The organism is Vibrio sp. 2017_1457_13, assembly GCF_030851525.1.
Classification (GTDB): Bacteria; Pseudomonadota; Gammaproteobacteria; order Enterobacterales; family Vibrionaceae; genus Vibrio; species Vibrio metschnikovii.
The window spans coordinates 1-230,686 of sequence record NZ_VHTA01000006.1 but is presented as its reverse complement, the minus strand read 5'-3'; the positions used below and the strand labels follow the sequence as shown (position 1 = coordinate 230,686).

Below are 230,686 nucleotides of genomic sequence, written 5' to 3'. Positions count from 1 at the left end.
CTGAAGCACTTCATCATTTGAGTGTTCTTTTCTCACTTCTACTTCAGACATACCTTTTCCTCTTTAAGTCGTGACCGACAAAATATGTATTATTTATCGAGCGCTTGGACATCAAGACCTGCATTAAGCATAGCGATTAATGCATGAACGTGTATCAAAGCGCACATTTTTTCTTTAACCATTCCTGCGAGCCAAGGTCGTTTGCCCACTTGCTCTCGCCAGCGTACCTTATCGCTACTTAACCATTCAGTACCTAATAGTTTAGTACAAGCTAAGCCCCACAGGCTGTTATCTAACATGACTATATATTGATAGTCTTTTTTGTACGTATCATCCGCTAATTTATCAGACATTACCCATTTCGCCGTATCGACCACATCCAACTGTGAATCTCGGTTAGTTTGTAAGCCTAAATACCATGCTGGTCGTCCAATCAGATGGTTCAACGTAGCTTTACGATGAATACCACCTAACTCATCCAGTGGTACGGCGAAAGTCACTCCGTTAACATCAAAATACAAAACTTGAAAATTTTGTTCACGGATCGGACATTGCCACTGTCCAATGCCGAATGGATCAGGTTGTGTGTCCTCGGTCACTAACGTGTCATCTGCCATAACCGGCTCGATGATCACCTCAGGCTCTGCTTCCAAAGGCTGTAAAGAGGGTTCCTCAACAAACAGCTCTGGCTCTTCAATCGTGATAACAGGATCAGACTCAACAAGCGTCTCTTCAATATCCCATTCTTGAATTTCTTCCACTACCGTCTCAGTAACCGTTTGAGCAATTTGAGTGGTGTTTTCTGCCATAACCACTTCAAGATCAAGCTCAGCGACAGGATTACTGCTCTCTAATTGACTCAGCAAGCGTTGTACGTCATCTAAATTAGGCAACTCAAATTCGACTAATTCTTGATCGATATAGCTTTCTGCACTCCGCTGGCGAGCAGGTTGAGGTTGAGGATCATCTATTGAATGACTAATAAGCGTGGTCGAAAAAGGACCATCTTGCCAATTCGGCTCATCCAGCTCTTCCTCTAGTAGAGCCGCGAAGTAATCATCCAGTGCTTGTTCGCTAGATAGTAAGGAGTTACTCATCGATAGCCAACCTCTCTAAGAAGAGTAACAGCTGTTTGTAAGCAAACACTCCTCGGCTTCCTTCTGCAAAATGAGAAGCTGGTAGACGCTTCAAACTTGCGTCACGGAATTTAGTATCAATGGGAACCGCAGATGCCCATACCTGTTCAGGGTAATCTTTCTTTAGCTGAGTCAAAGTTTGTAATGACGCACGAGTTCGTTTGTCGTACATCGTAGGCACAATGGTGACTTTAAACTCGCGATTGCGTGACTTTTGCATGATCGCTAATGTACGGACCATGCGTTCTAATCCTTTCATTGCCAAGAATTCAGTTTGCACTGGGATTAAAATACGGTCACTCGCCGCCAACGCATTCACCATCATCACCCCAAGAATCGGAGGGCAGTCAATTAATACGTAGTCATAACGATGGCGTAGAGCAAGCAATGAACGTTTAAGTATTAATCCCATACCACTGCGATTACCCATAACTCGATCTAAGGTAGCTAATGACATATGAGCAGGGATCAGATCCATATTTTCAATATCGGTACGTAAGATTAATGGCTCGACATTTTGTTCATTAAACTCGCGTAACTGAAATAGATCAAAAAGGCTCGTTGGCACGGCATCAGAATCATAGCCTAAATAAGTCGTTAATGATGCATGGGGATCGGTATCGACCAGCAAAACGCGCTTACCTTGTTGGCTTAATAAGCCAGCAAGGGTAATGGTCGTAGTAGTTTTACCTACGCCTCCTTTCTGGTTTGCCACACTCCAAACAATCATTAACGTTTCCTTAACTCAAGCCAACTTCAATCAGCATACGTTCTGCGATGCGATCCAAGGGCAAATCTTCAGATGAGATTCCCGCTTTGGAAACCGCTTGCGGCATGCCATAAACAACGCAACTCTCTTCATCTTGCGCCCAAACTGTTGCTCCAGCAGATTGCAACATACGAGCACCCTCGCGACCATCAGCCCCCATCCCTGTGAGGATCATCGATAAGACTTTATCCCCGAAAATCTTAGAGGCAGAACCAAATGTCACATCAACACACGGTTTGTAGTTCATCCGTTCTCCGCCATCAATAATGCGTAATCTGGCCGCTCCTGGGCGACCATCTAACATCATCTGTTTACCGCCAGGGGCGAGATAAGCGGTACCCGGTTTAAGAACATCACCATCTTCGGCTTCTTTCACCTGAATTTTACACAAAGAGTTCAGGCGACTTGCAAAAGCACCAGTGAAGGTGGCTGGCATATGTTGGATCAAAATGATCGGATGAGGATAATTAGCCGGCAATTTAGTTAAGATTTTCTGTAGCGCAACGGGGCCTCCGGTTGACGTACCAATCGCGGTTAATTGGTACTTTTTACCGGTTGCTTTAAAGCGTGATAATGCTGAAGGTGCAGTTGCCACACGTCCCTGAGCTGACGCTGATGAGTCAGATGACGAGCGCGAGGCAAGGTTCGAGGACGTGACACTACTGGTGACCACCGGACGACGCATAAAATTGCGTTTCGCCGCAATTTGTAACACTCGTTGCTGCAATAAAGTGACTGCATCTTCTCGATTGCGGGCTATATCTTCAAATTTTTTCGGCAAAAAGTCTAAAGCGCCAGCATCTAACGCATCCAGTGTCGCTTTGGCACCATCATGAGTCAGCGATGAAAACATTAGAATTGGCGTTGGATTATTAGCCATGATCTCACGTACGGCACTAATTCCATCCATCACCGGCATCTCAATATCCATGGTGATGACATCTGGTTTTAGACGCATGGCTTTATCGACAGCTTCTCGGCCATTAGTCGCCACATCAATCACTTCTAAGCGCGATTCAGCATTGATGATTTCACTCACTCGGCGTCGAAAGAAACTTGAATCATCAACAACTAAGACTTTAATCGGCATAGTTACCCTTATCATTTGGGTGGTCTATCGACCACTAGATACGCGAAGCAGCTGCGTATTTCTTAAGTAAATCAGAGACATCAAGTATCAAGGCTATATGACCATCACTGGTTATCGTAGCACCAGACATACCAGGCGTACCTTGTAACAATTTATCGAGAGGCTTAATCACCACCTCTTCTTGGCCAATTAATGTATCCACAACTAGGCCAACGCGTTGGTTACCAATTTGTACAATAACTACATGGCCATGGCCTTTACGAGGCTCGACTTTACCCGCCTGAGGGGCTAGCCAATTTTGTAGATAGAACAACGGAATGGATTTTTCACGCACAATAATCGTTAGCTGACCATCGACAATATTGGTCCGGCGTAAATCAAGGTGGAAGATTTCATTAACACTCGCGAGCGGTAAAGCGAATGGATGACCTGCTACTCCCACCATTAACGTAGGCAAAATAGCCAGAGTTAACGGAACTTTAATGGTGATTTTGGTCCCTTTCGTGAGTTCAGAATCAATATCAATCGAACCGTTAAGGGTATTAATCGCGGTTTTAACCACATCCATCCCTACGCCGCGTCCAGAAATATCAGAAATTTTCTCTTTACTGGAAAAGCCCGGCATAAAAATCAGGTTAAAACACTCTTTATTCGTCAATCGAGAAGCCGCATCTTCATCCATCATGCCACGTTTAACCGCAATCGCTCGCAGTTTATCGGGATCCATACCACCGCCATCATCAACGATCGCCAGCTCAATATGGTCGCCTTCCTGAGACGCAGAGAGGATAACTTTACCCGTACGCGGTTTCCCTGCCGCAACACGGTCGTCGGGCATTTCAATACCATGGTCAACGGAGTTACGTACTAAGTGAATCAATGGATCGGCAAGCGCTTCTACTAAGTTTTTATCCAGATCGGTTTCTTCCCCTTTCAACTCCAAAACAATGTCTTTGTTCAAGGTTCGAGCCAAATCACGAACAACGCGAGGGAAGCGACCAAATACTTTCTTGATCGGTTGCATGCGCGTTTTCATTACCGCGCCTTGTAAGTCTGCCGTCACCACATCAAGATTAGAGACCGCTTTAGACATCTCTTCATCATTACTATTAAGGCCAAGACTCAACAGTCGGTTACGCACTAATACCAACTCACCCACCATATTCATGATAGTATCAAGCGTCGAGGTATCTACCCTAACTGACGCCTCTACTTGAGGTTTTTTAGCACCGCCAGAACCAGCAGCAACTAACTCGTTCTTGTCTGAGTTGGTATCCGTTGTCTTAGCGACTGGAGCAGGTTTAGCTGGTGCTGGCGCAGCGGCAGCAGCTTTAGGCTTAGGTTGTTCTACTGGTTTCTTTTCAATAGATGGACTGGCTGGTGCAGCGGCTTTTGCTGCCTGAGTAGTATTGGCTGCCGCTGGGCGCGTAGCCATTTCTAGCTCTTCGATCGATGGTCCTTTACCACTGCCGTGTAACTCATCTAATAAACGTTCAAACTCTTCATCGGTCATGATATCGCCATTAGCGTTCACATTCGATGGTGTTGCTTTTACCGCGGGTTGTGACGATACCGTTGGAGAGGGGGCTTCTCCAGAACCATGTAATGAGGGACTTTTGCCTTTTCCATGCAGCTCATCAAGTAATTTTTCAAACTCATCATCAGTAATATCACCTGAAGCAGCAGGTGCTGATGCTGGTGATGGCTGAGACTTGGCAGCTTCACTGGCCGCCTTTTCCGCACCAGGACTACGACCTTTACCGTGCAGCTCATCAAGTAAGCTTTCAAACTCATCATCACTAATATCATCAATCGAGTTAGCATCGATATGAGCGTTACTCGAGGCTTGAGCGGTCACATCTTCAGAAGGCGCTGGTACATGAGATTCAGAGTCAGCTTCAGGTTCGATGTCTTCAACCGCGTCAGCCGACGCCGAACCTTCAGGTTCATCCTCAGATTCAGGCTTACACATATCATGCAATTCTTGAATTAAGATCGGATCAGCTGGCTGCAATGGCTCTTGATTTTGTACCGCTTGAAACTGCTCATTCACCGTATCCAAAGCACGTAGCATCACATCCATCAAACGAGCGTTGACACTACGTTGACCATTACGTAAATAGTCAAACACGTTTTCTGCACCGTGACAGGTTTCTACCAGTTCGGTGAGCGAGAGAAAGCCAGCGCCGCCTTTTACAGTGTGAAAACCGCGGAAAATGGCATTAAGAAGTTCGCGGTCTTGTGGGTTATTTTCTAACTCTACTAGCTGTTCTGATAACAACTCGAGAATCTCGCCAGCTTCAACCAGAAAGTCTTGAAGAATGTCGTCGTCTAAATCGTAGCTCATACTTTACCCCTAAAATCCAAGACTCGATAATAAATCATCGACATCGTCTTGCGATGAAACTGCATCTGTACGCTCATGAGGATTAATGATTGGTCCCTCTGGCTCACAAGGTGCTTTTTCAACTTTTCCTGATTGTTGTAATTGATTTTTACCAAATACGGTCAAGATCTCTACTAAGCGACCTTCCACCTCATTGACTAAGGTGATCACTCGGCGGATAATTTGTCCCGTTAAATCTTGAAAATCTTGCGCCATCAAAATTTCGGTTAATTGCCCTCGAAGCTCACTACTATTGCCTTCTATTTGCGAAAGAAGATCATCAATACGATGGCAAAGTGCTTTAAATTCATTCAAGTCAATTTTACCGCGCATAAGCGCATTCCACTGTGGTCGAATGAGTAGCAAACTTCCATGTAGGTTGTCGGCTATCGGTAAGCAGCGATCAACCGCATCCATTGTTTTATTGGCAGCGACTTCAGTTTTATCAATGACATAATGCAATCTATCTCTGGCATCAGGCATTTCGTCGTTAGCAATTTGACTCATTCGCTCATCAACTTGAAACTGGCGCAAAGAATCATGCAGATCGCGAGTCAATACGCCGATCTCCTTTAGCATTGGATTGCCTTCAGATTCATACACTTGTTGAACCAGTGTATTGGCGCTATCTTGCTGACCATTTTCTAATAGTTGAACGAGTTCTTTTGCTTGTTCTAATGAAATCATCCTGTCTTAGCCTTGCTCACATAATGGATAAATACCTGTTCGCTGACTATTTTTTGTACGATTAACGTTGCCGCTTACATGCAAAAAATTCTCAATGAACTTTTGAACCGTGCTTTAAAATTATAGGCGGTCAAAAATCTTATCTAACTTTTCTTTTAGCGTAGCAGCCGTAAATGGTTTCACGATATAGCCATTAACCCCCGCTTGAGCAGCTTCTATAATTTGCTCACGCTTGGCTTCTGCGGTAATCATCAGTACAGGTAAGTGCTTAAGCTCTGCATCTGCGCGAATATTTTTCAGCAGATCAATGCCTTGCATACCCGGCATGTTCCAGTCAGTGACCACAAAATCAAAACCACCTTTTTTTAGCATTGGCAACGCCGTCAAACCGTCGTCCGCTTCTTGGGTATTATTAAAACCCAAATCACGAAGTAGGTTTTTTACTATACGGCGCATTGTTGAAAAATCGTCAACAATAAGGATTTTCATATTTTTATTCAAAATTGCCTCCACTGAGTTCAAAGTCAGTGATATTTAGTCGTTTTGTGTCCAAGAACTCAACTTAGTTCGCAGACGTTGCATAGATTGGCTCAGTATTTGACTCACGCGGGACTCGCTCACGCCAATTACTTCACCGATTTCTTTTAAGTTTAGCTCTTCATCATAATAGAGCGAAAGTACCAAAGCTTCACGTTCTGGAAGTGATTTTATTGATTCAACCAATGCTTTACGGAATAATTCGTCGGCCACCCCCTGAAAAGGGGCATTGTCCTCCGCATCATCCAATGGCGAAATAGCATCATCCGATACGCCAAGATCTTCGATACCCACTATCCTTGAGCAACTAATATCCGTTAATGCGTTGTGATAGTGTTCAAGAGACATCCCTAAATGCTGCGCAATTTCTGCATCACTTGGGTCGCGACATAATTCACCCTCTAATATCGCGATAGCTTGACTGATCTCTCGATTATGCTTGTGAACCGAGCGGGGAACCCAATCTCCGCGGCGAATGTCGTCCAACATTGCACCACGAATTCGAATCCCTGCATAGGTTTCAAAACTTGCCCCTTTACTTCCATCGTAATTTTTTTGCGCTTCAAGCAAGCCGATCATGCCAGCTTGCATTAAATCTTCAATAAGTACGCTAGGTGGCAAACGCCCGATTAAATGATGAGCTATACGCTTAACCAATACAGCATATTTTTCCAGAAATAGCTTCTGGCTAGTCATATTACCGTATTGATCGTAAGTCAGCGCTTTATTCACCAAAAGGTTCCTCTACTGGTTCAGTTCGATTAAGCAGTCGCTCTACAAAAAACTCCAAATGACCACTTGGCGTACGTGGTATTGGCCAAGTGAGTGCTTTATTGGCTAATGAATTAATGGCCAATGAAGCTGGAGAGCGAGGATAAGCATCAACGACAATTTTCTGTCTTTTTACTGCCTGTCGTACATTATCGTCTAAAGGAATGCAGGCGACGAGTTCTAACCCGACATTTAAAAATCGCTCTGTGACTAAAGTCAATTTTGCGAATAACTCTCTCCCTTCACGATAGCTTCTCACCATGTTAGCGACAATTTTAAATCGCTCAACTTGATGTTCTCTACTCAAAAGTTTGATCAAGGCATATGCATCGGTGATAGAAGTCGGTTCGTCGCATACTACCACAACCACATCCTGTGCCGCACGAGAGAAACTCACGACCATGTCAGAAATCCCTGCTGCGGTATCAACCAGTAGAATATCCATCTCATCTTCAAGTGAACCAAACGCTCTGATTAACCCGACATGCTGAGCATGAGTTAACTCGGTCATCGATTGAGTACCGGATGTCGCAGGAATGATTTTTATACCATGCGGACCTTCAACTATGGAGTCTTTTAATTCACATTCACCTGCTAATACGTGACCTAAGTTACGTTTAGGCCGAATCCCTAGCATAACGTCAACATTAGCTAATCCTAAGTCGGCATCCAACACCATGACTTTTTTTCCTTGGCGGGCCATACAGATAGCCATACCAAGCGCTACGTTAGACTTGCCAACTCCGCCTTTTCCACCGGTTACGGCGATCACTTTCGTGACTGAAGGTTGAGTTAAACGGCGTAGGCCGCTTGCTTGATCATATATCATTTTATTCGTCATATTTGTCCGCCGCCTAGAATCTCTCTGAATCGCTATTCCAGTAATGAGGTTCATTCTCTGTCGACTTCTCTAGTAACTCATTTGCTTTTGCCACCATGTACTTTGGCTGAGCAATCACTATGTCTTCGGGTACGCGTTGTCCGTTGGCAATATAAGCAACGGGTAACGCATTTTGAACGACAACACTGACAAACTCTCCCAAGCTCAAACACTCATCGAGCTTAGTCATAATGCACCCAGAAAGAGGAATTCTTCGAAAGTGCTCAATGGTTTCCTGTAGCACTTTACGCTGTGCTGTAGCGGGTAATACAAGGTAGCTGTGAATCACTTCATCACTCTCTTGCATTAAGGTATCCAATTGTTCAGATAAACGTACATCACGCTGGCCCATTCCCGCAGTATCAACAAGGATCAAGCGTCGATTACGTAACTGATGAATTACATCGGCTAACTCTTTGGAATCTTTAGCAACTCTTACTGGACATCCCATAATTCGACCATAAATCGAGAGTTGTTCATGAGCGCCTATTCGATAAGTATCGGTGGTTATTAATGCCACATTATCTGAGCCATACTCCATCGCCGCACGAGCTGCCAATTTAGCGACCGTTGTGGTTTTACCAACCCCAGTGGGACCAAGTAAAGCAACGACACCACCGCGTTGTAAGATGTCTTTTTTCACCACAGGAATTTGATCGGAGACTAAGCCAAGTAACGCCTTCCACGCTTTCGGTGGTGGTGTTTCTTCAGGGATATAACAGGCTAATTGATCGGCCAATTCCAAAGAGAGGCCCATTCGCTCTAAACGTTTAATCAACATCGCTCGCAAGGGTTCGCGACGTTCCACTTCTTGCCACATTAATCCCGACACTTGGTGCTCAAGCAAGCGACGAATCGAGTTCATCTCTTCGCGCATGCTCTCTAACTCTTGTTGAGTTAATGTTGGCTCATTATCTCGTTTCGGTTCGTAACGCGAAGAGTCTAGACGTGGGCGTTGACGAGGAGTGGGATTCTCTTCGGCCATTAACTTTGCGAGTGCGCTTTCATTCGCCAATTGTCGATTAGGGGCCGTTTTGGTCTGGTTGCGCTGCAACAAGGCCGTTAATGAGTCTTCATTTTCGGCGCGATGTTCGGTATCTGGTGTTTGGCTGTACTGTTTCAGCATGCTGGCAAAACGCTGAGTCATAGAAGCGCCATTCGCATTGCTGGCTTTTAAGCTGACTCGGTCGTCTTCCAGCTCTCTTGCGCTATTGCGCGTTGATGGGCTTGGCTTACGATTATCATACTGAGCAGGCGAAGCACGATACTGTTTCGTCGCTGTAGGGGCTGATGAAGCTGAATCCGCATCGACCGCGGCGACAATTTCGACACCTCCTGCGACTTTTTTATTCGACATGATCACCGCGTCCGCTCCAAGCTCTTCTTTCACTTGCAGCAGCGCCATTCGCATGTCTTTCGCAAAAAATCGTTTAATTTTCAAGGCAGATATCCGTACTGTTGGTTAAAGTGGTTAGTTACCCACTGCCTGTACAATTCGAATCTGTTTCTCATCCGGGATCTCTTGATAGGAGAGAACTCTGAGATTTGGAATCGTATTTTTGACAAACTTGGCTAACGTTGAACGCAAGACGCCTGAAGTCAATAATACAGCGGGTTCCCCTTTAAGCTCTTGCTCTTGAGTCGCTTGGCTAAGCGCCATTTGTAAACGTTCCGCCAAACCAGGTTCAATGCCTGCAGACTCTCCGCCTGAAGCTTGCATAGTTTGATGCAATATCTGTTCCAGCTCAGGGATCAGCGTGATAACCGGCAACTCTGGCTCTATACCATTGATTTCTTGAACAATTAATCGTTTCAATGCGATACGCACCGCAGCGGTCAAAATGTCAGGTTCTTGACTCTTACTCGCATATTCAGACAAGGTTTGAACAATCGTGCGGATATCTCGAATCGGGATCGCTTCATTGAGTAAGTTTTGTAATACTTTAACCACAACGCCTAACGATAACTGATCAGGGACAAAACCATCGACTAATCTCGGTGCCGTCCGTCCAAGTAGCTCAAGTAAGTTTTGTACTTCTTCATGACCAATTAATTGTGCTGCGTTATTGGTGAGCAATTGGCTTAAATGTGTCGCTAATACCGTAGAGGCGTCAACCACTGTGTAACCCAGTGCTTGAGCATGCTCTCGCTGCTCTTCACGTATCCACACTGCTTCTAAACCAAAAGCGGGATCGTAAGTGTGTTCACCGTCGATCATTCCATACACTTGCCCTGGGTTAATGGCGAGTTCTTGATCGGGTCTAATTTCAGCTTCGCCCACCGCGACGCCCATGAGGGTAATTCGATAGCTATTTGGCGTCAGCTCAAGATTATCGCGAATGTGTACCGGAGGAATTAGAAAACCAAAATCTTGTGACAGTTTTTTGCGTACCCCTTTAACACGCTCCAGCAGTTCGCCCCCTTGATCTCTATCGACTAAGGGGATCAAACGGTAGCCAACTTCCAGACCAATAACATCGACAGGTTGTACATCATCCCACGATAATTCACGTAATGTCGGAGCGTCGCCTTCGGCTTTAACGGGCAACTTCGCTTCTTCTTTCTCTCTTGCCTGTTTTCGTTGCAACCAATAAGCCGCGCCCCCTGCCAAAACGGCAAGTAGTAAAAAAGAAAAATGAGGCATACCAGGAACAACCCCCATTATGCCAAGTATGCCCGCGGTGATGGTTAAAGCTTTAGGATTATCAAACAGCTGGAAAATGAGCTGTTCACCCATATCTTCATCGGTATTTTGGCGGGTAACCATAATGGCCGCACCGATAGAAAGCAGTAACGAAGGGATCTGCGCCACTAAACCGTCACCAATGGTCAACAAAATATAGATTTCCATTGCTTGGCTAAAGCTCAAGTCGTATTGGATCATCCCGATGATTAAGCCACCGACAATATTGATGAACAGAATCAAGATCCCGGCGATGGCATCACCTTTAACAAATTTTGAAGCACCATCCATTGACCCGTAGAAATCCGCTTCTTTGGTTACTTCAAAACGACGAGTTCTCGCTTGCTCTTGATCAATCAGACCAGCGTTTAAATCGGCATCAATGGCCATCTGCTTACCGGGTAAAGCATCAAGAGTAAAGCGTGCACTCACCTCTGAAATCCGTCCCGCACCTTTGGTGACGACCATAAAGTTAATGATCATTAGAATAAGGAACACGACCAAACCAACCGCGTAGTTACCACCAATAACTACGCTACCAAAGGCTTCAATAACGTTACCAGCCGCACCAGAACCTTCATGTCCATGCAATAACACCACACGAGTTGAAGCCACGTTTAAGGCTAAACGTAATAACGTGGCAATTAACAATACGGTTGGAAAGGCAGCGAAATCGAGTGGGCGTCGGGTATAGACCGTCACTAATAACACGACCATCGATAACGCAATGTTAAAGGTAAAAAATAAATCGAGTAAAAACGCAGGTATCGGTAAGACCACCATGGCCAACGTAGCCAGTACCATGACTGGCGCACCAATCGCAGGAAGACTGCGTTGTGGAATCTTAGGTAATTTATGAGCAAATGGCAGCGTAAATTTCATAGGCCTGCAAGTAATAAGTTAATGGAAAGTTACGACAAAACGGTGTACGAGATCCTACCGAGCAGCAAAGATGCAAGTTTTAGTCCAGTTGTATATGTCAAGAATATGACGATTCATCTTAATAACGATCTTCTTCACCATAACCATCAGAATAGATCTGCCTCATCAGCATAGTGAATGATAAAAAAAGCTGCCTGAAACCCAAGGCAGCTTGCTACCCAAACAACATGAAGTTTCAGCGTCCAGTTGTTTGGGTGATAGATAACAATTATTGGTGCCGATTAGGGATAAACATTCCACAATACACTGGCTTGCCTTGTCTCAGGGTCAAACTCTAAACCGATCGCACCAGAGGTAGGAAACATCGGCGCAGGGAGGCCGGCGACCAATTCCGCCACTAAATAACCGACCAAAGGCAAATGAGAAATAATCAGCAGTGTCTCGAGTTGTTCCGTTTGAATCAGAGCCACAAGATACTCAAACACATCTTCAGCTTGACCATAAGGCGTAATATCGTCACAGGTCTCTACCTTAGCCACCGAAAAATATCCCGAGATGGCCTGCCAAGTTTGCTGAGCGCGTAAGTAAGGACTCACCAATACTTTATCAAATTGGTCTAATCCTGACTGCTTAGCAAACACACGAGCAACCGCAGCAGACGCTGTTTGTCCTGCTTCGGTTAACGCTCGTTCTGCATCACTGTCCGCATAATGTTCAGCTTCTCCATGACGCATAATCACAATTTTCATATTTTTACCTATTAACCTATTGTCGGCATGCTCTTTTTTGCTAGGGCATATTGACCATAATCATGATTATAACAGTCTACAGCTTAAAGACATCGATGAAGCTAACACTCTGCTAAAAAGTTGTTATCACGATGAAAATGACCGTTTGTTCAAAAATTTACTCACCGTCAATTGGCAGGCTGTGGTTTCAGCGCCATACTTACTGTTCATTTCCCGTTTGGAGACCCTCTGTGCATATAAGCCCCAATGATAATCATCATTATCGTTATCTCACGTTAAACAATGGATTACGTGTTTTACTGATCCATGAACTTGATGCACAGAAATCCGCAGCGGCATTGGCGGTTAGAGTGGGTCATTTTGATGATCCTAGTGACCGACCTGGCATGGCACATTATCTAGAACATATGCTGTTTCTAGGGACTGAAAAATACCCTAAAGTAGGCGAGTTTCAAAATTTTATTAGTCAGCACGGTGGAAGCAACAACGCCTGGACAGGAACAGAGCATAGTTGCTTCTTTTTTGATGTCGATCCTAATGCCTTTGCCAAAGCACTGGATCGTTTCAGTCAGTTTTTTTTAGCTCCACTATTCAATGCTGAAGCCCTAGATAAAGAACGTCAAGCAGTTGATTCTGAATTTAAGATGAAATTAAACGATGACTCCAGACGTTTATATCAAGTCCACAAAGAAACCATTAATCCAGCTCACCCTTTTGCTAAATTTTCCGTCGGTAATCAACAGACTCTCGCCGATAGAAACGGCCAATCCATTCGTGATGAAGTGATCGCTTTTTATCAAGCTTATTACTCAGCTGATATCATGACACTAGCAATCGTTGGCCCACAATCACTGGATGAGTTACAACACTCGGTGGAACAAGGTTTTGCCACCATTATTAATACTCAACAAGCCGATAAAAATATTCAGCAACCCTTTGTTGAACAAAAACATACCGGATTATGGCTGTATGTTGAGCCATTAAAAGAAACCCGCAAGCTGATCTTAAGTTTCCCAATGCCGAGTACGGATGCCTATTATCAATACAAACCCCTCTCCTATTTTGCCCATTTATTGGGTTATGAAGGGGAAGGCAGCTTATTATTGGCATTAAGAGAGCGCAATTGGATCACATCCCTCTCTGCGGGAGGCGGAGCCAGCGGCAGCAATTACCGAGAGTTTGCTATCAGTTGCACCTTAACTCAGCAAGGCATTGAGCACGTCGATGATATTATTCAGATGCTGTTTCAAACTTTAGCGCTGATTGGCCGTGAAGGGCTTAATGAGTGGCGCTATCTAGAAAAAAGAGCCGTTCTTGAATCCGTCTTCCGTTTTCAAGAAACCTCACGCCCTCTCGATATTGTCAGCCACTTAGTGATCAATATGCAACATTACCAGCCTGAGGACATCATGTATGGTGATTACATGATGCAAGCCTATGATGAACCTTTACTGAACACTATTCTCAGCTATCTGGTACCAGAGAACTTACGAGCAACCTTAGTCGCTCAAGGACTCAGCTATGATCGTAATGCACAGTGGTATGGAACGCCTTATGCTTGTCGCCCCTTTACTCAACAGCAATTAACTAAATACCACACGATCGTCACTGATTTTCCAGTGAGATTACCCGGTAAAAACCCATTTATTTGCGAACAATTAGAACCCAAGCCGTTCGTCAATCCTACTGCGCAACCACAGATTATTGAAGAATTACCCGGCTTTAGATTATGGCATCAACAAGACACTGAATTTCAGGTTCCGAAAGGTGTGATCTATATGGCCATTGATAGCCCTCATGCCGTATCAAGCACTCGTCACATCGTTATGACTCGCTTATGTGTAGAGATGTTCTTAGATAGTTTAGCCACCCAAACCTATCAAGCGGAAATCGCCGGTATGAGTTATAACCTCTATGCCCATCAAGGCGGTGTTACCCTCTCTCTTTCTGGCTTTAGTCAAAAGCAACCGCAACTGATGAAGATGATTTTGGATAAATTTTCTCAACGTGACTTTCAGCCAGCGCGTTTCGCTATGATTAAACAGCAATTACATCGTAACTGGCGTAATGCAGCGCATGATCGTCCTATTTCACAGCTATTTAATGCGATGACCGGATTACTGCAACCGAATAATCCTCCCTATAGTGATTTACTTAACGCTCTCGAAAGTATCAAGCTTGAGCATCTTGCGCCCTTTGTTGAGTTAATCCTCTCCAAGCTGCATGTTGAGATGTTCGTGTATGGTGATTGGTTAGCCCAAGAAGCGCTGACCCTGGGCGAAATGCTAAAAACGGCCTTACGAGTGAACGATCAAGCTTATCAAGAAGCGTTACGCCCATTGATCACGCTGGGCAATCATGGTTCTTTTCAACATGAAGTTCATTGCAATCAAGATGATTCAGCCGTAGTGGTGTATTACCAATCGCCAGATAGTCAGCCTCGTAGCATCGCCCTGTATTCACTCGCTAATCATCTAATGTCAGCGACATTTTTTCATGAAATACGGACCAAGCAGCAGCTCGGTTATATGGTGGGTACTGGCAACATGCCCCTTAACCGTCACCCTGGCATTGTCCTTTACGTTCAATCTCCGCATGCGGCACCGATTGAACTGATCAATTCAATCGATGAATTTTTAAACGCTTTTTACATGGTATTGCTCGAATTAAACGAATATCAATGGCACAGCAGTAAACGAGGGTTATGGAACCAAATCGCCGCTGCCGATCCAACCTTAAGAAGCCGAGCGCAACGATTATGGGTAGCAATCGGTAATAAAGACTGGAGCTTTGATCAACGTGAGACGGTCCTAGAAGAGCTCAAACGCCTCAGTCGTTCTGATATGATCCGCTTTGTGGTCAATCAATTAAAACCCAGAACGGCCAACCGTTTAATTATGCATACCCAAGGACAAGCCCACCACCACGCTCCGCCTTTCACACTAGGGCAACCAATTGATTCAATAGCAGAGTTTCAATTACGCCCAAAAGTGTATGATTTAGGTTAATCTTTCGGACTCAATCACTTGCCTTAAACTGTGAGGATGCAGTTTAAGGCACACTCCCTGCCATTTAAAAGCAACGGTTGGGTTTGCAAGCCGCTCACCTTCACCTTGTGGATGAGAAAGTTTTGTCTTAACCCCTAATGCCGCTAATGAATCCCAATGTTCCGCTAATTCAGGAAAATGCTGCAAAATAGCCTGCAGATACGCCTGTGCGGTTGTAGCATTAGCACGAAAAACACATTCAATATGCTCCCAACCTTGTGTTGGATAACATTTTCCTTCGGCAGGATAAGGCAGTTCTAAACACGCTATCGACCAATGCTTATGAACGATAGGTTGATACAAATCCAATACGACGATGGGTCGACCGTTGATCTTCGCTTCAGAGAGTAAGGAACCATACTCTAACCAAGCTTGATGAGCGGCTTGCGCCAATGGCCACTGATTGATTCTCAGCGCGATATGATCAATCGCTAATGATGAGATATCAATGTGTAAGATCTTGCATAATTCATGAATTTTATCCATGAAATCATCAACTTCACATTTCATCTGCTCAGGGTGAAGACCAGAATTGATGAGTAATTCAGACATAATAATCATCCAAAATCGGTATTTTCAGCTGATAGTATCAAGATTCCTCGTTAAAGTAGAAAAATACCTAATTTTCGCCCTATGTGCCTCCCCATAAAATTGTTATTATGGGCCGTAAATTATCAACAGAATCGAGATATGCACTCGCTACCCCGTAGTGAATAAAATGCATACCAAACCAGTTTCCAGAATCAAAGGACACGCGTGTGAATATTCAAGCACTGATTAATGATAAAGTCTCTCAGGCTCTTGAAGCCGCTGGTGCACCTGCAGGAAGCCCTGCAGCAGTTCGTCAATCTGCAAAACCACAATTTGGTGATTATCAAGCTAACGGCGTGATGGGCGTCGCTAAACAGTTAGGGATGAATCCGCGAGAATTCGCACAGAAGGTCATTGATGTCTTGGATCTCGATGGCATTGCCAGTAAAACCGAAATCGCGGGCCCGGGCTTTATTAACATTTTCTTGAGTGAGACCTTTCTTGCTCAGCAAGCCGAATTAGCCCTCGCCGATGCTCATCTCGGCGTCAACAAAGCGGAACCACAAACCATTGTCGTTGATTACTCTGCCCCTAACGTGGCAAAAGAGATGCACGTGGGTCATTTACGCTCGACAATCATCGGTGATGCCGTCGTTCGTACGCTGGAGTTTTTAGGCCATAACGTGATTCGAGCTAACCATATTGGTGACTGGGGTACTCAGTTCGGTATGTTGATTGCCAACCTTGAGCGAGTCCAACAGCAATCGGGTGAGGTTTCAATGGAGCTGGCCGATTTAGAAGCTTTCTATCGCGAATCAAAAACGCTCTACGATGAAGATGAAGAATTTGCCGCTAAAGCACGTAACTACGTGGTGAAACTGCAAAGTGGTGATGCTTTCTGCCTAGAGATGTGGAAGAAGCTGGTCGATGTGACCATGATTCAAAACCAACAAAACTATGACCGCCTCAATGTCTCATTATCACGTGATAATGTCATGGGCGAAAGCATGTACAACGATATGCTACCGGGTATCGTCGCTGATCTAAAAGAAAAAGGCATTGCTCAAGAAGATGACGGCGCTCAAGTTGTCTTTTTAGATGAATACAAAAATAAAGATGGTGAGCCAATGGGCGTTATCATCCAGAAGCGTGATGGTGGTTTCTTGTATACCACTACCGATATTGCTTGTGCAAAATATCGTTATGAAACACTTGGCGCGGACCGAGTGCTGTACTTCATCGACTCCAGACAACATCAGCACCTCATGCAAGCGTGGACTATCGTACGTAAAGCGGGCTACATTCCTGAACATGTGTCACTTGAACATCACGCGTTCGGCATGATGCTGGGTAAAGATGGGCGTCCGTTTAAAACTCGTGCGGGCGGAACCGTGCGTCTTGCCGATCTTCTCGATGAAGCGCAAGTGCGTGCAGCGGCACTGATTGAAGCGAAAAACCCAGATTTAACGGCTGATGAGAAAAACAGCATTGCAACCACTGTCGCTATGGCTGCGGTAAAATATGCCGACCTCTCTAAGCATCGCACCACCGATTACATTTTCGATTGGGATAATATGCTGGCATTTGAAGGTAATACCGCGCCTTATATGCAGTACGCTTACACTCGCGTTGCCTCTATCTTCGCTAAAGCGGGTATCTCCATGGATGCGCTTAGTGGCCAGATCATCATTGGTGAAGAAAAAGAGAAAGCCTTAATTGCTAAACTGCTGCAGTTTGAAGAAGCGGTACAAGCGGTGGCCCGCGAAGGTCAGCCGCACATCATGTGCAGTTACTTATTTGAATTAGCCGGTCAATTCTCTAGTTTCTATGAGGCTTGTCCAATCTTGGTTGCCAGTAATGAAGAGAGCAAGCAAAGCCGCTTGAAACTCGCCGCGCTGACGGCAAAAACCATCAAACAAGGTTTGGACCTATTAGGTATTAATACTCTAGAGCGGATGTAACTAGAAACTTATCGTCAACGACAAAGATGACGGATTAAAATACATCTAAAAAAGGCTGGCGTGATGTCAGCCTTTATTACATCGAAAAATCATCTCTAATGGAGAATAGCGATGCCGTTTGAACTTCACCCACAACTGGCAAAAGATACTGATATTATTGGCCACTTCCCACTGTGTGTTGCGTTATTACATAAAGAATCAGCGGTACCTTGGGTGATCCTAGTACCTAAAAGAGAACATCTGAAAGAGCTGCATCATTTACCGATGCCCGAACAACAGCAGTTTTTGCTGGAATCTCAAGCCGTCAGTCAAATGCTTGAAGCTTTGTTCCAACCCGATAAAATTAATCTCGGTGCACTCGGTAATATTGTGCCTCAATTGCATATCCATCATATTGCACGCTTTACCAGTGACTGTGCTTGGCCAGGACCAATATGGGGAAATACCAACGGGCAGCAACGCGACGCTGTTGAGCAACAAGCAATGTTAACTCGTTTGCAAGGTATCTTAGCGCTGAGTCACTTATTCTCTAAAGCTTAACCTCAAAACATTCATTGACAAAAAAGCCGTACATCGACAGTACGGCTTTTTTATTTCATTCGCGATGGCGTTCATCCATTACATCGTGACCGTCATCGATAATCCATTGACTCGGTTTGGGCAATAGCGCACACGAGTAACGTAATTAGCCGCATTGGTATCAATTAAGCGTGAAATCACTCCTTTTTTTATCCACACTTCAAGCATCGCATCGACACCATCTTCACTTAAAGCAAAACGTTGGGCGAGCTCTTTACGAGTCACATAACCTTGTTGTTCAATGCATTGCTTTAGCTCAGATAAAATCATGCCATTTGTACCTGTAGTGATTGCGACTCTCGGCCGACTTTCTTAAGCCAATAATAAATCGCTAACGATGAACCAATGATCCCGATAATCCATAGCGAACTGGTGACAGGATGATCATTGAAATGAGTCGCCTGATAAAAGAGCGCAGCAGCACCATACGCCAAGCCCATTGTCCAAACCGCAATAAACCTTGCAAACTTAGCGCCGAACTCTCGAACATAGGCACCCATTGCCGCAACGCAAGGCGTATACAACAAAATGAAAATTAAGTAAGAAAAGGCCGCATAACCACTTACAAAGTGATGTTGTAGATTACCAAAAATTGAAGCATCGACAGCTTGCTCTTCCGCTAAGGCGCTAGTGTCGGACAAATCACCGACTTCAATACCCAGAGGATCAGCAAAATTAAGTCCCATTAAGTTTTCAGGAATCGATAACACCGCTTCTTGTAAGCTTGCCCATAAATCGAACTCTTCGTCTTCGGCATCTACCGAGGTATAAAGATTATTCAGCGTCCCGACGACTGCCTCTTTAGCAAAAATACCAGTGATGATCCCAACGGTCGCTGGCCAGTTATCTTGATTAATTCCAATTGGAGCAAATAAAGGCGTTACGACTTGGGCAGCACTAGACAACACCGAGTTATCACTGTCTTCATTACCAAATGAACCATCGGTACCGAGTGAATTTAAAAAGCTAAGAATGGTTACAACGATAACGATGGTTTTCCCAGCGCCAAGCACAAAACGTTTCAGTTTCTGCCAAGTTTTGATCAGCACATTTTGTAACGTCGGTAATTCATAATCAGGCATCTCCATCAATAAACTATCACTTGATCCCGGATATAAGGTCTTTTTCAATACCCATCCTGTGAAAACCGCGGCGACAATACCAAGCAGATAGAGTGCAAAAACAATATTTTGTCCACTTTGTGGGAAAAATGCCGCAGCAAACAAAGCATAAACTGGTAAACGAGCACCACAAGACATAAAAGGAGCCATCGCAGCAGCGAGTTTACGCTCACGCTCTTGATCTAAGGTTCGTGTCGCCATTATCGCTGGAACGTTACAACCAAAACCTAATACCAGTGGCACAAAGGCTTTACCTGGCAAGCCTATTTTCTGCATCACTTTATCCAGTACAAAAGCGGCACGAGACATATAGCCAGAGCTTTCTAAAATAGCCAAGAACAGATACAAACAAGCAATTACAGGGATAAAAGTCGCTACCGTTTGGATACCACCACCTAGACCATCGGCGATTAATGTCACCAACCAGATAGGAAGATGATCATCGAGCAAATAATGACCGCCATCAACCAAAAGTGCACCAACCCCAATATCAAAGAAGTCGATAAATGCACTACCAATGTTAATGGAGAACATAAACATCAAGTACATCACCACAAAAAAGAAAGGCACGCCGACCCATTTATTTAAAATGATCTGGTCTGCTTTTTCCGTGAAACTGTGGCTCAGCTTACCCTCACTACGGCGCACTTGTTGACAACAGTGGTGTAAAAATGTGTATTTAACATCCGCGACATGCAAATCAATATCAAACTCACACCCTCGCTGTACACTGATCACGTTTAAGCGTTCTGATTCTGGTAACCCATTGATCACCATCAGATCGTTTTCTAACGCTCTTATCGCCAAAGAACGAGCAGAGACTTCTTGTCCCTCAAATAGAGGCAATAGTGCACTAATCGCTTGTTCAAAAGCTTGGCCATAGTCTAATTCTAACTGCTTTAAGGCAATGCCTTGCACAACCTTCTTATGCAGCTGTTGTTTGAACTGTATCACCTGCTGTTTATTATTAGCAGAAAGCGCCAACACTGGGCAGCCCAATACTTGCTCTAGTTTTTTAACATCAATGGTTTGCCGCTCACGCTTAAGCGCATCCATTTTATTCAAAACCACAACCATTGGACGACCCAACTCACGTAGCTGCAGTGTCATGTATAAACTGCGCTCTAAACTGGTGACATCGACCACATTGATAATTACATCCGCAGGATGAGTCAGCACGGCTCGTGAGGCAATGGATTCATCAATACTATTGCTATCATTGCCACTATCTAGAGCATAAATGCCTGGTAAATCGGTAATATAAAATTCATCACCTGAGTGTGTGTAACGCCCCGTCTTTTTCTCAACCGTGACGCCAGCCCAGTTACCAACTTGCTGTTTTGCTCCCGTTAACCCATTAAATAGGGTTGTTTTACCGCTATTGGGGTTACCTACGGTCAAAATTTGATATTGCATTAGGCTTTCTCCACCTCAACCGCAGCAGCGATACTCTCTCGAACGGCCATTGACACACCCCGAACTTCAATTTGTAAAGGGTCGCCCATCGGGGCACGACGGATTAATGTCACTAACGTATTGGGCAGTATCCCCATTACCATTAATTTTTTACGTACATCGATCGACAGTTCATTCAATGCCGTGATGAGTCCGGACTCACCTGCTTTTAATTCAGACAATTTCATTAGGGGCCACACAAACAATATTGTTAATGAGAAGGATTGCTATTACTGGATAATACGCTGTAAATAAGTGCTAATCATTGTGTGAAATCAAAGATTGCATTAATTGATATTGGCCTACAGAGCATCGATAAACGTTCAAGATTGTCATTTCCGCTAAAAATTGACTCGTTAAAAACGTCAAAATTATTTTCTTGCCACAAGGACGACTCAACCATTAAAGATAAACACAAGAAAAGAGAGAGGAATAATCCATAAAAAACAACATGATAGAGAGAAAATCTTAATGATGGCGCTTTTATTAGGTGAGGTTGGCGTTAATTTTATAAGCAAAAAAAGCAGAGGTTATTATATTGAACAGGTCAGCGGGAATTGACCCGAAGATAGAACTCCAGAGGTGATATGGCACTGCCCATATCACTCCGGCAGCAAGCGAAGGTGTCATTGACACCCGTGGTATAGTCCCCCGGCTATACCACGATATTTTTTTCTTCATTGACACTTCAACCCCACTCTCCTCGCTTAACCTCTAAGCAAAGAATCACTCAACAGTATCTCCACACTACTCAACACTGGCTGATAACTCATAGATAAGCGCTCCTACCCGTCGATAACGCTCTGCAGAGCGAAACAGAAAGCCGCTAACGGGACGTGATGCTAAGCCAGTCGCAAGTGCGGCCGTTTCGATCATTGTGACTCTTCAGCAAATTGAGAGGGAGATAATCCATATTGATGTTTAAAACGTTGACTAAAATAAGACGGATCATTAAATCCACATAAAAAGGCAACTTGCGCGACTTTTTCACCACTCATCAATAAACTACAGGCTTGCTCTAAGCGATATTCCGTTAAATATTCTTTAAATGTTTTGCCCGTTAGATACTTCATCCGTCGTTGTAAACTGCGCTCCGACAGATACATTCTTTTCGCAATATCAGACGTTGTAAATTCTGCGTCAGCATAGCGCTCAGCAACAATATGATTGAGTTTTCGTAGCCACTCTAACTCACTGTCACTTTGTGGCTTTGCTGATAATAGCGCCGCAGGTGTCGATTCGACAGAGATAACTTGTGGCCACATCAGCTCGATTAAGTTTCGTTCACTGGACGAGTGAATCGATAAATTTCCGCCTGATAAAGCCACCAGCTCATCAAGGGAAAATTGAACATTACCGTTGGAAATCACCATCAGTTTATCCAGTAAGCCGGATGCCGAGCCATAGTCTTTGATCAGCACCACAACATGTCCTTCACGTTCTATTGTCTCAATGGTCAATGTCTGATGGGCATACAAACGCTTTAATGCATCCGATAACAATGCATTAAAGATAACATCCAATCCCGCTTGTTTGACCAACACATCCGGCAAAAGATCACTTGGATGATAATCAATTTTAATGTTGGCTCGTGCAAATTCACTGTGCCAACCATGCAGCACCGTCTCAAGCACTAAAGATAACGAACAGCTGATGGTCATTGACTCGCCTGATGAATTAAAGGCGCCGATTTGCACTATTTGCTCCGTCAGTTGATCAATCAACGCAGTTATCTCGGGAGAATGGTGCTGGTGAGTTTGAACGCTTAACTGTTTAAGCAGTGGCTGATTTTGACGTTGCCAACGCTCTAACCACAAATGACGAATCTGTATCTGTTTGCGTAATAATAAGTTATGACTTAGTAGCATCTTACTTTGCTGTTGTAACTGACGTGTTTTATCTGCAATCTGCTGTTTAAGATCCTGATTCACTCGATCCATCACTCGAGAACGCCATCCTGTCAATAAGCCACCAACCAACAATAAACTAGAGGCATAGCCAACTATCGCCCAGTTGGAGAAATACCACGGTTTTAATACTTGAAAATTTAATGTTTTATCAACTCTCTCTTCTCCAATATGTCGCAATGATAGGTAATAGTGGCCAGGTAAAAGATGATCAAGCGTTAGCTGCGGCCCTTCAAATCGCTGCCATGGATCATCATTGAGACTGAATTCTAACGCTTGCCCTCTGGCATCGGGTAATGCACCAAATTGAAAACTGATGGCTTGTCCATAGGCCACGTGTAACGGCACCAAAGTAGCGCCACCAATCTGTATCGGTTGATAGTTGATACTGACCTGACTAAAAATGAGTGAGGAATGAGGTGGCTCGGCATTTGCGAGTGGCGTCGTTTGAATAGCCAAGAGCCCAAACATCGATGAAAAGAGTATCTGCTCTTGAGTATAAGAAGCGGAACAAACGCCGCTTTCTAGCTCATTATTGATTAAGCCATGAGGAGAACCAAAATGTTTATCAATCGAACCATCCGCATGATAGAGAGTGAGACCTTTAGAGGAGGCTAACCACATCCCCTGTCCACTGTTCACAAGGCATTTAAGACGAATATTATCGTCAATCAAAGGCACAGCGAATAACGATAGTTGATCGTTTAAACGTCGAAATACCCCCCGCTCACTGACAAACCATACCTCTCCCGTTGCAGTTTCGCTGATACCAAGGTTGGTACCATAGTTGGCCGTTCGTTTGTCATAAGTAATTTGGCCATTTTTTAAGGTATAAATACCATGCCGAGTCCCAATCAATAAGCCATGTTCACGACTGCTGTATAAAGCCGTAACCGCTATATCTTGCTTATTATCCAGCAACCAATTGTGACCAAAATCCGTGTAATGCTGCGAATCAGGATGATAAGACCAAAGCTGATTGTTTGAGGCCCCCCATAACCGTCCCCCATTATCGACGGTCAAATGCTGAATCGGTGAATGACGTAAGATAAAGGGCAACGGCTCTGGCTGATCACGATTTTGCTTGAATGAACGTAATATTAAGCCTTGTTCGCTGGCGATCCATAGCTGATCTTCTAGCAATAAGACATCATTAACCTGCCCTGAGTACACCAGTGATTTTTTGCCCTGTTGCTGCCCATCAAATAGATATAAGCCATCCTGAGTGACCATTAAATATTGGTTACTACTTGGTATAGGACGCAAGCGTTTCAGTTTGCTATTGAGACGTTCATGAGTAATGTCATCGGCTAAATAGCGCGTAAATTTCTGACTAAAAAGAGAAAAATAGCGAACACCTTGATGAGTCGCAATCCAAATCCCCCCATGCTGATCATTAGCGAGAGCGTAGATTCGCCCTTCAGGTAAGCCATAAGGCCCCTGCCCATTACTGATCAGTTGGGTCGTTTTCTCCGTCGCTAAAGAATAGACAAATAATCCCTTATCACTACCAATCCAATACTCTCCTTCGGCTTCAATGATCGCAAAGACTTGACCATCACCTATTTTTTTTAATGGGTATTCGGAGTGAAAAATATCAATCAATAAAGCCCCTTTATGAGTACCTACTAATAGATGATTTTTTTGGGGAGAAAAATAGAGCGTCTGGACTGGATTTTTTCCAGAGGGACGAATATGTGAAAAGGCTTGAGCCTCAGAGATATACGTACCGACATTGGTGGCTAACACCCACTTATAATGCACCAATTCGGCGTCATTAATCTCCACTTGGCTGGCTTGATTAAGCTGATACAGTTTCGCTAATGAGTAAATTTTGAGTTGCTTAGTTTGTAAATGATACGTATAAAAATACGCCCCATCGCTGAGCCAAATATAACCATTTGAAGCACCAATTTTTTCTATGGATACCCCCGGGGTTAAACTCAGCACCAATTCTGACTCAGAACCAGGTCGTGTTTGGTACAGTTCATTATCGATAAAAGTCCAAAAACGCCCTTGTGCGTAAGCCAGTTGCTGCTGCTTATCACGAAATAGCGATCCTTGCTTAGGCAACATCGTTTGCCCATCAAAAAACATGACGTTTCCGTGTACATCGTGAATCCATAGCCCTCCTTCGTCACCAAGAAATAAATTCTGTGCAATAAAGGTTTTACCTTGAACAAGCGTTGGTAACGGATAAAAAACCGCAGGCGCGCTATCTCGCGCGTGAGCGGGTAAAAGACTCCAACTAAAAATAGAAAATATAAGCAGAATAATGTGCTGCAAAATGCGTCCTTTACTGAATCGTAGACAGGCAAACCGACACGACACTGCAAGGTTATTTCTCAGAGAAAATTAATTAACCAAAACAGCCTAACCGCTGTTCAATTAATGACAACTGAACTACGACCTTGTTATTGTGGGATCGGTAATTTGGTGCGTTGATTTCGGCAATATGTCGCTCCGAAAATCATCAGCATCAAGAAAAGTAATGGGCATTTTATACCGAACACATGTCAATAGACAGATTTTGGCTACTGATATGAAGCGTAATTATCAGCCAACTTCCAAAAGTGCGAGATCAGTAAGCATCTCTAAACAAAAGATCAGCGGATATCAGCATCAATCATGCTTATCGGCGATATAGAGGGTAATTAGCATAGTCACAGATCGCTAATACTACTGACGCGTTAAGTCAAAAAAGAGACGGTTTAGTCAAAGAAGCTGTGGGGTAAAACCTCGACAGCTTCTTATCATAAGCAATCGTTATTGAGATAAGCAGTTATAAAAACTATTCGATAACTGGTGTAGAAACTCAAAATAACTCCCTGATTGAACGGGAATGTTAGAGCCTAAAGGATCAAGCACACCAATATGAACGTTACTACCACGAACAACGGTTTCGATCACTGCGGGTTGAAATTGTGGCTCAGAGAAAACACATTTGGCTTGATTATCAGTTAATGAACGGCGAATGCTGATCAACGTTTTAGCGCCCGGTTTACGCTCTGGGCTTACGGTAAAATGACCAATATTATTTAAGCCATAATGCTGCTCAAAATAGGCATAGGCATCATGGAAAACGTAATATGATTTAGATTTAACCGCCGCTAACTGCTTAGCGATCGATTGATCCGTCGTATCGAGTTGGTCAAGAAAGCGAACTAAATTCGCCTCATACTGTGGACGATGCTCTGGATCCATTTCGCTTAAACGCTGCGTGATCGCTTGAGCCACTTGTTTTACTTGCGCCACTCCAAGCCAAAAATGAGGGTCATGAGTACCATGACTGTGTCCATCATGATCATGGTGATGATGATCCTCTTCTCCATAAGCTCGGAGCTCTAAATTAGGGATCTGACTGAGAGTTAGTACATTAGGATGCTGGCTTAAAGAACGCTCTAAGAAAGGTTCAAGATCTGGACCAAACCAAATCACTAATGAAGCTTCACGAATCCGCTTTACATCTGAAGGACGCAGGGCATAATCGTGCGGCGACGCATTCGCAGACAGCAATACCTCCGGTTGACTGACGTTTTCAGTAAGCTCATAAGTAATCATTTGAATCGGTTTAATACTGGTCAAAATGCTGCTCGCCCAACCCGAGAAGGGAAAAGCAATGAGCAAAGTACACAGTGTGAATCGAGATAGCATGGTAATTTCCTGCTGGTAGCGTTGATGACTGAGAAATGTTACATTATAACATCACCCAATTGCAAACGAGTTTCTTTCATGTCAACACTCATTGAAATGCATGACATCTGTGTTGATTTCAATCAGCGCCGAGTTCTAGATAAGGTTAGCCTGTCTCTATCCAGAGGTAAAATAACCACCTTAATAGGCCCGAATGGCGCGGGAAAATCGACGTTAGTCCGTGTGTTACTTGGTTTACATCAACAAAATTCTGGCACTCTTTCACGAGATAAGACTCTCAAAATTGGCTATGTGCCACAGAAATTGAAGTTAAACGATACGCTCCCCCTCAGTGTCAGTCGCTTTCTTCGTTTGGCTGGAAAATACAGTCAACAAGAACAATTAGAGGCGCTACGTTTAGTTGGCGCTGAGCATCTTATTAACCACGATATGCATAAATTATCTGGTGGTGAGAATCAGCGTGCGCTATTAGCACGAGCTTTGCTACAACGTCCTGATTTATTAGTGCTTGATGAGCCAGCGCAAGGAGTCGATGTTCAAGGACAAATCGATTTGTATGATCTTATCGACACCATTCGCTTGCGATTTAACTGCGCCGTTTTCATGGTCTCGCACGATTTACATTTAGTGATGGCCAAAACCGATGAAGTGATCTGTTTACATCACCATATTTGTTGTTCGGGTTCACCAGCGGATATTTCTCAACATCCAAGCTATCTCGCATTATTTGGTCATCGTAGCAGAGAAACTCTCGCTTTTTATCAACACAAACATCAGCATCATCATGATTTAGCTGGACAACCGGTTAAGGGTGACGCTCAAGCCTGTTCACATCATTCACACGGTCATCATCACCATGATTGAGTTTTTACTTCCTTCTATCGTTGCTGGAATTGGCATCGCGATTATTGCTGGCCCTCTCGGCTCTTTTGTCGTCTGGCGGCGTATGGCTTATTTTGGCGACACTCTCGCTCATGCGTCATTGCTTGGTTTGGCACTCGGTTTTTTACTCGATATCAACCTCTATTTGGCACTGCTGGTGTGCAGTCTAAGTCTGGCTGTTATATTAGTGACCATGCAACGCCAGCAATTAATTGCCACCGATACCTTACTGGGAATTCTTGCTCATAGCTCTCTCTCACTGGGGCTCATTGCCGTGAGCTTTCTCGATAATGTACGTATTGATTTGATGAGTTATCTATTTGGCGATTTACTGGCCGTCAGTCCTGCGGATTTATGGTTTATTTGGAGTGGCGTCGCTGCGGTGAGTCTTGCGGTTTATCTCTTTTGGCGACCGCTACTTTCCAGTAGCGTTAATGAAGAATTGGCCAGTGTTGAAGGGGTCAACATTGAATTAATGCGACTGGTATTGATGCTACTGATTGGATTAGTCATTGCCGTCGGGATGAAGTTTGTTGGCGCGTTAATCATGACTTCATTAATGATTATCCCAGCCGCTACAGCCAGACGCATCGCCAAAACGCCAGAGCAGATGGCCGTATTGGCCTCGCTAATCGGCATTATTTCTGTATTGATTGGAATCTCGCTCTCATGGCAATTTGATACCCCAGCCGGCCCTTCTGTGGTGGTTAGCGCAACCATGATGTTTATGCTCAGTCAAACACTTGGTCGCCGTTCATCTTAACCCACATGCTTAACCAAAATATAAAGGCCTGATAAAACAGGCCTTTATATTACCCCTACCAACTACCTAAAAAGGCAAAAAGCACACAGCTTATCAAACCAATCACAAGGATATAAGGAAACTGGGTACGGATATGGTCAATATGGTCATTGCCCGTCGCCATAGAAGATACAATACCAGTATCACTGATCGGAGAGGTCATATCGCCAAATATCGCACCTGATATCGAAGCGCCAATCAATAAATGTGGGTCGAGATCGGCTGCAACACCAATTTGAATGCCAATCGGAATCATGATCGCAAATGTTCCCCATGACGTTCCAGTTGCCAGAGACATCACCGCCGCAATCAGAAATACAAACGCTGCCGAAAGCTCTGCAGGTAATACTCCATCAATCAATTGGGTAATGTATTGCCCGGTTTGCAAATCGGCAGATAAATCCCCGACCAAAAAAGCCAATGACATGATGGCTCCCAATGGGATCATATCCGAATATCCAGCGAGTAAGTGGCGAAAAAAAGCATCCAACGATAAAACTCGACCACCGACAAAATAAACCAGTGAAATCAAAGTACCCGCCATCACCGCCCAAAAGACAGCTGTCGATCCTGAGCCTGCGGTAATATTGCCATTTCCGGTAACCCATAATCCCAATGGAACCATAAAAATAATGGTCAGTAGTGGTACGATAAAATAGCTTACTTTACCGTTAACAGTGACAGGTTCAACTTGTTGGTTACCAGCAATCGGTAAAGCACCTTGTCTCAATACTTGTCCTTGCAATGCCCGCTTGTCAGCCTTGGCCATCGGCCCCCAACTCACTCCCGAAAAAATATAAAACAGCACACCGAGTAACGATAACCACGCCATCAAGTTATAAGGCATCGAAGCAAGCAAGATAGAAAAAGGCTCCCCCTCTAAATAGCCTCGACTGATTTGTACGCCAATGATCGCCATCATTGCCGCCCCCCAGCCATTGATCATTACACTTGAACAGGTGGCCACACACGAAGATTGAATCACATAGGCCATTTTCTCGCGTGATACTCGATAATGATCGGCTAAGTCACGACTCACCGTTCCTGCTGACATTAAAGAAATTGAGCTTTCAATAAAAATAACCATGCTGGTTAACATGGCTAACAACTGTACCGCGATAGGGCTTTTGACCAGTTGGGCTCGCTCTGTTAATCCGTGAATAATCGCTTGCGTTCCCCCTGTAATTTGAATCAGCCGAATAATCCCCCCGACCATAAAGCAGAATAAAATGGTGCGAGTATTCCCTGCGCTAGCAAATACATTGATATAACTGTCTAATGCATCGGCAATACCGGCTAAGGGGTTAAAACCAGCAATCACCGTATAACCAACCACAGCACCGATCAATAAAGACAAAATCACTTGCCGAGTCAGCACTGCTAGAGCAATCGTTACCAGCGGTGTCAATAATGTCCATACACCGTAATCCGTCATACGGGCTCCGCGGAAAGCGCATTGAGCAAATCAGCAATTAAGTCATCACTGTCTTCAATTCCTACCGATAAACGAAATGTAGTATCAAAAATCCCCATCGCTTGACGCTCTGTTTCACTCATCGAACCATGGGACATTGATGCCGAATGGTTGATCATACTTTCTACACCACCCAGTGATTCAGCCAAAATAAAATAACGTAATCGACTTAAAAAGCGTTGGCTATCTGTGCGATTACCTTTGAGTTGAATGGTAACGACGGCTCCTCCTGAACGCATTTGTGATTGGCATAATGCATAGTGAGGATGCGTTGCTAAACCTGGGTAATAGACTGCTTCTATCGCAGAATGACCACTGAGCGCTTGTGCCACTTTCAATGCATTATCACACTGACGCTGCATACGTAAATCGAGAGTTTTTAAGCCGCGTAAAGCAAGATAAGCATCGAAAGGTGACGCGATGGCACCTACCGTTGTTTTGGCAAAATCTATCCGTTTCGCTAGCTCAGGATCGGCAGTAATCAACGCACCACCAATCATATCCGAATGACCACCAATGTATTTACTGGTCGATAGCATCACCAGATCGGCACCGAGAGTTAATGGCGTCTGATTCCAAGCGGTAGCAAAGGTATTATCAACACAGGTCAATACACCATGACGACGGGCAAAAGCACACACTTGCTGAATATCCACCAGTTCTAATAATGGATTGGTTGGCGTTTCTATCCAAATCATCGCGGTATTGTCTTGCATCACCGATTCAATGGCAGCTAAGTCGTTCAAATCGACATAATCGACCGTTAAACCATTGTTATGTCTACGTAGTTTTTCAAATAAACGATGTGTGCCACCATAAACACCACGCATGGCAATGATGTGCGCATTTTGAGTTAACAGTTCAAGCGCTAATGCGGTCGCTGCCATACCAGAAGCCGTTGCTGTCGCATAAGTTCCTTGCTCTAAGGCAGCAAGTGCACTTTCGTAAGCGTAACGCGTTGGATTTGCCACTCGTGAGTAGCCATAATCAGCAGACTGTTCGAGATCGGTTTGAATAAAACTACTCGCGGTGTAAATAGGGGGGAAGGCTGCATTGTGACCAGCATCATGCTGATCGCCACCATGGACTGCCAATGTAGCAAAGCTTGGTTTTTTCATGATTTCATCCACATAAGATTTGATGAGTTTTAAACAATGCATTACTGATAATGCAAAAGAAGGCAGTGAAATTATTCTATTTGATAGCTCGTTCTAGCTCATAAAAAGGCATAGAGTTTCCAAATGAGACAAGAAGTAACATTGTATTACTTTTCTGCTCAGTGCAGAAAATAGAATTCGCTTCTATGTTATATCCTTACGATTGAAACGTCAGCGGTGTTGGCTATATTCGACACCGTTACCTTTAGCTATAAGGGCTCACTTACTTGCCGTCGACTCACTATTCCTAGTGGTTTAGGAATATTCTAAAAAATAATAAAAAAGCCTCCACAGCAGGGAGGCTCTATATAAGCAACGGAAGTTTACGTCTTTACCAACCGGTGACTTCACGTAACGCTTGACCAATATCCGCCAAACTTTTTACTGTTTTAACGCCTGCCGATTCTAGCGCAGCGAATTTCTCTTCTGCGGTGCCTTTACCACCAGAAATAATCGCACCAGCATGGCCCATACGCTTACCCGGAGGTGCGGTAACACCAGCAATATAAGAAACAACAGGCTTAGTCACATGCTGTTTAATAAACGCAGCCGCTTCTTCTTCCGCTGTACCACCGATTTCACCGATCATCACAATCGCTTCCGTCTCAGGGTCGTCTTGGAACAGTTTCAGAATATCAATAAAGTTAGAACCAGGAATGGGGTCACCACCGATACCAACACAAGTCGATTGACCAAAACCTTCATCCGTGGTCTGTTTGACCGCTTCATAAGTTAAAGTACCTGAGCGCGAGACAATGCCGACTTTGCCTTTCTTATGAATGTGTCCTGGCATGATACCAATCTTACACTCATCTGGAGTGATCACACCTGGGCAGTTTGGACCAATCATCCGTACCCCAGTTTGCTCCAACTTAACTTTAACATCGATCATGTCAATGGTCGGAATGCCTTCAGTAATGGTCACGATCAGCTCGATACCAGCATCAATGGCTTCTAAAATCGCGTCTTTACAAAACGGAGCAGGAACATAGATCACAGTGGCAGTTGCACCGGTCGCTTCAACCGCTTCACGTACGGTATTAAATACCGGTAGACCAAGATGAGTTTGACCGCCTTTACCTGGAGAAACACCACCCACCATTTGTGTGCCATAAGCTAGTGCTTGTTCAGAATGGAAAGTACCTTGACCACCCGTAAATCCTTGGCAAATGACTTTGGTGTCTTTGTTAATTAATACCGACATTATTTGCCCTCCGCAGCAGCAACAACTTTACGCGCAGCGTCAGTCAACGACTCTGCTGCAATGATATCTAAACCCGATTTTGCCAACACATCACGACCAAGTTCAGCGTTAGTCCCTTCAAGACGAACAACCACTGGCACTTCAACACCGACTTCTTTCACCGCGCCAATAATTCCTTCGGCAATCATGTCGCAACGTACAATACCACCGAAAATATTCACCAATACGGCTTTAACATTGTCATCAGACAAAATGATCTTAAACGCTTCAGCCACACGCTCTTTGGTTGCGCCACCACCAACATCTAAGAAGTTAGCAGGTTTACCACCATGCAGATTAACAATATCCATGGTTCCCATCGCTAGGCCAGCACCGTTGACCATACAACCGACGTTGCCATCGAGAGCGACGTAGTTCAATTCCCACTGAGCGGCATGAGCCTCACGAGCATCTTCTTGAGTCGCATCGTGCATTTCACGCAATTTAGGCTGACGATATAACGCATTGGAGTCGATATTGATTTTACCATCGAGGCACAATAAGTTACCTTCACCGGTAATCACCAATGGGTTGATTTCTAGCAAAGCAAGATCATACTGAGTAAACATCTCGCTTAAGCCCATGAATATTTTTACAAACTGCTTAATTTGGTCACCTTGCAGACCAAGCTTAAATGCCAATTCACGACCTTGATAAGCTTGCGCACCGACTAATGGATCGATAGCCGCTTTATGGATAAGCTCAGGGGTTTCTTCTGCAACTTTCTCGATTTCTACTCCGCCTTCTGTTGAAGCCATAAACACGATTTTACGTGTCGCGCGGTCAACAACCGCGCCTAAGTAAAGCTCATTGGCGATACTTGATGCTTCTTCAACTAGGATTTTAGACACAGGCTGGCCATTCGCATCTGTTTGATAAGTTACTAGGTTTTTACCAAGCCACTTTTGAGCAAAGGCTTTCACTGCATCTTTACTTTCATGCAGTTCGACTCCACCCGCTTTACCACGCCCACCGGCGTGAACCTGACACTTGACGACTTTCTTTACTGTACTAATCCGTCCTGCTGCTTCAAAGGCTTCTTGTGGGGTATCACAGGCATAACCTTCAGGGACTGGCAAACCGAATTCGGCAAATAGCTGTTTTGCTTGGTATTCATGCAAATTCATTGTGTTATTCCATTTATGTATTTTTATTCCATAGAGCCCAATACATGGTTGGACTTTACGTCTGTAGGGGTACTCTGAGTGAGTAGCCAAATGGCTTTAAACAAGGCCGGGCGTTGAGCTAGCCCGGCTTTTTACGAGTTAATGATGAGGACGAAGCCCTCACCGACTAACATTACACGTCTAGAAGCAGACGTGCAGGATCTTCAAGTAGCTCTTTGATTGTCACTAAGAAGCCAACCGACTCACGACCATCAATTAAACGGTGATCGTAAGACAGTGCGAGATACATCATTGGTAAGATTTCAACCTTACCATCAACCGCCATTGGGCGATCTTGGATTTTATGCATCCCCAAAATTGCCGCTTGGGGTGGGTTAATGATCGGCGTTGACATTAATGACCCAAACACACCGCCGTTAGTGATGGTAAAATTACCGCCCGTTAACTCTTCCACGGTCAACTTACCATCACGACCTTTCAGCGCCAGTTCTTTGATGCCCTTTTCAATTTCCGCCAGACTGAGCATATCGCAATCTTTTAGAACTGGAGTCACTAAACCACGAGGGGTTGATACTGCCATACTGATGTCAAAATAATTATGATAAACAATGTCTTGACCATCAATCGATGCATTGACTTCAGGATAGCGTTTTAAGGCTTCAGTTACCGCTTTAACGTAGAAAGACATAAAACCAAGACGAATGCCGTGTTTTTTCTCAAACAGATCTTGATACTGTTTACGCAGTTCCATAATCGGCTTCATGTTGACTTCATTGAACGTCGTCAGCATCGCGGTACTGTTTTTCGCTTCTAACAGACGCTCAGCAACGCGTTTGCGTAAACGAGTCATTGGTACACGCTTTTCACTGCGAGCGGCCACTGGTAGTGGCGCACTTACTGGTTGCGCTGTTGGAGCTGCCGCTTGGTTTTTCGCTAAGTAGGCGTCAACATCTTCACGTGTAATGCGACCACCCACTCCTGAACCTTTGACTTGATCGGGCTCTACATTATGCTCTGCCAGCAAACGGCGTACCGCTGGGCTTAACGCATCATTAGACTCTTCACTGAGTACGGCTTTATGACGTTTATCCGGAGACGGCTCTGTCGAAGCGGTAGAGTCTGCTGTTGGTTCACCAGCAACGGCACCTGGTTTAATTCGCGCCAGTAGCTGCTTAGACAGCACGGTTGCACCTTCTAACTCTAAAATCGACTCAAGTATCCCCGCTTCAGGAGCGGGTACTTCCAACACTACTTTGTCGGTTTCAATTTCAACCAGCACTTCATCACGAGCGACAGCATCACCTGGCTGTTTATGCCATGTCGCTACGGTGGCGTCTGCTACTGATTCAGGTAGATCTGGAACCAGAATTTCAACTGTCATATCGGTCTTTTCCTTTTACTTCTTGTTCTTAGGCTAGGGTCAAAGCGTCTTCAATTAACGCTTTCTGCTGTTTCAAGTGTACCGACATATAGCCCACCGCCGGTGATGCTGATGCTGGTCGACCCGCATATTTTAAATCCGCCCCTGCAGGAATAGCGGCGCGGAAATTGTGTTGGCTACTGTACCAAGCGCCTTGGTTTTGTGGCTCTTCTTGACACCAGACATAATCAACGACATTGGTATAAGGTGCGATTGCCGCTTGTACTTCTTCAATCGGGAACGGATACAGTTGCTCGATACGAACAATAGCCACATCATCTTGCTGATTATTTCTGCGTTGCTCGAGCAAATCGTAATAGACCTTGCCAGAGCAGAAAACAACTCGCTTAACTTTTGCTGCATCCAACGGATCAATCTCACCAATCGCTGGTAAAAACGAACCGTTAGCCAACTCTTCCATACTTGAGGTACAAAGTGGATGACGTAGCAAAGATTTCGGTGACATGACAATCAATGGACGGCGCATTTTACGCACCACTTGACGACGTAGCATGTGATAAACCTGAGCTGGCGTTGAAGGAATCACCACCTGCATGTTTTGCTCCGCGCAAAGCTGTAAGTATCGCTCTAAACGCGCAGAAGAGTGCTCCGGCCCTTGACCTTCATAGCCGTGAGGTAACAACATGGTCAAGCCACACAATCGGCCCCACTTTTGTTCGCCTGAAGAGATAAACTGGTCAACGACAACTTGTGCACCATTAGCAAAGTCACCAAACTGCGCTTCCCAAATGGTTAAACCGCCAGGCTCCGCTGTTGCATAGCCATACTCAAAAGCCAATACTGCTTCTTCTGATAACACAGAATCGATGACTTCAAATGGACCTTGTTTGGTATGAATGTTCGCCAAAGGAACATAAGTGCTGGCATCGGCTTGATTATGTAAAACCGAGTGACGATGGAAGAATGTTCCACGACCAGAATCCTGACCAGAAATGCGAATACGTTTACCATCGTCAACCAATGTTGCATAGGCAAGAGTTTCAGCCATTCCCCAATCGAGCATTTTTTCACCAGAAACCATGCTCATTCGATCATGGTATATTTTCTCAACTCGACTTTGCAGCTTATGACTGTCTGGATACTGGCAAATTTTTTCTCCCAACTCTTTTAGGCGAACAAGAGGGAATTGATTGTCCCAATTTTCATTCCATTCACGATTAATATAGGGAGACCAGTCCACAGAATGCATGGTCATTGGTCGCCACTCTTTAACCACCACTTCACCATGATCCAGCGCATCACGGTACTCATTCACTAATTGAGTCGCGGTTTCTAAATCACACTCGTTGCGCTCAGTTAGAATGTCCGCATAAATTTTACGTGGCGTCGGATGCTTCTTAATTTTCTGATACATCAACGGCTGAGTCGCATTAGGCTCATCCGCTTCGTTATGGCCATGACGACGATAACAAACCAATTCAATCACTACATCACGCTTAAACTCATTACGGTAATCGAGCGCCATACGTGTAACAAAGGCAACCGCCTCTGGGTCATCCGAGTTAACATGAAGAATCGGAGCCTGAACCATCTTCGCAATATCAGTGCAGTACATGGTTGAGCGCGTATCGCGAGGATTGGAGGTGGTAAAACCGACTTGGTTATTGATAACAATTCGAACCGTTCCACCGACACAGTAGCCGCGAGCGAGAGACATGTTAAACGTCTCAGCAACGACACCTTGTCCAGCAATCGCTGAATCACCATGGATAGTAATTGGTAACACTCGACTCCCCTCAGAATCGCCTAGACGATCTTGACGAGCACGAACCGAACCAATCACCACCGGATTAACAATTTCTAGATGCGAAGGGTTAAATGCCAACGCTAGATGAACATCACCGCCAGGGGTTGCGAAGTCTGCAGAGAAACCTTGGTGATACTTAACATCACCGGTGCCCCACGTTTCATCATGCTTACCAGCAAACTCGTCAAACAGATCCTGCGGCTTTTTACCTAATACGTTAACCAACATATTCAGGCGTCCGCGGTGAGCCATACCGATTACCACTTCACGCATACCATGAGTACCCGCATGACGAATTAACTCTTTCATCATCGGAATTAACGCATCGCCACCTTCCAGTGAGAAACGTTTTGCGCCGGGGAATTTAGCGCCAAGATAACGCTCTAAACCTTCTGCAGCCGTTAATTCATCTAAGAACGTACGCTTTTCTTCTAAAGTGAAAGTCGGCTGACCTAATACAGGCTCTAGACGTTGTTGAATCCATCGTTTTTGCTCAGTATCAATGATGTGCATGTATTCCGCACCCACTGAGCCACAGTAGATTTTATTTAACGATTGGTAGATATCTTTCAACTTCATGGTATCCGCGCCAACGGCAAAAGAGCCGACGTTGAACGTTTCTTCCATGTCATCTTCAGTTAAGTTATGGAATGAGGGATCGAGTTCCGCCACTGGTGGGCGTTTCCATAAACCAAGAGGATCTAATTGGGCAGCTTCATGACCGCGGAAACGGTAAGCATTAATAAGCTGTAGAACTTTTACTTGTTTTGCATCGACTTCAGGATCACTAACTTGGACATTGTAATGCTTTGTCTCTTGGGCAAGCCGACGGAAGTAGTCACGGACACGCGAGTGTGGTTGTTCAACCACATGATCAGGCTGCATAGGCAGACCATCAAAAACACGTTTCCACTCCTCACTCACCAGATCGGGATCACTTAGATACAGTTCGTAGAGATCTTCTACATAAGTTGCATTGGCGCCAGCCAAGTGTGAAGACTCGAGCCATGCCTTCATCACGCCGTTGTGCATTATTTTCCCTTAACCAGTAGTTTTCACGTTTGCTGCGGTCTATGCCGAGCTATAAAGGCAGGCCCGAAGGCCTGCAATTTTTCATCTAAACCGAGCGGTTGACCAACATCGACTTGATATGGCCAATTGCTTTTGTCGGGTTTAATCCCTTAGGACAAACACTTACACAATTCATGATGCCATGGCAACGAAAAACGCTAAATGCATCATCAAGATTTGACAAGCGCTCATCTGTTGCCGTATCGCGGCTATCAATTAGCCAACGATAAGCCGCCAACAATCCCGCCGGACCGATAAATTTATCCGGATTCCACCAAAAAGAGGGGCAAGACGTTGTACAACATGCACACATAATACATTCATACAATCCATCCAAATGTGCGCGATCTTCCGGTAACTGGAGATGCTCACGAGAAGGAGGAATTTCACCATCAGAAATCAAAAATGGTTTCACTTTGGCGTAGTTATCGTAGAACTGTGTCATGTCGACGATTAAATCACGCACTACCGGTAAGCCCGGTAATGGGCGAATAACTATTTTACTGCCTTTCAAAGCGGAAAGCGGGGTAATACAGGCTAAACCGTTTTTACCATTCATGTTCAAGCCATCAGAACCACACACACCTTCACGGCAAGAACGACGAAAAGCAATCGATGGGTCCTGTTCTTTCAGTAAGATCAGTGCATCGAGCACCATCATGTCTGAACCTTCTGCGACCTCGAGCACATACTCTTTCATGTATGGCTTACTATCAACATCAGGATTGTAACGATACAAAGAGAAGTTAAGTTTCATAATTGAGTCCTCCCTTAGTATGTACGTGCTTTAGGTGGAAAAGCATCACGATGAATCGGCGTCATATTGACATCACGCTTATTCATTTGTTCGGTTTCTGGATCGTAAATCGAGTGGCACAACCAATTCGCATCATCACGTTCTGGATAATCGAAACGAGCATGCGCACCTCGGCTTTCCGTACGATAATTGGCCGCGACTGCGGTAGAAAACGCCGTTTCCATTAAGTTATCTAACTCTAAGCATTCGATACGCTGAGTATTAAATTCTTTTGATTTATCGGCCAAGTGTCCGTTTTTCAGACGTTCACGGATCACTTTTAACTCTTCAAGTCCGGTTGCCATCGCATCACCTTCACGGAATACCGAGAAGTTGTTTTGCATACAACGTTGCAGATCTTTACGAATTTGTACTGGGTCTTCGCCACCGGTACTGTTTTCCCAACGCATGGTTCGCGCTAATGACGCTTCAATATCTGACTCGGTTGCTGGGCGAGCTTCACTTTGTGCGGCTAGCGTTTCACCAAGGTGTAATCCTGTCGCGCGGCCAAAGACCACTAAATCTAATAATGAATTACCACCAAGACGATTTGCGCCATGTACTGAAACCGAAGCAATTTCGCCACAAGCGAACAGACCTTGCACTTCAATATCTTTGCCGTTTCTATCTTGTTTGATGGCTTGACCAGAGACCTGAGTCGGCACTCCACCCATCATATAATGGCAAGTAGGAATAACAGGAATCGGCTCTTTAACTGGGTCAACATGGGCAAAAGTCCGAGACAATTCGCAAATACCTGGTAGACGGGATTCAAGAACATCTCGACCTAAATGGTCTAGTTTCAGCTTAATGTGTGGACCCCATGGGCCATCACAACCACGGCCTTCACGGATTTCAATCATCATTGAACGAGCAACCACATCACGGCCAGCCAAGTCTTTCGCATTAGGTGCATAGCGTTCCATGAAACGTTCACCATCTTTATTTAATAGATAGCCACCTTCTCCACGACACCCTTCTGTTACTAACACACCAGCGCCAGCAATCCCTGTTGGGTGGAATTGCCACATTTCCATATCTTGCATGGGTACACCAGCGCGTAAGGCCATGCCTACACCGTCACCAGTATTGATGTGCGCATTGGTCGTTGACGCATAAATTCGCCCAGCGCCGCCAGTAGCCAGTACCGTCGCTTTCGATTTAAAGTAGCAAATTTCACCACTTTCCATACACAACGCTGTACAACCTAACACCGCACCATCTTGGTTCTTCACTAGGTCCAGAGCATACCACTCGGAGAAAATCGTCGTTTTATACTTAATGTTCTGCTGATATAGGGTATGTAATAACGCATGACCCGTACGGTCAGCAGCAGCAGCGGTACGAGCAGCTTGCTCACCACCAAACTCTTTTGATTGGCCACCAAATGGGCGTTGATAAATCGAACCGTCTTCAAAACGAGAAAATGGCAACCCCATGCGCTCAAGTTCAATCACCGATTGAGGACCATTTTTACACATGTATTCAATCGCGTTCTGATCACCAATGTAATCTGAACCTTTGACGGTATCGTACATGTGCCACTGCCAATCGTCTTTGTGCGAGTTACCCAAAGCAACGGTAATGCCACCCTGAGCAGAAACCGTGTGTGAACGAGTTGGGAACACTTTAGACAACAAGGCGCAGGTTAGGCCTTGTTCAGAAATTTGAAGTGCAGCACGCATGCCTGCACCACCAGCACCGATAACCACGGCATCGAATTCACGAACAGGAATAGTCACTTACACACCCCACAGTACAAATAGGCCAGAGAAAAAGTATCCAAATAACACGGCAATAACGACCAATTGCAAAACACTACGTAACTTTGAGCACTTTACGTAATCGGTCAACACTTGCCAGAGCCCTATCCAACCATGAATCAGAATGCAAACTAAGGTCAACATGGTGAACACTTTAGTGAAAGTGCTAGAGAAAAATTGGGTCCATGTTAAATAGGTAATATCAGTGAAAGCACAAAACAACACTACGTAAAGGGTATAAAGAGTCATAATAATTGCAGTAGCACGGATTAAGAGATAATCGTGTACCCCATTACGACCAAATGAAGAAACATGCTTTACCATACTAATACCCCCGCTAGCACTGATAACACTAACGTGATTACCAATGATATCTTGGCACTCAATGCGCCACTTTCTAACTCTTCAAAATACCCCATATCCATAAGAAGATGACGTATACCACCGACAATATGATAGGCCAACGCCGTTAAGATGCCCCAAAGAACAAACTTGACGAAGAAGCCATTAACGATATGACTTGCCTCCATAAATCCCATTGGTGATGACAAAGAGAGGGACAGTAACCATAACAATATACCGACCGCCACAAACGTTATGATCCCAGCGATACGGTGCAGGATAGAAACGATGGCGGTGATCGGAAAGCGTATAGTCTGCAGATCTAGATTAACCGGTCTTGACTTTCTTTCTTTCACGGGCTTGCTCACTCAGCTCTAATTGAAGCATTTATAGTTATCGATGAAATTTGGCAACAAACCGACAAAACTTAACATTTATTCAACAAATAAACGGCGATAACTGCGCTTATATTGTAAAAAAAATGTTAACCTCAAGGTTAAGTGTTTTTACCTTGAATTGTTTTGAGCTTTGAATTTATAAGGTTTTTACCAAAATTTGCTACGCCTTTATACGGCTGGCAACATTATACAACAAATGATGTAACAAATTTTGCTACACAGAACAGATTTTTAACTTTATATGTATAAAAAATCAAAGTAAGTGCACACATCGGAGGAGAAAAATTGACTTTAATAACGATCGGACGTACAAGAATGACACACAAACATCCTGGACGGATTAAATAATAAACAAAGGAGATTGTCTATGGCAGATAAGAAAGCGACCCTTCACATTGAAGGTAAAGCGCCCATTGAGCTGCCGATTATGGATGGGACAATAGGTCCTCAAGTAATCGACGTTCGTCAATTAGGTTCAAATGGCTACTTTACTTTTGACCCGGGTTTTCTTGCCACTGCATCTTGTGAATCTCAAATCACTTATATCGATGGTGACAAAGGCATTTTGTTACATCGCGGCTTTTCTATCGAACAGTTAGCCAATAATGCTGATTATTTAGAAGTGTGTTACATCCTTCTTTATGGTGAAGCCCCTAACCGTGAACAATACGAAGAGTTTAAGAAAATCGTTACTCGCCATACCATGGTTCACGAGCAAATTGCTAGCTTCTTCCATGGTTTCCGCCGCGATGCACACCCAATGGCGGTGATGTGTGGGGTGGTAGGTGCGTTAGCGGCTTTCTATCACGATTCACTGGATATCAATAACGATACACACCGAGAAATTGCTGCTTATCGTTTATTATCAAAAATGCCAACCTTGGCTGCAATGTGTTACAAATACTCGATTGGTCAGCCATTTATCTATCCACGTAACGACTTAACCTACGCAGAAAACTTCCTGCACATGATGTTTGCTAATCCGTGTGAAGAATATGAAGTCAATCCTGTCGTCGCTCGTGCTATGGATAAAATCTTCACTTTGCATGCAGATCATGAGCAAAACGCATCAACATCGACCGTTCGTTTAGCCGGTTCTTCAGGTGCCAACCCCTTTGCCTGTATTGCCGCAGGTATCGCATCACTGTGGGGTCCAGCCCATGGCGGAGCCAACGAAGCTTGCTTACGCATGCTAGAGGAAATTGGCTCTGTCGATAAAATTCCTGAGTACGTCGCCCGAGCAAAAGATAAAGATGATCCGTTCCGCTTAATGGGCTTTGGTCATCGGGTGTACAAAAACTACGATCCACGTGCAACGGTGATGCGCGAAGCGTGTCATGATGTTCTTAAAGAACTCAATATTAGTGATCCGCTACTTGATGTAGCGATGGAGCTTGAGCGTATTGCGCTCTCTGACCCCTACTTTGTTGAGAAGAAACTCTACCCGAACGTTGATTTCTATTCTGGGATTATTCTCAAAGCCATCGGTATTCCAGTCTCCATGTTTACCGTTATCTTTGCCATGTCACGCACCATTGGCTGGATTGCGCACTGGAATGAAATGCATTCAGACGTCAACAACAAGATAGGCCGTCCTCGTCAGCTTTATACAGGTCAAAAACTTCGTGAGTTTGTGCCATTACATGAACGCCAATAAGTGAGGTACCAACTAGGCTAGCCTATCGTTCTTGCCTAGTTAATCAGTAACACAATAAAAAGCGAGATCGACTCTCGCTTTTTTTATTTATACCGGATTATCAATATCGATAAACTCAACAGAAAGGCCATGTGCTTTGCTCAACCACTCACCTAATGCTTTAACACCATAACGCTCGGTAGCATGATGGCCTGCAGCAAAATAATGAATATTTAATTCTCGTGCCGCATAAGTAGTTCGTTCAGAAATCTCACCCGAGATGAACGCATCCATTCCTTGCTGAGCAGCCAGTTCGATATAGTCTTGCCCGCCCCCCGTACACCAAGCGATCTTTTTAATCGGTTTATCCGTTTGCTCTGGAGCAATATGCAATGGCTGACGGTGAAGTACCGTTTGCAGATGCTGGGCAAACTCATCACCAGAGTAATGGCGATTGAGACAACCGTACATAGCGACAGATTGTGCATGCCCTTCTAGCCCGCCCTCCACTTCAATCCCAAGTAACTGAGCGAGCTGAGCGTTATTACCCAATTGCGGATGAATATCCAGCGGTAAATGATAGGCAAACAAATTAATGTCATGTTTAATCAGCTGTCGTAGTCGCTGCCCTTTCATACCACGAATCGGTTCTGGCTCGCCTTTCCAAAAATAACCATGATGGACAAGTAAAGCATCAGCTTGATGCTCAATGGCTTGTTCAATGAGCGCTTTCGACGCCGTCACTCCAGTAATGATTTTTTTTATCTCGGCTTTACCTTCCACTTGCAAGCCGTTAGGACAGTAATCTTTCACTAATTGTGGAGACAAGATCTCATTTAACAACGCTTCTAACTGTAAGTTGTTCATATTTCGTTCCATTACACTATTGTTATGACGTGTTTATAACAATTTCAGGCTAGAATGTCGAAAACGGAATGGTAACCGTAGATGGTGCTCACAATGGATATAAAACAGCTTATGCAATGGGTGGTAACCACTCCTCCACTCTTTCAAGGGTCAGAGCCAATAGTCTCTAAAGTTCCTTTCATTCAACCGTCTTATCAGCAGTGGCCAACTTATCAAGGTAATCAGCGACTGGGATTTATTTATCAATTTTTATGTCAACAACTCTTCACGGCCACACCTCGCTATAACGCCGTTTCAGAAGAGATTCAGCTAAATCAACAAGGCACAACGTTAGGTTCGATTGATTTTATTGCCAAAAACCGCAAAACAGAGCAATACGAACATTGGGAAGTGGCCGTTAAATTCTACCTTCTTCATCAAGGGAATTGGTATGGGCCCAATGCAGAAGATAGACTTGATCTCAAGTTAAATCATATGCTCAACCATCAACTTCCCCTTTCAAGCAACGAAGCGTTTTGTAAACATTATCCGTTATGGGCTAATGCGAAGCCCCATTTGCTCATGCAAGGTCGACTTTATACTAACCCTTTTCAACCAGAACCCGTACCTAACGAATGTTTAGGCCACCCACTCAACCCTTCACAAATTCAGGGTCATTGGTGTTATCAACATCAACAGTCATTGATTGACGAGCCCTTGTATCGATTAGAAAAACCACAATGGTTAACGGGCCGAGATAAACAAAGCCCACGTTACCAAGGTGAAGACTTAGGTTTTGTTCATTGCCAAAGTCAGTCAGGAATATTTTGGTTTATTATGCCCAATGACTGGCCTGCTACCACATAATAAAAAATAGGCCATGAACGTTAATTCATGGCCTGTCTTAAGCTAAATTCGAGATGTGATTAATTATAATCCCGCATTTTTAAAGACTTGATTAACAATCTCTTGCGCTTCATGCTCGATCTGTTTTAAATGCTCTGCGCCTTTAAAACTCTCACAGTAGATTTTATAAATATCTTCTGTCCCTGATGGACGAGCCGCAAACCAACCGTAATCAGTTGTCACTTTTAAACCACCAATCGCAGCTCCATTACCTGGAGCATGAGTTAAACGGGCAGTGATCATATCTCCGGCTAAGGTTTGAGCGGTCACCATCTCGGCGGAAAGCTGACTCAAGATCGTTTTTTGAGGTCCATTGGCTACAGCTTGAATTCGGCTGTAGTGCGACTCACCATGTTTCGCTGCTAATTGATCATAATATTGCTGAGGGTTTTTACCCGTCACCGCGGTTATTTCGGCAGCGAGTAGACATAAAATAATCCCATCTTTATCGGTTGACCAAGCGGTGCCATCTTGACGTAAGAAAGAAGCACCAGCACTCTCTTCTCCACCAAAACCAAAACGACCGTTATACAAGCCATCAACAAACCATTTAAATCCGACTGGCACTTCACACAATTTGCGGCCTAAATCCGCAACGACTTTATCAATCATCGCACTAGAAACAAGGGTTTTGCCCACAGCAACATCAGATTGCCAAGCAGAGCGGTGACGGTAAAGATAGTCAATACAAACCGCCAGAAAATGGTTAGGGTTCATTAAACCTTGTGGAGTAACAATCCCATGACGATCATAATCAGGGTCATTACCAAACGCTAAATCGTATTGGTCTTTCAGTGCTAATAAACCAGCCATCGCATAGGGAGATGAGCAATCCATACGCACCACGCCATCTTTATCCAGTGACATAAATTGGAACGTAGGATCAATCGCTTCACTGACTAACGTTAAATCTAAATCGTAGGTTTGAGCAATTTGTCGCCAATAATCAATTCCGCTGCCACCTAATGGGTCGACACCTATCTTCAGTTTGGCTTTCTGAATCGCGGCCATATCGACAACATTCACTAAGTCGTCAACATAAGGTTTCACTAAATCAACCTGCTTCAATAAAGGTGACTGCTTCGCTTCAACAATAGCCACGCGTTTCACCCCGCGCAAACCATCGGCAATTAGCTGATTAGCTCGATTTTCAATCGCTTTGGTAAGCTCGCCTTCCGCGGGCCCACCATGAGTAGGATTGTATTTGATGCCGCCATCTTGAGGTGGGTTATGTGATGGGGTGATCACGATACCATCTGCTTTATCGGCATGTTGCAAGTTATAGGTCAAGATAGCATGAGAGATACCCGGCGTTGGCGTATAACCGTTATCCTGTTGAATAATGACTTCCACCTGATTGGCAATGAGCACTTCGAGCACACTGCTTAAGGCTGGTTCAGATAAAGCATGGGTATCTTTACCGACAAAAATAGGTCCGGTCGTACCCAGCTCTGTACGCAGATCAACGATCGCTTGCGCGATAGCTAAAATATGGTGTTCATTGAACGTGAATTTATCAGCCGACCCTCTATGGCCGGAAGTACCAAATTCAACCTTATGCTGCGGGTTATTCGCATCGGGTTGTAAAAGGTAGTAATGAGAAACTAAAGCCGGAATATTATGTAAATCTTGTTGCTGTGCTTTTTGTCCTGCACGAGGGTGCATAGCCATAATGACATCCTTTTAAAAATAATAATCAATAAAAAACCTCATAATACGCATTTTTACATGCCCAGTATGAGGTTCTAGTCAGACTTTTCGCTGCTGATCGTGCCACGTTAAATAGACAAGGTCACTTTTTCAATAATATCCGCAGGGAAATTCATTTTCAGCATCACTTGCTCAACCATTTGCTGTTTACGGCTGGTATTGTTGTTCGTGATAACCCATAACGGCGTATTTGGAATCGCTTTTGGTTTCGTCGTTTGCCCGTTCGCGAGCAACGTCGCTTCATTGTCGGCAAAATAAACTCGCTTGCGTCCCTTAACGATCATGGCATCTGAGAAGCTCGCCGGATCGATACGATAGAGTGTGGATAGGACTAACATAAAACGATCAACGGCTTTTTTCAGTGCAGAATATTCATCTGAAATCAGTAACTCGCGCATCGCCTTAACGCTATCAACTTTTGTCTCTTGAGCCGCATCTTTACTGACCACTAACCCTTTAGGAGCAGTGATAGCAGGCATCGCCGAAAAACGCTGACTATCAACCTTCAATAAGCGACGTAAAATATCGGAAGCGCTCTCACCAATATGTAGGGTTTGACTGGCAATATAACGGTATAGATCTTCATCAACCTCAATTGTTTTCATTCGCTTTTCACAATCTCTATGTTTAAACTCTGAGGGATTATAGCGAGATCTTTACCGATACTCTACGTTAAACCCATTACTAATAAGATAAAATGTCAGCACTGCTTAATTACAAACTAGAAGGTGAGGGTCACACCGTCGTTCTGATCCATGGTTTATTTGGTAATTTAGACAATTTAGGGCTACTCGCAAGAGATCTGAAACACGATCATCAAGTGCTGAGTATTGACCTACGTAACCATGGACAATCGTTTCACGCTTCAGAACATAACTACGCGTTAATGGCGCGCGATGTCGATCAACTGCTCACCGAGTTGGCTATCACTCAAGCGACAATCATTGGTCACTCCATGGGCGGTAAAGTAGCTATGAAATTAGCCGATCTTGCCCCCGATATCGTTCAACGGTTAATCGTGCTAGACATGGCCCCCGTTGCCTATAGCGTGCATCGTCATCAACAGGTGATTGATGGTCTCGATGCAGTGTTAGAACAAAAACCATCCTCTCGCAGTGAAGTGATGACCCTTTTAGCCCAGCATATCGATCAGGAAGGCGTTCGCCAATTTCTGGGGAAATCCTTGGTCAACCAAGATAGCGTCATGACTTGGCGATTTAATGTACCTGCAATTAAAGCCAACTACTGGAATATTCTTGGTTGGGAACCGATTGCCTGTAACTCAACCCCTACCTTATTTATTAAAGGGGCAGATTCAAACTATTTAATGGCAGAGCATCAACCCGCTATCCAGCAACAATTTAGCCATGCCAAAGCACATGTTATCGCCAATACTGGCCACTGGTTACATGCTGAAAAACCAGCAGAAGTACTCCGTGCGATTCGTAAGTTTATCGCCTAAAGCGCTTAATCCATAACAAGTTAAGGGAAATTTGAAAGTCAATAGGTGGATTAACTTTAACAAATAACAGTGGTATAGTTCGCGCAAGCAGATTGATTTAAAGGTAAAGACTCTATGGCAAGTGTAGGTATCTTTTTTGGTAGCGATACAGGTAACACCGAAGCTATTGCAAAAATGATTCAAAAACAACTCGGCAAACAACTGGTTCACGTACAAGATATCGCGAAAAGTAGTAAAGAAGATATTGATAACTTTGATCTTTTACTGCTTGGCATCCCCACTTGGTACTATGGTGAAGCACAGTGTGATTGGGATGATTTCTTCCCTGAATTAGAAGCCATTGATTTTTCGACGAAACTCGTGGCTATTTTTGGCTGTGGTGATCAAGAAGACTACGCAGAGTATTTCTGTGATGCTATGGGCACCGTTCGAGACATCATCCAAGCCAAAGGCGCAACGATTATTGGTCATTGGCCAACGGAAGGTTATGAATTTGAAGCGTCTAAAGCATTAGTCGATGATAATCATTTTGTTGGTCTATGCATTGATGAAGACCGTCAACCAGAGTTGACCGAGCAACGTGTGACCGCTTGGGTTCAGCAAGTATACGAAGAAATGTGCTTAGCTGAGCTAGAAGACTAAACCAGCAACCGCCCTCACTTGGGCGGTTTCTTTTAACACAAACTCTTTATGAATTATTGGATCTATTTACCACAATAGCTGGCCTAAAAAGGGCGCAATCAGTACCGTTACCATACCGGCTATCATCATGACGACACTCGATACCACCCCTTCTGCATTTCCCATTTGATACGCTTTCGCGGTGCCTGCACCATGGGCAGAAGCTCCTAAGCTCGCCCCACGCCCAAATCGAGAACGAATCGATAAGAAAGTTAATATACTTTCACCAACCGCCATTCCAATAACACCCGTGAGTACCACAAACAGGGCCGTTAAGTCACTTTCACCGCCAATGGCACGTGTTGCTTCCACCGCAAAAGGGGTCGTTATCGAGCGCATGGCTAAGCTACGCTGCAGTAACTCTGGTAATTCAAACCAGCGTGCCAGCAAGACGGTACTGCTCACAGCCACAATCACTGAAACCACCACACCAACCGATAATGACAACCAATGACGACGAATTAAAAGCCGATTATCGTACACAGGAATCGCAAAGGCGACGGTGGCAGGCCCAAGTAACCATAATAGCCAGCGAGACTCTTCCATATACGATGGATAAGGAATATCCATACCAATAACAATCAGCACCAACAGTAATGGGGCCAGCAATAAAGGCATCAAAAAAATTGTTCGTTTGCGCTGATAGAGCATTTTACAGACGTAATAGAGTACTAAAGTCAGTACCAAACACGTCATGCCGAGTAATGAGACCGAGTGCAACATTATAAGGCTCCCGATAACTTATTACTTTTTCGGCGCGCTAATGTAAGCTCCAAGCGGTATAATTTATCCACGACCCACGCAGTCACCGCTATCACTAAAACCGTACTCAGCACTAATACTAAGATAATTCGTCCGCCCTGTTCACGCACCAGCGGCTGATAATTGACCACGGCAACGACCGCCGGAACAAAAAACAGTAACATTTCTGCTAAAAGCCAAGCCGCACCTCGTCGCAGCCATTCAACATTAACAATCTTACTGAATACCAACGTCAGCAATAACAGCATACCAGTAAGATTGGCAGGGATAGGCAAGTGTAAGTAATTAACCAAACGATCGGCGATTACCCATATCAAACCTAACGCAACAATTTGCCCAATGGTCAGCAAAACAGTTTCAATCTTCCTCATGGCATCATTCGCTCATTGTGTGAAATTAATCACAGTATAGAGAGCATTAAAATTTCATAAAATGAATTTTTATTATAAAAATTATGCCAATATGGAATCAATCGAACACAGAGAACCGCTTTCTTATGGATATTAAAGCCCTACGCTATTTTGTTGAACTCATCAATCAACAGAGCTTTACCCGTGCCTCGGAGAAACTTTTTGTTACCCAACCGACGATCAGTAAAATGATCCGTAGCCTTGAACAAGAAATTGGTCAGCCATTACTCCATCGTCAAGGCCATCGATTTTGGCTAACCGATGCAGGACACATTGTGTATTTACGTGCACAAGAGATTTTGACTCACTTTACTCAGCTAGAAGCTGAACTGATCGATCTTAACCAGCTCCAAGGAGGGCAACTGCGTCTAGGTATTCCTCCTATGGTGGGGCATCTTTATGCTGGCTTGATCAGACAATATCGACAAACCTACCCAGCCGTAGAAATGACGATCGTCGAGTATGGCGGGAGAAAAATAGAACAAGCGGTACTTGATGGAGAATTGGATGTTGCCATTACGATGCTATCGCGCCACGCAGAGCAACATCTCAGCACTTTAGTATTAGACAGTTACCCAATTTATGCTGTATTACCGCAAACCATGCCTTGGACTGCCATGACAACGATTGATTGGCCATCACTCAAAGAAGCGCCTTTTTATCTTTACACTGAAGAGTTTACTCTTAGTGACTATGTCCATCAGCAATGTCTAGCACATGGATTTACCCCACAAATTGCGGCGCGAAGTAGTCAATGGGATTTTCTCGTTGCGCTTGTAAAAAGTGGCATCGGAGTCGCCTTTTTACCCGAGCCACTCTGCTTAAGAATCCAAAATGAAGGCGTTTTAATTAAGCCGCTCAATCCCAGTATTGATTGGACATTAAGTGTTATTTGGCATAGTGAACGTTACGTCTCTCGCACTGCAGAAGCTTGGATACAACTTTGTCATACTCATCCATCGTCTCGCTGAACACCATTATGCAGCGTTATCGGTTTGATAATCACTCTCTTGACGATACTTAGGCTTTTTACGAACATACAACTTACGATGCACTTCAGAAACCACATCACCCTGTTTGTCTTTGACGTGAATAATAAATTCAGGAAAGCATTTATCGCCATTTGCCGTCGCCACTAATATCGCATCCAGTTGAGCTTGAGAAATCAAAAACTCAGCATACAAATCACTGTGTCCCGGCTTAATGAAATTAATGCTCGCCTCTTTATCCCAAACATAATACTGGCGACCTAAAATCCCCATCAGCATTAATGAATATACGGGGTCCGTTAAAGAGAAGATGCTGCCACCATATTGGGAACGATTGGCATTTTTATTCCACCAACGAAGCTTTAAACGCAATCTAGCTTCACGAAAGTCTTCGCTGATTGACTCGATTTTTATCCCAGATCCCCAAAAAGGTGGCCAACTATTTAATGCCCACTTCACAATATTAGGTTTATACAACTTCTCAAGTGTTTTATTCATGCTATCCGTGCCTTAGACTCTATCTCATCTTCACTGATCGTGATGCTCAATGAGCACCTCACTCAGCGAAGCTACACACAAGTTAATGTTGCATAATTGTAACTGGTCAGATCAGATTTCTCCGTGATGAAACTCGATTTTGTAGTAATTACAGTAACCCTTTGAAGTTCGTGGTTTATTGTTTTAATCGAGTGGCCTATAATGTGGAACAACATTGACCTCTGTTTACGACTGCAGATCATCAACGGGAAAGTATATGTCAGACAATAACCAAGCGCTAAAGGATGCAGGTCTTAAAGTAACCCTTCCACGGCTAAAGATTTTAGAAGTATTGCAGCAGCCTGAGTGCCAACATATTAGTGCTGAGGAGCTGTACAAAAAGCTGATTGATCTCGGTGAAGAGATCGGCCTTGCGACCGTTTATCGCGTGTTAAACCAATTTGATGACGCTGGTATCGTGACTCGTCATCATTTTGAAGGTGGAAAATCAGTTTTCGAACTCTCAACCCAACACCATCATGACCATCTCGTCTGTCTTGATTGTGGCGAAGTGATTGAGTTTTCTGACGAGGTAATCGAACAGCGTCAAAAAGAGATCGCTGCGCGTTACAATGTTCAGCTAACTAATCACAGTTTATATCTTTATGGCAAATGTGCTGATGGCGGTTGCAAGAACAACCCTTCCGCGCATAAAGCTCGATAAGATAACCAAAAAAACCACCGCAAGGTGGTTTTTTGTTCACTCAATATCGACGAGGGTATCGATAACGCCGCGACTATTTACAGATAATCTCGGATCAACACTTCCGCAATCTGTACCGCGTTGGTTGCTGCCCCTTTACGAACATTGTCTGCCACCACCCACAAATTAATCCCGCTATGATGGCTAATATCATTACGGATGCGTCCAACCAACACCGTATCTTTACCACCGGAATCACGCACTTGAGTCGGGTAGTCTTGCCCTTGGAAAACTTCAATCCCTGCCGTTTGTTCCAATAGGCTGATGACTTGCTCAGCATCAATTGGGCTACGAGTCTCAATATGCAATGCTTCGGCATGACCATAAAATACCGGGACGCGAACACAGGTTGGATTAACCATGATCGAAGGATCATTGAAGATTTTTTGGGTTTCCCATACCATCTTCATCTCTTCTTTCGTATAACCATTATCCATAAACTGATCGATTTGCGGGATACAGTTAAAGGCAATTTGCTGACTAAAAGCATGCGTCTCAGCTGGAATGCCACTCAGTAGTTTTGCCGTTTGTCCTGCTAGCTCATCAATTCCTGCTTTACCGGCTCCAGATACAGACTGGTAAGTCGTGACATTAATTCGCTCGATCCCTACCGCATCATAAATGGGTTTTAACGCCACCAACATTTGAATGGTGGAACAATTTGGGTTAGCAATAATGTTGCGGTTACGAAACTCGGCAATCGCCTGTGGATTGACTTCTGGAACCACTAAAGGGATATCGTAGTCATAACGAAAATGAGAGGTGTTATCTATAACGATTACGCCCGCCTCGGCAGCGATCGGTGCCCAGTGAGCAGAAAGCTCACCACCTGCCGAAAAAAGCGCAATATGCACCGAGGACCAATCAAACTCTTCAACATTTTGTACTCGTACGGTTTTTCCATTAAAGCGATAGGTTTTCCCTTCACTACGTTCACTCGCGAGTAGAAAAAGTTCACCAACAGGAAATTTACGCTCTTGCAATACTTCCAGCATGGTTTCACCGACCGCACCCGTTGCACCGAAAATCGCAACATTAAATTCTTGGCTCATTTGTAACCTCTATTGTAAATCCGAGTTGCGCTAGCGGTTCTAATTGACACGATGCCTCACCTACTAGCTTAATTGCGCTATATTCACGCCTATCCCAATACTGTTTGCGCATTTTATCAAACGCGTCAGGTTGATGTATTTGACGGCGAAACAGAGCATCGTCTCGTCGAACATCATAAATAAGTTGCGTTAAGTTGAGCAACGTTGCTTCATCCCAAGCTCGATTCAGCACCACTTCAGGTACAGGAGCCGTCGGCAGTAAACTGGATGGATTAGCCCAATGCGCTTGGCCTAAAAACTCACAGTATTGGTTAAACACCATGGTGGTGCCGCGCGCTTTCCCTTCCAAACCATAACCAGCAATATGAGGCGTCGCAAACGCTAACAACGGCAGGAGATCTAAATCCACCTGCGGTTCAAATTCGAACACGTCTAAGGCTGCAGTAAAGCCATCGCCTTGTTGTAAACGAGCTTTTAATGCGTCATTGTCGACCACTGGACCTCGCGCAGCATTAATCAAAATTTGATCGCCTCGTAAACCAGCCAACACCTGCTCATTAATTAAATGGTGAGTAGGCCACTCACCTTGCTGAGTGATCGGCGTATGCAAGGTAATCACATCCGCTTCAGTTAATAGTTGCTCCAGTGGTGTAAATGCTCGCGTATCCCCTTGTGCTTGCTTGGGAGGATCATTGATCAAAACGTTGAGTCCTAACCCAGTCAAACAATGGGCTAAGTAGCTACCGACTTGGCCTGCACCAATAATACCAATCGTTTTATCAAAAATAGAGAAACCTTGCTGCTGAGAAAGTACCATTAAGACACTAAACACATACTCTGCAACGCCGACTTTATTACAGCCTGGTGCGGCGGTAAAAAATATCCCTCGCTCAGCCAATAGCGCTTGATCAACGTGATCCATCCCAGCCGTTGCCGTACCGACAAAAGCCAATCGATTCGCTTTACTTAATAGAGCTGCATCTACTTTTGTCACCGAACGAATCATTAACGCATCAATGTCGATCAAATCGTCAGCGGTTAATGTGCGACCTGGTTTAAGAATTACCTCACCGAGCTGACTAAACAGCTGCTCAGCGTAAGGCATATTTTCGTCGATCAAGATTTTCATAGCCGAATTCACACTATTGGGTTGTCTTTAGGATCATGATAGGCCAAAAACCATGGGGTCTTATTTGCCAACACGTGATGGGTATTTTGTTGGGCATTGTGCAGAAAAGCATTCTGTGTGTCGAGCATAAAAATACCCGGAGCCAAAGGCTACCGGGCAAATACCCAGAACAAAAGGATCTCGTCCTGCTCTCAATAGGACAGAGTCTGCGTCTGTGTGATCGGCTACGCCGATCGGCTCTGGAAACGGTTCACCTCAAATGGTGATTATGCTTGGTACTTTTTGATCACCAATGTGGCGTTGGTACCACCAAAGCCAAAACTGTTTGACATAACGCTATTGAGCTCTTGTTCACGTGGTTGCGTGACAATATCTAGCCCCTCTGCAGCCGGATCCAGAGTATCAATATTAATACTCGGTGCGATAAAATTATGATGCAGCATCAAGGTCGAATAAATCGCTTCATGAACCCCTGCTGCGCCTAATGCGTGACCAGTCATGGCTTTAGTCGCAGAAATAGCAGGGCTATTACCGCCAAAAATTTCTTGAATCGCGCCCAGTTCTTTTACATCACCGACTGGTGTTGACGTACCATGGGTGTTGACATAATCAACACTATCGACATTTTGCATCGCCATTCGCATACAACGAGCCGCACCCTCACCAGATGGCGCAACCATATCGTAACCGTCTGAGGTAGCACCATAGCCAACAATCTCACCATAAATTTTTGCACCGCGTGCCAAAGCATGCTCTAACTCTTCAATCACCAGCATGCCGCCGCCGCCTGAAATCACAAAACCATCGCGATCAGCGTCATAGGTGCGAGACGCTTTCTCTGGTGTGTCATTGTATTTGGTGGATAACGCGCCCATGGCATCAAACATCATCGTCAATGTCCAATCCAGTTCTTCACCGCCACCAGCAAAAACAATGTCTTGTTTGCCGAGTTGAATCAGCTCCATCGCGTTACCAATACAGTGTGCTGAAGTCGCACAGGCTGAGCTAATCGAATAGTTAACGCCACGAATTTTAAACGGTGTTGCCAAACAAGCCGACACCGTGGAAGACATGGTACGAGGCACCATATACGGCCCAATACGCTTAACGCCTTTCTCACGTAGCGTATCCACGGCAATGGATTGGTTAAGTGAAGATGCACCGCCAGACCCCGCAATGATGCCGGTACGGTCATTCGACACTTGCTCAGGCGTCAATCCAGCATCAGCAATCGCTTGCTCCATAGAAAGATAAGCATAAGCCGCCGCATCGCCCATAAAACGCATCTGTTTGCGATCAATATGCTCAGCAGGGTTTATCTTTAAATCACCCCAAACTTGTGAACGTAGCCCCTGCTCTTTAAATTGCTCGGAAGCAGTGATGCCTGATTTGCCGGCTTTAAGAGACGCTAAAACTTCTTGGACGTTGTTACCGATACTGGAAATAATTCCCATCCCGGTGATGACGACTCGTTTCATGTGACATTCCTATAATTCAAAATTCCGCTAAATGATAACCAAGATAAGTAACAGAAGTGGTCAGCTTTCCTATAAATCCGTACAATCTTGCTCTATAAATGCCTTATTTGCTAGAAATCATCGCTTATGACTTCCATTACTCACGCACAATTGGCGTGGAATGACGCCGGAACGCCGGTCTCAGACCAATTTGACGACGTCTATTTTTCCAATGCCAATGGCTTAGAAGAGACACGCTACGTCTTTCTCAATCAGAATCATCTCCCACAAAGATGGCGAGAATATGACCAACGCCATTTTGTGATTGCTGAAACGGGTTTTGGCACTGGACTCAATTTTCTCGCTACGTGGCAATGTTTTGACCAGTTTCGCCACCAAAATCCTGATGCAACCATTAAGACCTTGCACTTTATCAGCTTTGAAAAATATCCGCTCAATAAAAGCGATCTGATCAAAGCACATCAAGCTTGGCCAGAGCTCGCTCACTACGCCGAGCAGTTGCATCAAGCCTATCCTTTGGCACTACCTGAATGCCATCGAATTATTTTGGCGGATGGGGCGATTATTTTAGACTTGTGGTTTGGCGATATCAAAACCAGCTTACCTCAAGTAGCCGTTTCCGAACGTGGCTTGGTTGATGCGTGGTTTCTCGATGGCTTCGCGCCCAGTAAAAACCCAGACATGTGGAGCCAAGCTTTATTTGATGGCATGAGCCAATTGGCTAAAGAAAATTGTACCTGCGCTACCTTTACCGCCGCAGGATTCGTTCGCCGAGGGCTCAGTCAAGCTGGCTTTACGATGAAGAAGGTCAAAGGGTTTGGCACCAAGCGAGAAATGCTCGCCGGAAGGATTGAGCATAAAAAACCATACCGCAATATTAAACCTTATTATCAGATTGAAGCGACAGAATCTGTCCACGATGTGGCGATCATCGGCGGTGGTATTGCCAGCGCCGCGCTCGCCCATGCCTTAACTCAACGCGGCATTTCTGTGACCTTATATTGCGCCGATAAAGCGCCCGCGCAGGGGGCTTCTGGCAATCGACAGGGAGCCATTTATCCGCTATTAAATGGTCAACATAGCAATGTGTCCCGCGTCTTTGCGCCAGCGTTTCTGTTTACTCGTCAATTTGTGCAACGTCTCGCTCAGCAAATTGATTTTGAATACGATTGGTGTGGCGTGACTCAATTAATGTGGGATGAAAAATCCACCGATAAATTAACGCGTCTTACCCAAGGTGAATTCCCAAACGAACTCGTGCATTATCTGACTGCAGAGCAAACCAGTCAGCACATTGGCCTTGCGGTGGATATGCCGAGTATCCATTATCCACTGGGTGGATGGTTATGCCCAGTAGAGCTCACTCAAGCACTGTTAGACGATTTAGTCAGCAAAGGATCCGTTACCGCCCATTATCAACAAGCGATTGACTCGTTAGCGTGGCAAGCCGAAACGAGGACGTGGCAATTGAATGCTCAAAGTCAGCCGTTTCAGCATCAATGTGTGGTGATCGCTAATGGCCATCAATTTGATGCCTTTGCTCAAACTGAGCATTTACCACTAGGCAAAGTCAAAGGCCAAGTCAGTCATGCGCCAACCAATCACACTTTACAAGCGCTGCGTTCAGTACTGTGCTATGACGGCTACATGACCCCAAGCAGCCCGCGTCATGGCACCCATTGTATTGGAGCCAGTTACGATAGACAGCATCTTGACCAAGCCTTCGATGCCAAAGCACAGCAAGAAAATAGCGCGCGTTTAACCCGTTGCCTAGCGAATCAAACTTGGCCGATGGCAGTGGACACATCAGACAACCAATCACGTCAAGGGGTTCGCTGTGTCAGTCGCGATCATTTGCCTTTTGTGGGTAATGTCGGACAACGTGATGCAATCATTGATCAATACGCTGATTTGCCACAAAAAAGAGAGCATCAAATCCCAACTATTAGCCAATACCCTCAGTTGTACGCTTTACTGGGTTTAGGTTCCCGTGGTTTGAGTTCTGCACCACTGATGGCCGAAGTCTTGGCCGCGCAGATCTGCGGTGAACCACTGCCTTTGCCTGTCGATGTGCTAGCCTCACTGCATCCAAGCCGGATGTGGGTACGAAAATTAAAGAAAGGTAAGGCAATCACAGAAAAAGGGGCTTAACTTTATACGCTGCGGTTTCAGCGCCTGAAGCCGATTTTTGCACCCTTAAAATCATGAAGCCTCGCTTATCCAGCGAGGCTTCATGATTACAATGGAGAATAAAAAACTTAACCGAGCAACGCTACTGTAGCTTTAATTTTTTCGGCAATCTCTGAGTTGGTCACTTCACCGGCCGCTAAGTCGAAATTATCATAAAAGCTAGGGACAGAAAGCGAACCTTTAACATTACCACCGAAAAATGGCGCTGAGGCAACGGCGGCAGCTAACACCGACTGAGCACCACCGGGGCCTGGTGACGTAGCAAGATACACCGCTGGCTTACCTTTAAACAGCTCACGATCAATACGAGTCGTCCAGTCGAACAAATTTTTATAAGCGGCAGGATAATGTCCATTATGCTCGGCAAAAGAAATCACAAAAGCATCGGCTTGTGCTAAATCACGTAAAAAGGCTTGTGCCCCTTCCGCTTGCCCTAGCTCTTTCTCTCGATCTTCGCTAAACATCGGTACAGAATAATCATTAATATTCAATACCGTAACTTGCGCCCCCTCAATTTGCTTTGCCGCGTAGGTGGCTAACGCTTGGTTGATGGATTGAGAGCTGGTACTTGCGCCAAATGCGATAACTTTCATAGGATAACCTCATTGTTTATATAATAAACACAGAGTAAACATTGGTCATTGTTATCGCAACTACAAAAATTATACGATGATATTCAAATTTTCCGAATAAGAACTGTCATCAAGAATATCAAGCGCTCAATTCACGCCATAACGCATAAACGATCGCCCGGTCAGCAGGCGTCAGCTCCGAACGTGCTTCTTCAAGGCTTTGCTCGATAAGAGCTTTTAAGTGCTCAATATCATCAATACCTTGCTCTTCACAAACCGCGGCCGATAAAGAAATATGCCCGCGTAAATAACCACCAGCAAATAACTCATCATCAGACGCCGACTCAATACGGGCATCAATTCGGTCCAATAATTTTTCTTCAAATTCAATAATCATCGTCTTCTCATTATTTCACTATAAATTGATCGGCACTCAACGGCGGAGTGTGATAAAACGCCCGTAAAGCCTGTGATAATCGCGCCACTCGAGGCGGTAAACCGGTTTTTAGTATCCCCAACACCTGTTGATGAACCTTGTGCATAAACGCCAACCTATCAGGCTCATGATCACCATGCAGATTGTCACAACTGACGCTAAAGGGAAATCCAGCACTTTGCGCTAAAATCCACTCATAAGCCTGTGGCTTTACTTCTACCCGCTCAAACTCCGCTTGCACTTGTGCTGAACGACCATCCGGCTCATACCAATAGCCAAAATCTTCTAGTAAGCGGCGCTCAGGCCCAGCAACGCACCAATGAGCGATCTCGTGCAGTGCCGACGCATAAAACCCGCGCGCAAAAATGATCCGATGATATGGCGTCTGTTCATCGGCGGGTAAATATACTGGCTCATCACCACCTAGCTCAAGTTGAGTCTGGTAGTCGGCAAAAAAAGTTTGATTAAAAATAGCGATTAAATCTTGATACTGATGCGTCATCAACAGCTACTCTCGTCGGCTTAATGGGCTGCATTCTCGCGATTTTTCTCTTTAGGGTAAAGCATTCAAACAAAATTATTAGATTAAGTAATCTGGCTGCCCTTTTCACCCTATAAAAACTCATTCGTCAAAATGCTCAATTCGCTCTACACTTGCGCCTTTTTCGGCTCAAGTAATCAATACGTAATAAGGTTAATTATGCTACTTAGCGTTCTATACATTATTGGCATCACAGCAGAAGCGATGACCGGGGCTCTTAGTGCTGGACGTCGGAAAATGGATTGGTTTGGCGTTATGTTAGTAGCAAGCGCAACGGCGATTGGTGGTGGTACGGTGCGTGATATTCTTCTCGGCCATTATCCGCTTGGCTGGGTAAAGCATCCGGAGTTTCTGGCGATTACTTGCTTAGCCGGTGTTTTAACCACGGGGATTTATCGTTGGGTGATTAAACTCAAAGGCTTATTCATTCGCTTGGATGCATTGGGGTTGATCGTGTTCAGCATTATCGGCACCAAAGTCGCCTTAGAAATGGGGCATCATGTGATGATCTGTATGGTCGCAGCCTTAGTTACTGGGGTATTTGGTGGCTTGTTGCGTGATTTGATCTGCCGCCAGCCGCCACTGGTACTGCACGATGAGCTTTACGCTTCTGTAGCGTTGATTGCATCCGGGCTTTATCTCACTCTATTAGAACTTGGCCTCAATGAGACAACCAATACCATTGCAACGTTAGTGGTCGGTTATCTTCTGCGTATGGCCGCGGTGCGTTTTAAATGGCGCTTACCATCGTTCCATTTAGTAGAAACCGATAAACCACTGCACTGATCGTAATAGTCTAAAAATGTAGACGATCAAAAGCAATTAACAAGAGTATCAGCGTCTTATAGCGGGCGCTGATACTCTGTTGATGCACATTATAATATAGGCGTTTCAGTGTGTACTGCTTGATTTTGACCACGATGACGCAGTAAGTGATCCATCAGCACAATGGCTAACATCGCTTCAGCAATCGGTACCGCGCGAATGCCTACGCAAGGGTCGTGTCGCCCTTTGGTGATGAGCTCCGTTGGCTCACCTTGACGGGTAATCGTTTGTCCAGGCACGGTAATGCTCGACGTCGGCTTTAAGGCGATATTGGCAACAATATCTTGCCCCGAAGAGATTCCACCTAAAATACCGCCAGCATGGTTGCTTGCAAAGCCGTCCGGGGTAAGCAAATCACGATGTTCGCTGCCTTTTTGGCGCACCACATCAAAGCCATCACCAATTTCCACCCCTTTGACCGCATTAATGCTCATCAGTGCATGAGCAATATCGGCATCGAGTCGATCAAATACCGGTTCACCTAAGCCTACGGGTACTTTGGTTGCCACGACTTGAATTTTGGCACCAATCGAATCACCTTGCTTTTTTAAATCGCGGATTAATTGATCAAACTGAGCGACTTTATCGATATCAGGACAAAAAAAGGCATTGTTTTCGATTTCATTCCAATCCACTTTTTCAATGGCAATATCACCCATTTGTGAAAGATAAGCGCGGATCTCAATACCAAATTCTTGTTGGAGGTATTTTTTCGCAATACCACCAGCCGCCACACGCATCGCGGTTTCCCGGGCAGAGGAACGGCCACCACCCCGATAGTCACGTAAACCGTACTTTTGATGGTAGGTATAGTCCGCATGTCCAGGACGAAATTTATCTTTAATATCTGAATAATCGGTCGAACGCTGATCGGTATTTTCAATCAATAAGCCGATAGAAGTCCCTGTCGTTTTACCTTCAAAAATACCAGAAAGAATTTTCACTTCATCCGCTTCACGGCGCTGAGTAGTATAACGCGATGTACCCGGACGACGGCGATCCAAGTCTACTTGTAAATCAGCGGCACTGATTTCAAGACCAGGAGGGCAACCATCGATGATACACCCTAATGCAACACCATGACTTTCGCCAAAAGTGGTGACTCGAAAATGTTGTCCAATACTGTTTCCTGCCATGTTTTCCTCAAACTTCCCATCAATAAGTAAATCCGTATTGACTTACCAGCATCCTTATTCCTAGCTATCCCTTTGCTACTTGAAGCTACAGTGGTGTTGGCTACGTTCGTTGCCCAAATCGCATCGTTACCTATGCTCATGGAGAGTCGCTCACCGGCCGCCTACCTACCACGCCCAATAGCTTGGGGATCATCTCATCACGGAAGGAGCTTTTGTTAATCATGAAATCATACTCGCTTGATTAGCCAATGATGTAAAGTCCCGACTGACGTTTTCCTTAAAATGCGGCTTTGCCCCTCGCTGATGTCATAAAAAGCGCCCCAGACATACGATTTCACTCCGCGCTACCATCCATAAAAACGCCGACATCGCGTCGGCGTAGAGAGATCATGATTAATGAAAAATGATTAAGCTTTAATCTCAGCTGGGTTAATCACGATACAGTGAGAATTCTTCTGCACAATCAAGCAACTGCTGCTTAGTGAGTAAGAAGACGCCATGGCCACCATTTTCAAATTCTAACCAAGTAAACGGAATATTAGGGTACTGATCCACCAAGTGGATCATTGAGTTACCCACTTCACAAACTAAAATCCCATTATCCGTTAGATAGTGAGGCGCATTAGCTAAAATGCGTCGTGCGAGTTTTAAACCATCCGTTCCCGCCGCAAGCCCTAACTCTGGCTCATGCTTGAACTCATCGGGTAAACTGTTCATATCCTCTTGATCGACATAAGGAGGATTAGTAACAATAATGTCGTATTGCTCTTTCGGTAAATCGCGAAATAAATCTGAACGAATCGGGAACACTTGCTGCTCTAAACCGTGATCTTGAATATTTTGCTCAGCCACCTGCAAAGCGTCAGCTGAAATATCAATCGCATCCACTTCAGCTTCAGGGAAAGCATAGGCGCAAGCAATTGCAATACAACCACTGCCCGTACATAAATCCATAATCCGAGTCGGCTTATCAAGTAACCAAGGTGAAAATTGCGCTTGAATCAATTCACCAATCGGTGAACGAGGCACTAAGACTCGCTCATCAACGAAAAACTCTAGACCACAAAACCACGCTTTATTGGTTAAATAAGCAATAGGCGTGCGCTCATTAATCCGCTTAATGACTCGCTCCACCACACGTAATCGCTCACTGCCCGTTAAACGGGAATTCAGTACATGAGGCGGAACGTCAATCGGTAAATAGAGTGTCGGTAAGATTAACTGAACGGCTTCATCCCATGCATTATCGGTTCCGTGACCATAAAATAACTGTGCCGCATTGAAACGACTCACCGTCCAACGGATCATGTCCTGAAGGGTATGCAGTTCAGAAACCGCCTCATCTACAAAAATCTTATCCAAAATTGCCTCCGAAAAGCGCTACAATACTGCCAATACCGAAAATAACTGATAATTTAACTTTCATGAACAAAAAAAACACCGACATCAGTCACTGTCATGATCTCGATGCGAATGATGATTTTGCTCTGTTTCACGAGGCAGTAAAAGGCGTAAAAAAGTTATCTCAGGATACCATAACCCAATCGCCAAACAGAAATCCCAAGCAAAAAGAAATTCGCCGTCACTCACGAGAAGCCAGTGATACCCATTTTTATTTTTCCGATGAATTTGTGCCGCTACTTAGTGAAGAAGGGCCAACCCGTTATGCTCGGAGTGATATCTCTAAGTATGAAGTTAAAAAACTGCGCCGCGGTGTGTATTCGCCTGAGGTGTTTCTCGATATGCATGGTATGACTCAACAGGAAGCCAAACGAGAACTCGGTGCAATGATTGCTTATTGCCTAAAAGAAAAAGTTCACTGTGCTTGCGTACAACATGGTATTGGTAAACATATTCTTAAACAGAAAGTGCCATTGTGGTTGGCTCAACATCCTGATGTCCTCGCTTTTCATCAAGCGCCATTAGAGTTTGGTGGCAATGGGGCTCTGTTGATCTTATTATCGATTCCCGATAAGTAATACGGTATTGGTCTGGAATAACACAGAACCACTGGCAATAATACGGCTCAACGATAGTGAGTCTGCGCTAGTAGCGCATGTCCGGTGGTATTGGCAGCTCTTGCGTTTTCAACACTGGGCGCTGACCCCCTTTGCGGCGATATTGCTTAATTTGGAACACATAAGCCAATACCTGGGCGACGGCCACAAATAAACCATCTGGAATTTCCTGCTCTAGCTCTGTGGTGTAGTACAGTGCCCGCGCTAGCGGAGGAGCGGCAACAATCATAATCTCGTGCTCACGGGCAATTTCACGGATTTTAAGGGCCAGAAAATCACCGCCTTTGGCAACCACAATGGGGGCTTTATCCGTTCCTTGCTTATAACGTAGCGCCACTGAAAAGTGATCGGGGTTGGTGATAATGACGTCCGCTTGAGGGACATCGGCCATCATCCTGCGTTGTGCCGCTTCACGCTGCAACATCCGAATCCGACCTTTAACTTCAGGCTTACCTTCCGTATCTTTGTATTCGTCTTTAATCTCTTGCTTGGTCATTTTCAGTTTTTCAGCGTGTTGCCAAATCTGAAAAGGCACATCAATCGCGACGACCACCAGCAGTGAACAGCTGATCAGCAAAATAAAATTGAGTAGAATTTCTAAAGCATGGAAAATATTTTGTGGATACACATCCATACTGAGTTGAAAAAGATCATTTTTCGAAGCGTCAATCAGATAGAAAGCCACCCCAGCCACTAAGAGTACTTTGAGTATCGACTTAAACAGCTCAACTAAACTCTGCATACCAAACATGCGTTTAAAGCCGCTCAACGGACTGATCTTTGATAACTTAGGTCTTGCCGCCTCAGCAGAAAAACTGACCCCGCCAACACCGGCAGCCCCGATCAGCGCAGCCACAAATAAGGTAATGAGGATCAGTAGTAGTGGGAAAATTAAATGGGTCAGCGTACCAGCAATAATATCGAACAGTTTGCTACTGTCGAAAATCTCTTCACGGCTCAGAGAAAAAAACCGTCCCATCGTGGTATACAAGCGACTGGCTAACATTTCGCCAAACCACATTAGGGCTACCGAACCAATGATTAATACCGATACCGACGCCAACTCTTTCGACCTTGCAACCTGCCCTTTTTCTTTGGCTTGTTGCAAGCGCCTGGGGGTCGCCTCTTCGGTTCTTTCTTGTCCATCAGACTCTGCCACGGGTTTCTCCTAACAGTTCAGGCGGATCAAACGACACAGTTGCTGCTCACCCTCTGCCCAAAACAGATCATAGTGCGCAAATAGACCACTGACAATATAACCACAAATCAGTAAGCCGACCAAAAGAGCAAAGGCAAAACCTAGCGAAAAGATATTCAATTGTGGTGCAGCCCGAGTCATTACCCCAAAGGAAAGGTTAACGGTTAATAACGCAATGATCCCAGACAGTGACATACTCAACGCCACTTTAAACATAATCCCTAACCATTGGGAGAGCTCATAATAATCGACATTAGTCAGCGATCCTGCGCCAATCGGTAAACTGGTGAAGCTCAGCACCACCAACTGAATCATGGTTAAATGGCCATCCGTCGCCAAAAAAAACATCGTTGCTAAAAACATAAACAATTGGCCTAACAGCGGCGTATTCTGTCCATTAGCAGGATCAACCATAGAAGCAAACCCCAAACTGGCTTGCATACCGAGTATTTGACCAAGGATAACAAAGGTTTGAATTAAAAACTGAGTCACCATCCCCATCGCCACGCCAATAATGATTTGTTCTAGTGTGGTTAAAAAACCTTGAAACGAAAGGAGTTGCAAATCATCGGCAATCGCTGGCACAGCTGGCATTACGGCGAGTGTGATCGCTAAACCAAGATACAGGCGAATACGCGGCGACACAAACCGCGCGCCAGTGACGGTCATCACCATCAACATGGCTGAAATACGTGTAAAAGGCCAAAAGTAGTGTGCAATAAAATCTAGGACTACACTGGCTGGGTATTCCATCGCAGCTCCTAAAATAAAACTTGTGGCAAGCGCTCAATCATGGCGAAGAAAAACTCCATCAGCATTTGAGTCATCCAATGGGCAAACATCATTAATGCTAATAAAGTCACAATCAGACGTGGTAAAAAGCTTAGTGTCTGTTCGTTGATTGAGGTTGCGGCTTGAAACACCGCCACAACTAAACCAATCATTAGGCTAGGTACAATGATCGCGCAAACCATGATCAACACTAACCATAATGCTTCACGAAATAACTCAACAAACAGCTCTGGTGTCATTTGTCTCTCCCGCTATAAAGCAAAACTGCCCGCCAAGGTCGATAAAATTAAGTTCCAGCCATCCACCAAAACAAACAACATCAGCTTAAAGGGTAAAGAAACGATCATCGGGGACAACATCATCATACCCATCGCCATTAATACCGAAGCCACCACTAAATCAATAATAAGAAAAGGCAAAAAGAGCATAAAACCGATTTGGAATGCCGTTTTCAATTCAGAAGTAATAAACGCAGGAATAAGAATCGCCATTGATACGTCTTCCGGATTTTGCGCATTCGAACCGGCAATGTTAACAAACGTCTCTAAATCTTTGAGTCGCGTTTGTTTAAGCATAAAAGATTTCATGGGGTCTTGAGCTAAGTCGAATGCCTGCCGAGCGCTGATCTGCTCATTAAGATAAGGCTGTACGGCTTGTTCATTGATCTGATTGAGCACTGGCGACATAATGAAAAACGTTAAAAAAATCGCAATACCAATAATGACCTGATTCGAGGGCGTTTGCTGCAAGCCCATCGCCTGACGCAAAATCGACATCACGACAACAATGCGCGTAAATGACGTCATTAAAATAACCATGGCTGGTAAAAAACCCAGCATGGTCATTAAAGCGAGAATTTGTAGATTAATCGAATAATCTTCACCACCATCCGCATTCGTGGTCATCGTGAATGCGGGAATCCCACCGCCGCCACTACGGCTGGATAAGGCTAAACTCCTTGAGCCCGCTTGTTCCCTCTCCATTGCTGATACGGTAACACCTTGCGCACCAGCAGCAGTGGGAGGAATGGTCGTAGCAAGCTCTTGCTGAGCATAAAGTGGGGAGGAAAACGCCCAAATAAGTAAACTGAGCAGCATCATTGCTTTACAGAGTAAATGGCTGAGTCGGTGATATTGGCGATTATTTGTCATGTTTTTTTAGCAGCTGCGTCAATTGATGAGCAAAAGGCGTTGGATCTTGCGCCTCCTGAGTTAATGGTGAGTCTAATTTAGCAATCAATTGGATCGAATGACTGGTCACCCCAATCAAAAACTGCTCCTCCCCTGCTTGGACTATCATGATTCGTTCTTTGGTCCCAACCGGAAGCTGGCGAATGATCTGAAATCCTTTTTGCTGACCAAAAACCGGGACTTTCATCCGTTTAAGTAACCAAGCTAGAAACAGAATAAAACCCAGGACGAATAAAAGCGACCCTAAGGTGGTCGCTATATCCAACGAACTGCTGGGAGCGGCAAAAGCTGGGCAACTGAGCAAGGCTAGCCCTAAGATTTTTTTCATCCGCTATCTCAGCTTCTTAATCCGTTCTGTTTGACTAATAACATCCGTGAGACGGATACCGAACTTATCATTGACGACAACGACTTCACCATGAGCAATTAAGGTTCCATTGACCATAACATCAAGTGATTCTCCGGCAATTCTATCCAATTCCACGACTGAACCTTGGTTTAATTGCAACAAGTTACGAATACTAATTTTAGATCGGCCCACTTCCATCGAAATGGTCACAGGAATATCCATGATAGTATCTAACTTACGCCGCTCATCTTCAGTGATCGGCGGTGAAGTATCTTTTAATTCATCCAATGGGGCTGCTAATATTTCATCGACATCAACATCAGGAGCATTCGGATCTTCGCCCAATGCTGCCGCCCATTCATCTGCCAATTTTTGATCATCTGATTTTGACATCTTTGCTACCTATTCTTACGCTTAAGATTGTTCTTCATCGGCTAATTCGTCATTTTCTAATTCAGCAATGATATCTTTACCTAAAAAGGCCAAATCGGTTTTCATTGCTTCAGGACGTTTGATTTTTTGCGAAATTTGCACCGCGAGTTTGTCACCTGAGCGTCCCATTTTAACGCGATAAGTGGGTAGCTCTTCGACAAACATAATGGCATGTTCTGGCATTTTTATCGGGATAATATCGCCAACCTGCAAATCCATTAGATCTCGCAGTGCGATGTCTTGCTCTAATAAATTGACTCGAAAATTAATCGGCACGTCCATAATTTCGTCGCGTAGTGCTGAGCTCCAGCGAACATCGGTTTCCATTTTATCCGATTGAACCCCTGCATCGAGCAATTCTCGAATCGGTTCAACCATCGAATAAGGCATGACCATATGGAAATCACCGCCTCCACCATCCACTTCAATATGGAATGAACAGACAACGATTACCTCGGTTGGACTGACGATGTTCGCCATACTCGGATTCACTTCCGAGTCTAAATATTCAAACTCGACCCCCATTACTGGTGACCATGCTTCTTTATAATCGGCAAAAACGATTTTCAACAATAATTGGATAACTCGTCGTTCGGTTGGTGTAAATTCTCGACCTTCAATTCGCGCATGATAGCGGCCATCACCACCAAAAAAGTTTTCAACCAGAATAAATACCAGTCGCGCTTCCATTGTCACCAGCGCTGTCCCCTTTAATGGACGAAAACGCACCATGTTAAGACTGGTCGGAACGTATAGTGTATTTTGGTATTCACCAAACTTCATCATCTGTACGCCGTTAATCGAAACTTCGGCGGTTTTACGCAGCATATTAAACAGACTAATCCTCATATGCCGTGCAAAGCGTTCATTAATCAGCTCAAGCGTCGGCATTCGTCCACGAACGATACGATCTTGTGACGAAAAATCAAATGAAGAGGCAGTCGACGAATCTAACTCTTCTTCTTCGTCATCCACTCCATCAACGCCATGAAGGAGCGCATCAATTTCGTCTTGGCTTAGTAAATCGGTCACGGACTCACCTACTGCATTACAAAATCGGTAAATAAAACACGTTCAATAACGGGTTCTCCCACCACTTGTGTCATGGCGGCTTTAATATCTTCGGTGGCTTTATCTCGTAATTCAACCCGCCCCGATGGAGTACGCAGTTGTTCAACCGTCGCTGAAGCAAACGTCGCCAATAAGGTACTTTCTACTAACGGAGAGTGAAAACGAGCTAGGTTTTCGTTATTGGTCCCACGAACCATCAGTTGGACTTTAACTTGGACCATACGTCCCCGAGTATCACCACTGACATTAAACACAAACGGCTGAGCAATGTTAACGTAAGAAACTGGAGCAACGCTAGGTGCCGCTCGGCGATTCGCTGTATCGGCACTTTGCTGATCACTGCCAGATCCCATTAAAAAGAACGCTGCACCGCCGCCACCTAACAGCAAAACCGCCGCCGCAATGATAATGATCAGCAGTTTCTTTTTACTCTTCGGTGCATCTTGTGAATTTTCATCAGCAGCCATAACATCCTCTACGTGGTTTTGTTTATTTTTATTAGTTTAAGCGTAATAACTGATTCCATCACGCTTTGTTGTCACATTCAAATCAAGTTTGACGTTAGCATCAATGTTTTCATCGCCTAATAGCGTATCATCGTCACTTAAATGACCAGACTGGCCTCGCTCAGCAGCATAACCTTGTTGCTGACCCGAGCTCTGCTGTTGCACTGATGTATCCGCCAATTGTACACCTTGTTGGGCTAACATTTCCCTTAAACGAGGCATCGCGCCCTCTAAAGCATCTCGTGCTTGAGCATTGGTTACCGTAAATTGAATACTAGCTCCATCAGCGTGCATATTCATACGAATATGCAATCGGCCTAACTCTGGCGGATCCAACCTGATATCAATATTTTTTAAATTCTTCGACATCATCATTTGGATCCGCTCAGCCATCTCATCCGCAACCAATCCTTTATTGAGCATCAAAGGCAGTGGTTGAGCTTGAATCGGCGTCGCTTCATGACGCAATGGTGTCGAACTACTTACCCCAGACTGGGTCGCGGTTGCCGCTATTTGTTGAGCTAATGAGGTATCATCGCTATCACTCGCCGAACGCGTTTTTCCTGCTGCTCCGGCAAGCAACATTGAACTCGCTAAGGCGGCGTTAGCCGCTTGAGTATTTACTAAATCTGGCTGAGCCATCGCTTGACCAGCCGCTCGATTAACGGCCGTTGTACTACTCATCTCAGCATCCAGTGAAGTAGCGTTGCTCATCGCTGTACTAACAGGAGCAGCTATTGTTTGAGATGCTCCAACAGGAGAAGCAGCGGCGGACTGTGTCGCCAATGCCGCAGAGACCCCGACCGCAACCGCTTTTTTGGTACGTTGCCCATCTTGAAGCTCTATATGACCTTCAACTTTAGAGAGATCTCCATCAATTGATCCAGAAGAAGATTGACTATGTGGGTTCGCCGAGAAATGGGTGGCTTGAGTAACCAAGCTCGGATCGATATCAAGTTCATCGGTTAATAAAGTGGGTTGACTATCGATTGGAAGATGAATATCGGTCGTTAACGCTGTATTACTGATAGCGTCTCGCTCCGTCAATTCTGGATGAGCAACCATTGACGCGAGATCAGTCTCAAGTTCAGTGACCCGATGAGATACGACTGTGTTGTTCCGCTCATTCTCACCATCATCGCCATATTGATGACGAGTGCTATTGTCTAAAGTGCTCGCGCCATACATCACCTGAGTTTGTATTGGTGATGTCCAGTCATCTGAGTGCGAGTATTGCTCAGCAACAACCGGTACTGCTATCTCAGCATCGTCATGCTTAGCGGAGAGACTATGAGGCAAAGGCTTGCCGTTATGCCCAGTGAGCACCTGATTAGCCTGCTGTAAACGTACCAGCAAGTCATCGCCTTCATTCATCACTTGCGTGCTTTTATTCTCCAGGAGCGGTTCAGATTGAGGTTCAGCGATTGCACGTGTGAGGCCAACATCGACAGCAGCGTCAAATGAAGCCGTGTGCTCAGAATCAGACTCGGCGAAAGTCTGTCGTTCATCAGAGGGTTCTGATGCTGAAAGTTCAGAGCTAGTTTCATCACCCGATACCACCGTCGCTATCGAAGCCTCATTGTGATTGTGCTTAGCCGTTTGAGTATCACTTTTGGCGCTAAACAGCAGTGCGGTTAACTTATCGAGAAAACTGCTTGGCTCAGCGCTTGCTGAATCTTGACCACTTTGCCCAACGGAGCCTTTTGCCAGATTGGCAATAGAAGTGTTATCGACAGAAGAAGTTGAATTAATATTCATAGGCACATCGCTCGCATTGATACTGAATCATAAAGCCACGCGCGATAGTTATCGTGTGTAGCATGAGATGATCGGATTCTGTGCCTAAATAAATGCAAAAACTACGCCACAATGAGATCTATTTATTGGAATGGATAAAGTATTGGAACGGATAACGTTTAGAAGCACCAAGCACCAGTATCGCGGTCAGGCAAAGAACAATCTGAACGGGATAATTACTTAGGAATATTCCGTTGACGATTAAAATTGAGCGTCGAAAATTCATCCATTTGCTTTTGTTCTCTTCGCTCTTGAATGCGCCGTTGCTCCGTGCGTTTTTTGTCAATTAACCATTCGTATGAACGACGTTGCTGCCGAATATGTAACCAATGTTGCTGACTATTCTCAACTTGCTGCTTAAAATGATTTTCTGCGCCACGTTGTTTAGCTAGGGTTTCATCAAGCTGAGTAAGAAATCGGTTTAAATGACCATATTGACTGGCGGACAATCCCGCTTGACCCCGCTCGACAAGCTGTTGGCAATATTCAAGTCGATACTGCTCAATTTGCTTTAATTGTTGATAGTAACCTTCAAGCTCATTACGAGCCTTACTCAATACCATTATTGCTTGGCTTTCTTTCTCTTTGGCTTGGTCTAATAAAAATTCCAACGCATTGTCCATAGCAAGACTACTCCATGCTCAAGACATTTTTTAACATACCAACGCACATCTCATAAGGTACCGACTCTTTCATTTCTTGTTGAAGGTACTGATCCAACCTTGGTTTGAGAGTAAATGCACTATCAATCGCTTTATCGGTGCCAGGTTTATAGGCGCCAATTGAGACTAAGTCTTGGTTTTTACGACAAATCGATAAGATTTGTCGTACCGCTCGAGACATCAGCATGTGCTCATCTGTGGTGATTTGTGGCATTACCCGACTGACGGATTTTTCAACATCAATCGCGGGATAATGACCGGCGTCTGCCATTTCTCTTGAGAGAACAATATGGCCGTCCAGAATGGCGCGCGACGCATCAGCTATCGGATCTTGTAAATCATCCCCTTCGGTCAACACCGTAAAAAAGGCGGTGATCGAGCCTTGGTTCGGACCGCCATTGCCCGCTCGTTCAACCAATGCGGGTAATTTAGCAAACACCGAAGGTGGATAACCTTTAGTCGCTGGCGGCTCTCCCACCGATAGTGCGATCTCCCGTTGTGCTTGAGCAAAACGAGTTAATGAGTCCATCAATAAAAGTACATCGAGCCCTTGATCGCGAAAATATTCCGCGATAGCCAATGCTGTTTGGCAACCTTTTAAGCGCATCAGAGGCGAGGAATCTGCGGGCGCTGCGACCACAACCGCGCGTTGACGGCCATCCACGCCAAGTATTTCTTCGATAAACTCTTTTACTTCTCGGCCACGCTCACCAATTAGTCCCACCACGACCACTTGTGCAGTCGTGCCACGAGTCATCATCCCCAAGGTAACCGATTTACCGACACCTGAGCCTGCAAAAAGACCGATACGTTGGCCTTTACCAACCGTCAGTAACCCATTAATGGCTTTAATTCCAACGTCTAACGGTTCGGTGATCGGCTTACGCAATAAGGGGTTTATCGGTTGAGCATTAAACGTGGCCTGTTGATCGGTGTAAATCGGTCCAAGTCCATCCAAAGGATTACCGACACCATCAATCACTCGACCCAGCAGCTCCATCCCTACCGCTAATCCAGCCTCTTCGGTCAGTGGGGTTACTTTGGCTCCCGGCAAGATACCGTTGACTTGCTCACTGGGCATCAGAAACAGACTGTCACCAGAAAACCCAACCACTTCCGCTTCCATTTCACCAGACATAGTATCGACTTTACATAAACTACCAATTGGTGCTCGGCACCCCGTCGCTTCTAACGTCAGTCCAACGACGCGTACCAGCCTGCCTGACGCGACAGGTCTGGTTGTTAAGCCTTGTGTTTTGTACTGTGCTAATCGTTCGGCCAGTGACAACATTACTCTTGTCCTACTTGGTGGCGATTTGTGCCACAAAAGCGTTGTAATACGCTACGAATGCGCTCTTCCATACGGTAACTGACACTCGACTCACCGGCTTCGATTTGTACATCACCACGATTTAAGGCTGGCTCACTACTGAGTGTCCATTGACGTGAATTTAACTCCGCTTCACCATAAGCATTTTTAACCAATTCATAATCTTCAGGATGGAGTTTTAAATGAATGGCATGTCCAGTCACAGGGAGTGCTTCGACTGACTCTTTCACCGTATCTAAAATCACTTGTGGATTGGTTTGAACTTCCACATGCACCACTTCTTTGACTAAAGTCAGAACCATATCCACAAGCTGCTTTTCAACTTGTGCATTCATTAATTGTAATGGTTGAGCAAATTGATCGGCCAATGTAATCAAAACATTCACCTGCTCTTGAATGGCTTGTTGCCCCGCTTCAAGCCCTTCTGTTTTACCCGTTTGTAATCCTTCTTGGTGGCCAACCTCAAAACCGCCTTGTTTACCCAGTTCAAATCCTTGTTGGTACCCTTCTGCTTTGCCCTGCTCGATGCCTTCTTGATAAGCGGAACGTTTGATTAACTCAATTTCTTCATCCGTTAAGGTTTGTGGTAGCTCAGGTTCAGGATCATCAAAACTTGGCATCCAAGCGGGATCATAATTCATTGCCGTTTCTTTGGCTTTCTTACCCAGCTCTGCGCCATAATCTGGTAATCCCCATTTTTTGGGTGGCTCAACATTCTCATCCGAGCCTAAACGGATAAAACCCCGTTTTCTTTGTCCAGTCATGAAACATCCTATCGCGAACTAAAAAGGCCGCTAGTTCATTAAGAAAGACATCGAGGGCACAAGGTAGCAAACCACCGTACCTCGATTACAAGAATTCGTCTGCACCACCAGACAACATCAACTCGCCACTGTCTGCCATCTTACGAGCAATCGCCAAGATTTCTTTTTGAGCCGATTCAACATCCGACACTTTAATCGGTGCCATCGCTTCCAAGTCATCTTTCATCAGTTCAGCGGCACGCTTAGACATGTTCTTAAAGATTTTATCTCGTAGCGCTTCATCGGCACCTTTGAGCGCTTTCAACAACACATCCTGTGGTACATCTCGAAGTAATTTTTGGATACCTTGGTCATCCACTTCGACCAAGTTTTCAAACACGAACATCAGGTCTTCAATCTGGGTAGCGAGATCTTCATCTTGCTCACGCATCTGCTCCATAGCGATGCTTTCAATGCTATTATCTAGATAGTTCATAATATCAGCAGCCGCTTTCAAGCCACCAATTTTCGCCGCTTGCGCGCCGGCTTGACCCGCAAACTGTTTCTCCATGATCTCGTTCAACTCAGCCAGTGCTGATGGTTGAACTTCCTCAAGATTAGCGATACGCATTAATAATTGAAGCCTATCTCGCTCAGAAAATTGCGCGAGAATTTCTGCTGATTGGTCCGGCTCAAGGTAGGAGAGAACAATGGTTTGAATTTGTGGGTGTTCATTAACAATGATCGTCGCCACTTGTCTAGGATCCATCCATTTCAGCGAATCTAACCCTTTCGAACCGGTCCCTAGGAGAATTTGGTCGACCAAGTTATTCGCTTTATCCTCACCTAATGCGGCAATAAGTGCATTACGCATAAAGTCTTCACTGCCCATACCAATGTTGGTATATTTTTGAATATCTTCCAAAAATGCACGATGGACGGCACTGACTTTATCTTGACTGAGATCTTTTGCTTTTGCCATCGCACTGCCCACTCGCTGCACTTGCTTGGGTTCTAAGTGACGAATAATCCCAGCCGCATCATCTTCATTGAGGCTCAGTAATAAAATGGCCGCGCGCTCTTCACCAGGAATCGTTGAAATATCAATCCCTTCTTCAGCACCGTCTTTTTTGACTATATCGTTAGGCATTTTGCATCCAATTCTTCACTACTTGAGCCGCAAGTTCAGGCTCGTTAGCCACGAGAGCACGTACCGCTTTGAGCACATCCTCATCCTTATGTAGGTTAGGTAAATCTATTCCTGAGCCAAACTCGAAGAGATCGCCCCCTTCAATATCGCTGCCAATTAAGCTGGTTTCACCATCAGCTCCTATCGGTAAACCATCAGGTCCATATAATTGATCGTCATCATCAACCGCTGGATTAAGCAGCTTCTTCATCGCGGGGCGCACCAAGACCAGAACAATCACAATGATCACTAGCGCACTGGCTAACCAACGTACCCAATCGTTAAAGTGTGGGTTTTCCCAAATAGGAATATCAATCAATGGATCAGTTTCTGGTTCAGCAAACTGCATACTGAGTACTTTAAGTAAATCACCACGATTTTCATTAAACCCAACCGTACCTATCAATAAGGTACGAATTGCATTGATTTCACTCTCGCTTAATGCTTGATAAGTCACCTGTCCTGTTTCAGGATTAACTACAGCGCGATTTTTAATTGCCACCGCCACCGTCTGACGATTAATCACCCCTGTTTGACGCCGCTCATGGCTGATCGTGGTGTCGAGTTCAAAGTTGCGTGTCGCTTCACGATGAACAGAGCCTCGCCCCAAAATAGAGCCATCTTTCATTTGGGCGATATCTTGTGGGATAGAAGCATCGGCGGGGGGTTGATTGCTCAATGCGCCAGGAATTCCGGCCACAACATTACCGTTATTATAGTCTTCTAAGGTATATTCGCTGCGCGTAGCTGGAGTATTTGGGTCAAAAACTTTACGGGTTTGCTCAATCGCACTGAAGTCCAATTCAATATCAACTTGGGCCGTGTAATTGCCTAAGCCTAAAATTGGGATCAAGACTGAATCAATTTTATTGCGTAAATTTTCTTCTTGACGGCGCTCAAGCTCTTGCTCTTTGCGACGAGCCGTGGCGATTGGATCTTGTGAACCTGAGCTGAGTAAGCGTCCGTGTTGGTCAGTGACCGTCACTCGAGTCGGACGCATACCGGGTACCGCACTGGCAACCATATCAACGATAGAATCAACCTCTTCTTGCTTCAAGTTCATTCCTGTACGTAAGGTTAATGATACCGAGGCAGAAGCTTCTTGGTTATGGCGCACAAAGACGCTTTGTTGTGGTAAGGCAAGCAAGACTCGAGCGCGGTTGACTTGACGCATCTCTTCAATCGCTTTAGCTAATTGCCGCTCGCGACTGAGTTTTAGTCTTTCTTGTTCAAGACGCTGAGATACGCCAAAGCCCATATCTTGTAATAAAATATCATCCCCAGCATGACGAGTTTGATGCAACCCAGAACGAACCATATTGAGTCGAATACTATTGAAATCTTTACTGGGTACTAAAATCGTATTGCCGTCTAATCGATAGTTCTGTTTTTGCTGATCGAGATAATCCAAAACGGGGATCAACTCTTCGGTTTCAAAAGCACCCAGCGGACGCATTTCCGGCTCTTTGACCCAGAAAAACAACATCACGATTAATGAGACGCAAATAGAGATAGATAGGACAAGTACAATTTGTCGCAAGAGATCTAAATCGCCCATGGCAAAATCAAGCTTAGAAGTACTTTTTTCTTCTAAATCGGGATTTTGTAAGCCATCATCTAAGCTCATCGAGGTAGAAAGCGCCTGCTCTCCACCAGAAGATATTGCCAGATCGGTTGTTTGTTTATCTTCGGCCACAGTTTACATCCTATGGTTATACTGGCATGTTCATCAGCTCTTTGTACGCATCAACGAGCTTATTACGTACCTGAATAGTCGCTTCAAACGCCACACTCGATTTATTACGAGCAATCATCACATCAGACAAAGAGATACCTTCATCTCCGCGATCAAAGCGTGTCTGTAGGTTACTCGATGACTGCTGTAATCCATTAACAGTATTGATGGCTTGAGTCAGCATTTGGCTAAAATCAGCGCCAACTTTTTGTCCAGTTGCCGCCGGACGAGCATTCGCTGCTTCCGCCATCATTGCTTGCATCTCACTGTTTAAGCCATCTAATCTCATAACCACCTCTAAATGCCAATTCTTTGACTCTCTCATTCATATTGAGTAAATGAGCAATTAATATGCCACGTCAAATCAACCTGGAATATCGATCCCTGCATCACGCATTTTCGCTAATTTATAACGTAACGTTCGCGGACTAATGCCTAATTTTTCGGCCATCTCTTTACGTCGACCGTGACACTCAACTAACGTCTCCATAATAATGGTAAACTCTTGATCACGTAGCTCATCGCCTAATCCGACGGGACTCGCTGGAGTGTGGTTGATCGGCGAACTTTGCGCAACAGGCTTAATCTGGGGGCACGAGACTTCTTCTTGTTCAACCAACTGCTGTAAACCTGATGCATCTTGCCAATCAAGTCCCTCAAGTAGTATATGTTGCTGAGTAATGTCCGCCTGTTCACTTAAAATTAACGCACGCTGAATCACATTATCAAGCTCACGGACATTACCAGGCCATGTGTATTGATGAAGCTTTTCCATGGCTGCGGGAGAAATGCTGGGAACCGGTAAACCGAGTTTTTTGCAATGGCGCTCCACGAGGTGTGTCGCTAATGGCGCAATATCTCCTTTTCGCTCACACAATGCAGGCCATGTGATCGGAAACACATTCAATCGATAGTATAAATCTTCGCGAAATTTGTTTTCTTTAACGTAAGCTTTTAAATCTCGGTTGCTGGTCGCAAGAACTCGTACATCGAGTTGAATACTTTTCCGACTGCCCAGCCGCTCAACCTCTCGCTCTTGGAGGACCCTAAGTAATTTAGCCTGTAGATTCAAATCCATCTCACTGATTTCATCCAATAAGATAGTGCCACCTTGAGCTTGTTCGAATTTACCTGGGCAGGCTTGCACCGCCCCCGTAAAAGCTCCCTTTTCATAACCAAAGAGTGTCGCTTCTAACATGTTGTCTGGGATAGCAGCACAATTAATGGCAATAAATGGTCCATCTTTACGTGGTGAAGCGTTATGAATATAACGGGACATAATCTCTTTACCAGAACCACTTGGGCCAAGAACCATCACGTTGGCGTCGGTTCTCGCCACTTTTTCCGCTAGCGCTAACAGCTTCAAGCTTTTCTCATCCGCCACCACCGCATCACCGTCATCATCGGATTTTACTGGTGCATAACGGCTGATCATATTAAGCAGTACTTCGGGCGCAAAAGGCTTCGCCATATAGTCGATGGCCCCCTCTTTCATCGCCGCCACGGCATCTTCGATATTGGCATAAGCGGTCATTAATAGCACCGGAACATTTGGCCAATGCTGTTTAATATTGCGAAGTAGCGCTAACCCGCCCATTCCGGCCATCTGTACGTCAGAGACGACGATATCGACTGGATGCGTTTTAAGTTTGATAAGTGCATCTTCAGCGCTGTCAGCTTCTAACCACTCATATCCGGCTAAGGCCAGTGTATCCACTAAGGCTTCACGGAGCCCTTCATCATCTTCAACGATTAAGACTTTACTTTGCGCCATGATCATTCTCCGTTATCTGATTGAGGTGAGGGCGATTGACGTTCGATGGGAAGGCACAGAGTAAAACAGGCTCCTTCACCAGGCTGCGACAATAACTCTAATCGCCCATCATGGGCACGACAGACCATTTGGACTACCGCCAGCCCAAGCCCTGTTCCTTGTGAACGCGTCGTAAAAAAAGGCTCCATTATTTTATGATGCAGCTCTGGTGCGATACCGGGACCGTTGTCTTGAACGGATATTTTTAATTCACCGTTGACGGCACGAAAGAAAACATCAATTTGCGCCCCTTTACCAATGATCTGAATAGCATTCATCACTAAATTACTGAGCGCCGAAGCCAATGCGTTAGCATTCCCTAATAATACGGTATCGTCTTGCTCAACCTGTAAATCATAATCGATTTGATTGTTTTTTAATGCCGTTTCAATCATAGGTGAGAACTCTGCCACCAATTCAGCCACAGAAAAAGGCTGGATGACTCGGTTATCGCCGCCCTTAGCAAACAGCAACATATCGTTCACTTGCTTTTCTAGGTCGTGTAATCGATCAACCAATTTAGATTGAAATCGTTCACGGGTTGCAGTCGGTAAATTCGCCGCGGCTAAGTTAGAAGCATAGAGCATCGCGCTCGATAATGGCGTTCGAACTTGATGGGCTAACGATGCCACCATCCGCCCCAAAGACGATAAGCGCTGTAAATCACCGATCCGTGATTGTAAGAGACGAGTTTCGGTTAAATCGGTTATTAGGATAAGTTGGCCCGTTGTTGAAGCAGAAATGGCTAAGCGAACTTTTCGGCCATTACGTAATGAGATTTCATGTCCATCATCCTCACGAGGTGCGAAAGCGACTTGAATCACGCTGTACCATTTTTCACCGACTAACGGAACTTGCAATAGCCGTTGCGCTTCAGGATTCGCTTCACGAACGATCCCTTGAGTATCCAGTAATATCACGCCAGCAGGCATTACATCGAGCACTTGTTTATAACGCTCAACTTGATCTTCCAATGAGTCTAAGTGCGACTGTTGTTTGTGTACGGGATCATTCATCGTCGAAAATTTGCCTTAATATACAACAATAGTCTGAAATGCAAAATGCAAGCCAGACTATTATTCAATAATTTCAATGCGTTAACGACAGTCAATATATTGACCACGCCAGAAAGTCGCTTTAGCGTTGCATATTATACTTACGCATTTTCTCGACCAATGTCGTACGACGCATACCTAGCATGTCCGCAGCACGAGCAACAATGCCACTGTGAGCATCAAGCGCTTGATTAATTAGACTCACTTCAAGATCGGCGAGCAGCTCTTTTAAATTCACCCCTTCTGGCGGTAATGACTTTGCTGCGTCAAAATGACCATTAAGATCATCATGAGATTCGAACGTGAAGTTTTCTGAAAAAATATCTTCTAACACATCACGCTCTTGCTCTTCCACGGAACTAAACCGACATGGTTCAGGCTGAAACTCAGGTATATCACTATAACGATATTTGGTCGGTAAATGATTCACATCGACCAAATTATTGGGGTACAGAATCACCATACGTTCAACTAAATTCGCTAATTCACGAACGTTACCCGGCCAATCATGCTCCATTAATGAATTGATCGCCCGAGGAGTAAAGCAAATCGGCGCTCCGCCTTCTGCCTCCATACGGGTCATCAACTCTTGCAGCAATAAAGGAATATCTTCTTTACGATCCTTTAATGCTGGCATCTCAATAGGAAAAACGTTTAAACGATAGTAAAGATCTTCTCGAAATCGCTGCTCAGTGATCATGCTATCTAAGTCTCGATGAGTGGCGGCAATAATCCTCACATCCGCTTTGATGGTTGTATTTCCACCGACTCGCTCAAAACAGCGTTCCTGTAACACTCGCAGTAACTTAACCTGCATATTGGTTGGCATATCACCAATTTCATCGAGAAATAAGGTTCCGCCTTCAGCGAGTTCAAAGCGCCCTTTACGTGAGGTGATCGCCCCAGTAAACGATCCCTTTTCATGACCAAACAGTTCACTCTCTAGTAATTCAGCGGGGATCGCTCCGCAGTTAATCGGTACAAAAGGGCCTTTACGACGTGAAGAGTGATAATGAATGTTGCGCGCTACCACCTCTTTACCAGTACCAGATTCACCTAAAATCAATACATTTGCTTCTGTATTCGCCACTTGCTCAATCAAATGACGCACATCTTGAATACCAAGACTCTGTCCGACTAAGCTACGAAATAAAGCGTTATTTCGCGAAGGCGTTGACAGCGCTATCCCTTTACGTCCTAAAAACTCTTTACAATGACGCAATGCGTCACTGAGTTGTGGATAGTTAAGGGGAAACTCCAATTCACCAACAAATTGAGGGAAATATTCAACAGAAAAATGGTGTTGGTTAGCTACCAATAACGGTATATGGTTAGCTTGACTCAACGCCTGCGTAAGCTCATCAGATAGCAAAGGCGTAGTAATCGAGCCCAAAATACACCCAGACCAAGGCGCAGACCAATCGATACGGTCAGCTTGAGAAGAATCTATGACCTCACATTGCTCCCCGACAAATTCCAATATAGTACGAAAACTTTGACGAATTGCAGGATCGTCTTCAATGACAAGTAGTTGTGCTAAACCTTGCATAGGTGAGAATATTTGCCTTAATTTAGGGACGTTGTGGTTACACCATTACCAATTATTTACTCATTCTGACTAAAATTGTACGTCAAATTCAGTAAACAATAGACAACGTGTGAAATTCAGCAACAAAAAAAGCCACTCGGCTAGTTAGTGGCTTCTATTCTATTTAATTAAAAAAATAAGGCAACCAAGCATTTAGCTGATGTGATATTGGTTAAAAGTTTAAGATAAAACTTATATCCCTACATCAGTCGCGGTCAAATTATGGTACTCAGTAGGGATTTGATCCCATGCAGACTTGATTTCACGCAGAATATCTATCACATCGTCTAATGGTCGAGGCTCGTTTTTATGGTTAGCGGTGGTGATTTGCGTGATCATAAATTCATACAATTGATCAAGGTTTTTTGCAATATCCCCGCCATCGTCCATCGATAAGCAGCCACGCAGACTAATAATAATGTCCAGTGCTTTGCCTAAACGCTCACCTTTAACAGGGATATTACCTTGCTGCATTGCCGCTTTACCTTGGATCAAACGTTCTATGGCACCGGCCATCAGCATCTGGACGATTTTATGCGGTGAGGCCGCACTGAGCTGGCTATCCACTGATACTTTTTTGTACGCTTGTAAAGAACCACGCATAGTCTTCCTCTTTATAAAAACTTTTTGTATTGTTGAAGCGATTTATTACCGTATCGATATTGTCGCAATGATTTACCGATAGACAGGGTTTTAGACTGCATCAGTTCAACAAGATGTTGTGTCTCTTCGATCGCGCTCTGCCATTCTGGTGATTGCGCAAACTGCGGATTGTCTACGATATAACTCAGCAATACCGCTAACCGTTGTTCCCTATTATCGACCAAGCGATGAATTTCTTCAGTGTTAATGTCGTCAATAGTTAACTTTTCTTTTATTTGTTGATTAATATCAAATAACGCTTGTAGCTCAGTCTGCATATCACTAACCCAGAGCATTCATCATACCAGCAAGTTGAGACTGCATCTTACCCGTTGCATCCTGCATAGCCGAAAATTTAGCGTGAGTTCGCTTCTCTAAACCGTCCATACGACGATCCAAGGCGTCTTGATCATTGACCAAGCGACGATTTTGTTCGGTGATGCTGTTCTCGCGAGTGCGGATCGATCCCGTTGCCCCAGTCAATCCTTGAATGGCTTCTTCGACTCGTCGAGCAAAGCCTTGATTGCCACCAAAAAAATCACCCAGTTGATTAAAATTATTATTTAGCTGACGGTTGAGCATAGCATAGTTAATTTCTAAGTTCCCTTGGCGAGTGGTAGTAATACCTAATTCCGTCAGGCTTTTTAGCTGCTCAGGCCCTTGCTCAATCGGCGATGAAAAGACTGATTTCAATCGCGTATCGGCACTACGAACAATACTATCTCCAGCGAGTGGTCCAGCACGGCCCGTCCTTGGATCGACACCCGATAATTCTTTACTAATTTGGTAAAATTGATTGTAAGCCGCAACGAACTGCTCAATATCTTGACGAACACTATCTCTGTCGTACTCAATGCCAATTTCTGCAGGCCGTTGATTGGCGTCATGTCGACCTTTAAGAGTAAGATTAACGCCATCGATAGCGTTTTCAATGATGTTATTTTCACTGGATAATGTCGCAATACCATCCAGCAAGACCAACGAATCTTGCCCCGCTTGAACTTGGATCATCCCTTGATATTCATCAAAAGAGTGCTGCGCCGCTTTTAATTGAGCTTGAACTTGTTCCATTTTTTCAAGCACCGCGAGCTCTTCAGGAGATAATTTTGCTCTTTCAGCGGCTTTTGCCTCCTCCGGAGTCATATTGCCGCTTTTTATCGCTTCTTGTATTGCAGCTTGCTCTTGGGCAAGTTTGGCATCAATTTTAGCTTGGGCTTCTTTGGGGGTCACATAAGAATCAAGCAACGTGCCTGACGCGGTATTACTCCAACCAGGAATATCGGCGGCCTTTGCTAAGCCATTTTCATCGAGTTCCGGTTGAGGTTCAGAGTAAGAGTCAAGCAAGGTACCTGAGGCAGTTTCTGTCCAACCGGGAATGCGCTCTTCAGGTCTTAAATAACGATTGGCTTCTTCTGCAGCTTTGATCCCTTCGCCAGAGATATCATCAAGATCTTGTGTTGTTGATACCGCTTGTTCAGCTTGGGCCGCGAGCTCTTTATCCACTTCACGTGCAGCCGCACCAATTTTTTCAGCGACTTGGGCCGCGACTTCTTGTTGCTCCGCTGTCAGAGGGGCAATGATTTGTTGCGCTTCAGCTCGTGCTTTTTCTAAATCTTTAACCCTTTGTTCTAAGGTTTTATACTCTAAGCGTTTTAATGGGTTACCTGACTCAGCTTGCGCTTGAATTGATATTTGCTGTTTTTCGCCCGATAAATTAGAAGCAATGATCAGCCGAGGTCCTTCAACATCATTGATGATTGATGCTCGCACACCGGGATTATTTTTATGGCCATTAATCTCTCGTATCACATCTGTCAGCCGAGAATTATTGGCGACATCAACCGTGAATTGTCTCTTACCCAGAGAAATTTGCAGCTTACCCTCACCAAATCTTGTGTCACTCGGTATAACCTCTGACGCAATTTTATGGCTTTGAGCAAGCTGCAACACATCGACTGAGTATCTCCCAGCAATCGCATCGGTTGAAGCGGTTGCAGAAACAATCTGGTCATCAGAAGTGTCAACTTTGCGCACAGCAAACGCTTTCTCTTGACGAAAATTCGCCATGAGATTTCGCATGGTATCCAGTGATTCCCTGAGCCTGCCATAGGCACTAATACTGGCTTCATTATCATAGCGCTTATTATCAATGCTTTGCTGTTTTGGTACACGCTCAGCATCAACAATCGTCCTTACGACGCTATTGATATCAAAACCAGTGTTCATCCCCATTGGGCCTAAACTCATCCAATCACCTCAATCATACGATTACGCCTTAATCACCAGCAAGCCTGACTTTGGACTCTGCTCACGAGAGAGACGCCGTAATACTTCAAGCATTTCTTCTTCAGGGATCTGCCGAATAATGTCGCCCGTAGAGGCTTCATAAATCGTCACAACATCCCGTCCGGATTCTTCATCAACCCGAAACGCCAAACCTTTATTGATCGAATTAACAAACTCGTCCATTTTCTCAATAACCACTGCGCGTTGCTGCTCGTTTATCCGCTCTCTTTCTTGAGATTGTTTAATCGCGGCTTGCAACGCTTGTTCTTGGTTGCGTTTTAGTTGTTCAGACACTTGCGCATTGACTTTTTCAGTCTTACGCACCGAACGGTGACTCTCCTGCGAAGAAGCACTTACCACGCTGTCGTTTCCTGAAGCAAGTTTAGTGCCACTTTGCGAGCCGTAAGGCTGGATGTTCGATGTGTAGGATGGTACTTCCATAACAATCTCCCTTCCACCTTATAGGTAGCTTAATCGCTAATTGCGCGTTCAGCTACCCATGCTGCCCATTGCACCGTCAGTTAACCTAACAGGCTAAGAGCTGCAGATGGTGACTGCTTCGCTTGAGCTAATACTGAGGTACTCGCTTGCTGCAAAATTTGTGCTTTAGTCATTGCCGTTGTTTCACGTGCGTAATCCGTATCTTGGATACGACTGCGCGAGGCATTAACGTTTTCATTGGTATTCTCTAAGTTATTAATCGCATGAGAGAATCGGTTTTGAAAAGCACCTAGTGAAGCTCGCTGACTATCCACCGATTTTAACGCGCCATCAAGGATAGCAATCGCTTCTTGTGAGCCGGCCACGGTAGTCACATCGATGTTTTTCACGTTAACATCTTGCCCTGTACCAAAACCAATTTCGGTAGCAAGATCGCCACCTATCGTCACATCACCGGTTACTTTTTGCGAAGAGGCATACAGTTGAAGCTTGCCATCTTCACCGACTGACGCGTTGATATCTTCACTTTGACCATTAATGTAAGTCGCAACCTCCTCAAGGTCATCACCGACTTTCGCGTTAATAGTGATTTCTCGCGCTTCACCCTGCTTATCTGTGTAGTTAAGCGTGAGTTCGGTCGCAGTGGTGACTCTCCAATCCGGCGTTTGGCCTGTTTCTGCTCGATACGCTTTTCCGCCCATCTCAGCCGTATCAGAGCGCAAACTTCCCATCGTTAGCAGCACCGCTTCCCCTGATTCAGCACCAATTTGGAAAGATTTGCTACCAAAAGTGCCGTTCAGCAGCCGGTTACCACCAAAGGAGGTACTTTCCGCAATCCGGTTAAGTTCTTGGTTAAGGGCCGTAACTTCTTCTTGAATCGCGACACGCTCAGAGCGTGAGTTTGAACCGTTAGAAGATTGCAGAGCAAGATCTCGCATACGCTGCAAAATATTGGTACTTTCGCCCATCGCACCTTCTGCGGTTTGAGCAATAGAGATCCCATCATTAGCATTGCGTACCGCGACATCAAGCCCACGGCTTTGTGAAGTCAATCGGTTTGAGATTTGTAAGCCTGCTGCATCATCACGAGCACTGTTAATACGATACCCCGATGATAGGCGTTCCATTGATTTTTGCACACCGTCAGCCGCACTATTCAGGTGGCGTTGTGCGGTCATCGCCGACACATTGGTGTTTACGTTAATTGCCATAGTTTGATCTCCTTAGGCGGATAGTTGGCATACCTTCAAGTCTCTCACCTCTCGTCGGTATACCTCATTTCTCTCGTATCCTTTAACGGCCTCGATTAAATATCCTTTAGGGAAATAGTCGACATTTTTCTATTTTTTTTCTTCTCATCGCTAAAAGGCGATCCAGCTCAAAAAATAACGCTCATCTATAGCTAAAGATTACAATAAACCGCCGCACCTAACTCAATTTCAAACATAAAAAAATCCAGCCGAAGCTGGATTCTTTGTAAAGGCAGAAATTAATTAGCCAAGTAAACTTAATGCGGCATTCGGTGCCTGTTTGGCTTGAGCTAAGATAGAACTTGAAGCTTGACCAAGGATTTGTGCTTTGGTTAACGCTGTGGTTTCCTTCGCAAAATCAGTATCTTTAATACGGCTCTTCGATGCGTTAACGTTCTCGTTAATGTTATCCAAGTTGTTGATAGCATGGTTAAAGCGGTTTTGGAAGGCACCAAGTTCTGCACGGTGACTATCGACATATTGTAACGCCGCATCTACGATAGCGACCGACTCTTGAGCTCCACCAACACTGGTGACATCAATCGTATTCACCGTCACCGCTTGTGCTGGGCCCATCGCCAACTCAGTCGCTAATGCGCCACCAAAGGTCACATCACCAGTAACTTTATGCTCCCCACTAAAGATCTGTAGTTGCCCTTTTTCATTGACCGATGCTTGAACCATATCAGTTTGGCCATTAATGTAAGTGGCCAGCTCTTCGATATCATCGCCAACTTTAGCACTGATATTAATGGTTTGCTCTACGCCATTGACATCATTAAGCGTTAAGGTTAGTTCATTATTACCATCACTAACGGTCCAATCTTTATCGGCTTCAGTTGCAGCGACATAACTCGTACCACCCATTTTAACGTTATCACTACGCATATCATTGAGTGTTAACATAACGGCTTCACCACTGTTCGAACCAATTTGGAATGCCTTGGTTTGGAAGGTGCCGTTAAGTAAGCGGTTACCACCGAAAGACGTGGTTTCAGCAATACGATTGAGCTCATCATTCAGCGCGGTTACTTCTTCTTGAATCGCGACACGCTCTGATTTTGAGTTAGAACCGTTAGCCGATTGCAATGATAGATCACGAATACGTTGTAAGATATTAGTGGTTTCTTGCATCGCGCCTTCAGCCGTTTGTGCCATTGAGATACCATCATTGGCGTTACGTACTGCGACATCTAAACCACGGCTTTGTACATTTAAACGGTTAGAGATTTGTAGACCAGCAGCATCATCTTTAGCGCTGTTGATCTTAAAGCCTGAAGACAGACGCTCCATCGATGTTTGTTGCGCATTAGTCGCGCTATTTAGGTAACGTTGTGCGGTCATTGCGGCTACGTTGGTATTTACATTCACTGCCATGGTAATTTCTCCAATTGATTTTCCGATGTTTCCGGTTTTCGACGTCTCGTAAAACCAAGGTAGTTATCTCAAAGTTATTTTCTTAGCGGCGTGTTTTGAAAAACCTTTAGATTTTTTTTTGCTTTTCTTTAAAAAAACTCACTTTGTGGTTAAAAACGCACCAAACTAGGAAAAATAACAAAAATAGCGTTTTTTTTTACTCAAGCTTTTAAATGACCTGTCGATAACGATCGTTTTTTTAATTATTCAGTAAAGACAATGCAAGATGAGGCTGCTTTTTCGCTTGGCTAAGAATAGATGTGCTGACTTGTTGCAGTATTTGCTGTTTAACCATTTGAGTGGTTTCTTTAGCAAAATCAGTATCTTTAATCCGACTATTTGAAGCAGCCAAGTGCTCATGCATATTATCAAGATTATTAATGGCATGATAAAAACGATTTTGGAGAGCACCTAATTTAGCCCGATGGCTATCGACATACTGCAATGCAGTATCAATCACAGCGACAGCACTTTGCGCACCACCAACAGAAGTGATATCAAGATCATTAACGGTTTCATATTTTCCAAAGGTAAGCTGTAACTGGTCAGCCAAACCACCTGAAAAATAAGGCTGGCCGTGAATAAAATGACTATGTTGATTTTCGAAATAAATCTGTAATTGTCCATTTTCGTTAACTGAGGCGGACAATTTATCGGTTTGACCATTAATATAAGTGGCTAAAGACTCGATGTTATCACCGACTTTAGCCTGAATATCGACAGTTTCTGTTATGCCTGCGCGATTCATAAACGAAATAGAAAGCTGATGATTACCTTGTTCAACTTGCCAATCGGGATCTTTAGGAAGAGAAACATATTTAAAGCCACCCATTAGCAACTGGTCACTCCGCATCGATTTCAAACCGACTTGTACCGCCTCTCCAGAGGCCGCACCAATCTGAAAAGAAGCCGAACCAAAACGTCCATTGAGTAATTTTCGCCCAGCAAAAGAGGTGGTTTCTGCAATTCGGTTTATTTCATCATTCAAAGCACTCATTTCTTCTTGTAGTGCTTGTCGCTCAGCTTGGCTATTCGAGCCATTCGCTGACTGTAAGGAGAGATCGCGCATTCGCTGCAAAAGGGTTGTTGTCTCTTGCATCCCACCTTCTGCGGTTTGCATGATCGAAATACCGTCATTCGCATTACGCGCTGCGACGCCTAAACCTCGCATCTGTGTTTCTAATCGATTGGAGATTTGCAACCCAGCGACATCATCTTTCGCTCGATTAATTCGTTTACCGGAAGATAATCGATCCAGTGGTTGCTGAAGGGCTACTGACGCTTGATTAAGATGGCGCTGAGCGACTAAAGCCGAAACATTGGTGTTGACCGAAAGAGACATGCTGTTTTATCAAATTGCTCTGTGAACAAATACTTAACTAGCGTATCGGCAAAATGAACAGAATCTTGAGTCATGATACCGATCATCATTGATGATCGGTAATGAAATAAGAAGAGCGCCCGACAAGATAGATTTGGGTACGTAATCAATAACCGTTTAACTCAACGGGCCAGTAGAATCAAAGCACGCTTTAACTCGACGACTACGTATCAAGTAAAAACCAAACCACAGTAAGATGAGCAGCGTCAATGCATTAGCCCACTGGAATGCGCCATGATCTAAATAAACATGATAAACCGTTTGTACTAATTGGATAATGAGTACACAAAGGGTCATGGCGCGTCCTAAACGTAAACCGGCGATAAGTAAACGTCGCTGCTCTTGTCTAAGGTGAATAAGCCACATCAATAGTAAGCTAGGTAAACCAGTCATTAACCCTAAGTACAGCATATCGTGGTCGGGATACACAAAACTCAGAATGGTTGAACCATGTTCTCGGCTTACTCCTGCCACCACAAAAACGACCCAAGCGCGAGCTAAAAACAACCAGCCCAACCAGAGCCATAACGAAGCATTAAGGTAACCATAACGGTCATAGTGTTCGATCGGATATCGCATAATACATCATAAATTCATACTATTATGCCTGCTACTTTAACGTAATCCTGACTCATCGCCTATGCCTTAACAACTCAAGTTTAAACCTTACTCGTCCTCAGTTGAGGAAATGAATCAAGGCATGTTAATCTGATCAATATTGAAAAGGGGTTATTAATGAAACAGACCATTATTCCGTCACCACAAACTCAGCAAGAAGCACAAGCCATTGCTAAAGCCTCACAAAAACCGGGCCAAACGAAAGAACAAACCAAGTTAATTGCGCAAGGTATAGAAAAAGGTATCGCACTCTATAAGAAACAACAAAAAGAGAAAAGCCGTCAGGCCGATAGAGCCAAAAAAAAGTCTCAGCAATTAAGGCATACGGCAGAGAATACGACGAAAGAAGTCATGCCACTCCCTGCCAAACCCAGCGCAAAATCAAAGCCATGGTTACCATGGGGACTGTTAATCATCAGTTGGATGGGGTTTATTGTTTATCTCTCAACAAAAGCCAGTTGATAAAAAAAGCCAGCATAGACTGGCTTAAGCATGAAATCCAAGGCTTGCTGCAATCGCCGCTTTACGTTGGATGACCCATTGACTATCAAACGGTCCCCAATCCGATAACCGATAATAGCCATCATTATGACGACGTCCATCTTGAACAAAGCTGAGCTCAATTCCGATCCCCGGCATCGCTTTGATCACATCCTGAATGGTGCGACGCGGCCATCCGGTTTTTTCAATCAACTTAGGGACATTTGGCCGTTCAAGGCTTTCAACTAATAAGGCGAGATACAAACGCCTTGCAAAAACAGGACTCAATTCCATTGATACCTCCTAAATGGTGCAGAGCACATTATTTCTGTTTTGTCAGTTAAGATGTTGCGTTCGATCAATAACAAGCCAATCGGTGGTGCTACCGAACCACTTTCTTATCCTTAACCTGTCATCCGTATGTTTTTTTGTACATGCACAGCCAAATCATCTTAACAATAGCAAACCGCCAAATAGGTTTTTTTGTCACCGCTTACGCTTCCTGTTAGGATTTAGACACTGAATTCACCCCTATTGTTAACGGGCCAATAATCACAATAAATTGGCACCAGAGCGAGGAAAAGGAATCTTATGCTTATTACTCTTTACGGCATCCCCAACTGTGACACCATCAAAAAAGCGCGAAAATGGTTAGACGCCAAAGGGGTCGAATATCAATTTCATGATTACCGAAAAGATGGTATTACTGCTGAGTTAGTGAATGAGTTTTTTCAAGCACTCGGTTGGCAGAATGTGATCAATAAACGGGGAACGACTTATCGCCAATTGAGCCCACAGCAAAAAGAGAACCTCAATGAAACGACCGCTCTCCCTTTGTTGCTTGACCAACCAGCGATGATTAAACGCCCTATTTTACGTATCGAGAAGTTACTCTATGTCGGTTTTAGTACCGATGATTACGCTACTCTTTTTCCATCACTACAAGGACAACAAGGATGATAGATAGCCCCGTACTCGCGCTGGCAAAAGATTTGATTAGTCGCGAATCCGTCACCCCAAATGATGCAGGTTGCCAACAGGTGATGATTGAACGTCTTACCGCGCTGGGCTTTAATATTGAGCCGATGATCTTCGAAGATACGACCAACTTTTGGGCTCGTAAAGGAACCGAAGGTCCTTTGTTTGTGTTTGCAGGTCATACCGATGTAGTCCCAGCAGGACCTCTTTTTCAGTGGCACACACCGCCCTTTGAACCAACCGTCATTGATGGCTATCTGCATGGTCGTGGTGCCGCGGATATGAAAGGCTCATTAGCTTGCATGATAGTGGCGGTGGAACGCTTTTTAGCGAAACATCCCAATCACAAGGGTTCCATCGGTTTTTTAATTACCTCTGATGAAGAAGGCCCTTTTATTAACGGGACCACTAAAGTGGTTGATACGTTAATGGCTCGCAATGAGCTGATTGATATGTGCATTGTCGGCGAACCTTCTAGTACCTTAAAGGTCGGCGATGTTGTTAAAAATGGGCGTCGTGGTTCGATCACCGGTGATCTGACCATTAAAGGAACACAAGGCCATGTTGCTTACCCTCATTTAGCCAATAACCCCGTACATCAAGCGCTACCCGCTTTAGCGGAACTCGCGGCAACCACGTGGGATAACGGCAATGCTTACTTTCCGCCAACTAGCTTCCAAATCCCGAACTTGCAAGCAGGAACGGGCGCGTCAAATGTGATACCTGGCGAATTTAGCGTGCAATTTAATTTCCGATTTAGTACCGAATTGACCGAGCAAGAGATCAAACGCCGCGTTCACTCGGTATTGGATGCTCATGGTTTAGACTATGAGCTAAAATGGACATTGAGTGGCGATCCTTTTCTGACTGATGCCGGCTCGCTACTTGATGCGGTTGTTTGCGCCGTCCAAGAGGTCAATCATCAACAGCCCCAGTTATTAACCACTGGAGGCACTTCTGATGGCCGCTTTATTGCTAAAATGGGCGCACAGGTCGTCGAGTTAGGACCTGTCAATGCCACCATTCATAAAGTCAATGAATGTGTCAGCATCGCAGATTTAGAAAAACTCACGGACATGTATCAAAACGTGCTGGAGCACCTTTTCGGCCAATGATGTCACCTGAACAATTAACCGGAAAAACCGACGATCACCTCAATGCGGTGATCGTTGGCCAAAAAAACTTTTGGGTTCACCCAGAGGTAAGCCAAGATCTGCTTGCTTTAAAACAAGCGGCCGATTCAGCTGGATTTAATTTTAATATCGCCAGCGGCTTTCGATCTTTTGCACGTCAGCAGAGTATATGGAATCGTAAAATGAGGGGCGAACTCGCGATCTTAGATGAAGCAAGTCAGCCTATTGATACCGCTCATTACTCAGAAGAACAACGAGTATGGGCTATTTTACGTTGGTCAGCGTTACCTGGCGCAAGTCGCCATCACTGGGGAACCGATTTTGACGTTTTTGATCGTCATGGATTACCAACCGGAGAGTCATTACAGCTAGAGCCTTGGGAATATTTGCAGGCTCATCAACACCCTTTCTATTTATGGTTAAAAGCACATATCGAACCGTTTAGATTTTTTTTCCCTTACCAACAGAATGGTATCGGGGTCGCCTTTGAACCTTGGCATATTAGTCACCGACTGACCGCTGAAAGGTGCTTAACACAATTAACCCTTGACGTACTCGCCGAACAATTAGCACCAGAACAGCTATTAGGCAAACAAACCGTATTACAAAACCTAGAGACGATCTACAATCAGTACATCATCAATATTGCATAGGCAGGACGGATATGGACTTTTTATTCAACCCATGGGTGATTTCAATTGCTGCCATGAGCCTGATTATTGGTAATTTAGCGGCGCTCAAATACCTATCCAAAATCAAATTCCAACCCATGAGCAAAAAAAAGGACTTTGAAAAGCTCAGCGAGCTAGACAAAAAACTGCAATCGATGACTGCCGAACTTGATTCCTCAGAACCGACGCCATCAGAGCAGGAAACAGAAAAAAAAGAACAAGCTAAAAAAGAGAGGGATACTGATCATTAGTATCCCTCATCGCTATAATTGGTTACTTAGTATCAAACTATTTCTCTGCAATCGCAGCCAGTACCGGAGCCATCTCTTTCAGTAGCTCTTCCTCAACAGGTTTACCTGCCGAGTTGGTTACGTTGACTGACGTTCGGTTGCCTAAATCACCAAATAAGAAGGTATAAGTGCCCGCTCTTAGATTCATTGGCTTGACACCAATGTGATTCCAAAATTGATCATCGGGGGACGCGTACTTCGCTTTGATGGTGCCCTGTGACTGATTACGCTCTTCAATAGTAAAGCCCATCTCAGGTAATAAAGTCGGTAAACGCTGCCATAACACATCATAAGGCGTACGAGCAATGATCACCGGTAAACCACTACGGTCGGAGCCCATCGTGATGGGTATCTGCTTGACTAATTCTTGCGCTCGACGCGTCGCTTCTTCTCGTACTTGCTGATCATAACGGCTGGTGACTAAATTAGTCATAAAAGCGTTATAACGTTCTTTATTGCTTGCGGTCACCGGCATTGACTTGCCATCTTCCCGCCAATCTATCAGGGAAATTTTAAAACCAAAGCGATTATTAGCCTCAACGCGAGTTAACTCATAGCGGCTACCAAGCGTGGTGTCCTCATCTTCAGAGACCCAATTAATCCAACTGGTTTCGACACGATTATCGCTCTGCTCTACCGCGCCAATGCCTCGCTCTTCCATCATGGTTAATGCCGTTTGCCATACTCTATCGGCTTCATCTTGACGAATCATCCACAACGTCACTTCACCATTTTGCCGTTCCGCACGAGCGCCAGGAATTAACTCAAGAATTTGTTGAGGTGGACGAATATCCACTTTCCGGCCAATTTTTCCAGGAAATTGTCCTTCGGGAATCGTATAGTTAGGGTAAAACTGAGGTACCGCACCTTCAGGTAATACCCAAGGCGTTAATGGTTTGGTCTCTAAGTAGGCAAAATCATTTTTTGCTTGACGCCGCTGTGCCGGACTACTTGAACAAGCACTCAACACCAATACAGCCAGCGAACCAACAACCAGCTGGTGGGATAACTTCATTGAAACTCCTAAGTTGCTGAGAAGAGACTCAGCCGTAAAACGTTATAGAATACAAGCTTCTGTCATAGCTTGGGCAACGAACGGGCGAGCAGATTCTGAAAGCTCAGTCAAAGGCAAACGTAAATGACCGTGTGCAATTAAACCCAATTTATGGGCGGCCCACTTCACCGGAATGGGGCTAGACTCAACAAATAACCCCTTATGAAGAGGCATTAAACGTTGATTGATGACCTCCGCTTCCGCAAACTGACCGGAAAGCGCAAGTGACATCATTTGAGCCATATCTGCAGCGGCAATATTATTGGTAACCGAGATAACTCCTTTACCACCCAGTTTAACAAACTCAAGCCCAGTCGCGTCATCGCCACTCAGCAAAATAAACTGGTCACCGCACAACTCACGATGCAACGCAATACGACTTAAATCACCCGTTGCGTCTTTGAGTGCAACAATATTTTTTAGTTCCGCTAAACGAGCAACCGTTTCTGGTTTTAAGTCAACAGCCGTTCGGCTCGGCACGTTATAAAGAATAACCGGAATGTCAGTTTCTTGACTGATCGCTTTATAGTGCTGAAATAGCCCCTCTTGAGTCGGTTTATTATAATAAGGAGTGACACTCAGATAACCCGCGATTCCAGTATTATTCAGTAAACGACTAAACGTCACGGATTCATGAGTCGCATTGGCACCAGTTCCAGCAATGACTGGTATACGCCCAGCAGAAAACTCGACCGTTTTCGCCACGACTTTGACATGTTCTTCTACCGAAAGGGTCGATGACTCACCAGTAGTACCCACAGAAACAATCGCGTCGGTTCCTGCTGCGACATGATAATCGACTAATTTTTGTAAACTAACGTAGTCTACTTCACCGTCATGGTCGAAAGGCGTAATTAACGCGACGATACTTCCTGAAAACATGTCTATCTCCCTAAATTGATAACTTTTGCATGGTACTGCATGGCACTTAAAAAACACAAGGGGGGAAATCTGCTTAAATGACACCTAACCGTGAATATTTATCAAATCTTATACCAGCGCCACTGAACCTTACTTGATCTTAGTTGGGTTATATACCTAAACGACTTAGCGTTGCAAGTGGGCGGTCAATGAATGATCTCTATACGCAAAGCAAACGATATGGTTATGGCTAAGCAAACGTCGAGAATGCCATGACAGCGTCGGATAGGCATGATCTACACCGGTTTCACCTACTTGTTGTCAAACTTAAGTAAGAAGGTTATCAGCCATGATTGACTCATGATCATTCACCGGATGTACGATTTTTATATCGCTTATTAACTGTGTTAACATCAATGAAAACATTCAACTCAAGTGGCCTTATGATTCAACATCTCGTGATAACCGCTATAGGCTCTGACCGTGCGGGTATTTGTAACCAAGTTATCCAGCTGGTGACTCAAGCTGGTGGTAATATTATTGATAGCCGGATTGCTTTATTTGGCAATGAATTTACTTTAATTATGTTGGTCTCTGGCAATACAAATAGTATTACTCGTATCGAAAGCACCCTTCCGTTGCTCGGACAGCAACACGATCTTATCACAATGATGAAACGAACCTCTCCGCATCATCAGCCACATTATGCTTATAGCGTTGAAGTATATGTCGAATCTGACGATAAACTTGGCTTAACTGAAAAATTCACTCATTTTTTTGCCGAACGGCATATCGGCATGGCTTCATTGAGTGCACAAACGATTCACAAATCAAAGCTCAGCACAGAGCATGACCAATTTCATATCGCGATTACTGCTCAGGTCAATGCCGACTATAATCTTATGCAATTACAAGAAGAGTTTGCTGCACTCTGTCATCAACTGGCTGTACGTGGCTCGCTCAATTTCATAAAAAACAGTCAATAAAAGGAAAAGAATCACCATGACTCCTCTACACGTAGGTTCAACGGCACCGACGCTGACTCGCCTTGATCAACACGGTAATCCCATCTCACTGGCTGACTTTTCAGGAAAAAAAGTACTGCTGTATTTTTATCCAAAAGCCATGACTCCAGGTTGTACCGTACAAGCTCAAGGTTTACGTGATATTCAAGCAGAACTTGCCGCACACAATGTGGTGGTACTTGGTGTCAGCGTTGACCCTGTGGCTCGGTTAGGTAAGTTTATCGAGCGTGATAAGCTTAACTTCACGTTATTATCCGATGAAGATCATCAGTTAGCGGATCAATTTGGCGTTTGGGGGGAGAAAAAATTCATGGGTAAAACTTACGATGGCCTGCATCGGATCAGTTTTTTAATTGATGAACAAGGTAAAGTTGCTCATGTGTTTGATAAGTTTAAAACCAAAGATCATCATCAGGTGGTTCTTAACTACTTAAACCAGCACTAACCCTACCTGCAAACTCTCCTCGGCAACGAAAAAAACCGCCCCGTTATTAACGAAGCGGTTTTTTATTACGACTGACTATCGATAAACGATATCAGACAATAAATTTACCTAAAATGGCGTCTTGCTCACGCACGTTCTCAGCTTGAACTTGCATGGCAATATTTGCTTCTTCTGCCGAGTCAGAAACTTGGGTTGATAAATCTTTTATCTTCACCGTATTGCTGTTAATTTCTTCGGCCACCAAACTTTGCTGCTCTGCGGCAGAAGCGATTTGTAAGTTCATGTCACTGATTTGCTGAATGGCATGACGGATACGCTGTAATGCACCATCGGCTAACTGTGCTTTGGCAACGACATCTATCGCGGTATCTTTACTCTCTTTCATTGCTTTCGAGACCGAGCTAGAGCCGATTTGCAGTTGCTCAATCATACCGCGAATTTCAGTGGTCGATTGCTGAGTTCGTTGCGCTAAGGTACGTACCTCATCAGCAACAACCGCAAAACCACGTCCCGACTCACCCGCTCGCGCCGCTTCAATGGCCGCGTTCAGTGCTAATAGATTGGTTTGATCCGCAATATCGTTAATGACTTTTAAAATCGTTTCAATATTAGCCGTTGCCGACTCCAAACCTTGAACTTCTTTAACGGCCATTTCAATGTGCGCGGATAACTTATCAATCGATTGCGTCGTCACACTCACAACTTGCGATCCCTCAATGGTTGCTTCATCCGCTTCTTTTGCGGCAGAGGCGGCCCCTTGAGCGTTATTGGCGACTTCCGTCGCGGTTACTGACATTTCATGCATCGCTGTCGCTAATTGCTCAAGCTCTTGTAACTGAGAACGCATCGCTGAAGATGAACCTTCAACGCTCATAATGGTTAATTCAGCACCACGCATGATCTCCTCACCAATCGCTTTCGATTGTTTGATTTGCGTTTGTAACGTCTCAGTGAAGGTATTAAAGCCGTGAGCAAGCTCTGCGAACTCTTGATCGGTATTGGTATCTAGACGCTTAGTTAAATCACCTTGTCCTGAAGCGACATCTTTTATTGCTTGATTAAGCACACTCAGCGGGCGCATTAATACATTAATTAGTAAGGTTAAACCTATAATACTGACAATCACCCCAATCAAAGTATAAATAATCGAGCTATTGCGTAATTTAGTCAGAGCAACGAATGCGAGCGACTCATCAATCACCGCCCCCACATACCAATTTTCGCTGGGTACATGACTAAAATACACCAAATGTGACTGACCATTAATATCAACCTGTTTTAGTCCCTCTTTTAATTGAACATCGGGCAAATAAGCGGTCAATTTCTGACCGTTATACCGAGTCTCAGGGTGAGCAATAGTTGAGCCATCGGCAGTCACAATAAACAGGTAACCCGCATCAAACAGGTTGATCCGATTGACCATTTCCGCTAATTGAGTGAGCTCTAAATCATAAAACATCGCGCCGATAAAGCGTCCGGCATGGCGTACAGGCGTACCAATAGAAATGATAATGTTATTGGTCGATGCGTCAGCATAAGGCGCAGTCACGACGAGTGAATTCTGAGCTTTAGCGCCGATATACCATGGGCGACGTCTTGGATCGTAATCACTCCCTGGCTCCCAGCCATCGTCATTTTCGACCATTGAACCATCAGATTCATACCCTAAGCCAATGGATAAAAAACTACCTTTGAGCGTTGGCTTTTCTAGCACATTGGTTACATATTGACGATTTAAAGGTTCAAGTTCTAAGGTTTCGGTGATGGTTTTGGCCATTCCCTTCTTACTGCCCATATCTAAGGTAATGGTGTTTTTTACCCCTGCAACCATCTCTTTTAAACTGCTGTGCACCAATGCTTGAACTTCTGAGCGAACCGTCGTCAACTGTTGCACAGACAATGAAACGACGATGACCAACAATAATGCAGATGAAGCTGCCACAATTTTTTGACTAAATTTCATAATTTCCCTCTACTAATCTTCCTAATGTTATTTTTATTTTTTATTCGGGCGAAGTTGGCCTTAATCACTGTATCGCCAAGTTCAATCAAAACTTAAACGAGGATATTAAGAGTGTAAGCAAAAGTTAACGCTTTTGCCGCAACGACAACATAAACAGCGCTTAATTATCTTTAAACAAAAAGCCTCATTAACGACAATGAGGCTTTGCAATCAGATAACGAGTAAACACTTAACTATCAATCGAGACCGTTTCATCATCATTACTGGGTAGAGCATGCCACACGGCTTTGACTAATGTGGCCAGAGGAATAGCAAAAAAGACGCCCCAAAAACCCCATAATCCGCCAAAAACTAAAACCGCAATGATGATGGCAACCGGATGCAAATTGACCGCTTCAGAAAATAGAATCGGCACCAGCACGTTGCCATCTAAAATTTGAATAATAAAATACGCAATCAACAAGGTATAATATTGAGGCGTTAATCCCCATTGAAACAAACCAACAATTGCGACTGGAATAGTGACTGCCGCAGCACCGATATAAGGGATCAGAACCGAGAAACCAACCGCAACAGCTAACAGAGCAGAATAACGTAAATCCAAAATCGCAAACGTCACATAACTCACGCCACCGACGATGAGAATCTCCAACACTTTACCACGAATATAATTAGAAATTTGTTGATTCATTTCTAACCATACCTTAGTCGCCAAACGTCGATTTCGAGGTAGAACGCCGCTGGCAATCGACATCATTTCTTGTTTATCTTTAAGTAAAAAGAACACCAACATCGGCACTAAAATCAAATATACCGCGAGCGTTGCTAAGCTAACTAATGACGCTAATGACCCTTTGACTACCGACTCTCCCATGCTTAGCGCTTTATTTTTTGCATTATTAACTAATGACTCAATGATTTGTAAGTTGGCCAGTTCTGGGTAGCGCTCCGGTAAACTGGCAATAAAGTTTTGCAAATCGTTATACATATTAGGAATATCATTAATTAAATTAATGACTTGCTGCCAAATGGTCGGAACAATACCAAATAACGCAACTAACATGAGTCCAAGAAACAATGACACGATGACCAAAACCGATAAGGTTCTCGGAATTCCTAAACGGCATAGCTGGGTTACTGGCCACTCAAGCAAATAGGCTAAAACAATCGCAACCAATAATGGGGCGATCAAATGACCAAAAAAATAGATGATGATAAAACCAAAAAATAAGATAGCGACCAAACTAACCGCATGAGGATCGGAGAATCGTCTTTGATACCAACGATTGAGCATTTCAAACATCGAGCGGGCTCCCCTTAACAATAGAACGAGAAAAATAACGATTATTTGGCAAATTCATGTGCTGAACAGCAATGGTATTGAGATAATATGGAGCATCAACCGTATCTTGCCTGCCAATCAGAATAGTGTGATTTTTTCTATCATCAAGCGTTAAGATGTGACGGTTTGCAAGTAATAATGTCATAGGACAGCACGACTTAGGTAAATCAACAATCTTGGGTTCCATTTTAGGGTTCAATCCTTAATATAGACTCAAACTACTGATGGATGGAGCGGTCAGCCTCATAATCACTATTGAGAAGAAACCGCAACACAGTGTGTAAAATAAATCAGCCTCAATCATACCACTGCCGGAGTGAGTAAACGAGATGACTTTCTGCGGTGTAGGAAACCAATGGCATCGCACAGTGTCTTAGAGAAAGATAAGCTTGGAGCATTACCTATCACTATGAAAATAAAACGTTCTCTTGTTTACCTCTGCCTCGCGGCAACCTTAAGTCCACTTTCTGGCGCATATGCGAATCGTTTTGAGAGTGATAGCATAGAACTGCCCGATATTGGTACCGTGGCAGGCTCAACATTAACAATTGATCAAGAGCTTATCTATGGTGATGCGTATATGCGCATGTTACGTAACAGCCGTCCGATCATCAACGACCCGGTTATCAATGAGTATATTGATGCGCTAGGTTATCGCTTGGTCGCTAACTCAGATGATGTCAAAACGCCGTTTACCTTCTTTATGATCCGCGATCGTAATATTAATGCTTTCGCGTTTTTCGGTGGTTATATTGCGCTGCATTCTGGTCTACTACTGCATGCTCAATCAGAAAGTGAGCTCGCGTCGGTCATGGCGCATGAAATTGCTCACGTCACTCAACGTCATTTAGCGCGTAGTATGGAAGAGCAAGCTCGTCGCTCCCCAGCCACAATTGCCGCTTTAGCTGGCTCACTGCTATTAGCCATCGCAGCGCCTCAAGCGGGAATTGCAGCGATCACCGCGACGACAGCTGGCAGTATGCAAAGCCAAATTAACTACACGCGCAGTAATGAAAAAGAAGCGGATCGTTTTGGGATTGCGACTTTAGCTAAAGCTGGGTTTGATGTGCATGCCATGCCACGCTTTTTTGGTCGTCTTGCTGACGAATATCGTTATGCCAGTACGCCGCCACCGATGCTCCTCACCCACCCTTTACCCGAAGATCGTATTACAGATAGTCGTTCTCGAGCACAACAATTTCCTAGTGTTAGCGTTGCTCCATCTCTGAATTATCATTTAACGCGCTCGCGAGTTGTCGCTCGTTATGCAGGAATCAACAGTGAAGCCGCATTAGATTGGTTTAAGCGTAACCAAAGAAAAGCTGATCCGGGTATGGCCGCCGCCTTTGATTATGGTAAAGCTCTCGTTTATCTTGATACTAAGCAATACGACGAAGCCGAAAGTCGCTTGAAAAAGTTGCTACAAAGCCATCCTGATAATAATTTTTATCTCGATGCGATGAGTGACCTTTTGGTTGATACTGAACGCGCCACAGAAGCACAATCCATGCTGGCTCAAGCACTGCAACGAAAACCCAATAATCCCGTATTGGTGATAAACTACGCCAATGTCTTGATCAAAGATGAAAAATTTTCAGAAGCCATTCGTATTTTACAACGCTACACCCATGAGCGTCCCAATGACGTCAATGGATGGCATTTGTTAGCAGAAGCGAATAGCCGAAGCGGTAATAGCGCGGAAGATTTGGCAGCCAGGGCTGAAATTTTTGCCTTAGGCGCAAACTGGAATAAAGCGATTCAGTTTTATACCCAAGCCAGTCAACTTGCTCCTTTGGGTAGTTTGCAACAAGCTCGCTATGATGCACGACTCGATCAACTCATGGTACAAAGAGAACGATTTTTAGCCCTACGATAAACCTAGCGACTCAAGGCGATTGTTAGCCAACAATGACTGGGAGTGATTGATGATTGGTAAGCGAGTGTAACCCTAATCATATCGACAGACTATGTGATTGGGGAAAATGACGCAGCCAATACCACAACCTCGTCACTCGCGGAACAATAAGCAACTTAAATAATAAACCATCTTTATTAAGGAGAGAGGATGTCCGTTACCATTTATCACAATCCACGCTGCTCTAAAAGCCGCGAAACGTTAGCGCTATTAGAAGCACGTAACCTGCAGCTGAACATTATCCACTATTTACAAACCCCATTGACCATTGAACAACTCAAAGCCATTCATGAAAAGTTACCTCATAGTCAGGTTCGAGACATGATGCGTTGTAAAGAAGCCTTATATAAAACCCTGAATTTAGCCGATCCTACCCTCTCTGACGAGGCGTTATTTTCAGCCATGGTAGAACACCCCATTCTGATCGAACGCCCGATTGTGATTGCCAATCAACAAGCGCGTCTCGGTCGTCCACCAGAACAGGTACTGGATATTTTATGACTCGTCTGATCGTTCTGTACTACAGCCGTCACGGAAGTACCCGCAGCTTGGCTCGGCATATTGCCCGAGGTATTGAGTCGGTCTCTGGATGTGAGGCAATTTTACGTACTGTTCCTGAGCTAGAACCTGCGCAAGGAAACGTGAGTGATCCTTACTTAACCTTCGATGAGTTAGAACAGTGTCATGGCTTAGCCGTCGGTAGCCCCGTTTGGTTCGGAAATATGGCGGCACCATTAAAACATTTTTGGGATCAAACCACCCCACTATGGGTAAAAGGTTCGTTAATTGATAAACCAGCCTGCGTATTTACTAGCTCGGCAACATTACATGGCGGACAAGAGACGACTCAACAGACCATGATGCTACCTTTGCTGCACCATGGCATGTTGATTATGGGGATTCCTTATTCAGAACCCAAGCTGCATACCACTCGATCTGGTGGCACCCCTTACGGCGCCAGTCATGTGGCTGACTCTGCAAATAGCACCTTAACCCATGATGAGAGTGAATTAGCCCAACGTCTTGGTCAACGCCTTGCTCAACTCGCCGTTGCCTTAAACGAGGGTGATAATCATTAATTGAAAACGTGAGTCCCAACCTCTAAAAAGGGCTGGGACAAGTCAATTAAATCGGTGGGAGGGATTTTGTCTGACTTTACCGATTAACATCTTCAGCAACCATCAATCCCCTTAAACAGGGGGAAGTTAATCTTGCCAAGAGAAATAAAGCTGGGTTCTTTTAGGTGGTGTCACCACCGGTCGCTTATCCTCTGGTTCACGATATTCTTTCTCCTGTTCTTGCTCAATATTTTCACGCTCAACGAGTTTCGGTACCGCTCTCTGCGTTACTTGGCGCAGACGAAGCACTTCCTGAGCGAAATCAGCTTCGCTAGCTAATAAATGCACATTGAAGATAACTTCATCCCCTCGAATACTCACAATATCCAAAGAGGCGACTGAGCTTAAGCGTCTCACGCTCTCCTCCAAGGTAAAGAAAGCCTGAGCATTATTAATCGGTTTAAATGCCGCCCACAGCGTTTGTGAAGACTCGCTACCCACTAACACCGCACTTTTTTTAGCGTAGTGATTAGCCAATACATCGATGAATGTGTTCATTGCCTCCTCGCCAGAAGTCTGACCACTGACTGGGACTTTAGGAGAGGTTAGCATCTGTTCGGCGGATTGATCGTACAACGCCCAACGCAAAGTGGAACCTTGAGCTCGTAGCACTAAAATGGCATCGCTGGTATAGCGTTGACTCGCCGTCGCAATTGACTCCGTAAAGCCGCCCCAAAGATCGGAGCTTTGAATACTCGTCACATCCTCAAAATCACCGACAGGAAAAGTAAGCGGTAAACCACGTTGCTCAGCCTGCATTTTTAATTGCGATACAACGTCGGTTTGTGAATGCTCCCAAATGATACGCCGCTCATAGTCAGATTCTTCTACCAACCACACTAAAATATTGGCCCGGTCTTCTGGCCAGAATGCTAAATGCGCTTGAGTTAACAGAGCTCGGATGCGTGGTCCACTAAAGGCAATTCTTAATGTTCTTTGATCATTGAGTTGTCCATAGCTGATCTGATTCGCGTATTGAGCACTTTGACGCAGCGCTTTACTGACAACGTCATTGTTCAATGAGTCCTGACTCCCCGTGGCTCGAACAATCACCTCTTGCATGGCACGAATTCGAGCTTCAGCTTCTGGGTTATTGTGCTGCTCGTCGATCACAACTTCAGCTTGGTACAGATTGATTTTGGTTAACGCCAATACTGGCAGACTGATTAACCCCATCAACAACAAAACGAAATAGCGCATACGGTTACCATAGATTCCAAGTGAGCATTGATGATAAGCAACTATCTAGGTCGGGGCAAGGCGCAGTACCAGAGCCAGTGTCAATTTTCCGCAGTTTTTCCTACCTGATTCCTACCTCATCAGTCGTAACGCCAAACCTTTTCAGCTTATTAATGATCAGAAACCAGAAAAAGTTTGATCCATAACCCATAGCAATCGTTTGCAAAGATGATAGAATCCCGCGAATTTTATTTTGCTTCAGGGAAAACACGATGAAAAATGCCATTCAAGGTGCACAAATGTTATTTGTCGCATTTGGTGCTCTGGTTCTGGTTCCATTGCTGACCGGGCTTGATCCTAACGTTGCTCTGTTTGGGGCAGGTGTAGGCACCTTAATCTTCCAAATCATTACTCGCCGCTCTGTACCTATCTTTCTCGCCTCTTCTTTCGCTTTTATTGCTCCCATTATGTATGGCGTACAAACTTGGGGAATTGGGGCAACAATGGGGGGCCTAATGGCCGCAGGCGCAGTCTACGTCTTACTCGGCGCTATCATTAAAGTTCGGGGCGTGGGCTTTGTACATACGCTATTACCCCCCGTGGTCGTTGGGCCGGTTATCATGGTGATTGGATTAGGTCTCGCGCCTACTGCGGTCAATATGGCACTGGGTAGAACGGGTGATGGTTCAGTACAGTTGATTGATGCACAAGCTGCGTTATGGATTTCAGCGATTTCACTACTGGTGACCGTTGGGGTCAGTGTCTTTTCGCGAGGTTTTTTTAAACTCATTCCTATTTGTGCAGGGATTGCCGCCGGTTATAGCGTTTCTCTGTACTTTGGTGTGGTCAGTTTTGTTCCGGTTCAACAAGCCGCGTGGTTGGCATTGCCAAACTTCACCTTTCCTGAATTTAACATTAATGCCATTTTATTTATGATTCCTGTTGCGATTGCTCCAGCCGTTGAGCACGTCGGCGATATGCTCGCAATCTCTAATGTCACCGGAAAAGATTACCTTAAAAAACCGGGCTTACACCGTACCATTGCGGGAGATGGGTTTGCGACCATAGCAGCCAGCATGGTCGGTGCACCACCAAATACAACCTACAGTGAAGTCACTGGCGCGGTAATGCTAACTAAAGCCTTTAACCCGGTGATCATGACTTGGGCGGCAGTAACGGCGATTGTATTAGCCTTGGTCGGTAAGCTTGGAGCGTTGTTACAAACCATTCCAATCCCAGTGATGGGCGGGATTATGATTCTATTATTTGGATCGATAGCCACCGTTGGACTCAATACCTTAATCCGAAACCAAGTCGACTTACACAAATCTCGTAACCTTGTGATTGTCGCTGTCACTCTGGTTTTCGGGATTGGTGGTATGGCGTTTGGCATTGGTGAATTTAGTTTACAAGGTGTGAGTTTGTGTGGAATTGTGGCGATTATTCTCAACTTAGTGTTGCCAAAAGATCTCGGTGAAAACCACGTGGTCGACAACACGCAAATGGATAAGCATTGATCATGTCGCCAAGACGGCGGCCAATTCAAGTGGGAAAATGATCAGTGAAACCCTCGTTTATCCGATGCTCATCAACAAATATCATCAAGATGAACGAGGGCGTCCCACATCGCCACTTGCAACCACAAATCGACAGATTTATTGGCACAAATCAACAAACTGTCCACCAGTGAGCTTAGTGAGATCTTGTGGGCTGAGCTCTATCTCTAAACCACGCTTGCCTGCACTGACACACAAAGTGGTCAATGTCTCGGCACTGCTGTGAATAAAAGTCGGCAAGCGTTTCTTTTGTCCTAACGGACTGATCCCCCCCACCACATAACCCGTGACCTTTTGAGCGATCTCTGGATCGGCCATCTCGGCTTTTTTTGCTTTTGCCGCTTTTGCCGCGAGCTTTAAGTTGAGTTTTTTTTCAACAGGGATCACCGCAACGGCCAAATGCTTAGCTTCGCCATTGAGACAGAATAATAACGTTTTGAATACCGTCGCGGGGTCCTGACCTAACGCTTGCGCAGCTTCTAAACCATAACTCGGATGACTAGGATCATGCTCATAGTGATGAATCGTGTGGGCGATGTGCTTTTTTTTCGCTAAATCAATGGCTGGGGTCATGCTTAACTACTCCTTATTGCCCAAACCAAAACGGGTAAGGAATTATCTTACCCGTTTTTTTAAAGCGCAAGGATTGAACTTAACGGATATCGATCGGTGCAAAGCTCTTAATCAAATCATCCAACGCTTTCATTTGTGCTAAGAAAGGCTCAAGCTTATCCAACGGTAACGCCGAAGGACCATCACATTTCGCTTGATCAGGCGTCGGGTGAGCTTCGATAAATAAACCAGCGATGCCCGTCGCTAAACCAGCTTTAGCCAGTTCCACGGTTTGCTCACGGCGACCACCAGAAGCGGCCCCCAATGGATCGCGCATCTGCAGTGAATGGGTAACATCGAAAATGATTGGACTGCCTTGAGAGGCTTTTTTCATCACGCCAAATCCAAGCATATCGACCACTAAGTTATCGTAACCATGGCAAGCACCACGCTCACATAAAATGACTTGCTCATTGCCACATTCCGCGAACTTTTCAACAATATTGCCTACTTGTCCTGGGCTCATAAACTGCGGTTTTTTAACGTTAATGACTGCGCCCGTTTTTGCCATCGCTTCGACTAAATCCGTTTGACGTGCTAAAAATGCTGGCAACTGAATCACATCAACGACCTCAGAGACTGGCTGAGCCTGCGCTTCGGTGTGTACGTCGGTAATAATTTTCACCCCGAAGGTCTCTTTCAGCTCTTGAAAGATTTTCATGCCCTCTTCCAAACCTGGCCCACGATATGAATGTACCGAGCTACGGTTAGCCTTATCAAACGATGCTTTAAACACGTAAGGAATACCAAGCTTTTCGGTTACTTTGACGTAGTACTCGCAAATTTGCATCGCCAAATCACGAGATTCCAACACATTCATACCAGCAAACAGAGTAAAGGGATGATCATTGGCGACCGGAATATGACCGATATGAACAATTTTTTGTTCCATAGTGAGTTCTCTTAAGTTGTGATTAATGCAGCGTCACTGGATAAACCGTTAGCGCATTCATTTGATTCTTGAGTAACTGCGCTGCGGGATCATCAGGGCAGTGTTCAATAAAATATTGGAAATCGGATAACGCCACCTGATGACAGTCTAACTGCTGATAGATAAAACCACGATCGCGTATTTCATAAGGATCATCAGGGACAAAGGTTAACGCTAAATTGGTGCAGCGCAGCGCCAAAGTATAGCGCTCTTCGCGCAACAAGGCACTTTTCAATAAGGCTAACCAGCGACCAATAATCGTTGGATTATCGGTCGGTTTTAGATGCTCAGCCTGCAAGCGGGCCAAAGGGCCTTTATGACCAACCAACCACGCATTGAGCATGTATTTCGAGACAAACTCGCCGGAAAAAGGATTGAGATACAGCGGAGCTTCATCAGGCCACTGCACTTCAAGTAAAAACTGGGTAGGAAAAGTAATTCCTTGCACGGGAAAATCAAAGCGCCTAGCAAAATAGAGCAGCAACGCTCCAAGACTCACCGGTATTCCCTGACGACGTTCGAGGACTTTATCAATAAAACCGTTACGAGAATGAAAATAGGTTTCTTTATCGCCAACAAAGCCCCATTGATGATAAAAAACATCCAAAAATAGGGCAAAGCGCTGCTTTGTATTTGATTCATCAGCTAAAGCTAACTCAGCTTGATGGTACAGCCTTTGCAATTCAGCGAGAGCCCAATCGACTTTAGTCTCCGGATTGATGGCTTTATTTAATGCCAGCGCACCTTCCACTAAATCCATTGCATCAAAATCTTCATCAAATAAATTCAGCATTGATTTATCGAGTCCATGATATTAACTGAAAAACATCGGTGCTTTAGAAGCCGTCACTTTACCCGCCATGATCAGCCAGCCCATCGCGCCAAGAAAAGCAAACGAGCGTAACAGCTTATTACGACCAAACTTAAGCGCAAAAAAGCCCAAAGCGATATAAGCCAAGACACAAGTAATTTTATCGGTCATCCACGGCGCTGCAGCCGTATAAGGTATAAAGCCAGTGATCACGATAAGCCAAATGCCAGTAACTAATAACAGACTATCGTTAATGTGCGGATAAATTTTCAGAAACTTATGTTGTAGCCAATGGGAATCCATCATCATTAAAATATAACGAACACTCAATAAGAAAGCGCTAGTAGCTATAGTGAAGAGATGGAGTGATTTAAGTACTTCGTACATGTGTTCCTCTTTAAAATCGACATTGACCCAAGGTGACTCGATCGTTACCAGCGTAGTCTTGCTCCGTAACCACTTGCTGATAGCCAAGTTCACTCAGAATAGTTCGCACTGCTTTGCCTTGTTGGTAACCATGTTCAAACAACAGCCAGCCTTGATCGAGTAAATATTCACGCGCCGAAGTCGCGATATGTTTAATATCGGCTAATCCATTATCGCCTGCGACCAGAGCGCTTCTCGGTTCAAAACGAACATCCCCTTGCTGTAAATGGGGATCGTGTTCCTCAATATAAGGCGGGTTAGAAGCAATCAAAGCAAACTTTATACCGTTAGCGAGAGGGGTAAACCAACTGCCTTGCAAAAATGTGACATTGGAGAGCTGTAATCGTTTGCGATTATCCTCGGCAAGCTCAACGGCCTCTGAACGCAGATCGATCCCCAGTACGTGGCGCTGAGGTAGCTCTGAAGCAAGCGCTAATGCGATAGCTCCAGTTCCAGTCCCTAGATCAAGGATATCGCCCTCAATAAGTACGACTTTATCCAGTGCTAATTCAACTAAGCGTTCAGTATCCGGACGAGGTATTAAGGTCGATGGTGCGACTTTTAGGGGCAGCGACCAAAATTCGCGTTCACCAATAATATAAGCGATCGGCTCACCGGCGATACGCCGTGCGAGCAACACCTCGAAAGCAGAAATAGCCTCTGCATCGAGTCTTTTATCTGGCCACGTCAATAAATAGGAGCGCGGTTTTTGTAATACATGGCAAAGCAGCAGCGCGGCATCAAGAGACGGCGAATCGCTGCCGCTCTCGATAAGTTGCCGCTTAGCGTTAGCCAATAAGGCTTGTATCGTCATGATAATGAATGAATTAATGGTTATCAGATAACGCAGCCAGCAGATCCGCTTGATGCTCTTGGACAACAGGATCAATCAAGGCTTGTAAATCGCCTTCCATCACCTCATTGAGACGATAAATGGTGAGGTTAATACGATGATCGGACACTCGACTCTGTGGATAGTTGTAAGTGCGAATGCGATCACTGCGATCGCCTGAGCCAAGTAGATTGCGTCGGGTATCGGAGATTTCCGCCGCACGTTTTTTCTCTTCAGCCTGAACAATCCGAGCGCCAAGCACAGACATCGCTTTAGCTTTGTTCTTATGTTGAGAACGCTCATCCTGACACTCAACCACAATCCCCGTTGGCAAGTGGGTAATTCGAATTGCTGAATCCGTCGTGTTAACGTGCTGGCCACCTGCTCCTGATGAGCGGAAGGTATCAATTTTTAGATCGCTGGCTTTAATTTCAGGAATTTCGGCTTCAGGGATCTCAGGCATCACAGCCACAGTACACGCAGAAGTATGTACACGACCTTGAGATTCGGTCGCGGGAACACGTTGCACTCGGTGACCGCCCGACTCAAATTTCAATACCCCGTAAGCTCCGTCACCATTAACTTTGGCTATCATCTCTTTGTAACCACCATGCTCAGCTTCACTCGCCGACATGACTTCAATCCGCCAGCCTTTTTTCTCAGCAAAACGGCTGTACATCCGGAACAGATCACCAGCAAAAATCCCGGCTTCATCACCACCCGCCCCAGCACGAATTTCTAAGAAACAGTTGCGATCATCATTCGGATCTTTAGGTAACAGAAGAATTTGCAGCTCAGCACTTAAGCGTTCAATTTCCGCTTTGGCCGCTTTCATTTCATCTTGGGCCATTTCGCGCATTTCAGCATCGTCTTCTTTGGTCATCTCTTCTGCGGCCAGCAAATCTTCCTGAGCTTGCTGATAGGCTTGGAAGCATTGGGTGACTTCTTCGAGCTGCGAGTACTCTTTTGAGAGCGATCGAAATTTATTTTGATCACCGATCACGGCAGGATCGCCTAATAAGTGTTGCACTTCTTCGTAGCGCTCCACCAAAGATTCAAGCTTAACTAAAATCGACGCTTTCATAGTTTCTTCTTTAATAAATAAGGATTTACAAATTATTAAAGGTCATCAAGACCCAAACTTTGTCTAATAATTGCCAGTTTTGCTGGCTCCCCTTGCTCGGCTGCCATCTGCAACGCGCGCGTTGGGGTATGGATCAATCTATTGGTGAGTTTATTACTTAATTCGACCAATAACTTTTCCGCATCGCCTCCAGCGGCTAACGCTTGTAAACTTTTACTGAGTAATTCTTCACGGATATTGTTCGCCGATTGACGATAGTCACGAATGCTGTCGACCGCCTGCAGCGAGCGCATCCAACTCATGAATTCTGCGCTTTCTTCGCTGACGATCGCTTCGGCTTGAATCGCCTCAATCTTACGTTGCTCAATATTACTCTCAACAATCGATTGTAAATCATCCACTGAATAGAGATAAGCATCGTCAAGTTCACTGACTTGTGATTCCACATCACGCGGCACGGCAATATCGACTAACAGCATCGGTTGATGACGACGCGCTTTGAGCGCGCTTTCGACCATCCCTTTACCGATGATGGGCAGCGGACTAGCGGTCGAACTAATCACAATATCCGCCTGTGCTAAATAATCTGGAATCTCATTTAAGGTAATCACTTCAGCGTCAAAATTTTGCGCTAATGCCATGGCCCGTTCGCGTGTTCGGTTAGCAACGATCATTCGTTTACAACCATGACCGTCCAAATGTTTAGCGACTAATTCGATGGTCTCTCCTGCCCCAACTAATAGCACCGTAGCCTGCGTTAACGATTCAAAAATATGTTTTGCCAGCGTACAGGCAGCATAAGCAACAGAGACCGCATGACCACCAATGTCGGTTTCAGTCCGCACACGCTTAGCAACCGAAAACGCTTTTTGAAACAACTTATCTAAGGCCGAATCGACCATGCGATTCTCTCGCGAATCCGCATACGCTTGTTTTACTTGACCCAAAATTTGTGGTTCGCCCAGTACTAATGAATCCAATCCACAAGCAACGCGCATCAGATGACGGATTGCCGCTTGCTCTTCATGGACATATAAACTGGGCTTTAAGGTTTCCAGATTGACTTGATGAAACTGAGATAACCACTCTATCAGTTTATTCTTACTTGCCACCTTAACGTCACAATACAGTTCGGTTCGGTTACAGGTTGATAAAATCACACTTCCCTTGACGTAAGGTTGGCCAGATAAATGGCGCAACGCTTCGGACAGTTTATCTGCTCCAAAGGCCACTTTTTCTCGCAACTCAACCGAAGCTGTATTGTGATTGATACCAATAACAAGCAAGGACATGTATTGAGGGTTCTCTGATAAGAAGTGGGTTGAGCGGCGAATTTTACTTGATGCACCTATTTATTGAAAGAGCGATTGGGATTTGTTTTCCCGAGTTCGTGATATCAATGGTATAGTGACGGCTCTTGTGTCCCATAAATGGATAAATAACGAGCATATGATGATATCACCGCCACGTATTTTTCTTATTATTACCTTACTCTTAGGACTATGGGGCTGTAGCAGCATTCCCGACCCCATTAGTGACGTTGAATGGCAATCACACCAAGCTCGCTTAAAGACCATTACGCAGTTTCAACTGGTTGGAAAACTCGCCTATATTGACCCCAATCAGCGTCAATCTCTTAATTTTCAGTGGCAAATTTCACCTCAGCAAACCCAGCTCCGCCTAACGACCTTTTTAGGACAGACGGTATTAAACTTATCGATTGATCAACAAGGAGCGCAAGTCATCACCCATGATGACAACGTCTACCGCGCTGACAGTGCCGAACAATTGATTACCTCTCTGACTGGATTAACGCTCCCTATTGAGCTTTTACAAGCATGGATTGTCGGCTTACCCACTCAAGCCGATCACTTTGAATTAAATTCGAACAATACCTTGGCTAGATTACAAAAAAACCAAGGTTTTTCGCGCTGGACGGTAGATTATCATCGCTACCGCGAATATCTCTGGCAAGATAAACCTCTCCCTCTGCCAGACCGAGTATTACTCACCCAACAGGACACCTCGATTAACCTTGTGATATCTAAATGGACACTCACGCCATGATACAACGACCAACCGTATGGCCATCGCCCGCGAAATTAAATCTGTTTTTGTACATTACCGGACAACGCGCTGATGGTTATCACGACCTGCAAACATTATTTCAATTTATCGATTATGGCGATGAACTGACGATTACCGCGAATCAGACAGGGCAAATCACACTCTCACCGCAACTGCCTGGCGTCGCACTGCAAGATAATCTAATTTACCGTGCGGCTTGCGCCTTACAGCAGCAAACCGAGAGCTCATTCGGCGCAGATATTCAACTAACCAAACGCTTACCAATGGGCGGGGGGATTGGTGGCGGTTCTTCTAATGCGGCAACGGTGTTGGTCGCACTCAATTATTTATGGAGCTGTGGGTTAAGCGATGATCAACTCGCGACGATTGGCCTAACCTTAGGGGCCGATGTTCCAGTTTTTATTCACGGCTTCTCCGCTTTTGCCGAAGGTATTGGAGAAAAGCTCCAACCGGTACAGCCCGAAGAAAAGCATTATCTCGTGATTCGCCCAAATGTGAGTATTGCGACAAAAGTAATTTTTTCTCATCCAAAATTACCGAGAAACACAGCAAAACGTGATATTAATACTCTACTCAATGCGAACTACGAAAACGATTGCGAAAAAATTGTCCGATTGGAGTACCCAGAGGTTGATAAGCAACTTTCATGGCTGCTACAATACGCGCCGTCAAGATTGACCGGGACCGGGTCTTGCGTTTTCGCTGAATTTTCGAGCAAAAAAGAAGCGCAAGCTGTCCTTGCGAAACTCCCAGACACTGTCTCTGCGTTTGTCGCTCAAGGCCGCAACGTTTCACCACTAAAAGAGACACTGGCTGATTACCAATCAGCCGACACCCAACCTAATTAAAAACTGGACGCAACCCTGAGGTTTCCACCGTGCCTGATATGAAGCTATTTGCTGGTAACGCCACACCTGAACTAGCCCAACGTATTGCTGAACGTCTATACATCTCCCTTGGTGATGCTACTGTTTCTCGCTTCTCTGATGGAGAAGTGGCAGTGCAGATCAACGAAAATGTTCGTGGTAGCGATGTATTTATTATTCAATCAACTTGTGCACCAACCAATGACAATTTAATGGAATTGGTGGTAATGATTGACGCAATGCGCCGCGCTTCAGCAGGCCGTATTACTGCTGTCATCCCTTACTTTGGCTATGCACGCCAAGACCGTCGAGTGCGTTCTGCTCGTGTTCCAATTACGGCGAAAGTCGTTGCTGACTTTCTCTCTAACGTAGGGGTTGATCGGGTCTTAACCATTGACCTACACGCAGAGCAAATTCAAGGTTTCTTTGATGTACCGGTAGATAACATCTTCGGTACACCCGTTCTCTTGGAAGACATGAAAGCACGTAACTTAGAAGATCCTGTCGTCGTATCTCCGGATCTAGGTGGTGTGGTACGTGCTCGTGCAACAGCAAAAGCACTCGGTGATATTGATATCGCGATTGTCGATAAACGTCGTCCTCGTGCCAACGTCTCTGAAGTCATGAACTTAATCGGTGACGTTGAAGGCCGTGATTGCGTGATTGTTGACGATATGATCGATACCGGCGGAACCTTATGCAAAGCGGCTGAAGCACTTAAAGAGCGCGGAGCAAAACGTGTGTTTGCTTATGCAACCCATGCTGTCTTCTCAGGCAATGCCGCAAAAAACATCAAAAATTCTGTGCTTGACCAAGTGATCGTCACAGACTCCATCACTTTATCTAAAGAAATGGCAGCAACAGGTAAAGTTACCCAATTAACGTTATCAACCATGCTCGCCGAGGCTATCCGCCGAATCAGTAACGAAGAGTCTATCTCAGCGATGTTTAACTAAGCAGCGATAGTCTTGGATCGGTAAAATACCTCGTCAAATATGACGAGGTATTTTTGTTTCATGGCGTCGAGCATCAGCCATCTCGCCCTTTTGCATTTTTCTATGCTATCATACCGCGCTTTTTTCGTTTCCGAAGGGATCCTAGCCTTGAGTCAACCAATTAAATTACTTGTCGGTCTGGCCAACCCGGGCCCTGAATACGTCAATACTCGACATAATGCAGGAGCATGGGTCATCGAAGAACTGGCCCGAGTGCACAATACGACACTGAAAAGTGAAGTGAAGTTTTTCGGATTAACCGGTCGTATATTGGTTAATGGTGAAGATCTGCGTTTACTGATCCCAACGACTTATATGAATTTATCTGGTAAAGCCGTCGCAGCCCTTGCTAAGTTTTATCAAATCAAACCGGAAGAGATCATGATCGCTCATGACGAACTGGATCTTCCCCCCGGCGTGGCTAAATTTAAACAAGGTGGCGGGCATGGTGGTCATAATGGGTTAAAAGACACCATCAGTAAATTAGGCAACAATAAAGAATTCTATCGTCTTCGTATTGGCATTGGCCATCCAGGACACAAAGACAAAGTCGCAGGCTATGTGTTAAGTAAAGCTCCTAACAAAGAGCACGAGTGCATACTAGCAGCAGTAGATGAATCTGTTCGCTGTCTCGATATTTTACTGAAAGATGGCCTAACTAAAGCGCAAAACCGCTTACATACGTTCAAAGCTGAATAAGGTTACCAAACATGGGTTTTAAATGTGGCATTGTGGGTTTACCTAACGTAGGTAAATCAACCCTTTTTAATGCACTGACTAACGCAGGTATCGAAGCGGCTAACTTCCCGTTTTGTACTATTGAACCAAACACTGGTGTGGTACCAGTGCCTGATTTGCGTCTCGACGCCTTGGCAAAAATTGTTAATCCACAACGCATACTACCAACGACAATGGAGTTTGTTGATATCGCAGGTTTAGTGGCTGGGGCATCAAAAGGTGAAGGTTTAGGTAATAAATTTTTAGCCAACATCCGCGAAACCGATGCGATTGGTCACGTTGTCCGCTGCTTTGAGAACGAGAATATTGTTCACGTCGCCGGTAAAGTATCACCCATTGAAGATATCGAAGTGATCAACCTTGAACTCGCCTTAGCCGACTTAGACAGTTGCGAACGCGCGATTCAACGTCAAACGAAACGTGCAAAAGGCGGTGATAAAGACGCTAAATTTGAGCTTAGTGTCTTAGAAAAACTGTTGCCAGTACTGACTGAAGGTGGCTCTGCACGCTCTGTCCCCTTAAGCAAAGAAGAACTTGCTGCGGTTGGATACCTTAATTTCCTCACCCTTAAGCCAACCATGTACATTGCTAATGTGAATGAAGATGGCTTTGAAAATAACCCCTATTTAGACGCGGTCCGTGCTCATGCAGCCCAAGAAAATGCCTCTGTCGTGGCCGTGTGTGCTGCTATTGAAGCCGAACTTTCTGAATTAGAAGAAGAAGAGCGTGCTGAGTTTCTTGCCGATCTGGGTATTGAAGAACCAGGCTTAAACCGAGTGATTCGTTCAGGGTATGAACTGCTTGATTTGCAAACTTACTTTACCGCAGGGGTTAAAGAGGTCCGTGCTTGGACCGTTCCGGTAGGCGCGACAGCTCCTCAAGCAGCAGGAAAAATCCACACCGATTTTGAACGTGGATTTATCCGTGCCGAAGTGATCGGTTACAATGACTTCATCCAGTACCAAGGCGAGAGTGGTGCCAAAGAAGCGGGTAAATGGCGTTTAGAAGGCAAAGATTATATTGTCAAAGATGGTGATGTCATTCATTTCCGCTTTAACGTATAAAACCTAACCACTATCGAAAGAAGCCAACACAATGTTGGCTTTTTTTTGCATCGAACTTTCATGGCTTACTTTTACATTCATCGCTAATAAACCATGATCATCTGCTTGACGTACAATGAGAAAATCACTCGGTTTGGGATAGATTTTGATCAGAAATAGCTAGCTTTGTTTAAAAAAAACTCGAACAGTTGGTTTTGAGGAATTTATTCAAAAAAACTATTGACGCTCTACAGCCATATCCGCATAATGCGCACCGTTCGCAGCGAGAAGGCAACTTCGAAACTCCGAGCGTAACGCTGGCTGTGAGTGATAAGCAGTTTAGCAATTGGCTACGTAGCTCAGCTGGTTAGAGCACATCACTCATAATGATGGGGTCACAGGTTCGAATCCCGTCGTAGCCACCATTTCCTAAGTGTTCTTTGAGTAGAATAGTTAGGAAATAATGCGGAAATGGCGAAATTGGTAGACGCACCAGATTTAGGTTCTGGCGCCGCAAGGTGTGAGAGTTCAAGTCTCTCTTTCCGCACCATTTATCGATAGGCTGCCTAAGGGCTACTTATCACCGTAGGTCTATCGCCAAGCGGTAAGGCAGCGGCTTTTGATGCCGCCATTCCCTGGTTCGAATCCAGGTAGACCTGCCATTATTTCTTTAGGTTTCAATACATAAAAACTATTGGAACTGATGGCGAGAATAGATTATAGTTTCTCGCTCTAAAAAGATGGCTACGTAGCTCAGTTGGTTAGAGCACATCACTCATAATGATGGGGTCACAGGTTCGAATCCCGTCGTAGCCACCACTTATTTTACCTCTTCCTTTGAGATTAGGTACAATAACGAGATGCGGAAGTGGCGAAATTGGTAGACGCACCAGATTTAGGTTCTGGCGCCGCAAGGTGTGAGAGTTCAAGTCTCTCCTTCCGCACCATTATCTCGTTATAAAAGTAAAGTTTTGCGGAAATGGCGAAATTGGTAGACGCACCAGATTTAGGTTCTGGCGCCGCAAGGTGTGAGAGTTCAAGTCTCTCTTTCCGCACCATATTAGAGGTCAGCAGTAGATAGCTGTTAACCGATGTAGGTCTATCGCCAAGCGGTAAGGCAGCGGCTTTTGATGCCGCCATTCCCTGGTTCGAATCCAGGTAGACCTGCCAACTATTTAGTTCCATCAATACTGTGTCAGCATTGACTGAATTTGCGGTGGTGGCGAAATTGGTAGACGCGCTAGCTTCAGGTGCTAGTGTCCGTTAGGACGTGAGGGTTCAAGTCCCTCCCTCCGCACCAAGTTCAGTATTACAGGTCTATCGCCAAGCGGTAAGGCAGCGGCTTTTGATGCCGCCATTCCCTGGTTCGAATCCAGGTAGACCTGCCAATTACAACGATGATTTGAGTCAATCAAGTTATCTAAAAAATTTGTGCGGAAGTGGCGAAATTGGTAGACGCACCAGATTTAGGTTCTGGCGCCGCAAGGTGTGAGAGTTCAAGTCTCTCCTTCCGCACCATTTATTGAGTTAGCATAGCCTGCTATCAACAACAGGTCTATCGCCAAGCGGTAAGGCAGCGGCTTTTGATGCCGCCATTCCCTGGTTCGAATCCAGGTAGACCTGCCAATTACAACGATGGTTTGAGTCAATCAGATTATCTACAAAATTTGTGCGGAAGTGGCGAAATTGGTAGACGCACCAGATTTAGGTTCTGGCGCCGCAAGGTGTGAGAGTTCAAGTCTCTCCTTCCGCACCATTGATTAGTCGTGGCTACGTAGCTCAGCTGGTTAGAGCACATCACTCATAATGATGGGGTCACAGGTTCGAATCCCGTCGTAGCCACCATTTATCGTTAGTTACTGTTGAACAGTTGCTTTATCGATAAGACTGTTATTAAATTAACAGCATTGTAGGTCTATCGCCAAGCGGTAAGGCAGCGGCTTTTGATGCCGCCATTCCCTGGTTCGAATCCAGGTAGACCTGCCAATTACAATGATGATTTGAGTCAATCAAGTTATCTAAAAAATTTGTGCGGAAGTGGCGAAATTGGTAGACGCACCAGATTTAGGTTCTGGCGCCGCAAGGTGTGAGAGTTCAAGTCTCTCCTTCCGCACCATTTATAAAAAAACCCAGCTTATGCTGGGTTTTTTATTATCACTTAAATCTTAATTAACCTAATAGCGCGAGTGCCGCCGTTGGTGCCTGTTTCGCTTGAGCTAAGACTGAGCTCGACGCTTGACTTAAAATCTGTGATTTAGTCAGTGCCGTAGTTTCTTTAGCAAAGTCGGTATCTTTGATCCGGCTCTTAGACGCATTAACATTTTCATTAATGTTATCCAAGTTATTAATTGCATGGCCGAATCGATTCTGGAACGCACCTAGCTCTGCACGATGACTATCAACATACTTAAGCGCCGCGTCAACAACGGCCACCGATTTTTGCGCTCCGCCAACGGTCGTTACATCAATTGTATCGATAGTGATCGCTTGACCCGTTTGCATATCCAGCTCGGTAGCTAATGCACCACTAAAAGCGACGGCGCCAGTGACATCATTATTTCCCGTAAAGACCTGTAGCTGCCCCTTCTCATTGACTGAGGCTTGTACTAAGTCAGTTTGACCATTAATGTAGGTGGCAACTTCTTCAATATCATCACCGACTTTAGCGGTAATATTAATGATTTGCTCATCGCCATTAATATCGGTCAAGGTTAAAGTTAAATCATTACTACCATCACTAACCGTCCAATCTTTATCTGCCTCAGTCGCCGCAACGTAACTGGTTCCTCCCATCATCGCGTTATCACTACGCATGTCTTTCATGGTCAGCATCACAGCTTCACCGCTCTGAGATCCAATCTGGAACGACTTCGTTTGGAAAGTACCGTTCAATAGACGATTACCCGCAAATGAGGTGGTCTCTGCAATACGATTCAATTCATCATTAAGTGCCGTGACTTCTTCTTGGATAGCGACACGCTCAGATTTTGAGTTTGAACCATTCGCAGATTGTAAAGAAAGATCCCGCATCCGTTGCAAAATGTTGGTGGTCTCATTCATGGCGCCTTCGGCGGTTTGTGCCATGGAAATACCATCATTCGCGTTACGAACAGCAACGTCTAAACCACGACTTTGCACATTCAAACGGTTTGAGATCTGCAAACCTGCAGCATCATCTTTCGCACTATTAATTTTAAAACCTGAAGACAAACGTTCCATTGACGTTTGCTGTGCACTGGTTGCACTGTTCAGGTACCTCTGTGCCGTCATCGCTGACACGTTAGTGTTTACATTTACCGCCATAATTGGTCTCCTATTAATATTAGACGTAGCGGAACTTGCCGAACGGTTTCCGACGTCTCGGATAACCACGTAGTTCTCTCAAAGTATCTTTAATAGCGACTCAAACGACGATTCCTTTAGGGGATTTATTGAGCAAGGTGAATTAAGCGACTTAGAAAGAAGAAACTGAGGCATAAGACGCAAAACCAACCGAAAAAGACATAAATAGCTCAAGATTTAGCGGTAATGGCCGGGGGGGATGAGAAATGGATTGGCAGAAAAAAGAAAAGCCCCTTTTCCTTTGAGAGAACCGGGGCTATGGTTGGCAGCCATTGCCAATGTGGAGATCAAGAGAAATGAACACATTATGGCTAACCATAATGTATGGTTATTTTCCTAGTATAAACAGGCGTATCTGAGAGAGCTTATACTGTTCTAACAACCATACCTTGCCAAGGTTGCGGATTACATACTCACGTCTGAGCTTATTAATGCCGCCTCCCAGGACTACTGCAATAATGATATTGCAGAGTTTGGCAACTGTTTTGCTTGAGCAAGAATTGACGTTCCTGCTTGCTGCAATATTTGTGACTTAGTCAACTGAGTCGTCTCTTTCGCAAAGTCGGTATCTTTAATCCGGCTCTTCGAGGCTTCGACGTTCTCTTGGATGTTGGCCAAGTTATTAATACTGTGGTTGAGTCGGTTCTGTTTAGCACCTAAATCCGCGCGTTGTGAGTCAATGTATTTAAGCGCTGCATCTAAGATACCGACTGCGTTTTGCGAGCCACCAACAGTGCGCATATCAATATTTTGCACGGTCGTTTTCTCTCCAGGACCACCGGCTAAACCAAGTTCAGTCGCTAAGCCTCCAGAGATGGTTAAATCACCTTCAATGTGTGGTTCAGCAACAAAAATCTGTAGCTTACCATCTTCGTCGACTGAGGCTTTGAGCAAGTCAGTCTGACCATTGATGTAAGTTGCGAGCTCTTCAATATCGTCACCGGTTTTGGCTAAGATATCTAATGTCACTTCTTGGCCATCTTTTTTGGTGAACTCTAATTTCAAATCGTTTGCCGTCGGATCGACACCCCAATCTTTGTTTTTGCCTTCAGTAGCAATAAAAGATTGGCCGCCCATCCGATAGTCATCGGCACGGATACTGGTTAAGCCCATGATGATCGCTTCACCGGAACTAGAACCAATTTGGAATGATGCTTCACCAAATGACCCGTTGAGCAATCGACGACCACCAAAAGAGGTCGTTTCTGCAATTCGGTTTAACTCATCTTGCAGAGCAACCGACTCTTCGTTGAGTGCTTGACGCTCGGCATCTGAGTTGGTTCCGTTGGCTGATTGTAGGGCCAAATCACGCATACGTTGCAGAATGCTGGTTGACTCATTCATTGCTCCTTCAGCGGTCTGAGCAATCGAAATACCATCGTTAGCATTACGCATTGCCACATCAAGACCACGAGACTGAGCGATCAATCGGTTTGAAATTTGCAAACCTGCCGCATCATCTTTGGCACTGTTAATACGGTTACCAGAAGAAAGACGCTCCATCGAGGTATTTAAATCGTTGGACGACTTGGTCAAGTAACGCTGAGCGGTCATTGCTGACACGTTGGTATTTACATTAATGGTCATATTTTGCTCTCCTATCGAGTCCGCAAGTCTTTTGCGAAGCGGTCAGCTTTACTCTCTTGGAAGCACTGACCGTAAATCACTTGCCAAATACACCCTAAGGTATATTTAAGATCGGGTGGTATTCACTCTGTTTAAATTAATCCAATAAACATGCCAACTTTTCAAACGAACTCAATGAAAATTTTAAACCTTTATAATCAATAAGTTAATTTCAATTGTTTACAAAACTCTCTTTCGTTCAGCACTGGTAATATACCGTTGCCGCTTTTTTGCCGCTCCGCCTGCTGTCGACTGGCAAAGGAAAGCCGACCGAAGACAAGATGAGATTTAAAGCAAAAAAACACCTCTCTTTTCGCACTGATGGCATAGCACATAAGGCACAAAGATAGGATTTATTAACCTTTCGAGGTTAAGCGTTGTTCGAGAGAAACAAGTTCTTGTCCCGAACTCAAACAACGACTTAATGATGCTGAGCAAGCGATTCTCACTAACCTCTAAAGGTAATTAAATAGGGTTAAATCTTTCGCTTTGCCAAACGCCAATTGAGAGGCTTGCAGCGCTCTCGAGTTTTCATTAAATTCAATCACTGCTTGCGAGTAATCGAGATCTTCAAACTGACTCTTAGAGCGAGCCAGACTGATTTTAAAATCTTCATGCTGATCTTCTTGTAGATCTAAGGTGCTCAATCGAGCACCGACATCCGAACGAACTTGGTTTAAATGAATAAAGGCAGTGTGTAATTCTTCGGTGATTTGATGAAGCTTGCCAGTGGTTGAAGCATCGGAAACAGAACCTTTCGAGTACTCAATGGCTTTTTTAAAACTATCAAATACTGTAAATGTTTTACGTGGATTCAGAGTGATGCTGTCTCCGGCTGTGATACTGCCTTTGATATTAATAGTGAGACCTTGATATTGAACCCCTGTTCTTGGATCAAAGTCATTAACCTCGACAACCTCACCATCGCGCTCTAACTGATAAGCAAAGCCGCCATTGAGCATATCCACAAACGTTACCGTATAGCTGGCATTATCACCGTCATCACTGTTCGTTGCCCGCTCAAGCAATAATTCCGATCCTTCTTGTAATGCATACTCAGGTTCAAAATCACCAAATGGATTATTAATATCCATAAACATTTGGTTGCCTGGGGTATTGAAGGGCATTTCTAAATTATTGGAGATGCGCATTTTTCGCTGATAATCATCACCGTAATAGGTCACGTTACCTTGATTATCTCGAAAAAAAGGTTGGTTCTTCGGCCGAGTTCCCGCAAAAATAAAATTACCCGTTTCGTCTTGTACATTGGCAAGATTCAAAAAGTTATTAGCAATTTCTTGAATTTGCCGCGCCTGAGTTTCACGATCTTCGGGAGATAATGAACCGTTGATCATTTCCATGACCATACGCTTGGCTTTATCGGTAAACTCTTCGGCATTAGAAATGATCACTTCTTGGTGCTCAAGACGATTACGAACCAGTACAATGGCATCTAAGTATTGGCGCAACTGCTCTTCTTGTTGTGTTACATTTTGAATGTAATGCGTCGCGAGTGGGTTATCTCCGGCAGACAAAAGCTTTTTTCCCGAAGCTAATTGCGCTTGGTTGTGATGAACTTTATTTTCTTGGCGACGTAAATCGTTTTGCACCGACTGATAGTTATGGAAGCTAGAAATTCGATTTAACATTTACTTGTCCCCCTACCTGAGCTGCAAAATGGTATTAAACGTGTCATTTGCAGCCTGCATGATGCGCGATGAGGCCATATAAGCATGCTGAAACTTCATCATATTGGCTGCTTCTTCATCCAAGTTAACCCCAGACACTGAACCAATACGCGATTCCGCCGCCTCTTTTTCTAAACGAGCCACATCGGCTAAGCGAGTCGAAGTCGAGAGTTTTAAACCGAAATCGGTATTCAAGTTATGATACAAACCGATAATGGTTGACTCATTGTCATTCATTTTTTTGGTGGTTTGTAGATGAATCATCTTGCGTAAATTACCGTTATCACCTTCCGCCGGATTTAAATTGGCGGTAAATTTATCATTCTCAATCGCCCCTCGAGTCAGGGTAAAGACGGTCGGTTGACCACTCGCTTGTTGAGCAGGGATAACTATCGGTAACTTTGATTGGTCGTCATTAAATAAATAAGGTTGCGTTGCGAGCAACTGGCCATTTTTGTCCACCACACGAATTTGCATCTCATGATCGCCAGCACCTGTATTAGGGACAAGATAAGCTTCAAACTCTTTGATATCACCAACTTGGTCAATTTGAAATTGGGCACGCCCTTGAGCAAAAGAAGTCGAGGCTTGATAGCTTTGGGCGGCAATCTTTGTCGGATCATTGGTTGCCATCTGAATCTGAGCGGCGCCATCACGGGTTGGGCGAACGATGACTCGCTCACCAATTTCTGGTGGAGTATTGACCTGAATACGCAAGCCATCTAAATAAAGATTACCTTGATTAAGTGCGAGGATCTGTTGCTTGCCATCTGGTAACGTCGCCACATAATGACTGCCTGTATAAGACAGAGCAAACTCGCCACCTTTTAACTGACTAAGATCATCGATGTACACTCGAATATCAGCATTCGAATCACTGGCTGTGGCAATACGTGAACGAGCATTGACTTCAGAGTTAACATCGGAAAAAAGCAGCCCACCAACATTACCACGCAGATCTAAACCTTGGCTTTGTAACTCGTTGACCTGATGAGCAAAAGAAATTGATAAACGACCGATTTCATCCAGTAATCCAGGAATATGTTGATCACGCATTTCAAATAGCGCAGCCATCTTTCCGCCGATCTCTTTTTCAGAAATAGACTTTAATGTATTTCCTTCAACGACTGCCAAGCGACGCTGTTTGACATCTGGATAACCGTCAATCATTTTTAATTGACTCGCTTCCGTTCCCGAGACAAGGGTATGTCCGCTACCAATATGAATATTAAAACCTTCAGCACTGGTACGGGGTGTTACCGTTACTTTGGTATATTGGGAAAGTTCAGCGACTAATTTTTCATGCTCATCCATCAAATCATTATGTGGACCAGGCACACGCATCATTAGCCGCTGTAAATCACGTATTTCTAACGCTAACTGGTTGATTCGCTCTATACCAACGTCGAGTCCTTTATTAGTGATATCAAACTGACGTCGCACGGTTTCATGAAAATCATTCAAATTTTGAGTAACAAGATTCGCTTTTTCGAGCACAACTTTGCGCACCCCGACATCATTGGGGGTGTCGGCTAAACTTTTTACTGAATCAAACCATTCGTTAAGATTTTCGGGGATTTTCTTAGAAGCAACAGAAGAGAGTAACTTAGAGAGCATATCTAAGTTTTCTTCGGTATCGCTATTAAAAGCGTGGTTGGTTGTGGCAAGATTCAGCTCTTTAACGGCAAACTGATCCCAAGAGCGGCGAACATTTTCCACATGTACGCCCATCCCATAGGTTTGACCACCGAGTTGGCGAGGTGCATTGGTCCCTTGGATCACAGACTGACGGCTGTAACCCTCGGTATTAACATTCGCAATGTTATGACCCGTGGTATTGAGTTGTCTCTGAGCCGTTAATACGCTCTGCGCACCAAGATTCAGAAGATCAGACGCCATACTTGCCCCCAAAAAACCGATTAACGCCAGTCGTTACTGACCCCATTACTACTTATAAAAGCAATAACTATGCCAATGAATGAGATTAGTTAACTAGAGGAAATATAAAAGATAAAACTGAAGCGCTAGAAGAAACTGGTTGCGAGGCCAACCAGCCAAAGCCTATTTCTATATTCAATAAGGTACGAAATGAAAGGATGTTTATTGCGCTAAGTGAATGATCGCCAAGTCAGAAAAAATCCAATATACCCAAACGACTTGGAATTACAGGTAGGCAGCAAGTGAGTGAATCCCCATGAGCATTAGCTGTTATCCATTTGATCGATCTGCGCTTTTACTCGCAATACTTTATCTGCATAATGAGGATCGGTCGCATAGCCTGCTTGATGAATACCATGAATAAACGCTTCACTACTTCCACCATGCTCTAAGGCGGTGCTGTAGCGAGGATTATTTTCTAAAAAGCGTAAATAATCATCAAAACTGTCTTGGAAGCTTGGATAAGCGCGAAAAGCGGCTTTTTCCATAACCGGAGTTTGATCGTAATATTCTAAGGTTTGAGTGGCAACACGCTGCCCCTGCCAACTTCTATCAGCTTTAATATTAAATAAATTATTACTGCTTCCACGGGCATTACTGACCATTTTTTGTCCCCAACCGGTTTCTAAAGCAGCTTGAGCAAGCAGTAAAGAAGCATCAATACCTAACGCTTGTGCCGCTTTATCGGCGTAAGGTTTGAGTGATGTGACAAAAGATTGTGGTGAATCAAAACGGTATTCATGAGCCGGTGATGAAGATGCCGCCACTACGCTATTATTGGGCCGCTCAGCCGCCACCGATCGCGCTTGTTGGACGCGATTCATCGCCTCTTGGAAACGGTCGTTATCTTGATCGGTAGGTGCGACATTATCTGCCGCCGTCAGCTGTGCAACAATCATATCGGCCAAGCCTAACGAACCTGAGGCGCTTAACTGACTGACCATTTGCTCGTCTTGCATTTGTCGATAAAAATCTTCGTTATTACTGCTGAATAAATCCGATTTAAACGCTGAGTTCGCATCGCGCATCGACTTTAACATCATGGTGGTAAAAATAGCCTCAAACTGTCTTGCAGCGGCAGTCAGTGCCTCTTTTTCAGCGCCAGCATCACCATTGAGTGCTTGTTGACGTAATTTATCTAGGCTGGCGATATCATGAATAAAGCCGATATCATTGGGGTTATTCACCATCACGAACTCCTTAGATAATAATTAACTGACCTTGAATGGCACCAGCTTGTTTTAATGCTTGTAAAATTGCCATTAAATCTGACGGAGCAGCCCCGACTTCATTCACAGCCCGGACCAATTCATCTAAAGTCGTTCCGGTTTCTAACTTAAACATTTTTCCTTGCTGCTCAACGACTTCAATATCTGTATCGGGAATGATCGCCGTCTCTCCTCCAGCAAAAGGATTGGGTTGATCAACGCCCCAGTTTTCTTTGATCGCCACCGTCATACCGCCGTGAGTCACAGCGGCGGGTCTTAAACGTACATGCTGACCAATCACAATCGTTCCGGTTCGTGAATTGACGATAATCTTTGCCGCCATATCCGCAGGTTCAAACTCAAGGTTTTCTACGGCAGAAAGAAAAGCCACTCTTTGCGAGACTTCTCGAGGTGCACGAACGCGTACTGAAGTTGCATCAATGGCTGAGGCCATATCTGGGCCTAAAAATTGGTTCACGGTATCGGCCATTCGTTGTGCCGTCGTAAAATCCGATTGGAAAAGATTAAAAGTGATAAAATCACCACGACCAAAAGGCGTTGGAATTTCTCGCTCGACTATCGCCCCATTAGAAATCATACCAACCGTTGGGTTGTTGCCAACCAAACTTGACCCATCCGCTCCAGTCGCACTAAATCCACTGACCACTAAATTGCCTTGAGCCACAGCATACACTTGGCCATCCAGTCCTTTTAAGAAAGTTTGTGTCAATGTACCACCACGTAAACTGCTCGCTGAGCCTATCGACGATACGGTGACATCAATTGTCTGTCCTTGCTTCGTAAACGGAGGCAGTTCCGCCGTCAACATGACTGCGGCAACGTTTTTGGTATTGGTTCGTGTGCCAGGCGGCAATTGAATGCCAAAGTTTTGCAGCATGGCGCGAAAACTTTGATCAGTAAACGGGTTTGATTCTCCTGTACCGGGTAACCCCGTCACTAAACCATACCCGACTAATTGGTTACTACGCACACCGGCTACTTGTGCAACATCTTTAATTCGCGTGGCATGAGCACTGCTTGCCATGAACACCATTAAGAGCAATAAAATTTTTTTCATCATCGTTAACCTTCTCTCAATGTGGATACGCATCGCCATGTGATCATTTTATCGTGTCAAAAAATCGACTTATATTGACATACTATAAAGAGACATTAAAAAATCGTGCCAAAAATCCAGGCTCTTGCATATCTTGATTCGATCCGGTACTGGAGTATTGAATTCGAGTATTAGAGATACGATTAGACGCTATCGTATTGTCGTAACCAATATCATCTGGACGCACGGTGCCACTTAAACGAATGTATTCATCACCCGTGTTGAGCATTAACCACTTTTCGCCTCGAACCACTAAATTGCCGTTAGATAAAACATCAATGACTTCAACGGTAATCGAACCTTGTAAATTATTATTTTGGTTTGCTTGCGCACTACCCGAAAATTGATTGTTATTTTTCAAAGCGTAAGAGAAGTTGTAATCACCAATGGTCAGCTCCTGACCACCAACACTGAGTGGGTCCATCGATGCGTCATTATTTTTAGTTAATTTAGCATCCGCGCTTTTGGTTGCCTTGGTGTTTTCATTCAACGTCACAGTAATAATGTCGCCAATCCCTCGCGGCTTAGCATCACTGTATAAACTCACTGCTCGAGCGAGATTAAACAATGAACCGGTCTCAGCAGCATAATGCTCAGGTTTGGCTTTCGGATGAATAGGAGCCCAAGCAGGGTCGCCAGCAACAGGGTCATTTCGATTACGTAAGGTATCGAGTAACCCAGAACTACCGTCAGACGATCGATCCCCCTCAACCGCATCCACTACCGTTGTACCTTGCACCACATCTGCCGTTTCAAGTGGTGCTGGTAATAAACTGCATCCAGAAAGTAATGTCACGAAGGCTAAACTGAGTAAACGTTTCATCATCATAGTCTCTTAGTCAGTGATTAGAGTTGTTGATTAACAAAACTCATCATTTGATCCACAGAAGAGATCACTTTAGAGTTCATCTCATAGACTCGCTGTGCTTCAATCATATTAACCAGCTCTTCAGTCACATTAACGTTAGAGCTTTCCAACATGGATTGACGGATATTGCCAAGCCCATCTAAACCAGGAACGCCTTCTTGTGGATCGCCACTGGCACCCGTCGGTAAATATAGGTTTTGCCCAACAGGTTCTAAACCACCTGGGTTAATGAAATCAACGATAGTGATTTGTCCTAAGACTTGGTTCTCTTGCTGACCACGTAAACGCACCGAAACTTCACCGTCATTGCCCACAGTGATCGAGATAGCATCTTCTGGAACAACGATTTCTGGCTGTACTAAATAACCAGCTCCAGAAGTCACGATCGCGCCTTCCGCATTCAACGTAAATTGACCGTTACGGCTATAACCGATATTGCCATCCGGCATGAGGATCTGGAAAAAACCATCGCCTTCAATCATCATATCTAGGCTATTATTGGTGGTCTGGACATTACCGTTCGTGTGAACCTTCTGCGTTGCCACAACCTTCGCCCCAGCCCCTAGCATTAATCCGCTCGGTAACTCGGTATTTTGTGAAGACTGACCGCCAGGCTGATTAATATTTTGGTAAAACAAATCCTCAAATACCGCTCGGCTCTTTTTAAAACCCACCGTTGAAGCGTTAGCTAAGTTGTTTGAGATGGTGGCAATATTGGTCTGCTGGGCATCTAAACCCGTTTTACTTATCCATAATGCAGGTTGCATACTAAATTCCTCTCACTTAGCTCATACGCAGTAAAGAGTCAGACGCTTTGTCCATCTCTTCTGCCGTGCTCATCATTTTGACTTGCATTTCAAACTGACGCTGTAAATCAATCAGATTGGTCATCTCTCCCACTGCATTGACGTTGCTGCCCTCAAGAGCGCCAGTCAACACTTTCACTGTGGCATCGGCTACGTATTCTGCATTAGGATCTTTGGCTCGAAATAAGCCATTAATATCTTTAAATAGAGAACGATTATCAGGCTTGACCAATTTAATACGATCAACGATTTCCATCGCGTCTGCGGGCGCTCCCTGTGGGCGAACCGAGATAGTACCGTCATTACCTATCTCTACTTTATTCAATGGGATTGGCAAAGTAATCGGCGCACCCAATTCACCTAACACTAAATGACCATTACCATTAAGTAATAAGCCATTTTGATCAATACGTAGATTACCGCTGCGCGTTAAACCTTCATTACCCGTTTTATCTAATACTGAAATCCAGCCATCACCTTGAATGGTAATATCGAGTTCTCGTCCTGTGGTGATCACGCTGCCTTGGTCAAAGCGGTGCCCAGGGCGCTCTGTCATGCTAAATACGCGGCTAGGTAGCCCTTCACCATACGCTTGCATTGAACGAGCTTGTTCTAAATCAGCTCGAAAGCCCGTAGTACTGACGTTGGCAAGGTTATTGGCTCTTAGCTGCATCGCCTGCATATTTTGTTTAGCGCCACTCATGGCAAGGAACAGTGCGCGATCCATCAGACGTTCTCCACAATCATTAATTAATCATAAACAAGCAATTGGCGTGCCATTATTTTTACACCTATTAATCAGTAAGTTAAATAAGATAAAATGACAACGGCGCAATGAAAAGCGGCAATTTAACGGCAAGAGAAGACAGAGGATGCCATGTGGCATGCCGTTCTACCTAAAGAACGAGTGAAGGTCGAAAGAAGAGAAAAGACGAACAAAGAAGTACATGCCTAAGTAGACAAAGCAACTTAGGCATGTTGAATCGAATAAATCTAGAATTAACGGATTTGTAAAATCGTTTGTTGTAATCCAGTATGCACTTCTAAAGCCCGCGAGTTAGCCTGGAAGTTACGCTGTGCAGAAATAAGATCCACCAGCTCTTGGGTCATATCAATGTTTGACTGCTCAAGCACGCCATTACTGATCGTACCAAATGAGCCTTTGCTTGATTCACCCCAAATTTTAACGCCAGATTGCTGAGTAGAATCCCATTGCGTGCCGCCTTTTTTATCCAAACCTTGCTCATTAGCCACTCGAACCATAGCGACTCGACCTAAGGTTACATTTTGTCCATTTGAATAGGTGGCCAGTACACTACCGTACTCATCAAAATCGATTTTGGTCAAAAAGCCCGTGGTCGCACCATCTTGATCAAACTTCGTTAATTCAAATGGCGCAGCAAATTGTGTAGCCCCGTTGAGGTTAAAGGCTAAAGTCTGTGAACCATCCGCTCCATTTAGATCAATTGGGTTATCACCCTCCCCAAATGCAGCAGAAACAATCGGGTTACCGTTATTAATGCTAGCTAACGTTCCGTCATTATTAAAGCGTAACGTATGGCCCACATGACCATTTGGAGAAACCGCATCTCCGCCAGCGATATTGAGTGGTTTTTCACCAGTTTTATCGGTAACGGTGTAGTAGGTATTCCACTTATTATTTTCATTTTGATCTTTTAAATAATAGGTGGTGAGCTTATAAGGTTGCCCCATTGAGTCATAAATGGTCGACGACGTGGTGCGGTTATAAGTATCAGGATCGGTAATATCAAATAGCGCAGGATCTTTTAAATCACCGTTCGCAGGTAAGTTAGCCGAGAGTTCGATATTGCCGGTTTGCTTTGGTTTACCAAACTGAGCCGGAATATTGATCGGCTTAGGCTCATACGATAAAACCTCTCCATTATCAGGATTTACTTCATAACCGAGTAAATATTGATCGTTTGAGGTGACCATATAGTTATTCTTATCAAGGTGAAATGCACCGTTACGAGTCAATTCATTTTGCTGAGGGATTAAGCGATCTTTAGCAACTGCAAAAAATCCGGTACCGGCAATACGCAAATCCATCGGGTTATTGGTATAAATACTCGACCCTTCATGAAATTGTTGCGCAACCTTACTCGCCTGAACACCTTGGCCTGGTGTAGTTTTTGAATTGGTAAATAGCGACGTTGAATACACATCACCAAACTCCGCCCGCGACTCTTTAAAGCCGTAGGTGTTCGCGTTGGCAATATTATTACTGGTGGTATTCAAATCTAATTGAGCAGCAGAAAGACCGCTTAACGATATATATGACATAACAAATTCTCCTGTTTGGCGAGCATAATTATGCTTTGCCAACTCCTAGTACTTCAGCAAGTCGCACTGGTGATTCAAAACCAGCAAGATTGAGCAGTACATTACCGTCGCCTTTACCAAGTAGAACACTATTGACATTCGCGTAGGTTGATACGCCAAATTCGGCATTTTCACCACCGAGCAAACCGGAGGCTCTGACTCTATATCGACCTTCAGGCAATGGATTTCCATTTTCATCATTACCATCCCATTCGACACGATTATCACCGCCAGGTTTTGCACCAACATCAAAAGTACGTACTAATTGGCCAGCTTCATTTTCAATGCGAATGAATAAGTTTTGTACTGCTTGAGGCAATTTGACCATTGCCGCCATGCCGCCAACATCCGACTTCATTCCAGCAGAACCGGGAACCAGAACATCTCGTCCTACTAGCGACGAAGCCTGTAGCGCCTGATTAGAAGTCATTGCCGAGTTTAAACTTTCAAATTGACCGTTCATTTTGCCAATGCCATCAACGGTGGCAAAAGAGGCCATTTGAGCAATCATTTGATCGTTACTAACGGGTTTAAACGGATCTTGTTGTGCCAACTGTTTGGTCAATAACGAGAGAAAATCCTCTTGTTTCAACTCTTGTTGCCCAGTCGTCTCCGTGGGCTTTTTCTGCTCTTGCAGCGCTTTCAGTTGGTCGATATAGGACAAGCCGCTTTGACCAAGGTTATTAATGCCAGCCATTTGCTACCTCCTACCCTTATTGACCCATCTGCAGCGTACGCAGCAGCATCTGTTTACTTGCATCGGCCACTTGAACGTTTGTTTGATAAGAACGTGAAGCAGAAATCATATTGGCCATTTCTTCCATAACATTAACATTGGGCTTATAAATAAAGCCTTCATCGTTGGCCAAAGGATGATCGGGATTGTATTCCGCATTTAGCGGTTTATTACTTTCGACAATCCCTAACACTTTTACCGGAACATTCGGGTCACGATGATAACGGGCTTTATTTAACTCTGCACCGAACACCGCGTGACGGGCTTTATACGTTTCTTTCGCCGAACTACTAACACTGTCTGCGTTCGCTAAGTTACTGGATGTCGTATTTAGACGAACAGATTCAGCACTCATTGCAGAACCAGTCACATTGAATACATTAAATAAGCTCATCTAATTAATCCCCTTTAATCGCTTTTGATAGGTTCTTAAACTTACTGCCTAAGAACTCTAGAGAAGCTTGGTGGCGCAGTTGATTTTCCATAAAGAGGTTACGCTCTAAATCAACATCGACCGTATTGCCATCTCCGGTATCCGGTTGAGTCGGAATGCGGTAAAGCATTTCCCCTGTCACCGTTTTTGAGGCAGGAATATGCCGACCGTCCGTACGGCTAAGACTAATGCTTGCCCCTGAACTTGCCGCCTTTAATGCTCGATCAAAGTCCATTCCTTTTGCTTTAAAGCCCGGAGTGTTCGATTGTGCAATATTGGTCGCAATCACTTCTGCATTGCGTGCACGAACACCAACCGTATGTTGATGGATACCGAGTGCTTTATCAAAAGAAATAGTCATGTTTTGCCTCTTTGCTAAGAACCGACCGTTACTTGATTTAAAAAGCAAATTACGTACCAAGTTTTAGATGCTTTAGGAAATTAGTGGTTCATTACACGCTGGGGTACTTTAGTCTGTCTTACTATCATAGAACATGTTGCTAAAAGAAAAGGCTAACGATACGACTTTAGGTTAAAGCAAGAATTTAGCCATATTGAGCTTAATGATAAACAAAACCCGGCATACCGCCGGGTTTACGAAGATCACTCTGTTGTGTTTATTTTAGCTTATAAATAATACCGGGATTACAGCGAACCATATCAAAACGATCCGTCAGCCCAGTCAATGACTCTGAAGCTCCGAGCAATAAATAGCCGCCAGGATTTAAACTACTCGCCATCTGATTAAGTACTTTTGATTTCATATCCGGTGCAAAGTAGATCAGTACATTACGACAAAAAATAATATCGAACTTGCCCAAAAGGGCGTAACTTTCCATTAGGTTTTGAGGCCGAAAGTTAACCAATTTTTTTACGTTATCTTTGACTCGCATTCGACCATCACCGTTCTCTTCAAAGAAAGCTCGACGACGCTCGGGCGATAATCCTCTGCCGAGTGCTAGATTATCGTAAATACCCAATCGACACATATCTAGCATGCTGCTGGAAATATCGGTCGCCGTGATCGCCACACTCGGAAGCATACCTGGGCGCTTTTGCTGAACCTCTAAGACTGTCATCGCCATCGAGTAAGGCTCTTGACCTGAAGAGCTCGCCGCAGACCAGATTTTAATCGGTCTTTTGCTTTTCGCAACTTCAGGCAATAAACGTTCAGCCAATACCGTGAAAGGGTATGAATCTCGAAACCACAAGGTTTCGTTCGTGGTCATTGCATCGACCGCAGCGACTCGCAATTCACGATTTCTGCCCGTCACAACATCGCGCAACAGATCAGACAATGAGCTGAGCTTAAACTTATTGACCAGTGGACTAAGACGACTTCTCACTAGGTATTGTTTACTGTCGCCCAGCACGATACCGCACTGAGACTCTAAAAACCGACAAAAATCGCGATACTCTTGATCGCTGATAGTAATAGCAGTCATGTAGTTCTCTTTATTCTACTAGCGCAGCTTTCACCGCGTTGCCAAGCTCATCGGGATTGAATTTAGCGATGAAAGAGTTGGCACCGACCCTTTCAACCATTGCTTGGTTAAATACCCCACTCAGTGACGAATGGAGAATAACATATAAATTTTTTAATTCATTATGACGTCGAATCTCTGCAGTTAAGGTATAGCCGTCCATCTCAGGCATTTCAATATCCGAAATCACTAAACAGATTTGCTCATAGATACTGCCCTCTTCAGCCATACTTAATAGTTTTTCATAAGCATCTTTGCCGTCTTTGGTGAGAATACACTCAAAACCAATCGACTCAATCGCTCTTTGCACCTGTTTGCGTGCCACACTTGAGTCATCAGCAATAAGAATTCGGCGTACAATCGGTTTTTCTTGCTCAGCATGAGCAATATCTTCCCCAATCGATGCATTCATAATTTCGTTGACCGGGGCGATTTCAGCGAGGATTTTTTCTACATCAAGAATTTCAACCAACTCATTATCGATATTGGTGACGGCTGTGAGGTAATTGCCTTTACCTGCCGCTTCAGGTGGTGGCAATATCGCTTCCCAACGCATATTGATGATTCGCTCAACGGAGCTAACTAAAAAAGCTTGAATCGAACGGTTAAACTCGGCGATAACCACAAAGCTTTTATCAATATCAACCGTTGGACGGCCACCAACGGCTAAGCTAAGATCGATCACAGAGACCGTTTGACCGCGGATATGAGCAACACCTTTAACTAAGCGATGTAAGTTTGGCATGGCAGTGAGCTTCGGGCATTGCAGAACCTCTTTAACCTTAAATACGTTAATACCATAACGTTGACGCCCGTTAAGACGGAAAGTCAATAATTCTAGTCGGTTTTGACCAACAAGTTGCGTACGCTGATTCACAGAATCAAGAATACCCGTCATAAGCTCATCTCCATCTCAAACTTTTATAGGAAAAAAGTGGTAGTCTAAATCAGGCTATGAAGAAATCAGAGAAACGAACTATGAATTCGAAGACCCGTTTATTTTCCCATTCCCCAACTAAGTGTAGAGGGTTCTACCACTTTTTTTATAACTCTATCGGCTTTTTATTATTTTTCTTTAGTCTCTCGGTTTTTTCTGCAACGCCAGAGCAAATCGAACAGATTCAGCGAGCAGCCGAAAGTCATGTCATCAACACCGTCGATAAGCCGATAGGCGGTGAACTGGTCGTCAATGCGGCCAACATTGATCCTCGGATCTTTGCTACCGATTGTCCTAATGAGCTACAGACATCGTCCTCATCTCATAGCGGCTCTGCTAGTAATATCACTGTATTGGTTGAATGCCCAGCAGATAACTGGCGAATTTATGTTCCCGTGAGGCTGACGATGACCGTTCCTATGGTGACGGCTCTTAATGCTTTATCCAGAGGACAAACGATTACGCAAAATGATATTACTCTTAGTATGGTAGATCTGCTTCGCTTTCGACGGCAAGGATTTTCCTCACAAGATATGGTAATTGGAGCAAAAACGAAAAGAAACTTACAATTGGGTGACGTGATCAATCGTAATGATATTTGTGTCGTTTGTCGAAATGAAAGCGTGTTGATCAGAGCCGTTAGTAACGGGATGAATATCACAACTAGAGGCACCGCTCTCTCTGATGGTAACCTAGGAGAGCAGATAAAAGTGAAAAATGATCGTTCAAACCGTATAATAGATGCACAAGTGAGCGGAATGGGGGAAGTTACCGTACAATTTTAATCCCTTTACGATCATTTTTTTATCGATGAGTAAACAAAGCACTAAAGTTTTCTCTCTCTCCGTCGATATGACGGTACCTATAGATCAATTTTAAAGGCTCGTTTATGGCAGGTATTGATAACATACGCTCAGGTCAATCGTTGGTTACAACGAATCGTTCACCTGCTCGTTCAGACACAAATACAGCAGCATCATCAACATCGAGTGCCGCTCGCTCACAATCATCTCAACAAGATGCGGTATCACTCAGTACCCAAGGCAAAGCCATTGGTGAAATGCACAGTGAGATGGCCGCAACACCCAGCTTTGATACGGCAAAAGTAGCGGCGATTAAAGAAGCCATAGCAAATGGCTCTTATGTCGTTGATGCTGAAAAGCTCGCAGATAATATGATTAAGTTTGAGAAAGAGTTGGGCGGTTTTTAACCATCACCTCACTTTCAAGTCAGACCGATGCATAAAGGTGGTTGATTTATGGCAGCATTAAACGATTTAGTTGCATTCCAATTGAAAAATGCTCAAGAGCTTTCAGCGGTATTGGAACAAGAAAAAATAGCCATTACTAGCCGCGTTTCTGCCGATATCGAGTCAACAGCGAAACAAAAGATAGCCTTAATTACTCGATTACAGCAAACCGATCAACGTATCGCGAGTCATCCCCATCTTAATCAGCTCACGGAAGATGAATATTTACATAGTACAATGACTCAAATTCGCTCCATTATTCACGATTGTCAGCAAGCCAACCTAGTGAATGGTGAAGCACTGGCAAGAGCACAAGTCAGTTTTAATAAGCTGAATAATTTGATGCAGCAAAGTCACGGCAAAATCGGCATGACTTACAATGCGACAGGTCAAACTCATACCGTTTCTACCTTAGGCACCAACCTTAAAGCTTGATGATCCCCGTGCCGTTTTTATCCGCTATTTTTTACTCGCCACTATTCTAAAGTCACTGATAGCTTGCCAACTCAAACCGGCAGCATAAAAAAGCGGCCACAGTATTTGCAGCCACTTTCGTATATTCTGGAGAAAGAAAAGAGTTAAAATAAGGTTTGTTGACGTTTTTCTGGCACCTGTTGAACTTCGCCATAACTGCGTAATCGATCCATTTTACGGATATCTAACCGCAGTTCAGTTACATAGCTATCGCCAACTTTATAACTGCGAACCACTTCTGCACCTCGAATCACACCATCTACAGCGCCGGAAGTGAGCTCAGTACCTAAACGTTGATCATGCAAATCAGCACGGCCACTGACCCGCATACCATAAACTTGTTCTGCTAATTCACGGTAAGCATCTATTTTAGAAGCACGCATTGCTCGCACTTGCTTTTCCTCATCATCACGGCCTCGTTGCTCACTGATGCTGGCATAACCGACTGCCGTCAACCAATCATCTTCACGCATCGCCTGCAATGGCTGGCAACCGCTGAGCAATATGACGATGGTCAGAAAAAAAAGTAATGGTGATCTCATCATATTCTCCTAAGGGCGCAAGATAACACTGTATGGACGAGTCATTGTCGGATCAGAACGAATAAGTACACCGTCTTGCGTACGAATGGTATTCAAAGTATCTAAGTCACGTCCAATGCGATCAGCCGGCAAGAAACCTTGGGCAGTCGCAACCACGATTCTCGATTGCATACCAACCACTCGAGCATTAACCAATACCCCCCCTTCTTGACGGAGCATAGTACCCGTTAATACGTATTGAATTTCTTGCTCTTGAGCCAAATCTTTCCAGTCTCGACTAAAAGCAAAGTCACCTTGACGAGTGACTTGAATTGTCCCTGTGGTTTTAAAATCTACTACTTTAAAGCCGCGACGCTGGAACTGATGAATTAATCCTTCAGATACAGAGTTACCTAACCAATTGGTGGTATCCATATCTTGTAGATCCACAAACGAAGTCACCGCGATCGGGGTACGAGCCGTCACACTGGTATTGGACTGAACGAGATCTTCTGTCAAACTATCAATAAAGAAATCCAACGTATGACGTGGACTTTCTATTAACATAAATTGTGAGCCAGAATACGGCTCTTTACCATTATAAATTGGCGCATAAGCACACGCCGTCAAAAAGACTACCGGTACTAAACCAAGCCATTTTTTCATTTTCTTCATCTCCAGATATACTAAGGCTATCGTCCCGTTCACCCGTTTTGACAAAACTGGAACGCTCTTTGCTTTTCTCAATCTGTCTTTGATTCAGAATTGCGCACCTACATCAGCTAACACTTACTAAGCAAGATTTATACCCAACTGGTAACTAATAATGAAAAAAAATGTTTCTTTTTTAATCTCAATGCTTTTCATGGCTTTTTTTGCCACCAAAAGTCATGCCGCTTGGTACGAAGTGACTGGCACCGCAACGATCGTTTCCTCTGAAGAGGTCGCTAGATTGCATGCTCTGGAAGATGCGCTGTATAAGGCGGTGAATTTTGCCGGGGCAGATATTGGTAGTATTAGTCATTTAATGCCTTTACTCGAAACCGATAGAAAGGAATATTTGTTTAATAACCATGAAGTTCGTTATATCTCCGTTGAAAATCGTAAGGTTCGCGGCAATGTCATGAAGGTTACGGCTCGTATCGACATTTATCCATCGGCAAGGGCTTGCCACAAAGAACAATACAAAAAGACCTTTTTAGTCGGCAATATTGATCTTGCTTCGCCACAACAAGCGGTGATGGGACAAATTTACACCATCGGTGATGATTTTGCTGATGTCCTCGATAGACAAATCGCTCAGCAATCTCATAGCTTTGTCTCTGTTGGAACCACTGATTACGATATCAATCATCGCAACCCGACTCGCATACAAATGATCGCACAAGATACCGGGGCTCACTATATTATCGGTGGGGTGATTAATGATTTAACAGCAACGATTGAACAGAAGGTTTTGCGAGATGATGTTATTAATCGTCAGTTTGCTCTCGAAATGCAAGTCTTTGATGGCAAAACCGGCAGTGAAATCTTGAGAAGAAATTATCGAGAAGTTGCGAGCTGGCCGTTTGCAAAAACTAGCCAAGTCGATACTCGTAGCGCCCGTTTTTGGGCATCTACCTATGGTCAAATGTTGTTACGGGTGAGCCGGAACATTATGCTGGATCTCGAATCTGAAATCTCTTGTAAAATCACCTTACCAGAAGTCGTCGCCAAATTTGGGCAAACCGTCAGTATCGATCTAGGTCGTATTCATGGCGTGAAAGAAGGGGATAAATTACAACTTTGGCATACAGGATCGTTTATCGATCAGAACGGTTTGCCTCGTAATAAGGTGTCACAAAGTGATATCACCTTAACCGTCTCGCGCGTCTATGAAAAAAATGCAGAGTTGACGGTTGATCAGCCTGAACTGGCGTCAAGCATTCAGATTGGTGATGTTATGCATAAACAAGTGTCATTTTTAGAATAATCTCGTGACTAACTGGTCATTCAATCAGCGAATACCATCAAAAAAATGCACAATTTGGCGTATTGATGAGATACAATTAATGCGCCAAATTAATCAAAGCTCCCGTAGCTCAGTAGGATAGAGCGGTCCCCTCCTAAGGGACAGGCCACTGGTTCGACTCCAGTCGGGAGCGCCAAGATTGTTCGTTGTCCCCTGCCATTTTTTCGCACAATGTTGACCTGACGTTGATGAAGCTTTTTTTTATTCCTCTAGACTAAATTGACTGTCTCTATTATTTTTGGCCTACTCTTATTATTAACAAAGAACTCTATAGCGTAATCGGCATGACAAAAAGTAATCTCCAAACGAATACTGGCCATCGCTTTATCTCAAAAGCGAAAACGGCTTATAAAGTTCACATCCACACTCCCGATGATACCGTGTTACACCGATCAGTCGGTTATATCCGTTTAGGGGAAGAAAAAGGCTTAAAAAAAGCCATTAAACTGCGTAATGAGCTAGGGCGTGAAATGTGGGGCAAACACTGGCGACGAATTCTCAAAGATCCGTACCTCATGACTCGATTGCCACATAGCCTGGAACCGAAAATTATTTATAAGCCAAGACCCACTAAAGAAAATCCAAACTATCGTGACGCTTGCTATATCGCCGCCTGGCGTGATTACAATGAGCAAGGTGAATGTACCTTTAGAAGTGTCGTTTGTTCAATCAGTAAACACGGTAAACTTGCCGCTTATACGAAGACCAAAAAAGCCTTATTGGATGCTTATAAAGATTGCCTTGATATTTTGATCTTTATGGGCCGCTTAAACAGTATCGACTTAAAATAAGAAAGCTCACCGAAGTGAGCTTTCTTGCTGTATTAATCAACTACATCATTATTGTTTAACTTGATAATCAAACTCTGGAATAGTGATGTCAACCCGACGGTTAAGCTCACGTCCTTCCGCTGTACTATTAGAAGCGATAGGATTCGTCTCCCCTTCTCCTCGCCAAGTCAAGCGAGATGGCTGGATACCCTGCTCAACTAACGCATCCGCAACGGCTTTCGCTCGTTTTTCTGATAACGTTTGGTTGTATGCTGCAGGACCAGTAGCGTCAGTGTGCCCAGTAATTACTACCTTAGCTTGCGGGTATTGATTTAAAAAACGAACCAGCTTAGTCAGTTGCTGTTTACTTTCTTGATTTAAACTAACACTATCAAAAGCAAAACTGCTGCTATCAAGTCGTTGGAAGTCATAGGTTTTATTGACGAACACAGGTCCAGTTTCTACGATTTCTTCAACAACAATCACTTCTTCAATCACCGTGACGGGGCGACTTTCAACCACTTGAGTCGGTTGGGCTGCGGCACCAAAACGGTAACTCACACCAAGTGACACGGTGTTAGCTTCTGCTCTGGTTTGATCGTTATTGATATCCGTTAAAACTTGATATTCCGTGCGTAAGGAAACATTTGGGCTGACATTAAATTCTAGACCAGCAGCAGCAAGAAACGAGTAGTCACTTTCATCACCATAATCGACATAAGCACCACCGAGCTTAGCATAAGCACCGACACTTGGTGATAAAGAAAGAGTAAACTTAGGCGCCAAAGTAATCGCTTTCACTCTATCATCGGCCAATCCGATACCAGTAAATTTGCCAAGCATGTCATAACCCGCTTCCACGGCTAACCATTCATTTAGGTTGTAACCAAGAAAAGCCCCCATACTCGTATCTCTGTCTTCACAAACCTCACCAGCTCGACAGGAATCATTCAACCATGTTTGTCCTAATTTGCCGCCTAAATATACGTCTGCCATTGCAGAAGAAGACGCCGCCATTAAAGACGCTGATATCATCGCCACTAACTTTTTCATAATCCTTTCCTTTTGACTAATTATTATCATTAGCATGACCAAACCGGATTGTAGCTAACCAATAACAAAACGCTAAGGCCTCCGTTACCAAACGGACCACTGCTGTATCTATTACTCATCGAGAGGTGCCGTTGAGTAACCCACGGTTTAATATCTATTAACCAAGGTCATTTATCAACCGCCAGATTCATAATACCTGAAGAATGTTAAACCAATGTCATGTGAATTAAAAATAAGCAACAACACACAAAAAAAATAGAGATTAACCAAATTAAAAGGGGTTAATAATCGTTAATGCGCTGATAACAAACTTGCTCCATAAAAAAAACCGCAGCTTCAATCGGCCGCGGTTTCAACACTATGGATTATTCTCAATCGTGTTATGCGTTTGCTTCACGCTCTGCAATAAAATCTAATGCCATTTGAATACGTTGTACTACACGCGCTTTACCAATCAAATGCATAACCGCATCAACAGAAGGTGATTGCCCACCACCGGTGACCGCGACTCGTAGTGGCATACCAATTTTCCCCATACCAATAGCCAGCTCTTCACACACTTGAGCAATCACTTGATGCAACGCGTCAACACTCCACTCTGGTAATTCGTTAATCTTGGTTAATGCCAATGCCAGTGGCTCTTTGGCAACACCGCGTAAATGTTTTTTCGCGGCATCGGCATCAAACTCAGTGAAATCTTGGTAGAAATAACGCGATTGTTCTGCCAGCTCAACCAAGGTATGGCAGCGCTCTCCAACTAATTTAACCACTTCAGATAGGGCTGGACCTTGCTGCTTATCAATACCTTGCTGAGTAAAATGCCACTCTAAATGTTTAGCGACGTATTCAGGATCTGAGGTTTTAATATAGTGATTATTCAACCATAACAACTTGTCGGTATTAAAAGCCGAAGCCGATTTAGAAATGGCATTAAGACTAAACAGATCGATCATCTCTTGACGAGAAAAAATCTCTTGGTCGCCATGTCCCCATCCTAAACGCACTAAATAGTTGATCAGTGCTTCTGGCAAATAACCTTCATCACGATATTGCATCACCGACACCGCACCATGGCGTTTGGATAATTTGGCTCCATCATCGCCCAAAATCATCGCACAGTGAGCAAATGTTGGAATCGTCGCTCCCATCGCCTGATAAATATTAATCTGACGAGGCGTGTTGTTGATATGGTCTTCACCGCGAATCACATGGGTAATCCCCATATCGACGTCATCTACCACGACACAGAAATTATACGTCGGCGAACCATCGGTACGACGAATAATTAAATCATCCAGTTGATCGTTACGAATTTCAATTCGGCCACGGATTTTATCATCAAAAATCACGCTGCCTTCTTTGGGATTTCGGAAACGAATCACGCATGGATCGCCCTCTTTTGCAGCTTCATTCACCGCTTTGATTTTAGGATGATTGGCATCATAACGAGGCATCTCTTTGTTCGATTCTTGCTCGGCACGAATCTCATCAAGCAGCTCTTTGGAGGCGTAACACTTATAAGCTTTATTCTCAGCCAATAGCTGTTCAACCACTTGGTTGTAACGGTCAAAACGCTTCGTTTGATAGTAAGGGCCCTCATCCCACTCAAGGCCCAGCCACGTCATCCCCTCAAGAATCGCATCGACTGCCGCTTGAGTTGAACGCTCGAGATCGGTATCTTCAATACGTAGAACAAATTCACCACCTTGACTCTTCGCATAGAGCCAAGAATATAGAGCGGTACGAGCGCCCCCTACGTGTAGATAGCCTGTTGGGCTTGGAGCAAAACGAGTTTTAACCGTCATTATTGATTACCTTTTTCATAAACTTCAGCCAAAGCTTGGCATGAGCGAAATTTTGCGCGCCATTCTATCACTCCCACTGCACAGACCCAAGAAACTTCAAAAAAGTCATGATCATTCGCTTGACCTTACCTTAAGGTTAAGGTTTATCCTACTTCCAATCAGTCAGGAGAGATAACAATGCATCATTACGCTTTATCTTTATCAGGGTTAAACTGTATGGGCTGCGCGCGCAAGCTAGAGCGCCAATTACACAGTGAGTTTACCCTGCACATCCATTCGTTGTCGCCCACATTCATTGAACTCGATGTAGACACCTCGCTTGATAATCTGCTGCGCTGTATCGAGTCTTTAGGTTATCAAGCGACATTAAGTCAGTCGCTAACAAAAGAGGAAGCCTCGATTACGACGCCAACAACCGTTGGTGACAGCGCAAAAGAACCTATCCCCCTCGAACCGACATCAGCGACAATTAGCACCTATTTATTGATTGAAGGAATGACTTGTGCCAGTTGTGTGGCTTCGGTAGAGAAGGCCCTCACTGCACTTCCCGGTGTTAATAAAGTACAAGTCAATTTAGCCGAGCAAAGTGCATTAGTACTCAGTCAGCAACCACTCACTGAGCAGTTATTAATCGCAGTAAAACAAGCAGGTTATCAAGCTCAATCGGTCGATGATCCTCTTGAACAGCAAGCTAAACAGCAACAACAATTGACGATGATGCAACGATTACACCAACGCAACGCGATGATAGGCCTTGTACTTGGTGGCCCGATGATGCTGTGGGGGATGGCTGGCGGTAGCATGATGATCGATAATCGCTATGATCAACTAGGTTGGGGACTGATTGGCGTGGCATGCTTAGCAATGCTCGCCACTGCAGGACGTGTGTTTTTTGTCAATGCTTGGCAAGCACTACTCCACCGTCGAGCCACGATGGATAGCTTGGTTGCTTTAGGAACGGGAGCAGCATGGTTTTATTCGATGTTAGTGGTTGTCTTTCCTGAATGGTTTCCCGCCGCAGCGCGGCATGTCTATTTTGAAGCTTCAGCGATGATCATTGGTCTTATCTCTCTGGGTCATTATATTGAAACGAAAGCCAAATCAAGAACCACCCAATCGCTGCAAGCCTTAATCAATCTACAGCCACAACAAGCCATCTTGGTGACGGATCAAGGTGAACAAGTCATGGCTATTGCTCACATACAGCAGGGTATGATGCTGCGTATTAAACCCGGAGCAAAAGTTCCAGTTGATGGTGTAGTGATCGACGGCGATTCTTATATTGATGAAGCGATGCTGACTGGTGAGCCGATTCCCGCCCATAAAATACCGGGCAATACCGTTTCCGCAGGTACCATCAATCAAGATGGCAGTTTATTAATTGAAGCCACAGGGATCGGTTCACAAACCATGTTGGCTCGTATTATTCAAATGGTACGTCAAGCACAAAGCAGCAAGCCAGCCATTGCCAAACTGGCCGACCGAATCTCGGCTGTATTTGTCCCTATCGTGGTGGTGATAGCTTGTATTGCAGCGGCAATCTGGTTTTGGTTCGGTCCTGATCCTAAAGCCAGTTATATGCTCGTAGTCGCGACCACCGTGTTGATCATCGCTTGCCCCTGTGCCCTCGGTTTGGCAACCCCACTTTCCGTTACGGTTGGTATCGGTAAAGCAGCAGAAATGGGCATACTGATTCGTGATGCCAACGTTTTACAATTAGCCAGTAACATCGATACTGTGGTTTTTGATAAAACGGGCACGTTAACGCAAGGCAAACCTAGCGTTCAACACGTCGTTAGCTTTGAAGATGACGAATCGGCATTGCTCAGTTTAGCCTTTGGCTTAGAGCAGTATTCAGAGCACCCACTGGCTAAAGCCATTTGCGAATACGCACGGCAGTACAATGGAACGGCCGCAAATATTGAACAGTTTGAGAATCAGCGTGGTAAAGGCGTTCAAGCGTCTTATCAAGGTGATAAGGTACATTTAGGCTCATTAAGCTACATGCAAGAGCTCGCTATCGATCTCAGTGTTGCGCAAAGTACCATTCAATATTTTGCGGATCAGGCATGGACTCCCGTCGCTATCGCTCGACACCAGCAGTTGATTGGGATGATAGCCATTGCTGACCCTATCAAAGCCAGCGCAGCCAAAGCCGTTAAAGCACTACAACAAATGGGGATTCATACCGTAATGCTGACTGGCGATCAGTACAGTGTTGCCGAGTCAATCGCCAAGCAACTAGGTATCGATCAAGTCATTGCCCAAGTCCTACCTGAACAAAAGGCGCAGCATATTGAGCAGTTACAGCATCAAGGCCGGCACGTAGCGATGGTTGGAGATGGCATCAATGATGCACCTGCTCTGGCACAGGCAAATATTGGTATCGCAATGGGCAGCGGCAGTGATGTGGCGATAGAAAGCGCACAAATGACATTACTGAACTCTTCACCGTTAGCCGTCGTCAATGCCATCGACCTGTCTAAAGCGACCTTAAGGAATATGCAACAAAATCTATTTGGTGCTTTCATTTATAATACGCTCGGTATCCCAATTGCGGCTGGAATACTCTATCCGGCATTTGGTTTTTTACTCAGTCCGGTCGTGGCTGGTGCCGCAATGGCTCTATCATCAATTACTGTCGTAACCAATGCTAACCGCCTTCGTTTTAGCAAAGTACGCTATCATGATTGATGGCTAAACACTCAGAAGATTAAAAAAGCCTCTCGATAGAGAGGCTTGAGCGTATATCATTCGTTTATGACAGTAACCCGACTGAATCGCATTCCGCTTGCCGACGTCGAACGAAGCGCGACTTCACCACTCACTTGAGGAGGATTGCTAGCATCAAAATCAGACCATTGCTGTCCATCCAATGAATATTGCAGGCTCACACCTGGAAATTGAACATTCATAGCTAAATAGCCATTATCGATACGTGCTCCCGGTACTGGTAGACGGTAATCGATACCCGCTTTTTCAAGCTTCGCCAATTCACGCTGACCCAGCACGTTGGCAAAGCGGTTGTAATCTTGGTTAAGCGCCGCTTGGTTAACAAGTTGGCTGTCTTGTGAATACTCAACCCCTACTTTGTAGTCATTTTCCCACTCAGCTCGGTGCCACGCACGTTCAGCCGCGGCTAATACGCGAGGGAATACCATATACTCATATTGCTCATCATTGCGCACCGTCTCAGACCAAAGCTGTGCCGATAGACCATAGAAAGGTTTGCCTTGTACTTCACCTTTGCCCGTAAAACCATTCCCGTCGCGATCGAGTGAAGTTTCCGCATTTTGTGGCATGTTCTCAGGTGCGAAACTGAACATTTTACGCGTATCGGTAGCACGTGTAGCCCAATAGTAGCCGCGCTCTTTTGGATCGGCTTCATACGGCATATCCATATAAACGTAATCTGGGTTAGAAACAATCACGTCATAGCCTTGTTTGGCCCATTCGTAAACCGATGCGCTGCCGCCCCAATATAGAGTGTCCCAGAAGTTAACACGTTTATTCGTGGTGGCGAAAGCTTCTGGACCTTCACTGTACTTCAGACCATCTTGCCACGCTTGGAAGCTTGGGATGCCTTTCTCAGCGACAATTTTAGAGACTTGCTCTGCAAAGAAACTTGGCAGGTGACCAAAGTCGCTCACGGTACCGTCTGCAATCAATATCTGACATTGTGGCGACTGTGCGAATGGCTTGTCTTGCTTAGCGAGATCTATCGTGCCTTTCCAGTCAACTTTATCTTGAGCGTTTACGTCTTGAAAGCCTGCGCCAAGCTTGATGTTTTTCGCTTCGTCGCCACCAAAGTGCCATGTGGTTAGCGGTGCACCTGCTTCGATGTGCATGGCGGCCACTTCAGAAATCACTTTATCGACAAAGCGCGTTGATGATTCCATACAAGGGTTAATGAAGCTTTGTTTATCATAGAACTGAACCGTGGTCACATTTGAAGTATCTTGCGGATCCATCAAACGGTATTCATTTGCTTGTATTTGCTTACCTTGTGCCATTAGTCGCTCGTAACGTGCTTCCATTGAAACCACCGCTGCGCGAGCGTGCGCTGGCATATCAATTTCAGGAATGACTTCAATATGGCGCGCTTTGGCGTACTTAACAATATCGATATAATCGGCTTTACTGAAATAACCAGAGCCAAAGTTATCCGATGTCGGTCCAGAGCCTAGCTGAGGCAACAAGCAATGCTTCTCTTCCAGATCAAAACAACGCTTAGCGCCTACCTCGGTCAATTCTGGCAAACCGGGGATTTCTAGACGCCACCCTTCATCATCGGTTAAATGAAGATGAAGTTTATTCATCTTGTACGCCGCCATTTGGTCTAGCGTAGCTAAAATGGCTTGTTTGGAATGAAAATTACGCGCGACATCAACCATTATGCCGCGATACTCAAAACGAGGAGCATCTTGAATAAACAGCTGTGGTAAAGCATCAGGCTGTTGGCTGTCGATAAGACCAAAGATAGATTGTACTGCGTAAAAAGCACCCGCTTGGTCAAACGCTTTAATCACAATACCGTCGCCTTTGATGGTCAACTCATAAGCCCCTGATTTTGCTAATTCACCAGTGAAACCTATAGGAACCACCGTAACGCTGACAGGAAGCTCACCACGAACATTTATCCCGATCACGGCTGCGCGATGTTGAATTGCGCTGTATTGGGTGGCATTGAATGCTTCTTTAGGCAACGCGATACCTGCCGCAATATCCACCACGCCTTGACCCGCTTCAACGAGCATTGGGGTTGGGAGTAACGTAGTGGAAACCTCTTGTTTTGCTAGGTCGGCATTCTGCTCAAAACGCGATATCGCGTTGGCAAAAACGTTATTGTCTTCTGGAGTCCGTTTTAAATTATTACCGTCAATACCGCTCACAAACGAAGCAATATCTTCGGTATTCAGCGATGCAATAAGCCTAGGCTCTGCATTAGGAGCGACCACAAAAGCACCTGGCATAAAATCAGTGTCAAACAGCGTCCAATATTCACCGATGAGTGGTAAAACGACCTCTTCACCCGCCGCAAAACCGGCAAATTTCTCTGTTGGCTCTAGTTTATGTAAATCACCCGTCACGCGAGAAATTTTAAACTGGTCATTCTCCACATCCAAAATCAAGCGAATACTGTGAAAGTAGATAGCCCAGTCTTTCGACTTTATCGCCTCACCTTGATTAAGAAGCGTCATATTAACCTTATTACATGAAGCCCATTCTGCACCGAGAGCTTCACAAGCCAAGCCGTCATTAGCGCCGTGGTTTGTGACGACGTGATATTGAATACCCAAATTGCCCGCCAGTGAATTGACTAGCGCTTGATTAGACGTACCCATCATTGAACATCCCGCTAATACTGCGGTGACTGAAATGGCGATTACACTCTTGTTCAACATAGAATTACCTTCTTTCGGTTGGAAATACAGGAAGGAGTAAACTCTTTTTCCTCCCTTGATGACGGCATTATCCGATGATTGCCATGATTCATCTTCCAACCATAACGCGAGTTATTTTTCGGCGTAAAATTAATCATACTAAGCAGTGATCACGTTCAAATTTTAGGTTTCATGAAAATAAAAAATCATTATTTATCATTAGGTTAAAGTTAACGTCAAAATCGACACTTCTATTTTGACGAGATTACTGCGATCTCAATCACATCAATGTCATAATCCTACCTACTTATTGAGATAATGATCACTTTTCGTAGCAGCAATCGCTGATCGTCAACTTAAAAATAAAAGTAAATTTGTGATTAAGATCTTAAGTTTATAGTCATTCTGATTATGTTATTTACGCTAGAGTATCTCTTTAACTCAAGTTTAAGGTGAACACTATTTTGTTGAATTCTCGATTACTCTCTTATTTAGCCATTTTTTTCGCCTTAGGCCTTCATGCTGAGCCACTCTACTGGCAAGCAACAAAAGGAAATTTGTCTTTTGATATCGTTGGGTCTATCCATGTGGGTAAATCATCCATGTACCCCTTGCCGAGCACTTTGTATGAACGCCTCGCAACCAGCAATGGTTTAATTATTGAAGTCGACCTAAGTGATTTGAAGGCTATTACCTATCCAATCCCTTCCGTAACCAGTCAACAAATACTGACCACACAACAATATCGTCAGTTGGATAATATGGCGCAACGACTCAAACAAAACACAGATAGATTGGCCAATCTTCCACCATGGAGTAGCGCGCTACAACTGCAGTTTTTACATCTCCATCAGCTGGGTTATTCTGCAGAACAAGGGGTTGACCTACATTTTATTCGTCAAGCCAAGCAAATCGGTATAACGCTGCTTCCTTTAGAGACCGCACAATATCAAATCGATGTGTTAACGAATTTACCTAATGACGGACAAGAGCTATTGATAGCGCTACTCGATGAATGGGAAAACCAACACAGCATGACTGAATGTCTGCTCGAAAGTTGGCAAAGTGGCGATAGCGTAAAGCTAGAACAGCTTTTAAAACAGACGAAGATGTCAGCTGAGATGGAAGATTCATTGATTATCAAGCGCAATCATCAATGGGTAGATAAGCTAATTTCGCCAGACTTTCTTCCTTCATCATCTGGCCATTATCTCGTTGTCGTGGGGACACTTCATTTGGTGGGGAAAGATAATGTATTAACGTTATTGCAAGACCAAGGTTTTGATCTCATTCAACGTAATCAAAGCCAACAAGCAACTTGTTTTCCAGCTAAGCAATAACGAAAAAGCCCCAGCACAATGGCTGAGGCCTTAAATATGGTCGGTGAAGAGGGATTCGAACCCCCGACCCTCTGGTCCCAAACCAGATGCGCTACCAAGCTGCGCTATTCACCGAATTGATTTTTTACTTTGGATTAGCGAAAGAAGAAGCTCCTCTGGTCCGCTATTCCTAAACCCAGAGATGCACTACAAAGCTGTGCTAATCACTGAATTGATTTTTTACTTTGGATTAGCAAAAGAAGAAACTTCTCTGGTCCGCTATTCCTAAACTCAGAGATGCACTACAAAGCTGTGCTAATCACTGAATTGATTTCTACTTTAGATTAGCGAAAGAAGAAACTTCTCTGGTCCGCTATTCCTAAACCCAGAGATGCGCTACCAAGCTGCGCTATTCACCGTTCTATGTTGGGTATGTTACCGATTCTTTTTTGTGAAGCAAGTCCTTTTCGACGCTTTTCAATTTTCCAGATGACGTTCGAACAAAACTTGAACAAAGCGAACAAAATGTGATTAAAGGCACACAATCTTAAACATAAATGCAACCAATTAACTACATTTGATCCAGATCAGCGTCAAACCTTGGGCAGGGTTTTAAGGTGTCAGGGTCTTTAAACACTTTGTGAGAAACAGAGACGTCAGACCTAAGTAACGACTGGGTAATGCTATCCGCTTAATCTACAGACGGTCAGCCTCAGGCTACTTTTAGCCAGTTTAGTGGTTTACAAAGTGATCAAGGACAAATCTCCTCACTAGATCGCTTAGCTTCGATTGTTAAATAGTCTCACGCTATGCACCGAAGTAGATAATTTGTCTACTTCGGTTTTTTTTAATAACAAACTGATCAACGCTTTCTCTGCATCGGTATAATCAACTTACCAAGCCAATTGCGAATTTAAGGTGTGATGATGCCTAACGATGATTTAGAACTATTTCAGCAAATGATGGATGATGTGAAACCACTGGCTCACGATGTCGCACAACTTAACAAACCGCATACTATCACCGAAGCACAACTCGCCAAACGCCAAGCAGCCATCACGTTATCGACGCAAGAACCGGATTATCTTTCCATCGATTGCGCCCCCATGCTCAAACCTGATGACATCATTGAATATAAAAAAGCAGGCATTCAGGATGGGGTGTATAAGAAACTCCGCTTAGGTAAATACCCCTTACAAGCACGACTAGACTTACATCGAAAAACCCTCAAACAAGCTCGCGACGAAGTGATTCACTTTATCGCTCAATGCATAAAAATGGACTTGCGAACCGTGCTCATCGTCCATGGTCGAGGGGAGCGCTCTACCCCACAAGCGTTAATGAAAAGCTTTGTCGCCAGCTGGTTAACTCAAATTGATGAAGTACAATGCGCGCATAGTGCACAACGCTTTCACGGTGGAAGTGGTGCGGTTTATCTGCTGTTAAAGAAAAGTAAAAATCAGAAAAGTGAGAATCGAGAACGCCATCAAAAACGGCTTGGTTAAAGTGCAATAACTGGTAAAATGCTCCGTTCATCTACTTCATTTCATTTTTTCACCATTCCGTTGAGAAACGTCAGGAGTTTTCATGTCATCGTTAACCGAAAAACGCTTAAATAAATACATTAGTGAAACGGGCTTTTGTTCGCGCCGTGAGGCCGACAAACTGATTGAGCAAGGTCGTGTAACCATTAATGGGCAACTGCCACCAATGGGCAGCAAAGTCACTGAACACGACCAAGTATGCATTGATGGCAAACCGGTCGGCTATAAAGAAAAACCGATTTATATTGCGTTAAATAAACCGACTGGCATCACCTGTACCACCGAACGAGATGTCCCTGGTAATATTGTCGATTTTATTGGACACAATAAACGTATATTCCCCATCGGTCGCCTCGATAAACCCTCTGATGGGTTGATTTTTTTGACTAATGACGGTGATATCGTTAATAAAATTTTACGTGCCGGTAATAACCACGAAAAGGAATACGTGGTACGGGTCAATAAACCGATTAGTGCAGAATTTATTCGTCAAATGTCTGCGGGGGTCAATATTCTTGATACCGTCACCCTACCGTGTAAAGTGGTTCAAGAGACCCAGTACTCATTTAGAATTATCCTTACCCAAGGATTAAATAGACAAATTCGTCGCATGTGTGAAGCACTGGGTTATGAAGTGTTTAAACTACGTCGTGTACGTATTATGAACATCACACTAGATGGCATACCGAATGGTCAATGGCGTTATTTAACCGATGCCGAAGTCAATGAGATCCTCGCGATGTGCGAAGGCTCAGTCAGTACTGAAGAGGCATCAAAAACCGATAGTTCAGGTAAACAGATCCGCAAAGCCACCGATGCAAAATTGTTTGATAGTCGATTGGCGCAATCCAAAACCACCTCCGAAGCTCCCCACAAAACGTATCAGGGGCGTCAAGCCCATGAGTTTCGTCATGCGCCAAATTCAAAAAAAGGGCGAGAACAGCGCCAGCAGCACGGCGACGTTAAACGTAACGACAATACTGCTCGCTCTGCACGCCGTAATCCAACCCGAAAAGCCGGCACGCTGAGCTTGAAAAAATAGCAGACCTTGAAACATGATGAGGAGCCAAGGCTCCTCATCATGTTTGTATCACTTAGCGAATTAAAAAACGCCGTTATTTAGTACCAAAAATCTTATCGCCAGCATCTCCCAAACCAGGCACGATATAGCCTTTGTCATTGAGTTTCTCATCAATGGCGGCGGTGTAAAGTTCAACATCTGGATGCACTTTTTTCAGCGCTTCAATGCCTTCTGGCGCAGCGACCAAGACTAGCACTTTTATTTGATTACATCCTTTCTCTTTTAGAAGATCAATCGTTGCAATCATCGAGCCACCAGTCGCCAACATAGGGTCAACCACCAGCGCAATACGCTCTTCAATGTTCGATGCCAGTTTATTAAAGTAAGGCACTGGCTCAAGTGTTTCTTCATCACGGTAGATGCCGACAACACTGATTCTTGCGCTAGGAATATGCTCTAGTACCCCATCCATCATACCAAGGCCCGCACGTAGAATCGGGACAACCGTGACCTTTTTGCCTTTAATTTGATCAACAGCGACAGGACCATCCCAGCCTTCAATCGTCACTTTTTCTGTCTCAAAATCTGAAGTCGCTTCATAAGTTAATAAACTGGCAACCTCAGTCGCTAGCTCACGAAAACGTTTAGTGCTGATATCACCTTCTCGCATTAAACCCAGTTTATGTTTGACTAGAGGGTGTTTCACTTCAACAACTTTCATTTTCATCTCCGGCATAATTTAAATAAACTTTTCGATTATACACGCATTTCTACCTATTTTAAGCGTTTAAAGCTCGATAAAAAAACTGACGCAAACGTTTTCCTTTTTGATTTAAGCCCTGTAGAATAGCGGCGTTTTCATATCCAATTAGATCGAGGACTTCCCCCGTGAGCGGTAACAACACTTCTCTTAGCTACAAAGATGCCGGTGTAGATATTGATGCAGGCAACGCACTGGTTGAACGAATTAAAGGCGCAGTAAAGCGTACTCGTCGTCCTGAAGTTATGGGTGGCCTTGGCGGCTTTGGTGCCCTGTGTGAACTTCCAAGTAAATACAAGCATCCGGTTTTGGTTTCTGGGACCGATGGCGTAGGGACAAAACTACGCTTAGCTTTGGATATGAAAAAACACGACACCATCGGCATCGATTTAGTGGCGATGTGCGTCAATGACTTGATCGTACAGGGCGCTGAACCACTGTTTTTCCTTGATTACTATGCGACCGGAAAACTGGACGTCGATACAGCAGCGGATGTCGTCTCTGGAATTGCCGATGGCTGTGTCCAAGCGGGATGCGCGTTAATCGGCGGAGAAACAGCAGAGATGCCGGGAATGTACGAAGGCGAAGACTATGACGTCGCTGGGTTCTGTGTCGGTGTGGTTGAGAAAGAAGCGATTATCGATGGTTCCAAAGTGGCCGTGGGTGATGCACTCATCGCTGTCGGTTCCAGTGGTCCTCACTCTAATGGCTACTCACTGATCCGTAAAATTCTTGAAGTCTCGGGCGCTGATAAGAATGAACAATTGGCTGGTAAAACCATCGGTGAACATTTACTTGAACCAACCCGAATTTATATAAAATCTGGCTTAAAGCTGATTGCTGAACATGATATTCACGCTATTTCTCATATTACTGGCGGCGGTTTCTGGGAAAACATCCCACGAGTATTACCGCAAGGAACTAAAGCGGTGATTGATGGTAGCAGTTGGCAATGGCCAGCGATTTTCACTTGGCTACAAGAGAAAGGCAATGTAGCAACGCGTGAAATGTATCGTACGTTCAACTGTGGCGTCGGCTTAGTGATTGTCCTACCTCAAGCCCAAGCTCAAGCGGCGGTTGAGCTGCTACAGCAAGCAGGTGAAACGGCATGGGTTATCGGTCAGATTGCTCAAGCACAAACCAATGAAGAGCAAGTAGAGATCAAATAATTCATGAAAAGTATTGTTGTTTTAGTTTCAGGAAATGGTTCTAATTTACAAGCGATCATCGATGCTTGTGAGACAAGTATCCATAATGGCAAAGTAACGGCTGTTTTTTCAAACAAAGCAACAGCATACGCTTTAGAGCGAGCAAAAAAAGCGGGAGCCGCAGCGCATTTTATTGATCCTAAGGCCTATGAAACTCGTGATGCATTTGACGCTGATTTAATGAAGTGGATGGATGAATATGCGCCAGATTTAGTGGTACTCGCTGGCTATATGCGTATCTTAAGTAGTGATTTTGTTCGCCATTATTTTGGTCGGATGATCAATATCCATCCCTCATTACTGCCTAAGTACCCAGGGTTAAACACTTATCAAAGAGCGATTCATGCTGGCGATGAAGAACACGGTACTAGCGTCCACTTTGTTACTGAACAATTGGATGGCGGCCCGGTGATTTTACAAGCCAAAGTGCCTATTTTTGATAACGATACGGTAGAAAGCCTGACTGCTCGAGTACAATCTCAGGAATATCGTATCTATCCCTTAGTCGTACAGTGGTTTGTCGAAGGACGCTTAACCATGACGAATGGCAAAGCCCTTTTGGATGGTCATATTTTAGGGATTCATGGCTACGCGGATCAGTAGCTCACGCCACGAAATAACCAAGGGGAGTATCAACTCCCCTTGGTATTAATGAAACTCTTTAGCCTAACGGTTCAGTCGGGGCCTGATTAGCCGGCTTGGCTTGGGCAAAGGCGACCGCAGTCAATTGGTCAACATTCGTCGCCACTCGCTCACCTAAGTGGAACAAATTAAACTCGCCTGGCTTCATACGTTGCCATATTTCATTTCCTGTCAAAGGTTGAGTAGCAATCACCGAGACTACATCATTAGGCGTCGTCTCTTCTTGAAAATTCACTTCAACATCTTCATCAATCAATGCTGCATGACCAAAGGGGGCACGACGAGTGATCCAGTACAGATGGTTAGTACAATAACTCATCAGATAATCGCCATCAGACAAAAGCATATTAAATACGCCTTTATCACGCAGTTGATCGCATAATTGACTCACATACTGGAAAACCGACAGCATATTGTCGGGGATCTGCGGGTAACGCTGCTCTAACTTATCCAGTAACCAACAAAATGCCGCTTCACTATCAGTTTGACCAACCGGGCGATGACGCCCTTGCGCCAAACGCTGATAATCAACCAGTTGACCATTATGCGCAAAAGTCCAATATCGCCCCCATAATTCACGCGTGAACGGGTGGGTATTTTCTAAGTTAACCGCCCCACGATTCGCTTGACGAATATGGCTAATCACTGCACAACTTTTTATCGGATAGTTCTGCACCAACTGAGCGATTTGTGACTGACAACTGGGCGCTGGATCTTTAAACGTCCGAAAACCACGACCTTCATAAAAGGTTATCCCCCATCCATCACGATGGGGACCCGTTTTACCGCCGCGTTGCATTAAACCCGTAAAGCTAAAGCAGATATCGGTCGGAACATTGGCACTCATACCGAGTAATTCACACATGGTTTATATCACTCCTAATAAACCCTCGGCGATTAGATTCACTCTCAGCAAACCCATCGTTCGATTTATGCCATCTCTTTTTCAATCAGTTGGATAACAATGTGAATGATTTTAATGTGCACCTCTTGGATGCGATCAGCATAACCAAAATGTGGAACGCGAATTTCTACATCAGCAAGGCCAGCCATTTTTCCACCATCTTTTCCGGTTAGGGCAATCGTCTTCATCCCTTTCGCCTTCGCCGCTTCAATCGCTTTTAAAATGTTGCCTGAATTACCTGAAGTAGAAAGACCAAACAGCACGTCGCCTTTGCTTCCCACCGCTTCTACGTAGCGCGAAAAAACGTAGTCATAACCAAAATCATTACTTACACAAGAAAGATGGCTGGGATCTGAAATCGCAATTCCAGGATAACCCGGACGATTGTCACGATAACGACCCGTTAACTCTTCAGCAAAATGCATCGCATCACAATGCGAGCCGCCATTACCACAAGACAGTACTTTCCCACCCTGTTTAAAAGAATCAGCAATCATTTTTGCTGCAGCTTCAATTTGCGCAATATTGTGATCATCGCTTAAAAAGGCATTCAATACTTCGGCGGCTTCATTAAGTTCACTGCGAATTAAATCATGATACATAATCTGGTCTCTTGGTTATTCTGCTGACAGGTAAGTTTCAATTAGGGAAACTCAGGTATGTCATTGAGTTTACCCAAACGAGATTCTCTGTCGAGAGTCTGTTCTCAACAAATTGACCGAATCCGATGATATTTTCTATGCAAAATTGACGCTTGACGCACAATTTGCAGTTTTCTTTTCACTGAGATCACTTTTTGACCGGTTTGATATTTTACATTTCATTAATATATTGATTACAATCCTACTGGTTAGACCACTTCACCCATCAGGTCTCATTGAGTCTGTAAAAGGAAATAATTATGGATATCTTGCTCTCTACACTCGGCATATTGCTGGTATTAAGCGCTTGCTTATACCATCGTACGTCGCTATTTACTGGATTAGTCGCTTTAACCCTAACCATGTTTGGCTTAACCCTGTTTGGCCCGATTGGTTTCTTTGGCTGGGTTATCTATCTAGCGGCAGTCGCTATTTTTGCCGTTCCATCCGTTCGCCAAAGCTTAATCAGCGGGAAAGCTCTACGGGTTTTTAAAAAAGTATTACCTGCCATGTCACAAACGGAAAAAGAAGCACTCGAAGCGGGTACCGTGTGGTGGGAAGCCGAGCTATTTAAAGGTAAACCAGACTGGCAACAACTGAAAAATATCAAAGCTCCAACACTGAGTGCGGAAGAACAGGCTTTCCTTGATGGCCCAGTTAACGAAGTCTGCGCGATGGTGAATGACTATCAAGTCACTCACGAGTTGGCCGACTTACCCCCTGAAGTCTGGCAATATCTGAAAGATCATAAATTTTTTGCGATGATCATTAAGAAAAAATACGGCGGTTTAGAATTTTCAGCTTATGCACAATCTCTGGTACTGCAAAAATTAACCGGTGTCTCTGGAGTGCTTTCCTCCACCGTTGGTGTTCCAAACTCTTTAGGCCCAGGTGAGCTGTTGCAACATTATGGTACTCAAGAGCAGAAAGACTACTATTTACCTCGCCTCGCGGAAGGTAAAGAGATCCCCTGTTTTGCACTCACTAGCCCAGAAGCGGGATCGGATGCTGGCTCTATTCCAGATTTTGGCGTGGTCTGCAAAGGCGAATGGGAAGGGAAAGAAGTGCTTGGTATGCGTCTCACCTGGAACAAGCGTTATATCACTTTAGCCCCCGTCGCTACCGTACTTGGCTTAGCTTTTAAACTGCGAGATCCTGATGGCTTATTAGGTGATACGCCTGAACTGGGCATCACCTGTGCTTTGATACCCACTCACTTAAAAGGTGTTGAGATTGGTAATCGTCATTTCCCGCTCAATGTGCCTTTCCAAAATGGTCCAACCCGAGCGACCGATCTTTTTGTTCCCCTTGATTTCATCATTGGTGGGCCAAAAATGGCTGGGCAAGGCTGGCGTATGCTGGTTGAGTGTTTATCGGTTGGTCGTGGTATTACTCTTCCCTCCAACTCAACGGGTGGCCTAAAAACTGCGGCGTTAGCAACCGGAGCTTATGCACGTATACGCCGTCAGTTCAAGCAACCGATTGGTCAAATGGAAGGCATTGAAGAACCACTCGCGCGTTTAGGGGGCAACGCTTATGTGATGGATGCAGCGAGTAATTTAACCGTAGCAGGCATCGATTTAGGCGAAAAACCGTCCGTTATTTCAGCGATAGTGAAGTACCACTGTACTCATCGTGGTCAACGTTCAATTATTGATGCCATGGACATCGTCGGCGGAAAAGGGATCTGCTTAGGCCCAGCCAACTTTTTAGCGCGTGGTTACCAAGGTTCACCGATTGCCATTACCGTTGAAGGGGCGAATATTTTAACTCGTTCCATGATCATCTTTGGTCAGGGAGCCATTCGCTGCCATCCTTATGTACTAAAAGAGATGGAAGCCGCTTACTCAGACCGTTCAGACGCTGTAGAGCAGTTTGACCAAGCTCTCGCTGGCCATGTTTCCTTTACTTTAAGTAACCTAGTGCGCAGTATTTGGTTTGGGATTACCGATGGCTATGGCTCGGCAGCGCCAAGCAAAGGCCCCACCAAGCGTTATTACCAAAAACTTAATCGTTACAGTGCCAACTTAGCATTACTGGCCGACATTTCGATGGCGGTATTGGGTGGTTCACTCAAACGTAGAGAGCGCTTATCCGCCCGCCTTGGAGACATATTAAGTCAATTGTACTTAAGCTCTGCGACTCTAAAACGCTTTGAAAATGATGGACGACCAAGTGAAGATTTACCATTCGTTCATTGGGGACTTCAAGATAGTTTGAAACAAACCGAACTAGCGATTGATGAGTTCCTAGCTAACTTCCCTAATCCTGTTATTGGTAAGTTACTTCGTGTTCTTATTATGCCTATTGGACGAGTTCGCAAAGCGCCCAATGACCATTTGGATAGTCAGGTTGCTCAGATCTTACAAACCCCTAGTGCTGCACGTTCACGCTTAGGACGTAATCAATACTTACTGCCAACCGAACACAACCCAGCAGGTAAGATAGAACAAGCGTTGAGTATTATTCTCCAAGCTGAGCCAATCTTTACTAAGATGTGTGACGCGCTCAATCAGCGTCGTCCTTTTACTCAATTGGATCAGCTAGCGAAAATCGGTTTAGAGAAGCAGTTGCTTACTCAGTGGGAAGCGGATCTATTGATTGAAGCTGAGGCCCATCGCCTATACACGATTAACGTTGATGATTTTGACCCGCAGGAACTTGCAGCAAAAAAGTCTCACCCCAAACTCGAAGAAGTCGCGTAACTTCAAACGAGAAAAAGGGGACCACTCAATCAGAAAAAACGAGCGTTTAGCGTTTGCTCAATAAACAAAAAAGGAGGCTTGCCTCCTTTTTTGTTGCGGTTCTTTTCTTTTCTTCACTATTGTGGTTTACGGTTTTTTCGGAATATTTAGATTCATCTCTTGTATGGCTACCGCTTTCGCTTTCAGCTTACGACGAATAAACCACCCAGCAAGCGCAACAATAATAACGAAAAAATTACCCAAAATAATGTACATCATCGTACGGCGGCGAGCTTGCTCTTGCATATGTTGAATGAGCTTTTCTTGCTCTAAACGACGAAGATTTTCTAACTCAGCTTCTTGCATACGCCGAGTCGTCGCTAAATCAATTTCGCTTACCACCCCATAGGTTTGCTCTCGAATAGGGAAGATGAGTGGTCTTTGGGTCGCTAAATCCGTCGCATAAACTTGCCCATTCCACGCAAAATTACCAAATTGCTTCTCATTAGGGACCATTAGAACAACACCTAAACCAGAGGGGTCGGCTTGCCCTTGGGCAAGAAATGGCGGTTGTCCTAATTCTCGATGCTCGATATGCGCAACCATAGAACCAGGCTCTATCATGCCTCGTTCACCATTAAAACTAATTTGATGAGCAACACCTTGAGTTCGTGACTGAATAAAGGTGGCCACAACTGGAGCGGGATAAACCAAAATTACCTGTTCTTGAGCACGTAAAAAGACACCATTGCCCGAAGTGATGCGCACACGGTACTTACCCGGTTCAGGGGTTATCGGTAAAGCGACGGTAAAAACACCATCACCCGGCTTTTCATCTAATCCTCGACCATCATCGGTAAATTGCCCAATTACTTCGGGAATTGGACGCATTTCTTGAGGTAACTGTTGTTCATCGTCGACATAACGAGTAAAGGTCACGGTAAGCTTAACCCGATCAAGGAAATCTCTTAATAACAGCGGCTCGCCGTCCGAGGTTAAACGCGCGGTAAATTTAATCGTTTCATCTTGATATAAGCGATGCGGTAATTGTTCGGTTTGAAGCTGCAAATGCGAAATCAAACGCACGTGGTTATTGGGCGAAATCTGGCCTATAGCTTGCCACGGCCCCGGCATCGGTTTATCAATCGAAACGATATCCATTGATGACTCTTGATACCAACGAACGTAATCAGGGTGACGAGAAGCATAATACTTAAAACCGTCTGGGCGAACTAATACCACAGGACGGGAGTTTTGCTCTCGATAAATGACAAAGGTGATTTGTGAAATCGTAGGATCCACCCGAAAACGGTTATCAAGCAAGGTAAGCGATGATTCATTGCTGGCAAAACTTCCTATACTGCATAACAAACTCAGTATCACTATTCCTAGCCGTAACATACTCTCTCCTACTGACGCCAGAGGCAAATTCCACTTTTTTCAACCACATCCAAACGTTGTTGGTGAGCTTCTATTTCATCGGCCGATGCACGTAAAACCTTAAGGTTTTTCCTCCCACCTTGTACGCGCTGCACAAAACTCCCAGCCGGCTCGCCACTTTGTGAACTAGCAGAAAACTGTAATGAAGTCTGCCCACCAGTCATTAATAAATAAACATCAGCGAGGATTTCCGCATCGAGCAAAGCGCCGTGCAAGGTTCGATGTGAATTATCTATCCCATAGCGATCACAAAGAATATCGAGGTTATTGCGCTTACCGGGGAAGATTTTCTTCGCCATCGCCAAGGTATCGGTAATTTTGCAATACTGCTCAGTTTTGCCAATCGCAGGGTTGACTTTGGCGAACTCATAATCCATAAAGCCGACGTCAAATGACGCATTATGAGCCACTAACTCTGCCCCTTTGATAAAGTCTAAAAACTCCTGATGGACTTCTTTATATTGCGGCTTATCCACTAAGAAAGCATCGGTAATACCATGAACTTCAATTGCTTGCGGTTGAATCTCACGATCTGGTTTTAAATAAACATGAAAATGCCGGCCGGTTAATTTCCGATCGATAATTTCAACCGCGCCGATCTCAATGATCCGATGGCCTTCATAATGAGGTCCGCCTTCAAAGTTCATACCTGTCGTTTCGGTATCAAGTACCACAATACGATTGTGTTGCGAATTGCTGCTAGTATTCATAAGGATATCTATGTCAGACTATGCCAATTGTGTGAATAATCCAATAGTATCAAATCATGAACAAACAAGTGGAAATTTTCACTGATGGGTCGTGTTTAGGCAATCCTGGCCCGGGTGGCTATGGCGTAGTGTTACGCTATAAAAAAACTGAAAAGACCTTATCGAAGGGCTATCGCCTCACCACCAATAATCGAATGGAAATGCTCGCGGCGGTCATCGCTCTACAAAGCTTAAAAGAGCCCTGCGATGTCATCCTAACCACCGACAGCCAATATGTTCGTCAAGGCATCACTCAATGGATTCATAACTGGAAACAACGAGGCTGGAAAACGGCGGATAAAAAACCAGTGAAAAATGCCGACTTATGGCAAGCCTTAGAAAAAGAAACCGCGCGACATCAGGTGGATTGGCGCTGGGTAAAAGGGCATGCCGGTCACCGTGAAAATGAAATGTGTGATCAATTGGCACGTAGCGCGGCGGAAAACCCAACGGAAGACGATGTCGGTTATCAACCCTAAATTCATGACTACCAAGTCAATTTAGAATGGCACATAGGCTCGCTATCGTCTGGTTCAACCAGCGCTTGGAAATAACACCAACTATTGATCTTCTGACTTGACCCGATAGTTAAAACCAACTGGCGAGAAACGTCGCTTCAAACGCCAGTGTGGTTTAATGGGTTTAAGTGGATAGGTTCGCTTGCGAGCAACAATAAAATATAAGCTTCCTAACGGACTTGCCCAGCCACCCATCGCATTTTCTAACCAGGCCCACAGCGGACGATATTTCTGCATCGGAAAAAGCGCGTATTGATCACATTCTAAAACTTGATAGTTCAGCACACTGAGCCAATCTTTAATCCGGCTCGAAGTAAACATCCTCCCACTCCAAGGAAGGTTATGTTTACGCCAAGGCATCGTACTGGCAAGGCCAGTTAAACTGATCGGATTAAAACCAGTAATAATCACATAACCGTCATCAATCAATACTCGGTCGACTTCACGCAAAATACGGTGCGGGTCGTTACAGTAATCTAATTGATGGGCAATAATCGCAACATCAATGCTCTTTTCCAAAAAGGGTAAATCATAAGCATCAGCGATGACCGTATGGAGCGGATTATGGATATCCAGATGGACTTGGTGTTGAATAGTACAATTACCGCTGGACAGCTCACAGCTCAAACCGCCCAATTTTAGCATGTGATAACCGAAAAGCTTTGGACACCACTCGTCAAGCCGGGTTTGAATAGACTCACACACCCACTGGCCATTTTTTAGTTGGGACCAAGAGTGAGGACTCTCAATTTTTTTTTGACTGCGTGCTGGTTTCATTGCTAAATCGCTTTACCACGTGACTGGAGATAACTCATGTTACACATCAAAAGCATACCCGCATTTAACGATAATTACATCTGGCTGATTGAAAATAGCGATCGCCGTTGTGCGGTGGTCGATCCGGGGGATGCTCAACCTGTTTTAGCTTACCTACGACAGCAGGAATTAACCTTAGAAGCCATTCTGATCACCCATCATCATCATGATCATATCGGTGGCGTCGCCGAATTAGTCCGCCAATATCCTCATGTGGATGTTGTGGGGCCAGCTCAAGAACCCATTCCCACCCTCACTCATCCCGTTGAAGATGGTGATCAAATTGAATTATTTGACGAACGTTTTATGGTCTTAGGACTTCCTGGACACACTTTAGGCCATATTGGTTATGTCGGTGACAGTAAGCTTTTTTGTGGCGATGTGCTGTTTTCTGCAGGCTGTGGGCGGGTATTTGAAGGCACGATGGAACAAATGTTTTCCTCACTCAATAAATTATTAGCATTACCTGAGGAAACCGAAATCTATTGCGCTCATGAATACACCGCCAGTAACGTCGCTTTTGCGATGGCCGTTGAACCTGATAACGAACAGTTACAAATTTATCGCGACACCGTAATTCGCATGCGTGCACAAGGTCAAGCTACACTCCCCACCACCTTACAACGTGAAAAATGGGTCAATCCCTTCTTGCGTACCGGGGTTCCGAGCGTGATTAAGTCAGTAGCCAATCGTACTGAACAACATGATCCACTCGCTATTTTTAGCGCTTTACGTGAGTGGAAGAATGAATTTTAACGATTTGCTACTTGTCATCCGCTTAATACGACAAGTATTATCAGCAGCCAATTTATGACAAGGCTGTGTGATATGCGAGTACAATTCAGCTGGGTAATTGCACTGCTATTAGCAGGTTGCCAGCTTACCCAGCCAGAGATCGAGACCAGTTCAGAAACCAATCAACGCAAGGTAAAGCCAACCGATCAGCAGGTTCAAGTACAAAAGTCACCAAAAAAAACCGCTAAACCTCACGTCGTGGCGCCTAAAATTGACGTCCGCTCACCACAAGAGCAAGAGGATGTCTGGCAACGTATCGCGATGCAGCTAAGCATGCCGATTGCTGACGATCCTACGGTCGATTATTACCGTAACTGGTATCTCAATCATCCCAATCATCTCGCCACTGTTGCCAAACGTGCCGAACCGTTTCTGTACTTAATTACTGAAAAGATTGAACAACGCGAACTGCCGTTAGAGCTCGCTTTACTGCCAATCGTAGAAAGCTCCTTTGATGCCTTTGCTTACTCTCATGGCCAAGCCGCAGGGCTATGGCAGTTCGTACCAGCGACGGGCAACATGTTTGGTTTGGAGCAAAATTTTTGGTATGACGGCCGTCGAGATGTGGTTGCCGCCACTGATGCTGCGCTCGAATATTTAACCCGTTTGAATCAGCGTTTTGACGGCGACTGGTATTTGGCCATTGCGGCCTATAATAGTGGTGGTGGCCGGGTCTCGAGTGCAATAAGAAAAAATACTCGACTCGGTAAAGAGACCGACTTCTTCTCTTTAGATCTGCCCAAAGAAACCAGCAGTTATGTGCCTAAACTTCTCGCACTGGCAGATATTGTCGCCAATCAAGAACAGTATGGGATTTCCATTCCTAGTATTAGTAATCAACCCGTATTAGCCTTGGTTGATCCTCAAGAGCAGTTAGATTTAGCTATCGCGGCCAATTATGCGGGGATCAGCGTTAAAGAGTTACAAAGTTACAACCCTGCCTATAATCAATGGGCGACCGCCCCAGAAGGCCCACATCAACTGTTAATACCCGTCGATAGAGTCGATGAGTTTAGTGAACAAGTTGAATCAAACCGTGGTCAAGGGATGAAGTTGGTTCGCTATCAAGTACAAGCCGGCGATAGCTTGAGTGTGATTGCTCAGCGGCATAATACCACCACGCAAATCATTCAAACCGCTAATAACCTCACTAGCCATACCATTCGTGTCGGACAACATTTAATGATCCCAACCTCTGTCACCGATGAAGAGGCTTATGCATTAAGTGCTAATAATCGCCTAGCAAGAACACAGTCGTTAGCACGAGGTCAATACCAACTTAACCACACCGTACGCAGTGGGGAAAGCCTATGGACCATTGCTCGCGCGCACAATGTCTCTTACCAAGCTTTGGCGCGTTGGAATGCGATGAGCCCGCAAGATACGCTACGAGTCGGTCAACAACTGGTCATTTGGAAACAAAGTAGTGAAGGCGCAATTATTCGCACTGTGTTTTATCAAGTACGCAGTGGCGATACCTTAAGCGATATCGCTTCGCGTTTTAAAGTCAACACCCAAGATATCGTCAAGTGGAATGAGCTTGCGAATCAACGATATCTACAACCGGGACAACGCTTAAAACTGTACGTGGATGTAACGCAAGTAAGCGTGTGAATGGGTTCAGAGAGTGATACGTAACGTATCACTCTTTTTTTGTTGATTAAAAAGACAAACACTTACCTTGTGATGATTGACCCCAAAATAGAAACCTTGGTGTCAACCAGCCTACTTCGAGTATCGATAACTTTCTCATCAGCTGTGCTAAATTAACTACTCGTCTTTATCTTGAGTATGCCTATCAACGTACGGCCAATAGTGATGTCCTGCACGAATGAGCAGCGTCGCTGCCGCTAAAATAAATGCCGCGAAAGAGAGCCAAACAACGGGGACTGCATCCAAATCTTTCATACCGAGGGTAATATAGCGGGCGATGGCCATCATCGCGATGTAGATAGGATAACGCACAGGAATTTTGCCATTAACCACAAATTGCTGCACCATCGCCAACACTTCGAGATAAATAAACATCAACAGAATATCGGTCAGTAATACTTGTTTTTCAACAAAAACATGTATGAACTCGTGTCCAATTGCATATACCGTTGCCAAAGTAATAGCAATAAGTAGTACCGCTTCCAGTAGATGAAACATTTTTAAAAATGGACGGCTAAACGATTTAGGTAAATTTGACGGCATAGTGGCTTATCCAAGCAAATCAAAATAGGTAGGTGTTGAGTTTATCATTCCTAAGCGCAGATTGATTAAGGGATTAGAGAAGAACTTAAGCATCCTCTCCCGATCGCTAATCACGCAAAGCCTCTCCATTCAGGTTGAGTATCTCATTTTAATCATGACTCATTTTATACTAAGTTGTGAACAGTCAACGCAAGTAGTAGACTGGATTGAATATGCCATTAGTATGTTATAACTAAATAACTTAATCTACTGGTGTTATTATCAATAAAAATAAAATAATCTAGGCTAGGTTCACTCGATGCAACTAATATCATCTTTACGCTCACTGTTGACGAGCACTCTTCCGGTCGACCAAAAACAGCAAATGCTCATCGCGTTGGTGATCAACACCTATCCATCGCAACAGCGTACTGACCTTTTCCTCTCAGTGACAGACTGCCGTAAACAACAATTAGTCGATCTTTTCCCTGAACATCACAATACAAGTTTCTCGGTATTATTTGAGCTGATCGACTATCGCGAACTCATTCAACGCTATCCGAATACCCTGTCCGAGGAGATAGCACTACTTGAGCAAATCGTCGGCGAGTGTTATTCACATTGGCTGGACTTTTGGTGTGAATGTGAGATAGCCACCATCAAAGCGAACTCCGTCATTGATACTGCCGCCGATGAGATTGAGCTACCACTGGAAGATCAGGCTTACTATGGCTTATTGATCGATAACATAGAAAATTCCGATCTTCTAGTCACTACGCCCAGTCACCCGCAAAAAATGCTCATCAAAGAGGCCATCACTTTAAGCAATCTTGAGCTATTTATCCAAGGTGAAAAGTGGTACGAGATGCTGCCTCTCTTGTCATTATCACAAATGGGTAAACACTTTGTGTTGCTCAAATACCCCAATAGTGGCAAGGCGCCCACCCTAGTCGCTTCAATGTTAGTACAAGATTGGGCATCGAATCAGACTTGGCTCAGTTATGCACCGCAGTTTAGTAATCCACAGTGGCAATTCTGCTTGCCCGCACAGGGTTATGATGTTTTCTCGACCTTATCGATTTTCCAACCAGCGCTGTCAAAATGCGATTCTCTGCCAGAATTCGATCGGCAATTTAGGTTACGATTATCCGCTAAAAATAGGGTCTGTGAAGTGCTGCGTTTCACAGTAAGTGGAAATGCTAAGCAGAAGCTCTATTTTGTCTATCTTGCTCAAAAAGAAATCATTAGACTATTGTGCCTAGCTGGGTACAAAGTTAGTTTATTCGCTACCGCTCAACCTTTTATTCTAAACTTTTATCAATCTATTGAACACAATGCGTATTTTTATTTTGGATATTGCGACTTAAATAATAATGGAATAAAAACTTACCGTTGCTTTTGGAATATTGAAATAATTAATAAAGTATTTAATCATATCTATTTTCTCGACTATAAGTATGCGGTTCGTCAAAGTAGGAAGCTCGATTCAGTAGAAAAGGAAGAGTATGTTTGATGCTAACTTAGGTACAATTCTCTATGCCAAAACAATAACCCTTCTTGCAACCATAGCAGTTGTAGTGGTCTGGCTAACCTACTATTGCTATCGACTTAAACAAAAAAGCAAGATGATTTGGGGAACATATCACGCCTCTTACATCGCCTATTCCTGCTGTATTATTGCTTGGATAGTCAGTAATACTTATTTTCATACTAATTGGCTCGTCAAGTTTGGTACAGATAGAGCAATCTTTATGGCGGAACTTGCTAATATTAGTGCATCACTAGCTTTTGTTTTTGCCTATTACTTCTCATGTCAGCTCTCCGCCGAACAAAGAAAAGGCACAATATATCTTTGGCAACGACTAATATTTATTACTATAGCGGCGTATTCGATAATCATTAATTCACAATCTAATCTTACGGTAAAGCATGTGGATATCGTAGGGCCGAGCGAGTTTATTATTGAGTTTGGACCACATACGCCATACTTCTTTGGTGCCATGCTGTGTTCAGTGATACTAACATTATTCAACTTGGTCGCAATGCGAACCAATAGCAGTAAACTAACACTAGCCAAAACTAACTATATGATCGCAGGTATCTTGGTATATATGCTTTCAACGCTCGCAATCCAAGTCGGGATCACCTTTTTTCTTCAAGATTTTTCACTCACTTGGCTACCACCAGCACTCTCGATCAGTGAAATGTTATTCGTGGGTTATGCCCTATTGACATCACGCTTCTACAGTGTGGAATATCTTGCTTATCTATGCCTCAATACCCTGATGGTGTGTGGCGTGTTAACTATCCCTTTAGGCATGGTCTTCATGCTTCTTACCGACAACAGTCAGTGGCTGTTTGTTATCCCATTTTGTGCACTGATCGGTGTGACTTGGGCTCCACTCTATAAAAACGTGAGTCGTTATGCCGCGTTACTGATTTACGGCAATCGACAAACTCCCGTTGAACAAATTCTCGCTTTGGAGGAAGACTTCAAGTTATCCATCGATGATGCGATGCGCCGTTTAGGTGAGTTACTACAAATACCGAGTGATAAGCTGCGCCTCGTGAGCAGTAATCACAGCGAAGCCGTTTACGCACGTTACCTTTCCTCTAAACAAACGGCTCTGGTTTTTGATGAACTGTTTGAAAAACTGGATAATAAAGTCACTGAAAAAAGCTCAGTCAAAGCACTTTATGACAAGATGAGCGCCAATAATACCGCATTAGTGATGCCACTATTCGGCCACGGAAAATCGGTGACGCATTTATTGATATCGCCACATAAAATCAACAATCAGATGTTTTCTCATGAAGAAATCTCGGCTCTTCAAACCTTACTAACCCGAATACAAAGTATTATTGAGGCAGATCGCCGTATCCATCAAAGCCGAGCACTGGCCAATTCGATTGCTCACGAAATGCGTAATCCACTGTCTCAAGTTCAGTTGTGTTTTGAAATGTTAAAAAAACACGTTGAACATCAAGCACCAGCCCAGCAAATAAAGCAAGATATTGAGAGCGGCCAAGCTGCCATTCAACGTGGGCGTCAATTAATTGATATTATCTTACGTGAAGTAAGCGATAGTTCACCAGAACACGAACCCGTTACGATGACCTCGATTCATAAAGCGGTCGATCAAGCTGTCAGTCAGTACGGTTTTGAGAACGAAAAAGTCGTTGAGCGAATTCATTTACCACAACAAGATGACTTTGTTGTTAAGCTCAATGAAACCTTATTTAATTTTGTCATTTTCAATCTCATTCGTAATGCCATCTATTATTTCGACTCTTATCCCAACAGCCAAATTAAGATCACAACCCAAACGGGTACTTATGAAAACATATTGATATTCAAAGATACCGGTCCAGGGATTGATGAGACTATTGCTGATAAGATCTTCGATGATTTCTTCTCTTATCAAAAAAGTGGAGGCAGCGGTTTAGGGCTCGGTTATTGTCAACGTGTTATGCGCTCCTTTGGCGGCCGAATTGAATGCAAGTCTAGGCTGGGGGAATTTACCGAATTCCACCTATCCTTTCCTATTGTACCCAATGCCCCACAAGCAGACTCGCTTCGTACCCCTTATTTCGACGATTGGCAATCGAATCAAACCGCTACGGAAGATAACTACTTTCCCTCACCGGTTGTTAATTCATTATCAAGCCATAATTCAACGCCCACCGTACTCATTGTTGATGATAAAGAAATACAGCGTACGTTGGTTAAACTGTATTTAGATCAACTTGGCATTAGTAGCTTACAAGCAAACAACGGCGAGAGTGCGGTAAATATCGTTAAAACTCATTCTATCGATTTGATTTTGATGGATATCCAGATGCCAGTCATGAATGGGTTTGAAGCGAGTAAAATCATCAAAGCACATTTCCCCGCCATTCCGATCATTGCACTATCGGGAGAATCAGGGAACCATGAGCTCAAAATGATCAGTCTATTGATGGATGGCCGCCTAGAAAAACCGACTTCCCTACCGGCATTACAAGATCTGATTCGCCATTGGTTTAGTAAAAATGTGCTATCGAATACTGAGTATCAATAATCCAACCATAACCAAGCTACAATCAACAGGCTGACACTGCGAGGTACAAGCAAGCTGTATTACGGCTTACAATATCTATTAATCAAGGCCTATAAACGAAAAGACACCAACATTGGATTATGATCAGAAGCATCGGATTCCGGCGCTTGAGCTTGCTCTAAGGTTAATCCTTTATAGAATACATGATCCAGAGGTAACCCCGTCATAAATCTCAACCGTTGATCGGGAGTAAATTCGACTTCTTTCATTTGTAGTGACAACAGTGCTGACTTTAAAAACCGAGCTCGCTGTTGATTCCAACTATTAAAATCGCCGGCAACAATCATCGGCCCATTGTGTTTTCTTAACGCACTAAGCAGGGATTCAAGTTGCTCACGATAGGCTTTTTGTCCATAAGTAAAATTAACCGCATGCAAATTAACCACGGCTAAGGTTTGGCCATCACTCAGCGCATAATGAGCAAAAATACCCGATTTAGGTAAACGTAACCAAGGCTCTAGTTGAGTATAAGCACAGGCTAAGCGAGGCATACGATAGCTAAGGTTGAGCACCCCAGAAGAAGCGCCAAAGACACGAAACGCATCCACATAAGCTCCGTCCCAAGCTTGTTGACTGATCCACTGGCGTAGCGCGGCAGTCATATTCGCTTCTTGCAATAAAAGTAACTGAGCATGCTCACTGTATCGGGTCAATTCACTTGCCCAATTGTCACGGTTTTGTTTGTAGATATTCCACACCAATACCGTTAATTGACCGTCATTATCAATCGGTTCTGCGTCAGGGTTCTGATAGCAGACTAAATCTCTCCCTAGTGTATCTTGACCTAAGGTGAGCAGTTGTGGCTGTTTCGAGATCGAAAATATGAGATGAAAAATAATCGTGACCGTAAGCGTTATAATAACTGGTAAAAATAAAAGATAGCGTTTTTTCATTAGACTCACCAGCATAGAAAACTAACGCTTTCACTTCTTATCATCTGACACCTAAGAAGCGAAAACCGTCTTTACGATCTCATCAAACAATGATTAGATCGCATCTTCATCTTCTTCACCAGTACGGATACGCACCACTCGTTGAATATCACTGACGAAGATTTTACCATCACCGATTTTGCCGGTTTGCGCCGTTTCAATGATGGTATCAACACATTGATCGGCCATTTCTTCACTGACGACAATTTCTAATTTCACTTTTGGTAAAAAATCCACCATATATTCCGCACCGCGATAGAGCTCAGTATGCCCCTTCTGGCGACCAAATCCTTTCACTTCAGAGACCGTCATCCCTGTGATCCCCACTTCAGCCAGCGCTTCACGGACATCATCCAATTTGAATGGTTTGATAATCGCTTCAATTTTCTTCATGTTCATCCCTTACACGGTTTCGTTATCAGAGTTTTATTCGGGTAATCCAAACGCAATCTTGAATACCTTTAACTTATGCTGCGTATTATCGGTTAGCGATGGGTAACAATCAATACAAAGCCTAAGCATTACCCTGCTTGCGCTCATTTCCATCCAAAGCCGTGATCGGCGACTTATCCCACAAAAGCCGGCACTCTTGCCCTGAAAAATCACGATCCACAAATAAATCGGCGATAGCGACGACCCTATCGTGCTCGAGTAAAATCGGCATACGACGCCGTTGCCAACTAGGAATCGCGTATTCTTGAAACAGCTTTTTCAGTTTCCGAGAACCTGCCCGCCCCACTGGACAAGCGCTTAATCCTGTCGGATCAAAGGTCACTCGCAAAGCATCTTGATGAACCGGTAAGCGGATATTACCTTGTCGATCTAACGACAAGGTTAACTTACCAAGCTGATCGGGTAGTACGAGTGGGGTATCTAAGCGGATCTTTTGCCGCCACTCACTGATATCGGCAACGGAAGTAACACAAAAAAGAAGATCATTAAAACGACGAATATCATACGCTTTGAGATGTAAAATCGGGTTAGCGCCCGCCTCTGCCAGCGCCACTTGACTCCAGATCATCTCGGTATGCTGACGACTGGGTAGCACACGCTGCTGCTTGGCTAGCCAGGCACGGATCAGTTGTCGCCGCATGGCATCGCTACACTCTTTTAGTCCTTGAATCGATAACGCACCATCCGAGTTAATCATATTCGCCAGTTTTTCCGCCAGCAACTCTTCAATTAACGTTTCTTGTTCAGCACATAATTCGGCACTGCGTTGCACCGCCTGACGAAAAGAGGGCCAACGCTGAGTAAGGATTGGCGCAACTTGATGCCGTAAAAAGTTACGGTCATAGCGTAAATCGGCATTGCTTTCATCATTGACTGACGATAATTGATGACATTGGGCAAACTGCTCAATCTGTTGTCGAGTGACGGCTAACAGTGGCCGAAGTAATTGCCCCTGACTAAAGGAAGCACAGGCAGCCATAGCCGATAATCCCTTAGGGCCACTCCCTCGCTTCAAAGCCAAGAGAAAAGTCTCTAGTTGATCATCAGCATGATGACCCAATAGCAAGGTGTCTTGCTGATTGACGTATTGCGCTAATACCCGATAGCGTGCATCGCGTGCTAATTTTTCAATACTTTCGCCGCTATCGCGCTCAAGTGCGACATATTCAACATCAAAGGAGATATGGCTTTGATTACACCAAGTTCGGCATTGCTCAACCCAATGATCGGCATTACGACTCAATCCATGATGGACATGCACCGCACGCACGTTAACCGCATTCTGGTCCCGATATTGGGCCAGTAAATGCAGCAGCACTCGTGAGTCGACACCACCACTGAGTGCCAAAACCAAGTCTTTTGTATCGTGGGCTTGCAGTTGATGAGAAAAATGCCGGTACAAATCCATACTGATCTTCTTAGGTCGAGATAAATAATCCTCAGTGTATCGCTAGAGACATCAAAGCAAAAGGGCTGGATTCTCTCCAGCCCTTTCAATTCAATGGCAGATAACTAAACGTTTTGCCACAACAATCAGTCTGATTGCTTAGCAGTAACCATAGCTCATCAAACGCTGATAACGACGAGCTAACAAAGCATCATGCTCTAAACCTTGTAGATCGGCGAGCTGGCGAAGCAAAGTGGCTTTCAGGTTATTGGCCATTTGCAGAGGATTACGATGCGCACCGCCAAGAGGCTCTTCAACCACTTCATCAATCAAGGCTAATTCTTTTAAGCGAGGGGCGGTTAATCCCATCGCATCAGCCGCTTGCGGCGCTTTATCAGAATCGCGCCATAAAATTGAAGCGCACCCTTCAGGAGAAATCACCGAATAAGTTGAATACTGTAGCATATTCACATAATCACCAACGCCGATGGCTAACGCACCACCAGAGCCACCTTCGCCAACAACGTTACAAATGATCGGTACTTTTAAACCCGACATCACTTTCAAGTTAGTCGCAATCGCTTCTGACTGGCCACGCTCTTCAGCCCCAACGCCTGGGTAAGCACCCGCCGTATCAATAAAAGTGATGATAGGCATATTGAAACGCTCTGCCATTTCCATTAAACGCAGCGCTTTACGATAACCTTCTGGCTTTGGCATACCAAAGTTACGTCTGACTTTTTCGCGTGTTTCACGACCTTTTTGATGGCCAATGATCATCACAGGTTGATCATCCAAACGGGCAATCCCCCCGACAATAGCTTTGTCATCGGCAAAGGCTCTGTCACCCGCCAACTCATCGAATTCAGTAAAGATATGATTGACATAATCAAGGGTATAAGGACGCTGAGGATGGCGTGCCAATTGAGCAACTTGCCATGCGCCTAAATCACCAAAAATTTTCTTTTTTAGTTCTAAACTTTTCTTCTCTAATTGTTCGATCTCTTTTTCAAGATCAACCGAAGAACTTGCACCATGACGAGAGACATCGCGTAGCGCCTGAATTTTCGCTTCAAGCTCGACAATAGGTTTTTCAAAATCTAAAAAATTTAGGCTCATCTACCGATCCTTTTTTACTCAGCTCGTCAATTGCGCAGCTGAATTTAGTTAAATTCGAGTTCTACTTGGTCTTTACCAAGTAACTGTTGTAATTCATCTAGCAATGTATCACTCGGCGTTACCCGCCATTCCGTACCCAACGTTAAACGCGCCCTCGCATCTGAGCGTTGATAGTATACATTGACAGGAACAGTGCCTGCTCGGTGAGGCTCTAAGATTTGACTAAAGCGCTCAAAAAATTGCTCATCGATTTGCGATTGTGCAATCGATACCGATAAACCACGGGCATATTTTTCACGCGCGCTACCCAAGTCCATGACTTCGCGCGCAGACATTTTAAGGCCACCGTTGAAGTCATCAAAGCTGACCTGTCCGGAAATCACCAGAATTCTATCTTTTTCTAACAATTCTGCATACCTATCTAAGGCATCAGAATAAAGCATGACCTCAATACGTCCGGAGCGATCATCTAAAGTCATTAAGCCAATCCGGCTTCCGCGCTTGGTGGTCATCACTCGAGCGGCAATCACCAAACCCGCTAATGTTAACGATTGATCACGCCGTGTCGGCGTGGCTTCATTTAAGCGACAACTGGTGTATTTAGGTAATTCTTTTAAATACTGGTTAATCGGGTGACCCGTTAAGTATAACCCTAATGTTTCTCGCTCCCCTTCAAGCCAGACCTTTTCCGGCCAAGGAGGAACTTGAGTATACTTTTGCTCAACCTCTTCGGGAGCATCGGTCAAAACACCAAACATATCCGCTTGGCCAAAAGCCTCCGCTTGATGATGTTGACTGGCCGCTTTTACTGCATCGTCTAATGAGGCCATCATCGCCGCACGATGGGGACCTAACCTATCCAATGCTCCCGCAAGGATCAATTTCTCAATCACCCGTTTATTGACTTTTTTAAGGTCGATCCGCGCACAAAAATCAAACAAGTCTTTAAAATAGCCGTTTTTACTGCGCGAGTCTAAAATCGCTTCGATAGGTCCTTCACCAACGCCTTTGATCGCTCCGATACCGTACACAATCGCCCCGTTCTCATCAACATTAAAACGGTATAAACCAGAGTTAATGTCAGGCGGCAATACGGTTAAGCCCATACGTTGGCACTCATCCACCAAACCAACCACTTTCTCGGTGTTATCCATATCTGCGGTCATCACCGCCGCCATAAATTCAGCAGGATAATGGGTTTTTAACCATAAGGTTTGATAAGACACTAAAGCATAGGCCGCAGAGTGGGACTTGTTAAATCCATAACCGGCAAATTTCTCTACCAAGTCAAAGATTTTCATCGCCAACTCGCCATCAACACCGTTGTTTTCAGCCCCTTCTTTAAATATGGCACGCTGTTTAGCCATCTCTTCCGGTTTTTTCTTACCCATCGCACGACGCAGCATATCCGCGCCACCTAAGGTATAACCTGCTAGCACCTGAGCAATCTGCATGACTTGCTCTTGATAGAGGATGATGCCGTAAGTCGGTTCTAAAATTTCTTTTAATGACTCATGTTGCCATTTTTCATCTGGATAAGAGATCACTTCACGGCCGTGTTTACGGTCAATAAAGTTATCCACCATGCCTGACTGCAAAGGCCCAGGACGAAATAGCGCTACCAAGGCGATAATATCTTCAAAACAGTCCGGTTTTAGACGCTTGATAAGCTCTTTCATTCCGCGCGATTCCAGCTGGAATACAGCGGTCGTTTCAGATTTTTGTAGTAATCGGAATGAAGCTTCATCTTGCAGCGGAATCGCTTCAATTCGCAACGGATCTTCACCAAGAGCGGTGCGGCGCGGATTAATTAAACCCAATGCCCAATCAATGATGGTTAACGTGCGCAGACCTAAGAAGTCGAATTTCACTAATCCAGCGTATTCAACATCGTTTTTATCAAATTGAGTAACCGGATGATGACCTTCAGCATCGCAATACAGCGGCGCAAAATCGGTGATCGTGGTCGGCGAAATCACCACGCCGCCGGCATGTTTACCGGCATTTCGAGTACATCCTTCAAGAATACGACACTTATCGATCAGCTCTTTGACTTCTTCATCGGTGTCATACAACTCTTGCAGCGCTGGCTCCGCTTTAAAGGCTTTTTCGAGCGTCATGCCGGGATCGGGGGGGATCAACTTAGAAATACGATCAACAAATCCGAAAGGATGCCCCAATACCCGCCCGACGTCACGAATCACCGCTTTTGCCGCCATGGTACCAAAAGTAATGATCTGGGATACCGCATCACGACCGTATAATTCAGCCACGTGATCAATCACCTGATCTCGCTTATCCATACAAAAGTCGACATCAAAGTCAGGCATCGAGACCCGCTCTGGGTTAAGAAAGCGCTCAAACAGTAGGTCATATTCAAGGGGATCAAGATCAGTAATTTTCAGCGCATAAGCCACCAAAGAACCGGCACCAGACCCACGACCAGGACCCACTGGTATATCATTATCTTTTGACCATTGAATAAACTCCATAACGATCAAAAAGTAACCCGGGAATCCCATCTGGTTGATCACTTGTAGCTCAATATCCAAACGTTCATCGTATTCAGGGCGACGCTCGGCACGAACTTGTGGATCGGGGAACAAAAATTCTAGACGCTCTTCCAATCCTTGTTTGGATTTCACGACCAAAAATTCTTCAATTGCTAACCCGCCCGTCGGAAAATTAGGTAGGAAATACTCACCTAAACGCACGGTCACATTACAACGTTTAGCAATTTCAACACTATTTTCTAGCGCTTGCGGAATATCCGCAAACAGCTCACACATCTCTTGCTCGGTGCGTAAATATTGCTGAGGGCTGTAATTTTTAGGCCGTCTTGGATCCTCTAAAGTATAACCATCGTGAATAGCAACGCGAATTTCATGGGCATCAAACTGCTCTGCGTTTAAGAAAACCACTTCATTGGTCGCCACAACCGGTAATTGCGTTTGTTCTGCTAAGTCGAGAGCAAAATGTAAGTAGCTCTCTTCATCCGCTCGCCCTGTGCGCACCAGCTCTAAATAGAAATGATCGGCGAAATACGTTTGATAAAACTCTACGCACTTTTCCGCTAACGCTTGGTTGCCTTTTAATAACGCTCGGCCGATTTCACCATTTTTACCACCAGAAAGTATGATCAAACCTTCGGCGTGTTTCACCAACCACTGTTTATCAATCACTGGTTGATGCTGAACATGACCGCGCAAATACGCTTCTGAAATCAATAAGGTGAGATTTTTATAACCAATATTATTTTTGGCTAAAATAGTGATTTTGGTCAGTTCATCAGCAAACTCATCGGAACGAAGCGTAAAATCAGCACCAATAATCGGCTTAATCCCGCAACTATGCGCGGTGCCATAAAATTTCACCAATCCACATAAGTTTGTAAAATCGGTCAGGGCCATGGCTGGCATCCCCATCGCCGCCACTTGCTTAACCAGAGGGGGGACTTTGGACAAACCGTCCACCATGGAGTAATCACTATGCACACGTAAGTGGATAAACTTTGGGTCTGACATTCAATTGAATCCTAGGTGTTTCGAAGGGGCTAGATCGTGCAATAGCGCTATTCTACGTTAAACCGCAAGCGCATAAAACCATCAGGGGAAACCTGACGCTATAAACCCAATGCACGCTTGACGGGGGAAAAACTGCGCCGATGCTGATCGATCACGCCATGCTGCTCGATGGCGGCAAAATGCGCTTTGGTCGGGTAGCCCTTATGCTGCGCAAAACCAAACTGCGGGTAAAGCAGATCGAGTTCGGCCATCTCTTGATCGCGCACGACCTTAGCAATGATCGAGGCCGCGCTGATCTGCGCGACTCGTAAATCGCCCTTCACCACGGCTTCAGCGGCCATCGACAACTTAGGCACTTTATTACCGTCGACCAAGACTAAATCAGGTTGAATGGCTAAGCCCGCTACGGCACGCTGCATGGCGAGCATCGTCGCTTGAAAAATATTCAGTTGATCAATTTCACTTGGTGAGCAGCGACCTACTGACCATGCTAACGCTTTCGCTTGAATTTCTGGTAGTAACGCAAGGCGTTTCTTTTCTGACAGTTTTTTAGAGTCATTCAAACCGTTAATCGGTTGCGCTGGGTCTAAAATCACCGCAGCAGTGACCACATCCCCAACCAGCGGCCCACGTCCAACTTCATCGACCCCGGCAATCCAGTGATAGCCAGTCGGAAGAATAAAAGGGGGTAGATCGTTATTGGCTTTTATGGTCACGCGGTTATTTTCCTATTAATGTCAGTACCGCTTGCGCGGCTTGTTGATCCGCATCTTTGCGGATCCAATGATGCATCTCTGTGAATTTATCTAATAATGCTTGGTTATCGCTTTGCAATAATCGAGTTAACTCGTGATACAGGTTATCAACACTGCACTCTTGTTGTATAAACTCTTTCACCAGCTCTTGCCCTGCTAAAATATTCGGCAGCGAAACATAAGGTATTTTAACTAATCGTCTCGCTAAAAAAGCGGTAATCGCATTGACTTTATAACCGACCACCATCGGCCGTTTGAGTAACATGCACTCCAATGCGACGGTGCCAGAAGCCAGCATCACCACATCCGATGCCGTAATCACATGACGAGCGGTATCATCGATTAAGGTAAAATCCAGCTCTGGGGCTACTTGCTGCCAAACCGCTTCAAACTGCTCGCGCCGCTGTGAGTTAACCAGCGCGACGACAAATCCTAACTCTGGGTAGGTTTGATGCAGTCGTTGGCACGTTTCAATAAACGGCTTAGCTAGCAGCTTCATTTCTCCGCTACGACTGCCTGGCAACACCGCAAGCCAGCGCTTTTTCTCATCTAACCCTAATAAACGCTGAGCCGCTTGCTTATCGGGCTGAAGTGGTAAAGCATCGGCCAAGGTATGGCCAATAAACTCACACGGTACGTTAAACCGATCATAAAACGCTTTTTCAAACGGTAAAAAAGCGAGCACGAGATCCGTTGCCGCGGCAATTTTAAAAATTCGCTTCTGACGCCAAGCCCATACTGAAGGGCTGACATAATGCACCGTTTTAATTCCCGCTTGCTTTAAATCTCGCTCCAAGCGTAAATTAAAATCCGGCGCATCAATCCCGATAAAGACATCCGGTGGATTTTGCGTAAAATGCTGTACCAACTCGGCTTTAACTTTGAGCAAACGAGGCAAACGCCCTAGCACTTCCACCAAGCCCATGACGGCTAATTCTTCCATATCAAACAGAGAATGGCAGCCTTGATCAATCATTTTCGGGCCGCCAATCCCGACAAATTCAGCATTAGGATAACGGGTTTTGATCGCTTTAATAAAACCTTCACCGAGGGTATCCCCCGACAATTCACCCGCAACAATACCAATACGTAAAGGTTGTTGTTCCATTTCTCAATGCCTCTTGATAGGTAATCGCCATAAAATGCAAAAGATCGCCGATAAATGGCGATCTTTTGTCTAACGCCAAGTCTAAAACTAACGGATGATACCGCGAGCCGAGTTAGCTAAGAAATCAAGAAAACGTTGAACCGCAGGGAAACTTGCCGCTTCTTTAGCGATTTCCACTTTGGCTTCTTCCAAAGTGAGTCCATTACGATACAACGCCTTATAAGCACGGCGAATCGCATGTATTTCCGCTTTCTCAAAACCACGACGCTTTAAGCCTTCAACATTAATGCCAAAAGGGGCACAGTGGTTACCTTGCGCCATGACAAAAGGAGGCACATCTTGTACAACGATCGATCCACCGCCCAGCATACAATGATCGCCAATGTGGCAGAATTGATGAATGGCTGACATACCACCAATGATGGCTTGATTGCCCACCTTGACATGCCCAGCTAAGGTTGCGTTATTGGCAAAAATACAGCGATCACCAATCACACAATCATGAGCAACGTGTGCATTAATCATAAATAAGTTATCACTGCCAACAATGGTGATGCCTTTATCTTGCACAGTACCACGATGCATAGTGACACTTTCACGAATGGTATTGCGATCACCAACAATCAGTTGAGTATCTTCACCCGCGTATTTTAGATCCTGACAGGCTTCACCAATTGAGGCGAATTGGAAGATGCGGTTGTCTTTACCAAGCTTAGTTGGCCCTTTGACAACAACGTGCGATAACAGCTCAGTTCCGTCACCAATCTCCACTTTGCCATCAACATAACAAAATGGACCAATCTTAACATTTGCGCCAATCACTGCGCCGTCTTCGACCACCGCGGTTGGGTGGATTTGTGCCGTTGGATGAATCATATTAAAACTCTCTGCGTGCACATTTTAGAACCGCGGAGCAAACTACGTCACCATCGACTTTTGCCACTCCGTTAAAAAGAGCAATGCCTCGGCGCTCTTTGATAAATTCCACTTCAATCATTAATTGATCGCCAGGGCCAACTGGTTTACGAAACTTTGCATTATCAATGCTTGCAAAATAGTACAGCTCGTTTTCTTTTGGTGCACCGAAAGTTTTAAATGCCAACAACCCAGTCGCTTGAGCCATGGCTTCTAAAATAAGCACGCCAGGGAAAACCGGCAACTGAGGGAAATGACCAGTAAACTGAGGTTCATTCACCGAAACATTCTTTAGCCCAACAAGGTATTTACCTTCTTCATAATCAGTCACACGATCGATCAATAAAAAAGGATAACGGTGCGGAAGCAGGCTCTGAATTTCAGTGATATTCATCATTTTCTTTTCAGTAGTCAAAGTCATATTCCTATCAATAAATAGATTAAATGCGATACTCTGCTCTCAAAGACAGGGAAAACTGTCGCCGCTTAAATCATCACGAAAACAGGCCCAGAGCAGAGCAAATAAGTTGGCTGATATTATATACTCAAACCGCTGAGAGTGGCAGGCAGCAGGTTAATCAATCTGACTAAGGTTCTCGTCAGAAAACACCAAACTAGCGTCACCGACACGCGATATTAACCATCAACAAACCAGAGATAGAGATAAAAAAGACTCGCGTACGGCGAGCCTTTTTAGCAAATCAAGCCATTATGAGTGACTGATTTGCTCAAATTGCTTTTCTAAGGCTTTTAATCGTTTGTTCATCTCTTCAATTCGATGCACCCGTGCGGCGGTTTTACGCCACTCTTTATTCGGCTGCAGTGGAACACCGGATGAATAGATACCTTTCTCTTCAATACTGCGCATCACCATGCCCATGCCGGTAATGGTAACCCCATCAGCAATAGTAATGTGACCATTAATGACTGTCGCACCGCCAATAATGCAGTATTTACCAATATGAGTACTGCCAGCAATCACTGTACCACCAGCAAGGGCACTGCCATATCCGATGTGTACGTTATGCGCAATTTGTAGCTGATTATCAATAATTACATTATCTTCAATCACCGTGTCATCCAGTGCACCACGATCAATGGTTGTCGAGGCACCAATTTCAACGCGATTACCAATCCGTACTGTGCCCATTTGTGGAATTTTTACCCATTCACCACGCTCATTGGCATAGCCAAAACCGTCAGAGCCGATCACGGTACCAGATTGGATCAAACAATCATCACCAATCTGTACGCCATGGTACACGGTGACATTCGCCCACAGCTTAGTGTTATGACCTAATTGTGCGTTATGGCCAATAAAGCATCCAGCACCGACCACCACGTTATCACCAAGAACCACTCCCGACTCAATCACCGCATTTGCGCCAATCGCCACATTTTTACCCAATTGGACATCTGTCGCGACAACTGCACTCGGTGCAATCCCGACCAACGCTGGTTTAGGTGTTTTATCTAATGCCTGAGCTACTTTAGCAAAGGCAATGTAAGGGTCAGCGACCACTAATACATTCGATGGACACAACTCTCGTTCCGATTCTTTCACCATCACTACTGACGCTTGGCACAACTTAAGGTGTTTAGCGTATTTAGTATTAGAAAGAAAGGTGACATCCCCTTCCTTGGCCCTATCCATTGGCGCGACCGCGCTTACTTTCACGTTAGCATCACCGTATAGGGTGCCGCCAGTTATGGTTGCCAAATCGGCTAAAGTTAGTGTCATCATAGTCATCGAATATTATTTAATTGCTTTAATTACTTGCTCAGAAATATTGTACTGTGGTTTACCGTATTGCATAGCGCTAACATCAACAATCAAGTCATAACCTTCTTTTTCCGCGACTTTTTGTACAGCGTCTTGAATAATTTTAAACAATTTTTGTTTTTCTTCTGCTTCACGACGTGCAGAAGCCCGCTCCAGAGCTTGGGCTTTCATCTGGTACATATTATCCAACTGCCCAATTTCCATACGCAATTTTTCAACGTCATCTTGGCTCATCAGCTCAGCATCACGTCTTAATTTTTCAATTTTCGTCTTAGCTTGAGCTTGAAGACTTTGTAGCTCTGCAGCTTTGTCTTTAAACTCGTCCTGCATTTTCTGCAAAACCACTTCACGTTGTGGTAACGCTTGAAATACTTGTGCGGTGTTAATAAAGCCTACTTTTTGCGCAGCCTCAGCAGCATTGGCAAAAAAAGCAGAACTAAGAATGATCAGGCTAACACTGGCCGCTTTAACGGTATTTTTTAACATACTTTCCTCTATTTAGAAGGTTCGTCCGATAGTAAAAGTGAAGAACTCTTCATTATCACCATCGTATTTTTTAATAGGTTTCGCCAACGAAAAGACTAAGGGCCCCATCGGTGACATCCATTGCAGTGCGACACCATAAGATGCGCGATATTTGCTTGGGTCAGAGTAATCGTAGTAGTACTGATTACCAAAAGAGGCATTAGAGCGATAATCAAACTCAGTATCCCATACACTAGCGACATCAACAAAAACACTGGTGCGGACTTGACTACGTGCTTCATCGGATGCGAAAGGCGTCGGCACAATTAATTCTAAGCTGGCCAGGGCAATTGCGTTACCACCGACTGAATCTTTGGTCGCCGTATCTTGACCATTGCTTGAGCTAGAGTAGTCTCGATATACCGCTTTAGGACCCGCCGAGTTAGAGCCAAACCCACGTAAGGTGGTAAAACCACCGGCATAAAAGTTTTCATAAAACGGATAGAGGTTATCTTTACCGTCCGTTTGACCATAACCGTTACCATAACCCAAACGACCACGCAGTAGCAGAGTAAACTCATGTTTTCTGGTTAATGGGAAGTACTGACGCACATCGTATTGGAGCTTGAAAAACTGTGCATCGGACCCCGGAGTGGTCATTTTAGCAAACGCACGCTGATGGTTACCGGCGGTTGGGAAAAAACCTCGGTTAAGGTTATTTCGTGTCCAAGCAACGTTGACATCAAAATCATCGGTGATCAACTCTTTCGGATCACAATCACCTAAGTTGCACAGGAACTGCTCAACTTGTAAATAAGGCGATAAGTTACCAATTTTGTTATGGGTATAGCCAACACCGAATTCAAAACGATTGAGTTCATCAAACGGGAATCCCCAAGTCAAACTGGTGCCATAACTTTGGTTGGTATAATCGACAATCCCTGCTTCTGAAGCTTCAAACTTGTTATAGAAAACGCGGCCGCCAAGACTTACACCATCAATGTTCCAATAAGGATCACGGTATTCAAGTGTAATATTTTGTTGATAGTCGTTAGTGGTTGCTGTGACACCGACACGGTTACCGGTTCCTAAGAAATTATCTTGGGTTAATCCGACGGTAAAACTCACCCCCGATTCGGTACCATAACCGACACCAAAGTTAATACTTCCCGAGTTAGCCTCTTTGACGGTATAGACCAAATCAACTTGATCGTCTGAACCAGGAACACGAACCGTTTGTACATCAACCGTTTCAAAAAAGCCCAAGCGGTTTAAACGCGTTTTTCCAGTATCAATCGCACGCGAATTCAACCAACTGCCTTCCATTTGACGCATTTCTCGGCGTAAAACTTCATCACGAGTGGCGTTGTTACCAATAAAACGAATATCACGGACATAAATACGTTTACCGGCTTCAACATGCACGATGAGAGAAACTTGTTGGGTTTCATCATCAAACTCCGGAATGGTCCGGACTTGAGGATAGGCATAACCGGCTTCACCTAGGACGCGTTTGACACTTTCTTCCAATTGCGTCACCGCCGAGCCCTGATAAGTCTCGCCTAACTCAAAGGGAATCTGAGCCTTAAACTCATCTTCTTTGCCAATCAACTCGCCACGAAATTGAACCTCTTTTACTGTATACGGTAAACCTTCATTCAAATTCAGGGTGATGTAGACACCTTTTTTATCTGGGGAGATAGAGACGTGGGTCGATTCAACTTGGAACTTCAAATAGCCACGGTCCAAGTAAAAAGTGCGTAGAGCTTCAATATCTGCTGCTAGTACCTGCTTTTGATACTTATCATCAGAGAGGAAGTTCCACCACGATAGATCGACATTCAGGTTGAAGCGAGATAAAAGATCTTCATTACTGAACACTTCATTACCGATAAAGTTAATCTGTTGAATTTTTGCCGAAACACCCTCGGTAAAAATAAACTTCAAATCAGCTCGATTGCGCGGTAAAGGCGTAACCACTGCTTTTACGCTGGCGTTATATTTACCGACGCTGTAATAAAAATCTTCTAAGCCTTTTTCGATATTGCTCAGTTTAGTACGATCCAAAGCCTCACCAACTCGAATACCAGAAGCTTCAAGATTTTGTTGCAGTTGCTCTTGTTTAATCGCTTTGTTGCCAGAGAAAGAGACACTCGCAATGGTTGGACGCTCTTGAACTTGTACGATCAACGCGGAACCATCGCGCAGAACTTTCACGTTTTCAAAGTTACCCGAGGCATACAACGCTTGGATAATTTGTGCAACATCTTGAGAATCAACGGTATCGCCAATTCGCACAGGCATTCTCAATAACGCAGCCCCGAGAGCCACTCGCTGCAGTCCTTGAATCTGAATGTCCTGCACTACAAAATTTTCGGCACCACTAACGGATACGCTTGTTGCGAGCAGTGTCGCGAACAGGATTTTTTTCATCGCCATATTTGTTTTAGTTAGTCCTTACTACAACCATTGCCTAATGCGAATCAATCACAGGCGAGTAAAATCGTTAAATATCGCTACCGCCATTAAGGAGAAAATGATCACTCCTCCGAGTCGATAGCCAATTTCTTGTATTTTTTCCGGAACAGGGCGTCGAATCACCGCTTCAATCGCGAAGAACAGTAAGTGCCCACCATCAAGCATTGGCAGAGGAACCAAATTAATAATCCCCAAGTTTATACTGATCAAGGCCAAGAAACCGAGAAAATAAACTAAGCCATAATCAGCCGTTGTCCCAGCCCCTTTAGCAATAGAGATCGGCCCACTAAGATTATTCAGTCCCACATCACCGACAATCAGCTTTTTCAGCATACTGATGGTTAAGTCGATCACTTGGCCTGTCTTTGCAAACGCTTTACCGATCGAGTCGATCACGCCAAACTGTAACTCAAAGCGATACCCCGGCGGCCATTCAGCCATTTGCGGAGCGATACCAGCAAACCCTATCGTTTGTCCAGATACGCTTCGTGCATCAGGAACCAAAGTAAGCGTTAACCGTTGCTGATCACGTTCGATCCCTATCTCTAACGCTTGATTAGGATGTGCCTTAATCTCTGTAACCGCCTGTTGCCAAGATGAAACCGTTTGACCGTTAATGTGCGTTAAGCGATCGCCTACTTGCAGTCCCGCTTTAGCTCCAGCACTACCAGCAGAAATCGTCGCTAATACCGTCGATACTTCAGGTACAAAAGGTTTAAATCCCAGCGCTCCCATAGCAGACTCTGTTTCTGGGTTAAAGTTCCATGACGCTAGGTCAAAAGTCTTGATTTGCTCGATGCCAATGTCATCTGGAGAAGCGACGGTCAAGGTTAGGCTCTGGTTACCAATATGGCGAATTAATCCCATATTGACTGACTCCCAATCCAGCGTCTTCACGCCTGATACGGCCTTAATTTCCATACCAGGCTTTACTCCGGCCTCTGCAGCAATCGAGTATGGCGCGACGTCACCAATCACCGGTTTGACCGCAGGTACACCAATAATAAAAACCAACCAGTAAGCGAAAAGAGCGAACAAAAAGTTAAAAGCTGGCCCCGCAGCAACAATCGCTGTGCGTTGCCATAATGATTTTTTATCAAAAGCGAATGGATACTGCTCGCGGGGAATATCGTCTACTCGGCTATCGAGCATTTTGACGTAGCCACCGAGTGGAATAACCGAAATACTGTACTCCGTTCCGTCTTTACCCATACGTTTCCAAATCGCTCGTCCAAAGCCAATTGAAAACTTTTCTACTTTAACGCCGCACTTTCTTGCCACCCAAAAATGCCCGTACTCATGGACGGCGACTAAAATGCCTAAGGCGACAATAAAGGCAACGAAGTTCCATAAAATGCCACTCATAACATACGCTCTTTCAAGTGTTGATTAGCCAGACTGCGCGCCATTGTATCTAGCTCGAGTAGGCTTTCCAAGTGATAGGAATGTAACGGACTGTTTGCCCCGCACACGGTCGACAATACCTTTTCATTAATCACAGCAATATCAGTAAAACGAATCTGCCCTCGTAAAAAGGCCTCAACGGCCACTTCATTCGCCGCATTGAGCGACGTAGTGGCATGCTGGCCGAGATAACACGCGTCTACCGCCAATTGCAAACAAGGGTAACGCTGATAATCAACCTCCATAAAGGTCAACTCACTTAAACGAGTAAAGTCTAGCGGTTCAACGCCTGCACTGACCCGCTGAGGATAGGCCAGCGTTTGTGCAATTGGCGTCGCCATATCTGGCTCGCCGAGCTGTGCAATCACCGAACCATCCCGATATTGAACCATTGAATGGATCACTGATTGAGGGTGGATCAAAACCTTAAGCTGTTCACGAGATGCGTTAAATAGCCACTTAGCCTCAATATACTCAAGCCCTTTGTTCATCATGGTTGCAGAATCAACCGATATTTTGGGCCCCATCGACCAATTAGGGTGAGCAATCGCTTGTTCTGGAGTCACTTGAGCTAAAGTCTCAATATCGGCATAACGAAATGGCCCGCCGGACCCCGTCAGCAGAATATGGGAAACGCCCTGTTCTTGTAAATTACAGCGTCCGAGCTGAGTTTGAATATCAACGGGTAAACATTGAAAAATCGCATTATGTTCACTGTCGACGGGCAATAATTCAGCCCCATAGTGCTCAACCGCATCAATAAATAACTGCCCAGACATAACCAAGGCTTCTTTGTTAGCTAAGAGAACTCGCTTCCCGGCTTTAACCGCGGCCATCGTCGGTAACAGACCTGCGGCACCGACAATCGCCGCCATCACAGTATCAACATCATCGCTAGCAGCAACATGACACATTGCCTCTTGGCCATACAACACTTCGGTTGGCAGTGAAAGTCCAGCCAATTGGGAGGATAACAACTGTGCCGCTTGTGGCGTCGCCATTACGGCATACTTAGGTCGCCATGTTTGGCAAAGCTCGCGCATTTTGTTGACATTACTACCCGCCACCAAAGCAACCACACTAAAGTGATCAGGATTCTCGGCCACCACTTTAAGGGTGCTCGCACCAATAGAGCCAGTGGCTCCGAGAATGGTTAATTTACGCATCACAAAAACCGTCATGGTTTATGCTGATGAAGGCGTGCTTCACCAGCATTAAAATAAGAAATAGCATAAAGCAAATACAGGGAAAGCAGCCGTCAGACTATCCACTCGGTCTAAAATACCACCGTGACCAGGAATGATTTTACTGCTGTCTTTAATGCCAGATACCCGCTTAAACATACTTTCCACCAAATCGCCCAAGACTGAGATCACTACGGTAACCAAAATGGTCAATAGCATGATAGTGGTAGACGCAAATTGAATATTAAACCAACTGGCGCATAACCAACCCACCAACATGGCAGCAATAACCCCACCGACTAAGCCTTCAATAGTTTTATTCGGACTGACAGCTGGAGCCATTTTACGCTTGCCAAAACTTTTGCCGGAAAAGTAAGCCCCACTGTCCGCAGCCCACACAATCAAACAGACATAAAGTACCAATTTCGCCCCGTGATAACTGTCGGAGACAATATGTTCAGAGCGTAAAAAAATCACACTCCAAAAGAAAGGCAATAATGTCAGTACGCCAAAGAGATGACGCACAGCATTGGAATTTTCCCAGCAAGCTCGTGATTTAGGATAGGTAATGGCTAAACCACTAGCGACAATCCACCATAGTGAGCCGATCACTAAGATGCCATAATGCATCGGTTGCAAGGCACTTAATACCGAAAGCTGAGGTACAAGCAGCCAATAACTTATGGCACCAACCACCAGACCGGGTAATAAGGCAAGATAACGAGAGGAAGAAGAAACGAATTGCGTCCATTCCCATAAGCCCAATAACGTTACTACGCCCAACGCCAAAATAAAGCCAGATTGCGGGAGCCAAAAAATGCCAGCAATCACTAAAGGGGCAAGTAAAAGCGCAGTAATAATTCTTTGCTTCAAACTGAGAAGTCCTATTTTATGGTGTCATTAACGCTTTGACTTGCTCACCGGTACAACCAAATCGGCGCTCACGATTAACAAACCAAGTCACAGCTTCAATTAAACTTTCTTCACCAAACTCAGGCCAATAAACAGGAGTAAAATACATTTCTGCATAAGCCAACTGCCAAAGAAGGAAGTTACTGATCCGGCATTCACCACTGGTGCGAATCAGTAAATCCACTTCAGGAAGATCAGCCATCGTTAAATGTTCAGCGATCAATGTCTCGTTAATATCCGTGACACTGAGTTCATCACGACTGATTTTAAGAGCAATATGGCGCATCGCCTGAGTGATATCCCATTTTCCACCGTAATTCGCCGCAATATTAATCACCATGCCCGTATTATGCTGAGTCAGCGCTTCAGCTTGGGCGATTTTACTTTGTAACCGCTCACTGAATCGACTGGTATCACCAATAATACGTAAACGCAGGTTATTTTTGTGCAGTTTTTTGACCTCGGTCGATAAGACACGAAGAAATAACTCCATCAACACGCCGACCTCTTCCTCAGGACGTCGCCAATTTTCACTGCTAAAGGCAAATAAAGTCACGGCTCTGATCCCCAGTTTTGCTGCGGTAGAAACCGTTTTACGCACCGCAGCAACCCCGTTTTTGTGGCCAAAGATCCGAGGTTTACCTTGTGCTTTTGCCCAACGACCATTGCCATCCATAATAATGGCGATATGCTGAGGGAGAACATCTAACGAGAGCTGCGAATTTTGCATAGAAACGTAATAAAGAAAAAAGATGGTGAAGAGTAGCATAAAAAAACGCTGTGCTGTGAGCACAGCGTTTTCCTGTTAAGGTTTTGTAGAAATTAAACTTCCATGAGTTCTTTTTCTTTAACCGCTAAGATGTCATCAATTTTCTTGACAGCCGCATCGGTCAGTTTTTGAATTTCATCTTGAGCCTTACGCTCTTCATCTTCTGAAATTTCTTTATCTTTCAATAACGCTTTTAGATCGTTGTTGGCGTCACGACGAATGTTGCGCACGGCTACTCGACCACCTTCCGCTTCACCACGGACGATTTTAACAAGATCACGACGACGCTCTTCCGTTAATGGTGGCAGTGGAACACGAATCACGGTTCCTGCTGACATTGGGTTTAACCCTAAATCAGACATAAGAATCGCTTTTTCAACTTTTGGCGTAAGTTCTTTATCAAATACCGTAATCGCTAATGTACGTGCATCTTCAGCAATCACGTTGGCAATTTGGCTTAGAGGTGTTGACGCACCGTAGTACTCAACAGAGAGGCCAGATAGTAGGCTTGGGTGAGCGCGACCAGTACGAATCTTTGATAGATTGTTCTTTAGCGCTTCTACACTTTTATCCATACGCTCTTGAGCGTCTTTTTTGATCTCATTAATCACAATATCACCTTAATTCTTATTTCATTTCGAGAGTGATTATACAGCGGAGCTGATCAGCGTACCTTCCGCTTCACCCATAACCACACGGCGTAATGCGCCAGGCTTGTTCATATTAAAGACACGGATTGGCATGTTGTGATCGCGAGCCAGAGTAAAGGCCGCCAAATCCATCACTTTAAGTTCTTTATCCAGTACATCGTTGTAACCCAGCTTATCATACAGTTGCGCATCTGGATTGGCTACAGGGTCAGCACTGTAGACGCCGTCTACTTTTGTCGCTTTGAGAACCACGTCAGCTTCAATTTCGATACCACGTAAACAAGCGGCAGAATCGGTTGTGAAAAACGGGTTACCCGTACCAGCAGAAAAAATCACTACACGACCTTGACGTAATTGACTGATCGCGTCAGCCCAATTGTAGTCGTCACATACCCCTTTAAGTGGGATAGCAGACATCACGCGTGCATTCACGTAAGCTCGATGTAGGGCGTCACGCATCGCAAGGCCATTCATCACTGTCGCCAACATGCCCATATGGTCACCCACAACACGGTTCATTCCCGCTGCCGCTAAGCCTGCACCACGGAATAAGTTGCCACCACCAATGACGACACCCACTTGAACACCTAATTCGACCAATTCTTTTACTTCTTGTGCCATACGATCAAGCACGGTCGGATCGATACCAAAACCTTCTTCACCTTGAAGCGCTTCACCGCTCAATTTTAATAAAATACGTTGATATGCGGGTTTAGGGTTTGTTGTCATGGACTTTACCTTTCAAAAAGTATCGTTAGTTAACAGTCATAAATAAACTTACTGCGTAAATGTATTGATGATCATTACCATCGTGAGTTCGAAAACCGCTCTCTTTAACCGTCGAGGGAGTGATATTCGTAAAAAGACCGCAGCCATGGCCACGGTCTTTATCTTGGTCATCAAAAAGGCAATTAACCTTTCTGAGCCATAGCCACTTCTTCAGCGAAGCTCAGGCCTTCTTGTTTTTCGATACCTTCACCTACTTCTAGGCGAACGAAAGTTGATACTGAAGCGCCTTTCTCTTTCAAAATTTCACCAACAGTTTTCTTTGGCTCCATAACGAAAGGTTGACCAGTTAGAGAAACTTCACCGGTGAATTTCTTCATGCGGCCTTCAACCATTTTCTCTGCGATCTCTTTTGGCTTGCCTTCGTTCATTGCGATTTCAACTTGAACTTCACGCTCTTTCGCAACAACATCAGCCGGTACATCTTCAGGATTAACGTATTCAGGGCGAGAAGCCGCTACGTGCATCGCGATGTGTTTTAGAGTTTCTGCATCGGCATCACCAGCAACCACAACACCAATACGAGAACCGTGGCTGTATGCAGCCAAAGCTTTACCTTCAGCGTATTGAACGCGACGGATATTGATGTTTTCGCCGATTTTAGCAATAAGAGTCACACGAGCATCTTCAAATTGTGCTTGTAGCTCTTCTAGGCTTAGTTTTGATGCTAACGCTGCTTCAGCGACTTCGTTAGCGAATGCTAGGAAGTTGCCATCTTTAGCAACGAAATCGGTTTGACAGTTGATTTCAACCAAAGCGGCAGAACCTTCTGCTTCTTTGATGATGATCGCGCCTTCAGCAGCGATATTACCTGCTTTTTTAGCCGCTTTTGCAGCACCGCTTTTACGCATATTTTCGATGGCAAGTTCGATGTCACCGTTGGTTTCAACGAGTGCTTTCTTACATTCCATCATACCTGCGCCAGTACGTTCACGCAGTTCTTTTACTAGAGCAGCAGTAACAGCCATTCTCTATTCCTCAGTTGATTCAGGATTAAAAATTGGGGGCCTAATGATTTGGCCCCCAATACTAACTATGACTTAGCCCATGTAGTACTCTACAGAAGGCTAAGTAAGACTAAGAGCCGCTATTATTCCGCTTCTACAAAGCCGTCTTTTTCAGCAACTGCCGCTACGTCTTTGTTACGACCTTCGTTTACTGATTCAGCTGCAGCGTTCAGGTATAGTTGAACGGCACGGATCGCATCGTCGTTACCTGGGATGATGTAATCAATACCATCTGGGTTAGAGTTAGTATCAACAACAGCAAACACTGGAATGCCTAGGTTGTTTGCTTCTTTAACTGCAATGTGCTCGTGATCAGCGTCGATAACGAATAGAGCGTCAGGTAAACCGCCCATGTCTTTGATACCACCAAGAGATTTCTCAAGCTTGTCCATTTCACGAGTACGCATTAGCGCTTCTTTCTTGGTTAGCTTGTCGAAAGTGCCATCAGTCGCTTGAACTTCAAGTTCTTTTAGACGCTTGATTGATTGACGAACGGTTTTCCAGTTAGTTAGCATACCACCTAACCAACGGTTGTTTACGTAGTATTGATTGCTTGCAATCGCTGCTTCTTTTACTGCTTCAGAGGCTGCGCGCTTAGTACCTACGAAAAGTACTTTACCTTTTTTGTCGCCGATTTTCACTAGCTCAGCCAGTGCTTCGTTGAACATTGGTACGGTTTTTTCTAGGTTGATGATATGAACTTTGTTACGAGCGCCAAAAATGAATGGTTTCATTTTTGGGTTCCAGTAACGAGTCTGGTGACCGAAGTGAACACCAGCTTTTAGCATATCGCGCATTGATACAGTTGCCATGAAATAATCCTCTATGGGGTTAGGCCTCCACATCCCCCATGTCTCCGACTCCTCAACGTTTATAACGCTGGAAGCACCCCGGAACATGTGTCGGAATGTGTGTGATTTAAAGATAAATGTGTGTGGACTCGGGCAGTTTCGCCGTTACGAAGAAATCAGGCCGATGTTCCGGTGCGTTTTATATCATATTTAGCACTAATCTGACTAGCAAAAATTGTGGCGTAGGCGCTTGGATTGAACCAGCGAGAGCGATGATGAGCAAGAAAATCCATCTTACTATCGATCATCAGGAGGTGCGTCATTTAACCTAGCTAACCATCGCGCTTAATCATTCTTATTTACACCGCTTCTTGCGCTTCCTTTTCTCACTGTTACAATATTGCGATTAGCACCCAGTGCCTAAAATTTGAATAGAGAAAGCCGATGTCTGTAAAAATTAAAAATGCTCAAGAAATAGAAAAAATGCGTGTAGCGGGGCGATTGGCTGCGCAAGTTTTAGAAATGATTGAACCTCACGTCAAAGCTGGCGTGACCACTGAACACCTTAACCAACTTTGCCACGATTATATTACCGAAGTTCAAGGCGCTATTCCTGCCCCTCTTAACTATCATGGCTTCCCAAAATCGATTTGCACATCGATTAACCATATCGTGTGCCATGGCATTCCGGCTGAACAAGACACGCAATTTGGTCAACTGCTTCGCCCTGCCGTCTTAAAAGAGGGTGACATTATGAACATCGATATTACCGTCATTAAAGATGGTTATCATGGTGATACCTCAAAGATGTTCTTAATTGGTGATGTGCAGCCAGCCGACAAACGTTTATGTCTAGTCGCTCAAGAGTGTCTCTATTTGGCCTTAAAAAAAGTGAAACCAGGCGTACAACTCGGCGAAATTGGTACCGCGATAGAGAAATACATCAAAACCAATAATAAAAATAACCCGCGTTCAAAATTCTCGATTGTTCGTGACTACTGTGGTCATGGTATCGGCGCAGAGTTTCATGAAGAGCCACAAGTAGTGCACTACAAAAATAGTGACCGCACACTGCTTCGTGAAGGGATGATTTTTACCATTGAGCCGATGATCAATGCGGGTAAATTTGGTTGTCGCTTGGATGATGAAGATAACTGGACCGTCTATACCGCCGATAGTAAGAACTCGGCTCAATGGGAGCACACCATTTTGGTTACCGCAGATGGCTGTGAAATTCTCACGCTACGTGAAGAAGAGACCATCCCACGTATTTTCCACAATGCTTAATCCTGCCCGATAGTCGGTAAAGGGAGCTTGAGCTCAGCGCTTGATTTCTGTTAGATTGAGCATTCACACTGAGTTCACTCCCTGGCATGGACCGCACTGTTATGGCTTATTTATCCCCGCTGAATTACACCGATCAACAGCTCACGGTTGAGCAATTAAAACAGCAACTCGACCTTTTTTCTGCCTACCAGCGCCAAGCGTTTCTCTCTCGCCATCCGGTCAGTGATCTCGTGGTTGGCCGTGCCGATTATATGGATATGCTCCTGAATCGTCTTTGGCAATATTTTGGGTTTGATAAACTCAATGACCTCTGTCTGGCCGCTGTTGGCGGATACGGAAGAGCTGAATTACATCCCTTATCAGATATTGATATTTTAGTCGTCTCTACGACCCGATTAGCCGATGATATTGGCAGTAAAGTCAGCCAATTCATTACCTTATTATGGGACTTGCGCCTAGAAGTCGGCCATGCTGTACGTACTGTAGAAGAGTGTATTGAGATTGGTAAAGCGGATTTAACCGTGGCCACCAATTTGCAAGAGGCACGCTTGTTGTGCGGCAGTGACCGTATTTTCCAACGTTTACAATCAGCCATTCATAGCGAATCTTTTTGGCCAAGTGAATGCTTCTACCAAGCTAAAATAAAAGAGCAACGTGAGCGTCATGCCCGTTATCACGATACGGCCTATAATCTTGAGCCCGACATTAAATCAACGCCTGGCGGTCTAAGAGATATTCATACCTTAAGCTGGGTTGCTCGTCGCCACTTTGGGGCGACATCACTCTATGAAATGAGCCGCTTCGGCTTTCTTACTGACGCTGAATTTCGTGAACTGGCCGAATGCCAAGATTTTTTGTGGCGAGTTCGCTTCGCTCTGCATCTTGAACTAAAACGTTATGACAATCGACTCGGTTTTGCTCATCAAGCTCAAGTCGCCGAACATCTTGGATTTACTGGCGAAGGCAACCGAGCGGTCGAAAAAATGATGAAGGAGTTCTATCGCACCTTACGCCGCGTATCTGAACTCAATAAAATGCTCTTGAAGTTGTTTGATCAAGCGATCTTAAACCGTGGTGAAGAAGTCAAAGCAGAGATCATTAATCACGACTTTCAGCGTCGTGGTTCATTAATTGAAGCTCGAAAGCCCGCTCTATTTCAAGCTCGACCTGAAACCATTCTCGATATGTTTTTGCTCATGGCCAATGACTCGAGCATTGATGGGGTTGCCCCTTCTACGATGCGCCAATTAAGAACCGCACGGCGACGATTGAACAAATTTTTGCATACGATTCCTGCTGCGCGTGAAAAGTTTCTCGCGCTGACTCGTCACCCTAATGCGCTTCACAAAGCGTTTGGACAAATGCATAAATTGGGCGTATTGGCCGCTTATTTACCGCAATGGAGTCAGATAGTTGGGCAGATGCAATTTGACTTGTTTCATGTTTATACCGTTGATGAGCACAGCATTCGTCTACTAAAACATATCCATCTGTTTAATGACCCAAAAAACCATCAACGTCATCCTATTTGCTGTGAGATTTTCCCGAAAATACAAAAAAAAGAACTGCTGATCCTCGCGGCCATTTTCCATGATATTGCCAAAGGCCGCGGCGGCGATCATTCAGAAATAGGTGCGAGTGAAGCTTACGATTTTTGTATCGAACACGGCCTCTCTAAGCCAGAAGCGAAACTGGTGGCTTGGTTAGTCCAAAATCACTTATTAATGTCCGTCACCGCTCAACGGCGCGATATTTATGATCCAGACGTGATCATCGAATTTGCTAAAAAAGTCCGCGATGAAGAGTATCTGGAATACTTGGTCTGTTTAACGGTGGCTGATATTTGCGCCACTAATCCAGACCTATGGAACAGTTGGAAACGAACCTTACTGGCGGAACTCTTTTACTCAACGCAAAGAGCATTAAGACGCGGGCTTGAACACCCTGTTGATGTTCGAGAACGAATTCGTCATAACCAACAAATGGCGTCGGCACAGCTACGTAAAGAAGGCTTCCATAGCCGTGAAATCGAGCAATTGTGGCAACGATTTAAAGCCGATTACTTTTTACGCCATACTCACAAACAAATAGCATGGCATGGTATGCACATTTTAACGCACTCATCGCCTACTGAACCTTTGGTCTTAATCAGTAAAAAAGCCACGCGCGGTGGTACCGAAGTGTTTGTGTATACCAAAGATCAGCCCGCATTGTTTGCAACCGTGGTCGCCGAATTAGACCGTCGAAACCTGAATGTTCATGACGCGCAAATCATGACCAGTAAAGACGGCTATGTTTTAGATACCTTTATGGTCTTAGATCACAACGGCCAAGCAATTGAAGAAAACCGTCATCATGCGTTAATTAAGCATTTAAGCCATGTATTGACCGATGGCCGTCCAACGAGACTCAAAACACGCCGCATCCCACGTAATCTGCAACATTTCACGGTTCGAACTCAGGTCGATTTCTTACCAACAAAAAGCAAAAAACGCACCTTAATGGAGCTGGTTGCTCTCGATACTCCGGGATTACTGGCGACCATAGGAGCGACGTTTGCCGAATTAAACTTAGATTTACATGGGGCAAAAATCACTACCTTAGGAGAGCGCGCAGAAGACTTATTTATTTTAACCAATCAACAAGGGGCTAAACTCACAGACCAAGAGCAAAGTACCCTACGTGAACGATTAATTGATACTATTGCTCAGCTCTCTTCTTCTCACCAAGAAGCTTTATCGCCTTAATCACTCAAAACAATGCAGAGGATGCTTATGTTTCCACAACTCACCAGCTTGGGAATCGATCAACCCCATACGATTGAACGTTACTCATTGCGCCAAGAGGCGCAAAAAGATGTGCTAAAAATCTATTTCAAGAAACAAAAAGGTGAGTTTTTTGCTAAAAGTGTCAAATTTAAATACCCAAGACAGATCAAAACGGTTTTGGTCGATGGCGGTACTCACCAATACCGAGAAATTAGCGAAATCAATCGTACTCTTACTTTAGTCATTGATGAGTTGAACCAACTCACACGTAATGAGAACGCCGGAGATAACGGCAGTGAGGTGGACGTTAAACAAAAAATATTGAGTGATTTACGTCACTTAGAGAAAGTAGTGGCCAGCAAAATTGCTGAAATTGAAGCCGATCTGAACAAACTTTAGTTTGGCTTACCCATAAGGGAGCCTCTGCTCCCTTATGGGTGACTGATCAACACGACGTAACTGTGCTTAGTTTAGCCATCCCGCCCACTGCCCAACAAAAAACAGCATGATAGCCGCCATGATACCCGCGACGATATCATCGAGCATAATTCCTACGCCACCTTCTACTTGTTTATCTAGCCATCCAATTGGCCATGGTTTGACCATATCAAAAAAACGAAAGAGCACGAATCCCGTAACAATCCATTGCCAATCAAAGATTGGCAATTGCAGTAACGGAACAATAGACATGGTGATCCAAAAACCAGCAAACTCATCCCAAACAATCGAACCATGATCGTGAACTTGCATATCTGTTGACGTCACTTGGCAAATTTTCACCCCGAGAATGCACGCCATTAAGACGACGAAAAGATAGGCAAATAAGGGCAGTTGCACTAGAAGTAGATACAGAGGAATGGAAGCTAATGTCCCCATTGTGCCAGGTATGATCGGCGATAAACCACTGCCAAATCCGGTAGCCAGTAGATGCCAAGGATTGCGTAGTGAAAGACGAGAAAGAGGATGGCTCATGCTGATTCCTTAAAATGATCATAACCAGTCAACGACCAGTCGACTTTTTGCCCATGGTTGAGTAAGTCAAACACGCCATGAGGACGAATTTGACCAATGCAGGTGATAGGCGTCGCAGTATGTGCCAGAGCACTTGCTAACGATCCTTTATTCTCTTCAGGCACCGTAAAGCAGAGTTCGTACTCTTCACCACTGGTTAATGCATACTGCTGCGCAATAAGCGGATCCCCCGTGTACTGCACTAACGCTTCAGATAACGGCAAGGTATGCAAATCAAGACTCGCTCCTACTTGAGAAGCACTTAAAATATGGGTTAAATCCGCGACTAGGCCATCAGAAATATCAATCGCTGATGAGGCTAAATTGAGCAAGGCTTGTCCGGCGAGAACTCGTGGAGTCGATACGTAATGACGTGACTCTAACACTGATGCACAAGGTAGAGCACGTTTACTCGCATCGAGTACCACCTCAAGTCCCGCTTTACTGTCGCCGAGTTGACCTGTGACATAAATCCAGTCCCCGACTTTTGCACCAGAACGTAACAAGGCTTTATCTTGCGGTACAAAACCTTGCACGGTGAGAGTGATACTCAACGGACCTTTGGTGGTATCACCACCAATCAATTGTACATTGTAGTAGTTCGCTAAATCAAAAAAGGCGTCACAAAATGGAGTAAGCCAATTGGGGTTAATCTCAGGTAAAGTAAGTGCCATCGAGACCCAAGCAGGGGTTGCCCCCATCGCGGCTAAATCACTGATATTAGAAGCAAGGGCTTTATGTGCCACCCATGCTGGATTAGCATTAGCCAGAAAATGAGTCCCTGCAACTAAGGTATCGGTACTGATAGCCAGCCGAACATTCTCTGGTACATTGACGATTGCACAATCATCCCCCAGAGCTAAATGGACATCTTTACGCTGTGGTTGACGTGCCGCCAAATAGTGTTCAATAAAGTTAAATTCACCTAACATGGATGATTCTCTAGCCAGACCAACGAATCCACCGAATGATTCATTCATACGATGTAAATGCGGTTAGTAAAACTAAGCCCATCAATAACACTCGCTCAACCGTTGTAGATGGACTCATTGGTCGATTTTATCTATAAAAAAGGCCAGCGAATGCTGACCTTTTATGCCAAAACTGATTACGCTTTTTTGCGTACATGAGGCGCGGCTTTATCAAGCACGCCATTCACAAACTTATGGCTATCTTCTGCTGCAAACACTTTTGCTAGCTCAATGGCCTCGTTAATCACGACCTTATAAGGAACATCTTCGCGTCGAGTCATTTCATACATCGCTAGACGAAGTAGCGCAAGTTCCATCATATCCAAATCTTGCATCGGACGAGAAACAAAAGGACGTAGTTTGCTATCTAGCTCGGTATGATTGAGCACAACGCCGACAAGCAGATCACGGAAATAGGTCACATCGGTTTGTGGAGCCGATAGCGCAGGCTCTGCTGCATGATGTTCTTCTTCATCATACTTACCACCGGATAAGAACTGCTCTTCAATAGTCGCCACATTCTCTTTAGTAATTTGCCACGAATAAATAGCTTGTAGCGCAAATTGACGTGCATTACGACGTGCGGCTGGTTTCACACTGGCCCCCATTAGGAATCGATTTCAGAAAGAACGTTTATCATCTCAAGTGCGCTAAGTGCTGCTTCTGCACCTTTATTACCAGCCTTGGTTCCTGCGCGTTCAATAGCTTGATCGATAGTATCAACAGTTAACACACCAAACGCGACAGGAATACTGAATTCCATCGACACTTGGGCTAACCCTTTATTCATTTCACTGCAAACATAGTCAAAGTGTGGTGTACCACCACGAATAACCGAACCCAGTGACACTATCGCATCAAATTTGCCTGTTTTGGCAACGCGCTGAGCCACCAGTGGCAGCTCAACCGCACCAGGACAACGCACAACGGTAATATTCTCGTCGCTAACTTGACCATGACGCTTTAAAGTATCGATGGCACCAGACAGCAGACTTTCGTTAATAAAACTGTTGAAACGAGAAATCACAATCGCAACTTTGGCATGGGGGGCTGGGAAACCACCTTCGATCACTTTCATAAGCTTTCCTTTAACTCTGTTCATCAAGTGAGAATCGCCGGATTCTAGCACAAATTTGTGAACAATATCTAATAGTAATTTGCCGCCACAAGGGCGGCCTATCGTGCAGACTTAACGAGCCGAACGTAGAATAACTGGCTTACTCGCTGATATACTCGACAACATTTAAGCCAAATCCACCCAAGGCGTGGTATTTCTTATTGGCTGAAGAGAGCAAACGCATATCACTGACGCCTAAATCGGCAAGGATCTGTGAGCCAACCCCGACCCGTCGAGATGTCCCTTGCTTTTTCGCCATCGTTGGGGCTGCGCCTTTATCTTGCTGTTCAAACATTTTAACGCGATGGATAAGCAGATCAGTGGACTCTTCATTACCAAGAATCACCAACACGCCCCCTTCTTGACCAATACGTTGCATGGCTTTATCCAAAGTCCAACTACGATCGGCGCTGCGATCGCTACGTAATAGATCAGTAAAGGTATCTTGTAGATGAACACGCACTAAAGGCGCTTGCTGACTCACGCTCTCTTTGCGCAAAGCAAAATGAATTTGATTGTCAATGATATCGCGATACGTCACCAGCTCAAATTCACCGAATTCGGTTGGCAATTGGCATTGCGCGACCCGTTCGATGGTGGTTTCTGTATTATTACGATACTCAATTAAATCGGCAATGGTACCTAATTTGATGTCGTGTTTTTTAGCAAAAACCTCCAGATCGGGGCGACGAGCCATACTGCCATCGTCATTGAGGATCTCGACAATCACTGACGCAGGCTCAAGCCCGGCGAGACGTGCTAAATCACAACCGGCTTCAGTATGACCTGCGCGGGTAAGTACGCCGCCATCTTGCGCTGCTAATGGAAAAATATGCCCAGGTTGGACTAAATCGGCTGCTTTAGCCTCTTTTGCTACGGCAGCTTGCACCGTACGAGCGCGATCAGCCGCTGATATCCCCGTCGTTACGCCTTCTGCTGCTTCAATCGATACCGTAAAGTTAGTGGTATACTGTGCGTTATTATCCTGCACCATCGGAGCTAATCCTAGATGCTGGCAACGACTTTTAGTCATGGTTAAACAAATCAATCCGCGCCCATGAGTCGCCATAAAATTGATCGCTTCTGGTGTGATATGCTCAGCGGCCATGATTAAATCGCCTTCATTTTCGCGATCTTCATCGTCCATCAAGATAACCATTTTACCTAAGCGAATATCTTCGATAATGTCTTGTGGGGTACTAATTGACATGACTGTTGTCCTATATTTTGTCTTATTGCGTCACGTATGATTACGCAAAACCATTTTGTTGTAAGAATTCCATTGTCATTCGAGAAGGTGATTCGGGCTCATTCTGACCACCGACCAATAAACGTTCTAAATATCGAGCAAGCACATCCACTTCGAGGTTCACCTTGCGGCCAGGTTGAAAGCCATCAATGGTCGTTTCTAACGAGGTATGCGGCACGATGGTCAGCTTAAAGGCATTTTTTCGTAACCCATTGACGGTTAAGCTAATCCCATCAATAGTGATCGAGCCTTTTTCAGCAACATACCGAGTTAACTCATTCGGTAAGCTCACCCACAATTCAATCGCACGCCCCACCCACTGGCGCTCAATAATTTCACCAATCCCATCAACGTGTCCCGATACAATATGCCCACCAAAACGCGTCGTCGGAAGCATGGCTTTTTCTAAGTTGAGTTTTTCTCCAACTTGATAGTGAGCAAACGCTGATTTATTGAGTGTTTCTAATGAGAGATCGGCACAGTAATGTTGAGAACTGACATCAATAACGGTTAAACACACACCGTTAGTAGCAATGCTATCGCCGAGTTTAACATCACTCATATCAAGTTTTCCCGTAGCAACGGTAATGGTGACGTCTTCACCTTGGCGAGTCATCTCAACCAAGGAGCCTACAGCTTCTATAATTCCGGTAAACATAATCAGTTATCTTATTGGGTTGAGGTAAGAGTTGCGGTTAGGCGAAGATCTGGGCCGACCATTCGACAGTCTTGAATGACTAATCCTAATGCTTGATCCATATGAGTAAAACCTAAGGCGCCTAATAAACCACGGCCGTCACTGCCCATGATTTTTGGCGCAAGGTAGATGATTAGTTCATCTACCAGTTGCTGCTCAAGCAAGCTTTTGGCCAATGTTGGCCCAGCTTCTACCCAAAGATGATTGATCTGATACTGTTCAGCCAAACTGGCTAAGATATCACGCAGATCGAGCTGTTGATGTTCATTCAATGGCACACACAGTTCCGCGTCTTGTTCTGCTACACGAATTATCGGTGAAGCGGTGGCATAAAGAGCCAGTGATTGGTGCAATTGATGCTGGCGGTCAAGTATCACACGAGTTGGCTGGCGAAGTTCAGCATGAGGGTATTGCTGTTGCACATCGGCTGGTAATTCAGACCAACGTACCGCTAATGAGGCGTTATCGGCGACCACCGTTTGACTGGTTGATAACACCGCTCCTGCTTGCGCTCGATATACTTGAACATCTTGCCGTGCTTGAGCTGAGGTTATCCATTGACTTTCACCATTAGCCAGTGCCGTTTGTCCATCTAGACTGGCCGCTAATTTTAGCTGAACATAAGGCATTCCGGTTTGCATCCGTTTAATAAACGCCGGATTGAGCGCCTTGGCGTCCGCTTCTAATAAACCAACTTCCACCTCAATTCCTGCTTCTCGCAACATAGCAATGCCGCGTCCAGAAACTTGTGGATTAGGATCTTGCATCGCGCAAATCACCTTTGCTACTCCGGCTTGAATTAACCCTTCAGCACAAGGAGGCGTTCGTCCGTAGTGAGAACAAGGCTCTAGTGTCACATAAGCGGTCGCACCACGAGCGTGCTCTTTAGCCATCCGCAAAGCGTGCACCTCGGCATGTGGTTGACCAGCTCGATAATGGAAACCTTCGCCAACAATGCGGCCTTGTTGAGTAATCACACACCCAACCTTTGGATTCGGCGCCGTGGTAAAGCGTCCGCGCTGAGCAAGTTGAATGGCTCGCGCCATCATTTGATAATCGACAGCAGAAAAGTTTGACATCATCGGACTCACGTTCAATTTTCTAATTTAGCAATCTCTTCACCAAATTCGCGAATATCTTCAAAACTACGATAAACCGAAGCAAAGCGAATGTATGCCACCTTATCTAACTCTTTCAGTTGTTCCATCACTAAATTACCGATCAATTCACTCGGAACTTCCCGCTCGCCGGTGGCGCGTAATTTAGATTTAATGGTACTGATCGCTAACTCAATCGCATCGGCGCTAACAGGGCGTTTTTCTAAAGCGCGTAGCATCCCACCGATCATTTTTTCTTCATCAAATGGCTCTCGATTACCGTTGGATTTGATGACTCTTGGCATCACTAGCTCTGCGGTTTCAAACGTGGTGAAACGTTCGCTACAAGTCAAACATTGCCGACGACGGCGCACTTGGTGACCATCAGCCACTAGACGAGAATCGATAACTTTTGTTTCGTTTTCAGAGCAAAAAGGACAATGCATATTACCTCCCTAGCAAGGCGATCAGTGTACCGGAAATGGGCATATGAACAAAAGGAAAAGGGGCCAACAAGCCCCTTTTCCTGATTGATTTAGTCAAATTTGTTAAGCGCCTCTATCGATAAACAGCAGCACATCATATTCAGCAGTTAAATGGCTTTAACTGCGTAATAAATAATTTCCTTTACCAACCCATTTGTAACTGGTCAACTCTTCAAGTCCCATTGGGCCACGAGCATGCAGTTTTTGGGTCGACACAGCGACTTCTGCCCCTAAACCAAATTGCGCACCATCGGTAAAACGAGTCGAAGCATTGACATAAACCGCAGCAGAACCCGCGGTATTAACAAACCGCTCAGCATTGAACAGATCGTTAGTCATGATAGCATCGGAATGGCTGGCATTATGCTCACGCATATGATCGATCGCCTGCTCAACACCACTAACGACTTTAACACCTAAGGTATAACTTAACCATTCGGTATCAAAATCTCCCGCTTGTGCGAGGCGAATATTGTTTGCCTCGGGAAGCAGTGCTTTGGCATGTTCATCGACAACTAACGTCAGTTTATCGTGCAATTGATGCTGCAGTTTTTCTAACAAAGGTTGAGCGATCGCTTGATGAACCAGTAAGGTATCTAATGCGTTGCAGGCTGATGGACGTTGCATTTTGGCGTTTTCAATCACCGCAAGCGACTTATCAAGGTCGGCACTCTCATCAACGAAAATATGGCTGATACCAAAACCGCCAATGATCACTGGAATGGTGCTGTTTTCCTTACACATTTTATGCAGCCCAGCACCACCACGCGGAATGATCATATCGACATACTGATCCATTGTTAATAATTGAGTAACGTATTCACGCTCGGGTTGACTGATATATTGAACGGAAGCCATAGGGAGTTCAGCTTTGCTCAAAGCTAACTGAATCACTTTAACTAACTCAAGATTGGAGAAAAAAGTCTCTTTACCACCACGTAATATCGCAGCATTACCGGTCTTTAAACATAACGCGGCAATATCAATCGTAACATTAGGGCGAGCTTCGTAAATAACGCCCACCACACCAAGGGGAACACGACGACGAGCTAATGACATTCCATTTTCAAGGACTTTACTGTCAATTTCACTGCCGACAGGATCAGGTAAACTGATGACATTACGCACATCATGGGCGATGGCCTGTAAGCGTGATTCATTAAGCAGAAGTCTATCGAGCAACGCTTCACTTAAACCTGACGCTTGCCCTAAAGCAATATCCTTGGCATTCGCCGCTAAAATAGCGTCCATATTCGCTTCTAATTCATCCGCAATTATCGCGAGTGCTTGGTTTTTCTGCGCAGTTGAAGCGGTAGCAAGTTGAAACGAGGCCGATTTTGCCGCCTTACCCATTTCGATTAAATCCACGATTCTTCTCCCTATTCTTGAATTACAACCATATTATCACGGTGAATGACTTCAGCGCCGTAATCATAACCAAGAATATCAATGATCATGGTGCTGTGTTGGCCGGCAATTTTACTCAAGTCGCGACTGGAATACGTACTGATACCACGGGCAATCAGATGCTGATGTTGATCTTTCACGCAAATGACCTCGCCGCGCGCAAACTCGCCCGCGACTTTAATAACCCCTTTAGCCAACAAACTGCTGCCTTTACCAAGTAAGGCATTAACCGCGCCTTGATCAATGTACACATCGCCAGCAGCAGCAGGCCCCGCTAAAATCCAACGTTTACGATTTTCTAGTGCTTCTTCAAGAGCTAAAAAGCGTGTGCCTTGTGGCGTGTCGCTTAATGCATCAAAAATGACATTGGGCGCTCGGCCAGCAGCAATAATCACTTCAATCCCAGCTCGACGAGCAATATCAGCAGCTTGCAGCTTAGTCGCCATGCCTCCGGTGCCTAATGTTGTGCCACTTCCACCCGCGATTTTTCGCAACGTATCATCAATGGTTTTAACCTCTTTGATTAACTCAGCATTGGGGTCTTTACGCGGATCGGCGGTGAACAAACCTTTTTGATCGGTTAATAATAAAAGCTTATCCGCTGCACACAAAATACCGACTAAGGCCGAGAGATTATCGTTATCACCGACTTTAATTTCATTGGTTGCAACAGCATCGTTTTCATTGACCACTGGAATAATGCCGTGTTCGATCAGCGCATTAATCGTATCTCGCGCATTCAAAAAGCGCTCTCGATCTTCCAAATCAGCACGAGTTAACAGCATTTGACCAATTTTTATGCCGTAAAGCGCAAATAACGACTCCCACGCTTGAATCAACTGGCTTTGACCAACGGCAGCCAATAACTGTTTACTCGATATGGCTTGGGGCAATGCGGGATAACCTAGATGCTCTCGACCCGCAGCAATCGCTCCTGAAGAGACAATCACCACACTGTGGCCTTGTTTTTTTAATTCAGCACATTGACGGACTAACTCAACCATATGTGCACGATCAAGTGCTAACGTTCCACCGGTAAGAACACTGGTTCCTAGCTTCACAACGATGGTTTGTAACGCTGTTTGGCTCTGTTGATTCATTGTCATGATTTTGTCTGTTGAAGAAAACATTTAAGAGGTGATGTTTTAGCAATCCAGCGCCTCTTACACAAGCAGAAAAGGTGCTAAAGAGCACCTTTTTTTAGTGGGAATTATTTCTTACTCTGCTAAGCACTCAATGATCAGTAAAGGAAGTGCTCTTATTAACACGATAAAATGTAACAACCCAATCATTAAGTGATAACGCGGTCATGGTGAAAAAGCAGGCAACCTATAATTAAGCAAATTCAGCCGACTGTTGATGGAGCGATAAACTTAATTCAAAACGTTGCTGCAAAGTTTGAGCTAACTTTTTATGGAAATCCTCTTGGGTACGAATCACTTCAGGCAGCGCCGCTGCCGTCGGTTTACTCTCTTCCCATTCGCCTGCGAGATTATAGCGGCCGATACGGTAATTAGCCTCAAAGCCCGTCTCGGTCGTCGTCAACTCCATCCACCAGCCCCAAAATTCACGTTTTTCGGGCGATTTTTTATCATTGATACAAAAAGCCAAACAATCAAACCAATAAATGCCTTCCTGGCACTGCCCTTCCCGTAAATAGGGACCAATCGCTTTTAACGTCGATAATAAACGATAATGAGTAGGGTATTTTGCTGCCTCTGACATGTAGACTCTCCTTGTTAAGAATGATTATTGCTTTTAATAATCATACGCTTAAAAACGTAGATAATTCACTCTTAACTAATTTAAGCCAAAAGTCATTCGCAAAGTTGTTCTTCCAGCCACTTTATCGCTAAATCGAGGGATTGCTCATATCCTCGTGTAAGACTTTCACTCTTTATCTGTTTTGATTGCCCACCTTGACTAAAAGTCGCAATCAAATGGTTATCACTAGCAGGAGAAACCGGATCGCCCTCCATTGCCAACGCCAAAATTGGAACTTTAGTACGTCGAGTCGCGAGGAAGCCTTGTACTTTCAATGACCACGCCATCAGTTGAGCCGATAAACTCGGAATATCTACCGCATGTTTACCAATTCGCGACGCTAACACATCCATGTACATTTTCGACATTAGCTTCATTTTTTGCTGAGAAACAAAAATATCATGCACCGGAGCGCCGATAGCGACACACGCTTTAATTTTATCTGATTCAATAAACGATAATCTGACCATCGCATTACCACCAAAGCGAAAGCCAATTAAACCAACTCGACGATGATCAACCCAAGGCAAAGGCGCTAATTGATTAAGTACCGCTTGGTGTAAACAGGAAGAATCTTGCGTTAATGACCAATGATTACTGTGGCCAACAGAGGGCATATCAATCGTTAACATCGCAATATTTCGTTTAGCCAAATAATCACGAAAGAGACGCCACATATCGGTTTGCAAACTATCAAGACCGGCACTAACGATCACCACGGGTTGTGGCTCATCGGTGTGTGATAAATGTAGGTGGCCAAGAATTTTCTTACCTTGATAATCAAACTCTAATGGCTTAATCGTATACTGCGTCAGTTCAGAGGCATGTTTATAAGCAGCATTGGCTAACACTCGCGCTTGAATAGCTAAGGTATCATTTTTTAAATGAGGATAACCGGCAATACTGTAGCAAAGGGAAGCACTAAACATACGTTCTGCCGCCGCTTCTCCCGTTAAGGCTTCACTTTGCTTATGGTAACGCCCGCCGAGCTTTGTCCACTCATACGTCCAATTACCGCTATGATAACCAATCACCGTGTCTAACCACTTTTCATGACTACGAGAATGCTCAGATGAAGCCATGTTAGCGAGGACTTCTTCTTGGTCAATCGGATTAATTCCTAACCAAGCCCACTGTAAACGGCGTAAATTTCGATACCAAGAAAAAGGGTCTTGCTCCATTTTCTGTTCAAAAAACTCACTACTGCTCGGCATGTATTGCGTGAGAGAGGAGGTCTCTTTCGCCTCTTTATGCTGTTGAAAGAGCGTTTCAGATAGGTTGATATTACTTGATTCAGACATGATGCATCTCATTATTAAACCGCTTAGACCTTATAGTAATCAAAAAAAAGGCCCTTTGCAGGGCCATATGTCGATTAATTGCGGGAAACTGGTGATGAATCAATAATTGTCGTTATTTTTGCTTACGATTCACTGGTTCAACATAAGCTAAAGCCATATCCCAAGGTTGTTCAATCCAAGTATCTTGTTCAATATCGACTACGTATTCATCCACTAAATCTTTACCTGCTGGTTTAGCACAAACGGTCACAAATTTAGCTTTCGGGTACATTTCACGGATTTTGCGTGCCGTATCACCGCTATCAACCAAATCATCAACAATAAGAAAACCTTCACCATCATGCTCAGGTGCTTTCAGTACGGTCATATCACGTTGATGGTCATGATCGTAACTTGAGATACAAACGGTATCAACATAACGAATGCCAAGTTCACGCGCTAAAATAGCTGCAGGAACCAACCCACCGCGACTCACACCGAGGATACCTTTCCATTGCTCAGCAGGCATTTGACGCTGGGCTAATTCACGGCAAAAATTTTGCATATTGTCCCAAGTGATTACGAATTTTTTACTCATTGTGATTGAACCTAATTATTTGAAAATAGAGCCTATTTACGCTTCAAGAATAAACTTAATAACAAAGACGATCGCCATAATCCAAACACTAAGCGAAACGTGTCGACCTTTGCCACTCAATAGTTTAATCACGGCGTAAGAGATAAAACCAAGTGCGATACCTTCAGCTATTGAGAAGGTTAAAGGCATTAATAAGCAAGTCACTACCGTCGGTGCCGCTTCTGTAAGATCTCGCCAGTCGATACTTACCAAGCCGGACATCATTAGAATCGCGACATAAAACAACGCACCCGCCGTAGCGTAGGCAGGGATCATTCCCGCTAATGGCGAGAAGAATAATGCAAGTATAAATAAAATGCCAACAACTACCGCTGTTAAGCCCGTGCGACCACCTGCAGCCACACCTGAAACACTTTCGACATAAGATGTGGTATTCGAGGTGCCCAATAATGCGCCGACAGACGTCGCTGTCGAGTCAGCAAGCAATGCTCGATTTAAACGTGGAATTTTACCATCTTTACCAATGAAACCCGCTTTGTTTGCCACTCCAACGAGAGTTCCAGCGGTATCAAACAGGTCAACAAACAAGAAAGCAAACACAATTGAAATCATGCCGATTTCAAATACGGCTGAAAAATCAAGCTGCATGAAAGTTGGAGCAATACTTGGTGGCGTAGACATGATGCCTCCCCAAGTCACATCGCCAACAATCAACCCTAAAATAGTCACCGCTAAAATAGCGATCATCACCGCCCCTTTAACACCGCGATGAACCAGAGCAATCGTGAAGAAAAAGCTTAACGCCCCCAACACAGCAGGCAACGAGGTAATCGCTCCCATTGACACCAAAGTTGCCGGGTTATCGACTACAATGCCAGCATTTTTAAGCGCGATAAATGCTAAAAACAAGCCAATGCCGGCAGAGATACCCGTGCGTAACGACATTGGAATCGAATTAATGATCCATTCACGAATCTTAAATAGACTCAATAGGATAAATAAAATACCTGAGCAAAATACCGCCGCTAACGCCACTTGCCACGTATACCCCATGCCAAGTACAACAACATAGGTAAAGAAAGCATTTAACCCCATGCCTGGGGCTTGTGCTATCGGGTAGTTAGCGACAAAACCCATAATAAAACAGCCAATCGCCGCCGCTAAACAGGTCGCCACAAAGACAGCACCACGGTCCATTCCTGCATCCGCTAAAATTGCCGGATTCACAAAAATAATATAAGCCATGGTCAGAAACGTCGTGATCCCGGCAATGATCTCAGTGCGCACGGTTGTGCCATTTTCACTGAGTTTAAACAGTTTTTCCAACATGGTAGAATCCTAATACAGACAAAGTAAACGGTTGCGTAATCGATTGGCGAGGATTATAAAGTTATCAACAGATAAATTCCATACACAACTACTATCAATCTGTAGGAAAAAAACGACTTTATCTATGCTAAAAACGTGAAAGCGACGGACCAACGTTCGTGAAGTGATACTCGCGAGGACAATGCTCATCTGCTGAGCAAAGGATTATTACGGATCGTTAAGCATAAAAAAACGCCATCTGAGTACAGATGGCGGTGAATTATTTTAATCACTGTAGATTAACAATAGATTCTAATATAGGGGTGAACAAAACTACATAACTTTCAAGTGGTTAATTTAATAACCAAAACTTGATGGATAAGTAAAGTTGCTAGTAAAAACAGAGTTGTTTTTCCAGAACATTACACAAGATAAACCTTTATTCATAACTATCACCTTTAAAATCAAACGTCATTAAGTTGATTTCTCAGTTCCTTGGAGGCGATAAATCGGACTCATCCTTTGAGCATTTTTTCTTCACTAGGGAAGTTAGTTACAAATATACCACAAAGAAAATTAATTACAACACTTTTGGTGACTAAAATCACAAAAAGTACAAAAAAACACTAATCCCGACGAAGTTTGGTAATTTAATTACACAAATATCAGTAATAATGTCTTCACTCCTCACTCAACATGGGGAGACCCTCTCGTCCTTAAAGCCTCAAAACGATTGAACAATACGTGTATCATTGACACTCAATAAGCGGAATGTTTCACGCTGTCGTCATCGTTCAGTCGAATAAACAAAAGATAGCCTTGATCGCGACTCACTGAACAACGATGAACAATGTGACTAGCGTAACGAACGTGGTAAATCTCAAGCAGGAAAAATGGTAGCCATCGAGAAGGATAATAAATCCACTACTCCCAGATCTCGCATAGTGGTATGCTATTTCATATTATCGTCTCACCTCCGATCTCAGTTTATTACTCTGCAAAACATCCATAAATATGCACATTGATCGGGGACAATCACAAAAAGGAGTTATCAGTGTCTGAATTCCATTCTGAAATCAGTAATTTATCACCTAGCCCTGTTTGGCAGTTTTTTGATAAAATTTGTTCTATCCCTCATCCCTCTAAACATGAAGAAGCACTGGCTCAATACATTATTGATTGGGCGACTCAGCAAGGCTTAGAGGTTCGTCGCGATCCGATCGGCAATGTGTTTATCAAAAAACCAGCCACTGCAGGAATGGAGCACAAAAAAGGGGTTGTACTCCAAGCACATATTGATATGGTTCCGCAAAAAAATGAAGACACGCAACATGACTTTGCGACCGACCCAATCCAACCTTATATTGATGGAGAATGGGTAACAGCAAAAGGAACCACATTAGGTGCGGATAATGGCATTGGCATGGCAACCTGTTTGGCCGTACTTGCCTCGAATGAGATCAAACATGGTCCGCTTGAAGTTTTATTGACCATCGATGAAGAAGCCGGCATGACAGGTGCATTTGGTCTGCAAGCCGGTTGGCTAGAAGGCGATATTCTTCTCAATACCGATTCAGAGCAAGAAGGTGAAGTCTACATGGGCTGTGCCGGCGGGGTTGATGGCGCACTGACTTTCGCCATCACTCGTGAAACGATTCCCTCTGGCTTTGTCACCCGACAATTAACCTTAAAAGGCTTAAAAGGCGGCCATTCTGGTTGTGATATTCATACTGGTCGCGGTAACGCTAACAAATTGCTTGGTCGTTTTCTTGCCACTTACGCAGCAACGTTGGATCTGCGTTTAATTGAGTTTCGAGGTGGGAGCTTACGTAATGCGATTCCAAGAGAAGCTTTTATTACCGTCGCTATCCCGGCAGAAATGGAAACGCAGTTAGAACAAGTGTTTAATGATTATCAGCAATTATTAGTCGCTGAACTGGGTAAAGTAGAAACCAGTATTACCACCTTTAATCAAGCGAAAGAAACCACTCAAGGGGTATTCTCAAGCGCTGATCAGCAACGCTTCATTGCCGCACTGAATGCTTGTCCGAACGGCGTGATCCGCATGAGTGACGATATTCAAGGAGTGGTAGAAACCTCGCTTAATGTCGGCGTGATCACAACCGAAGCAGAGCAAGTCAATGTGCTATGTTTGATCCGTTCATTGATTGATTCTGGACGCAGCCAAGTTGAAGGGATGCTAACCTCTATCGCCGAATTAGCCGGTGCCGACGTTCGTTTTTCAGGAGCCTATCCTGGTTGGAAACCCGATGCTGACTCAGAAATCATGGCCATCTTCCGTGATATGTATGAAGGTATTTATGGCCATAAACCTAATATCATGGTCATTCATGCCGGATTAGAGTGTGGACTATTCAAAAAACCATACCCACATATGGATATGCTTTCCTTTGGCCCAACGATTAAGTTCCCTCACTCTCCAGATGAAAAAGTGAAAATAGATACTGTAGCGCTATTTTGGCAACAAATGGTCGCTTTATTGGAACATATTCCAACAAAACAGTCTGTCTAATCGATAATTATGATAGGCTTTGTTCAGAACCGAACAAAGCCTATCATTCAAATGAGGCTAATTTTCACTCAACCCGTTGGTACTTGCCGGCGTAACAGGTTATACGATGCAATCAAACGCATTGATTGGATGAGTGAATTATTCAGTCACAAAATAAAGTAAGCGGTGTATCAATTTTTTTTATCGATACGAATAATTTTATTCATTAGCTGCGGATTTTATCTGCTGCTAGAGTTCGCTCCCTTGAATTTTCCCGAGTTATTCACCTAACTCGATTCAAGCTGATGACTCGATGACTACCGTATCGAGATGCTGCTAATTTTCTTCCCTTATGGGCCATTCCTGAGCAGCATCAACTGTGCTCAAATACACAACCATATTCAAAAAAATGACCATGACAAAAAAAATGATTGTTGGATGGAGAGAAACACTTAGCCTTCCTGATTTAGGCATTGAAAAAATAAAAGCCAAAATCGATACTGGCGCAAGAACCTCTTGTTTACACGCTTTTAAAGTAGAAAGCTTTACCAAAGATGACGCGCTATGGGTGAGATTTTGGATTCATCCATTACAACATAATGTTGATAAAGTCACCGTCTGTGAAGCAGAAGTGATTGATGAACGTATCGTGCGTGATTCCGGTGGGCACGAGGAATCCCGCTATGTGATCAAATCCGATCTTTGTCTCGGTGGTCAACGCTGGCCGATCGAAATAACGCTAACCAATCGTGAGAATATGGCGTTTCGTATGTTACTCGGCAGAACCGCAATGCATCACAAACTGATTGTCGATCCTACACAATCTTTTTTAATCCCTTTCGAGGAAAATAAATAATGAAAATTGGTATTCTATCGCGTAACGCTTCTCTGTACTCCACGAAGCGCTTGATTGAAGCATGTAAACAGCGCGGTCATGAGGTAAAAGTCATTGATGCCTTACGCTGTTATATGAATATCAATTCAGACCAACCCGAGATCCATTTTAAAGGTGAAGAGCTCGGTGGTTTTGATGCAGTGATCCCAAGGATCGGTGCTTCAGTCACCTTCTACGGCACCGCAGTATTACGTCAGTTTGAAATGATGGGGGTTTATCCTGCCAATGAATCTGTTGCCATCAGCCGCTCACGTGACAAGTTACGTTCAATGCAGCTACTTTCTCGTAAAGGCATTGGTATGCCGATCACTGGCTTTGCCAGCAAGCCTGATGATGTCAAAGACTTGTTAGACATGGTCGGAGGGGCTCCTGTAGTAATTAAATTGCTTGAAGGTACCCAAGGTATCGGTGTCGTATTAGCTGAAACCCGAAAAGCGGCTGAAAGTGTAATTGAAGCTTTTATGGGCCTGAAAGCCAACATTATGGTGCAAGAGTACATTAAAGAAGCGGGTGGCGCCGATATTCGATGCTTTGTTATCGGTGATAAAGTGATTGCCGCCATGAAGCGTCAAGGTGCTGAAGGTGAATTTCGCTCCAATTTACATCGTGGGGGAACCGCATCGTTAGTAAAAATTACCCCTCTAGAACGCAAAACAGCGATTGATGCTGCTAAGATTATGGGACTGAATGTTGCTGGTGTCGATTTACTTCGCTCAGAACGAGGCCCATTGGTTATGGAAGTCAATTCATCACCGGGCTTAGAAGGCATTGAAGCCGCAACAGGGAAAGACATTGCCAGCCTGATCATCGAGTTTATCGAGAAGAATGCGGCCAGTAGAAGGACAAAAACACGTGGTAAAGGCTAATCGAAATACGGATTATCAATTTTTGGGGGAATCCATTCCCCCAGCAAGTAAACGAGTCATTGAGCTCGAAGCTGCGAAACTGTACACCCACTCTCCTCTATCGATCCCCATAGAAATCATACATGGCATCTCGAAAGGTCCGGTCCTTATGGTCAATGCCGCGATTCATGGAGATGAACTTAATGGGGTCGAGATCGTTCGACAACTGATCAACTCGCTTGACCCAAAAAAGTTAAGAGGGACATTAATCACTGTCCCGATAGTCAATGTGTTTGGCTTTATTCATAAATCTCGCTACCTTCCTGATCGGCGAGATCTTAATCGCTGTTTTCCTGGCAGTGAAAAAGGCTCACTCGCCTCACGAATGGCGCATAACTTCTTCTCTCAAGTCGCACTTAATTGTGATTACATCATTGATTTACATACAGGTGCCATACATCGAACTAATTTACCACAAATTCGCGCTGATCTGAGTAATCGTGAAACCTTACGTATCGCTGAAGCGTTTGCTACGCCAGTTATTTTAGATTCACCACTGCGTAATGGCTCGTTACGCAGCGAAGCCGAAAAAGCCGGTATTACCGTATTGACCTATGAGGCGGGTGAAGCATTACGCTTTGATCCTATCGCTATCCATGCTGGAATTGTCGGCGTAAAACGCGTCATGCAAGAAATCGGTATGCTGCGCCCAAGTCGCAAAAAACGCCCAACCTCCGTCATCGCCAAATCCACCAGTTGGCAGCGAGCAGAAGCCGACGGCATTTTGCGAACCCTCGTTTCACTTGGCGATAAAGTCGAAAAAGGCCAAGTATTAGCCTACATTAATTCACCACTCGGTAATGTAGAAGTTGAAATAAGAGCTAGCAAAGGTGGGATTGTGATTGGTCAACAAACACTCCCATTAGTCAATGAAGGCGATGCGGTCTTTCATTTGGCTTATTTCAGTCAAAGTGACGAGATGGTTGAGCAAGTTGTCGGTGATTTTATTGAAGAAGTGACCGATAGTGATTTAGAACCATTAACGACTGGGCAAATCATGCCACCATCCCCAGTCTGATCCAATAATGCCCTTGTGGTTTATCAACAAGGGCATTTATCTATCTTGCGGTTTATTATCAGCTAGGTAAAAGAAGCCCAAATTACAGTTGTCACCAAAAGCGGACAAACAAATTTGACATACCACGGCCAGATTTTCGCAAACCAACTACCTGCGAACTCGGGATAACCGTGTTGCAACTCTTTGAACTTAGCATGACGACTCCATACCCAGCCGCCAAATAGGCAGAACATTAATGCCGCTGTCGGTTGTAAATATTGAGTTGCCGCCATCGCAACCAAGCCAAATAGACTCGCAAAGTTATACACTATCACGACGCTAAATAACGCAATCAAACCACCCAATACCCAACTGGTGCTTCCCCGTGGCGTATTAAAGCGCTCACTTACCAAAGCCACGGGACATTCCAACATCGAGATCGACGAGGTTAATGCGGCAATGGTTAATAATAAGAAAAACACCACCGCAAACAGTTGCCCAAGCAAACCGAGACTATCGAACATTAATGGCAAGACGGTAAACACTAAAGTATCCGAGCTCAGTAACGAACCATCTTGAGCATAAATTTGTACACCATTATGCATCGCCACAAACATGGCTGGCATCACCACTAAACCAGCTATAAACGCGACACTGGTATCAACCAAAGTAACGCTCATCGCCATCTTCGGTAAGTTCTCTTTTTTACTTAAGTAAGAGCCGTAAATCAACATCGAACAACCGCCGATCGTTAAAGAGAAAAAGCCTTGTCCCATCGCCGCTAAAATGAGTTTTCTATCCCACACTTTTTCAAAATCAGGTACTAAGTAATGTTTTAAACCATCCATAGCCCCCTGCTGCATCATGATATAAACAAACAGCACGGCAAATAAAACAAATAACGCAGGCATCAAGCGTGTTGACCACTTCTCAATACCTTGTTTGACTCCGCTACGAACAATCAAAATGGTTAATAAGTAAAAAATCAATGTGCCTAATAGATTACGTTCGACGGAAAAACCTTTAAGCCACGAGCTAATATTGGTCAATCCCAGCAGATCAGTAATCGCGGCGAACAGAAAACAGATGATCCAACCACCAACGATACTATAAAACGCCAACACCGCGCTGGGTACACTTAATCCTACCCAGCCAACGAAAGCACCAACCTTTTTACCTAAAGGATGATTGGTTAGTGAGCGCATACTATCGACTGGATTAGCTTGACCTGATCGACCAATTGCCATCTCCACCACTAACATAGGAAAAGCGACGACAAAAATAAGCACTAAATAAACAAAAAGGAAAGCGCCACCACCATTGCTGGCCGCTTGAGTAGGAAATCCCCAAATATTCCCAAGCCCCACCGCTGCTCCTGCGGCTGCTAAAACAAAACCAAGTCGAGAACCAAAGGTTTCCCGTGAACTACCTTGTGTCATAACCACTCACACATCGTCAAACTAGTAAGCTAGTACAATAATCGAAAATCAATCCATCGACAATCGTTATCTTATGATTCATTCAGTAATGAGAAGTTTTTTAATCTAGGGATAGATTGATGTAATACTTGCTCTTGTTGCTGCAATTGCGTTAGCGAGCTACACAGCGCAGTCACTTCACTGGTCAATTGTTGTGAGTAATCATTTAAACGTTGCGTGACATGGATTTTAAGATCATCCATTTGCCGAGTGAGTTCAGTCAGATTCATTCCTCCTTGGCGCTGCATTTTTTGCGCAATCACCATAAAAGCATCCGATAAAAATTGTTGACTGATTGCTTGCTGAGCTCGTTCAAATTCTTGCTGCCACTCTTTCTCGGTGACTGAAAATTTTTGCGCAGGAAACACCCATTGTTCTTGATGATGATAGCGAGCCTCTAGCTCACTAAACAAGGCTTCGATCCGATGCTGCACATTATCAAAAGCTCCAGGAGCTTCAAGGCGAGCCGCCACATCTTCTAATAGGATACGGCTACGCTGTAAGTTCTTATTGGTTAATTGTTGAGTCTCAGCCAAAATCGAATCAATCTGTTGTCGATAATCTCTTAACACCGCTTGTTGTTGATTCGTTACTCTTATTGGCTGCCCCGAAATTAACAGTTCATTTTGTTGGGTGATCACCGCGTGTTGATCAGTGCGATGAATTTCGATCTGCTGCGCAGTCATACGCAGTTCATTGTGCAATTCAACAGGACAGGTGATTGCCCATAATGAAGGGCTAACCATAAGCCCACACAGTAACAATAATTTTTTCATATTTTCCTCAAACTTAGTCGCGTACATCTTATCCTAACGAAATGTCGACCTAGTTAGTGAATTGTCATAATCTGGCATGAAACATTCAGATAACGTTTGATGTCACTGCTGCTGATATTAAAAAAAGCTTAATTGAACGAAAGGTTCTGGCGGTTTTAAGGTGACATTGAGTCCCAGTAAGCGTATTCCTCGCCCTTTTTGACGCTGAAGGACATCAGCTAATAGCGATTTAAAATCATTGCGCTCTAGCTGAGTTTGTCCATGCTCAATCGTCGTGAGTTGAAAATCAGCAAACTTAACCTTAATGCCTTGCTTGATGATTCCTCGTTGCGGGCAAGAACGGTTTAGTCGTCGCTCAAGCTCAGGAAATAGAGTTTGCTCAATGAGTTGCCAACATTGTTCGTAAGTTTGAATATTTTCACTCAAGGTACGCTCAACCCCGACAGACTTTCTTTCACGCTCAACAACTATCGGCCGCTCATCAATGCCATGACTTTTTTTCCACAGTGAAGCTCCCAAGCGCCCAAAGCTAACCAACAGTTGTCGATAGTCGCTATTTTTTATGTCTTCACAGACATAAAATCCAGCTTGATGCAGTTTCTCTAAACTCACCTTACCAACACCTGGGATTTTACCTAAAGGTAAACCATCAATAACGCCTTGTACTTGTTCAGGTGTTATTACGCACAGTCCATTTGGTTTATTGATATCAGAGGCAATTTTGGCGAGAAACTTAAGTGGTGCAACGCCGGCAGAGGCCGTCAACTGGAGTTCATTCCAGATATCACGTCGAATCGCTTCAGCAATTAATGTGGCGCTGCCATAATAAGTCTGAGCATCACTGACATCTAAAAACGCCTCATCTAATGACAGGGGCTCTATAATCGCAGTATAACGCTGAAAAATCTGTTGGATATGTTGCGAGATAGTTTTATAGACCGACATTCTACCCGGCACCACCAATAAGTGGGGGCATAGTTTGATCGCCTGAGCCGTTGGCATCGCAGAATGAATACCAAAACGTCGCGCTTCATAATTACATGTACTGATCACACCGCGCTGTTTCTCATTCCCTCCGACCGCTAATGGTCGATCTCGATAGGTAGGATTATCACGCATTTCTACGGCAGCGAAAAAACAGTCCATATCAATATGAATAATTTTACGAATCGATTCACCCATCACGCATCACGAACAAAACTGTATGTATGAACAGTATAGGTATTTCGTTATGAAATGCATATAAAAAAACACCTCGCCCAGATGGCGAGGTGTTGATTACTTGATTGAGAAAAGCGTTAATGGCTTTACCCTTCCTCCTTGAAGCGGCAGCGGTGTTGGTTGCGTTCGTACACCCCAATCATATAGTCTGCCTATACTCATGGCGATTTACTCACTTGCCGCCTACCTGCAACTCCAAGTTGTTTGGGTATATTCATCGCACATAAAAAGATTAAGCAATTCGGTCTTTTTCCCATGCTGCTAACCGTTCAGCACGAGCTGCGGCACGTGCTTCTCGTTTTTTACGAGCATCACAAGGTTCAGGGCAATTACAAACCTTTTCAATACCAACCGCACCAAGACCGCCACAACTGCCTTTCACGACTTTCTTTTGAAAAATATAGCCTACTGCCATTGCAGCAATCACTGCCATAAAGACAGCAAATGTTATAAAAAAAGTACTCATCGTAACTGACTCACTCTTTATTTTGACCGATTAAGATAAGGCTGAAATGCACTAGAAACCACCTCTCTAAAGCCATCATCTGTTTTAATAATCATAAATACGGGGATTTGATTTAACTCAGCCACCGCCATCGCCTTTTCTTCACCTAGCACCATAAGCCCCGTTGAAAGACCATCAGCGGTCATGCTCGATTTATCCAGAACCGTGACTGAAACCACTTTATTATCGATTGGATAACCCGTTTGTGGATTAATAATGTGTGAATAACGCATACCATCGCGTTCAAAATAATTCCGATAATCACCAGAAGTGGCAATAGCCATATTACCGGGTTCAATTATCTCTTGAACTGAGCGCTCTTGTACAGACGGTTTTTCAATCGCAATTCGCCAAGGAATGCCTTGAGCATTAAGGCCCTTAAGGCGCATTTCTCCGCCAACTTCAACCATGTAATTCTCAATCCCTTGCGATTCGATAAAGTCGGCAACAACATCAACTCCCCAACCTTTGGCGATGGTTGACAAATCAACGTATAAATCAGGGATAGCTTTACTTAAAAAATGCCCAGAAATGGATAAATGTTCTATGCCTGTTTTGGCTTTTCGTGCGGCTAACTCTTGCTCACTAGGTACTGTATCTCGGCGCGCTTCGGGACCAAAGCCCCATAAATTAACCAAAGGCCCGACCGTCACATCTAATGATCCCAAGGTGAGCGCATTCAGTCGAATTGCCTCTTTCACAACCGTTGCCGTTTGCTCTGAGACCTGAAAAGGCTCGCTACTTTGATGTTGATTAAAGCGACTGAGTTCAGAATCTTCACGGTACGTTGACATCTGGTCATTGACTTGCTCTAACAAACGATCGATCTCTGTTTGTAAATGAGATGAGTCAGGAATGCCTGCTTGTTGAGTGTACTTTATATTGTAGGTCGTCCCCATCGTTGGCCCATTTAAATGGACCAATTCAACTGATTTTTCACATCCAGCCATAAAAATTAGCGATGCGAATGCAACAAGCCATTTCTTCACTTATTAATACCTCATTAGATCATGAACTCATAGGTGTGTTTTATCCCTTACCACTTTCAGCCATAGTAGTGGCAACATTCGTTCATTCTCATCCGTTATCTTTACGTATCGAAATTCACTTACCTGTCGCCTAACGACAACTTAACGTCGTTTGAGTGTATGGCAATCAACAGACCTATTTTCTCACGTTATACTCTCGGCAGAAAAATAATGGCTGACTCATCTGAGCCAGCCATCGGTTTTGCGATAATTAGCGATTAACCGCCAAAATCATCCAGTAGAATATTCTCATCTTCTACACCGAGATCTTTCAACATGCCGATAACCGCAGCATTCATCATCGGTGGCCCACACATGTAGTATTCACAATCTTCTGGCGCATCGTGATCGCGCAGATAATTTTCATACAATACATTATGGATAAAGCCAGTATAGCCATCCCAGTTGTCTTCAGGCATCGGATCAGATAATGCACAATGCCAAACGAAATTCGGATTTTCTGCTGCCAGACCATCAAAATCTTCAACGTAGAACATTTCACGTTTAGAACGCGCACCGTACCAGAAAGACATCTTACGTTTTGATTTCAAACGCTTAAGCTGGTCGAAAATATGCGAACGCATTGGAGCCATGCCAGCACCACCACCGATAAACACCATTTCTGCATCAGTATCTTTAGCGAAGAACTCACCAAACGGACCAGAAATAGTACATTTATCACCAGCTTTCAGTGACCAAATATACGAGGACATTTGACCTGGTGGCACATCAGGATTATTTGGCGGCGGCGTTGCAATACGCACGTTAAGCATAATAATCCCAAACTCTTCAGGATAGTTAGCCATTGAGTAAGCGCGAATGATATCTTCATCAACCTTCGACTCGTAGCGGAACAAGTTAAACTTGTCCCAGTCACCACGATACTCTTCTGGAACATCAAAATCAGAGTATTTAATGTGATGTGCTGGTGCTTCAATCTGAATATAGCCACCAGCTCTGAATGGTACTGACTCACCATCCGGAATCTGTAGCTTGAGCTCTTTAATGAAGGTTGCTTTGTTATCATTAGAGATAACTTCACATTCCCAACGTTTCACCCCAAAAATCTCTTCTGGAAGCTCAATATCCATATCGGTTTTCACTGCGACCTGACAAGCAAGACGCTCGCCTTCTCGGGCTTCACCTTTACTGATATGATCAAGCTCGGTAGGCAGAATATCACCACCGCCCGATTTGATTTTTACTCGGCACTGTCCACAAGAACCACCGCCACCACAAGCTGAAGAAACAAAAATTCCTGAACCCGCTAAGGCACTGAGTAACTTGCCACCTGGCTGAGTTAAGATGGCCTTATCTGGCTCACCATTAATTGAGATGGTAATGTCACCTGAAGGTACCAGCTTGGACTTAGCGAATAAAATCACTAATACCAACGCTAGAACGATAATGGTAAACATCACGACACCAAGGATAATACTTAGCATTGACTATTCCTTTATTGTTGCGGCCTACCCGACTTACAGTTGAACACCAGAGAAAGACATAAAGCCTAACGCCATCAAACCTACCGTGATAAACGTGATACCTAAACCACGTAATCCTGGAGGAACGTCTGAATATTTCATTTTCTCGCGAATGCCCGCAAGCGCAACAATCGCCAACATCCAACCGACACCAGAACCAAAGCCATAAACAATCGACTCAGTGAAGTTGTAATCGCGTTGCACCATAAAAGACACACCACCAAAGATGGCACAGTTCACCGTAATTAAGGGTAAGAAAATGCCTAGCGCGTTGTATAGTGGCGGGAAGAATCGGTCCAACACCATTTCTAAAATCTGAACTAAGGCAGCAATTACCCCAATAAAGGTGATGAAATTCAAAAAGCTCAGGTCTACTCCGTCGACTAACGCGCTGTCTTTCAACACCAAGTTATAGAGTAAATTGTTCACCGGCACGGCAATGGTTAGAACCACAATAACCGCGACACCTAAGCCAAAAGAGGTTTTTACTTTCTTAGATACCGCCAAGAAAGTACACATCCCTAAGAAAAACGATAGCGCTAAGTTCTCGATAAAGATCGAACGAACAAGCAAACTAATATAATGTTCCATTGCAGTTTTACTCCTTCGCTTCGACTTGTGCTGGTTTCACCGTACGGATAGCCCAAATCAAGAAACCGATTAAGAAGAAGGCCGATGGCGCGAGCAGCATCATACCATTGGGCTGATACCATCCGCCGTTACTTACCAGTGGCAAGACTTCTAAACCAAACAGTTGACCAGAGCCAAGTAGTTCGCGGAAAAAAGCAACCGTGATCAGGACAAAACCATAACCTAGCCCATTGCCGATACCGTCAATCAATGAGGGTAAGGGCGCTGATTTCATCGCAAACGCTTCGGCGCGTCCCATAACGATACAGTTAGTAATGATCAAGCCAACGAATACCGATAGTTGTTTAGAAATATCGTATAAGAAAGCTTTTAAGAACTGGTCAACCACGATAACCAACGAAGCGATAATCGCCATTTGCACGATAATCCGCACACTATTAGGAATGTGATTACGAATAATAGAAACAAACAAGTTAGAAAATGCAGTTACAAAGATAACCGCAAGTGTCATAACAAAAGCAGTTTCTAGCTTAGTTGTTACCGCTAATGCAGAACACACACCAAGCACTTGTAGTGCAATTGGGTTGTTGTCCAACACTGGCGCTAACAAGCTTTTTTTCATTTCTTTTGCGTTAGCCATTAGTTCAGGCCTCCGTCACGAACTTTTGCAAGGAATGGACCAAAGCCCATGTCACCCAACCAGAAGTCAAACGTATGTTGTACACCATTAGCCGTCAGTGTCGCTCCAGACAGTCCATCAACACCGTGAATAGATCCTTCAGGCGCACCACCTTTGTAGACGCGAAGCGCTGGACGATGATTTTCATCAAACAATTGCTTACCTACAAATTGTTGACGCCATCTTGGGTTTTCTACTTCACCACCAAGCCCAGGCGTTTCACCCTGCTCGTAGTAAGTAATGCCCGCAACAGTATTACCATCCATTTCTACAGCAACAAAAGCGTACATCATCGACCATAAGCCGTTACCGTGCATCGGTAAAATAACTTTGGAGTACCCTTCATCGCCTTTGACTAAATAGACAACACCAAGATTAGAGCGACGTAGGATTTTAGCTGGGTCTTGATCGGCTGGTAGACGAATAGACTCACTAGGATTACGCGACGCTGCTCGCTGGTCAAAGTTTGCCGCATCTCCCTCAACAAAATTACCGGTACTAAAATCGACCAAACGAGGCACGATATTGGAGCGGAACTGTGCTTGAATTTCTTGCGGATTACGAGCTTCTAAGCCCGCCACCGAGACAATATTACTTTGCATATCAAGCAAAGCATTATTGGTTTGGCGGTCTTTTAAAATGATCGCTGAAGCAGAAACCACAATCGAGCATACTAGGCTCAATGCGATAACAACCAACAGCGTTTTTTTAATGCTATCGTTATTACTTGCCATAGCGGGCTTCTCTCCGTTTGATATTTCTCTCTACAACCAAATTGTCGAACAGAGGCGCAAACAAGTTTGCAAACAGGATAGCCAACATCATCCCTTCAGGATACGCTGGGTTAACCACACGAATGAGGACACACATAGCACCAATTAAGATACCATATGCCCACTTACCGTTATTGGTAAACGCGGCGGAGACAGGATCAGTCGCCATGAAAATCATACCGAATGCAAATCCGCCCAACACTAAATGCCAATGCCAAGGCATACTAAATAGAGGGTTAGTATCAGAGCCGATCACATTAAATAAGGTTGCTAACGCCACCATACCAATCATAACGCCGGCAATAATACGCCATGAGGCTATACCCATATAGACGATAAATATACCGCCTAATATCAGCGCCAGTGTAGATACTTCACCAATCGAGCCTGGAATATTACCAATGAAGGCATCCATCCAAGTGATCGTCTCACCGGTTACCGTATGTACAAGACTGCCTGAACCACCTTGCGCCCACTGGCTAAGTGCAGTTGCACCTGAGTAACCATCAGCAGCCGTCCATACTGTATCCCCTGAAATTTGTGCTGGATAAGCAAAAAACAGGAAAGCACGACCAGCCAACGCAGGGTTTAGGAAGTTACGTCCAGTACCACCGAAAATTTCTTTCGCAACCACAACACCAAAGGTAATACCTAATGCCGCTTGCCAAAGTGGTAACGTGGGTGGAACAATCAGAGCAAACAGAATTGAAGTAACAAAGAAACCCTCATTCACTTCATGTTTGCGTACCATACAGAACAATACTTCCCAGAAACCACCAACAATAAAGACGGTTGCATAAATTGGTAGGAAGTAAGTTGCCCCGAGCAACATTTTGGAGCCCCAGCCTGCCTCAGCAGAAATGGTACCACCCAGCATTTCGGTCAACCAGTAGTGCCAGTTACCTGCGATTGCTGCTGCTAAATCCAGCTGACCAGATGCAGACATGTGCAATAAAGCAGAAATGGCTTGGCCGCCTGCGTTGTACATTCCCCAGAAAGTAGCAGGGAATACCGCAAACCAAACCATGATCATGATGCGTTTTAAATCAACGCTATCACGCACGTGTGAGCTTTTTTTCGTCACTAGGCCCGGTGTATAAAACAACGTTGCAGCAGCTTCATACAAAGCAAACCACTTCTCATGTTTTCCACCTGGCTCAAAATGAGGCTCGATGTCTTCAAGAAACTTTTTAAGGCCCATGAAAATTACCCTTCCTTCTCAATCTTGTCGAGGCACTCGCGCAGCAAGGCGCCATATTCATACTTGCCTGGACATACAAAGGTGCACAGCGCGAGATCTTCTTCGTCTAACTCAAGAGCCCCTAAACGCTGAGCGTTATCGGTATCACCCGCACACAAATCGCGCAGTAGCAATGTTGGTTCCATATCGAGCGGCATGACTTTTTCATAGTTGCCAATAGGAACCATTGCTCTATCACTACCATTGGTGGTGGTAGTCATATTAAACAACTGACCTTTAAAGAAATGACCTAAGAATGCTCGTGTCACAGAGAAGCGGTTTTTACCCGGCATCGCCCAACCAAACAGTTCTTTTTCTCGGCCTTCACGCAATACAGAGACTTGCTTATGATAACGACCAAGGTAAGCATGGGGACCAGAAGCCTTTGTACCAGACAATACGGAGCCTGATATTACTCGTACATCGCCTTGCATTAATTCACTATGAGTTAGCTCATCCAAACTTGCGCCCATTACGGTACGTAGCAAACGGGGATTATTCACCACTGGACCCGCCAATGAAATCACTCGTTCATTGTACAGTTCACCGGTTAAAAACAGCTTACCAATAGCAATTACGTCTTGATAATCGATGTTCCATGCCACATTTTGCGCATTAACAGGATACAAGAAATGCATGTGCGTCCCGACTAAGCCAGCTGGATGTGGGCCATCAAAAACATGCTCATGCACATTCTGTTGAGCTGAACGAGGCAAGCTTACGTTCGATTTACAAACATAGACTTTATCTTCAGTGAGTACTGAAAGCACGTCTAGACCTGCAGTGAACGCCTCTGGCTGCTCATTAATGATGACACTTGGCTCTGCGGCTAATGGATTGGTATCCATGGCCGTAACGAAGATCGCTTTAGTGTGAGAATTAATGGCTGGTACCTTGCTGAACGGACGAGTTCGTAGGGCTGTCCACAATCCAGAGTCGACAAGTTGAGAGGTCACCGCTGCGCGGTCTAAACTCGCTAACTGGCTCGCGTCAAATTTATTGAAGGTGATTTGCTCATCGCCCATCTTTTCAATCACAACGGACTGAAGGACTCGCTTAGCACCACGATTAACTTCAATAACTTTGCCACAAACAGGAGAAGTAAAAACGACACCTGGGTTCTTCTTATCTTCAAAAAGAACTTGTGCTTTTTTCACTTCATCACCCACGCGAACATGCATCGTTGGACGCATACCCACGTACTCTTCGCCAAGCAAGGCGACTTTGGTGATGGCTTTGCCATCATGAATCACCTGGGAAGGAGCTCCAGCAATGGGAAGGTCCAAACCCTTTTTTATTGTAATCATACGCACTTGCACTACTTTTTTATTGGGAAAAAGATTCTTTCATTGCGTAAAATCGAGAACGAGACGGGCTAATTGACTTACATGCCAGTCAACACGATCTAACGCTCTCTAGACACGACATTGATAGTGTCCGTTTTTGGCTATTGTTAATGCCAAAACCGCAACATCCTTCTTAAAATCCGATTACCAGTCTGTAATGAGATTTGTCAGGTGCAATAGTTTAGCATCTTTTAGGAACTGGATGCCATGACCAATCCCCGCTTCATTCGCTTTATTTATCAAGAAATAGCTAGCAAGGAATGATAAATAATCATAAATATGACCTATCGCACAGTTAACCTTAGTCAGTTAACTTACGAGCAGAATTATTTGATGATTGGTAGAGAAAATGCACCACCATGGTCTGCTTAACAATACAATACGCAAAGGCTGATAACGGCGATCACTCACTTATTTAAGTTCATTTTTAGAACCGCCCATACACATAGGACTATCAGGAGCCCCACCTTGCAATTGGTTCCATTCTTGTGGCGTGTAAGTATGAATAGCTAATGCATGGATAGAGTGAGCAAGCTCATCTTTTAACACTTGATTAACTTGTCGATGACGAGTAATTAAGCGCTGTTCGACAAAAGTATCGCTAACAATAATGACTTTAAAGTGGCTTTCTGAACCGGCAGGAACATTATGCATATAGCTTTCATTCAACACTTGTAAATGCTCTGGTTGAAAAGCCTGCTGTAATTTCATTTCGATGGTTTCTTGAAGCATGATGAGTCCTCAACGACACAATGTCTCATTTATATGATGCTGCGATTCTACTCTTGCTTAATGATAAGGAAAAGGTTTTGGTTTCTTGTTCCCTCTCCATTTGAGACAATGTTGTCGCCTTTCTTTAATCGATAATTAACGAACAAGATGAAAACAGAATTAACCTTGGATAACCGAACTTTAACGCTTCATCGATTTCCCATTCGCAGTAATGAAACGCTACAAGCTTGGGATGCGGGTGATGAGTATTTGATCTCTCATCTTAAAACGCTCAATCTACAACCTAATCGGCATATTCTTGTTCTGAATGATCATTTCGGTGCACTAAGCTGCTATTTATCTTTCGAACATCAAATCACTATGTTGAGTGATTCATTTATTGCCCAACAAGCTACGATAGCGAATTTACAAGCCAATGGTTGTCCCGCTATTCATCTCGATAATACGATGGCATCGCTCCCGGATAACATCGACCTTGTATTGATGCAAATTCCTCGTAATAACCGTCATTTAATTTGGCAATTGAGCCAATTAAGAGCCTCTTTACCCGCTCATTGCCCTGTAATAGCCGTCAATAAAGCAAAAGAAATCCATACCTCTACATTACAACTTTTTGAACAATATTTAGGCCAAACACAGACTTCTTTGGCGTGGAAAAAACATCGTCTCGTCTTTTCTCAGCCCGATGTTCAGCCCCTTCCCTCGATAGAAGAAAGTATTTGCTGGAGCATTGATGATAAAACGATTGAATTAACTAATCTGCCTAATGTCTACTCTGCTGAACGTTTGGATCAAGGCGCGCGTTTACTCTTAGATTATTTACCTCAAGATGACACCTTAGAGAGTATTATTGATTTAGGATGCGGCAACGGCGTTTTATCGGTCAAACTCGGGCAACTGAACCCACAAGCCAAAATAATCTCTGTTGATGAAAGCTTTATGGCGGTGGAGTCAGCGAAACGAAATCTTGAGAAAAATTTATCATCACAGCATCGTTTTGAATGTTTGACAAATAATTGTTTAGATGGCTTTCCCGATCACAGCACAATGTTTATCGTTTGCAATCCACCGTTCCATCAGCAACAAGCCATCACTGATCATATTGCATGGCAGATGTTTTGTGATGCTAAGCGTGTTCTTTCTAAACAGGGTAAGTTGTTAGTGATTGGTAACCGTCACCTCGGTTACGATATCAAGTTAAAGCGACTATTTGGTAATACGCAGGTGAAAACTATCGCTAGTAACGCAAAATTTGTTATCTTACAGGCTATTAAGTCATAAGTATTACCGTTCACTACAGCAAAGGATTTGATCATGAAGAAATTGGTTATCGCCGCCTCAATTGCACTCTTAACCGCTTGTGCCGCACCAAAGCAAGAGCAAATTAACTTTATGCCTCAAGCAGTATTAAGTAGCAGCAATATTGTTAACAATGTCAGCTTTACCTTAGTCAGCAAAGATGTTCGTTCTGCGCAGTATGTGGCATTAGTCGACAGTGGACGTAATCATATTGAGCCAGTGCATGCAAAACAAAATCTACGTATTGCCTTAGAAAATACTTTAGCTGAACAGTTTGCTTCGCAAGGTTTCCGTTTAACGGTGAATAGTGAAAACAATCTGGCGTTAGAGATTCAAGAGGCGTTAGTTACTGTCAAACACTCAATTACCTCGCATGAAATGAACGCCAGTGTCACTCTTGAGTTAACCGCCGAAACGCCTAAAGGTAAGCTAGTAAAAAGTTATCATGGTACAGCGAAGCGAAGCGCTGCTTTAAATGCATCAAATCAAGATATTGAAAGAGTATTCAATGATGTTGTTAATTTAGTACTGAAAGAAATTGCCAACGATAGCGAGTTGCAAAGCTATATGAAGGATCGTTTCAATGGTTAAAAAAATAGCCGCCGCCATTCTAACGATGTTCAGCATTACTGTATGGGCAGAACCACAGGTTAAATTTGAGACCTCTATCGGTGATTTCATCGTAGAGCTTGATTCACAATTAGCACCAATTACCAGTGAAAATTTTTTACATTATGTGCAAGATGGTAGTTATATCGGTAGTCAATTCCATCGAGTAATCCCTGGGTTCATGGCTCAGGGTGGAGGCTTTGACGCCAAATTAGAACCATTAAAAACCCACCCACCGATTATCAATGAAGCTCGTAATGGGCTACGCAATGATACGGCAACAATTGCCATGGCAAGAACCGCTAACCCAAATTCTGCCACACGACAATTTTTTATTAACCTTGCTGATAATCAATTTTTAAATCCCACCCAACGTCAAGAAGGCTATGCCGTTTTTGGTAAAGTGATCAGTGGCTTTGAAACTATCCAAATGATGGCCAAGCAACCAACTCGAACGATAGGCCATCTGAATGATGTCCCTGTAACCCCAATCGTCATTACCAATGTGACAGTCATTGTTGATTAATTTCTTCCCCCTAACTTAAAGTTAGGGGGAACTCTGTAAGGATAAGGCTCATGCCGAGCGGAACTCAATATCTTACTTGGTCACAAACCATTAAAAGTTATCTTGATCGTCGTCTTTTATGGGTATTTCTACTTGGTTGCTCAAGTGGCTTCCCTTGGGTATTGATCGGTTCAAACATGTCTGGATGGCTTAAAGATGCAGGCTTATCTCTAGCCGCTATCGGATACTTTGGTAGCGTATTTTCCGTCTATGCCATTAATTTTCTTTGGGCACCTTTAGTCGATCGAGTAAAAATCCCATTCTTATATAAAAGACTAGGACAAAGACGAAGCTGGATATTGTTTTGCCAACTTCTGGTTTTTATTTTTACGTTGCTGATCGCAGGGGTTAATCCGGCGACCAATCTTATTTTAACATCAATGTTTGCTCTGGCGATCGCTACCGCATCAGCGACACAAGATATTGCCATTGATGCTTTTCGCATTGACACCTTTCCTAAATCAGAACAATCAAAGTTGCCTCAAGCTTCAGCAATGGCGGTGATTGGATGGTGGACTGGATATTCTCTACCCGGATACTTTGCTTTTATTAATGCCGATAGTGTGGGTTGGAACCAAGTCTATTACGGAATGGCGGCAATCGTATTATTGTTAATGCTGTTCACCTTATTTGTCGGCGAACCAACGTCTCATCGAGATCGATTACAACAACAAGCTGAGTTACGACACGGTGAAGTCATTCAATCTAAAGCCGCGACATGGCTCACCGTGACATTATTTGAACCCTTCATTGATTTTTTCCGCCAAAATGGAACTCGAGTGGCGATCACTCTATTACTGTTTGTCTTTCTGTTCAAAATTGGAGAAGCATTTCTGGGCAGGATGTCGATTGCTTTTTATAAAGATATCGGATTCACCAATGAACAAATCGGATACTACTCTAAGTTGATTGGTTGGGGATTAACTATGCTATTTACGTTTGTCGGTAGCATGTTCAACGTAAGATTTGGCATTATTAAAGGATTAATGATCGGCGGAATAGCGATGTCGGCAAGTAATCTTATGTTCTCTTGGATTGCTGAAGTCGGCCCGAATGAACATCTTCTGCTCGCTACAATTGTTGTTGATAACTTTACTACCGCTTTTTCTACTGTAGCTTTCGTTTCTTTCTTAACGGTAATGACAGGGCAAGCTTTTTCCGCTACTCAATATGCTTTACTAGCATCACTAGGCAACTTTGGCCGTACAACGCTTGCTTCATTTAGCGGTCAAGTTGCTGATTATCTTGATAATTGGTCACTATTTTTCGTATTAACTGCAGTTATGGTCGTACCCAGTCTACTCATGCTGTACTCATTACGTCATTATTTTAACAACATGCTCAACACGGCAAGAAAGCATCAATTATCAGAACTTGATTCACTCGATCGCTCAGAGAAACAAAGCAAGTGATAAAATTGGCTCCCTTAGAATATAAGCTTCTAGAGGGAGCAATTAGCGATGTGTTTTACAATAGCGCAGTAATGAGTGACATTATGGCGATCACTTTTTAGCCAACCCCTTGCAATGAAAATAGTCCTGCATATAAGGCCTCGATTCCTGAGCTAATTTATTACAAGTTTGCTCAGACCAACCTTGCTGCTTACTATTGCTTGAACGAGTTTGATAGTAATCAAGCATAATTTGATCGTACTGTTTAACACGCCCAACCTCTAAAGGCTGATAAGCATTTTCATGTACGATCACTTCTGGACTTAATCTTGGCTTTAATTGCGGGTGTTGATCCGGATGACCTAAACACAAGCCAAAAAGCACTGCACAATAAGGGGGTAATTCTAATAATTGATCAACCTCATAAGGCGAATTTCTTAATCCCCCGATGTAAACACCACCTAATTGCAACGATTCTGCTGCTAGCAAACAATTTTGTGCCATAATGCCCGCATCAATAGCCCCGATCAGGGTCAGCTCCATAAATTCTGGATGCACGTTATTATCAAGCGTGTAATGACGTTGATAATCAATACAAAATACTAAAAATTCGGCGGCGCTAGCGACATAAGGTTGGTTACCCGCAAGTTCAGCCAATTTAAGGCGCTTCTCTTGCTCAGTAATGCGTATAATGGATACCGCTTGCAATAAACTCGAAGAAGAGGCAGCGATACCCGATGCAATAATGGCATCCAACTGTATTTTACTGATTGGTTGATCTTTAAAAGCACGGATAGAACGATGTGAGGTAATGGTATCAATAACTTGATTCATGAACGTCTCTTAATAATGCTGAGCATTATCATAATAGTGATTCGGTTTTAATGCGGTAAATATCACTGCAACGTCAACTTGACTACTCAAGACTTGACGCACTTGATCGGTAATTACCGATGCGACTTGGTCTTGAACATTTTGCCCTCTATCAAACCAGAGCACTTCAACGAAAGGATAAGCCTGACTGACAGCCCCATCAAAGAAGAAAGTACTGTAGATATATTCAAAGGTGAAGTCCTCGCGAGGAGCATTGATTAGAGGCTGTAACTCGTTAATTAATGTCGCTGACAAAGCTTGGACTGTTTGCGGTTCTAATGCTCGAAATCGAATATGTGGCATACTTTACTCCTTTTGTTGTCATTTATCATAACAGCTTATAAATTGAACTTCGATAGACTACCAATCATTTACCACTGTTAAATAAAAAGAAAGGATATGGATTACTTTCGACTTTCATGTATCCGCCTTTGTCATCAAATAAGTAAATAACCGAAAATAAAAAAGCCTTAACATTGCTGTTAAGGCTTACGATTTGCTATTAACACCCAACACGCGCATCTTTTGGCGATTAGCGGGATCCGCTGCTTTGGAAGCTACCGAACTTAAAAATATTGTACCTAGATCAAAAAAGGTCTTAGTCAAACGACTAAGACCTTTTGTGTCTGGCAGGGGTGGAGAGATTCGAACTCCCAACACGCGGATTTGGAATCCGCTGCTCTACCAATTGGAGCTACACCCCTAAATAATCTTACAACTAAAGCCTTGCTGTTTAGCAAAGCTCTTTATCAGTGGCGGAGCGGACGGGACTCGAACCCGCGACCCCCGGCGTGACAGGCCGGTATTCTAACCAACTGAACTACCGCTCCACATTGTCTTGTTACTCGATAAAGTCTGATTGGCTGCTTTATTGAGTTTCTGTCTTCAGACCTTAGGTCTAAACACAAGTATTAAAGCCTGGCGATGTTCTACTCTCACATGGGGAGACCCCACACTACCATCGACGCTGTTTCGTTTCACTTCTGAGTTCGGCATGGAATCAGGTGGGTCCAAAACGCTATGGTCGCCAAGCAAATTTGGTTAATTCGGAAAGCTGTTTTTCATTCTCTACACATTCAATGCACTTCTTTGAGTCCACCAAAACCCCTTGGGTGTTGTATGGTTAAGCCTCACGGGCAATTAGTACAGGTTAGCTCAACGCCTCACAGCGCTTACACACCCTGCCTATCAACGTTCTAGTCTCGAACAA

Annotated in this window: 216 protein-coding genes, 19 tRNA genes and 2 rRNA genes (1 of these 237 cut by a window edge); 74 read left to right on the top strand and 163 right to left on the bottom strand. The window is 44.4% G+C overall.

The annotated features are described in order from the left end of the window. The 12 genes from FKN88_RS10405 to sixA all read right to left on the bottom strand — a co-directional run. Positions 1-51, bottom strand: the 5' portion of a protein-coding gene (locus FKN88_RS10405) for a chemotaxis protein CheW (RefSeq protein WP_004394823.1). 435 nt of this gene lie to the left of the window's left edge; 51 of the gene's 486 nt are visible here — the first part of the coding sequence; the start codon lies at positions 49-51; its stop codon lies beyond the left edge, outside the window. Between the two features lie 38 nt (positions 52-89). Then, entirely contained in the window at positions 90-1,097 is a 1,008-nt protein-coding gene (locus FKN88_RS10400; RefSeq protein WP_004394822.1) for a chemotaxis protein CheW, read from the bottom strand. Next, positions 1,090-1,866 (bottom strand): ParA family protein, encoded by a 777-nt coding sequence (locus tag FKN88_RS10395; RefSeq protein ID WP_004394821.1) that lies wholly within the window; start codon positions 1,864-1,866, stop codon positions 1,090-1,092. The genes FKN88_RS10400 and FKN88_RS10395 overlap by 8 nt, the downstream gene beginning before the upstream one ends. 10 nt (positions 1,867-1,876) lie before the next feature. Beyond that, a complete protein-coding gene (locus FKN88_RS10390; RefSeq protein ID WP_004394820.1) occupies positions 1,877-2,995 on the bottom strand; it encodes a chemotaxis response regulator protein-glutamate methylesterase in 1,119 nt (372 codons plus the stop codon). Positions 2,996-3,029: 34 nt separating this feature from the next. Then, positions 3,030-5,342 (bottom strand): chemotaxis protein CheA, encoded by a 2,313-nt coding sequence (locus FKN88_RS10385; protein ID WP_306687502.1) that lies wholly within the window; start codon positions 5,340-5,342, stop codon positions 3,030-3,032. 9 nt (positions 5,343-5,351) lie between these two features. Next, the gene (locus tag FKN88_RS10380) at positions 5,352-6,068 is read right to left on the bottom strand and encodes a protein phosphatase CheZ (protein WP_004394818.1); all 717 of its coding nucleotides are present in this window, start codon (positions 6,066-6,068) and stop codon (positions 5,352-5,354) included. A gap of 120 nt (positions 6,069-6,188) precedes the next feature. Then, complete coding sequence (cheY, locus tag FKN88_RS10375; RefSeq protein WP_040904166.1) at positions 6,189-6,557, bottom strand: chemotaxis response regulator CheY; 369 nt, start codon at positions 6,555-6,557, stop codon at positions 6,189-6,191. Positions 6,558-6,602: 45 nt separating this feature from the next. Further along, positions 6,603-7,337 carry an RNA polymerase sigma factor FliA gene (locus tag FKN88_RS10370; RefSeq protein WP_040904165.1) on the bottom strand — a complete coding sequence of 245 codons (735 nt, stop codon included), beginning with the start codon at positions 7,335-7,337 and terminating at the stop codon, positions 6,603-6,605. Then, positions 7,330-8,217 (bottom strand): MinD/ParA family protein, encoded by an 888-nt coding sequence (locus FKN88_RS10365; protein WP_040904164.1) that lies wholly within the window; start codon positions 8,215-8,217, stop codon positions 7,330-7,332. Before FKN88_RS10365 ends, FKN88_RS10370 begins: the two co-directional genes overlap by 8 nt. Positions 8,218-8,230: 13 nt before the next feature. After that, positions 8,231-9,697 carry a flagellar biosynthesis protein FlhF gene (gene flhF, locus FKN88_RS10360; RefSeq protein ID WP_154170505.1) on the bottom strand — a complete coding sequence of 489 codons (1,467 nt, stop codon included), beginning with the start codon at positions 9,695-9,697 and terminating at the stop codon, positions 8,231-8,233. Positions 9,698-9,727: 30 nt separating this feature from the next. Next, entirely contained in the window at positions 9,728-11,821 is a 2,094-nt protein-coding gene (flhA, locus tag FKN88_RS10355; protein ID WP_158138749.1) for a flagellar biosynthesis protein FlhA, read from the bottom strand. A gap of 281 nt (positions 11,822-12,102) precedes the next feature. Beyond that, complete coding sequence (gene sixA, locus FKN88_RS10350; RefSeq protein WP_154170503.1) at positions 12,103-12,570, bottom strand: phosphohistidine phosphatase SixA; 468 nt, start codon at positions 12,568-12,570, stop codon at positions 12,103-12,105. A 230-nt stretch (positions 12,571-12,800) separates the two neighbouring features. Between sixA and FKN88_RS10345 the strand changes: the two genes are divergently transcribed. Beyond that, positions 12,801-15,578, top strand: coding sequence for an insulinase family protein (locus FKN88_RS10345; RefSeq protein ID WP_187985163.1), 2,778 nt, complete (start codon positions 12,801-12,803; stop codon positions 15,576-15,578). On the opposite strand, the gene FKN88_RS10340 is transcribed toward FKN88_RS10345, so the two are convergent. Further along, a complete protein-coding gene (locus FKN88_RS10340) occupies positions 15,570-16,169 on the bottom strand; it encodes a VOC family protein (RefSeq protein WP_154170499.1) in 600 nt (199 codons plus the stop codon). The two genes, FKN88_RS10345 and FKN88_RS10340, sit on opposite strands and share 9 nt — an antisense overlap. A 206-nt stretch (positions 16,170-16,375) precedes the next feature. Between FKN88_RS10340 and argS the strand changes: the two genes are divergently transcribed. Next, on the top strand, positions 16,376-18,109 hold the full coding sequence (argS, locus tag FKN88_RS10335; RefSeq protein WP_154170497.1) for an arginine--tRNA ligase: 1,734 nt from the start codon (positions 16,376-16,378) through the stop codon (positions 18,107-18,109). A 111-nt stretch (positions 18,110-18,220) separates the two neighbouring features. Beyond that, positions 18,221-18,649 carry an HIT domain-containing protein gene (locus tag FKN88_RS10330; RefSeq protein WP_154170495.1) on the top strand — a complete coding sequence of 143 codons (429 nt, stop codon included), beginning with the start codon at positions 18,221-18,223 and terminating at the stop codon, positions 18,647-18,649. A 78-nt stretch (positions 18,650-18,727) separates the two neighbouring features. Here the strand turns inward: FKN88_RS10330 and FKN88_RS10325 are convergent, their stop codons facing one another. The 6 genes from FKN88_RS10325 to znuA form a co-directional block, all read right to left on the bottom strand. After that, positions 18,728-18,958 carry a FeoC-like transcriptional regulator gene (locus FKN88_RS10325; protein ID WP_154170493.1) on the bottom strand — a complete coding sequence of 77 codons (231 nt, stop codon included), beginning with the start codon at positions 18,956-18,958 and terminating at the stop codon, positions 18,728-18,730. Continuing rightward, entirely contained in the window at positions 18,955-21,225 is a 2,271-nt protein-coding gene (gene feoB / locus FKN88_RS10320; protein ID WP_154170491.1) for a Fe(2+) transporter permease subunit FeoB, read from the bottom strand. The genes FKN88_RS10325 and feoB overlap by 4 nt, the downstream gene beginning before the upstream one ends. Next, positions 21,225-21,452 (bottom strand): FeoA family protein, encoded by a 228-nt coding sequence (locus FKN88_RS10315; protein WP_154170489.1) that lies wholly within the window; start codon positions 21,450-21,452, stop codon positions 21,225-21,227. Before FKN88_RS10315 ends, feoB begins: the two co-directional genes overlap by 1 nt. A gap of 559 nt (positions 21,453-22,011) precedes the next feature. Further along, positions 22,012-22,140, bottom strand: coding sequence for a hypothetical protein (locus tag FKN88_RS10310; RefSeq protein WP_267902836.1), 129 nt, complete (start codon positions 22,138-22,140; stop codon positions 22,012-22,014). Further along, positions 22,137-25,457, bottom strand: coding sequence for an AraC family transcriptional regulator (locus FKN88_RS10305; protein WP_306687503.1), 3,321 nt, complete (start codon positions 25,455-25,457; stop codon positions 22,137-22,139). Before FKN88_RS10305 ends, FKN88_RS10310 begins: the two co-directional genes overlap by 4 nt. A gap of 480 nt (positions 25,458-25,937) precedes the next feature. Continuing rightward, positions 25,938-26,825, bottom strand: a complete 888-nt coding sequence (gene znuA, locus FKN88_RS10300) for a zinc ABC transporter substrate-binding protein ZnuA (protein WP_154170487.1) — start codon at positions 26,823-26,825, stop codon at positions 25,938-25,940. A gap of 78 nt (positions 26,826-26,903) precedes the next feature. Between znuA and znuC the strand changes: the two genes are divergently transcribed. Next, positions 26,904-27,689 (top strand): zinc ABC transporter ATP-binding protein ZnuC, encoded by a 786-nt coding sequence (znuC, locus tag FKN88_RS10295; RefSeq protein ID WP_004394804.1) that lies wholly within the window; start codon positions 26,904-26,906, stop codon positions 27,687-27,689. Further along, entirely contained in the window at positions 27,682-28,470 is a 789-nt protein-coding gene (gene znuB, locus FKN88_RS10290) for a zinc ABC transporter permease subunit ZnuB (protein ID WP_306687504.1), read from the top strand. Before znuC ends, znuB begins: the two co-directional genes overlap by 8 nt. Positions 28,471-28,525: 55 nt before the next feature. Here znuB and FKN88_RS10285 read toward each other — a convergent pair whose 3' ends face one another. The 10 genes from FKN88_RS10285 to sdhC all read right to left on the bottom strand — a co-directional run bounded on the left by FKN88_RS10285 (position 28,526) and on the right by sdhC (position 41,038). Further along, a complete protein-coding gene (locus tag FKN88_RS10285; RefSeq protein ID WP_306687505.1) occupies positions 28,526-29,944 on the bottom strand; it encodes a Na+/H+ antiporter NhaC family protein in 1,419 nt (472 codons plus the stop codon). Beyond that, complete coding sequence (locus FKN88_RS10280; protein ID WP_161425575.1) at positions 29,941-31,101, bottom strand: PLP-dependent aspartate aminotransferase family protein; 1,161 nt, start codon at positions 31,099-31,101, stop codon at positions 29,941-29,943. The genes FKN88_RS10285 and FKN88_RS10280 overlap by 4 nt, the downstream gene beginning before the upstream one ends. A gap of 370 nt (positions 31,102-31,471) precedes the next feature. Next, on the bottom strand, positions 31,472-32,344 hold the full coding sequence (gene sucD, locus FKN88_RS10275) for a succinate--CoA ligase subunit alpha (protein WP_004394800.1): 873 nt from the start codon (positions 32,342-32,344) through the stop codon (positions 31,472-31,474). After that, positions 32,344-33,510: an ADP-forming succinate--CoA ligase subunit beta gene (gene sucC, locus FKN88_RS10270; protein ID WP_154170483.1), complete on the bottom strand. Its 1,167-nt coding sequence runs from the start codon at positions 33,508-33,510 to the stop codon at positions 32,344-32,346. Before sucC ends, sucD begins: the two co-directional genes overlap by 1 nt. Before the next feature lie 172 nt (positions 33,511-33,682). Further along, the gene (gene odhB / locus FKN88_RS10265) at positions 33,683-34,891 is read right to left on the bottom strand and encodes a 2-oxoglutarate dehydrogenase complex dihydrolipoyllysine-residue succinyltransferase (RefSeq protein WP_161425577.1); all 1,209 of its coding nucleotides are present in this window, start codon (positions 34,889-34,891) and stop codon (positions 33,683-33,685) included. Positions 34,892-34,919: 28 nt separating this feature from the next. After that, positions 34,920-37,730: a 2-oxoglutarate dehydrogenase E1 component gene (gene sucA / locus FKN88_RS10260; protein ID WP_154170481.1), complete on the bottom strand. Its 2,811-nt coding sequence runs from the start codon at positions 37,728-37,730 to the stop codon at positions 34,920-34,922. Positions 37,731-37,815: 85 nt separating this feature from the next. Continuing rightward, the gene (locus FKN88_RS10255) at positions 37,816-38,526 is read right to left on the bottom strand and encodes a succinate dehydrogenase iron-sulfur subunit (protein WP_158138760.1); all 711 of its coding nucleotides are present in this window, start codon (positions 38,524-38,526) and stop codon (positions 37,816-37,818) included. Positions 38,527-38,540: 14 nt separating this feature from the next. Next, positions 38,541-40,307: a succinate dehydrogenase flavoprotein subunit gene (gene sdhA, locus FKN88_RS10250; RefSeq protein WP_154170478.1), complete on the bottom strand. Its 1,767-nt coding sequence runs from the start codon at positions 40,305-40,307 to the stop codon at positions 38,541-38,543. Further along, the gene (gene sdhD, locus FKN88_RS10245; RefSeq protein ID WP_040904157.1) at positions 40,308-40,652 is read right to left on the bottom strand and encodes a succinate dehydrogenase, hydrophobic membrane anchor protein; all 345 of its coding nucleotides are present in this window, start codon (positions 40,650-40,652) and stop codon (positions 40,308-40,310) included. Then, positions 40,646-41,038, bottom strand: a complete 393-nt coding sequence (sdhC, locus tag FKN88_RS10240; RefSeq protein WP_040904155.1) for a succinate dehydrogenase cytochrome b556 subunit — start codon at positions 41,036-41,038, stop codon at positions 40,646-40,648. Before sdhC ends, sdhD begins: the two co-directional genes overlap by 7 nt. Positions 41,039-41,435: 397 nt before the next feature. On the opposite strand from sdhC, the gene FKN88_RS10235 reads away from it, so the two are divergent. Further along, positions 41,436-42,725, top strand: coding sequence for a citrate synthase (locus tag FKN88_RS10235; protein WP_115152656.1), 1,290 nt, complete (start codon positions 41,436-41,438; stop codon positions 42,723-42,725). An 87-nt stretch (positions 42,726-42,812) separates the two neighbouring features. Here FKN88_RS10235 and FKN88_RS10230 read toward each other — a convergent pair whose 3' ends face one another. Then, positions 42,813-43,571, bottom strand: a complete 759-nt coding sequence (locus FKN88_RS10230; RefSeq protein WP_306687506.1) for a Nif3-like dinuclear metal center hexameric protein — start codon at positions 43,569-43,571, stop codon at positions 42,813-42,815. A gap of 93 nt (positions 43,572-43,664) precedes the next feature. Here FKN88_RS10230 and FKN88_RS10225 point away from each other — a divergent pair, with 93 nt between their 5' ends. After that, a complete protein-coding gene (locus FKN88_RS10225) occupies positions 43,665-44,417 on the top strand; it encodes a DUF1853 family protein (RefSeq protein ID WP_170904306.1) in 753 nt (250 codons plus the stop codon). Positions 44,418-44,480: 63 nt separating this feature from the next. Here the strand turns inward: FKN88_RS10225 and pgm are convergent, their stop codons facing one another. Further along, positions 44,481-46,127 carry a phosphoglucomutase (alpha-D-glucose-1,6-bisphosphate-dependent) gene (gene pgm, locus FKN88_RS10220; RefSeq protein WP_154170472.1) on the bottom strand — a complete coding sequence of 549 codons (1,647 nt, stop codon included), beginning with the start codon at positions 46,125-46,127 and terminating at the stop codon, positions 44,481-44,483. A gap of 107 nt (positions 46,128-46,234) precedes the next feature. Next, complete coding sequence (gene seqA, locus FKN88_RS10215) at positions 46,235-46,771, bottom strand: replication initiation negative regulator SeqA (RefSeq protein WP_004394790.1); 537 nt, start codon at positions 46,769-46,771, stop codon at positions 46,235-46,237. 92 nt (positions 46,772-46,863) lie between these two features. Here seqA and FKN88_RS10210 point away from each other — a divergent pair, with 92 nt between their 5' ends. After that, on the top strand, positions 46,864-47,628 hold the full coding sequence (locus tag FKN88_RS10210) for an alpha/beta fold hydrolase (protein WP_154170470.1): 765 nt from the start codon (positions 46,864-46,866) through the stop codon (positions 47,626-47,628). Between the two features lie 114 nt (positions 47,629-47,742). Then, positions 47,743-48,270 carry a flavodoxin FldA gene (gene fldA, locus FKN88_RS10205; RefSeq protein ID WP_004394788.1) on the top strand — a complete coding sequence of 176 codons (528 nt, stop codon included), beginning with the start codon at positions 47,743-47,745 and terminating at the stop codon, positions 48,268-48,270. 66 nt (positions 48,271-48,336) lie between these two features. On the opposite strand, the gene FKN88_RS10200 is transcribed toward fldA, so the two are convergent. Both FKN88_RS10200 and FKN88_RS10195 read right to left on the bottom strand, forming a co-directional pair. Further along, positions 48,337-49,032: an LrgB family protein gene (locus FKN88_RS10200; RefSeq protein WP_154170468.1), complete on the bottom strand. Its 696-nt coding sequence runs from the start codon at positions 49,030-49,032 to the stop codon at positions 48,337-48,339. After that, positions 49,032-49,442, bottom strand: coding sequence for a CidA/LrgA family protein (locus FKN88_RS10195; protein ID WP_154170466.1), 411 nt, complete (start codon positions 49,440-49,442; stop codon positions 49,032-49,034). The genes FKN88_RS10200 and FKN88_RS10195 overlap by 1 nt, the downstream gene beginning before the upstream one ends. Positions 49,443-49,567: 125 nt before the next feature. On the opposite strand from FKN88_RS10195, the gene FKN88_RS10190 reads away from it, so the two are divergent. Beyond that, a complete protein-coding gene (locus FKN88_RS10190) occupies positions 49,568-50,452 on the top strand; it encodes a LysR family transcriptional regulator (RefSeq protein ID WP_154170464.1) in 885 nt (294 codons plus the stop codon). 6 nt (positions 50,453-50,458) lie between these two features. Here FKN88_RS10190 and FKN88_RS10185 read toward each other — a convergent pair whose 3' ends face one another. Beyond that, positions 50,459-50,968 (bottom strand): DUF4442 domain-containing protein, encoded by a 510-nt coding sequence (locus FKN88_RS10185; protein WP_040904148.1) that lies wholly within the window; start codon positions 50,966-50,968, stop codon positions 50,459-50,461. Positions 50,969-51,224: 256 nt separating this feature from the next. On the opposite strand from FKN88_RS10185, the gene fcrX reads away from it, so the two are divergent. Continuing rightward, entirely contained in the window at positions 51,225-51,671 is a 447-nt protein-coding gene (fcrX, locus tag FKN88_RS10180) for a ferric iron uptake transcriptional regulator FcrX (protein ID WP_004394784.1), read from the top strand. 77 nt (positions 51,672-51,748) lie between these two features. On the opposite strand, the gene FKN88_RS10175 is transcribed toward fcrX, so the two are convergent. The 3 genes from FKN88_RS10175 to fabB form a co-directional block, all read right to left on the bottom strand. Next, positions 51,749-52,762 (bottom strand): aspartate-semialdehyde dehydrogenase, encoded by a 1,014-nt coding sequence (locus FKN88_RS10175; protein ID WP_154170462.1) that lies wholly within the window; start codon positions 52,760-52,762, stop codon positions 51,749-51,751. After that, on the bottom strand, positions 52,746-53,891 hold the full coding sequence (locus tag FKN88_RS10170) for a 4-phosphoerythronate dehydrogenase (protein WP_306687507.1): 1,146 nt from the start codon (positions 53,889-53,891) through the stop codon (positions 52,746-52,748). The genes FKN88_RS10175 and FKN88_RS10170 overlap by 17 nt, the downstream gene beginning before the upstream one ends. 266 nt (positions 53,892-54,157) lie before the next feature. Then, a complete protein-coding gene (gene fabB, locus FKN88_RS10165; RefSeq protein ID WP_154170458.1) occupies positions 54,158-55,369 on the bottom strand; it encodes a beta-ketoacyl-ACP synthase I in 1,212 nt (403 codons plus the stop codon). Between the two features lie 126 nt (positions 55,370-55,495). Between fabB and mnmC the strand changes: the two genes are divergently transcribed. After that, complete coding sequence (gene mnmC, locus FKN88_RS10160; protein WP_187985170.1) at positions 55,496-57,520, top strand: bifunctional tRNA (5-methylaminomethyl-2-thiouridine)(34)-methyltransferase MnmD/FAD-dependent 5-carboxymethylaminomethyl-2-thiouridine(34) oxidoreductase MnmC; 2,025 nt, start codon at positions 55,496-55,498, stop codon at positions 57,518-57,520. Between the two features lie 107 nt (positions 57,521-57,627). On the opposite strand, the gene FKN88_RS10155 is transcribed toward mnmC, so the two are convergent. The 3 genes from FKN88_RS10155 to FKN88_RS10145 form a co-directional block, all read right to left on the bottom strand. Further along, complete coding sequence (locus tag FKN88_RS10155) at positions 57,628-58,152, bottom strand: NADPH-dependent FMN reductase (RefSeq protein WP_004394779.1); 525 nt, start codon at positions 58,150-58,152, stop codon at positions 57,628-57,630. Positions 58,153-58,270: 118 nt separating this feature from the next. After that, positions 58,271-58,528, bottom strand: coding sequence for a YfcL family protein (locus tag FKN88_RS10150; RefSeq protein WP_154170456.1), 258 nt, complete (start codon positions 58,526-58,528; stop codon positions 58,271-58,273). 10 nt (positions 58,529-58,538) lie between these two features. Continuing rightward, positions 58,539-59,069 (bottom strand): elongation factor P hydroxylase, encoded by a 531-nt coding sequence (locus FKN88_RS10145; protein ID WP_154170454.1) that lies wholly within the window; start codon positions 59,067-59,069, stop codon positions 58,539-58,541. Positions 59,070-59,267: 198 nt separating this feature from the next. On the opposite strand from FKN88_RS10145, the gene FKN88_RS10140 reads away from it, so the two are divergent. Then, positions 59,268-59,894, top strand: coding sequence for a trimeric intracellular cation channel family protein (locus FKN88_RS10140; protein ID WP_154170452.1), 627 nt, complete (start codon positions 59,268-59,270; stop codon positions 59,892-59,894). An 89-nt stretch (positions 59,895-59,983) separates the two neighbouring features. Here FKN88_RS10140 and aroC read toward each other — a convergent pair whose 3' ends face one another. Both aroC and prmB read right to left on the bottom strand, forming a co-directional pair. After that, positions 59,984-61,069 (bottom strand): chorismate synthase, encoded by a 1,086-nt coding sequence (aroC, locus tag FKN88_RS10135; protein WP_154170450.1) that lies wholly within the window; start codon positions 61,067-61,069, stop codon positions 59,984-59,986. Positions 61,070-61,498: 429 nt separating this feature from the next. Beyond that, a complete protein-coding gene (prmB, locus tag FKN88_RS10130; protein ID WP_154170447.1) occupies positions 61,499-62,431 on the bottom strand; it encodes a 50S ribosomal protein L3 N(5)-glutamine methyltransferase in 933 nt (310 codons plus the stop codon). 62 nt (positions 62,432-62,493) lie between these two features. Here prmB and smrB point away from each other — a divergent pair, with 62 nt between their 5' ends. Further along, positions 62,494-63,048 carry an endonuclease SmrB gene (gene smrB / locus FKN88_RS10125; RefSeq protein ID WP_004394774.1) on the top strand — a complete coding sequence of 185 codons (555 nt, stop codon included), beginning with the start codon at positions 62,494-62,496 and terminating at the stop codon, positions 63,046-63,048. A gap of 67 nt (positions 63,049-63,115) precedes the next feature. Here the strand turns inward: smrB and flhB are convergent, their stop codons facing one another. The 26 genes from flhB to FKN88_RS09995 all read right to left on the bottom strand — a co-directional run bounded on the left by flhB (position 63,116) and on the right by FKN88_RS09995 (position 88,532). Then, positions 63,116-64,246, bottom strand: a complete 1,131-nt coding sequence (gene flhB / locus FKN88_RS10120) for a flagellar biosynthesis protein FlhB (protein ID WP_004394773.1) — start codon at positions 64,244-64,246, stop codon at positions 63,116-63,118. Positions 64,247-64,255: 9 nt separating this feature from the next. After that, positions 64,256-65,038, bottom strand: coding sequence for a flagellar biosynthetic protein FliR (fliR, locus tag FKN88_RS10115; protein WP_004394771.1), 783 nt, complete (start codon positions 65,036-65,038; stop codon positions 64,256-64,258). Between the two features lie 8 nt (positions 65,039-65,046). Continuing rightward, complete coding sequence (gene fliQ, locus FKN88_RS10110) at positions 65,047-65,316, bottom strand: flagellar biosynthesis protein FliQ (protein ID WP_154170443.1); 270 nt, start codon at positions 65,314-65,316, stop codon at positions 65,047-65,049. A gap of 12 nt (positions 65,317-65,328) precedes the next feature. Continuing rightward, positions 65,329-66,174: a flagellar type III secretion system pore protein FliP gene (fliP, locus tag FKN88_RS10105; protein ID WP_372447542.1), complete on the bottom strand. Its 846-nt coding sequence runs from the start codon at positions 66,172-66,174 to the stop codon at positions 65,329-65,331. Between the two features lie 43 nt (positions 66,175-66,217). Beyond that, positions 66,218-66,595 carry a flagellar biosynthetic protein FliO gene (gene fliO, locus FKN88_RS10100; RefSeq protein ID WP_040904140.1) on the bottom strand — a complete coding sequence of 126 codons (378 nt, stop codon included), beginning with the start codon at positions 66,593-66,595 and terminating at the stop codon, positions 66,218-66,220. 3 nt (positions 66,596-66,598) lie between these two features. Further along, on the bottom strand, positions 66,599-67,009 hold the full coding sequence (gene fliN, locus FKN88_RS10095; protein ID WP_004394768.1) for a flagellar motor switch protein FliN: 411 nt from the start codon (positions 67,007-67,009) through the stop codon (positions 66,599-66,601). A gap of 21 nt (positions 67,010-67,030) precedes the next feature. Next, positions 67,031-68,080: a flagellar motor switch protein FliM gene (gene fliM, locus FKN88_RS10090; RefSeq protein ID WP_040904139.1), complete on the bottom strand. Its 1,050-nt coding sequence runs from the start codon at positions 68,078-68,080 to the stop codon at positions 67,031-67,033. An 8-nt stretch (positions 68,081-68,088) separates the two neighbouring features. Then, positions 68,089-68,586, bottom strand: a complete 498-nt coding sequence (fliL, locus tag FKN88_RS10085; protein WP_154170439.1) for a flagellar basal body-associated protein FliL — start codon at positions 68,584-68,586, stop codon at positions 68,089-68,091. A 36-nt stretch (positions 68,587-68,622) separates the two neighbouring features. Next, positions 68,623-70,383 (bottom strand): flagellar hook-length control protein FliK, encoded by a 1,761-nt coding sequence (locus FKN88_RS10080; RefSeq protein WP_154170437.1) that lies wholly within the window; start codon positions 70,381-70,383, stop codon positions 68,623-68,625. Between the two features lie 215 nt (positions 70,384-70,598). Continuing rightward, on the bottom strand, positions 70,599-71,045 hold the full coding sequence (gene fliJ, locus FKN88_RS10075) for a flagellar export protein FliJ (protein WP_004394764.1): 447 nt from the start codon (positions 71,043-71,045) through the stop codon (positions 70,599-70,601). 7 nt (positions 71,046-71,052) lie between these two features. Continuing rightward, the gene (gene fliI, locus FKN88_RS10070) at positions 71,053-72,375 is read right to left on the bottom strand and encodes a flagellar protein export ATPase FliI (protein WP_154170435.1); all 1,323 of its coding nucleotides are present in this window, start codon (positions 72,373-72,375) and stop codon (positions 71,053-71,055) included. Next, positions 72,375-73,178, bottom strand: a complete 804-nt coding sequence (fliH, locus tag FKN88_RS10065; protein WP_154170433.1) for a flagellar assembly protein FliH — start codon at positions 73,176-73,178, stop codon at positions 72,375-72,377. Before fliH ends, fliI begins: the two co-directional genes overlap by 1 nt. A gap of 85 nt (positions 73,179-73,263) precedes the next feature. Continuing rightward, on the bottom strand, positions 73,264-74,307 hold the full coding sequence (gene fliG, locus FKN88_RS10060) for a flagellar motor switch protein FliG (RefSeq protein WP_115152658.1): 1,044 nt from the start codon (positions 74,305-74,307) through the stop codon (positions 73,264-73,266). Then, on the bottom strand, positions 74,300-76,042 hold the full coding sequence (fliF, locus tag FKN88_RS10055; protein WP_158138771.1) for a flagellar basal-body MS-ring/collar protein FliF: 1,743 nt from the start codon (positions 76,040-76,042) through the stop codon (positions 74,300-74,302). Before fliF ends, fliG begins: the two co-directional genes overlap by 8 nt. A gap of 16 nt (positions 76,043-76,058) precedes the next feature. Beyond that, the gene (gene fliE / locus FKN88_RS10050; RefSeq protein ID WP_040904136.1) at positions 76,059-76,370 is read right to left on the bottom strand and encodes a flagellar hook-basal body complex protein FliE; all 312 of its coding nucleotides are present in this window, start codon (positions 76,368-76,370) and stop codon (positions 76,059-76,061) included. Between the two features lie 75 nt (positions 76,371-76,445). Continuing rightward, positions 76,446-77,855, bottom strand: coding sequence for a sigma-54 dependent transcriptional regulator (locus FKN88_RS10045; protein WP_004394758.1), 1,410 nt, complete (start codon positions 77,853-77,855; stop codon positions 76,446-76,448). Positions 77,856-77,857: 2 nt separating this feature from the next. Continuing rightward, complete coding sequence (locus FKN88_RS10040; protein WP_154170431.1) at positions 77,858-78,910, bottom strand: PAS domain-containing sensor histidine kinase; 1,053 nt, start codon at positions 78,908-78,910, stop codon at positions 77,858-77,860. A gap of 121 nt (positions 78,911-79,031) precedes the next feature. Then, positions 79,032-80,498: a sigma-54 dependent transcriptional regulator gene (locus tag FKN88_RS10035; protein WP_004394756.1), complete on the bottom strand. Its 1,467-nt coding sequence runs from the start codon at positions 80,496-80,498 to the stop codon at positions 79,032-79,034. Positions 80,499-80,729: 231 nt separating this feature from the next. Beyond that, a complete protein-coding gene (gene fliS / locus FKN88_RS10030; protein ID WP_154170429.1) occupies positions 80,730-81,140 on the bottom strand; it encodes a flagellar export chaperone FliS in 411 nt (136 codons plus the stop codon). Positions 81,141-81,151: 11 nt separating this feature from the next. Continuing rightward, on the bottom strand, positions 81,152-81,457 hold the full coding sequence (locus FKN88_RS10025; protein WP_040904736.1) for a flagellar protein FliT: 306 nt from the start codon (positions 81,455-81,457) through the stop codon (positions 81,152-81,154). Positions 81,458-81,461: 4 nt separating this feature from the next. After that, positions 81,462-83,426: a flagellar filament capping protein FliD gene (fliD, locus tag FKN88_RS10020; RefSeq protein WP_040904134.1), complete on the bottom strand. Its 1,965-nt coding sequence runs from the start codon at positions 83,424-83,426 to the stop codon at positions 81,462-81,464. Between the two features lie 21 nt (positions 83,427-83,447). Further along, positions 83,448-83,906 carry a flagellar protein FlaG gene (gene flaG / locus FKN88_RS10015; protein WP_072669917.1) on the bottom strand — a complete coding sequence of 153 codons (459 nt, stop codon included), beginning with the start codon at positions 83,904-83,906 and terminating at the stop codon, positions 83,448-83,450. Between the two features lie 80 nt (positions 83,907-83,986). After that, positions 83,987-85,117 carry a flagellin gene (locus tag FKN88_RS10010; protein WP_004394752.1) on the bottom strand — a complete coding sequence of 377 codons (1,131 nt, stop codon included), beginning with the start codon at positions 85,115-85,117 and terminating at the stop codon, positions 83,987-83,989. Positions 85,118-85,399: 282 nt separating this feature from the next. After that, the gene (locus FKN88_RS10005; protein WP_004394751.1) at positions 85,400-86,533 is read right to left on the bottom strand and encodes a flagellin; all 1,134 of its coding nucleotides are present in this window, start codon (positions 86,531-86,533) and stop codon (positions 85,400-85,402) included. Between the two features lie 238 nt (positions 86,534-86,771). After that, positions 86,772-87,914 (bottom strand): flagellin, encoded by a 1,143-nt coding sequence (locus FKN88_RS10000; RefSeq protein ID WP_306687508.1) that lies wholly within the window; start codon positions 87,912-87,914, stop codon positions 86,772-86,774. Positions 87,915-88,070: 156 nt separating this feature from the next. Next, on the bottom strand, positions 88,071-88,532 hold the full coding sequence (locus tag FKN88_RS09995) for a DUF2919 domain-containing protein (protein WP_154170425.1): 462 nt from the start codon (positions 88,530-88,532) through the stop codon (positions 88,071-88,073). Positions 88,533-88,688: 156 nt separating this feature from the next. Here FKN88_RS09995 and FKN88_RS09990 point away from each other — a divergent pair, with 156 nt between their 5' ends. Further along, positions 88,689-89,033, top strand: coding sequence for a DUF2956 domain-containing protein (locus FKN88_RS09990; RefSeq protein ID WP_154170423.1), 345 nt, complete (start codon positions 88,689-88,691; stop codon positions 89,031-89,033). A 24-nt stretch (positions 89,034-89,057) separates the two neighbouring features. On the opposite strand, the gene FKN88_RS09985 is transcribed toward FKN88_RS09990, so the two are convergent. Beyond that, the gene (locus FKN88_RS09985; RefSeq protein WP_004394748.1) at positions 89,058-89,345 is read right to left on the bottom strand and encodes a helix-turn-helix domain-containing protein; all 288 of its coding nucleotides are present in this window, start codon (positions 89,343-89,345) and stop codon (positions 89,058-89,060) included. 297 nt (positions 89,346-89,642) lie between these two features. On the opposite strand from FKN88_RS09985, the gene FKN88_RS09980 reads away from it, so the two are divergent. Genes FKN88_RS09980 through FKN88_RS09965 form a run of 4 tightly spaced genes read left to right on the top strand, consistent with a single transcriptional unit; the run spans position 89,643 to position 92,084 of the window. Further along, positions 89,643-90,011, top strand: a complete 369-nt coding sequence (locus tag FKN88_RS09980; RefSeq protein WP_154170421.1) for an ArsC family reductase — start codon at positions 89,643-89,645, stop codon at positions 90,009-90,011. Next, the gene (gene dapE, locus FKN88_RS09975) at positions 90,008-91,144 is read left to right on the top strand and encodes a succinyl-diaminopimelate desuccinylase (protein WP_154170419.1); all 1,137 of its coding nucleotides are present in this window, start codon (positions 90,008-90,010) and stop codon (positions 91,142-91,144) included. The genes FKN88_RS09980 and dapE overlap by 4 nt, the downstream gene beginning before the upstream one ends. After that, a complete protein-coding gene (locus FKN88_RS09970) occupies positions 91,144-91,815 on the top strand; it encodes a M15 family metallopeptidase (protein WP_306687518.1) in 672 nt (223 codons plus the stop codon). Before dapE ends, FKN88_RS09970 begins: the two co-directional genes overlap by 1 nt. Positions 91,816-91,826: 11 nt before the next feature. After that, entirely contained in the window at positions 91,827-92,084 is a 258-nt protein-coding gene (locus FKN88_RS09965) for a DUF2897 family protein (protein ID WP_040904127.1), read from the top strand. A gap of 37 nt (positions 92,085-92,121) precedes the next feature. Here the strand turns inward: FKN88_RS09965 and bamC are convergent, their stop codons facing one another. Continuing rightward, positions 92,122-93,138, bottom strand: coding sequence for an outer membrane protein assembly factor BamC (gene bamC / locus FKN88_RS09960; protein ID WP_158138781.1), 1,017 nt, complete (start codon positions 93,136-93,138; stop codon positions 92,122-92,124). A 42-nt stretch (positions 93,139-93,180) separates the two neighbouring features. After that, on the bottom strand, positions 93,181-94,059 hold the full coding sequence (gene dapA / locus FKN88_RS09955) for a 4-hydroxy-tetrahydrodipicolinate synthase (RefSeq protein WP_004394742.1): 879 nt from the start codon (positions 94,057-94,059) through the stop codon (positions 93,181-93,183). A gap of 422 nt (positions 94,060-94,481) precedes the next feature. Between dapA and FKN88_RS09950 the strand changes: the two genes are divergently transcribed. Together FKN88_RS09950 and bcp are read left to right on the top strand one after the other, a co-directional pair. Further along, positions 94,482-95,024: a glycine cleavage system protein R gene (locus FKN88_RS09950; RefSeq protein ID WP_040904125.1), complete on the top strand. Its 543-nt coding sequence runs from the start codon at positions 94,482-94,484 to the stop codon at positions 95,022-95,024. Positions 95,025-95,040: 16 nt separating this feature from the next. Further along, positions 95,041-95,508 carry a thioredoxin-dependent thiol peroxidase gene (bcp, locus tag FKN88_RS09945; RefSeq protein ID WP_154170415.1) on the top strand — a complete coding sequence of 156 codons (468 nt, stop codon included), beginning with the start codon at positions 95,041-95,043 and terminating at the stop codon, positions 95,506-95,508. A gap of 91 nt (positions 95,509-95,599) precedes the next feature. Here the strand turns inward: bcp and FKN88_RS09940 are convergent, their stop codons facing one another. The 3 genes from FKN88_RS09940 to FKN88_RS09930 form a co-directional block, all read right to left on the bottom strand. Beyond that, a complete protein-coding gene (locus tag FKN88_RS09940; RefSeq protein ID WP_154170413.1) occupies positions 95,600-97,471 on the bottom strand; it encodes a methyl-accepting chemotaxis protein in 1,872 nt (623 codons plus the stop codon). 229 nt (positions 97,472-97,700) lie between these two features. Next, on the bottom strand, positions 97,701-98,774 hold the full coding sequence (locus tag FKN88_RS09935; protein WP_004394738.1) for an AI-2E family transporter: 1,074 nt from the start codon (positions 98,772-98,774) through the stop codon (positions 97,701-97,703). After that, entirely contained in the window at positions 98,767-99,000 is a 234-nt protein-coding gene (locus FKN88_RS09930) for a hypothetical protein (RefSeq protein ID WP_040904123.1), read from the bottom strand. The genes FKN88_RS09935 and FKN88_RS09930 overlap by 8 nt, the downstream gene beginning before the upstream one ends. Positions 99,001-99,222: 222 nt before the next feature. Between FKN88_RS09930 and FKN88_RS09925 the strand changes: the two genes are divergently transcribed. The 3 genes from FKN88_RS09925 to wrbA all read left to right on the top strand — a co-directional run bounded on the left by FKN88_RS09925 (position 99,223) and on the right by wrbA (position 101,807). Then, the gene (locus FKN88_RS09925) at positions 99,223-100,689 is read left to right on the top strand and encodes a M48 family metallopeptidase (protein WP_154170744.1); all 1,467 of its coding nucleotides are present in this window, start codon (positions 99,223-99,225) and stop codon (positions 100,687-100,689) included. Between the two features lie 189 nt (positions 100,690-100,878). Next, on the top strand, positions 100,879-101,229 hold the full coding sequence (arsC, locus tag FKN88_RS09920; protein WP_004394736.1) for an arsenate reductase (glutaredoxin): 351 nt from the start codon (positions 100,879-100,881) through the stop codon (positions 101,227-101,229). Beyond that, on the top strand, positions 101,226-101,807 hold the full coding sequence (gene wrbA, locus FKN88_RS09915) for an NAD(P)H:quinone oxidoreductase (protein ID WP_154170411.1): 582 nt from the start codon (positions 101,226-101,228) through the stop codon (positions 101,805-101,807). The genes arsC and wrbA overlap by 4 nt, the downstream gene beginning before the upstream one ends. A gap of 126 nt (positions 101,808-101,933) precedes the next feature. Here wrbA and FKN88_RS09910 read toward each other — a convergent pair whose 3' ends face one another. Then, positions 101,934-103,046 carry a DUF2066 domain-containing protein gene (locus FKN88_RS09910; protein ID WP_170904290.1) on the bottom strand — a complete coding sequence of 371 codons (1,113 nt, stop codon included), beginning with the start codon at positions 103,044-103,046 and terminating at the stop codon, positions 101,934-101,936. A gap of 251 nt (positions 103,047-103,297) precedes the next feature. On the opposite strand from FKN88_RS09910, the gene FKN88_RS09905 reads away from it, so the two are divergent. Further along, positions 103,298-104,542: a uracil-xanthine permease family protein gene (locus FKN88_RS09905; protein WP_004394733.1), complete on the top strand. Its 1,245-nt coding sequence runs from the start codon at positions 103,298-103,300 to the stop codon at positions 104,540-104,542. Positions 104,543-104,680: 138 nt separating this feature from the next. On the opposite strand, the gene ybaK is transcribed toward FKN88_RS09905, so the two are convergent. From ybaK to hemA, 7 genes are all read right to left on the bottom strand, one after another. Beyond that, entirely contained in the window at positions 104,681-105,154 is a 474-nt protein-coding gene (ybaK, locus tag FKN88_RS09900; RefSeq protein ID WP_004394732.1) for a Cys-tRNA(Pro) deacylase, read from the bottom strand. A gap of 79 nt (positions 105,155-105,233) precedes the next feature. Next, entirely contained in the window at positions 105,234-106,085 is an 852-nt protein-coding gene (gene kdsA, locus FKN88_RS09895; RefSeq protein ID WP_004394731.1) for a 3-deoxy-8-phosphooctulonate synthase, read from the bottom strand. Between the two features lie 22 nt (positions 106,086-106,107). Further along, complete coding sequence (locus FKN88_RS09890) at positions 106,108-106,917, bottom strand: SirB1 family protein (RefSeq protein WP_004394730.1); 810 nt, start codon at positions 106,915-106,917, stop codon at positions 106,108-106,110. Positions 106,918-106,938: 21 nt separating this feature from the next. Then, the gene (locus tag FKN88_RS09885; RefSeq protein ID WP_040904120.1) at positions 106,939-107,322 is read right to left on the bottom strand and encodes a SirB2 family protein; all 384 of its coding nucleotides are present in this window, start codon (positions 107,320-107,322) and stop codon (positions 106,939-106,941) included. 10 nt (positions 107,323-107,332) lie between these two features. Further along, positions 107,333-108,181, bottom strand: coding sequence for a peptide chain release factor N(5)-glutamine methyltransferase (gene prmC, locus FKN88_RS09880; protein WP_306687519.1), 849 nt, complete (start codon positions 108,179-108,181; stop codon positions 107,333-107,335). Between the two features lie 7 nt (positions 108,182-108,188). After that, positions 108,189-109,277 (bottom strand): peptide chain release factor 1, encoded by a 1,089-nt coding sequence (prfA, locus tag FKN88_RS09875; RefSeq protein WP_154170407.1) that lies wholly within the window; start codon positions 109,275-109,277, stop codon positions 108,189-108,191. A gap of 35 nt (positions 109,278-109,312) precedes the next feature. Further along, complete coding sequence (gene hemA, locus FKN88_RS09870; RefSeq protein ID WP_004394726.1) at positions 109,313-110,569, bottom strand: glutamyl-tRNA reductase; 1,257 nt, start codon at positions 110,567-110,569, stop codon at positions 109,313-109,315. Positions 110,570-110,729: 160 nt separating this feature from the next. Here hemA and lolB point away from each other — a divergent pair, with 160 nt between their 5' ends. The 20 genes from lolB (at position 110,730) to FKN88_RS09770 (ending at position 117,123) form a co-directional block, all read left to right on the top strand. Continuing rightward, positions 110,730-111,344: a lipoprotein insertase outer membrane protein LolB gene (gene lolB / locus FKN88_RS09865; protein WP_154170743.1), complete on the top strand. Its 615-nt coding sequence runs from the start codon at positions 110,730-110,732 to the stop codon at positions 111,342-111,344. Continuing rightward, the gene (gene ispE, locus FKN88_RS09860; protein WP_154170405.1) at positions 111,341-112,213 is read left to right on the top strand and encodes a 4-(cytidine 5'-diphospho)-2-C-methyl-D-erythritol kinase; all 873 of its coding nucleotides are present in this window, start codon (positions 111,341-111,343) and stop codon (positions 112,211-112,213) included. Before lolB ends, ispE begins: the two co-directional genes overlap by 4 nt. Positions 112,214-112,242: 29 nt before the next feature. Continuing rightward, positions 112,243-113,187 carry a ribose-phosphate pyrophosphokinase gene (locus tag FKN88_RS09855; RefSeq protein ID WP_004394723.1) on the top strand — a complete coding sequence of 315 codons (945 nt, stop codon included), beginning with the start codon at positions 112,243-112,245 and terminating at the stop codon, positions 113,185-113,187. A 147-nt stretch (positions 113,188-113,334) separates the two neighbouring features. Continuing rightward, a complete protein-coding gene (gene pth, locus FKN88_RS09850; RefSeq protein ID WP_158139056.1) occupies positions 113,335-113,925 on the top strand; it encodes an aminoacyl-tRNA hydrolase in 591 nt (196 codons plus the stop codon). An 11-nt stretch (positions 113,926-113,936) separates the two neighbouring features. Continuing rightward, the gene (ychF, locus tag FKN88_RS09845) at positions 113,937-115,028 is read left to right on the top strand and encodes a redox-regulated ATPase YchF (RefSeq protein ID WP_154170403.1); all 1,092 of its coding nucleotides are present in this window, start codon (positions 113,937-113,939) and stop codon (positions 115,026-115,028) included. Positions 115,029-115,355: 327 nt separating this feature from the next. Continuing rightward, a tRNA-Met gene (locus FKN88_RS09840) sits at positions 115,356-115,432 on the top strand. Positions 115,433-115,472: 40 nt separating this feature from the next. Then, positions 115,473-115,557, top strand: a tRNA-Leu gene (locus FKN88_RS09835). 37 nt (positions 115,558-115,594) lie between these two features. Beyond that, positions 115,595-115,669: transfer RNA gene (locus FKN88_RS09830), tRNA-Gln, on the top strand. 80 nt (positions 115,670-115,749) lie between these two features. After that, positions 115,750-115,826 (top strand) — tRNA-Met (locus FKN88_RS09825). Positions 115,827-115,869: 43 nt separating this feature from the next. Continuing rightward, positions 115,870-115,954 (top strand) — tRNA-Leu (locus FKN88_RS09820). A 26-nt stretch (positions 115,955-115,980) separates the two neighbouring features. Further along, positions 115,981-116,065, top strand: a tRNA-Leu gene (locus tag FKN88_RS09815). Positions 116,066-116,102: 37 nt separating this feature from the next. Continuing rightward, positions 116,103-116,177, top strand: a tRNA-Gln gene (locus FKN88_RS09810). Positions 116,178-116,220: 43 nt separating this feature from the next. Continuing rightward, positions 116,221-116,307, top strand: a tRNA-Leu gene (locus FKN88_RS09805). Between the two features lie 13 nt (positions 116,308-116,320). Next, positions 116,321-116,395 (top strand) — tRNA-Gln (locus FKN88_RS09800). A 45-nt stretch (positions 116,396-116,440) separates the two neighbouring features. Next, positions 116,441-116,525 (top strand) — tRNA-Leu (locus FKN88_RS09795). 33 nt (positions 116,526-116,558) lie between these two features. Next, a tRNA-Gln gene (locus FKN88_RS09790) sits at positions 116,559-116,633 on the top strand. A gap of 45 nt (positions 116,634-116,678) precedes the next feature. Continuing rightward, a tRNA-Leu gene (locus tag FKN88_RS09785) sits at positions 116,679-116,763 on the top strand. 12 nt (positions 116,764-116,775) lie between these two features. Then, positions 116,776-116,852 (top strand) — tRNA-Met (locus FKN88_RS09780). Between the two features lie 66 nt (positions 116,853-116,918). Beyond that, a tRNA-Gln gene (locus FKN88_RS09775) sits at positions 116,919-116,993 on the top strand. A 45-nt stretch (positions 116,994-117,038) separates the two neighbouring features. After that, a tRNA-Leu gene (locus FKN88_RS09770) sits at positions 117,039-117,123 on the top strand. 53 nt (positions 117,124-117,176) lie between these two features. Here FKN88_RS09770 and FKN88_RS09765 read toward each other — a convergent pair. The 15 genes from FKN88_RS09765 to FKN88_RS09695 form a co-directional block, all read right to left on the bottom strand. Further along, entirely contained in the window at positions 117,177-118,310 is a 1,134-nt protein-coding gene (locus FKN88_RS09765; RefSeq protein WP_154170401.1) for a flagellin, read from the bottom strand. Between the two features lie 486 nt (positions 118,311-118,796). Then, positions 118,797-119,936 carry a flagellin gene (locus FKN88_RS09760; RefSeq protein WP_040904115.1) on the bottom strand — a complete coding sequence of 380 codons (1,140 nt, stop codon included), beginning with the start codon at positions 119,934-119,936 and terminating at the stop codon, positions 118,797-118,799. Between the two features lie 494 nt (positions 119,937-120,430). Further along, positions 120,431-121,624 (bottom strand): flagellar hook-associated protein FlgL, encoded by a 1,194-nt coding sequence (gene flgL / locus FKN88_RS09755; protein ID WP_004394718.1) that lies wholly within the window; start codon positions 121,622-121,624, stop codon positions 120,431-120,433. 12 nt (positions 121,625-121,636) lie between these two features. Continuing rightward, positions 121,637-123,562 (bottom strand): flagellar hook-associated protein FlgK, encoded by a 1,926-nt coding sequence (flgK, locus tag FKN88_RS09750; protein WP_154170399.1) that lies wholly within the window; start codon positions 123,560-123,562, stop codon positions 121,637-121,639. 302 nt (positions 123,563-123,864) lie between these two features. Then, the gene (flgJ, locus tag FKN88_RS09745) at positions 123,865-124,791 is read right to left on the bottom strand and encodes a flagellar assembly peptidoglycan hydrolase FlgJ (protein ID WP_154170397.1); all 927 of its coding nucleotides are present in this window, start codon (positions 124,789-124,791) and stop codon (positions 123,865-123,867) included. A gap of 10 nt (positions 124,792-124,801) precedes the next feature. Further along, on the bottom strand, positions 124,802-125,887 hold the full coding sequence (locus FKN88_RS09740; protein WP_040904112.1) for a flagellar basal body P-ring protein FlgI: 1,086 nt from the start codon (positions 125,885-125,887) through the stop codon (positions 124,802-124,804). Positions 125,888-125,969: 82 nt separating this feature from the next. Beyond that, on the bottom strand, positions 125,970-126,749 hold the full coding sequence (gene flgH, locus FKN88_RS09735; protein WP_158139058.1) for a flagellar basal body L-ring protein FlgH: 780 nt from the start codon (positions 126,747-126,749) through the stop codon (positions 125,970-125,972). Positions 126,750-126,772: 23 nt separating this feature from the next. Next, positions 126,773-127,561: a flagellar basal-body rod protein FlgG gene (flgG, locus tag FKN88_RS09730; RefSeq protein ID WP_040904110.1), complete on the bottom strand. Its 789-nt coding sequence runs from the start codon at positions 127,559-127,561 to the stop codon at positions 126,773-126,775. Positions 127,562-127,577: 16 nt separating this feature from the next. After that, positions 127,578-128,327, bottom strand: a complete 750-nt coding sequence (gene flgF / locus FKN88_RS09725) for a flagellar basal-body rod protein FlgF (RefSeq protein ID WP_004394712.1) — start codon at positions 128,325-128,327, stop codon at positions 127,578-127,580. Positions 128,328-128,599: 272 nt separating this feature from the next. Continuing rightward, positions 128,600-129,904, bottom strand: a complete 1,305-nt coding sequence (gene flgE, locus FKN88_RS09720) for a flagellar hook protein FlgE (RefSeq protein ID WP_040904107.1) — start codon at positions 129,902-129,904, stop codon at positions 128,600-128,602. A gap of 28 nt (positions 129,905-129,932) precedes the next feature. Continuing rightward, the gene (locus FKN88_RS09715) at positions 129,933-130,640 is read right to left on the bottom strand and encodes a flagellar hook assembly protein FlgD (protein ID WP_004394710.1); all 708 of its coding nucleotides are present in this window, start codon (positions 130,638-130,640) and stop codon (positions 129,933-129,935) included. Between the two features lie 16 nt (positions 130,641-130,656). Continuing rightward, positions 130,657-131,073, bottom strand: a complete 417-nt coding sequence (gene flgC, locus FKN88_RS09710) for a flagellar basal body rod protein FlgC (RefSeq protein WP_004394709.1) — start codon at positions 131,071-131,073, stop codon at positions 130,657-130,659. A 4-nt stretch (positions 131,074-131,077) separates the two neighbouring features. Continuing rightward, positions 131,078-131,473 (bottom strand): flagellar basal body rod protein FlgB, encoded by a 396-nt coding sequence (gene flgB / locus FKN88_RS09705; RefSeq protein WP_004394708.1) that lies wholly within the window; start codon positions 131,471-131,473, stop codon positions 131,078-131,080. Between the two features lie 256 nt (positions 131,474-131,729). Beyond that, the gene (locus FKN88_RS09700) at positions 131,730-132,557 is read right to left on the bottom strand and encodes a protein-glutamate O-methyltransferase (protein WP_154170393.1); all 828 of its coding nucleotides are present in this window, start codon (positions 132,555-132,557) and stop codon (positions 131,730-131,732) included. A 10-nt stretch (positions 132,558-132,567) separates the two neighbouring features. Continuing rightward, positions 132,568-133,494 carry a chemotaxis protein CheV gene (locus FKN88_RS09695; protein ID WP_158138789.1) on the bottom strand — a complete coding sequence of 309 codons (927 nt, stop codon included), beginning with the start codon at positions 133,492-133,494 and terminating at the stop codon, positions 132,568-132,570. A 56-nt stretch (positions 133,495-133,550) separates the two neighbouring features. On the opposite strand from FKN88_RS09695, the gene flgA reads away from it, so the two are divergent. The 3 genes from flgA to FKN88_RS09680 all read left to right on the top strand — a co-directional run bounded on the left by flgA (position 133,551) and on the right by FKN88_RS09680 (position 135,217). Next, entirely contained in the window at positions 133,551-134,318 is a 768-nt protein-coding gene (flgA, locus tag FKN88_RS09690; protein ID WP_158138790.1) for a flagellar basal body P-ring formation chaperone FlgA, read from the top strand. 104 nt (positions 134,319-134,422) lie between these two features. Then, the gene (gene flgM, locus FKN88_RS09685; protein ID WP_158138791.1) at positions 134,423-134,743 is read left to right on the top strand and encodes a flagellar biosynthesis anti-sigma factor FlgM; all 321 of its coding nucleotides are present in this window, start codon (positions 134,423-134,425) and stop codon (positions 134,741-134,743) included. A 48-nt stretch (positions 134,744-134,791) separates the two neighbouring features. Continuing rightward, positions 134,792-135,217, top strand: a complete 426-nt coding sequence (locus FKN88_RS09680; protein ID WP_004394704.1) for a flagella synthesis protein FlgN — start codon at positions 134,792-134,794, stop codon at positions 135,215-135,217. Positions 135,218-135,360: 143 nt separating this feature from the next. On the opposite strand, the gene flgP is transcribed toward FKN88_RS09680, so the two are convergent. Together flgP and FKN88_RS09670 are read right to left on the bottom strand one after the other, a co-directional pair. Next, positions 135,361-135,801, bottom strand: coding sequence for a flagellar assembly lipoprotein FlgP (flgP, locus tag FKN88_RS09675; RefSeq protein ID WP_050782707.1), 441 nt, complete (start codon positions 135,799-135,801; stop codon positions 135,361-135,363). A 6-nt stretch (positions 135,802-135,807) separates the two neighbouring features. Then, positions 135,808-136,443, bottom strand: coding sequence for a FlgO family outer membrane protein (locus FKN88_RS09670; RefSeq protein WP_004394702.1), 636 nt, complete (start codon positions 136,441-136,443; stop codon positions 135,808-135,810). A 160-nt stretch (positions 136,444-136,603) separates the two neighbouring features. Here FKN88_RS09670 and FKN88_RS09665 point away from each other — a divergent pair, with 160 nt between their 5' ends. The 3 genes from FKN88_RS09665 (at position 136,604) to FKN88_RS09655 (ending at position 138,579) form a co-directional block, all read left to right on the top strand. Beyond that, positions 136,604-137,749, top strand: coding sequence for a flagellar assembly protein FlgT (locus FKN88_RS09665; protein ID WP_004394701.1), 1,146 nt, complete (start codon positions 136,604-136,606; stop codon positions 137,747-137,749). 98 nt (positions 137,750-137,847) lie between these two features. Then, positions 137,848-137,924, top strand: a tRNA-Arg gene (locus FKN88_RS09660). Positions 137,925-138,072: 148 nt separating this feature from the next. Next, positions 138,073-138,579, top strand: coding sequence for a hypothetical protein (locus FKN88_RS09655; RefSeq protein ID WP_004394700.1), 507 nt, complete (start codon positions 138,073-138,075; stop codon positions 138,577-138,579). Positions 138,580-138,627: 48 nt separating this feature from the next. Here the strand turns inward: FKN88_RS09655 and FKN88_RS09650 are convergent, their stop codons facing one another. Next, the gene (locus tag FKN88_RS09650) at positions 138,628-139,611 is read right to left on the bottom strand and encodes an OmpA family protein (RefSeq protein WP_154170385.1); all 984 of its coding nucleotides are present in this window, start codon (positions 139,609-139,611) and stop codon (positions 138,628-138,630) included. A gap of 380 nt (positions 139,612-139,991) precedes the next feature. Beyond that, entirely contained in the window at positions 139,992-141,416 is a 1,425-nt protein-coding gene (gltX, locus tag FKN88_RS09645; RefSeq protein WP_154170383.1) for a glutamate--tRNA ligase, read from the bottom strand. A gap of 177 nt (positions 141,417-141,593) precedes the next feature. Here gltX and FKN88_RS09640 point away from each other — a divergent pair, with 177 nt between their 5' ends. Beyond that, positions 141,594-144,110: a heavy metal translocating P-type ATPase gene (locus FKN88_RS09640; RefSeq protein ID WP_306687509.1), complete on the top strand. Its 2,517-nt coding sequence runs from the start codon at positions 141,594-141,596 to the stop codon at positions 144,108-144,110. A 56-nt stretch (positions 144,111-144,166) separates the two neighbouring features. Here FKN88_RS09640 and FKN88_RS09635 read toward each other — a convergent pair whose 3' ends face one another. Continuing rightward, positions 144,167-146,821, bottom strand: coding sequence for a beta-N-acetylhexosaminidase (locus FKN88_RS09635; protein WP_306687510.1), 2,655 nt, complete (start codon positions 146,819-146,821; stop codon positions 144,167-144,169). 443 nt (positions 146,822-147,264) lie between these two features. On the opposite strand from FKN88_RS09635, the gene FKN88_RS09630 reads away from it, so the two are divergent. Next, positions 147,265-148,140 (top strand): TraB/GumN family protein, encoded by an 876-nt coding sequence (locus FKN88_RS09630; RefSeq protein WP_158138796.1) that lies wholly within the window; start codon positions 147,265-147,267, stop codon positions 148,138-148,140. Between the two features lie 37 nt (positions 148,141-148,177). Here FKN88_RS09630 and FKN88_RS09625 read toward each other — a convergent pair. Next, positions 148,178-148,254, bottom strand: a tRNA-Pro gene (locus FKN88_RS09625). Positions 148,255-149,045: 791 nt separating this feature from the next. Between FKN88_RS09625 and smrA the strand changes: the two genes are divergently transcribed. Both smrA and rluF read left to right on the top strand, forming a co-directional pair. Beyond that, a complete protein-coding gene (smrA, locus tag FKN88_RS09620) occupies positions 149,046-149,624 on the top strand; it encodes a DNA endonuclease SmrA (protein WP_083544909.1) in 579 nt (192 codons plus the stop codon). A gap of 82 nt (positions 149,625-149,706) precedes the next feature. Next, positions 149,707-150,705 carry a 23S rRNA pseudouridine(2604) synthase RluF gene (gene rluF, locus FKN88_RS09615; protein WP_306687511.1) on the top strand — a complete coding sequence of 333 codons (999 nt, stop codon included), beginning with the start codon at positions 149,707-149,709 and terminating at the stop codon, positions 150,703-150,705. Between the two features lie 73 nt (positions 150,706-150,778). Here rluF and upp read toward each other — a convergent pair whose 3' ends face one another. Next, positions 150,779-151,405: a uracil phosphoribosyltransferase gene (upp, locus tag FKN88_RS09610; RefSeq protein WP_004394693.1), complete on the bottom strand. Its 627-nt coding sequence runs from the start codon at positions 151,403-151,405 to the stop codon at positions 150,779-150,781. 167 nt (positions 151,406-151,572) lie between these two features. Between upp and purM the strand changes: the two genes are divergently transcribed. Both purM and purN read left to right on the top strand, forming a co-directional pair. Then, entirely contained in the window at positions 151,573-152,613 is a 1,041-nt protein-coding gene (purM, locus tag FKN88_RS09605) for a phosphoribosylformylglycinamidine cyclo-ligase (protein ID WP_306687512.1), read from the top strand. A gap of 3 nt (positions 152,614-152,616) precedes the next feature. Then, on the top strand, positions 152,617-153,255 hold the full coding sequence (purN, locus tag FKN88_RS09600; protein ID WP_154170371.1) for a phosphoribosylglycinamide formyltransferase: 639 nt from the start codon (positions 152,617-152,619) through the stop codon (positions 153,253-153,255). A 58-nt stretch (positions 153,256-153,313) separates the two neighbouring features. Here purN and FKN88_RS09595 read toward each other — a convergent pair whose 3' ends face one another. Both FKN88_RS09595 and lpcA read right to left on the bottom strand, forming a co-directional pair. Then, positions 153,314-154,159: a class II glutamine amidotransferase gene (locus FKN88_RS09595; RefSeq protein ID WP_306687513.1), complete on the bottom strand. Its 846-nt coding sequence runs from the start codon at positions 154,157-154,159 to the stop codon at positions 153,314-153,316. Between the two features lie 65 nt (positions 154,160-154,224). After that, positions 154,225-154,800 (bottom strand): D-sedoheptulose 7-phosphate isomerase, encoded by a 576-nt coding sequence (gene lpcA, locus FKN88_RS09590; RefSeq protein WP_004394689.1) that lies wholly within the window; start codon positions 154,798-154,800, stop codon positions 154,225-154,227. A 299-nt stretch (positions 154,801-155,099) separates the two neighbouring features. Between lpcA and fadE the strand changes: the two genes are divergently transcribed. Continuing rightward, positions 155,100-157,544 carry an acyl-CoA dehydrogenase FadE gene (gene fadE, locus FKN88_RS09585; protein WP_186463405.1) on the top strand — a complete coding sequence of 815 codons (2,445 nt, stop codon included), beginning with the start codon at positions 155,100-155,102 and terminating at the stop codon, positions 157,542-157,544. Between the two features lie 126 nt (positions 157,545-157,670). Here fadE and FKN88_RS09580 read toward each other — a convergent pair whose 3' ends face one another. Both FKN88_RS09580 and dnaQ read right to left on the bottom strand, forming a co-directional pair. After that, a complete protein-coding gene (locus tag FKN88_RS09580) occupies positions 157,671-158,924 on the bottom strand; it encodes a TIGR03503 family protein (RefSeq protein ID WP_161425176.1) in 1,254 nt (417 codons plus the stop codon). Positions 158,925-158,932: 8 nt separating this feature from the next. Continuing rightward, positions 158,933-159,673 (bottom strand): DNA polymerase III subunit epsilon, encoded by a 741-nt coding sequence (dnaQ, locus tag FKN88_RS09575; RefSeq protein ID WP_306687514.1) that lies wholly within the window; start codon positions 159,671-159,673, stop codon positions 158,933-158,935. Between the two features lie 56 nt (positions 159,674-159,729). Here dnaQ and rnhA point away from each other — a divergent pair, with 56 nt between their 5' ends. Then, positions 159,730-160,191 carry a ribonuclease HI gene (gene rnhA, locus FKN88_RS09570; protein WP_154170369.1) on the top strand — a complete coding sequence of 154 codons (462 nt, stop codon included), beginning with the start codon at positions 159,730-159,732 and terminating at the stop codon, positions 160,189-160,191. 81 nt (positions 160,192-160,272) lie between these two features. On the opposite strand, the gene FKN88_RS09565 is transcribed toward rnhA, so the two are convergent. After that, positions 160,273-161,007, bottom strand: coding sequence for a class I SAM-dependent methyltransferase (locus tag FKN88_RS09565; RefSeq protein ID WP_154170367.1), 735 nt, complete (start codon positions 161,005-161,007; stop codon positions 160,273-160,275). A gap of 36 nt (positions 161,008-161,043) precedes the next feature. Between FKN88_RS09565 and gloB the strand changes: the two genes are divergently transcribed. Together gloB and FKN88_RS09555 are read left to right on the top strand one after the other, a co-directional pair. Next, positions 161,044-161,802, top strand: a complete 759-nt coding sequence (gene gloB, locus FKN88_RS09560) for a hydroxyacylglutathione hydrolase (RefSeq protein WP_154170365.1) — start codon at positions 161,044-161,046, stop codon at positions 161,800-161,802. A gap of 72 nt (positions 161,803-161,874) precedes the next feature. Continuing rightward, entirely contained in the window at positions 161,875-163,455 is a 1,581-nt protein-coding gene (locus FKN88_RS09555) for a LysM peptidoglycan-binding domain-containing protein (RefSeq protein ID WP_154170363.1), read from the top strand. A 156-nt stretch (positions 163,456-163,611) separates the two neighbouring features. Here the strand turns inward: FKN88_RS09555 and FKN88_RS09550 are convergent, their stop codons facing one another. Continuing rightward, entirely contained in the window at positions 163,612-164,037 is a 426-nt protein-coding gene (locus FKN88_RS09550) for a phosphate-starvation-inducible protein PsiE (protein ID WP_154170361.1), read from the bottom strand. Positions 164,038-164,335: 298 nt separating this feature from the next. Here FKN88_RS09550 and FKN88_RS09545 point away from each other — a divergent pair, with 298 nt between their 5' ends. After that, positions 164,336-165,529: an acyl-homoserine-lactone synthase gene (locus tag FKN88_RS09545; RefSeq protein ID WP_154170359.1), complete on the top strand. Its 1,194-nt coding sequence runs from the start codon at positions 164,336-164,338 to the stop codon at positions 165,527-165,529. Next, positions 165,522-168,077, top strand: coding sequence for a hybrid sensor histidine kinase/response regulator (locus FKN88_RS09540; protein ID WP_154170357.1), 2,556 nt, complete (start codon positions 165,522-165,524; stop codon positions 168,075-168,077). Before FKN88_RS09545 ends, FKN88_RS09540 begins: the two co-directional genes overlap by 8 nt. 89 nt (positions 168,078-168,166) lie before the next feature. Here FKN88_RS09540 and FKN88_RS09535 read toward each other — a convergent pair whose 3' ends face one another. The 20 genes from FKN88_RS09535 to rpsB all read right to left on the bottom strand — a co-directional run bounded on the left by FKN88_RS09535 (position 168,167) and on the right by rpsB (position 190,559). Then, positions 168,167-169,009 (bottom strand): endonuclease/exonuclease/phosphatase family protein, encoded by an 843-nt coding sequence (locus FKN88_RS09535; protein ID WP_154170355.1) that lies wholly within the window; start codon positions 169,007-169,009, stop codon positions 168,167-168,169. Positions 169,010-169,102: 93 nt separating this feature from the next. Continuing rightward, complete coding sequence (glnB, locus tag FKN88_RS09530) at positions 169,103-169,441, bottom strand: nitrogen regulatory protein P-II (protein WP_004394677.1); 339 nt, start codon at positions 169,439-169,441, stop codon at positions 169,103-169,105. 121 nt (positions 169,442-169,562) lie between these two features. Then, positions 169,563-170,909, bottom strand: coding sequence for a tRNA lysidine(34) synthetase TilS (tilS, locus tag FKN88_RS09525; RefSeq protein WP_154170353.1), 1,347 nt, complete (start codon positions 170,907-170,909; stop codon positions 169,563-169,565). A 138-nt stretch (positions 170,910-171,047) separates the two neighbouring features. Then, a complete protein-coding gene (gene accA, locus FKN88_RS09520) occupies positions 171,048-172,007 on the bottom strand; it encodes an acetyl-CoA carboxylase carboxyl transferase subunit alpha (RefSeq protein ID WP_158144768.1) in 960 nt (319 codons plus the stop codon). A gap of 44 nt (positions 172,008-172,051) precedes the next feature. Beyond that, on the bottom strand, positions 172,052-175,531 hold the full coding sequence (dnaE, locus tag FKN88_RS09515; protein WP_154170351.1) for a DNA polymerase III subunit alpha: 3,480 nt from the start codon (positions 175,529-175,531) through the stop codon (positions 172,052-172,054). 98 nt (positions 175,532-175,629) lie between these two features. Next, entirely contained in the window at positions 175,630-176,247 is a 618-nt protein-coding gene (gene rnhB, locus FKN88_RS09510) for a ribonuclease HII (RefSeq protein ID WP_306687515.1), read from the bottom strand. A 4-nt stretch (positions 176,248-176,251) separates the two neighbouring features. Beyond that, positions 176,252-177,394 (bottom strand): lipid-A-disaccharide synthase, encoded by a 1,143-nt coding sequence (gene lpxB, locus FKN88_RS09505; protein ID WP_154170347.1) that lies wholly within the window; start codon positions 177,392-177,394, stop codon positions 176,252-176,254. An 87-nt stretch (positions 177,395-177,481) separates the two neighbouring features. Then, positions 177,482-178,270: an acyl-ACP--UDP-N-acetylglucosamine O-acyltransferase gene (lpxA, locus tag FKN88_RS09500; protein ID WP_154170345.1), complete on the bottom strand. Its 789-nt coding sequence runs from the start codon at positions 178,268-178,270 to the stop codon at positions 177,482-177,484. Between the two features lies 1 nt (position 178,271). Then, a complete protein-coding gene (gene fabZ / locus FKN88_RS09495; protein ID WP_170905122.1) occupies positions 178,272-178,703 on the bottom strand; it encodes a 3-hydroxyacyl-ACP dehydratase FabZ in 432 nt (143 codons plus the stop codon). Positions 178,704-179,018: 315 nt separating this feature from the next. Next, positions 179,019-180,053, bottom strand: a complete 1,035-nt coding sequence (gene lpxD / locus FKN88_RS09490; RefSeq protein WP_154170343.1) for a UDP-3-O-(3-hydroxymyristoyl)glucosamine N-acyltransferase — start codon at positions 180,051-180,053, stop codon at positions 179,019-179,021. A 12-nt stretch (positions 180,054-180,065) separates the two neighbouring features. Continuing rightward, positions 180,066-180,578: an OmpH family outer membrane protein gene (locus FKN88_RS09485; protein WP_004394665.1), complete on the bottom strand. Its 513-nt coding sequence runs from the start codon at positions 180,576-180,578 to the stop codon at positions 180,066-180,068. A gap of 12 nt (positions 180,579-180,590) precedes the next feature. After that, positions 180,591-182,996, bottom strand: a complete 2,406-nt coding sequence (gene bamA / locus FKN88_RS09480; protein ID WP_154170341.1) for an outer membrane protein assembly factor BamA — start codon at positions 182,994-182,996, stop codon at positions 180,591-180,593. A gap of 48 nt (positions 182,997-183,044) precedes the next feature. Beyond that, positions 183,045-184,400: a sigma E protease regulator RseP gene (rseP, locus tag FKN88_RS09475; protein WP_154170339.1), complete on the bottom strand. Its 1,356-nt coding sequence runs from the start codon at positions 184,398-184,400 to the stop codon at positions 183,045-183,047. Next, positions 184,397-185,605 (bottom strand): 1-deoxy-D-xylulose-5-phosphate reductoisomerase, encoded by a 1,209-nt coding sequence (gene ispC, locus FKN88_RS09470; RefSeq protein WP_154170337.1) that lies wholly within the window; start codon positions 185,603-185,605, stop codon positions 184,397-184,399. Before ispC ends, rseP begins: the two co-directional genes overlap by 4 nt. A 48-nt stretch (positions 185,606-185,653) precedes the next feature. Then, positions 185,654-186,496 carry a phosphatidate cytidylyltransferase gene (locus tag FKN88_RS09465; protein ID WP_154170335.1) on the bottom strand — a complete coding sequence of 281 codons (843 nt, stop codon included), beginning with the start codon at positions 186,494-186,496 and terminating at the stop codon, positions 185,654-185,656. Positions 186,497-186,512: 16 nt separating this feature from the next. Then, positions 186,513-187,265 carry a polyprenyl diphosphate synthase gene (gene uppS, locus FKN88_RS09460; protein WP_040904722.1) on the bottom strand — a complete coding sequence of 251 codons (753 nt, stop codon included), beginning with the start codon at positions 187,263-187,265 and terminating at the stop codon, positions 186,513-186,515. 92 nt (positions 187,266-187,357) lie between these two features. Beyond that, positions 187,358-187,915, bottom strand: coding sequence for a ribosome recycling factor (gene frr / locus FKN88_RS09455; RefSeq protein WP_004394659.1), 558 nt, complete (start codon positions 187,913-187,915; stop codon positions 187,358-187,360). Positions 187,916-187,951: 36 nt separating this feature from the next. Continuing rightward, on the bottom strand, positions 187,952-188,683 hold the full coding sequence (gene pyrH, locus FKN88_RS09450) for a UMP kinase (RefSeq protein ID WP_004394658.1): 732 nt from the start codon (positions 188,681-188,683) through the stop codon (positions 187,952-187,954). 182 nt (positions 188,684-188,865) lie between these two features. Next, a complete protein-coding gene (tsf, locus tag FKN88_RS09445) occupies positions 188,866-189,708 on the bottom strand; it encodes a translation elongation factor Ts (RefSeq protein WP_004394657.1) in 843 nt (280 codons plus the stop codon). A 122-nt stretch (positions 189,709-189,830) separates the two neighbouring features. Continuing rightward, positions 189,831-190,559 carry a 30S ribosomal protein S2 gene (gene rpsB, locus FKN88_RS09440; protein WP_004394656.1) on the bottom strand — a complete coding sequence of 243 codons (729 nt, stop codon included), beginning with the start codon at positions 190,557-190,559 and terminating at the stop codon, positions 189,831-189,833. A gap of 423 nt (positions 190,560-190,982) precedes the next feature. Here rpsB and map point away from each other — a divergent pair, with 423 nt between their 5' ends. The 3 genes from map (at position 190,983) to FKN88_RS09425 (ending at position 194,992) form a co-directional block, all read left to right on the top strand. Beyond that, entirely contained in the window at positions 190,983-191,825 is an 843-nt protein-coding gene (map, locus tag FKN88_RS09435) for a type I methionyl aminopeptidase (RefSeq protein WP_004394655.1), read from the top strand. Positions 191,826-191,926: 101 nt separating this feature from the next. After that, entirely contained in the window at positions 191,927-194,572 is a 2,646-nt protein-coding gene (gene glnD / locus FKN88_RS09430) for a bifunctional uridylyltransferase/uridylyl-removing protein GlnD (RefSeq protein WP_154170333.1), read from the top strand. A gap of 27 nt (positions 194,573-194,599) precedes the next feature. Beyond that, the gene (locus FKN88_RS09425; protein WP_154170331.1) at positions 194,600-194,992 is read left to right on the top strand and encodes a DUF3461 family protein; all 393 of its coding nucleotides are present in this window, start codon (positions 194,600-194,602) and stop codon (positions 194,990-194,992) included. 66 nt (positions 194,993-195,058) lie between these two features. Here FKN88_RS09425 and pgpA read toward each other — a convergent pair whose 3' ends face one another. The 14 genes from pgpA to FKN88_RS09355 all read right to left on the bottom strand — a co-directional run bounded on the left by pgpA (position 195,059) and on the right by FKN88_RS09355 (position 207,598). After that, positions 195,059-195,565, bottom strand: a complete 507-nt coding sequence (pgpA, locus tag FKN88_RS09420) for a phosphatidylglycerophosphatase A (RefSeq protein WP_040904079.1) — start codon at positions 195,563-195,565, stop codon at positions 195,059-195,061. Next, positions 195,562-196,536: a thiamine-phosphate kinase gene (gene thiL, locus FKN88_RS09415; protein WP_158144758.1), complete on the bottom strand. Its 975-nt coding sequence runs from the start codon at positions 196,534-196,536 to the stop codon at positions 195,562-195,564. Before thiL ends, pgpA begins: the two co-directional genes overlap by 4 nt. 176 nt (positions 196,537-196,712) lie before the next feature. Continuing rightward, the gene (nusB, locus tag FKN88_RS09410; protein ID WP_004394650.1) at positions 196,713-197,183 is read right to left on the bottom strand and encodes a transcription antitermination factor NusB; all 471 of its coding nucleotides are present in this window, start codon (positions 197,181-197,183) and stop codon (positions 196,713-196,715) included. Next, positions 197,183-197,653 (bottom strand): 6,7-dimethyl-8-ribityllumazine synthase, encoded by a 471-nt coding sequence (gene ribE, locus FKN88_RS09405; RefSeq protein ID WP_004394649.1) that lies wholly within the window; start codon positions 197,651-197,653, stop codon positions 197,183-197,185. Before ribE ends, nusB begins: the two co-directional genes overlap by 1 nt. A 139-nt stretch (positions 197,654-197,792) precedes the next feature. Then, a complete protein-coding gene (gene ribBA, locus FKN88_RS09400; RefSeq protein ID WP_004394648.1) occupies positions 197,793-198,902 on the bottom strand; it encodes a bifunctional 3,4-dihydroxy-2-butanone-4-phosphate synthase/GTP cyclohydrolase II in 1,110 nt (369 codons plus the stop codon). 40 nt (positions 198,903-198,942) lie between these two features. After that, the gene (locus FKN88_RS09395; protein ID WP_004394647.1) at positions 198,943-199,599 is read right to left on the bottom strand and encodes a riboflavin synthase; all 657 of its coding nucleotides are present in this window, start codon (positions 199,597-199,599) and stop codon (positions 198,943-198,945) included. 11 nt (positions 199,600-199,610) lie between these two features. Beyond that, a complete protein-coding gene (gene ribD, locus FKN88_RS09390) occupies positions 199,611-200,717 on the bottom strand; it encodes a bifunctional diaminohydroxyphosphoribosylaminopyrimidine deaminase/5-amino-6-(5-phosphoribosylamino)uracil reductase RibD (RefSeq protein WP_154170740.1) in 1,107 nt (368 codons plus the stop codon). A gap of 14 nt (positions 200,718-200,731) precedes the next feature. Then, entirely contained in the window at positions 200,732-201,181 is a 450-nt protein-coding gene (nrdR, locus tag FKN88_RS09385; RefSeq protein ID WP_115152664.1) for a transcriptional regulator NrdR, read from the bottom strand. Positions 201,182-201,337: 156 nt separating this feature from the next. Then, positions 201,338-202,588 (bottom strand): glutamate-5-semialdehyde dehydrogenase, encoded by a 1,251-nt coding sequence (locus tag FKN88_RS09380; protein ID WP_154170329.1) that lies wholly within the window; start codon positions 202,586-202,588, stop codon positions 201,338-201,340. Positions 202,589-202,599: 11 nt separating this feature from the next. Next, positions 202,600-203,733: a glutamate 5-kinase gene (gene proB, locus FKN88_RS09375; protein WP_154170327.1), complete on the bottom strand. Its 1,134-nt coding sequence runs from the start codon at positions 203,731-203,733 to the stop codon at positions 202,600-202,602. Between the two features lie 229 nt (positions 203,734-203,962). Further along, positions 203,963-204,352 carry a sigma factor-binding protein Crl gene (gene crl / locus FKN88_RS09370; RefSeq protein WP_154170325.1) on the bottom strand — a complete coding sequence of 130 codons (390 nt, stop codon included), beginning with the start codon at positions 204,350-204,352 and terminating at the stop codon, positions 203,963-203,965. A gap of 92 nt (positions 204,353-204,444) precedes the next feature. After that, the gene (gene frsA / locus FKN88_RS09365) at positions 204,445-205,692 is read right to left on the bottom strand and encodes an esterase FrsA (protein WP_154170323.1); all 1,248 of its coding nucleotides are present in this window, start codon (positions 205,690-205,692) and stop codon (positions 204,445-204,447) included. A gap of 112 nt (positions 205,693-205,804) precedes the next feature. After that, the gene (gpt, locus tag FKN88_RS09360) at positions 205,805-206,269 is read right to left on the bottom strand and encodes a xanthine phosphoribosyltransferase (RefSeq protein ID WP_004394641.1); all 465 of its coding nucleotides are present in this window, start codon (positions 206,267-206,269) and stop codon (positions 205,805-205,807) included. Positions 206,270-206,305: 36 nt separating this feature from the next. Next, positions 206,306-207,598 carry an NCS2 family permease gene (locus FKN88_RS09355; protein WP_004394640.1) on the bottom strand — a complete coding sequence of 431 codons (1,293 nt, stop codon included), beginning with the start codon at positions 207,596-207,598 and terminating at the stop codon, positions 206,306-206,308. 1,033 nt (positions 207,599-208,631) lie between these two features. Here FKN88_RS09355 and FKN88_RS09350 point away from each other — a divergent pair. The 4 genes from FKN88_RS09350 to FKN88_RS09335 all read left to right on the top strand — a co-directional run bounded on the left by FKN88_RS09350 (position 208,632) and on the right by FKN88_RS09335 (position 212,907). After that, positions 208,632-210,110, top strand: a complete 1,479-nt coding sequence (locus FKN88_RS09350) for an aminoacyl-histidine dipeptidase (RefSeq protein WP_154170321.1) — start codon at positions 208,632-208,634, stop codon at positions 210,108-210,110. Between the two features lie 394 nt (positions 210,111-210,504). Beyond that, entirely contained in the window at positions 210,505-210,945 is a 441-nt protein-coding gene (locus tag FKN88_RS09345) for an ATP-dependent zinc protease (RefSeq protein ID WP_040904070.1), read from the top strand. Continuing rightward, the gene (rimK, locus tag FKN88_RS09340; protein WP_004394638.1) at positions 210,945-211,850 is read left to right on the top strand and encodes a 30S ribosomal protein S6--L-glutamate ligase; all 906 of its coding nucleotides are present in this window, start codon (positions 210,945-210,947) and stop codon (positions 211,848-211,850) included. Before FKN88_RS09345 ends, rimK begins: the two co-directional genes overlap by 1 nt. After that, positions 211,810-212,907 carry a succinylglutamate desuccinylase/aspartoacylase family protein gene (locus FKN88_RS09335; protein ID WP_004394636.1) on the top strand — a complete coding sequence of 366 codons (1,098 nt, stop codon included), beginning with the start codon at positions 211,810-211,812 and terminating at the stop codon, positions 212,905-212,907. The genes rimK and FKN88_RS09335 overlap by 41 nt, the downstream gene beginning before the upstream one ends. Before the next feature lie 62 nt (positions 212,908-212,969). Here FKN88_RS09335 and FKN88_RS09330 read toward each other — a convergent pair whose 3' ends face one another. The 12 genes from FKN88_RS09330 to bolA all read right to left on the bottom strand — a co-directional run bounded on the left by FKN88_RS09330 (position 212,970) and on the right by bolA (position 224,739). Beyond that, positions 212,970-214,325: a sodium-dependent transporter gene (locus FKN88_RS09330; RefSeq protein ID WP_040904067.1), complete on the bottom strand. Its 1,356-nt coding sequence runs from the start codon at positions 214,323-214,325 to the stop codon at positions 212,970-212,972. Positions 214,326-214,396: 71 nt separating this feature from the next. Then, positions 214,397-215,140: a DUF2884 family protein gene (locus FKN88_RS09325; protein WP_170905118.1), complete on the bottom strand. Its 744-nt coding sequence runs from the start codon at positions 215,138-215,140 to the stop codon at positions 214,397-214,399. A gap of 117 nt (positions 215,141-215,257) precedes the next feature. After that, positions 215,258-216,322 (bottom strand): DNA polymerase IV, encoded by a 1,065-nt coding sequence (gene dinB / locus FKN88_RS09320; protein ID WP_154170317.1) that lies wholly within the window; start codon positions 216,320-216,322, stop codon positions 215,258-215,260. A 271-nt stretch (positions 216,323-216,593) separates the two neighbouring features. Then, positions 216,594-216,827, bottom strand: coding sequence for a (Na+)-NQR maturation NqrM (nqrM, locus tag FKN88_RS09315; protein WP_040904064.1), 234 nt, complete (start codon positions 216,825-216,827; stop codon positions 216,594-216,596). A 17-nt stretch (positions 216,828-216,844) separates the two neighbouring features. Then, on the bottom strand, positions 216,845-217,855 hold the full coding sequence (locus tag FKN88_RS09310) for an FAD:protein FMN transferase (protein ID WP_154170315.1): 1,011 nt from the start codon (positions 217,853-217,855) through the stop codon (positions 216,845-216,847). 257 nt (positions 217,856-218,112) lie between these two features. Beyond that, a complete protein-coding gene (nqrF, locus tag FKN88_RS09305; protein ID WP_004394630.1) occupies positions 218,113-219,339 on the bottom strand; it encodes an NADH:ubiquinone reductase (Na(+)-transporting) subunit F in 1,227 nt (408 codons plus the stop codon). Positions 219,340-219,372: 33 nt separating this feature from the next. Next, positions 219,373-219,969 (bottom strand): NADH:ubiquinone reductase (Na(+)-transporting) subunit E, encoded by a 597-nt coding sequence (gene nqrE, locus FKN88_RS09300; RefSeq protein WP_004394628.1) that lies wholly within the window; start codon positions 219,967-219,969, stop codon positions 219,373-219,375. Between the two features lie 7 nt (positions 219,970-219,976). Then, positions 219,977-220,609: an NADH:ubiquinone reductase (Na(+)-transporting) subunit D gene (locus FKN88_RS09295; RefSeq protein WP_004394626.1), complete on the bottom strand. Its 633-nt coding sequence runs from the start codon at positions 220,607-220,609 to the stop codon at positions 219,977-219,979. Then, entirely contained in the window at positions 220,609-221,382 is a 774-nt protein-coding gene (locus FKN88_RS09290; protein WP_004394624.1) for a Na(+)-translocating NADH-quinone reductase subunit C, read from the bottom strand. The genes FKN88_RS09295 and FKN88_RS09290 overlap by 1 nt, the downstream gene beginning before the upstream one ends. After that, positions 221,372-222,622, bottom strand: a complete 1,251-nt coding sequence (locus FKN88_RS09285) for an NADH:ubiquinone reductase (Na(+)-transporting) subunit B (RefSeq protein WP_004394623.1) — start codon at positions 222,620-222,622, stop codon at positions 221,372-221,374. Before FKN88_RS09285 ends, FKN88_RS09290 begins: the two co-directional genes overlap by 11 nt. Before the next feature lie 5 nt (positions 222,623-222,627). Further along, positions 222,628-223,968: a Na(+)-translocating NADH-quinone reductase subunit A gene (locus tag FKN88_RS09280; RefSeq protein ID WP_154170313.1), complete on the bottom strand. Its 1,341-nt coding sequence runs from the start codon at positions 223,966-223,968 to the stop codon at positions 222,628-222,630. A 450-nt stretch (positions 223,969-224,418) separates the two neighbouring features. After that, positions 224,419-224,739, bottom strand: coding sequence for a transcriptional regulator BolA (gene bolA, locus FKN88_RS09275; protein WP_154170311.1), 321 nt, complete (start codon positions 224,737-224,739; stop codon positions 224,419-224,421). A gap of 147 nt (positions 224,740-224,886) precedes the next feature. Between bolA and FKN88_RS09270 the strand changes: the two genes are divergently transcribed. Genes FKN88_RS09270 through FKN88_RS09255 form a run of 4 tightly spaced genes read left to right on the top strand, consistent with a single transcriptional unit; the run spans position 224,887 to position 228,624 of the window. Next, the gene (locus tag FKN88_RS09270) at positions 224,887-226,020 is read left to right on the top strand and encodes a methyltransferase (protein WP_154170309.1); all 1,134 of its coding nucleotides are present in this window, start codon (positions 224,887-224,889) and stop codon (positions 226,018-226,020) included. A gap of 33 nt (positions 226,021-226,053) precedes the next feature. Next, the gene (locus tag FKN88_RS09265) at positions 226,054-226,629 is read left to right on the top strand and encodes a YajG family lipoprotein (protein WP_154170307.1); all 576 of its coding nucleotides are present in this window, start codon (positions 226,054-226,056) and stop codon (positions 226,627-226,629) included. Beyond that, positions 226,622-227,173 carry a peptidylprolyl isomerase gene (locus FKN88_RS09260; RefSeq protein ID WP_154170305.1) on the top strand — a complete coding sequence of 184 codons (552 nt, stop codon included), beginning with the start codon at positions 226,622-226,624 and terminating at the stop codon, positions 227,171-227,173. Before FKN88_RS09265 ends, FKN88_RS09260 begins: the two co-directional genes overlap by 8 nt. 50 nt (positions 227,174-227,223) lie before the next feature. Continuing rightward, positions 227,224-228,624, top strand: a complete 1,401-nt coding sequence (locus FKN88_RS09255; RefSeq protein ID WP_154170303.1) for an MFS transporter — start codon at positions 227,224-227,226, stop codon at positions 228,622-228,624. 90 nt (positions 228,625-228,714) lie between these two features. Here the strand turns inward: FKN88_RS09255 and nfsA are convergent, their stop codons facing one another. The 6 genes from nfsA to FKN88_RS09225 form a co-directional block, all read right to left on the bottom strand. Next, entirely contained in the window at positions 228,715-229,437 is a 723-nt protein-coding gene (nfsA, locus tag FKN88_RS09250) for an oxygen-insensitive NADPH nitroreductase (protein ID WP_158138822.1), read from the bottom strand. 9 nt (positions 229,438-229,446) lie between these two features. Further along, on the bottom strand, positions 229,447-229,779 hold the full coding sequence (locus FKN88_RS09245; protein ID WP_154170301.1) for a DUF1904 domain-containing protein: 333 nt from the start codon (positions 229,777-229,779) through the stop codon (positions 229,447-229,449). Between the two features lie 324 nt (positions 229,780-230,103). Beyond that, positions 230,104-230,180, bottom strand: a tRNA-Trp gene (locus tag FKN88_RS09240). Positions 230,181-230,229: 49 nt separating this feature from the next. Next, a tRNA-Asp gene (locus tag FKN88_RS09235) sits at positions 230,230-230,306 on the bottom strand. Between the two features lie 86 nt (positions 230,307-230,392). After that, a 5S ribosomal RNA gene (rrf, locus tag FKN88_RS09230) occupies positions 230,393-230,508 on the bottom strand. A gap of 87 nt (positions 230,509-230,595) precedes the next feature. Beyond that, positions 230,596-230,686 (bottom strand): 23S ribosomal RNA (locus FKN88_RS09225); the annotation flags it as partial.

Excerpts from the sequence above, each read along its gene's own strand:
- FKN88_RS10400 (WP_004394822.1), bottom strand. The coding sequence starts at position 1,097 with ATGAGTAACTCCTTACTATCTAGCGAACAAGCACTGGATGATTACTTC.
- FKN88_RS10395 (WP_004394821.1), bottom strand. The coding sequence starts at position 1,866 with ATGATTGTTTGGAGTGTGGCAAACCAGAAAGGAGGCGTAGGTAAAACT.
- FKN88_RS10390 (WP_004394820.1), bottom strand. The coding sequence starts at position 2,995 with ATGCCGATTAAAGTCTTAGTTGTTGATGATTCAAGTTTCTTTCGACGC.
- FKN88_RS10385 (WP_306687502.1), bottom strand. The coding sequence starts at position 5,342 with ATGAGCTACGATTTAGACGACGACATTCTTCAAGACTTTCTGGTTGAA.
- FKN88_RS10380 (WP_004394818.1), bottom strand. The coding sequence starts at position 6,068 with ATGATTTCATTAGAACAAGCAAAAGAACTCGTTCAACTATTAGAAAAT.
- cheY (WP_040904166.1), bottom strand. The coding sequence starts at position 6,557 with ATGAAAATCCTTATTGTTGACGATTTTTCAACAATGCGCCGTATAGTA.
- FKN88_RS10365 (WP_040904164.1), bottom strand. The coding sequence starts at position 8,217 with ATGACGAATAAAATGATATATGATCAAGCAAGCGGCCTACGCCGTTTA.
- flhA (WP_158138749.1), bottom strand. The coding sequence starts at position 11,821 with ATGAAATTTACGCTGCCATTTGCTCATAAATTACCTAAGATTCCACAA.
- sixA (WP_154170503.1), bottom strand. The coding sequence starts at position 12,570 with ATGAAAATTGTGATTATGCGTCATGGAGAAGCTGAACATTATGCGGAC.
- FKN88_RS10340 (WP_154170499.1), bottom strand. The coding sequence starts at position 16,169 with ATGTCTGAATTACTCATCAATTCTGGTCTTCACCCTGAGCAGATGAAA.
- FKN88_RS10330 (WP_154170495.1), top strand. The coding sequence starts at position 18,221 with ATGCCGTTTGAACTTCACCCACAACTGGCAAAAGATACTGATATTATT.
- FKN88_RS10325 (WP_154170493.1), bottom strand. The coding sequence starts at position 18,958 with ATGATTTTATCTGAGCTAAAGCAATGCATTGAACAACAAGGTTATGTG.
- feoB (WP_154170491.1), bottom strand. The coding sequence starts at position 21,225 with ATGCAATATCAAATTTTGACCGTAGGTAACCCCAATAGCGGTAAAACA.
- FKN88_RS10315 (WP_154170489.1), bottom strand. The coding sequence starts at position 21,452 with ATGAAATTGTCTGAATTAAAAGCAGGTGAGTCCGGACTCATCACGGCA.
- FKN88_RS10310 (WP_267902836.1), bottom strand. The coding sequence starts at position 22,140 with ATGATCGAAACGGCCGCACTTGCGACTGGCTTAGCATCACGTCCCGTT.
- znuA (WP_154170487.1), bottom strand. The coding sequence starts at position 26,825 with ATGCTATCTCGATTCACACTGTGTACTTTGCTCATTGCTTTTCCCTTC.
- znuC (WP_004394804.1), top strand. The coding sequence starts at position 26,904 with ATGTCAACACTCATTGAAATGCATGACATCTGTGTTGATTTCAATCAG.
- znuB (WP_306687504.1), top strand. The coding sequence starts at position 27,682 with ATGATTGAGTTTTTACTTCCTTCTATCGTTGCTGGAATTGGCATCGCG.
- FKN88_RS10285 (WP_306687505.1), bottom strand. The coding sequence starts at position 29,944 with ATGACGGATTACGGTGTATGGACATTATTGACACCGCTGGTAACGATT.
- FKN88_RS10280 (WP_161425575.1), bottom strand. The coding sequence starts at position 31,101 with ATGAAAAAACCAAGCTTTGCTACATTGGCAGTCCATGGTGGCGATCAG.
- sucD (WP_004394800.1), bottom strand. The coding sequence starts at position 32,344 with ATGTCGGTATTAATTAACAAAGACACCAAAGTCATTTGCCAAGGATTT.
- sucC (WP_154170483.1), bottom strand. The coding sequence starts at position 33,510 with ATGAATTTGCATGAATACCAAGCAAAACAGCTATTTGCCGAATTCGGT.
- odhB (WP_161425577.1), bottom strand. The coding sequence starts at position 34,891 with ATGACAGTTGAAATTCTGGTTCCAGATCTACCTGAATCAGTAGCAGAC.
- sucA (WP_154170481.1), bottom strand. The coding sequence starts at position 37,730 with ATGCACAACGGCGTGATGAAGGCATGGCTCGAGTCTTCACACTTGGCT.
- FKN88_RS10255 (WP_158138760.1), bottom strand. The coding sequence starts at position 38,526 with ATGAAACTTAACTTCTCTTTGTATCGTTACAATCCTGATGTTGATAGT.
- sdhD (WP_040904157.1), bottom strand. The coding sequence starts at position 40,652 with ATGGTAAAGCATGTTTCTTCATTTGGTCGTAATGGGGTACACGATTAT.
- FKN88_RS10235 (WP_115152656.1), top strand. The coding sequence starts at position 41,436 with ATGGCAGATAAGAAAGCGACCCTTCACATTGAAGGTAAAGCGCCCATT.
- FKN88_RS10230 (WP_306687506.1), bottom strand. The coding sequence starts at position 43,571 with ATGAACAACTTACAGTTAGAAGCGTTGTTAAATGAGATCTTGTCTCCA.
- FKN88_RS10225 (WP_170904306.1), top strand. The coding sequence starts at position 43,665 with ATGGATATAAAACAGCTTATGCAATGGGTGGTAACCACTCCTCCACTC.
- pgm (WP_154170472.1), bottom strand. The coding sequence starts at position 46,127 with ATGGCTATGCACCCTCGTGCAGGACAAAAAGCACAGCAACAAGATTTA.
- seqA (WP_004394790.1), bottom strand. The coding sequence starts at position 46,771 with ATGAAAACAATTGAGGTTGATGAAGATCTATACCGTTATATTGCCAGT.
- FKN88_RS10210 (WP_154170470.1), top strand. The coding sequence starts at position 46,864 with ATGTCAGCACTGCTTAATTACAAACTAGAAGGTGAGGGTCACACCGTC.
- fldA (WP_004394788.1), top strand. The coding sequence starts at position 47,743 with ATGGCAAGTGTAGGTATCTTTTTTGGTAGCGATACAGGTAACACCGAA.
- FKN88_RS10200 (WP_154170468.1), bottom strand. The coding sequence starts at position 49,032 with ATGTTGCACTCGGTCTCATTACTCGGCATGACGTGTTTGGTACTGACT.
- FKN88_RS10195 (WP_154170466.1), bottom strand. The coding sequence starts at position 49,442 with ATGAGGAAGATTGAAACTGTTTTGCTGACCATTGGGCAAATTGTTGCG.
- FKN88_RS10190 (WP_154170464.1), top strand. The coding sequence starts at position 49,568 with ATGGATATTAAAGCCCTACGCTATTTTGTTGAACTCATCAATCAACAG.
- FKN88_RS10185 (WP_040904148.1), bottom strand. The coding sequence starts at position 50,968 with ATGAATAAAACACTTGAGAAGTTGTATAAACCTAATATTGTGAAGTGG.
- fcrX (WP_004394784.1), top strand. The coding sequence starts at position 51,225 with ATGTCAGACAATAACCAAGCGCTAAAGGATGCAGGTCTTAAAGTAACC.
- FKN88_RS10175 (WP_154170462.1), bottom strand. The coding sequence starts at position 52,762 with ATGAGCCAAGAATTTAATGTTGCGATTTTCGGTGCAACGGGTGCGGTC.
- FKN88_RS10170 (WP_306687507.1), bottom strand. The coding sequence starts at position 53,891 with ATGAAAATCTTGATCGACGAAAATATGCCTTACGCTGAGCAGCTGTTT.
- fabB (WP_154170458.1), bottom strand. The coding sequence starts at position 55,369 with ATGAAACGAGTCGTCATCACCGGGATGGGAATTATTTCCAGTATCGGT.
- mnmC (WP_187985170.1), top strand. The coding sequence starts at position 55,496 with ATGACTTCCATTACTCACGCACAATTGGCGTGGAATGACGCCGGAACG.
- FKN88_RS10155 (WP_004394779.1), bottom strand. The coding sequence starts at position 58,152 with ATGAAAGTTATCGCATTTGGCGCAAGTACCAGCTCTCAATCCATCAAC.
- FKN88_RS10150 (WP_154170456.1), bottom strand. The coding sequence starts at position 58,528 with ATGATTATTGAATTTGAAGAAAAATTATTGGACCGAATTGATGCCCGT.
- FKN88_RS10145 (WP_154170454.1), bottom strand. The coding sequence starts at position 59,069 with ATGACGCATCAGTATCAAGATTTAATCGCTATTTTTAATCAAACTTTT.
- FKN88_RS10140 (WP_154170452.1), top strand. The coding sequence starts at position 59,268 with ATGCTACTTAGCGTTCTATACATTATTGGCATCACAGCAGAAGCGATG.
- aroC (WP_154170450.1), bottom strand. The coding sequence starts at position 61,069 with ATGGCAGGAAACAGTATTGGACAACATTTTCGAGTCACCACTTTTGGC.
- smrB (WP_004394774.1), top strand. The coding sequence starts at position 62,494 with ATGAACAAAAAAAACACCGACATCAGTCACTGTCATGATCTCGATGCG.
- fliR (WP_004394771.1), bottom strand. The coding sequence starts at position 65,038 with ATGGAATACCCAGCCAGTGTAGTCCTAGATTTTATTGCACACTACTTT.
- fliQ (WP_154170443.1), bottom strand. The coding sequence starts at position 65,316 with ATGACACCAGAGCTGTTTGTTGAGTTATTTCGTGAAGCATTATGGTTA.
- fliP (WP_372447542.1), bottom strand. The coding sequence starts at position 66,174 with ATGCTGCTCAGTTTACTTATTTGGGCGTTTTCCTCCCCACTTTATGCT.
- fliO (WP_040904140.1), bottom strand. The coding sequence starts at position 66,595 with ATGAAAAAAATCTTAGGGCTAGCCTTGCTCAGTTGCCCAGCTTTTGCC.
- fliN (WP_004394768.1), bottom strand. The coding sequence starts at position 67,009 with ATGTCAAAATCAGATGATCAAAAATTGGCAGATGAATGGGCGGCAGCA.
- fliL (WP_154170439.1), bottom strand. The coding sequence starts at position 68,586 with ATGGCTGCTGATGAAAATTCACAAGATGCACCGAAGAGTAAAAAGAAA.
- FKN88_RS10080 (WP_154170437.1), bottom strand. The coding sequence starts at position 70,383 with ATGAATATTAATTCAACTTCTTCTGTCGATAACACTTCTATTGCCAAT.
- fliJ (WP_004394764.1), bottom strand. The coding sequence starts at position 71,045 with ATGGACAATGCGTTGGAATTTTTATTAGACCAAGCCAAAGAGAAAGAA.
- fliI (WP_154170435.1), bottom strand. The coding sequence starts at position 72,375 with ATGTTGTCACTGGCCGAACGATTAGCACAGTACAAAACACAAGGCTTA.
- fliH (WP_154170433.1), bottom strand. The coding sequence starts at position 73,178 with ATGACTGGACAAAGAAAACGGGGTTTTATCCGTTTAGGCTCGGATGAG.
- fliG (WP_115152658.1), bottom strand. The coding sequence starts at position 74,307 with ATGCCTAACGATATAGTCAAAAAAGACGGTGCTGAAGAAGGGATTGAT.
- fliE (WP_040904136.1), bottom strand. The coding sequence starts at position 76,370 with ATGAGATTAGATGGCTTAAACAGTGAGATGCAAGCAATGATGGCGGAA.
- FKN88_RS10045 (WP_004394758.1), bottom strand. The coding sequence starts at position 77,855 with ATGGCGCAAAGTAAAGTCTTAATCGTTGAAGATGATGAAGGGCTCCGT.
- FKN88_RS10040 (WP_154170431.1), bottom strand. The coding sequence starts at position 78,910 with ATGAATGATCCCGTACACAAACAACAGTCGCACTTAGACTCATTGGAA.
- FKN88_RS10035 (WP_004394756.1), bottom strand. The coding sequence starts at position 80,498 with ATGCAAGGTTTAGCACAACTACTTGTCATTGAAGACGATCCTGCAATT.
- fliS (WP_154170429.1), bottom strand. The coding sequence starts at position 81,140 with ATGCGTGGTTCTTTACAAGCGTACAAAAAAGTATCAGTGGATAGCCAG.
- FKN88_RS10025 (WP_040904736.1), bottom strand. The coding sequence starts at position 81,457 with ATGCAGACTGAGCTACAAGCGTTATTTGATATTAATCAACAAATAAAA.
- fliD (WP_040904134.1), bottom strand. The coding sequence starts at position 83,426 with ATGAGTTTAGGCCCAATGGGGATGAACACTGGTTTTGATATCAATAGC.
- flaG (WP_072669917.1), bottom strand. The coding sequence starts at position 83,906 with ATGGAAGTACCATCCTACACATCGAACATCCAGCCTTACGGCTCGCAA.
- FKN88_RS10010 (WP_004394752.1), bottom strand. The coding sequence starts at position 85,117 with ATGGCAATTAACGTAAACACCAATGTGTCGGCGATGACCGCACAACGC.
- FKN88_RS10005 (WP_004394751.1), bottom strand. The coding sequence starts at position 86,533 with ATGGCAGTGAATGTAAATACCAACGTAGCCGCAATGACCGCACAACGT.
- FKN88_RS10000 (WP_306687508.1), bottom strand. The coding sequence starts at position 87,914 with ATGTCTCTTTCGGTCAACACCAATGTTTCGGCTTTAGTCGCTCAGCGC.
- FKN88_RS09995 (WP_154170425.1), bottom strand. The coding sequence starts at position 88,532 with ATGCGATATCCGATCGAACACTATGACCGTTATGGTTACCTTAATGCT.
- FKN88_RS09990 (WP_154170423.1), top strand. The coding sequence starts at position 88,689 with ATGAAACAGACCATTATTCCGTCACCACAAACTCAGCAAGAAGCACAA.
- FKN88_RS09985 (WP_004394748.1), bottom strand. The coding sequence starts at position 89,345 with ATGGAATTGAGTCCTGTTTTTGCAAGGCGTTTGTATCTCGCCTTATTA.
- FKN88_RS09980 (WP_154170421.1), top strand. The coding sequence starts at position 89,643 with ATGCTTATTACTCTTTACGGCATCCCCAACTGTGACACCATCAAAAAA.
- dapE (WP_154170419.1), top strand. The coding sequence starts at position 90,008 with ATGATAGATAGCCCCGTACTCGCGCTGGCAAAAGATTTGATTAGTCGC.
- FKN88_RS09970 (WP_306687518.1), top strand. The coding sequence starts at position 91,144 with ATGTCACCTGAACAATTAACCGGAAAAACCGACGATCACCTCAATGCG.
- FKN88_RS09965 (WP_040904127.1), top strand. The coding sequence starts at position 91,827 with ATGGACTTTTTATTCAACCCATGGGTGATTTCAATTGCTGCCATGAGC.
- bamC (WP_158138781.1), bottom strand. The coding sequence starts at position 93,138 with ATGAAGTTATCCCACCAGCTGGTTGTTGGTTCGCTGGCTGTATTGGTG.
- dapA (WP_004394742.1), bottom strand. The coding sequence starts at position 94,059 with ATGTTTTCAGGAAGTATCGTCGCGTTAATTACGCCTTTCGACCATGAC.
- FKN88_RS09950 (WP_040904125.1), top strand. The coding sequence starts at position 94,482 with ATGATTCAACATCTCGTGATAACCGCTATAGGCTCTGACCGTGCGGGT.
- bcp (WP_154170415.1), top strand. The coding sequence starts at position 95,041 with ATGACTCCTCTACACGTAGGTTCAACGGCACCGACGCTGACTCGCCTT.
- FKN88_RS09940 (WP_154170413.1), bottom strand. The coding sequence starts at position 97,471 with ATGAAATTTAGTCAAAAAATTGTGGCAGCTTCATCTGCATTATTGTTG.
- FKN88_RS09935 (WP_004394738.1), bottom strand. The coding sequence starts at position 98,774 with ATGTTTGAAATGCTCAATCGTTGGTATCAAAGACGATTCTCCGATCCT.
- FKN88_RS09930 (WP_040904123.1), bottom strand. The coding sequence starts at position 99,000 with ATGGAACCCAAGATTGTTGATTTACCTAAGTCGTGCTGTCCTATGACA.
- FKN88_RS09925 (WP_154170744.1), top strand. The coding sequence starts at position 99,223 with ATGAAAATAAAACGTTCTCTTGTTTACCTCTGCCTCGCGGCAACCTTA.
- arsC (WP_004394736.1), top strand. The coding sequence starts at position 100,879 with ATGTCCGTTACCATTTATCACAATCCACGCTGCTCTAAAAGCCGCGAA.
- wrbA (WP_154170411.1), top strand. The coding sequence starts at position 101,226 with ATGACTCGTCTGATCGTTCTGTACTACAGCCGTCACGGAAGTACCCGC.
- FKN88_RS09910 (WP_170904290.1), bottom strand. The coding sequence starts at position 103,046 with ATGCGCTATTTCGTTTTGTTGTTGATGGGGTTAATCAGTCTGCCAGTA.
- FKN88_RS09905 (WP_004394733.1), top strand. The coding sequence starts at position 103,298 with ATGAAAAATGCCATTCAAGGTGCACAAATGTTATTTGTCGCATTTGGT.
- ybaK (WP_004394732.1), bottom strand. The coding sequence starts at position 105,154 with ATGACCCCAGCCATTGATTTAGCGAAAAAAAAGCACATCGCCCACACG.
- kdsA (WP_004394731.1), bottom strand. The coding sequence starts at position 106,085 with ATGGAACAAAAAATTGTTCATATCGGTCATATTCCGGTCGCCAATGAT.
- FKN88_RS09890 (WP_004394730.1), bottom strand. The coding sequence starts at position 106,917 with ATGCTGAATTTATTTGATGAAGATTTTGATGCAATGGATTTAGTGGAA.
- FKN88_RS09885 (WP_040904120.1), bottom strand. The coding sequence starts at position 107,322 with ATGTACGAAGTACTTAAATCACTCCATCTCTTCACTATAGCTACTAGC.
- prfA (WP_154170407.1), bottom strand. The coding sequence starts at position 109,277 with ATGAAAGCGTCGATTTTAGTTAAGCTTGAATCTTTGGTGGAGCGCTAC.
- hemA (WP_004394726.1), bottom strand. The coding sequence starts at position 110,569 with ATGTCCTTGCTTGTTATTGGTATCAATCACAATACAGCTTCGGTTGAG.
- lolB (WP_154170743.1), top strand. The coding sequence starts at position 110,730 with ATGATATCACCGCCACGTATTTTTCTTATTATTACCTTACTCTTAGGA.
- ispE (WP_154170405.1), top strand. The coding sequence starts at position 111,341 with ATGATACAACGACCAACCGTATGGCCATCGCCCGCGAAATTAAATCTG.
- ychF (WP_154170403.1), top strand. The coding sequence starts at position 113,937 with ATGGGTTTTAAATGTGGCATTGTGGGTTTACCTAACGTAGGTAAATCA.
- FKN88_RS09765 (WP_154170401.1), bottom strand. The coding sequence starts at position 118,310 with ATGGCGGTAAATGTAAACACTAACGTGTCAGCGATGACGGCACAGAGG.
- FKN88_RS09760 (WP_040904115.1), bottom strand. The coding sequence starts at position 119,936 with ATGACCATTAATGTAAATACCAACGTGTCAGCAATGACCGCTCAGCGT.
- flgL (WP_004394718.1), bottom strand. The coding sequence starts at position 121,624 with ATGTTAAATCGAATTTCTAGCTTCCATAACTATCAGTCGGTGCAAAAC.
- flgK (WP_154170399.1), bottom strand. The coding sequence starts at position 123,562 with ATGGCGTCTGATCTTCTGAATCTTGGTGCGCAGAGCGTATTAACGGCT.
- flgJ (WP_154170397.1), bottom strand. The coding sequence starts at position 124,791 with ATGGTGAATAACCCCAATGATATCGGCTTTATTCATGATATCGCCAGC.
- FKN88_RS09740 (WP_040904112.1), bottom strand. The coding sequence starts at position 125,887 with ATGAAAAAAATTTTATTGCTCTTAATGGTGTTCATGGCAAGCAGTGCT.
- flgH (WP_158139058.1), bottom strand. The coding sequence starts at position 126,749 with ATGAAACGTTTACTCAGTTTAGCCTTCGTGACATTACTTTCTGGATGC.
- flgG (WP_040904110.1), bottom strand. The coding sequence starts at position 127,561 with ATGCAACCTGCATTATGGATAAGTAAAACGGGTTTAGATGCCCAGCAG.
- flgF (WP_004394712.1), bottom strand. The coding sequence starts at position 128,327 with ATGGATCGCGCACTGTTCCTTGCCATGAGTGGCGCTAAACAAAATATG.
- flgE (WP_040904107.1), bottom strand. The coding sequence starts at position 129,904 with ATGTCATATATATCGTTAAGCGGTCTTTCTGCTGCTCAATTAGATTTG.
- FKN88_RS09715 (WP_004394710.1), bottom strand. The coding sequence starts at position 130,640 with ATGGCTGGCATTAATAACCTTGGTCAAAGCGGCTTGTCCTATATCGAC.
- flgC (WP_004394709.1), bottom strand. The coding sequence starts at position 131,073 with ATGAGCTTATTTAATGTATTCAATGTGACTGGTTCTGCAATGAGTGCT.
- flgB (WP_004394708.1), bottom strand. The coding sequence starts at position 131,473 with ATGACTATTTCTTTTGATAAAGCACTCGGTATCCATCAACATACGGTT.
- FKN88_RS09700 (WP_154170393.1), bottom strand. The coding sequence starts at position 132,557 with ATGACTGCTATTACTATCAGCGATCAAGAGTATCGCGATTTTTGTCGG.
- FKN88_RS09695 (WP_158138789.1), bottom strand. The coding sequence starts at position 133,494 with ATGACGGGTATTCTTGATTCTGTGAATCAGCGTACGCAACTTGTTGGT.
- flgA (WP_158138790.1), top strand. The coding sequence starts at position 133,551 with ATGAAGAAATCAGAGAAACGAACTATGAATTCGAAGACCCGTTTATTT.
- flgM (WP_158138791.1), top strand. The coding sequence starts at position 134,423 with ATGGCAGGTATTGATAACATACGCTCAGGTCAATCGTTGGTTACAACG.
- FKN88_RS09680 (WP_004394704.1), top strand. The coding sequence starts at position 134,792 with ATGGCAGCATTAAACGATTTAGTTGCATTCCAATTGAAAAATGCTCAA.
- flgP (WP_050782707.1), bottom strand. The coding sequence starts at position 135,801 with ATGATGAGATCACCATTACTTTTTTTTCTGACCATCGTCATATTGCTC.
- FKN88_RS09670 (WP_004394702.1), bottom strand. The coding sequence starts at position 136,443 with ATGAAAAAATGGCTTGGTTTAGTACCGGTAGTCTTTTTGACGGCGTGT.
- FKN88_RS09665 (WP_004394701.1), top strand. The coding sequence starts at position 136,604 with ATGAAAAAAAATGTTTCTTTTTTAATCTCAATGCTTTTCATGGCTTTT.
- FKN88_RS09655 (WP_004394700.1), top strand. The coding sequence starts at position 138,073 with ATGACAAAAAGTAATCTCCAAACGAATACTGGCCATCGCTTTATCTCA.
- FKN88_RS09650 (WP_154170385.1), bottom strand. The coding sequence starts at position 139,611 with ATGAAAAAGTTAGTGGCGATGATATCAGCGTCTTTAATGGCGGCGTCT.
- gltX (WP_154170383.1), bottom strand. The coding sequence starts at position 141,416 with ATGACGGTTAAAACTCGTTTTGCTCCAAGCCCAACAGGCTATCTACAC.
- FKN88_RS09640 (WP_306687509.1), top strand. The coding sequence starts at position 141,594 with ATGCATCATTACGCTTTATCTTTATCAGGGTTAAACTGTATGGGCTGC.
- FKN88_RS09635 (WP_306687510.1), bottom strand. The coding sequence starts at position 146,821 with ATGTTGAACAAGAGTGTAATCGCCATTTCAGTCACCGCAGTATTAGCG.
- smrA (WP_083544909.1), top strand. The coding sequence starts at position 149,046 with ATGCCTAACGATGATTTAGAACTATTTCAGCAAATGATGGATGATGTG.
- rluF (WP_306687511.1), top strand. The coding sequence starts at position 149,707 with ATGTCATCGTTAACCGAAAAACGCTTAAATAAATACATTAGTGAAACG.
- upp (WP_004394693.1), bottom strand. The coding sequence starts at position 151,405 with ATGAAAGTTGTTGAAGTGAAACACCCTCTAGTCAAACATAAACTGGGT.
- purN (WP_154170371.1), top strand. The coding sequence starts at position 152,617 with ATGAAAAGTATTGTTGTTTTAGTTTCAGGAAATGGTTCTAATTTACAA.
- FKN88_RS09595 (WP_306687513.1), bottom strand. The coding sequence starts at position 154,159 with ATGTGTGAATTACTCGGTATGAGTGCCAATGTTCCGACCGATATCTGC.
- lpcA (WP_004394689.1), bottom strand. The coding sequence starts at position 154,800 with ATGTATCATGATTTAATTCGCAGTGAACTTAATGAAGCCGCCGAAGTA.
- fadE (WP_186463405.1), top strand. The coding sequence starts at position 155,100 with ATGGATATCTTGCTCTCTACACTCGGCATATTGCTGGTATTAAGCGCT.
- FKN88_RS09580 (WP_161425176.1), bottom strand. The coding sequence starts at position 158,924 with ATGTTACGGCTAGGAATAGTGATACTGAGTTTGTTATGCAGTATAGGA.
- dnaQ (WP_306687514.1), bottom strand. The coding sequence starts at position 159,673 with ATGAATACTAGCAGCAATTCGCAACACAATCGTATTGTGGTACTTGAT.
- rnhA (WP_154170369.1), top strand. The coding sequence starts at position 159,730 with ATGAACAAACAAGTGGAAATTTTCACTGATGGGTCGTGTTTAGGCAAT.
- FKN88_RS09565 (WP_154170367.1), bottom strand. The coding sequence starts at position 161,007 with ATGAAACCAGCACGCAGTCAAAAAAAAATTGAGAGTCCTCACTCTTGG.
- gloB (WP_154170365.1), top strand. The coding sequence starts at position 161,044 with ATGTTACACATCAAAAGCATACCCGCATTTAACGATAATTACATCTGG.
- FKN88_RS09555 (WP_154170363.1), top strand. The coding sequence starts at position 161,875 with ATGCGAGTACAATTCAGCTGGGTAATTGCACTGCTATTAGCAGGTTGC.
- FKN88_RS09550 (WP_154170361.1), bottom strand. The coding sequence starts at position 164,037 with ATGCCGTCAAATTTACCTAAATCGTTTAGCCGTCCATTTTTAAAAATG.
- FKN88_RS09545 (WP_154170359.1), top strand. The coding sequence starts at position 164,336 with ATGCAACTAATATCATCTTTACGCTCACTGTTGACGAGCACTCTTCCG.
- FKN88_RS09540 (WP_154170357.1), top strand. The coding sequence starts at position 165,522 with ATGTTTGATGCTAACTTAGGTACAATTCTCTATGCCAAAACAATAACC.
- FKN88_RS09535 (WP_154170355.1), bottom strand. The coding sequence starts at position 169,009 with ATGAAAAAACGCTATCTTTTATTTTTACCAGTTATTATAACGCTTACG.
- glnB (WP_004394677.1), bottom strand. The coding sequence starts at position 169,441 with ATGAAGAAAATTGAAGCGATTATCAAACCATTCAAATTGGATGATGTC.
- tilS (WP_154170353.1), bottom strand. The coding sequence starts at position 170,909 with ATGGATTTGTACCGGCATTTTTCTCATCAACTGCAAGCCCACGATACA.
- accA (WP_158144768.1), bottom strand. The coding sequence starts at position 172,007 with ATGAGCCTAAATTTTTTAGATTTTGAAAAACCTATTGTCGAGCTTGAA.
- dnaE (WP_154170351.1), bottom strand. The coding sequence starts at position 175,531 with ATGTCAGACCCAAAGTTTATCCACTTACGTGTGCATAGTGATTACTCC.
- lpxB (WP_154170347.1), bottom strand. The coding sequence starts at position 177,394 with ATGGAACAACAACCTTTACGTATTGGTATTGTTGCGGGTGAATTGTCG.
- lpxA (WP_154170345.1), bottom strand. The coding sequence starts at position 178,270 with ATGATTCATCCAACGGCACAAATCCACCCAACCGCGGTGGTCGAAGAC.
- fabZ (WP_170905122.1), bottom strand. The coding sequence starts at position 178,703 with ATGAATATCACTGAAATTCAGAGCCTGCTTCCGCACCGTTATCCTTTT.
- lpxD (WP_154170343.1), bottom strand. The coding sequence starts at position 180,053 with ATGATGACACTAACTTTAGCCGATTTGGCAACCATAACTGGCGGCACC.
- FKN88_RS09485 (WP_004394665.1), bottom strand. The coding sequence starts at position 180,578 with ATGTTAAAAAATACCGTTAAAGCGGCCAGTGTTAGCCTGATCATTCTT.
- bamA (WP_154170341.1), bottom strand. The coding sequence starts at position 182,996 with ATGGCGATGAAAAAAATCCTGTTCGCGACACTGCTCGCAACAAGCGTA.
- rseP (WP_154170339.1), bottom strand. The coding sequence starts at position 184,400 with ATGAGTGGCATTTTATGGAACTTCGTTGCCTTTATTGTCGCCTTAGGC.
- ispC (WP_154170337.1), bottom strand. The coding sequence starts at position 185,605 with ATGCGTAAATTAACCATTCTCGGAGCCACTGGCTCTATTGGTGCGAGC.
- uppS (WP_040904722.1), bottom strand. The coding sequence starts at position 187,265 with ATGCAAAATTCGCAGCTCTCGTTAGATGTTCTCCCTCAGCATATCGCC.
- pyrH (WP_004394658.1), bottom strand. The coding sequence starts at position 188,683 with ATGACAACAAACCCTAAACCCGCATATCAACGTATTTTATTAAAATTG.
- tsf (WP_004394657.1), bottom strand. The coding sequence starts at position 189,708 with ATGGCTGTTACTGCTGCTCTAGTAAAAGAACTGCGTGAACGTACTGGC.
- rpsB (WP_004394656.1), bottom strand. The coding sequence starts at position 190,559 with ATGGCAACTGTATCAATGCGCGATATGCTAAAAGCTGGTGTTCACTTC.
- map (WP_004394655.1), top strand. The coding sequence starts at position 190,983 with ATGTCTGTAAAAATTAAAAATGCTCAAGAAATAGAAAAAATGCGTGTA.
- glnD (WP_154170333.1), top strand. The coding sequence starts at position 191,927 with ATGGCTTATTTATCCCCGCTGAATTACACCGATCAACAGCTCACGGTT.
- FKN88_RS09425 (WP_154170331.1), top strand. The coding sequence starts at position 194,600 with ATGTTTCCACAACTCACCAGCTTGGGAATCGATCAACCCCATACGATT.
- pgpA (WP_040904079.1), bottom strand. The coding sequence starts at position 195,565 with ATGAGCCATCCTCTTTCTCGTCTTTCACTACGCAATCCTTGGCATCTA.
- thiL (WP_158144758.1), bottom strand. The coding sequence starts at position 196,536 with ATGTTAGGTGAATTTAACTTTATTGAACACTATTTGGCGGCACGTCAA.
- nusB (WP_004394650.1), bottom strand. The coding sequence starts at position 197,183 with ATGGGGGCCAGTGTGAAACCAGCCGCACGTCGTAATGCACGTCAATTT.
- ribE (WP_004394649.1), bottom strand. The coding sequence starts at position 197,653 with ATGAAAGTGATCGAAGGTGGTTTCCCAGCCCCCCATGCCAAAGTTGCG.
- ribBA (WP_004394648.1), bottom strand. The coding sequence starts at position 198,902 with ATGTCAATTAGTACCCCACAAGACATTATCGAAGATATTCGCTTAGGT.
- FKN88_RS09395 (WP_004394647.1), bottom strand. The coding sequence starts at position 199,599 with ATGTTTACCGGAATTATAGAAGCTGTAGGCTCCTTGGTTGAGATGACT.
- ribD (WP_154170740.1), bottom strand. The coding sequence starts at position 200,717 with ATGTCAAACTTTTCTGCTGTCGATTATCAAATGATGGCGCGAGCCATT.
- nrdR (WP_115152664.1), bottom strand. The coding sequence starts at position 201,181 with ATGCATTGTCCTTTTTGCTCTGAAAACGAAACAAAAGTTATCGATTCT.
- proB (WP_154170327.1), bottom strand. The coding sequence starts at position 203,733 with ATGACAATGAATCAACAGAGCCAAACAGCGTTACAAACCATCGTTGTG.
- crl (WP_154170325.1), bottom strand. The coding sequence starts at position 204,352 with ATGTCAGAGGCAGCAAAATACCCTACTCATTATCGTTTATTATCGACG.
- frsA (WP_154170323.1), bottom strand. The coding sequence starts at position 205,692 with ATGTCTGAATCAAGTAATATCAACCTATCTGAAACGCTCTTTCAACAG.
- gpt (WP_004394641.1), bottom strand. The coding sequence starts at position 206,269 with ATGAGTAAAAAATTCGTAATCACTTGGGACAATATGCAAAATTTTTGC.
- FKN88_RS09355 (WP_004394640.1), bottom strand. The coding sequence starts at position 207,598 with ATGTTGGAAAAACTGTTTAAACTCAGTGAAAATGGCACAACCGTGCGC.
- FKN88_RS09345 (WP_040904070.1), top strand. The coding sequence starts at position 210,505 with ATGACAAAAAAAATGATTGTTGGATGGAGAGAAACACTTAGCCTTCCT.
- rimK (WP_004394638.1), top strand. The coding sequence starts at position 210,945 with ATGAAAATTGGTATTCTATCGCGTAACGCTTCTCTGTACTCCACGAAG.
- FKN88_RS09335 (WP_004394636.1), top strand. The coding sequence starts at position 211,810 with ATGCGGCCAGTAGAAGGACAAAAACACGTGGTAAAGGCTAATCGAAAT.
- FKN88_RS09330 (WP_040904067.1), bottom strand. The coding sequence starts at position 214,325 with ATGACACAAGGTAGTTCACGGGAAACCTTTGGTTCTCGACTTGGTTTT.
- FKN88_RS09325 (WP_170905118.1), bottom strand. The coding sequence starts at position 215,140 with ATGAAAAAATTATTGTTACTGTGTGGGCTTATGGTTAGCCCTTCATTA.
- dinB (WP_154170317.1), bottom strand. The coding sequence starts at position 216,322 with ATGGGTGAATCGATTCGTAAAATTATTCATATTGATATGGACTGTTTT.
- nqrM (WP_040904064.1), bottom strand. The coding sequence starts at position 216,827 with ATGAGTACTTTTTTTATAACATTTGCTGTCTTTATGGCAGTGATTGCT.
- nqrF (WP_004394630.1), bottom strand. The coding sequence starts at position 219,339 with ATGCTAAGTATTATCCTTGGTGTCGTGATGTTTACCATTATCGTTCTA.
- nqrE (WP_004394628.1), bottom strand. The coding sequence starts at position 219,969 with ATGGAACATTATATTAGTTTGCTTGTTCGTTCGATCTTTATCGAGAAC.
- FKN88_RS09295 (WP_004394626.1), bottom strand. The coding sequence starts at position 220,609 with ATGGCTAACGCAAAAGAAATGAAAAAAAGCTTGTTAGCGCCAGTGTTG.
- FKN88_RS09290 (WP_004394624.1), bottom strand. The coding sequence starts at position 221,382 with ATGGCAAGTAATAACGATAGCATTAAAAAAACGCTGTTGGTTGTTATC.
- FKN88_RS09285 (WP_004394623.1), bottom strand. The coding sequence starts at position 222,622 with ATGGGCCTTAAAAAGTTTCTTGAAGACATCGAGCCTCATTTTGAGCCA.
- FKN88_RS09280 (WP_154170313.1), bottom strand. The coding sequence starts at position 223,968 with ATGATTACAATAAAAAAGGGTTTGGACCTTCCCATTGCTGGAGCTCCT.
- bolA (WP_154170311.1), bottom strand. The coding sequence starts at position 224,739 with ATGCTTCAAGAAACCATCGAAATGAAATTACAGCAGGCTTTTCAACCA.
- FKN88_RS09270 (WP_154170309.1), top strand. The coding sequence starts at position 224,887 with ATGAAAACAGAATTAACCTTGGATAACCGAACTTTAACGCTTCATCGA.
- FKN88_RS09265 (WP_154170307.1), top strand. The coding sequence starts at position 226,054 with ATGAAGAAATTGGTTATCGCCGCCTCAATTGCACTCTTAACCGCTTGT.
- FKN88_RS09260 (WP_154170305.1), top strand. The coding sequence starts at position 226,622 with ATGGTTAAAAAAATAGCCGCCGCCATTCTAACGATGTTCAGCATTACT.
- FKN88_RS09255 (WP_154170303.1), top strand. The coding sequence starts at position 227,224 with ATGCCGAGCGGAACTCAATATCTTACTTGGTCACAAACCATTAAAAGT.
- nfsA (WP_158138822.1), bottom strand. The coding sequence starts at position 229,437 with ATGAATCAAGTTATTGATACCATTACCTCACATCGTTCTATCCGTGCT.
- FKN88_RS09245 (WP_154170301.1), bottom strand. The coding sequence starts at position 229,779 with ATGCCACATATTCGATTTCGAGCATTAGAACCGCAAACAGTCCAAGCT.